163 protein-coding genes and 6 pseudogenes (1 of these 169 running past the window's edge) are annotated in these 191,841 nt (G+C 61.6%); 64 read left to right on the top strand and 105 right to left on the bottom strand.

Annotated elements, in window-relative coordinates:
• Window positions 1–188 (top strand): annotated as a pseudogene (locus NKI16_RS07630) (LysR family transcriptional regulator); the annotation flags it as partial.
• 100 nt (window positions 189–288) lie between these two features.
• Here the strand turns inward: NKI16_RS07630 and NKI16_RS07625 are convergent.
• The gene (locus tag NKI16_RS07625) at window positions 289–684 is read right to left on the bottom strand and encodes a VOC family protein (RefSeq protein WP_023675598.1); all 396 of its coding nucleotides are present in this window, start codon (window positions 682–684) and stop codon (window positions 289–291) included.
• Between the two features lie 238 nt (window positions 685–922).
• Between NKI16_RS07625 and NKI16_RS07620 the strand changes: the two genes are divergently transcribed.
• The 3 genes from NKI16_RS07620 (at window position 923) to NKI16_RS07610 (ending at window position 4,076) form a co-directional block, all read left to right on the top strand.
• Window positions 923–1,228, top strand: a complete 306-nt coding sequence (locus NKI16_RS07620; RefSeq protein ID WP_023675597.1) for a ribbon-helix-helix domain-containing protein — start codon at window positions 923–925, stop codon at window positions 1,226–1,228.
• A gap of 186 nt (window positions 1,229–1,414) precedes the next feature.
• Window positions 1,415–1,888, top strand: a complete 474-nt coding sequence (locus tag NKI16_RS07615) for a hypothetical protein (RefSeq protein WP_023675596.1) — start codon at window positions 1,415–1,417, stop codon at window positions 1,886–1,888.
• Between the two features lie 100 nt (window positions 1,889–1,988).
• Window positions 1,989–4,076 carry a sigma-54-dependent Fis family transcriptional regulator gene (locus NKI16_RS07610; RefSeq protein WP_352922485.1) on the top strand — a complete coding sequence of 696 codons (2,088 nt, stop codon included), beginning with the start codon at window positions 1,989–1,991 and terminating at the stop codon, window positions 4,074–4,076.
• A 101-nt stretch (window positions 4,077–4,177) separates the two neighbouring features.
• On the opposite strand, the gene NKI16_RS07605 is transcribed toward NKI16_RS07610, so the two are convergent.
• From NKI16_RS07605 to NKI16_RS07560, 10 genes are all read right to left on the bottom strand, one after another.
• Window positions 4,178–4,675: a DUF1097 domain-containing protein gene (locus NKI16_RS07605; RefSeq protein WP_023675595.1), complete on the bottom strand. Its 498-nt coding sequence runs from the start codon at window positions 4,673–4,675 to the stop codon at window positions 4,178–4,180.
• Window positions 4,676–4,863: 188 nt separating this feature from the next.
• On the bottom strand, window positions 4,864–5,907 hold the full coding sequence (locus NKI16_RS07600) for an NAD(P)-dependent alcohol dehydrogenase (protein ID WP_352458624.1): 1,044 nt from the start codon (window positions 5,905–5,907) through the stop codon (window positions 4,864–4,866).
• A gap of 47 nt (window positions 5,908–5,954) precedes the next feature.
• Window positions 5,955–7,586, bottom strand: coding sequence for a molecular chaperone GroEL (locus NKI16_RS07595; protein WP_023675593.1), 1,632 nt, complete (start codon window positions 7,584–7,586; stop codon window positions 5,955–5,957).
• Window positions 7,587–7,662: 76 nt separating this feature from the next.
• Entirely contained in the window at window positions 7,663–8,460 is a 798-nt protein-coding gene (locus tag NKI16_RS07590) for an iron-sulfur cluster assembly protein (RefSeq protein WP_023675592.1), read from the bottom strand.
• A 5-nt stretch (window positions 8,461–8,465) separates the two neighbouring features.
• Entirely contained in the window at window positions 8,466–9,488 is a 1,023-nt protein-coding gene (locus NKI16_RS07585; RefSeq protein WP_352922482.1) for an amidohydrolase family protein, read from the bottom strand.
• A 41-nt stretch (window positions 9,489–9,529) separates the two neighbouring features.
• The gene (locus NKI16_RS07580) at window positions 9,530–10,606 is read right to left on the bottom strand and encodes an NAD(P)-dependent alcohol dehydrogenase (RefSeq protein ID WP_023675590.1); all 1,077 of its coding nucleotides are present in this window, start codon (window positions 10,604–10,606) and stop codon (window positions 9,530–9,532) included.
• 87 nt (window positions 10,607–10,693) lie between these two features.
• Entirely contained in the window at window positions 10,694–11,065 is a 372-nt protein-coding gene (locus NKI16_RS07575; protein ID WP_023675589.1) for an MmoB/DmpM family protein, read from the bottom strand.
• Window positions 11,066–11,081: 16 nt separating this feature from the next.
• Window positions 11,082–12,140 carry an aromatic/alkene monooxygenase hydroxylase subunit beta gene (locus tag NKI16_RS07570; RefSeq protein WP_352922478.1) on the bottom strand — a complete coding sequence of 353 codons (1,059 nt, stop codon included), beginning with the start codon at window positions 12,138–12,140 and terminating at the stop codon, window positions 11,082–11,084.
• A gap of 47 nt (window positions 12,141–12,187) precedes the next feature.
• Window positions 12,188–13,249 carry an NADH:ubiquinone reductase (Na(+)-transporting) subunit F gene (locus NKI16_RS07565; protein ID WP_023675587.1) on the bottom strand — a complete coding sequence of 354 codons (1,062 nt, stop codon included), beginning with the start codon at window positions 13,247–13,249 and terminating at the stop codon, window positions 12,188–12,190.
• Window positions 13,250–13,303: 54 nt separating this feature from the next.
• Window positions 13,304–14,977: an aromatic/alkene/methane monooxygenase hydroxylase/oxygenase subunit alpha gene (locus tag NKI16_RS07560; RefSeq protein WP_502897571.1), complete on the bottom strand. Its 1,674-nt coding sequence runs from the start codon at window positions 14,975–14,977 to the stop codon at window positions 13,304–13,306.
• Between the two features lie 550 nt (window positions 14,978–15,527).
• On the opposite strand from NKI16_RS07560, the gene NKI16_RS07555 reads away from it, so the two are divergent.
• From NKI16_RS07555 to NKI16_RS07540, 4 genes are read left to right on the top strand one after another with little or no spacing between them, the layout of a single operon-like run.
• Window positions 15,528–16,001 (top strand): hypothetical protein, encoded by a 474-nt coding sequence (locus tag NKI16_RS07555; RefSeq protein ID WP_352922471.1) that lies wholly within the window; start codon window positions 15,528–15,530, stop codon window positions 15,999–16,001.
• On the top strand, window positions 15,998–16,321 hold the full coding sequence (locus NKI16_RS07550) for a hypothetical protein (RefSeq protein ID WP_023675584.1): 324 nt from the start codon (window positions 15,998–16,000) through the stop codon (window positions 16,319–16,321). The genes NKI16_RS07555 and NKI16_RS07550 overlap by 4 nt, the downstream gene beginning before the upstream one ends.
• A gap of 12 nt (window positions 16,322–16,333) precedes the next feature.
• Window positions 16,334–17,461 carry a WD40 repeat domain-containing protein gene (locus NKI16_RS07545; protein WP_023675583.1) on the top strand — a complete coding sequence of 376 codons (1,128 nt, stop codon included), beginning with the start codon at window positions 16,334–16,336 and terminating at the stop codon, window positions 17,459–17,461.
• A 32-nt stretch (window positions 17,462–17,493) separates the two neighbouring features.
• Window positions 17,494–17,667, top strand: a complete 174-nt coding sequence (locus tag NKI16_RS07540) for a hypothetical protein (RefSeq protein WP_023675582.1) — start codon at window positions 17,494–17,496, stop codon at window positions 17,665–17,667.
• Window positions 17,668–18,055: 388 nt separating this feature from the next.
• Here the strand turns inward: NKI16_RS07540 and NKI16_RS07535 are convergent, their stop codons facing one another.
• Window positions 18,056–18,364, bottom strand: coding sequence for a hypothetical protein (locus tag NKI16_RS07535; protein ID WP_352922468.1), 309 nt, complete (start codon window positions 18,362–18,364; stop codon window positions 18,056–18,058).
• Window positions 18,365–18,871: 507 nt separating this feature from the next.
• Between NKI16_RS07535 and NKI16_RS07530 the strand changes: the two genes are divergently transcribed.
• Window positions 18,872–19,087, top strand: a complete 216-nt coding sequence (locus NKI16_RS07530; protein ID WP_198023541.1) for a helix-turn-helix domain-containing protein — start codon at window positions 18,872–18,874, stop codon at window positions 19,085–19,087.
• Between the two features lie 259 nt (window positions 19,088–19,346).
• Here the strand turns inward: NKI16_RS07530 and NKI16_RS07525 are convergent, their stop codons facing one another.
• The 7 genes and pseudogenes from NKI16_RS07525 to NKI16_RS07495 form a co-directional block, all read right to left on the bottom strand.
• Window positions 19,347–21,464, bottom strand: a complete 2,118-nt coding sequence (locus NKI16_RS07525; RefSeq protein ID WP_352922464.1) for a DUF3363 domain-containing protein — start codon at window positions 21,462–21,464, stop codon at window positions 19,347–19,349.
• Between the two features lie 641 nt (window positions 21,465–22,105).
• Window positions 22,106–22,726: a transposase gene (locus tag NKI16_RS07520; protein ID WP_352922461.1), complete on the bottom strand. Its 621-nt coding sequence runs from the start codon at window positions 22,724–22,726 to the stop codon at window positions 22,106–22,108.
• On the bottom strand, window positions 22,614–23,186 hold the full coding sequence (locus tag NKI16_RS07515) for an IS110 family transposase (protein WP_352922459.1): 573 nt from the start codon (window positions 23,184–23,186) through the stop codon (window positions 22,614–22,616). Before NKI16_RS07515 ends, NKI16_RS07520 begins: the two co-directional genes overlap by 113 nt.
• 509 nt (window positions 23,187–23,695) lie before the next feature.
• Window positions 23,696–24,783 (bottom strand): annotated as a pseudogene (locus tag NKI16_RS07510) (IS110 family RNA-guided transposase).
• Between the two features lie 467 nt (window positions 24,784–25,250).
• Window positions 25,251–26,351: pseudogene (locus NKI16_RS07505) on the bottom strand (IS110 family RNA-guided transposase).
• 1,221 nt (window positions 26,352–27,572) lie between these two features.
• Window positions 27,573–28,778 (bottom strand): PAN domain-containing protein, encoded by a 1,206-nt coding sequence (locus NKI16_RS07500; RefSeq protein ID WP_352922456.1) that lies wholly within the window; start codon window positions 28,776–28,778, stop codon window positions 27,573–27,575.
• Window positions 28,762–30,336 carry a coiled-coil domain-containing protein gene (locus tag NKI16_RS07495; RefSeq protein WP_023675574.1) on the bottom strand — a complete coding sequence of 525 codons (1,575 nt, stop codon included), beginning with the start codon at window positions 30,334–30,336 and terminating at the stop codon, window positions 28,762–28,764. Before NKI16_RS07495 ends, NKI16_RS07500 begins: the two co-directional genes overlap by 17 nt.
• A gap of 507 nt (window positions 30,337–30,843) precedes the next feature.
• Between NKI16_RS07495 and NKI16_RS07490 the strand changes: the two genes are divergently transcribed.
• The 4 genes from NKI16_RS07490 to tcmP all read left to right on the top strand — a co-directional run bounded on the left by NKI16_RS07490 (window position 30,844) and on the right by tcmP (window position 33,774).
• The gene (locus NKI16_RS07490; protein ID WP_156937303.1) at window positions 30,844–31,107 is read left to right on the top strand and encodes a hypothetical protein; all 264 of its coding nucleotides are present in this window, start codon (window positions 30,844–30,846) and stop codon (window positions 31,105–31,107) included.
• Between the two features lie 169 nt (window positions 31,108–31,276).
• A complete protein-coding gene (locus NKI16_RS07485) occupies window positions 31,277–32,020 on the top strand; it encodes a thermonuclease family protein (protein WP_023675572.1) in 744 nt (247 codons plus the stop codon).
• Between the two features lie 100 nt (window positions 32,021–32,120).
• Window positions 32,121–32,570 carry a hypothetical protein gene (locus NKI16_RS07480; protein WP_352922451.1) on the top strand — a complete coding sequence of 150 codons (450 nt, stop codon included), beginning with the start codon at window positions 32,121–32,123 and terminating at the stop codon, window positions 32,568–32,570.
• 280 nt (window positions 32,571–32,850) lie between these two features.
• A complete protein-coding gene (gene tcmP, locus NKI16_RS07475) occupies window positions 32,851–33,774 on the top strand; it encodes a three-Cys-motif partner protein TcmP (protein ID WP_352642027.1) in 924 nt (307 codons plus the stop codon).
• On the opposite strand, the gene NKI16_RS07470 is transcribed toward tcmP, so the two are convergent.
• The 12 genes from NKI16_RS07470 to NKI16_RS07415 all read right to left on the bottom strand — a co-directional run bounded on the left by NKI16_RS07470 (window position 33,731) and on the right by NKI16_RS07415 (window position 46,464).
• Window positions 33,731–34,483 carry a DUF5131 family protein gene (locus NKI16_RS07470; protein ID WP_023675569.1) on the bottom strand — a complete coding sequence of 251 codons (753 nt, stop codon included), beginning with the start codon at window positions 34,481–34,483 and terminating at the stop codon, window positions 33,731–33,733. The genes tcmP and NKI16_RS07470 overlap by 44 nt on opposite strands.
• A gap of 260 nt (window positions 34,484–34,743) precedes the next feature.
• Entirely contained in the window at window positions 34,744–35,028 is a 285-nt protein-coding gene (locus NKI16_RS07465; protein ID WP_023675568.1) for a muconolactone Delta-isomerase family protein, read from the bottom strand.
• 19 nt (window positions 35,029–35,047) lie between these two features.
• Window positions 35,048–36,661 carry a GMC family oxidoreductase gene (locus NKI16_RS07460; protein WP_023675567.1) on the bottom strand — a complete coding sequence of 538 codons (1,614 nt, stop codon included), beginning with the start codon at window positions 36,659–36,661 and terminating at the stop codon, window positions 35,048–35,050.
• A 68-nt stretch (window positions 36,662–36,729) separates the two neighbouring features.
• Complete coding sequence (locus NKI16_RS07455) at window positions 36,730–37,506, bottom strand: enoyl-CoA hydratase-related protein (protein ID WP_023675566.1); 777 nt, start codon at window positions 37,504–37,506, stop codon at window positions 36,730–36,732.
• A 3-nt stretch (window positions 37,507–37,509) separates the two neighbouring features.
• Entirely contained in the window at window positions 37,510–38,472 is a 963-nt protein-coding gene (locus NKI16_RS07450; protein WP_023675565.1) for a dihydrodipicolinate synthase family protein, read from the bottom strand.
• Window positions 38,473–38,543: 71 nt separating this feature from the next.
• Window positions 38,544–39,491: a substrate-binding domain-containing protein gene (locus tag NKI16_RS07445; protein WP_023675564.1), complete on the bottom strand. Its 948-nt coding sequence runs from the start codon at window positions 39,489–39,491 to the stop codon at window positions 38,544–38,546.
• Window positions 39,492–39,572: 81 nt separating this feature from the next.
• A complete protein-coding gene (locus tag NKI16_RS07440; RefSeq protein WP_031211421.1) occupies window positions 39,573–40,565 on the bottom strand; it encodes an ABC transporter permease in 993 nt (330 codons plus the stop codon).
• Window positions 40,558–41,400, bottom strand: coding sequence for a Cof-type HAD-IIB family hydrolase (locus tag NKI16_RS07435; protein WP_352642032.1), 843 nt, complete (start codon window positions 41,398–41,400; stop codon window positions 40,558–40,560). Before NKI16_RS07435 ends, NKI16_RS07440 begins: the two co-directional genes overlap by 8 nt.
• Before the next feature lie 8 nt (window positions 41,401–41,408).
• A complete protein-coding gene (locus tag NKI16_RS07430) occupies window positions 41,409–42,878 on the bottom strand; it encodes an aldehyde dehydrogenase family protein (protein ID WP_352922443.1) in 1,470 nt (489 codons plus the stop codon).
• Window positions 42,879–42,886: 8 nt separating this feature from the next.
• The gene (locus NKI16_RS07425) at window positions 42,887–44,383 is read right to left on the bottom strand and encodes a sugar ABC transporter ATP-binding protein (RefSeq protein ID WP_245274642.1); all 1,497 of its coding nucleotides are present in this window, start codon (window positions 44,381–44,383) and stop codon (window positions 42,887–42,889) included.
• A 42-nt stretch (window positions 44,384–44,425) separates the two neighbouring features.
• Entirely contained in the window at window positions 44,426–45,244 is an 819-nt protein-coding gene (locus NKI16_RS07420; protein ID WP_023675559.1) for a 3-ketoacyl-ACP reductase, read from the bottom strand.
• Window positions 45,244–46,464, bottom strand: a complete 1,221-nt coding sequence (locus tag NKI16_RS07415) for a CaiB/BaiF CoA transferase family protein (RefSeq protein ID WP_023675558.1) — start codon at window positions 46,462–46,464, stop codon at window positions 45,244–45,246. Before NKI16_RS07415 ends, NKI16_RS07420 begins: the two co-directional genes overlap by 1 nt.
• A gap of 178 nt (window positions 46,465–46,642) precedes the next feature.
• Here NKI16_RS07415 and NKI16_RS07410 point away from each other — a divergent pair, with 178 nt between their 5' ends.
• Entirely contained in the window at window positions 46,643–47,665 is a 1,023-nt protein-coding gene (locus NKI16_RS07410) for a LacI family DNA-binding transcriptional regulator (RefSeq protein ID WP_023675557.1), read from the top strand.
• Between the two features lie 754 nt (window positions 47,666–48,419).
• Here NKI16_RS07410 and NKI16_RS07405 read toward each other — a convergent pair.
• The 4 genes from NKI16_RS07405 to NKI16_RS07390 form a co-directional block, all read right to left on the bottom strand.
• Window positions 48,420–48,773 carry a hypothetical protein gene (locus NKI16_RS07405; RefSeq protein WP_352922438.1) on the bottom strand — a complete coding sequence of 118 codons (354 nt, stop codon included), beginning with the start codon at window positions 48,771–48,773 and terminating at the stop codon, window positions 48,420–48,422.
• A gap of 234 nt (window positions 48,774–49,007) precedes the next feature.
• Window positions 49,008–50,714, bottom strand: coding sequence for a patatin-like phospholipase domain-containing protein (locus NKI16_RS07400; protein ID WP_352922436.1), 1,707 nt, complete (start codon window positions 50,712–50,714; stop codon window positions 49,008–49,010).
• Window positions 50,715–50,727: 13 nt separating this feature from the next.
• Complete coding sequence (locus NKI16_RS07395) at window positions 50,728–51,696, bottom strand: HNH endonuclease family protein (RefSeq protein ID WP_352922433.1); 969 nt, start codon at window positions 51,694–51,696, stop codon at window positions 50,728–50,730.
• Entirely contained in the window at window positions 51,696–53,585 is a 1,890-nt protein-coding gene (locus tag NKI16_RS07390) for an AAA family ATPase (RefSeq protein WP_352922431.1), read from the bottom strand. Before NKI16_RS07390 ends, NKI16_RS07395 begins: the two co-directional genes overlap by 1 nt.
• Window positions 53,586–54,863: 1,278 nt before the next feature.
• Between NKI16_RS07390 and NKI16_RS07385 the strand changes: the two genes are divergently transcribed.
• A complete protein-coding gene (locus NKI16_RS07385; RefSeq protein ID WP_352922429.1) occupies window positions 54,864–55,601 on the top strand; it encodes an SLOG cluster 4 domain-containing protein in 738 nt (245 codons plus the stop codon).
• A gap of 294 nt (window positions 55,602–55,895) precedes the next feature.
• Here the strand turns inward: NKI16_RS07385 and NKI16_RS07380 are convergent, their stop codons facing one another.
• The 23 genes from NKI16_RS07380 to NKI16_RS07270 all read right to left on the bottom strand — a co-directional run bounded on the left by NKI16_RS07380 (window position 55,896) and on the right by NKI16_RS07270 (window position 81,701).
• Window positions 55,896–58,382: an eCIS core domain-containing protein gene (locus NKI16_RS07380; protein WP_352922427.1), complete on the bottom strand. Its 2,487-nt coding sequence runs from the start codon at window positions 58,380–58,382 to the stop codon at window positions 55,896–55,898.
• Window positions 58,379–60,589, bottom strand: a complete 2,211-nt coding sequence (locus NKI16_RS07375) for an ATP-binding protein (RefSeq protein ID WP_352922425.1) — start codon at window positions 60,587–60,589, stop codon at window positions 58,379–58,381. The genes NKI16_RS07380 and NKI16_RS07375 overlap by 4 nt, the downstream gene beginning before the upstream one ends.
• A gap of 2 nt (window positions 60,590–60,591) precedes the next feature.
• On the bottom strand, window positions 60,592–62,472 hold the full coding sequence (locus NKI16_RS07370; RefSeq protein ID WP_352922422.1) for a hypothetical protein: 1,881 nt from the start codon (window positions 62,470–62,472) through the stop codon (window positions 60,592–60,594).
• Between the two features lie 5 nt (window positions 62,473–62,477).
• The gene (locus NKI16_RS07365) at window positions 62,478–64,094 is read right to left on the bottom strand and encodes a hypothetical protein (RefSeq protein WP_352922420.1); all 1,617 of its coding nucleotides are present in this window, start codon (window positions 64,092–64,094) and stop codon (window positions 62,478–62,480) included.
• Entirely contained in the window at window positions 64,094–65,263 is a 1,170-nt protein-coding gene (locus NKI16_RS07360) for a hypothetical protein (protein WP_352922417.1), read from the bottom strand. The genes NKI16_RS07365 and NKI16_RS07360 overlap by 1 nt, the downstream gene beginning before the upstream one ends.
• A gap of 5 nt (window positions 65,264–65,268) precedes the next feature.
• Window positions 65,269–66,441, bottom strand: a complete 1,173-nt coding sequence (locus NKI16_RS07355; protein WP_352922414.1) for a hypothetical protein — start codon at window positions 66,439–66,441, stop codon at window positions 65,269–65,271.
• Window positions 66,438–67,313, bottom strand: coding sequence for a hypothetical protein (locus tag NKI16_RS07350; protein WP_352922412.1), 876 nt, complete (start codon window positions 67,311–67,313; stop codon window positions 66,438–66,440). Before NKI16_RS07350 ends, NKI16_RS07355 begins: the two co-directional genes overlap by 4 nt.
• Window positions 67,310–68,500: a hypothetical protein gene (locus NKI16_RS07345; protein ID WP_352922409.1), complete on the bottom strand. Its 1,191-nt coding sequence runs from the start codon at window positions 68,498–68,500 to the stop codon at window positions 67,310–67,312. The genes NKI16_RS07350 and NKI16_RS07345 overlap by 4 nt, the downstream gene beginning before the upstream one ends.
• Window positions 68,497–70,521 carry a putative baseplate assembly protein gene (locus NKI16_RS07340; protein ID WP_352922406.1) on the bottom strand — a complete coding sequence of 675 codons (2,025 nt, stop codon included), beginning with the start codon at window positions 70,519–70,521 and terminating at the stop codon, window positions 68,497–68,499. The genes NKI16_RS07345 and NKI16_RS07340 overlap by 4 nt, the downstream gene beginning before the upstream one ends.
• On the bottom strand, window positions 70,518–70,922 hold the full coding sequence (locus NKI16_RS07335) for a GPW/gp25 family protein (RefSeq protein WP_352922403.1): 405 nt from the start codon (window positions 70,920–70,922) through the stop codon (window positions 70,518–70,520). The genes NKI16_RS07340 and NKI16_RS07335 overlap by 4 nt, the downstream gene beginning before the upstream one ends.
• Before the next feature lies 1 nt (window position 70,923).
• On the bottom strand, window positions 70,924–71,274 hold the full coding sequence (locus tag NKI16_RS07330; RefSeq protein ID WP_352922401.1) for a PAAR domain-containing protein: 351 nt from the start codon (window positions 71,272–71,274) through the stop codon (window positions 70,924–70,926).
• Between the two features lie 49 nt (window positions 71,275–71,323).
• Window positions 71,324–71,992: a phage baseplate assembly protein V gene (locus NKI16_RS07325; RefSeq protein ID WP_352922398.1), complete on the bottom strand. Its 669-nt coding sequence runs from the start codon at window positions 71,990–71,992 to the stop codon at window positions 71,324–71,326.
• Window positions 71,989–73,119, bottom strand: a complete 1,131-nt coding sequence (locus NKI16_RS07320) for a phage late control D family protein (protein WP_352922395.1) — start codon at window positions 73,117–73,119, stop codon at window positions 71,989–71,991. The genes NKI16_RS07325 and NKI16_RS07320 overlap by 4 nt, the downstream gene beginning before the upstream one ends.
• A complete protein-coding gene (locus NKI16_RS07315) occupies window positions 73,116–73,805 on the bottom strand; it encodes a CIS tube protein (protein ID WP_352922392.1) in 690 nt (229 codons plus the stop codon). Before NKI16_RS07315 ends, NKI16_RS07320 begins: the two co-directional genes overlap by 4 nt.
• 12 nt (window positions 73,806–73,817) lie before the next feature.
• Entirely contained in the window at window positions 73,818–74,012 is a 195-nt protein-coding gene (locus NKI16_RS07310; protein ID WP_352922389.1) for a hypothetical protein, read from the bottom strand.
• Window positions 74,013–74,027: 15 nt separating this feature from the next.
• Complete coding sequence (locus NKI16_RS07305; RefSeq protein ID WP_352922386.1) at window positions 74,028–74,465, bottom strand: phage tail protein; 438 nt, start codon at window positions 74,463–74,465, stop codon at window positions 74,028–74,030.
• Window positions 74,458–75,675, bottom strand: coding sequence for a phage tail sheath family protein (locus NKI16_RS07300; RefSeq protein WP_352922383.1), 1,218 nt, complete (start codon window positions 75,673–75,675; stop codon window positions 74,458–74,460). Before NKI16_RS07300 ends, NKI16_RS07305 begins: the two co-directional genes overlap by 8 nt.
• A gap of 60 nt (window positions 75,676–75,735) precedes the next feature.
• Entirely contained in the window at window positions 75,736–76,194 is a 459-nt protein-coding gene (locus tag NKI16_RS07295) for a phage tail protein (RefSeq protein ID WP_352922380.1), read from the bottom strand.
• A gap of 21 nt (window positions 76,195–76,215) precedes the next feature.
• Window positions 76,216–78,552 carry a phage tail sheath family protein gene (locus NKI16_RS07290; RefSeq protein WP_352922377.1) on the bottom strand — a complete coding sequence of 779 codons (2,337 nt, stop codon included), beginning with the start codon at window positions 78,550–78,552 and terminating at the stop codon, window positions 76,216–76,218.
• A gap of 22 nt (window positions 78,553–78,574) precedes the next feature.
• Window positions 78,575–79,876 (bottom strand): hypothetical protein, encoded by a 1,302-nt coding sequence (locus NKI16_RS07285; protein WP_352922374.1) that lies wholly within the window; start codon window positions 79,874–79,876, stop codon window positions 78,575–78,577.
• Between the two features lie 11 nt (window positions 79,877–79,887).
• Window positions 79,888–80,493 carry a Pvc16 family protein gene (locus NKI16_RS07280; protein ID WP_352922371.1) on the bottom strand — a complete coding sequence of 202 codons (606 nt, stop codon included), beginning with the start codon at window positions 80,491–80,493 and terminating at the stop codon, window positions 79,888–79,890.
• A gap of 11 nt (window positions 80,494–80,504) precedes the next feature.
• Window positions 80,505–80,720: a hypothetical protein gene (locus NKI16_RS07275; RefSeq protein ID WP_352922368.1), complete on the bottom strand. Its 216-nt coding sequence runs from the start codon at window positions 80,718–80,720 to the stop codon at window positions 80,505–80,507.
• 291 nt (window positions 80,721–81,011) lie between these two features.
• Window positions 81,012–81,701, bottom strand: coding sequence for an AfsR/SARP family transcriptional regulator (locus NKI16_RS07270; RefSeq protein WP_352922365.1), 690 nt, complete (start codon window positions 81,699–81,701; stop codon window positions 81,012–81,014).
• A 636-nt stretch (window positions 81,702–82,337) separates the two neighbouring features.
• Here NKI16_RS07270 and NKI16_RS07265 point away from each other — a divergent pair.
• From NKI16_RS07265 to NKI16_RS07230, 8 genes and pseudogenes are all read left to right on the top strand, one after another.
• A pseudogene (locus tag NKI16_RS07265) lies at window positions 82,338–82,652 on the top strand (YoaK family protein); the annotation flags it as partial.
• A gap of 462 nt (window positions 82,653–83,114) precedes the next feature.
• Entirely contained in the window at window positions 83,115–83,429 is a 315-nt protein-coding gene (locus NKI16_RS07260) for a helix-turn-helix domain-containing protein (RefSeq protein WP_023675522.1), read from the top strand.
• Window positions 83,426–85,447, top strand: a complete 2,022-nt coding sequence (gene hyfB, locus NKI16_RS07255; protein WP_502897568.1) for a hydrogenase 4 subunit B — start codon at window positions 83,426–83,428, stop codon at window positions 85,445–85,447. The genes NKI16_RS07260 and hyfB overlap by 4 nt, the downstream gene beginning before the upstream one ends.
• Window positions 85,438–86,394 (top strand): respiratory chain complex I subunit 1 family protein, encoded by a 957-nt coding sequence (locus NKI16_RS07250; RefSeq protein WP_023675520.1) that lies wholly within the window; start codon window positions 85,438–85,440, stop codon window positions 86,392–86,394. Before hyfB ends, NKI16_RS07250 begins: the two co-directional genes overlap by 10 nt.
• Window positions 86,394–87,056 (top strand): hydrogenase-4 component E, encoded by a 663-nt coding sequence (locus tag NKI16_RS07245; protein ID WP_023675519.1) that lies wholly within the window; start codon window positions 86,394–86,396, stop codon window positions 87,054–87,056. The genes NKI16_RS07250 and NKI16_RS07245 overlap by 1 nt, the downstream gene beginning before the upstream one ends.
• Window positions 87,053–88,504 carry a hydrogenase 4 subunit F gene (locus tag NKI16_RS07240; RefSeq protein WP_023675518.1) on the top strand — a complete coding sequence of 484 codons (1,452 nt, stop codon included), beginning with the start codon at window positions 87,053–87,055 and terminating at the stop codon, window positions 88,502–88,504. Before NKI16_RS07245 ends, NKI16_RS07240 begins: the two co-directional genes overlap by 4 nt.
• 18 nt (window positions 88,505–88,522) lie before the next feature.
• Window positions 88,523–90,040, top strand: a complete 1,518-nt coding sequence (locus NKI16_RS07235) for a hydrogenase large subunit (protein ID WP_352922362.1) — start codon at window positions 88,523–88,525, stop codon at window positions 90,038–90,040.
• Window positions 90,041–90,052: 12 nt separating this feature from the next.
• On the top strand, window positions 90,053–90,592 hold the full coding sequence (locus NKI16_RS07230) for an NADH-quinone oxidoreductase subunit B family protein (RefSeq protein WP_023675516.1): 540 nt from the start codon (window positions 90,053–90,055) through the stop codon (window positions 90,590–90,592).
• Here the strand turns inward: NKI16_RS07230 and NKI16_RS07225 are convergent, their stop codons facing one another.
• From NKI16_RS07225 to NKI16_RS07215, 3 genes and pseudogenes are all read right to left on the bottom strand, one after another.
• Window positions 90,593–91,159, bottom strand: a complete 567-nt coding sequence (locus NKI16_RS07225) for a hypothetical protein (RefSeq protein WP_156937301.1) — start codon at window positions 91,157–91,159, stop codon at window positions 90,593–90,595.
• A 198-nt stretch (window positions 91,160–91,357) separates the two neighbouring features.
• Window positions 91,358–91,612, bottom strand: a pseudogene (locus tag NKI16_RS07220) (FAD-dependent oxidoreductase); the annotation flags it as partial.
• Between the two features lie 98 nt (window positions 91,613–91,710).
• The gene (locus tag NKI16_RS07215) at window positions 91,711–93,042 is read right to left on the bottom strand and encodes a PQQ-dependent sugar dehydrogenase (protein WP_023675512.1); all 1,332 of its coding nucleotides are present in this window, start codon (window positions 93,040–93,042) and stop codon (window positions 91,711–91,713) included.
• A gap of 398 nt (window positions 93,043–93,440) precedes the next feature.
• Between NKI16_RS07215 and NKI16_RS07210 the strand changes: the two are divergent.
• Window positions 93,441–94,382 (top strand): annotated as a pseudogene (locus NKI16_RS07210) (DMT family transporter); the annotation flags it as partial.
• 86 nt (window positions 94,383–94,468) lie between these two features.
• Here the strand turns inward: NKI16_RS07210 and NKI16_RS07205 are convergent.
• A complete protein-coding gene (locus tag NKI16_RS07205) occupies window positions 94,469–95,665 on the bottom strand; it encodes an ROK family transcriptional regulator (protein ID WP_352448122.1) in 1,197 nt (398 codons plus the stop codon).
• Window positions 95,666–95,808: 143 nt separating this feature from the next.
• Here NKI16_RS07205 and NKI16_RS07200 point away from each other — a divergent pair, with 143 nt between their 5' ends.
• The 13 genes from NKI16_RS07200 to NKI16_RS07140 all read left to right on the top strand — a co-directional run bounded on the left by NKI16_RS07200 (window position 95,809) and on the right by NKI16_RS07140 (window position 109,796).
• On the top strand, window positions 95,809–97,074 hold the full coding sequence (locus NKI16_RS07200; protein ID WP_023675509.1) for an ABC transporter substrate-binding protein: 1,266 nt from the start codon (window positions 95,809–95,811) through the stop codon (window positions 97,072–97,074).
• Window positions 97,075–97,131: 57 nt separating this feature from the next.
• On the top strand, window positions 97,132–98,070 hold the full coding sequence (locus NKI16_RS07195) for a carbohydrate ABC transporter permease (RefSeq protein WP_352568061.1): 939 nt from the start codon (window positions 97,132–97,134) through the stop codon (window positions 98,068–98,070).
• On the top strand, window positions 98,063–98,995 hold the full coding sequence (locus NKI16_RS07190; protein WP_023675507.1) for a carbohydrate ABC transporter permease: 933 nt from the start codon (window positions 98,063–98,065) through the stop codon (window positions 98,993–98,995). The genes NKI16_RS07195 and NKI16_RS07190 overlap by 8 nt, the downstream gene beginning before the upstream one ends.
• 10 nt (window positions 98,996–99,005) lie before the next feature.
• On the top strand, window positions 99,006–100,103 hold the full coding sequence (locus tag NKI16_RS07185) for an ABC transporter ATP-binding protein (protein WP_023675506.1): 1,098 nt from the start codon (window positions 99,006–99,008) through the stop codon (window positions 100,101–100,103).
• Between the two features lie 4 nt (window positions 100,104–100,107).
• Window positions 100,108–100,881, top strand: a complete 774-nt coding sequence (locus tag NKI16_RS07180; RefSeq protein WP_023675505.1) for an SDR family NAD(P)-dependent oxidoreductase — start codon at window positions 100,108–100,110, stop codon at window positions 100,879–100,881.
• Window positions 100,882–100,918: 37 nt separating this feature from the next.
• Window positions 100,919–101,920, top strand: coding sequence for a sugar phosphate isomerase/epimerase family protein (locus tag NKI16_RS07175; protein WP_051406093.1), 1,002 nt, complete (start codon window positions 100,919–100,921; stop codon window positions 101,918–101,920).
• The gene (locus NKI16_RS07170) at window positions 101,917–102,729 is read left to right on the top strand and encodes an SDR family NAD(P)-dependent oxidoreductase (protein WP_023675503.1); all 813 of its coding nucleotides are present in this window, start codon (window positions 101,917–101,919) and stop codon (window positions 102,727–102,729) included. Before NKI16_RS07175 ends, NKI16_RS07170 begins: the two co-directional genes overlap by 4 nt.
• Before the next feature lie 225 nt (window positions 102,730–102,954).
• A complete protein-coding gene (locus tag NKI16_RS07165) occupies window positions 102,955–104,217 on the top strand; it encodes a flavin-containing monooxygenase (RefSeq protein WP_348625919.1) in 1,263 nt (420 codons plus the stop codon).
• Between the two features lie 129 nt (window positions 104,218–104,346).
• On the top strand, window positions 104,347–105,594 hold the full coding sequence (locus NKI16_RS07160) for an ABC transporter substrate-binding protein (RefSeq protein ID WP_245274640.1): 1,248 nt from the start codon (window positions 104,347–104,349) through the stop codon (window positions 105,592–105,594).
• A gap of 4 nt (window positions 105,595–105,598) precedes the next feature.
• Complete coding sequence (locus tag NKI16_RS07155) at window positions 105,599–106,552, top strand: carbohydrate ABC transporter permease (protein WP_023675501.1); 954 nt, start codon at window positions 105,599–105,601, stop codon at window positions 106,550–106,552.
• 7 nt (window positions 106,553–106,559) lie between these two features.
• Complete coding sequence (locus NKI16_RS07150) at window positions 106,560–107,375, top strand: carbohydrate ABC transporter permease (protein ID WP_023675500.1); 816 nt, start codon at window positions 106,560–106,562, stop codon at window positions 107,373–107,375.
• A gap of 22 nt (window positions 107,376–107,397) precedes the next feature.
• Window positions 107,398–108,732: a sulfatase family protein gene (locus NKI16_RS07145; protein WP_023675499.1), complete on the top strand. Its 1,335-nt coding sequence runs from the start codon at window positions 107,398–107,400 to the stop codon at window positions 108,730–108,732.
• A gap of 68 nt (window positions 108,733–108,800) precedes the next feature.
• Window positions 108,801–109,796: a LacI family DNA-binding transcriptional regulator gene (locus NKI16_RS07140; protein WP_023675498.1), complete on the top strand. Its 996-nt coding sequence runs from the start codon at window positions 108,801–108,803 to the stop codon at window positions 109,794–109,796.
• Between the two features lie 12 nt (window positions 109,797–109,808).
• On the opposite strand, the gene NKI16_RS07135 is transcribed toward NKI16_RS07140, so the two are convergent.
• On the bottom strand, window positions 109,809–110,249 hold the full coding sequence (locus tag NKI16_RS07135) for a DUF2267 domain-containing protein (protein WP_023675497.1): 441 nt from the start codon (window positions 110,247–110,249) through the stop codon (window positions 109,809–109,811).
• Window positions 110,250–110,939: 690 nt separating this feature from the next.
• On the opposite strand from NKI16_RS07135, the gene NKI16_RS07130 reads away from it, so the two are divergent.
• On the top strand, window positions 110,940–111,365 hold the full coding sequence (locus NKI16_RS07130; RefSeq protein WP_245274639.1) for a VOC family protein: 426 nt from the start codon (window positions 110,940–110,942) through the stop codon (window positions 111,363–111,365).
• A gap of 76 nt (window positions 111,366–111,441) precedes the next feature.
• On the opposite strand, the gene NKI16_RS07125 is transcribed toward NKI16_RS07130, so the two are convergent.
• The 5 genes from NKI16_RS07125 to NKI16_RS07105 all read right to left on the bottom strand — a co-directional run bounded on the left by NKI16_RS07125 (window position 111,442) and on the right by NKI16_RS07105 (window position 116,879).
• Window positions 111,442–112,638: a glycoside hydrolase family 172 protein gene (locus tag NKI16_RS07125; RefSeq protein ID WP_023675494.1), complete on the bottom strand. Its 1,197-nt coding sequence runs from the start codon at window positions 112,636–112,638 to the stop codon at window positions 111,442–111,444.
• 24 nt (window positions 112,639–112,662) lie between these two features.
• Window positions 112,663–113,505, bottom strand: a complete 843-nt coding sequence (locus NKI16_RS07120) for a carbohydrate ABC transporter permease (protein WP_023675493.1) — start codon at window positions 113,503–113,505, stop codon at window positions 112,663–112,665.
• Window positions 113,498–114,424 (bottom strand): carbohydrate ABC transporter permease, encoded by a 927-nt coding sequence (locus tag NKI16_RS07115; RefSeq protein ID WP_031211400.1) that lies wholly within the window; start codon window positions 114,422–114,424, stop codon window positions 113,498–113,500. The genes NKI16_RS07120 and NKI16_RS07115 overlap by 8 nt, the downstream gene beginning before the upstream one ends.
• Window positions 114,425–114,445: 21 nt before the next feature.
• Window positions 114,446–115,801: an ABC transporter substrate-binding protein gene (locus NKI16_RS07110; protein ID WP_023675491.1), complete on the bottom strand. Its 1,356-nt coding sequence runs from the start codon at window positions 115,799–115,801 to the stop codon at window positions 114,446–114,448.
• Window positions 115,802–115,874: 73 nt separating this feature from the next.
• Window positions 115,875–116,879: a LacI family DNA-binding transcriptional regulator gene (locus tag NKI16_RS07105; protein ID WP_352586654.1), complete on the bottom strand. Its 1,005-nt coding sequence runs from the start codon at window positions 116,877–116,879 to the stop codon at window positions 115,875–115,877.
• Between the two features lie 896 nt (window positions 116,880–117,775).
• Between NKI16_RS07105 and NKI16_RS07100 the strand changes: the two genes are divergently transcribed.
• Window positions 117,776–118,228, top strand: coding sequence for a hypothetical protein (locus NKI16_RS07100; protein WP_023675489.1), 453 nt, complete (start codon window positions 117,776–117,778; stop codon window positions 118,226–118,228).
• A gap of 39 nt (window positions 118,229–118,267) precedes the next feature.
• Here NKI16_RS07100 and NKI16_RS07095 read toward each other — a convergent pair whose 3' ends face one another.
• From NKI16_RS07095 to NKI16_RS07085, 3 genes are all read right to left on the bottom strand, one after another.
• Complete coding sequence (locus NKI16_RS07095; RefSeq protein ID WP_023675488.1) at window positions 118,268–118,942, bottom strand: LuxR C-terminal-related transcriptional regulator; 675 nt, start codon at window positions 118,940–118,942, stop codon at window positions 118,268–118,270.
• Window positions 118,939–120,384 (bottom strand): sensor histidine kinase, encoded by a 1,446-nt coding sequence (locus tag NKI16_RS07090; protein WP_502897361.1) that lies wholly within the window; start codon window positions 120,382–120,384, stop codon window positions 118,939–118,941. The genes NKI16_RS07095 and NKI16_RS07090 overlap by 4 nt, the downstream gene beginning before the upstream one ends.
• Before the next feature lie 145 nt (window positions 120,385–120,529).
• On the bottom strand, window positions 120,530–122,047 hold the full coding sequence (locus tag NKI16_RS07085; protein WP_023675486.1) for a S10 family peptidase: 1,518 nt from the start codon (window positions 122,045–122,047) through the stop codon (window positions 120,530–120,532).
• A 279-nt stretch (window positions 122,048–122,326) separates the two neighbouring features.
• Here NKI16_RS07085 and NKI16_RS07080 point away from each other — a divergent pair, with 279 nt between their 5' ends.
• The gene (locus NKI16_RS07080) at window positions 122,327–122,824 is read left to right on the top strand and encodes a hypothetical protein (RefSeq protein ID WP_023675485.1); all 498 of its coding nucleotides are present in this window, start codon (window positions 122,327–122,329) and stop codon (window positions 122,822–122,824) included.
• 84 nt (window positions 122,825–122,908) lie between these two features.
• Here the strand turns inward: NKI16_RS07080 and NKI16_RS07075 are convergent, their stop codons facing one another.
• Window positions 122,909–124,276 carry a four-carbon acid sugar kinase family protein gene (locus tag NKI16_RS07075; RefSeq protein WP_023675484.1) on the bottom strand — a complete coding sequence of 456 codons (1,368 nt, stop codon included), beginning with the start codon at window positions 124,274–124,276 and terminating at the stop codon, window positions 122,909–122,911.
• 4 nt (window positions 124,277–124,280) lie between these two features.
• Entirely contained in the window at window positions 124,281–125,555 is a 1,275-nt protein-coding gene (gene oiaX / locus NKI16_RS07070; protein ID WP_023675483.1) for a 3-oxo-isoapionate-4-phosphate decarboxylase OiaX, read from the bottom strand.
• Between the two features lie 184 nt (window positions 125,556–125,739).
• On the opposite strand from oiaX, the gene NKI16_RS07065 reads away from it, so the two are divergent.
• Window positions 125,740–126,453 (top strand): transcriptional regulator NanR, encoded by a 714-nt coding sequence (locus NKI16_RS07065; RefSeq protein ID WP_023675482.1) that lies wholly within the window; start codon window positions 125,740–125,742, stop codon window positions 126,451–126,453.
• A gap of 312 nt (window positions 126,454–126,765) precedes the next feature.
• Complete coding sequence (locus NKI16_RS07060; protein ID WP_198023535.1) at window positions 126,766–127,734, top strand: GlxA family transcriptional regulator; 969 nt, start codon at window positions 126,766–126,768, stop codon at window positions 127,732–127,734.
• Between the two features lie 78 nt (window positions 127,735–127,812).
• On the opposite strand, the gene apnL is transcribed toward NKI16_RS07060, so the two are convergent.
• From apnL to NKI16_RS07025, 7 genes are all read right to left on the bottom strand, one after another.
• Window positions 127,813–129,720, bottom strand: coding sequence for a D-apionate lactonase (gene apnL / locus NKI16_RS07055; RefSeq protein WP_352620460.1), 1,908 nt, complete (start codon window positions 129,718–129,720; stop codon window positions 127,813–127,815).
• Window positions 129,717–130,751, bottom strand: coding sequence for a Gfo/Idh/MocA family protein (locus tag NKI16_RS07050; protein ID WP_352586640.1), 1,035 nt, complete (start codon window positions 130,749–130,751; stop codon window positions 129,717–129,719). Before NKI16_RS07050 ends, apnL begins: the two co-directional genes overlap by 4 nt.
• A 1-nt stretch (window position 130,752) precedes the next feature.
• Complete coding sequence (locus NKI16_RS07045; RefSeq protein ID WP_352586639.1) at window positions 130,753–131,817, bottom strand: ABC transporter permease; 1,065 nt, start codon at window positions 131,815–131,817, stop codon at window positions 130,753–130,755.
• Window positions 131,814–133,358: a sugar ABC transporter ATP-binding protein gene (locus NKI16_RS07040; RefSeq protein WP_352586637.1), complete on the bottom strand. Its 1,545-nt coding sequence runs from the start codon at window positions 133,356–133,358 to the stop codon at window positions 131,814–131,816. Before NKI16_RS07040 ends, NKI16_RS07045 begins: the two co-directional genes overlap by 4 nt.
• A complete protein-coding gene (locus NKI16_RS07035; protein ID WP_023675476.1) occupies window positions 133,355–134,008 on the bottom strand; it encodes a DUF2291 family protein in 654 nt (217 codons plus the stop codon). Before NKI16_RS07035 ends, NKI16_RS07040 begins: the two co-directional genes overlap by 4 nt.
• A 112-nt stretch (window positions 134,009–134,120) precedes the next feature.
• A complete protein-coding gene (locus NKI16_RS07030) occupies window positions 134,121–135,062 on the bottom strand; it encodes a D-ribose ABC transporter substrate-binding protein (RefSeq protein WP_023675475.1) in 942 nt (313 codons plus the stop codon).
• 266 nt (window positions 135,063–135,328) lie between these two features.
• Window positions 135,329–136,156 carry a phosphogluconate dehydrogenase C-terminal domain-containing protein gene (locus NKI16_RS07025; protein WP_352586635.1) on the bottom strand — a complete coding sequence of 276 codons (828 nt, stop codon included), beginning with the start codon at window positions 136,154–136,156 and terminating at the stop codon, window positions 135,329–135,331.
• A gap of 341 nt (window positions 136,157–136,497) precedes the next feature.
• On the opposite strand from NKI16_RS07025, the gene NKI16_RS07020 reads away from it, so the two are divergent.
• The 3 genes from NKI16_RS07020 (at window position 136,498) to NKI16_RS07010 (ending at window position 139,002) form a co-directional block, all read left to right on the top strand.
• Window positions 136,498–137,172 (top strand): DUF2161 domain-containing phosphodiesterase, encoded by a 675-nt coding sequence (locus NKI16_RS07020; protein ID WP_352577760.1) that lies wholly within the window; start codon window positions 136,498–136,500, stop codon window positions 137,170–137,172.
• Window positions 137,173–137,319: 147 nt separating this feature from the next.
• The gene (locus tag NKI16_RS07015) at window positions 137,320–137,745 is read left to right on the top strand and encodes a hypothetical protein (RefSeq protein WP_023675471.1); all 426 of its coding nucleotides are present in this window, start codon (window positions 137,320–137,322) and stop codon (window positions 137,743–137,745) included.
• Between the two features lie 66 nt (window positions 137,746–137,811).
• Window positions 137,812–139,002 (top strand): NADH-quinone oxidoreductase subunit D, encoded by a 1,191-nt coding sequence (locus tag NKI16_RS07010; protein ID WP_023675470.1) that lies wholly within the window; start codon window positions 137,812–137,814, stop codon window positions 139,000–139,002.
• A 286-nt stretch (window positions 139,003–139,288) separates the two neighbouring features.
• Here NKI16_RS07010 and NKI16_RS07005 read toward each other — a convergent pair whose 3' ends face one another.
• Window positions 139,289–139,720, bottom strand: a complete 432-nt coding sequence (locus tag NKI16_RS07005) for a hypothetical protein (RefSeq protein ID WP_023675469.1) — start codon at window positions 139,718–139,720, stop codon at window positions 139,289–139,291.
• 475 nt (window positions 139,721–140,195) lie between these two features.
• Here NKI16_RS07005 and NKI16_RS07000 point away from each other — a divergent pair, with 475 nt between their 5' ends.
• From NKI16_RS07000 to NKI16_RS06990, 3 genes are read left to right on the top strand one after another with little or no spacing between them, the layout of a single operon-like run.
• Window positions 140,196–141,164, top strand: a complete 969-nt coding sequence (locus tag NKI16_RS07000) for an HlyD family secretion protein (RefSeq protein ID WP_352586631.1) — start codon at window positions 140,196–140,198, stop codon at window positions 141,162–141,164.
• Complete coding sequence (locus NKI16_RS06995; protein ID WP_352783466.1) at window positions 141,161–142,774, top strand: DHA2 family efflux MFS transporter permease subunit; 1,614 nt, start codon at window positions 141,161–141,163, stop codon at window positions 142,772–142,774. The genes NKI16_RS07000 and NKI16_RS06995 overlap by 4 nt, the downstream gene beginning before the upstream one ends.
• A 60-nt stretch (window positions 142,775–142,834) precedes the next feature.
• The gene (locus NKI16_RS06990; RefSeq protein ID WP_084640998.1) at window positions 142,835–143,002 is read left to right on the top strand and encodes a hypothetical protein; all 168 of its coding nucleotides are present in this window, start codon (window positions 142,835–142,837) and stop codon (window positions 143,000–143,002) included.
• A 4-nt stretch (window positions 143,003–143,006) separates the two neighbouring features.
• Here NKI16_RS06990 and NKI16_RS06985 read toward each other — a convergent pair whose 3' ends face one another.
• Window positions 143,007–143,759 carry a metallophosphoesterase family protein gene (locus tag NKI16_RS06985; protein ID WP_352783468.1) on the bottom strand — a complete coding sequence of 251 codons (753 nt, stop codon included), beginning with the start codon at window positions 143,757–143,759 and terminating at the stop codon, window positions 143,007–143,009.
• Window positions 143,752–144,564 carry a nucleotidyltransferase family protein gene (locus tag NKI16_RS06980; RefSeq protein WP_352448162.1) on the bottom strand — a complete coding sequence of 271 codons (813 nt, stop codon included), beginning with the start codon at window positions 144,562–144,564 and terminating at the stop codon, window positions 143,752–143,754. The genes NKI16_RS06985 and NKI16_RS06980 overlap by 8 nt, the downstream gene beginning before the upstream one ends.
• Before the next feature lie 708 nt (window positions 144,565–145,272).
• Between NKI16_RS06980 and NKI16_RS06975 the strand changes: the two genes are divergently transcribed.
• Window positions 145,273–146,136: a hypothetical protein gene (locus NKI16_RS06975; RefSeq protein ID WP_352783496.1), complete on the top strand. Its 864-nt coding sequence runs from the start codon at window positions 145,273–145,275 to the stop codon at window positions 146,134–146,136.
• 59 nt (window positions 146,137–146,195) lie between these two features.
• Here the strand turns inward: NKI16_RS06975 and amaB are convergent, their stop codons facing one another.
• The 16 genes from amaB to NKI16_RS06895 all read right to left on the bottom strand — a co-directional run bounded on the left by amaB (window position 146,196) and on the right by NKI16_RS06895 (window position 170,011).
• Window positions 146,196–147,710 (bottom strand): L-piperidine-6-carboxylate dehydrogenase, encoded by a 1,515-nt coding sequence (amaB, locus tag NKI16_RS06970; RefSeq protein ID WP_352783470.1) that lies wholly within the window; start codon window positions 147,708–147,710, stop codon window positions 146,196–146,198.
• A gap of 187 nt (window positions 147,711–147,897) precedes the next feature.
• Window positions 147,898–149,172, bottom strand: a complete 1,275-nt coding sequence (locus NKI16_RS06965) for an RNA polymerase sigma factor (protein WP_023675463.1) — start codon at window positions 149,170–149,172, stop codon at window positions 147,898–147,900.
• Window positions 149,169–149,543: a YciI family protein gene (locus NKI16_RS06960; RefSeq protein WP_023675462.1), complete on the bottom strand. Its 375-nt coding sequence runs from the start codon at window positions 149,541–149,543 to the stop codon at window positions 149,169–149,171. Before NKI16_RS06960 ends, NKI16_RS06965 begins: the two co-directional genes overlap by 4 nt.
• Before the next feature lie 84 nt (window positions 149,544–149,627).
• Window positions 149,628–150,746, bottom strand: coding sequence for a DNA topoisomerase IB (locus NKI16_RS06955; protein ID WP_352620443.1), 1,119 nt, complete (start codon window positions 150,744–150,746; stop codon window positions 149,628–149,630).
• A gap of 109 nt (window positions 150,747–150,855) precedes the next feature.
• Entirely contained in the window at window positions 150,856–151,740 is an 885-nt protein-coding gene (locus NKI16_RS06950) for a transglutaminase family protein (RefSeq protein WP_023675460.1), read from the bottom strand.
• Between the two features lie 7 nt (window positions 151,741–151,747).
• Window positions 151,748–154,159, bottom strand: a complete 2,412-nt coding sequence (locus NKI16_RS06945; RefSeq protein ID WP_352620441.1) for a circularly permuted type 2 ATP-grasp protein — start codon at window positions 154,157–154,159, stop codon at window positions 151,748–151,750.
• Between the two features lie 6 nt (window positions 154,160–154,165).
• Window positions 154,166–157,537: a transglutaminase family protein gene (locus NKI16_RS06940; protein ID WP_352620439.1), complete on the bottom strand. Its 3,372-nt coding sequence runs from the start codon at window positions 157,535–157,537 to the stop codon at window positions 154,166–154,168.
• A 449-nt stretch (window positions 157,538–157,986) separates the two neighbouring features.
• Window positions 157,987–159,177, bottom strand: a complete 1,191-nt coding sequence (locus NKI16_RS06935) for an acyl-CoA dehydrogenase (protein ID WP_352620437.1) — start codon at window positions 159,175–159,177, stop codon at window positions 157,987–157,989.
• 242 nt (window positions 159,178–159,419) lie between these two features.
• Window positions 159,420–161,732: a Tex family protein gene (locus tag NKI16_RS06930; RefSeq protein ID WP_352922356.1), complete on the bottom strand. Its 2,313-nt coding sequence runs from the start codon at window positions 161,730–161,732 to the stop codon at window positions 159,420–159,422.
• Window positions 161,733–161,851: 119 nt separating this feature from the next.
• A complete protein-coding gene (locus NKI16_RS06925; RefSeq protein ID WP_352783475.1) occupies window positions 161,852–163,033 on the bottom strand; it encodes a serine hydrolase domain-containing protein in 1,182 nt (393 codons plus the stop codon).
• Window positions 163,034–163,061: 28 nt separating this feature from the next.
• Window positions 163,062–164,258 (bottom strand): serine hydrolase domain-containing protein, encoded by a 1,197-nt coding sequence (locus tag NKI16_RS06920; protein ID WP_352620432.1) that lies wholly within the window; start codon window positions 164,256–164,258, stop codon window positions 163,062–163,064.
• Window positions 164,259–164,320: 62 nt separating this feature from the next.
• Window positions 164,321–165,349 carry an extracellular solute-binding protein gene (locus NKI16_RS06915; protein WP_352568095.1) on the bottom strand — a complete coding sequence of 343 codons (1,029 nt, stop codon included), beginning with the start codon at window positions 165,347–165,349 and terminating at the stop codon, window positions 164,321–164,323.
• A gap of 27 nt (window positions 165,350–165,376) precedes the next feature.
• The gene (locus NKI16_RS06910; RefSeq protein WP_023675453.1) at window positions 165,377–166,189 is read right to left on the bottom strand and encodes an ABC transporter permease; all 813 of its coding nucleotides are present in this window, start codon (window positions 166,187–166,189) and stop codon (window positions 165,377–165,379) included.
• The gene (locus NKI16_RS06905) at window positions 166,182–167,111 is read right to left on the bottom strand and encodes an ABC transporter permease (protein WP_023675452.1); all 930 of its coding nucleotides are present in this window, start codon (window positions 167,109–167,111) and stop codon (window positions 166,182–166,184) included. The genes NKI16_RS06910 and NKI16_RS06905 overlap by 8 nt, the downstream gene beginning before the upstream one ends.
• Window positions 167,111–168,205, bottom strand: a complete 1,095-nt coding sequence (locus NKI16_RS06900; RefSeq protein WP_352568311.1) for an ABC transporter ATP-binding protein — start codon at window positions 168,203–168,205, stop codon at window positions 167,111–167,113. The genes NKI16_RS06905 and NKI16_RS06900 overlap by 1 nt, the downstream gene beginning before the upstream one ends.
• 102 nt (window positions 168,206–168,307) lie before the next feature.
• Window positions 168,308–170,011: an amidohydrolase gene (locus NKI16_RS06895; RefSeq protein ID WP_352620430.1), complete on the bottom strand. Its 1,704-nt coding sequence runs from the start codon at window positions 170,009–170,011 to the stop codon at window positions 168,308–168,310.
• Window positions 170,012–170,152: 141 nt separating this feature from the next.
• Here NKI16_RS06895 and NKI16_RS06890 point away from each other — a divergent pair, with 141 nt between their 5' ends.
• Complete coding sequence (locus tag NKI16_RS06890; RefSeq protein ID WP_352586595.1) at window positions 170,153–171,184, top strand: histone deacetylase family protein; 1,032 nt, start codon at window positions 170,153–170,155, stop codon at window positions 171,182–171,184.
• A gap of 75 nt (window positions 171,185–171,259) precedes the next feature.
• Here the strand turns inward: NKI16_RS06890 and NKI16_RS06885 are convergent, their stop codons facing one another.
• A complete protein-coding gene (locus tag NKI16_RS06885) occupies window positions 171,260–172,447 on the bottom strand; it encodes a TMEM43 family protein (RefSeq protein ID WP_352620429.1) in 1,188 nt (395 codons plus the stop codon).
• Window positions 172,448–173,599: 1,152 nt separating this feature from the next.
• Here NKI16_RS06885 and NKI16_RS06880 point away from each other — a divergent pair.
• Window positions 173,600–175,243, top strand: coding sequence for an MFS transporter (locus tag NKI16_RS06880; RefSeq protein ID WP_023675447.1), 1,644 nt, complete (start codon window positions 173,600–173,602; stop codon window positions 175,241–175,243).
• A gap of 220 nt (window positions 175,244–175,463) precedes the next feature.
• On the opposite strand, the gene NKI16_RS06875 is transcribed toward NKI16_RS06880, so the two are convergent.
• Complete coding sequence (locus NKI16_RS06875; RefSeq protein ID WP_352783480.1) at window positions 175,464–177,764, bottom strand: hypothetical protein; 2,301 nt, start codon at window positions 177,762–177,764, stop codon at window positions 175,464–175,466.
• A 327-nt stretch (window positions 177,765–178,091) separates the two neighbouring features.
• Here NKI16_RS06875 and NKI16_RS06870 point away from each other — a divergent pair, with 327 nt between their 5' ends.
• Genes NKI16_RS06870 through NKI16_RS06855 form a run of 4 tightly spaced genes read left to right on the top strand, consistent with a single transcriptional unit; the run spans window position 178,092 to window position 181,940 of the window.
• A complete protein-coding gene (locus tag NKI16_RS06870; protein WP_352620425.1) occupies window positions 178,092–178,952 on the top strand; it encodes an FAD binding domain-containing protein in 861 nt (286 codons plus the stop codon).
• Window positions 178,952–179,428 carry a (2Fe-2S)-binding protein gene (locus tag NKI16_RS06865; RefSeq protein WP_352539334.1) on the top strand — a complete coding sequence of 159 codons (477 nt, stop codon included), beginning with the start codon at window positions 178,952–178,954 and terminating at the stop codon, window positions 179,426–179,428. Before NKI16_RS06870 ends, NKI16_RS06865 begins: the two co-directional genes overlap by 1 nt.
• Window positions 179,429–179,430: 2 nt before the next feature.
• On the top strand, window positions 179,431–181,695 hold the full coding sequence (locus tag NKI16_RS06860) for a xanthine dehydrogenase family protein molybdopterin-binding subunit (RefSeq protein WP_352620525.1): 2,265 nt from the start codon (window positions 179,431–179,433) through the stop codon (window positions 181,693–181,695).
• Entirely contained in the window at window positions 181,695–181,940 is a 246-nt protein-coding gene (locus NKI16_RS06855; protein WP_023675441.1) for a MoaD/ThiS family protein, read from the top strand. The genes NKI16_RS06860 and NKI16_RS06855 overlap by 1 nt, the downstream gene beginning before the upstream one ends.
• Before the next feature lie 274 nt (window positions 181,941–182,214).
• Here the strand turns inward: NKI16_RS06855 and NKI16_RS06850 are convergent, their stop codons facing one another.
• A complete protein-coding gene (locus NKI16_RS06850) occupies window positions 182,215–183,108 on the bottom strand; it encodes a LysR family transcriptional regulator (protein ID WP_023675440.1) in 894 nt (297 codons plus the stop codon).
• 151 nt (window positions 183,109–183,259) lie between these two features.
• Between NKI16_RS06850 and NKI16_RS06845 the strand changes: the two genes are divergently transcribed.
• The 8 genes from NKI16_RS06845 to NKI16_RS06810 all read left to right on the top strand — a co-directional run bounded on the left by NKI16_RS06845 (window position 183,260) and on the right by NKI16_RS06810 (window position 189,224).
• Entirely contained in the window at window positions 183,260–184,450 is a 1,191-nt protein-coding gene (locus tag NKI16_RS06845; protein ID WP_031211387.1) for an MFS transporter, read from the top strand.
• Entirely contained in the window at window positions 184,447–184,929 is a 483-nt protein-coding gene (locus tag NKI16_RS06840; protein ID WP_502897339.1) for a cyclophilin-like fold protein, read from the top strand. The genes NKI16_RS06845 and NKI16_RS06840 overlap by 4 nt, the downstream gene beginning before the upstream one ends.
• A 12-nt stretch (window positions 184,930–184,941) precedes the next feature.
• A complete protein-coding gene (locus tag NKI16_RS06835; protein WP_352620421.1) occupies window positions 184,942–185,337 on the top strand; it encodes a (R)-mandelonitrile lyase in 396 nt (131 codons plus the stop codon).
• A gap of 26 nt (window positions 185,338–185,363) precedes the next feature.
• A complete protein-coding gene (locus NKI16_RS06830; protein ID WP_352620419.1) occupies window positions 185,364–186,380 on the top strand; it encodes a zinc-dependent alcohol dehydrogenase family protein in 1,017 nt (338 codons plus the stop codon).
• Between the two features lie 64 nt (window positions 186,381–186,444).
• The gene (locus NKI16_RS06825) at window positions 186,445–186,873 is read left to right on the top strand and encodes a lipocalin-like domain-containing protein (RefSeq protein WP_352783484.1); all 429 of its coding nucleotides are present in this window, start codon (window positions 186,445–186,447) and stop codon (window positions 186,871–186,873) included.
• Between the two features lie 40 nt (window positions 186,874–186,913).
• Window positions 186,914–188,095, top strand: coding sequence for an arabinose transporter (locus NKI16_RS06820; protein WP_352620417.1), 1,182 nt, complete (start codon window positions 186,914–186,916; stop codon window positions 188,093–188,095).
• The gene (locus tag NKI16_RS06815; protein ID WP_352620523.1) at window positions 188,092–188,460 is read left to right on the top strand and encodes a GNAT family N-acetyltransferase; all 369 of its coding nucleotides are present in this window, start codon (window positions 188,092–188,094) and stop codon (window positions 188,458–188,460) included. The genes NKI16_RS06820 and NKI16_RS06815 overlap by 4 nt, the downstream gene beginning before the upstream one ends.
• 200 nt (window positions 188,461–188,660) lie before the next feature.
• Complete coding sequence (locus NKI16_RS06810) at window positions 188,661–189,224, top strand: GNAT family N-acetyltransferase (RefSeq protein ID WP_352568107.1); 564 nt, start codon at window positions 188,661–188,663, stop codon at window positions 189,222–189,224.
• A gap of 90 nt (window positions 189,225–189,314) precedes the next feature.
• On the opposite strand, the gene NKI16_RS06805 is transcribed toward NKI16_RS06810, so the two are convergent.
• Window positions 189,315–189,713, bottom strand: a complete 399-nt coding sequence (locus NKI16_RS06805) for a GFA family protein (RefSeq protein WP_352508546.1) — start codon at window positions 189,711–189,713, stop codon at window positions 189,315–189,317.
• A gap of 237 nt (window positions 189,714–189,950) precedes the next feature.
• The gene (locus NKI16_RS06800; protein ID WP_352620415.1) at window positions 189,951–190,403 is read right to left on the bottom strand and encodes an Lrp/AsnC family transcriptional regulator; all 453 of its coding nucleotides are present in this window, start codon (window positions 190,401–190,403) and stop codon (window positions 189,951–189,953) included.
• A 118-nt stretch (window positions 190,404–190,521) separates the two neighbouring features.
• Between NKI16_RS06800 and NKI16_RS06795 the strand changes: the two genes are divergently transcribed.
• Window positions 190,522–191,532 carry a nucleoside recognition domain-containing protein gene (locus NKI16_RS06795; RefSeq protein ID WP_352783487.1) on the top strand — a complete coding sequence of 337 codons (1,011 nt, stop codon included), beginning with the start codon at window positions 190,522–190,524 and terminating at the stop codon, window positions 191,530–191,532.
• 57 nt (window positions 191,533–191,589) lie between these two features.
• Here NKI16_RS06795 and NKI16_RS06790 read toward each other — a convergent pair whose 3' ends face one another.
• Window positions 191,590–191,841: the 3' portion of a chloride channel protein gene (locus NKI16_RS06790; RefSeq protein ID WP_502897574.1), read on the bottom strand. It continues 1,482 nt past the right edge of the window; the window shows 252 of its 1,734 coding nt (coding positions 1,483–1,734); its start codon lies beyond the right edge, outside the window; its stop codon occupies window positions 191,590–191,592.

Here is a 191,841-nt window from a genome sequence, read left to right as displayed (position 1 = left end):
TCGTCGGTGACGGCGATCCGCGGCTGGTTCGCGTTGCTCAGCCTATCCCCGAACTTGAAACCGACCAATGGATCGTCACCCATCATGAGGAACGTCACTCCCCGCCGGTACGAAAAGTCGCCGACCGGATTGCCGCCTTGATGCGGGCGCACCAGCCGCTGTTTCGCGGCGAGACGCCGATTCGGTAAGCCCCAGCGTCGATCGGCCGCCAGCTGAGCCGCACGCTGGCACTCATGCCCTGGCCGACAGCCAAGTCAGATTGCACTGCCACATGCGGCGCGCAACGCCCTATTGGTAGCGGCCGTGGCGCTGCAGCACTTCGATCTGGTAACCGTCGGGGTCGCTCACGAAAAAGAACCGCGCAAGCAGCTCGCCTTCGTGGTTGAACTCGACAATTTTTCGCGGATTGAAACCTGCCGCCGCCAAGCGCTTGTGTTCTGTCTCGATATCGTCGACGCAAAGAGCCATGTGGCCATAGCCGTCACCAAGCGCGTAGGGCTCTTCCCTGCCCTTGTTGATCGTCAGTTCAAGCTCGAAATCGGCTTCCGCATTGTGAAGATAAACCAGTGTGAACGTGACGAAATCCAATCGGTCCGCAACATCGAATCCGAATGCCCTTCTGTAGAAACTGACCGACAGGCTCTCGTCCACCACCCGGATCATGGAATGAATTGCTTTCGCCAAAGGAGCCTCCAGTCTGCCGCGTGGTCTCGGTAACGCGCCTACCGTGGCCCATTGGTTGCAAAAAGGGGTGGCAGCCGGTTACCACGTCGAGAAATTGGCTTAAAGCTGGTCTACGCACTAAGGTCCGATTGTAGTCACTGCAAATTGAGCAGAAAATGCGCGTCGGGTTGGTATCATCCCGGCGGATGAGCGCAGAAACCGCGCTTTCGCACAAAGCCATCAAACGGGAGGTCTTCGCATGTGTAAGGTCTTTGCCGGGCAGGATCCGGAAGGGTATCGGCTGGTCAATCGCTCCATTCGAATAGGTGGCCATTCAACGAGCATCCAGCTTGAGGCCACTTTTTGGACGCTGTTGGACGAGATCGCCCATGGACAGGGGATGACGGCGCCGAAATTCCTCTCGACGCTTTACGATGAAGCACTGGAGATCAACGGGCATATCCCGAACTTTGCCTCCATGCTGCGCACCACGTGCGCGCTCTATCTGCGCGACAGGCAACCACTCGACAGCGAACCCTCGGAATTCACGAACAAGGCAGCCTGACCCGCGGGCATTTATTCAAAACGTCGGGGTACCGGAAATCCCGTGTAGCAGCCGCCTGCTACCAGCGACCCGAATTTTGGCGCTATGTGATATGAATGGCGAACTTCACCGAGGCGGTGTAGAGTTCACCACAAAAGAAGAAATGAGCCGTATCAACGGCAATGCTGAGCGAATCTGGGAGGATTCATGGTCGAGATTATCTCCAAGCGGGATGGCCCGCGGCGCGAGGACGTACAAGTCAAAAGACTGATCGAGCAGAACCGTTCGACCATCGTTCGCCTTGCCGACCAGATCAGCGGCGGCGGCTATTCGGCTTCCAGGAAACCACGCCAGCAACCGAAGGCGGAAGGCCTGATCATCCATGTTGGTGGCGGCGCGGTGCCTGTGCCCGAAGCCAGGCCGTCCATCCAGGTCACCATGAACGGCCGCGTGGTCTCGAAAGATCAGAACACAGGCCGCCAACTTCATCATATCGGTGATATCCGCAATCGGAGTGGGGAACAGATCTTCGTCCTGGCAACGAAGCAGAATGGCTTTTTCTCGCCGGTCGACGAAACCGTCGCCGAGGCGCTTGCCGACCTGGACGGGTCCCGCCTTGCCGCCACCTACACCGAAGAACAGCTTGCCGCCGACATCGGCGCGAAACTCGGCATCGACTGACCGTGCAGACGCCTGTGCTTGTGCACGTCCAATCCGCGTCAGCATACGAACGCGACAGCATACAGAAATGGCATACCTCAAAAGGTTCTGTGATGGCTGAATGAAACGCGAGATAGGCCCCAATCAGATGAAGATCGATGCTGTTCCGGCGCGTGCGTCGCTGGCCGCCGGGCAAATGGTTCTGAGCAACATCGACTATGACGAGCGCGCTACCATGCGCGCCTGGGAAACTTTTCTGGCCGACGAGCCCAAATGTGCCCGCGGTCCAATCCACCCCAACCACGTCCGCTCTCTCATTCACGATTCCTGGTATCGCAGCGCCACCGGCGGCATCAACGCTCAAGGTATTGAAGCGCCGCTGAGCAGTGATCGCGACGAGATCGAATATCTGACCCGCGCCAATGCCGAACTGCTTTCGGCGGCGCGGCGGTCGTTCGCCTCCCTTGGCCAGCTGCTGGATGGGACGGGCGCGATGCTGGTTCTGGCCGACAGCGACGGCGTGCTGATCGACGCCATCGGCGACAAGAAGACGCTGCATGACGGCATGGATATCCACCTCGCCATCGGCGGCAAATGGAACGAGGATGCCGTCGGAACCAACGGCATCGGCACGGCGCTGTGGACCGGAGAGCCGACTTTCGTCCATGCGGCCGAGCATTTCTGCGCCGGCATCAAATCCTGGACTTGCGCTGGCGCGCCGATCCGCGATCCGCTCGACGGCAAGATCATCGGCGTCGTCGACCTGTCAGGCTATTCGCCGATCTTCCGGCCGCACAACACCGCGCTCGTTGCCGCCACAGCCCGGCAAATCGAAAAGGCCTTGGCCGAACAGCAGCAGGAACAGCGCACGCGCCTGCTCGAAGCCTTCATTTCCTCGGCTCCCAGCTACCGCCGAAAAGACGGGCTGGTGATCGTCGACCATCGCGGCCGCGCCATCTTCTGCAACAATGTGCCCGACGGCGAGACCACAGAAATGATGGACGGTCCGATGGAACCTGGTCGTGGCCGTTGGCTGATGAACCTTCCGTCGTCCGGGTCGGACGCCGACCTCACCAAGGCGCTGCCGGCACATCTGCGATCCTGCCACATCACGCCACTCAAGCTCGACGGCGATCTCCGCGGCGCGGCACTGGTGTTCCCGTCCGTGCCGACAGTCTCCAGCGTGACGGTGGTCCGTAGGGAAGCGAGCAAGCACCTTCAGGATGCTGTCGCCATGATCGTTGGCAAGAGTGAGGCGCTGCTGGCCGCCATTGAAATCGCCTGTCGTGTCGCTCAATCGAACAGCGCGGCTTCGTTATTGGTCGAAGGTGAGACGGGAGTTGGAAAGGAGCTGTTTGCCCGGCTCGTCCATGCAGGCAGCCGGCGCGCGGCGAACGATCCGTTCATCGCGATGAATTGCGGGGCGATCACCAAGGATCTTTTTGGCAGCGAATTGTTCGGCCATGTCGCCGGCGCCTTTACCGGCGCCTCGCGGGACGGCAAGCCAGGTGTTTTCGAGCTCGCCAACGGCGGCGTCCTCAGTCTCGACGAGATCGGCGAATTGCCACTCGAGATCCAGCCGTTTCTGCTGCGCGTCCTGGAAGAGCGCGTGGTCAACCGCATTGGCGACAGCCGGGGTCGCCCAGTGGATGTGCGCATGGTCGCCTCGACCAATCGCGATCTCAAGCAGGAAGTTGCCGCCGGCCGCTTCCGGCGCGATCTCTATTATCGAATTGGTGCGGTCTCGATCACGGTCCCGCCGCTGCGCGAGCGCGGTGAGGATGTGCTGCTGCTGATCGAACATTTCAACCGGCAGATCGCCGCCACAGCAGGCGAGGACCCGCTTGAATTCTCGCACGAAGCGCTCGAGGCCCTGCTCGCCTACCATTGGCCGGGCAATGTGCGGGAACTGAAGAACCTCATTGGGCGGCTGCACATCTTGGCGCGCGGCGGCACCGTTGAGCTTCAGGATCTTCCCGGGGAAATCAGTACGGGCAATCGCAACAATATGACCATGCACGGCGATCATCCCGCAGCCATGCTCGAAGCACCGGTGTGCACATTCGAGGATGCAGAATGCCAGGTCATCAAGAACGCGCTCGCCGCAGAGGGTGGCAATCTCAGCAAGGTCGCGCTGAGGCTCGGTATTTCGCGGCCGACGCTCTATCGCAAGCTCGGACAATACGGCATCCGGCGCGGTTTCATCTAGACCCAGGTCCGTTCACCGGCACAAAACCCGCGGCATTCGCGCCGCGGGGCTGGGGGAAGTTCGTCGACTAGCTTGCCTTCAGGCAGCGGACGCGGAAATGATCAGGCCTTTACGACAGCACCGGTCACTTTCTCTGAGACATAGCCGAGGATGTTGCCGATGATCAGCGAGATCACCGCAGCGGCCGCGACCTTGGTGATGCCGCTGGCGCCTTCGCCGTAAGCGGCGGCGGCAAGCAGAAAAAGCGCGGCGGTTGTTGCGTAGCCATAGACCGCTGACGGAATGGCGCTCAGCAAAGGCAGCTTGGCGGCGAGAATCAGGACTATGATTGAAATGCCGACGCAAATGCCGGCCATGATCGCCGTAACACCAATGGACGTCAGTGCTATCAATGCGCCGGCGGCGCAGATCGCTCCCCAGAGGTTTGCAACCGCCGAATTCTTGAACCCGGCTGCCTTGCCGCCACAGTGATAGAAACTCCCCCAGCCCACAAATACCGCCCAGATCAGCAGATAGGGGTTGCCGATCGTGATCACTGCCCACGTTGCAATGCCACCCATAATGCCGATGACGACGGCCAGCCCTGTAACAAGATCCATGTTGTCCTCCCGTTTTCCACACCACGAAGCAAGGAAACTCGTTTCAGGATCGCGCTTCGCTGACGTCCCGATACGGAAATGCCATGGCATCAGCCACGGAGCTCAGAAGGAAGGCTTGCCGGGTTAGGCAAGCAGTCAGATCGAACCGGACGCGGTAGCCGTTCCGCGCCACGTTCGGTCCAAATGTTTCAGGGGACGATGACGCCGCGTCCGGTGAACCGCCGGTTCTTGAAATCGTCGAGCGCGGTGTTGATGCTTGCGAGGTTATACTCGGTGTAGTGCATCTTCACCTTGCCGTCGGCGTTGAGCTCCATCAGTTCGACAAGCTCGGTGAAATTGCCGACCAGGCTGCCGCCGATATTGATCTCCTCGATAACGAGATGCGCGGTCGGCACGTTGATGTTGCCGCCATAGCCGACGACGAACAATTGCCCACCCTTGCGCACCATCTTCCAGCAGATGTTCTCGACACCGAGTTCACCGACGAAGTCGATCACCACATGGGCGCCGCCACCGGTGATCTGGGCGACTTCCTCGACGACATTCGGCCCACCATCGAGGATGAAATCGGCGCCAAGGTCCTTTGCCAGTACCCGCGCCGCCGGCTCGCGATCGACGGCGATGATGCGACAGCCCGAAATCGCGTGCAGCGATTGCAGCGCGATGTGGCCAAGCCCGCCTATGCCGAGCAGCACGCAATAGCTGCCTGGGCGGAGCAGTTTGGCGGCCCGCTTGGCGGCGCGGTAGGCGGTGATGCCGGCGTCCGCCAGCGGCGCCACTTCGATCGGCGTGATGTTGGCATTGAGCTTGATCAGCGATCGCTCGCTGGTGATGAAGTATTCGGCGAAGCCGCCATTCATGCCGAGGCCGGGGAACTGGCCGTTGTCGCAATACATGTCCTCGCCATGGCGGCAGTTGAGGCAGATGCCGCATGAGCGGAAGGGATGGCAGATCACGGCGTCGCCGCGCTTGACCGAGCGGACGCCGCTGCCGACCTCCTCGACCCAGCCGGCATTTTCATGGCCCATGATGTAAGGCAGCAGCGTGCCTTCGGGATCCATGGTCGGCTTCCACACACCCTCGATGATGTGCAGGTCGGTGCGGCAGAGGCCGGCGGCACCCACCCGCACGATCACCTCGTCGGGAGCAGTGATCGTCGGTGCCTTGACCTCCTCGATCTTGAGCAGGACGTTCATCTTGGGATCGTATTCGTACAGTCTGGCAGCTTTCATCGTCGTATCCTTTCAACGTCGAAATCGTTCCGTTGGAATTTGTCGCTTCAGGCGCGGCCGAGCTTTTCCGAGCCGCCGCCACGCGCCGGTCCGGCCGTCGGATCCTCATCCTCGGCGAGATCGCCAATCAGCGTTTCGGTGGTCAGGATCAGCGTTGCCACGGAAGCTGCGTTGGCGAGGGCGGTGTAGGTGACGCGGACCGGATCGATGATGCCTGCCTCGAACATGTTCTGGTACGCGCCGGTCGATGCGTTGTAGCCATAGCCGCCATTGATGCGGGTGACCTCGACTACCACGGCGTCAGGATCGGCACCGGCATTGGCGGCGATGCGCCACAGCGGCCGCGACAAAACCGACCGCACCAGGCGCACGCCCTCGGCGACATCGCCGTCGACGCCGGCCGCCATCTTGTCGAGCAGCGGCGCGATCTGGGCGAGCGCCGAGCCGCCGCCGGCGACCACGCCCTCTTCGGATGCGGCCCGAACCGCATTCAAGGAATCCTCGATCAGCTGGATGGTCCGCTTCTGCTCGACCGGCGTGACGCCGCCGGCATAAAGGATCGCCGTTCCGCCGGAGAGCTTGGCCAGGCGTTCGCGCAGCTTGTCCTGGTCGATGTTCGGCGGCGCGGCTTCATACTGCCGCTGCACCTGGGCACGGCGCGAGGCGATTGCCGCATGGTCGCCGCCGCCACGAATGATCGAGGTGTAGGACGAACTGGTCTTCACCCGGTCGGCCGTGCCGAGATCCTCGGCGGTGATATCCTCCAGCCGGCCACCGAGATCGCGCGCGATCACCTTGCCGCCGGTGATGATGGCCAGATCCTCCATCATCGCCTTGCGCCAGTGGCCATATTCCGGCGGATGGACGACGAGATATCGTCCTGGCCCCTGCTTGCCGAGCAGCGTCACCACCACTTCCGGCGACATTTCCTCGGACACAATCAGCAGCGGGCGGCCGGCCTCGTCGGCAATGCGGCGAACCGCATCGAGTTGCCCGGGCTCCTTGATCTTGAGGTCGGTCATCAAGATGTAGGGCCGCTCGAGCACGGCCTCCATCTTCTCCTGATCGGTCACCATGTGATGGGAGAGATAGCCACGTTCGAAGGACATGCCCTCGACGACGTCGAGCGTGGTCTCGGTGGTGACGCTGAAGTCGGTGGTGATGACGCCTTCGGCGCCTACCCGCTGATGGGCTTCCGCCACCAGCGCGCCAAGCTTGCTGTTGGTCGCCGCGATGTTGGCGACCGAAGCCAAGATGCCGTTGCCCTTGGCCGGCTTGGCCGACGCCTTGAGCGCGGCCACCACCGCCGCCACCGCAAGGTCGATGCCCTTGCAGAGATCGACGGATTTGGCGCCGCGCTCATTCGCCTCGACGCCACCCTGGATGAGCGCGTTGGCGAGCACGATCGCCGTCGTGGTGCCATCGCCGGCGACCTCGTTGGTCTGCATCGACACTTCGCGCACGACTTGCGCGCCCATATTTTCGAAACGGTCGTGCAACTCGATCTCGGAGGCGATGCTGACACCGTCGCGGGTCACCATCGGCGTGCCGATCGGTCGGTCGATCATGGCGTTCATGCCTTTGGGGCCGAGCGTCGGCTCGACGGCCGCAGCCAGCCGGAAGACACCGCGGGCAAGAGCACGGCGGGCTTCGGAGTTGTGAAGCATTATCTTGGGCATGATTCCTCCTTCCGCCTTACGGGCGGGTTGTTGGTTAGGGGCCTCGTGCAAGGGAGGCCGTTGTGTCAGTTCTGCTTCAGGCAGTCGGCGCCGTTCCGGCCGGCACGCGATCCAGAATGAAATCGACCAGCGTCGGTTCGCCGTCGATCACATCCAGTTCCTTGTATCTGGTCTGCTTGAGCCCCCGGCACAGCGCGCCGTTGAACTCCATGTTGATGCGCACACCGCGCAGTTCGGCGAGGTGGGCACTGAGTGCGGCCGGTGGGATTTTCTGCCCTTCCCAGGTCACGAACACAGGATCGTCGGCCCGGCGGTCGGGAAAACGCTCAAGCAGAGCCGCCCGGTACCTCGGCTGCTGTTGGGCCGCCTCACCCGGTTCGAACCGCGCGACGTCGTAGGCCGGCAGGTCCATGCCGAGGATTTCGCGATCGGTCAGGCCGTGCTGCCGCAGGCCGCGCAGGACCGCCTCCTGGCGCCGCTTGAATGCCTTCATCCTGAAGGTCTCACGCAAGGCGCCAAGATCCTGATCCTCGGCAAGCACAGCGAAGATGTCGCCGAAGGCCTTGCCCTCTGCCATGCCGCGATTGACCTCTTCCGCGAACATGTGGTCGTGCAGCTTGACGCGATAGGCCGGCTTCCAGGAGAGCTGGTCGAGCGCCTTGCGGACGCCGTCCAGCATCAGGAACGCGAAGTTGGGCGAACACCAGTAGGTCGGCAGGCGGAAGTCGATCTCTACGCTGCCATCGCCCGTCACCGCGGCCCGCTCGACGAAGCCCATCTCGGTGACAGGTTCGTCGAGTTCCGGGTCGTTGACCTCACCAAGGCGCCGCCAGAGTTCCTTCTCGCGGCCGCCGGAAACGCTGGCGGTTGCCATGGCTCCTACTCCGCCGCGATGCTGAAGGGCGAGCTGGCAAGCGCCTTCTTCTTGGCTTCCACGTCGATGTTGTAGAGACGCGCCGCATTGAGGCCGAGGATCTTCTCCTTGATCTCGTCGGTCAGCTGCCCACCACGTTCTGCGGCGATGTCCTCTGGGATCTGGTAGGCCCAGAATTTCTCGACTAGCCAGCGCGGCGTCCAGATCGCGTAGTCGGAACCAAACAGGATTTTCTCCGGCCCGATCCAGAACAGCAGTTCGGCGATGACCTCGCCGAAATAGCGCGGACGGGAATGGATGAAGGGCAGCGCCACCGCTAGCCCGCCATAGACGTTGGTTTCCTGCGTCGCGATCCAGCAGAAATCGTCGAGGCGCGGCAGGCCGCAATGCTCGACAATCCAGTTGAGGTTCTGGAAATCCGTCGCCGCGTGGTCGATGTCATGCACGTCGAAGGCGTCCTTGCTGAGTGGGATGATCGTCGGACCCTTGTGCACGTGGATGTTCTTGATGCCGAGCTTGTCGCAGAGTTCGAAGCACTTGTAGGCATCGGGATCGGTGAGCTTCCAGCCCTTGGAAGCGCCGTTCCATTCGGCCGTGTACATCTTCACGCCCTTGACGTTGTAGGTCTCCTTGAGGAAGTGGATGTACTCAAGTGCCTTCTCGCCGTCGCGCGGATCGAAGGCGCCGTTGACTATGAAACGCTCGGGATAGCGCTTGGCCACCTCGGCGTTGCGCTCGATCGTGTTGAAGCCGTTCTTGTAGAAGTCCTTGAGATAGGTCGATTGCACGATCGCCACATCGTCGGGACCGTCAATGAACAGGTCGCGATAGAGATCGTCGGCGCTGTATTTCTCGAACTTGCTCTTCTCCCACAGCTGGTCCTTCGGGCTCAAGCCAGTGTGATAGGCATAGAAGCACTCGATGAACTGCTTGCCGTGGATGTTCTTCTGGTTTTCCGGGCTGCCGTCCCAGAAATGGGTGTGGCCGTCGACCACGAAAATGTCCTTGCCTTCCGGTGTTCTGTACATTTTTTCCTCCACGCGAATGCGTTGCTTTGAATGGCTGCGGATCAGATTGTGATTGCGACCTTGAGGACGCCGTCGCGCTGGTTTGCGAACAGCTCATAAGCGTCCTCGATCTGGTCGAGTTTGAAGCGGTGCGTGACCAGGCCGCCGAGATCGACCCGGCCTGCCGAGATCACTCCCAGCATTCTGCGCATCCGCTCCTTGCCTCCGGGGCAAAGGGACGTTCGGATGGATTTGTCGCCCAGGCCCGCGGCAAATGCATCGAGCGGAATCTTGAGATCGGAGGAGTAGACGCCGAGACTGGACAGCACGCCGCCCGGACGCAAAACACGCAGAGCGGCCTCGAACGTTGCCTGAGTGCCCAATGCCTCGATCGCGACGTCGACACCGCGCCCGTCCGTCAACCTCATGATGGCGTCGACGGGATTCTCCTTCTTGAAGTCGACGACGATGTCAGCGCCCATCCGGCGGGCCATCTCCAGGCGAGCCGGCACAGTGTCGACGGCTATGATCGTCGTTGCGCCCATGAGCTTTGCGCCGGCGGTGGCGCAGAGACCGATCGGTCCTTGGGCAAATACCGCAACGGTGTCGCCAATCCGGATGCCCCCGGTTTCGGCGCCGGCGAAGCCGGTCGACATGATATCCGGGCACATCAGCACCTGCTCGTCGGTGACGCCGTCGTCAACCGGCGCAAGATTGGCCATTGCGTCCGGCACGCGGACATATTCGGCCTGGCAGCCGTCAATGGTATTGCCGAACTTCCAGCCGCCGATCGCCTGCCAGCCGTGCTTGGTGCCGGCGCCATCCTGAGAACCACATCCGCACAGGCAGGCATGGCTCCAGCCGGAAGGGGTGATCGCGCCAGCGATGACACGCTGGCCCTCCTTGAAGCCGCTGACGCTTGATCCGAGCTTCTCGATGATGCCAACCGGCTCGTGACCAATTGTGAGGCCTTTGACGACCGGATATTCGCCCTTGAGGATATGGACGTCGGTCCCGCAAATGGTCGTGGTGGTTACGCGAATAAGCGCATCTTGAGGCCCGATATCGGGAATTGGCTTGTCCTCAAGGACAATGCGGCCTTTCTCGACAAACACAGCAGCTTTCATTTTCGAAGACATTCGTATTTCCTCTACAGTCCGGCAGTTTTCAGTCGACTTGCGTGGAGTGCCGGAAAAATACCTGCCTTCCGGCACTCATTTCGCTGGCTATTCGATGTATTCGAACATCTCGTCCATGTTGCCGAACAGGATCACGGTGTTGTCGTCGACGCGAACCATGCGGCCGTAGTGGGTGGAGCTGTTGACCTCGAAGGTTTCCGCCGTCATCTCGCGGCCGAGATATTCGCTGATCTCGTCCATCTTGAAGATCAGCTTGCCGGTGCCGTCGATGCGGATCATCGCCGGTTGGTAGGTGACGGATACGTTCGGTTTCAAGCCCATGAATTCAGCGATGGCCCTGGCTTCGACCGAGTCGTTCATGGTGACGCCGCACTGGTGCGAAATCGTCTGCTCGAAGGTGATGTCCTTCATCGCCTTGAAGATGTTGGAATGCGTTGCGTCGCGTGCTGCTAGTGACATGACGATTTCTCCTGTTTCAGCGCTTGAGGCCAAGTTCGCCGAGTATCTGCCCAATCCGTTCCTCGGATTTGGCACGGACATCCGCGAATGCGACCGGCTTGGAATGCGGCATCGACCAGATCGGCTGCAGGCCGATGGCTGCCTTGTCGGCGAGCGCGCCATGTTTCTTGACCCAGCCCTGGAAGAGCTTCTTGTTGGCCGCGCCATGCTTCTCGTCATTGGCGAGCAGGTGCATGAGGTCGATCGTGTTGGCGAGGTTGCGCTCGTAGTCGGCCTCGGCTGCCGAAATCACCGCCGGCGTGATGAAATCATGGTTGGCGGCGGCGATCTGCATCAGGAAGCCGGAGCGAAACACTTCGCCGACCAGCGGCTCGAAGATGATGTTGATGGCGAAATACTGCTCGAGATAATCGGTCGCGCCCATGATGGTCTCGACCGCCTCGCGCGTGCCTTGCCAGTTCTTGTCCTCGAGCCACGCCTTCTTGCCAAGCTCGTCGTCCCAGCCGGGGTGGTCCATCCCGATCTCGGCGAGGTAAAGCGTGATGTCCTGGGCAAGCCGCAGCTTGTAGGACGAGTTGGTCAGCGTCGCGTTGTTGATCATCTGTGTGTAGCCGTAACGCTGCGCCTGCATCAGCGACGTGCCGAGCCCGAATTCGGCGTGTTTCCAGGCGCCGAGCTGTGTCTGCAGGATCTTGATCCAGGCCTTGTCGAAGGTCTTCGGGGTGCCCGACTTGCGCGCATTGTTGATGACGCTCTGCACCATGGTCTCGATCTTCGACTGGCGCTGGTAGTGCGTGCGCTCCCACTCCTGGTCGGGAGCGCGGAAGGCGTGCCAGTTGGAACTCTGCGCGGCGGTGTTCTGCTTGACATAGGCGCCCTTGCCGTCGGCAAACGAGATGATCCAGTCCTGGATCAGGTAGCGTTCCGGGTCGGGCTGAACGTCGACCGTCATGTCCTCGTAGTGGGTGGCTCGCTGGCCTTTCGGGTCGAAATACCGGTATTTCCGGCTGTCGGAGTCGGCGAAGATCGCCGCGCCGGCGGCTCCGGATCCGACTGAACTCGAGGTTGCAGGCATAGTCTCTCTCCCTTGTTGCAGTTGTGGTTGGCTTGGCGCGGCCGCCCTCAATGGGCCGGCGTTGCACCCGCCGATGTGGTGAATTTGTCGAAGAATATCCGCTCGGTTTCGAAGCCGTTCATGAACAGCACCGGCTGCAGCGCATCGATCATCGGCGGCGGGCCACAGGCATGGACATCGCCCTGCCCGTCGACCGCCAGTTGCTTGAGCACGGCGTCGACACTCTGGTGCACGAAGCCACGTTCGCCCTGCCATTCGGCGTCGTCATTCGCGTGCGACAGCACGGGAATGAAGGTGACGTCGGAATGTTTGCCGACCAGCTCGGCGATCCTGTCGAGATAGAACAGGTCATTGCGGGTGCGGGCGCCGTAGAAGAAATAGACCGGACGCTTCTCGCCGCTCTTCAAATGGTCATTGAGGATCGACCAGATCGGCGACATGCCCGAGCCGGCGCCGACCAGGATCAGGGGTCCTTGCCGTTCGTCGCGGCGGAAACAGGTTCCGTAGGGTCCGACGACGGTGACTTCGGCTCCGGCTTCGATGCCTCCGGAATCGAGTTCTCCGGAAAACTTTCCCTCAGGGTATTTTTTGATGATGAAGGAGAGTTTTTCGGTTTGGTCCGGCGTATTTGCCATGGAGAACGAGCGCGTAATCGTCTCCCCTTTTTGCGTGGTAACCGTGATGTCGACATATTGCCCCGCCCAGAACTTCATTGGGGAGCCGAGCTCGATCTCGATGCCGCGAATGTCGTGGGTCAGGTGCTCGATGCGAGCAATCCGGCCCTTGTACGTCTTCACGGCGATCGCTTTCGCCAAAATCTCCTCGTCGTAGTTGAGAAGCTCGACTTCCAGGTCGGAGAAGGCGATGCAGCGGCACAACAGGACGTGCCCGCTCTCCTTCTCCATGTCGTTCAGCGCGAAGGTCGAGTATTTCAGCATGTCGACTTCGCCTTCGAGCAACACGCTTTTGCAGGCCGAACATTGCCCTTCCTTGCAGCCGTGCGGCAGCGCAATGCCCTGGCGGAAGGCGGCGTTGAGCACCGTTTCGCCATGCTCGACGTCGAATTCGACGCCAACCGGGCTGAGCCTGACCGTGTGGGTTTCCGACATACGGACCTCCAGTGAAAGGAAGGGGCGGGACCAACCCGCCCCCCTTTGGCCTGATCAGTTGCAGGGGGTGATGGTGAAGCCCTTGGCGTATTCCGCCAGGTGCTTCTCGCGGTCCGCGGGCGACATGGCACGCAGCGCGTTGAGCGGCGATCCGAGCTTGTTGCCGCGCACATCGTCGAGCGTCCACATCTCCTTGTCGTCGAAGCGCAGATGCGGCTGCGGAACCAGCGTCTTGCCGTCGGAACGGACGAAGTTCAGGTCCTTGATCGCATCGGCCAGATCCCAGCCGTCATAGAGCGTCTCCCACTCGCGCTTGCCGCTGAAGCGGCCCATCGCCGGCGTCGGACGGCCCTGATACTCGTCGGCGAAGGCGACCGTTGCGGTCCACTTGTCGAGCTCATGGGCGAAGGTGTGCAGCTGGCCGTCGATCTCGCCGACCACCATGTCCTCGCGGATCAGGCAAGGGACGAGGCAGGACCAGCAGCGGTGCGGGTAGAGGTAGCCGACGTCGCTGTTGAACAGCAGCACCTTCTCGCCCTTGTGGCTGAGCTTGGCGTACCATTTCCAGAAGTCGCCGAACTCGGCGTACCAGCCTGGATACTTATGCTCGAACCACTCGAAGTCCTTGTCGGTCTGGGCTTCGATGCGCCAGAAATTGACCGGCCAGCCGACCGCGAAGAACTGTCCTACCTTGTGAACATAGTTCTTCTTGGTGATGCGTTCCCAGGCCGCCTGGACGTCGTCGTGATGGACCTTGATGCCGTATTTCTCGAGCGGCAGCATGTAGGTGCGATAATAGTCCTCATAGATCCAGCGGTGCCACATTTCCGCGTAGGATTCCTTGTTCTTGTCGCGGTTGGTGGTGCCGTATTCGATGAAGGTGCCGATTGCCGCATCGACGATGGCATGGTTCTGCCAGAAGGCGTAACGCAGGTCGCGCTCCAGCAAGAGGTGGTTTTCCGGCTCCTTGAGTGCTGCCATCAGCAGCGAGTGGCCATTGCCGATATGCCGGCTCTCGTCGGACTGCACCGACAGGAAGACGGTCGGCAGCGCGTAGTCGCCGTTGCGGGCGGCTTCCGAAGGCATGGCGACGAACAGCGTGTTGGTGAAGGCGGTCTCGGCGACCACGGTCAGGTACATGCAAGCGGCGGTCATGGTGTCGCCGGTGATGAAGCCTTCCGCGAATTGCCGGCCGATGGTGGTGGCATAGCATTTTCCGAAGGCCTCTTCGGTGATGTCGAAGCCGGCCGGATCGATGTAGTTCTCCATGTACCATTTCTTCAGATTCATCTGGATGGTCGAGTGGCGGAACTCGTCGATCATCTGCATGGTGAAACCGGTCCGGAGTTCCTCGCCAGGTGCGATGCGGGCGACCATCGCCATCGAGCGGGCAGCCGAAATTTCCGGGAAGGGAATGATGGCCAGGAAGAGCTTCATCCACTCGACCCAGCGCGGCTCGACATTGCGGAACATGTCGCCGCGCAAGGCGGCATCGAGCGCGCCATAGACGCGGTTGTCCTTCTCTTCCTGCATCGGGAAGTAGGACCGCAGGACCTGCTTCATCGGGTCGCGCGGCGTCTTGTTGATCTTGTAGTCGGTCGGAAACGTCATTGCTTCCTGCACGTAGGACGGATTCCAGCCGAGATCGGCAATCTTCTTGGTCGCCTCGCCGACGGAGATTCCGCGTTGCGAGGTAATCTTGTTGAGCGTCAGAGACGTCATGGTCATAAGCCTCCACCAGGTTTGAGCCGCAGGTCCCTTGACCCCGGCATGAAGCGGCAAGCACCGCCAGTGAGAGTGCGAGCGGCATGACAAAGCGTTGCGCGTCGAGGCGCGACCCGAGGTCCGGCCGTTCAAGTGGATCGGGGCAAAGGTTTCGAGGCGTCTGACAGGGAGCCGCAGCGCCAACCGCATCTGCGATGGGCGTATCGAAGCGGTTCTGCTTCCTCCGTTCCTTCGTTCTTTTGGCACCGCGTCAAGCGCGATGGGCTTCTTGTGAGAATGAACAGTGCAAGCGTCGTGCCAGTTTCGAAACAGTCCCATGGCTGGCGCTCAAAGCAAAATTGCCGCTCTTTCGGCGCGCACCCGGCAGCCAACTGTAACGTTCTTTTACAGTTGTAACTTACGCCTGTAATATTTACCGTATATTCGCACGCGCAGCATATTTAGTTAGCAATTGCAGAAAATCCCAACACTCATATTTTCTGTTTAACTCTTCGTCTATCTCTACTATTTGACGGTCATGGCCCACGCACAGGCCTAGCGCTGGAGAAAGACCATGCCGAACGATAGAGACCGAAGGGAACCGCCCGAGCCAATATCCAGCCATGCCGATGGCGTCAGCGGCGATCTCGTGAAGCTGATGCCGCGCGACCTGGTCTTCGTCATGCGCTTCATGGGCGAGAGCCAACACCGCCTGCAGAACCGTTTCCAGGACTTCATCAGGGCCGAGCTTGCCGGCGGCGGCGTCACCACAAAGACGCATCCGATGATCCATCTGTTCATCGAAAGCCATGCGATCCTGCTGCGCGACTTCGTGTTTTCCGGGGTTTCGCTGACGCGCCAGTTCCGCATCGAAGAGATCGAGCGCCTGACCGGTGACACGACATCGATGATCCGCGTCGACATCTGGGACCAGCTCAAGAGCCACATCGAAACGGCCGAAAAACAGTTCCAGTCGCAGGCCGGCACATTGCCCAAATTGCTGTCGGCTTTCGAGAAACCGCAGGGGCCTTTGGGGAGCGAAAAATGACCGGAGGATCCCACACAGCCCGGCGTGACGCGCTGCTTGCTCGCCGGCTCCGTCTCGTCGCCAGCGTCTCGGCGCTTACCGCGGAAGCGCTGCGGCTCAACCAGAAACGCGCCGGCATCGAAATGGACGTGCTGCGCCTGGAACTCGAAATCGGCAGAAGCGGCGCCACCGAGCAACTGGTGCGGGACTTGCATGAGGCAGGGCAGAACGCGGCGGTGATCGCGCAGGCGTGCTCGGCTTGCGAGGATCGCATCATAGCTGCGGAGGGCGATGTCGAGGACGTCGACCGTAAGCTTGCCGCAGCGTCGAACGAGGACTGATGGGAGAGAAACATGAACCAGCAGACGATGCAGAACCTGACCTTGTTCGACCTTCTGGCCCGCAGCTGGCAGCGGCCGTCGGCGATCGCCGATCTGCGCTTCAGCGCCGACGGTTCGGCTGTCGCTTTCACCGCAGTCGACGGAACCGTCGCCATCGCCGCGGTCGCGGATCACGAGCCGCCGGAAGCGCGGATCAGGGTGAGCAACGATCTCGGCCAGACGACGATCCGCCCCAGGGAAAAGCCGCCAGTGCCATTGATTGCCACGGCGGCATTCGGTGACGGCGATGTCCCGCTCGCCACCTATGCGCATTCCGGCTTTCTCGTCGGCGCGGCCAGCGGCGAAGTACTGCACATGAGCGCCGGCGGTGACGTCGCAGCCGCACTGCTCAAGATCGACGGACGAGTCGTCGCCATCGACCACAGCGCCAAGGTGGACATGACGGCTGTCAGCAACGGGCATGATGTGTTCCTGTCGCACGGCCAAGGCAATGCCACGCGGCTGGAACGCGGTGTGACATCGTCGACAGATGCCCTTGCCTTGTCGCCGGGCGGGCGGCGACTTGCCTGCGGCCTTGGCGAAGGGCTGTCGATTTGGGCGGTCGAAGGCGACGCAGCCTTGATACGTGACATCCCCCTTTCCGCGCGCCCGGTGTCGATCCGCTGGAGCAGAGACGGGACCTGGCTGGCCTGCGGGCTCGAAACCGGCGGCTTTGCTCTGGTTAGTCTGGCTGATGGAAGAGCAGACGTCGTCGCAGGGTTTCCATCGCCGGTCCGCACCGTGTGCTGGAGCCAGCCGGCGCATGCGCTGTTTGCGTCCGGCGCGTTCAGGATCGCCGGCTGGTCGATGACCGGCCCGCCTGTTGGCGGCGAGACCTCGGGTGCGCTGGAGACAGGTCGCGCCGGGCTGGTTCTTGTCGAGGCGGTGGCGGCGCACCCGCAGAAGAAACTGATTGCGGCGGGCTACGCCAACGGCCGTATCACCATCGCCCAGATCGGCGCGCGCGACGAACTCCTCATCAGGCCTTTGGGCAGCGCCGTCACCGCGCTTGCCTGGGCCGGCGACGGCAGACACCTCGCGGTGGGTTCCGTCGATGGCACCGCCGCGATCGTCACCTTTCCCGCGCAGATGTTCAAATAGCGGACGCAGCCCACATGAAACAGGAGGATCACATGGAGACCGAACCCACCCCCGAGGACGAGAGCAAGGACGAATTTTTCGAACGGCTGGCCAAGCTGTCGGAAGAAATGGTGGCCAAGCATGGCAAGGATTTCAGCATGGGCGCGCTGGTGCTTGCCGCCCGCTGGATCGCGGAAAACCGCGTCGGCCAGTTGAAGACCAACTAGGGTTCGCATCCATACGGATTGAACTCACGCAGGCGCGGCAAACCGTTTGGAGACGCCATTCGCCTGCCCTTCTCGGTGATGCCGGCTGGCGCGCCAGATGAGGTCGGGCTCCTGCGCGGGCTTGCCCGAAGTCGTCTCAATGATCTTTCTTCGGAGGTGTCGGCCGCCGGCCGGCGCTCCTGAACATGCAAATCTGGTCCTTCTTTCGCTAACGACCCCCACTCACGGTCCGCCTCTTATGATTTCTACCTCGATTTGCCAGGGTGCAAGTTGTGATGGATCAGGAACCTGATCAGGTCCTCTGTTGAGTTCCACGCCGCATATTATGCGACTGTACAGCACCAGCCCGCCACTTGCGGAGCTCGGGACACCGCCCGCAGTGAAAGAACTATTCAGGCATCTTCTCTTGCACCATGCGCACCAGATCACTGAGCGCCGAGCGGATTTGCGGCCAGGGGAATTCGGAGGATCCCTCCCAGGCTTCGCCCTCGCGCAATACGGCATCGAGCTTGCCCGCCACACCGGCGAGCGTCGTGGCGGGGGTGGTTGAGAACGCTTCAAGCAGATCCTCCGCCCGGTCGCCAGCCTCGCGCTCGTCCCTGAGCGCTGCGGTGTAGCCGCCCTCCTCGGCAGCCGCGTCCCAGCGGGCCTGATGTGCCGCCAAATCAGCTTCGGCCTTCTCGCGGAGAGCCGCCATGTCGGGCCCTTTGCCGAGTACATCATTGACCCCCCGATCGAGTGGACGGTCACGTCTTCTCCCTCCGGCAGGCGGACGGTCACACATGGAAAGCCGATGCTCTCAACAAGCCTCGTCTCCAGGTGTTGCTGCATACGGCAGAGCTGCCCGGTCAATTTGTGGACTCTCTCCCATTCGTGCCAGAGCGCCAGCGCTGGGTCGGCGAGAGGCATACTCGTGGCTGCGGGCGATCCGCCAGAAGCGCTTTTCTCAAGCCCCAAAGCAGTGGACGTGATCATCCCTCCCGCAAGCACTTCCCTGCGAGTGACGAACGGCGGAGTCGTGGTATTGTCGGAATCACCCATGATCCGAGCTCCTCAGAAGCTTGGGTTGTGGTCAGGCTGGGCACGGTGCGCCAACACCGCGCCTAGCCGCACCTCGGACCATCGGCCCAAGGGTATCGCTGATACCTTTGGATCATATAGGAATGATCTAAAGGGATCAACAGGCTTGGTGACAGCAGGACAGATGCGGGCAGCCCGCGCGTTGATTGGTATCGCCCAGGCGGAGCTTGCTCGCCGTGCGGGGGTATCTGTTCCGACAATTAAGCGCTGCGAAAGCGATGGTAAGAACGGTTCGATTGTATCCGCCGAAACCCAAGCAAAGATTCGTACCGTTCTTGAAGCCGAAGGCGTGGAGTTTACCAATGGCGATCGCCCGGGCGTCAGATTGCGGCGACCCTAGCCGGTTGCTGATCGGTTGAGCGCAAGATTCAGGATCGTTTTCAGCCACGGCCGACGACCGGCATACACAGCCGGCAGTCGCTGCCAGATCAGTGGCAGTCAGCATGACCTCGGGGCAATGTCTCTATGAACGAAAAAACGTCCCGCCAACTGAGGATGAGTTTCTGTTCGCCGTGCGCGGCTCGCCGGCCAACGGCACGCTGACGATCTCGGCCCCGCGGCACCGTGACCTACCCGCGGGTGTTTAATGCGCGCTACCCTCACATCCCAATCCCCATGCTGCGTCTTCTGCCGAAGCTCCAGTCAATGCCGCCGCTGTTTTGCACGAGTCCAGTGATGTTCTTGCCGATGCGCTTTTCGAGCATCGGCTGCCAGGGCACAAGCCGAAACCCGATGCCATCGTCCAGCATGGCGAAGCGCCCGCTGGCAAGACGGACCGAGCCAAGAAGCGTGCCGCCGACATGGTTGCCGGGCTGTACGGGCGCGAAGGTGAGGCCGCGTGCAGCGGCCATTTCTTTGCCGACGCGCGCGACCTCCTGGCGCTCGAGCGTGGCAACAAGGTCGCGCGAGAAGGTGATCGTCCCGCTGGCCGCATCGCGTTCGGCATGGCCCATCCCGACGAGTTGGGCAGCCCGTCTGTCGAGGGCGTTATCCACGTCGAGACCAAAGCCTGACCGGACCCGCGGCACAGGGGTCCTGGCGGTAAGCTCCCGATCGAGCCAGGTGGCGCCGTCGCTGCCGATCTGCGCGTCGAGGTCAAGCGTCGAGAGCAGGCGGACGGAGAAGTCCTTTCCGCGGCTGCGGGCATCGTAGGCGATGCCGCGCTCGGGCAAGTTTTCCGAAATGCGCCAGTGGTCTTCGTCGATGCGCTCGACATGGCCGGCCCGGCGCAGCGCTTCGAGACGGCGGACATGGAAGCGGACGAAGGCTTCCGGGTCCTTGCCCTGCTGCAAAAATGTCTCGCGGATCGCCTCCAGGTGTCTGCTCGGCCGATAAATGCCCTCCTCGCCCGCTACTGCGCTGATGTTGCGGTCGGCCGCACGCGGCTCCTGCTTCGGCAGGATGGGATCGAGCGCCACGATATGGCCGCGCTGAACGTCATTTAGCTTTGCCGCATCGGCGGTCTCGACATAGTGGGTGCGCCCGTCGACTCCGTCGATGACGAGCGACAGCTTGTCGCTCATCTCATCACCGGCAAGACCCTTGGCGAGCACACGGCCGACGACCGGCTCGGTGATGGTCTGCCGGTGCATTGCGTATTGGGCCGGGCCCCGCTCATCGGCGAGGCCGTGCTCCTCGAGTGCCCGGTGCATGGTCTTGATAATGTCGTTGCGCTCGCCAAGCGCGCGCAGCGTGCTTTCGGCTTTGTCGGAGATCAACCACCGGCCGGGCTCGATCTCGCTCGCCAGGCCGAAGTGTTGCAGTTTCTTTGCCCGATCGACCAACAGATAGCGATTGCTGGAAATGGTGTAGCTGTCGCTGGCATTGGGACGCAGATCGACAAGATCGTGCCCCTGCTGTTCGGCAATCAGCATGCGGTCGAGCCGGGTCAGCCGTTCGGCGTCCACCTCGTTGGCCAGCTTGCGGGCGACTTCGATCTCGCTTTGCAGCCCAAGCTCCCGTTCCACCAGCTCGCTTGCCCGGTGACGGATGCCATGGGCGATGTAGTCGCCGGCGATGTTCAGGATCTTGCCGTCATCGGTGACGCCGCGCACCAGGACGTGGCTGTGCGGATGGCCGGTGTTGTGATGGTCAATAGCGATCCAGTCGAGGCGCGTGTTAAGGTCGGCTTCCATCTGCTGCATGAGATCGCGGGTGAATGAGCGCAGGTCTTGCATCTCGGCGGCATCCTCCGGCGCAACGATGAAACGGAACTGATGCCGGTCGCCGCGGCCGCGCTCGACGAAGGCCTTGCTGTCGGCCTCGTCGTCGACGGCCGAGTATACCCTGCCCTTCTCGCCGTCTCTGGTGACGCCGTCGCGCTGGAGATAGCGCAGATGCGCATCGACAGCCTTGCTCGTCGTCACGAACTTTTGGCCGCGCCCGGCGGCCTTCCCTCGCCCCGGCAGCTTGACCACACGTGCCTTCACCACGACGCGGCGCGAGCGAAAGCGGATGCCATTGCCGTCCTGCCTCCATCCGCCACCATCCTTTGGCAACCCTGCCGCCACCTTGCCGCCGCGGCCGCGGGCGTTGAAGCGGCCACTCCCCTTCCCGGCACCGCTGCTTCCGCCGATGCGATAGGGATTGCCGCCTTGCTTGCGGACAGCGATCTCGACCTGGCGCACGAAGGGCAGCGTGCGCGAATTGACCGGCGCGCCGCCATCCCGCGTCCGGCCGGTGCGAACCTGGAATCTGTCGCTGTCACGATCTGCCATAACGACAGCATCGGCAGTCGGATTTCGCGCTTCAAGATGGCTGGATTGCCGAGTGTGCTATGGCGCACAAAGACTTGCTGCGGCGTAAAACGGCGGATCGCACATCGCTGCGACACCGCATCTTTGCTTTTCAGATCAACAGGATAGCGAACCAGCCGGCATCATCCGCACCTCGCGTCATTCAGCCTGGCGTTAGCATACGTCGGAAAAAACAATGTGCAGACAGACACTTACGAGCGAAGCGAGTGCGAGCGCCAGCTCGCTTTATCTTGCCTTACTAATCGGGCCCCTGATGTCAACTACAATAATGACTTTCCGGCTGCATGACATCTCCAATTCTGCTTCACAGTCACCCGTAAACTCGTGGCTTCTTGCAACCACGCTTCCCTCGGCAGGGTCCCTGCGTTACTACGCGCTCGGCTCAAATCAGCCGTCGCATGCTCTCCTTCGGGCCATATCAATGGCCTCATGACGAGACGGTCCTAGCGATCACGGCGCATTCATCCCGGTGACGGGCGGATGCCGGCAAGATAGCGGACTCAGTCTCATCCAACGCCCTGCCTGGGCGCCGCCCGTGAGCACGGGAACTCTTTTAATTCAGACCTCAGAACCTCCTCAAAACTGTCGGGACGCGACCATCGTCAAGCCGTTCTCAATGCCTTCAGCGTTGCGCGCATCGCCGGCGTGACAACCGCCCCGGCGCCTGGATCGAACACACTGCCGTCAAGCCACATGCGGTGCAGGATGGCGGCAAGCTTGCGGGCGACTGCTGTGATCGCGCACAGCATCGAGCGCTTCTTGGCTATCTTGAGCCCCCACGCCTTGAGGGTCGAGCCGCGGCGCGAGCGCAGCAACATGGCCGCCGCCTCGCACAGCGACTCGTGTGCAGTCATGTCGCCCTGCTTGGCGATGCGCGCCCAGTGAAGTCGATCGAGCTGCCGGTCTGATGGCGTTCTCGGGGTCAGGCCAAAATGAGCGCCGACGTTTCGAGAACGTGTGAACCGATGCGGATCATCGATGGCTACCTTGAAGGTCAAAGCCGCAACCGGTCCGACGCCACGCACGGTTATGAAGCGCCGGCAGACAGGATCGGCGGCGACAGCTTTGAGCAGCATCGTGTGCAGCCGTTCGTAGCCTTCAATGACCGCGCTACGGACAGCCAGCAGGCTGTCGATCATCCCTTCGAAGGCGAAATCGGCGCCGTCCAGCAGTTCGCGCCCGCGGGCCTCGAACTCGTGCCGGCCGATTGCGCCAACCTTCAAGCCATGCACCCGAAGCGAGCCGCGAATGTGGTTCTCGAGATCCACCAGCTTGCGCTTGAGCAGCTTGCGATTGGCCAGCATCGCGAAACCGCTGGTTCTCCACGCCCTTGACGTGGACGGCACGAAACCACCCCATGCGCATCATTTGCGCAATGCCGCGCGCATCGTTCTTGTCGGTCTTGTTGCGCATAGCGCTCAGGCTCGTGCGCATGTGACGAGCCTCGACGACGATCACCGGCAGCTTCCGGAACAGCAGCTCACGCGCCAGCCAGACGCCTATCGAAGACGCCTCGATGCCGATGCGCTGAGCGCGCTCCACGTAACCCTTCAAAGCGCAGTGGAGCGCCTCTGGATGGCTCTCCGCCTTCGTCTCGAACACGATTTTGCCATCGTGGTCGACCACGCAGATGCTCGTCTCATCCAGCGACGCATCAAGGCCAATGTAAACCGGGCTGTTCATGAATCTCTCCTGACCGCAGTGAACAAATACGCTGTCAGGCTCTCAGATTCCTTGCACCTCTACCACTCTCGGCGGTCGATCTCTGTGGCGAGCCCGATTAGGAGAGCCGTCCTAATCGGTTGTGCTTCCGGTACTCTTTTTACCATCGTCGTCTCTCCTCTTTTCTACTCAAAAACACTTTGCGGCTTTCCGCAACATGCTTTCCCGGGAAGCGGCCGAGATCCGGTGCGCCGTGCAGTCCTGCGCACTCGCCGACGGCGTTTTCGGGCTGCATGCTGGCAGCGCTTTTGCCGTCGGGGTGCATCTTTCCATCGGATTCACGGGGCATCGTCACAGGCAGTCCAACGCGGTCCGGCCGTCTTTCGATCGGCTCGGCCGCAAGCAAGATAGCGTGCGTCCCGTCGTTCCTGGTCTGCACCGGTCCTCATCCGCTTCGCAGCGGAGCTCGTGTGTTCAGTTTGCGTCTGTCATGCCGCGCCGGCGTTGCGCGTCAAGCGTGGTTGCGTCGTTCATCGGGCTGCGCCAAGCGTCTCCCAGGCCTTGACCCGGGCGCGCGCAACAAGGTCGGCTTCGTTCGCCGCCGGGTCGCCGACATAGCAGGTCCCGTCCGTCCACATCGCGTGCATGATCACCGCCAGCTTGCGCGCCACCGCGACGGTCGCCTTGCGGTGATTGCCCCGCTTCGCGAGCATCGTTCCCCAGGTCCTGAGCTTGTCCTTGCCGCGGAAGCGCGTCATCAGCGCCGACGCCGCCTCGTAGAGGGCGCGTCGGACGTCCGCGTCGCCGGCCTTCGATATTCGGCCCTGCGAGTCGATCGAGGTGCCCGACTGCCAGCGCCGCGATGTCAGGCCGAAGTAAGCAGCAACATCGCGCGAGCGGCGGAAGCGGGACGGGTCCTCGACCGCCGTCATGAAGCTCAGCGCCGTCACCGGGCCGACGCCGGGGATCGCCATGAAGCGGCGGCACAGCTCGTCGCGGGCGACGAACCTCACGGCCAGCTCGTGCAGCCGGCAGTACTGCTTCCACAGCGCGGCGCGTGCCGTCAGCATGGCGTCCATCAGCTCTGACGTCAGCGTAGCCCCGGTCGTCGCATCGCGCGCAGCCTGGTCGAAAGCCTTCCGGCCGACCTTGCTCAGGCGAATGCCGAAGCTCTTGAGCGAATGGCGGATAGCACTCTCCAGATCGAGGAACTTGCGCTTCAGATTGCGCCGGTGCGTCAGCAGCAACCGCATCCGATAACGGGCTTCCGACTTGATGTGCGCGTGCCGGAACCAGCCGGTGCGCATGATATGGGCAATGCCCAGGGCATCGGCCGCGTCGGTCTTGTTGCGTTGCGTCGACATCGCCGCGCGCACGTGCTGCGTCTCCAGGCACACTGCCGGAAGCTGCAGCTTCAGCAGTTCCGGATGCAGCCAGGGCGACAGCGAACCGGCCTCGTGGCCGACCTTCTCAGCCGCCGCAGGAAAGGCTTCAACACCGCCAACAGCGCGTCGGGATCGGTCAAGGCCGTCGCCTGCAGATGCACCGCGCCGCGATCGTCGACGACGCACACCGCCGTCTCGTCCATCGCAACATCCAGTCCACAAAAGAATTCCATCGTCCCTCTCCTGCGTTGTTTGACAGGAGGTTTCTTAGCAGCCGACACGCCTGCAAGCAGCGTTTTTCCAGACGCCGGCGCCGCTTGCCGATTACGGGCGGCAGTCGTAATTGGTTGTGCGGTTGTGCTTGGCGAGACTCGGTTGCTATCGTCGTTACTCTTCCAGGTTGGCGATAATACACGAATCTATTCTCTACGATTCCGCTTTTTGGCGCCGAGTTCTGATGGCGCCGTGCAGTCTTCCGCGCTCTGCGACGGGGTGTTTTGGCTGCGCTCTGGCAGCGCTCGAACCGTCGTGGGGCACTTTTCCATCGGACTGACGGAGCATCGTCACAGGCAATCGAGCGGCGGTCCGGCCGCCTGTCGATCGGCGCGGCCGCAGGCAGGATAACGTGCGTTCCGTCGTTCCTGGTCTGCATCGGTCCTCATCCGCCCAAGGCGGATCTCCTTGTTGCAGAGGGCGTCCGTCAGCGTGCGGGCGCCATGCGTTCAGCTGCCGTCGCACCGCTCATTGATGCGCCCCCCAGAAACTTGCGGCCTTGATATGCGCTCTGAGCAGCGTCGGCTTGGCTCGCGGTCGCATCGCCGACGTAGAACGTTCCGTCGCTCCACATGGCGTGTATGATCACCGCCAGCTTGCGCGCCACCGCCACGCAGGCCTTGCGGTGGCATGAACGTTTGGCGATCTCCCGGCCCCAGCTCTTGACCTTGTCCTTGCCCTTGAAGCGCGTCATCAGTCCCGACGCCGCCTCGTAGCGCGCGCGCCGCACGTCCGCGTTCGCCGGCCTTCGAGATGCGGCCCTGGACGCGAAGTGCCCGACTGCCAGCGCCGCGACGTCAGCCCGAAGTAGGCCGCGACGTCGCGCGAGCGGCGGAAGCGCGGCGGAAGCGCGACGGATCGTCGATCGCGGGCATGAACGAGAGCGACGTCACCGGCCGACACCGGGGATCACCATGAACCCAGGCACGGCTCGCTGCGTCCGACAAGCTTCACGACGAGGTCGTGCAGCCGGCAGTACTGCCTCCACAGCGCAGCGCGCGCCGACAGCATGGCGTCCATCAGCTCGGCCGACAGCGGATCGTCTGCCACAGCCTGGCGCACCGCCTGCTCGAAAGCCCCGCGTCCGACCTTGTCAAGCGGATGCCGAACGACTTCAGCGAGTGGCGGATGGTGTTCTCCAGGTCGAGGAACTTGGCCTTCAGATTGCGCCGATGCGTCAGCAGAAGCCGTGGTCGGTAGCAGCTCTCCGACTTGATGTAGGGATGTAGGCTTGGCGGAACCAGGCGCATGATGTGGGCGATGCCAAGCGCATCGGCCTTGCCGGTCTTGTTGCGCTGCGCCGACATCGCGGCGCGCACGTGCTGCGTCTCCAAGCAGATCGCAGGCAGGCCGAGTTTCTTGAGCTTCGGGTGCAGCCATGGCGACAGCGATCCCGCCTCGTGACCGACGCGGCGAAGTCGCCCCAGGAAGGGAGGATGTCGGAGATCGCCTCGGGATCGGTCACCACCAGCGCCTCCAGATGCACCGCGCCCTGATCGTCGACGACGCACACCGCCGTCCCATTCATCGACACGACGCGACGGCAGCCGCCTGCCGCGCCGCTTTGCAGGCCGGCACCCTAACCTTTGTTGAGTATGCTGCGTCCACCCGCCGACTGCCCAACGGCGCCGATCGTTTGAATCTGCACCCGTTCCGCGCGGTGCAGCGTAGGAGGGCTGCATAAGGCCGCGAAAACGCGGGCTCGGAAATGTCGATAGAACCGAACTTAGGCGCGGGGCAGCGTCCAGCGCGACGCCGCGACTACCAGGAGAACGCCGGAACTATGTTCCGTCACCTCTTCGTCAGGATTTGATCAATATCGGGAGCCGAAAGTGTACCGACCAAATAGTCGCCTGCACGACCGGGATTTCCTTCTGTACCGGGCAGGCCCGCATTTCCCTGTGCACCCGGCCGCCGTTGCTCTCTGACGTTCTATAATAGGGCAGATTCTTGCCGGCCCCCTGTCCGCCATCGCCTCCTGGGGCAGGATTTCCCGGGTTCCCAGCCTGACCAGGCAGTCCAGGCGATAAATCGACGCGCATTGCTGCTGACGCGGCGGCATAGTTATCTTTGCTGCTAACAAAGGTAAAGGTGCCACCGGAACCTCCGTCTCCACCTGTCCCTCCCGGTCCACCACTTCCACCTGCTCCGCCCGTCCCTGCATAAGGTGCCGATCTCGTTGCTCAATCCCGATGGCGCAGCCAGCCCGCCATCGTGAGAAGGCCGGGAAACTCTACCTTCCGGCGGTCCAAAGAATGGTATCGGAGCAAAACGGCCAAGGCTCTAATCGCCACTGGATGACAGTTCAGTGGCAGGTCACCTCAAAGGCTCCGAACATCGTCCTTCACGCCGATCCCCGAAAGGTGCCGTCGGAACATCGCTTACAGTGCATCAGGCTATCAGGCTCATACAAACTGACAATGCTGTAGCGACTGGGATAACGGTCGCAGGTGTCGCTGCCGCGGCCGATGCCGCAGCGAACAATGGTGGCGGAGGATACTATTCGCCGCAGGTCTACGGTGTCGCGTGGGATCAGCTCTACGGCAAGAACTACAGTGTGATCTGGCGCTGCCGAGACAGGCTACAGGGCGGTTCGTCTACGACTACAACTGCAACGGCGTGCCGATGGTCGACAGCACATGGCCGGGTTGGTCGGCGTAGGATCGACTGTGGACCGATCGCACTACGATCACGGGCCGATCAGTGGCGGAAGCACTGTGAGAAATCTTGCGGCGCGAACGCTTATTCGCTAATTCGCGACGCTTTTGATGCCTGATGCCACGGCAGCGTTGCCAGCGGATTCGGTTATGCGATTAAAGAGAACACACGCGCTTTCCTTTTTGCGGAAGTTGAACCCAACGCAAGAGTTGTCGTTCGCGCACTGCAGAATACAGTCGGGATACCGGAGAGCAGCGCTCCAATATGAATTCCCGAAAATTTCTGTTTTGGTAGCGAACACCAAATTGGAGTACCGCAAATTGCCTTCGACCACCTTCTTGGCGGCCATGATGGACTCATCGCTTTTGACCAGCAGCGAGGCGTCTCCCTTCATAAAGCAAGCCTGGAATTTCGTATTGTAGGTCACCGCCAAACATTTGAAGTCTCTATCGCACACGCTCTGGCACTGTTCGGAACTCACGTTTCTAATCGGCATATCGGGCAAGTCGTTTCCGATCGCGTCCCATCCCGCCATAACCACAAATCCGCTATCTGGATCGACTTCGGGTGCAGGAGTTAGTGCCGGCACCGTACTGCCTTGTTCTCGATTCTGGTCGGGAATGAACTGTGCCGAGATAAATGTGCGACCGTCCAACCACGCACATCTTGTTGCCAGATCAATAGCCGATGAATCATCGAGACCGACTAGCTGGAGCGTCTGAACGGCAGCACCGGGCCCGACTGGTGGCGAGCTCGGGGCAGATCGAGACGCCAACGAAACGTTCACGTCCACGCCGTTGACATTTCGTCGAGAATAGCACCATGCCCGGTCCCAGGTTTCGTCGTTTTCATCCTTGAAGTAATGGCCCGAGATTAGCTCCCAGGTGCTGCCTTGGAATTCCACATTCTTGGTGGCGAACTTATTGAAGTCGACCGTCACCACGTCAGGCTTGGCAGGCACTTCAGCCCGTGGCGTTTCTTCCGGCGCCGGCTTTGGAGTTGGGATCGGAATAGGCGCAGAATCATAATTGGGGACTGTGCGCGCGCTCGGTTGCTCCACCCTCGGCAACTTTACTGGCTCGGGCAAGTTCTTATCCCAGAGACCAAGCTTAATGCCCAGCCCAATCCCGACCGCCGCCACTGCAATGGCTCCGCCTGTCGCCATCCGACGGAAGGCGGTCGCTCGAGCTGTTTTCTCTTGAGCCGCGGCTTGAGCTTGCAGGGTCGGAATTGCCGACCTCTTAACGGCGAGATCGACGGCTTGTTCAAGCAGCGTGGTGTTATGCCTGACGAGCACTTTTACGGCCCTGCATTGATACCGTCACGAGATCAGCGACCTCAGGCGGCAAATCTTGGTCCAAGGCTTTTCGAAGAACTTCGGGATCGTCGGTGAAGAGCGGAACGTAGAGGATCTCTTTGACGATTTTTTCGACAGGCACCTCTACCCGCTTCTCAACCTCTTTCTCGACCGCAACTTCTACTGGAACCTCAATTGTTCGAACTCGGCGCCAACGCCAGCTCAAAAGCAACCTGCGAAGCAGTTTGGAAAACTTGCTCTCTGAATTATCCTCTTCTCGGGCGGCAATTCGCTGGAGGGCGAGTGCCACCATTGCCGTGATTGGTCCCGCGAGGGCGGCAATGAGCGCGAGGGAGCCAAACCAAATTACAGAGATTTTTCCCGCTTGCGCTTCAGTGACTAACTCCGGTTTGCTCCCGTACCATCGTGAAGCAATGCGCCGGACCTGATCGGTCCGCGCCATGGGGATCCGCTCCTTCTCCAAAACACTGAGTTCTTTGGCAATCTGGTCCTGTCGGACCTGGTTTTGCGCCGAAGTGTTTGCCTTGTTGGCTTCGGCGCTCTGAGCCTCTGTCAGCTGGTTGCCGGCGTCATCCAATCGGCGCTGCCAACCCTCGGCATCACTGTCGCGCGTCTGTTCCAACGTCGAGCGTCTATCGATAAGTTTTTGCCTCTGGTCGGCAGTCATAGGTGGGCTGCTTGCCCGCAAACGATCGAAACCTGCACGCAGGGCGGCGACCTCTTGATCGAGCGGTTCGATTTGAGTGTCGAACTTGGCTATAATTTTAGTGCGTGGATTGGCGAGTTTCGCCACTTCTGATTCTAGCCGGCGTGCCGAGTCGCCATCGCCGGAATCGCGCGCCATTTTGATGCGTTCAACAAAGCTGTCCCGTTGACGCTCGAACTGATCAACGGCTTCCTTTGCTTCGCCGTCTCGCTGCTGAATCAAGGCCAATCGAACCGCACTTTTTTCGTCCACCTGATCACGAACGCGCGAGGCCTCTGGAGTAAGGGCGGTCGTTCCCTCCAACTCAGCATTGACCTCGGCAATTTGCGACTGAAAGGTCGCGCGGGATTTTTCCGCAAGAGACGTAAGCTGCTCAATTTCGGAACGCGCTTGTTCGACCTGATCGGATTTTCGGCCAAGTTCGTCGGCTGAAGCCAGCTTTTTAGCTTCCTGGTCCAGGGCGTCGATTTTGTTTACAAGTTCCTCGTAACGCAGTTGGCGCAGAGCACCCGCTCTTTCCATTCCCATGAAGACAGTTTCAAACGTTATGCCGGCCAATACGAGCAGGAAAATCAAAATTGCCGGCTTCCAGAACCACGATGCGCTAAAGAGCAGCGTGGCTATCGGTATTTTGGTGAGCTCAGCAATTGCCACCATGAGAAAGGGCGCACTAGCGAGCGTCAAATCCATGGCTGTTACGGATTCGCTTGCCGAAAACGCCTGAACGCCAAGAGCTACACCTGTCGTAAGGCCAATCGCTGCAGCTGCAATCTCAAGCGCCCAAGCGCCACGGTAGGTCCACTGGCCATAGCTCGCCAGCTTTTGGCTCATACTTGTTTGCATTGTTTCCGCCCCTAAACCAGCACGGCTGTCCGTCCTGATCTCCCCCAAGCATACACATAAAAGTAACTATCTTTGCAACTTTGACGAGTCTTAGTTAAAGGCAAGTGATTGAGCGAACAAGGCCTCGGCAATCTAGCGCGCCAGCAATTCAGCGGCGTTGACGGCAGCTGCGAGCCTCGCAAACATCACGTCCGCGGCCTGCTTTCCATCGTTCCAGACCACCATTAGAACACCTAATGTACGGCAGCGATCTGCATATGGCCGCCGTCCTACCGGGCCAGTGCAGGAGGCGACGACAGGAACAATGCAAGAACGAAACTAAAGACGAGTGCACCATGCATGTATTCGTCCCCGAACCCAACATTGCTGATCTATCAACTGTAGACGACGTCGCGTGACGACAAGGGTGCCTTCACGGACCATCGAACCTCTTCTGGATTCGACAACAAAAAGCAAATAGCGCATGGTCTCATCTGGGGTTGGGGGAATTCATTCATGCGCGTGCGCGAATTTTCGTGCGTCTTGTCCGCAGTGCTTATCTCGGGTTGCGCAGCCGACTACTTGAACCACTACGATACGGGGACGCTCACGGCTGGCGATGCGAACCACTCAAACATGCTTTTGCAGACGGTCGATCCGTTCAATCCGAATAGCCAGAACACGCACATTGAAGGCGACGGACAACGCATTGCGGGCGTCGTGCAGCGCTATCGGGGAACGACCCAGCGCCAGCCACTCCACAGGGCGGCATTGTCATGAATGTTGGCGCCAACGACCAACATCCCTGCGACCTTCGAACCCAGACTGACAGCGCGGGTAGACGTTGCGGCGAGCGTTCCGCTGAAGCCAAAGAAGGCGGCCGAACCGGCCAAGAAAACGACTAGCCATGTTTCGCTTCCCAAGACCATCAGGACGAAAGAAGGTGGCCATGCCTCTGCGGCTGGTCTTCGTGACGGTCGCCGCGTTCGCTGCGTTGATCACACAGTTCTTCATTCAGCACAGCGACCGCCTTCCTGAGACGGACCTGGCAAGCTGGATCGGGCCGACACCGGCGCCTATCGCCGGGGTGGCTTCGGTCATTGACGGCGACACGATCGAGATCCATGGCCAACGCATCCGGTTCACCGGCATAGACGCGCCCGAGAGCCGGCAATATTGCGATGACGCCAAAGGCTTCGAATATCCGTGCGGGCGCCGCTCCGCCGAAGCGCTGGACAGCTTCCTATCGGCCTCCAAGCCCGTCCAGTGTACGTTTGTCTCGTGGGACAGCTATGGTCGCTTCGTTGGCGATTGCAGGCGCGCGGACGGCGGCGGCGTCGCGTCATGGATGGTGGAGCACGGCCAGGCGTTAGACTGGCCCCGCTACAGCCGAGGAGCCTATGCAGAGCAGCAGGCGAAGGCGCAGGCGGCAAAGACCGGCTTGTGGGCCGGAACGTTTCAGGCGCCTTGGGATTGGCGCGCAAATCATGCGGACTATGCACAACCGGCGATCAGCAAACCGCTCGGCATCGTCGGCAGTGGGCAGGTCGCACAAGGCTATTCATGCCAGCCGCGGCGAACTTGCTCGCAAATCAGCTCCTGCGATGAGGCCCAATGGTATCTCAGCAACTGCCCGTGGGGGCGCAAGCTGGACCGCGACGGCGACGGAATGGCGTGCGAGACGCTCTGCTAGTGACTGACAAACGGACGCGGCGTTCGCGGCCCGGATGATTTGGGGTCGGGGAAGTACAATGAGGGCGGGTAGACGAGCCGCAGTTTCGGCTGCGGTAGCCATGGCGCTTGCAAGCGCCTCATGCACGACATCGCAACAGGCGCTCAACAAGAACCCGAGTGGTGTCAGCGCTTCCGCTCTTTGCAGGACGTTCGCGTCAACGAAGGACGCGAAATTTCAGCAGGATCTCTACACCGAACTGGTGCGCCGATCAATGACGGTTGACCACTGCGCTAAAATGATCAGGAAGCAGAACGAGGCAATCGCAGCCGGCGTGGCGATCGCTGCGATAGGCGCGGCTGTTGCGGTGTGCTCGAACAACGACTGCGGCGGAGGAGGGTACGTCAGGCCGAACTACTACCAGGGCGCCGATTGGGACGAATTCTACAACCCATATCCCCAGCTCGTTTGGGCATGCCGGGACATCTCCACTGGTCAGTTTGTCGACTACAGCAACTGCTACGGCAAAGCACGGACAGATTGCCGCTGGCCTGCAAAATACGCCTACTAAAACAGACCGGCAGTCACGCATTTGGCAATATGAGGGTGGGATGGATTACTACATCTACGAGAATTGGACCCGCGATCGAGGGCGGATCCACCGAGCCGAATGCGGCTTCTGCAACGGGGGTCAAGGCACGCAGGCCGGAACAGGGGACAGGAACGGCCGCTGGCACGGGCCATTTGATCGGGAGACAGCATTCGCCAAAGCTGCCCAACTCAATCGCGCCGATATGCGCGCATGTTCAATATGTGATCCGTAGACGATCGCGCGGCGAGGAGGACTGGAAATGGCGGGGGATGACCACGAATTCGGCGGACAACACACTGAGATAAAGCTCGCCATTGTTGAGGCGTACCTGAAACGCTATTCTGCCGCTCTGCACAATTGGTGCGATCACGTTTGGTACATCGACGCATTTGCTGGCACAGGTAGACGTACTGTTCGGGTGAAGGCTCGGGCCGGCGACCTCTTGGAAGAGCCCGCGCCCGAGCAAGTCGAGCAGCGACGAGGTTCGGCCCAAATTGCGATCGACATCACCCCGCCGTTCGACCGCCTGGTTTTCATGGACACGCGCCGTAAACACGTGGCGGCGTTGGAAGGCTTGAAGGCCGCAAACTCTCATCGCGACATTTCAGTTTTGCAGGGTGATGCGAACAGTCTGATACAGAGTGAAATCGAGTGGAACGGCTGGAAGAAAACCAGAGCAGTAATGTTCCTCGATCCCTATGGCATGGAGGTCGAGTGGGAGACGCTGAAGAAGATCGCTGCCACCAAGGCGATCGATGTCTGGTATCTCTTTCCTTTGGCTGGCTTGTATCGACAGGCCGCCAGGGACATGTCGAAGATCGACGCGATCAAAGAAGCGGCCATAACTCGCATGCTGGGGACTGACGAATGGAAAGGCGAACTCTATTCGAAGGTGAAGGCACCGCCGACTGTGGATCTGCTTGGCTATCTTGATGACTCCGAAACGCTCCAACGCGGCGCCGACGTCGGCGGGCTGGAGCAGTATGTGAGGCAGCGGCTGAAGACGATCTTTGCTGAGGTCTTGGACCCTTACCCCCTTCCGGTTCTTGAAAAGCCTCAGCGTTTCTCGCTCTTCTGCGCGATATCGAATCCCTCTGAACGAGCGATCAAGCTCGCCAAGTCTTTCGGGGCTGACATTCTCAAATCGACAGGCTCGGCATCTCGTCATAGGTCCGGCCGTTGAGCGTGCGCCCAGTCGCCTTCTTGTTGCGACCGCCCCATTGCTTAAAGAAAAACGCTGTGCCGGAACGCCGACACATGGCTTCGATCTCATCGACCCAGCGGGGATCCATGTACCGCGAGCCCGGCCCGGATTCACCGCCCACGATCGCCCAATCAATATTGGTTAGATCCGCGCCTGCCACCGATCCGATTAGCGGCTCGAGCGAAACAAACCTGATGGCCGCCGGCACTTTGCGCAACTCGTCCAATCGATCGAGAACGCGGTTGTCCTCGACGCTTGTGCCAAGCCAGACGTTCGACAGCACCGGAAAATCTCCGCGCGTCAGAATTTCCGCCATTCGTTCCGGTCGTTTGGTGAGAATCTGATAGGTATGCCGCGGCGTTCCTGACATCACGGTCCAGACCTGTCGGATAAAATCGGCAGGTACGTCTATATGAAAAAGGTCGGACATCGAGTTGACGAATACCCGGCGGGATTTCTTCCAAGTCGTCGGCGTCGCAAGAGATTTCGGGTTCGTCGTCACCTTGCCCGTCCACTTGGCGCGGCCCCCCGTCTTGCGCGTTAGGCCTTGGTATTTCTCTATGCCCATCGCTTCGAGCCGAGCGGCCAGGCGCATCGCGTAGCAATTAGTGCAGCCAGCGGTCAGGATGGTGCAGCCTGCGACCGGGTTCCACGTCGCGTCAGTCCACTCGATCGAAGTTTCCGCCATAGGACGATCCTCCTAGTTGGCGATCATGGTTAATCTGGGGTTATGAAGTTTCCGTTTCGCTGGACGAAAACGGTCCTCAGCGAGTGCTATGTGGGACCGACGTGTGGGAAGCCGGCAAGCAAACAGCCAAATATCGCATAAGAACTTGGTCTTATTGGCACCGGACAGGATTCGAACCTGTGACCTCTGCCTTCGGAGGAAAGGCGCAGTGGACCGTTGCGGCATTGGGTTGAGAATCGATCATCGGTACCTGGATACTTTCACGACGAGATGAATGCGGCATAGGGCTTCAGCGGAATGATTTCGAAGTCGAGCATCCCCGCCTTTGCTAAAGGCAACGTCGCCAGCTTCTCGTGAACCTCGATCTCGTCCTTCGCCTCGACCATCTGGCAGGCGCCGGGCATGTCGCCGCGATGCCAGATCTGGCGTGTGAAGCCGATGCTGTAGAGATAGCGCGCCTGTGCGCCCTCACTCGGGACCAACAGCTCGAAATCAGCGTCGCTGAACTGTTCCGTGCGACGGCGAGACAAAACAAGAAATTGCACCGGCCTGGTTTCCGAGGGCTTACGCGACTGCTGCGATCGCGTGTCGGGCGCGTGCAGATTGCACCCCCTTGATCAGATCGGCGCCTTTTTCGCCGATCATCATCGTTGGCCCATTCGTGTTGCCGCTGATCAGTACTGGCATGATCGATGAGTCGATCACCCGCAGGCTGTCGATTCCGCGCACCCGCAGCTCGGGATCGACGATCGCGGTCTCGTCGACGCCCATCTTGCAGGTGCCGACCGGGTGATAATCGCAACAGGCATATTGCCTGATATAGGCCATCAGCTCCTCGTCAGTCCTGGCATTCGGTCCAGGCAATCTTTCGACCTTGATGAACTTGGCGATCTCGCTTTGCCCCAGCACATCCCGGATGATCCGTACAGAATTCAGCGCCATGTCGCGATCATAGGGATCGGACAGATAGTTGGGGTCGACCAGCGGCTCGTCGGCGGGGTTCGATGAGCGCAGCTTGACCGACCCGATGCTGCGTGGCCGAAGGAATGTCGAGTTGATGGTGAAGCCATGACCGTCGAGCCGGGTCTGGCCGCCACGCACCACCATGGCGGGCGCGATGTGGATCTGCAGGTCGGGCCGCGACGCACCCTCGCTCTGGAAGAAGCCGCCGCCCTCCACGATAACCGATGCAGCCGGGCCATTGCGATAGAGCAGCCAGCGGAGGCCGTGCAGAAGTGCCTTGGGATAGCGGTCCTGGCCGTCATAGCTGATCGGGTCCCTGAGCGTCAGATGGACGTTGGTGCAGAGATGGTCCTGCAGATTCCGGCCGACACCGCTGAGATCGGCTACCGGCGCGATCCCGAGAGCTTTCAACTCGTCGGCCGGTCCGATACCGGACAGCATCAGCAGGCGCGGCGAGTTGATGGCTCCTGCCGATACGATCACCTCGCTTTCGGCCCGCAGCACCTTCCGCGACTTGCCTTCCGAAAGTTCGACGCCGACGGCGCGGCCGTTCTCGACAACGATCCTTGTGACCCGGGCATGTGTCCTGACCGTCAAGTTGGGGCGCTTGCCGACGGGATGTAGATAGGAGACAGCGGACGACCGGCGGCGGCCATCGCGACAGGTGACCTGGTAGAAGCCGGCGCCATACATGGTGTCGCCGTTGAAGTCGGGATTGTACGGTAGGCCATATTGTTGCACGGCACGGACAAAGGCCCGGGTCAATGTGTGCGGGCCGACCTGATCCGACACTGCGAGCGGGCCCCCCTGCCCGTGATAGCGATTGGCGAGCCGATCATTGTCCTCGGATTTGCGGAAATAGGGCAAGATGTCCTCATACGCCCATCCATCGTTTCCAAGCGCCGCCCAATTGTCATAGTCTTGCTTCTGGCAGCGGATGTAGATCATCGCATTGATCGAACTCGACCCGCCAAGCGTCTTGCCCTGCGGATACCAGATGGCGCGGTTGTCGAGGTTCTTCTGCGGAACCGTGTGGAACCGCCAGTTGACGCCGGGGCCGAACAGCTTGCCGATCCCGCCTGGAATATGGATCATCGGATTCCAGTCGCGGCTGCCGGCCTCGAGCAGGAGCACCTTGACATCGGGGTCCTCGGACAGGCGGTTGGCCAGCACGCAGCCCGCCGAACCCGCGCCAACGATGATATAGTCCCACATGTGCTGCCTCCCTTCGCGCCTGACGGCGCTTTCGTCGCGTCGGCGGCTAGCGCCGACAGCAATGACTGCTATTTGCCCTTGAACGCCGGCGGCCGTTTTTCGGCGAAGGCCCGCAGGCCTTCGACCCGATCCTCCGTGGCGAAGGCTTTGACCGTCAGCCGGTGCTCGATCTGCAGCCCGGTTTGCAGATCGGTCTCGAATGCCGCCAGAACGGCCTTCTTGGCATAGGGCGTGATGGCAACGGATTTGGTGGCGATCGCGGCGGCAATCTCCAGCGCGCGCGGCAACAGCCTGTCGGCGGCAACGACTTCGCTGACCAACCCCTTTCGCTCGGCAAGGGCAGCATCGACCATCTCGCCGGTCAGCACCATCTGCATGGCAAAGGATTTGCCGACGAGGCGCGGCAGGCGCTGCGTGCCGCCATCGCCCGGGAACGAGCCAATCTTGATTTCCGGCGTTGCGAATTGAGCTGTCTGCGAGGCAATGATGATGTCGCACAGCAACGCAAGCTCCAGTCCGCCGCCCAGCGCATAGCCATTCACGGCGGCGATAGTGGGCTTGGAGAAGCACTCTATGGCACGCCAGCATGCCAGGCGCTCCGGATCGGTATAGGAGGCGACGCCGCGTTCCAGCATATCAGAAATGTCGGCGCCAGCCGCGAAGGCGCGACCGGCGCCCGTCAGCACTACGCAGCCGACCTCTGCGTCAGCGTCATAGCCAGCAAGCAGTTGGCTCAATTCGGCTAGCAGCGCTTTGGACAACGCATTCAGCTTTTCCGGCCGGTTTAGGGTCAGCAGCCGGATGCCGGGCGACGGTTCCGCTGCCTGCACGAGGCGGTCCATCATTGATTAGGCGACCTTCCTGTAAAGCGTCTCCGCGCTCAATCCGGCAGCAGCCAGCAGTCCCCGGATCTTCTCGATCTCGGCGGGGCTTGGCTTCATCAATGGGGGCCGGACATGGGCTTCGTCCAGTCGCCCGAGCAGGACCAGCGCCTCTTTCATGCGATTGTGCATATCGAGAAGCGGCGCGTCATAAAAGGCCCGGACCGTCGGATAGATACGGTCATTGATCGCCTTGGCCGTCTTGAGATCGTTTGTCTGCACGGCACGGAACAGCGCAACCTGAAGGCTGGCGATGACGCTGCCGGCGCCTGACAGGAGCCCGTCGCAGCCAAGTGCCAGCGAGCCGAGCAGCCAGGCGCTGTGGGTGGTGAGAATGTTGACCGGACGGTCGAGGGCTTTCAATTCACGGATCTGACGTTCGTGCAAATTGCCGTCGCCGCACTGGTCCTTGATCGCGACGATCGAGGGAAAGCGGCGGCAGAGTTCGAGCAGCGTTGGCAGCGGGTAGGCAAGGTTCGATGCCAGTGGATACTGAAACAGAATGATCGGCAGGTTGGACGCATCGGTGATGCGCTTGAGATGCTCGACGATCATCTCTGGCCGCAGGTGCCCACCGAGCGTCATGAAGTCGGGCGGGAACACAAGCAACGCGTCGGCCCCTTCATTCTGCGCACAGGCGGCGATGCGCGCGGCCTCGAGGCTGGAGTTTGTATAGACGCCGACAATGGTCGGAACCTGGTCCTGCAGCACATCCTTGGTTACCGCGATCGCGCGGTATTGTTCGTCGATGGTGAGCGCATGCACTTCGGCCGCATGGCCATTGATGGTGATGCCAGAAATGCCTTCGACCGAGGAGATGTCAGCGAGGTGCTTGCGGTAGGCGCGCTCATCGACAGCCAGATCGGCGGTGAACGGCATCAGGCACGCGGGAATGACGCCTTGGGCAGCAAACGGTTTCTTGTCACTCATCATCCAATTCCTATTTGAAACTTCGGGACGCCGCGCCAATACCGCGGCGTCCCTTTGTCCACGGAAGAACCTCAGAAGCCCTTGCCGATCATGTCCGCGATATTATCCGGGGTCACCGAAACCGTCGGCAAGGTAATCGTCTCCGGGACCTCTTCGCCCTTGGCCACCTTGTAGGCGGTCTCGATCCCTTCCGGTGCGACGAAAGGATAGACAAAGGTCGCAGCGAGCTTGCCCTGTTTGATCGCCTCGAAGGCAGTCTCCTGGCCGTCGATACCAACCACTGCCACTTCGTTGAGTCGGCCGGCGGCCTCCAGCACCTGGATCGCGCCGAGCGCCATCTCATCATTGTGCGCGTAGACGGCCTGGATCTGGCCCGGCCCAAAGCGCTGAACCATATCCTCCATGAACTTCACCGCCTTGTCGCGGGTGTAGTCGCAGTTTTGCGAGGCAACGACCTTCATGTCGGGGTGCTTTGCGATCGCTTCGGCAAAGCCCTTGTTGCGATCGATGGTAGCGGAAGCACCAGCGGTTCCCTGTAACTCGATGATGTTGCCCTTGCCGTTCAGTTTCTTCGCAAGGAATTCGCCCGCGCCAACGCCGAGCGGCAGGTTCTCGCCGCCGACATGGACGGTGACAGGCGTGTTGACCTTGCGATCGAGGGTCACGACCTTGATCCCGGCGTCCATCGCTTCCTTGACGACGGGCGTCAACGCCTGCTCGGTAAGCGGCGAGATCATCAGCACCTTGATGCCTTGTGCAATCAGGCTTTCGACGTCCGCAACTTGCTTGGTCGCGTCATTGTTGCCGTCGGTCACGATGAGGTCGACATCAGGATAGTGCTCGGCGGCATACTTCTTGTTGCCTTCCACCATGGCTACCCGCCATGGGTGGTTCATGGTGGCCTGGCTGAAGCCGATCTTGATCTTGTCCTGGGCGAAAGCTGCACCCGGCAGCAGGCCACCGATCGCCAAGGTTGCAGCAAGTGCTGTGGTGCGTAGGAAATGTCTGCGACTGGTCATTTTTCACTCCTCCATTGATTTTCATTCAGGTTCCAATGCGCGACGACCAGTCCGTTTGGTGACTGCCGCCGCGCATGGATGTCAGGACCGCCTTTCGTGACGGTAGACCTCGAACATCACCGCAGCGATGATGATGGCGCCCTTCACGATCTGTTGCGTGAATGGTGATATGCCTAGCAAATTCAATATATTAGCCATGACAGCAATGATCGCGGCGCCGATCACCGTCCCGATGACGCCGCCTTCGCCACCAAACAGGCTGGTGCCGCCGATGACGACGATCGAGATGGCCTCGAGTTCGAGATTGGTGCCGGCGGTGGGCTCACCAACAGTGAGCCGTGAGACAAAAACCAGGGCGGTCAGCCCCGAAAGCACACCGGAGATGGCATAGACCAACATGAGCACGCGCGGCACGTTGATGCCGGCAAGCCGCGCCGCCTCGGTGTTTGAGCCGACCGCGTAGATCTGGCGACCGAATGGCGTGTGTCGCAGGATCACGAAAGCCGCGGCGGCTATGGCAACGAAGATCCAGATCGGCACGGGAATGCCGAACAGAAAACCGCTGCCCAGATAGGAGAAGGCATCCGAAGCATCGCCCAGCGTCTTCGGCTCGCCGTTGGCGATGGTCATGGCAATGCCGCGCCCCATCACCAGCGTGCCGAGGGTCATGATGAAGGGCGGCATCCCGAAGAAAACGACGCCAGCTCCGTTGATGGCGCCGAACACGGCTCCCATCCCCAGCGCCGCGATCATCGCCAACGGGATTGGAACGCCTGATGAGAGCATTAGCGCTGTGGCAACCGAGACGACGCCGACGATGGAACCGACAGAAAGATCGATGCCGCGTGTCAGAATGACGAAGGTCATGCCGACGCTGACGATGCCAAAGAGCGCGACCTGGCGGCCGACATTCAACATGTTGCCGGTCTGGATGAAGCTCGGCGACAGGTACACCGCGAAAGCGCACAACACGATCAGGACCCAGAGCAGGCCAAGGCTCTGCGCCCAGCCTCGCAGGCGTCCCGCCGACCCCGGCCTCGACGCCAATCCTTGTCCAGTTGTCATCTCAACCATTCCTTCCTCCCGTTTCGTCTGCCGTTGCGAGGGTGCATTGCCGCTGCATCAGCCAGGCCACGGCATCGGCCAGTCCCCCATCGTCGCAGGACGGTCCGACGAACTGTGCCAAGAGCTTGACCTCCGGCACCGCGTTAGCGACCGTGACCGCCATGCCGGCCCAGGCCAGCATGTCGAGATCATTTTCGGCGTCGCCGGCGGCGGCGCAGTCTTCCGCTGCAATTCTCAGTTTGGCCGCAACGGTCGCGATGGCGACCTTCTTGGAGACGTCGGCCGGCCCGATTTCGAGCAGGCGCGGATGCGACCCCGATACCGACAGGCGGTTGCCGAGATTCGCGCGCAGCGCTCCAAAAGCAACGCGGCCGGCCGGCTGAGCGGCGACGCACATGATCTTGCCCGGCGCACCCGGCAGGTCTTCCATCGCGTCCGCCAACAGCAAAGGCTCGTTAGTCACGCCGGCTTCGCGGACGATGACCGGGTCTTCGGCAAGCGCGTGAATGGCGGTCCCGGTGAACCACATTGGCCGGACGCCGGCAGCCTGAGCTAGTGCCATGGCGTGCAGCGCATCGGCGCGCCCGATTCGCTGCTCCGACACCGCAATGCCGGTGGAGACATCGCCGATCCAAGCGCCGTTGAAGCAGATGACGAGGCTGGCAACTCCGAGCCGTTCCGCATAGGGCTTCACGCCAAGCGGTGAGCGCGCCGTCGCCAGAACAACAGTGATACCTGCCTCCCGCACCGCGCCCAGCGCGTCGGCCACACGCTGTGGCAGCATATGGTTGTGTGTCAGCAAGGTACGGTCGACATCGGTGACGATGAGGCGCGGAATGGTCATGGCCCGTCTCAGACCGGAAAGACCGGGGCGCGCGGCCCGGTCTGAATGAGCAGCGTCTTAAGCTGGGTGAACTCTTCAAAGCCGGCCTGGCCCATCTCGTAGCCGAAACCGGATCCCTTCACCCCGGTGAGCGGAAGCTGCGGGGCGCCGTCGATGATCGTGTTGGCCTGCACCCAGCCGCTTTTCAGGCGCTTGGCGACGGTTAGGACCGTGTCGATATTCTTCGACCAGATGTAGTTCGACAGGCCATAGGCCGTGTCGTTGGCCAACCGCACCGCGTCATCCACCGTATCGAACCGGGTGATGCTAAGCACCGGGCCAAATATCTCTTCGCGGAAGATGGTCATATGCGGCTCGACCCGGTCGAAAATGGTCGCTTCGTGAAAATGACCGACCGCCCCCGTCGCTACGTTCCCGCCGAGTACGAGCTGGGCGCCTTCCTCGATCCCGCTTTTGACGAAGCCGGTCACCTTGGCCAGATGGTCGCGATCGATCAGCGCTCCGACATCCGTGTCGCCGTCGAACGGATCGCCGACCTTCATCTTGCGGGAGCGCGCGATCACTTTGGCGATAAAATCGTCTGCGATGGACGACTGCACGAATAGCCGCGAACCCGAAACGCAGCACTCGCCATTGTTGAAGAACACGCCCATCAGCGCGCCATCCGCCGCGGCTTCCAGATCCGCATCGGCAAAGACGATATTGGCCGACTTGCCGCCCAGTTCGACCGAGGATTTGACTAGGTGACGGGACGTGTTGCCGACGACACGGCTGCCGGTGCGAGTCGAACCGGTGAAGGAAACGAAGTCGATGCCCGGGTGCCCGGTGAGATGGTCGCCAACGGTTGCGCCATAGCCGCTGACGACATTGAAGGCGCCGGCCGGCACGCCGGCCTCGTCCGCAAGCGCGGCGATCTCGAACGCGGAACCTGACGTGAACTCCGACGGCTTCAGCACCACGGTGCAGCCGGCGGCGAGCGCAAACGGGACTTTCTGCGACAGGATCAGCGCCGGGAAATTCCATGGCGTGACCAGCGCCACAACGCCTACCGCTTCACGGCTGATCAGCGCCGTCTTGCCATCACCAATGTTCGTGTAGGTCAGGCCCGCCATCTGCATGGCCAGCGAAGCTGCATAGCGCGTCAGGCCGGTTGCACCGTCAATATCGCCGCGCGCGAAGCGGATCGGCTTACCGACCTCCTCGACTTCGATCCTGACGAGCCGGTCGCGGTTGATGCGGATCAAATCGGCGAGACGGTTCAGGACCTCCGCGCGCTCCATGCCGCTCATACGCGACCACGGCCCTTCCTCGAAGGCGATACGCGCCGCCTCGACGGCAAGATCGACATCCTCGGGCGCGCCATCAGAATAGCGGGCGACCAGTTCACCAGTGGCCGGCGACTGGCGCTCGATCGAACCGGAGCCTGAACCCTCGACAAATCGCCCGCCGATGAATTGTTGATAGCTGCGCGTACTCATGTCGTTCCTCACTGCCAAACCGCATGGGCCATGATTGTTTCCTCGGTCGCGCCCTCGCCCTCAAAAACCGCCGAAATGGCGCCCTCGCGCATGACGATGATGCGATTGCAGAGGCCGAGGATTTCCGGCAATTCGGACGACACCATCACGACGCTTGCGCCGCGCTTCGAAGTCAGTTCGGCGAGCAGGTCGTAGATTTCGCGCTTGGCTGCCACATCGACGCCACGCGTCGGCTCGTCGACCAGCAGGATCTCCGTTCCGGCATGCAGTTGACGGGCGATGCCGCATTTCTGCTGATTGCCACCCGACAGGGTGCGGACCTTGGTGCTGGGGTTCGGCGTTTTGATGCGCATCTGCTGGATGAACCGGGAGACAGCCTCGTGCTCGCGACGGCCATTGATCAGGCCGCCGCGGGTCAGCGGCGCCAGCTCTGAAACGGTGACGTTGAAGGCGACCGACTGCTCGAGGAAAAGACCCTCGGTCTTGCGATCCTCGGGCAGCAGGCCGACGCCGTGCGCAAGTGCCCGACGCGGCCCGTCGATGGCGACCAATTGGCCGTCGATCCTGATCTCACCGCCGTCGATCGGATCGGCGCCGGCGATGGCGCGCAGCACCTCGGTCCGGCCCGCACCGGCAAGGCCGCAGATGCCGACGATCTCACCGCGCCTGACATTGAAGGAGATATCCTTCAGCACGCCGGCCCGCGACAGATTGCGCACATCTAGGCGGATTTGATCGCCTGGTTGCGGGCGTGCTGGAAAGACATCCCTGAGTTCGCGCCCGACCATGTGGCGGATGAGATCGGGCGTGGTCGTCTGGCCAAGTGGCATCGAGGCGACGACCTGGCCGTCCCGCAGCACGGTGACCTCATCGCAGATTTCATAAAGTTCCTTCAGGCGATGGGTGATGTAGATGAACGAAACGCCATGTTCGCTGCTCAGCTGCCGGATCGTCTTGAAAAGATGTTCAAGCTCGGCGTCGCCTAGTACAGCGGACGGCTCATCGAGCACCACGATGCGAGCATCGCGGGCAGTCGCCTTTGCGATCTCGACCATCTGGCGCTGCGCGACACTGATCGTATCGATGCGCGCAGCCGGATCGACACGGAAGCCAAGCCTGTCGAGCACATCCCGAGCCGCGGCTTCCGCTCGGCGCCAGTCGATCATGCCCAGACGCGTCTTCGGCAGGCGGCCGAGAAAGATGTTTTCAGCCACCGTGAGATGCGGAGCCTGGGCGAGCTCCTGATAGATAACCGCGATTCCGAGCTCAAGCATCCGCTCCGGCGTCGGCGCCGCCACCACATTCCCGTCAATGGCCACTTCACCCTCATTGGCCAAGAACGCGCCGGACAGGACACGCATCAGTGTCGACTTGCCGGCGCCGTTTTCACCGATGACGCCGTGCACGCTGCCCTTGCGGACGGCGAAGCTGACATTGTTCAGCGCATAGACGCCGGGAAAGCGCTTGTGGATGCCACGCATCTCGAGAACCGCGTCCTTCATCATGTCCACTCCAAGAAATCGTTTTCTTGAACTCGTCAAAAAAGATCACAAGCGATGCATCTGCATGCCGCCGCCGATGTGGTAGATATCCCCGGTGCTGAATGGCATGCCCCCGACGGCCAGCGTCGCCACCCCGCGGGCGATGTCTTCTGGCTGCCCCCACCGCCTGATCGCCGAAAGCTCCCCCGCCTCGACTTGCGCCGAGTACTTATCGTAGACATCGGCGGTCATATCGGTCTGGATGAGGCCGGGGCGAATCTCGTGCACCCGGATGCCCGCATCCGCCAGACGAATGGCGAACTGCTGGGAAGCCATCGACAGTCCGGCCTTGGATATGCAGTACGGACCCTTTTCCGGCGAGATCAAGCCGGCGTTCGCAGAGGTGATCGTCACCACCGACCGTTCGAGCCGGGCTTGCGGCCGGGAAAGCATTGCGCGAGCCACGGCCTGGGTGAAGAAGAACGTGCCGCGCAGATTGATACCGACCAGCCGGTCGAAGCTCTCCTCGGTAACATCGAGAAGATCGCCGCGCACGGAAACCTGCACGCCGGCGTTGTTGACTAGGCAAGTGGTCCCCCCCAGATCGGCTTCGATGCGCTCGATGAACGCCGCATTGTCCGAGGTTTTGGATATGTCCTTGCGGAAGAAAGCAGCATTTCGCCCGTACTTGCGGACAAGATCGACAGTCTCGCTGGCATTCTCATCGTCGACGATGTCAATGACAGCGATGTTGAAACCCGCCTGAGCGAGTTCACAACAGATGGCCCGCCCGATGCCGCGACGGCCGCCCGTCACAATGGCAAGTCCGCGATTGACTGACGCCGCATGCTCGGGCATCGCAGCCTGGGAGGCCTGGTCCAGCATCACGAAGCCTTCCGTGCCATCATGCTATCGTCCTTTTCACGGGAAGCGACCACGGCCTTCGATGCCAGCAAGCGCTGGACCTCACCATCGGCATAGCCAAGCTCATCTAGAATCTCGCGCGTGTGCTCGCCGATCTCCAGTGCCAGAAACCGTAATGCAGGCACTTCGCCATCGTATCTGTTTGGATGATTGACGAGGTGGATCGTGCGGCCGCGCACGCTCACCTGCCGAAACACTTGGGAGTGGGTGAGCTGAGGGTCGGCCAGCAGGTCGTCATAGTAGCTGATGGGTGCCCACCATATTCCATGGTGGTCGAAGCGCTCGGCGAGCTCGGCGGTACTAAAGCGGGCCGTAGCGAGGGCTAGCCGGCGCGCATACTCATCGCGTTCGACATAGCGGTCGACGCCGACCACCTCGAGCAGCCTGTCGCTGTCGAGCGCCTCGGCCAGCACGGCCGATTCGCACAGCGACACCACCACATGGCCATCACTCGTCGGATACACGCCGTAGGGCGCCGCATGAAACCAGGTGGCCAGGTTCTTCTCGCGATTCAGCACCTCACGGTTCATGCCACCAGCAAAGTAGTTGACCAGAGGCTCGCCCTGCAGATCGATTGCGGAGTTGATCAGGCTTGCTTCGACGCGCGTGCCCTTGCCGTCCCGCAAACGGCGTACCAACGCACCCAGGATGCCCATCGCAAGCAATGCACCGCCATGTTGGTCGACGATCGCCGCGCCGACCGGCGTGGGGCCGTGCTCTGGAGTTCCAGTGACGCTCATCAGCCCGGACCGTGCCTGAGCGAGAAGATCCTGACCGGGCTTCATCGCCATCGGGCCTGTGGTGCCAAAACCGCTCGCCGAAGCGAAAATCAGATTTGGGTTGATGTCGCGGAGCGTTTCCTCGTCAAAGCCAAGCTTGGCGAACACGCCCGGTCGGAAATTCTCCATCACCACATCGGCACCGGCGATCAGGCGGCGGGCGACCTGCTTGCCTTCGGTGCTCTTCAGATCGATGCCGATGGAGCGCTTGTTGCGGTTGGCGCAGAGATAGAAGCCGCTGACCCCTTCCACATACACGTCGGCACCCGACCAGCGGCGTTCATGGGCGCCGTCGATAGGTTCGACCTTGACGACATCCGCACCCATGTCCGCGAGATACTGGGCACCCGCAGGACCCTGCAGAAAATGGCAGAAGCTGACGACTTTGATGCCGTTGAGCATTTCTCTTCCCTTGGTTCTGCGCTATGGCTTGCGCATTTGTGAAATCGTTTTCACGCCTTTTCACAGAGCTGTCAAGCCCTAGTCTAAAGGCTTTCTCAAAGAAAGATGGTGTAGCGTTGAGAAAAAAAGTGTGTCATCTGGAAAACGGTTTCTCGGAACCGTCGGATTCGAGGACTCAATGGATATCGAGGATGGCGGCGCAAAGCTGATTGACGTAGCCCGGCTTGCGAACTGTTCGCCGGCCACCGTCTCGCGCGTGCTCAATGGCAACCCCACCGTGAACGAGGTGGTACGGGATCGTGTTGCGCGGGCGGCACGGGATCTAGGCTATGTGCCCAATGGTTCCGCGAGGGCGCTGCGGTCGACCCGGACAAGGTTGGTCGGCGCGATCATTCCGACATTGGACCACGCGATCTACGCCACGATGGTCGACGGGCTCCAGGCACGGCTTGCCGAAAAGAACGTTTCGCTGATCATCAACACCTCGACCTACGACATCGATCTTGAATACGAGCAGGCGCGACTCCTAGTCGAGCGCGGGGTCGAATCGGTGGTCCTCGTGGGCTCAACACACCGGCCAGCCACTCTGGCCATGCTTGAGCAGAAGCGTATCGGCTATGTCTATACCTACACGTCGCAAGCGACCGATATCGGTGCCGCCGTGGGTTTCGACAATGAAAAGGCAGGCCGCACCGCGGCACGTTATCTGCTCGACCTCGGACACACCAGACTCGGTATGATCGCCGGCATCACCCAGGACAATGATCGTGCGGCTGGTCGCCGCGACGGCTTCCTGAAAGAACTCGAACGTTCCGGCATCCACCGCGGCACGGTGCCGGTGGTCGAAGGGGCCTACAGGCTAGACGACGGCAGGACTTGCATGACGCGCCTGATGGAAGACGCCAGGAGGCCAACGGCCGTTTTTTGCGGCAGCGATATCCTTGCTGCCGGCGCCATCAAGTACTGTCACGCCGAAGGCATCGCTGTACCGCAGGAGGTCTCGGTCGTCGGATTCGACAATCTGGAGATTGCGGAACTTACCTCGCCCGAACTGACCACACTGGAAGTGCCGGCCAGAGACATGGGCCGTATTGCGGCCGATTATATCCTCGCCTCGCCTTCGCAGCGGCTCCACTTGAGGCAACGCGAACTTGCCATAAGGTTGATTGTCAGGGAAAGCACGGCTGTTGTGCGGCGGTAGCAACATTGCGACTGGCGCGAGCGTCTCGAACGTTGATGGGCATCACGGTGTTTGATCCATCTGAATGACGAATTGCAGATGCGGCAATGCCAGCAACTACTTAGATCACGAAGTGGCTTACGTCAACGTTGGCTCCCAAAAGTGGATGGTTGTCCTGCTCGGAGCGAATGATCGCTCACGGTCAAAAGTTCCGGCTCAAAATGAACCCCTATTCGAGACAACGAAGCAGGAACCGCCCACCTGACGGGTGTGGGGAAAGGCGGTAGCGCTCTCCCGCTACCAAAAACGAATAAGTTATTGAAATAACTAGTAAATTATGCAACTATGGTAGCGCCATCGGACAAAATTCTTCAATAATTTCAATGCTGCACGAACTGACGCTTATCTGGATGCTCATATCCGTCACAAGCAGTCATTTGACTAAAGTCCGAACGCGGTAGACGGCGAACGGCAACCGGTCGTCGCGGAGCATGCGATTGCTACATGCATCATTGTTGCGCAGAGGGGCCCGCTCCTGGTGAAGCTGCCCCTCAAGTCACGCCAAGGACCGCCCGGCGACGCCCGCCGGCTGGGCAAGAATGGAGCCGCCGGAGCAACGTCCGACCTGCGGATCAAGTCTTGATGGAAAGAAGCATGCGAGCTCCCGGAACGGCATGGAAGCGCCAGTCGCGGTCATTCGCCGCGCATTCTCGAAAGGCCGCAGCTGGCCGACAGCGGACAGATGGCTTCTGGCATCAGCAAGCGATTGGGATGTTCAAGTCGGCGCAGTGCAGGTGAGGAAGGGCATGATGTCCACGCCGTCTCCCGGGAAGACCGTGAAACGCGGGTGGTTCTCGAACAGGCGGGCGGAGGCATCGATGGTATCGGCCTCGACGACAATGTGGCCGCAGAAAGGGTTCACGGCTTTGGCGATGCCGTCCTTAGTAATGCGCGTCGTCCTACCGACCATGCCGCCGCGATCGGGGAAAAATGCGGCATTTCTCTCCTCCCAGTCCGCCCACTGCTGTAAGCCGACGGCATCAATCGCATTCTGCTCGGGCTTAGGCAGGCTCCGAAAGGGGGCGAGGTCTTCGGGCTTCATAGTGTAGATGGCAAGAAAGCGGGGCATGCGGCGGTCTTCGTTCTGGCAGAAGTCGTTCTAACCTAGACTCCTGGGCGGCCGAAGCCACTGCGCATGACTACCCTGCAAGTGCCCGCCGCCTGTCAGATTTGCGTCCGTGATGGCGCTCAGCAGGCACTGCGGCGAAACAATTGGGATTTCAACAACGCGAGTTGGAAACAACCGCGACGTCTTGATCCTTGTCGATCAGACACCGTGGCGGTCCGGCTGCAATCGTCGCGGTCAATAGTCCATGCGGGCAACAGAGCGGATCCGGCTGCGGCTCTTCGGCATATGATCGTCGAAGCTTTCCAGCGGCTGTTGCTTCTGAAACGCTTCGCCAAGAGCGGCGATCGCCTCCGCTCGTTCTCGCAAGATCTGCCGTTCGCTTACCGAGAGATCCTTGTAAGAGGACGGTTGGTAGCCGGTCGCGATCTCTGCGTATCCAAGCGAGCCCAGTTCGGGTGCTTCAGCGTAGGCATCGGCGAATTGGCGCAGCATCTCGTCAAGCGCGCGGACTTCGACCAGATAGCGGCGCCACTTGTGCTCGTTGAGTTCGAAATCGCTATTGATCAGGTCGCCGGCACGTTCGCCGAAGCCGGTAAGCTGGTCGATTCGGGCGGGCGGCATATCCAGGTTGAAGCCGCCCTCCTCCGGCTTGAGGTTGACCGTCACGATCCGTTCGCGATAGCCGGCGAGGATCGACTGGAGAGAATCCTGCCAGTCCTTGGCGCTGTCAAAGAGGGCGAACACGAAGGCGATCAGTCCGGAAAAGCCTCGCGTTGGCAGGAGTTGCCCCTGTCCTGCCTTTGTCGGAAGGAATACCCTGGTTTCCCCGGTGTTTTCCGGCTTCTCCCGCCGGCGGTCATATTCGCCGAGAGAGATGCCAAAGGTCGGGCGCGACGGAAGGAAGCGGTCGAAGAAATGTACCGGAAAATTCGACGACAGCCCACCGTCGGAGAACATGCAGCGCACCAATCTGTCCTGTTCGGGGACGCCGACCAGCGTATAGTCGATCCTGTAGAGCGGCACCGCCGAGAGCAGCGCCGGGAAGCTGAGGCTCATGCGTGCGAGGACCACGAGCGGAAGATTATCGATCTTGAACGGATAGAGGTCGCTTGATCCCTCCTTTGGCGTCGTCAGCATCGCGTCGACGACGCGAGCCGGAAAAAGCGACCGGAACTCCCGCTCGGAAAAGTGATGAAGGTTATTCTCCATTGGCAGCACGTAGGGGCGATGCGAGGTGATGTCTGTGGTCACCGTTTGCACCTTGATCTCGCGGGATTGAAGATCCTTGACCCCAAGCGGTGCGCCGGTGGCCGAACGCCCCGCGACGACATCGATCGTGTCGGCGAGCCACTCGGTCAAGGCCGGATGGCCGGCCGTCATATAGGGTTGGGTCATTCCGTTGCAGAGGCCGTAATCGGCCTCTGGGAGCCTGCGGGCGACATCGCGGGCGGCGACAAAAGCCGCCGTGGCGGCCGGCAGAAGAACGAGCAGGAACAGGAACAGCAAGACAACGAGCAGCGCCGCTGGCACGGAATGCCAGGTGAACGGAATCATGGTGGCGATAATGATCGCAGGGATGGCGCCCAAAAGCGCTGGTACCGGGTAGCCCTTAAAAAGCGCGAAGACCGTGCCCGCGATGCTTTTCGACATCACCGCCAGCATCAGATTGAAGACCGGACGAAGCTCCTGGCGAGGCTGGAATTTCTCCAGGAGCGTCGCTGACAGCTGCTTTGGCAGCGCCTCGATCTTTTCAAATCCGCCTTCGGCGCGTCCGTATTCGGCCGCGGCAGTGACGACCGCGGCAATCGCGCCGGCCGACGTACCGCCGATATTGCGGAAGCGGTACCTGCGCGAAAGTTTCACGACGGCCTTCGGGTAGACCACCCCGCTGGTGATTCCGCCCTTCATGACGAGGTCGCAGCTCTGTTCAGGCGCGCTCATATTCCCATCTTCCTTAGTTGATGCTGAGCGTCTTGGACCAAGCCTTCACGAGGCTCGAATAGGGCTGGTCCAGCTGCGCCATCGCGCGAATTTCGTCGAGGATCTGGTTGACCAGCAGGTCGAGCCGCGCACCCATCGTCTTGTTCTTCGGATCGCTGCTGGCAAGAAGCGTCTCCGAGATCTTGCCGATCTCGTCGATCAACCGGCTCAGGAAATCAAGCTTGCGCAGGACCCGCGTTCGCTCCTGGACCAATCCGAGCCGGTTCAGGCCATAGACATGGATGGATGTCAGGCCACGCCTGGAAGGGAGGTTATCCTTGAAACTCGGAAGGACGAGACCGAGGGGGTCGCCGCGGTCGATGTGAAACGCCAGGTGCTCTTCCGGATCGTCCACGCAGGGGTTGATCAGGTCGGGCTGCTCGTCGATGCCGGGAAAGTCCGCCGTTGCCCTGGCCGCGCCGGCGATCGGAAACAGATCCTGCTTGCCAAGCGATGCCTTGACACCTTGCATTTCAGGAGCCGCCAGCAGTTGCGCGAGGCTCTCGGGGAATTTCGGCAAGTCCTGCCAGCGCCGCCGATTGCAATCGATGCAACTTGGCAGCAGGTTGTGCCACGCCATGGCAAGCCACCAGTAGCCGGGATGATTGGCAACCCCGGCGATGCGTCCCTTCGGCCGGTAATGTTCGACATCGACCGGCGCCTGGTTGGCATACCGGCTTTCGCAATAGGCGCATTTGCCGAAGAACAGCTTGTCGAGCGCGTATTTGACTGCTTCGTCGGAATAGGCGCTGAAATCGAACGTCTTGTCCTTCTTCCTGGTTTTCTTACTTGGAGCCGCGGCGCCGGCGGCCGCTGCCCCAGCTTCTGCCTTTGCCTTCGCCTCGAAGAAGATCTTCGCCTTCGCCAGTTCTTTGCCGCCGCGGCTCTTCTCGCCGACAAGGACAGCCGGCATCGAAACCAGGGTCCGATCGACGCGCCGCATCAGATGCCCTCCAGGGCGGCCAGGATCCGCCTCTTCGTTTCATCGCGCAGGTCCTCGCGTGCCCTGCCGGCAAGGTTGCGCCGCTTAACGAGGTAGTCGGCAACGGCCTCCTGCACGAGGCGGGCAGCCTCGCTCATGCCGACCGGAAGGGCATCCACCACCTGCCTGCGGAGCGCGTCCATCGCAGCCCTGACGGCCTGGTCCGGCGCACTCCCGTCCTTTCTTGCGAGATAGTCGCCAAGCATTGCGAGGCTTGCCTCGATCTCGGGGTCGTCGGTGGAAAACAGGCTGAACAGATCCGAGGTTAGGAGTTGCTCGACGGTCAGCGCCGACACCTTCGGCAACTGCGTGAGGCTGTCGACCCTGAGCGGGATCTGGCCGCTGCCGAGTTGCCTGGCGACCTTGCTCAACACCACCACTTCCCCGTCGCGCATTCCCCTCAGGCACAACGGATCATGTGTCGTGACGATGAAGGCGATTGACGGCAATGCGGTGCGCAGGCCCTTCATGATGTGGATCTTCCAGCGCGGGTGGAGATGGGCCTCGACCTCGTCGATCAGCACGATCCCCTCCGCCGAGGTCAGCGTCGTGAAGTTCGGATTGATGTCGCGATCCATGAGCCATCGCATGATGTCGCAGGACAATGCGAGAATGGTACGGAAGCCCGACGAGACGTTCGAGAGCGGGGTCCTGCTCTTCTTGCCTGACGCATCGATCTGCATCTCAACGAAGCATCGGCGCTTGGCCTCGTCGCGATAGATGACGTCGATCTCTTCGGCCGCCCCGAAGATCACGCCCAGCGCCTGGACGACGGCCCGGTACTCGGTCGGCGGCAGGCCGAGAAGCCAATGCTCCGGATTGCTGAGCAAGCTGTCTGTATGGAACAGGCTGAGCACCGGTCGCGACGGTTTCCACGCATGCAGGTCGCGCACATAATGACGGTAGGCGCCGTAGCCGAAGACTTGCGGCAATCGGTTCTCGCCGATTTGAGAATAGCCCTTGGCACCGACCGTGAGTGTCGAGACCTGTCCATTGTCGAACTGAAGCCGAATCCTGGCCGATCGCTTTTGCGGCAGGTCCTCAGCACCCATGAAGCTGGGGTTGAGCCTTAGGCTACCCGGTTCTTCCACCAGGTCGGGGCGCGCGTCGGCGCCGATGAGGGCAAGCGCGATCGCCTCCAGGATGGAGCTCTTGCCAGCAGCGTTTTCGCCAAGGATCAACAATGCCTGCGCCATGCGTTCGTTCGAGTCTGGTGCAGCAGGCAGCTTGATCGACAGCGTCTCGATCGCCTTGAAGTTCGTCAGCCGGATTTCTTTGAGGCGGGGGCGGGCTCCCGCGATGTCGGCTTCCTCTACGATATTGGCAGACGCGGTGATCGCCGCGATTTCTGCGTCGCTGGCATCGCCCTGGCGCCTGGCGATTCGCCAGAGGCCGACGAATTCATTGGTATCGTTCGGCCCATCGCCTTCGAGTTTTGCATAGTCCTCGAGAGCCTGTTTTCGCCTGGCTCTCAATCGCGTCCGATTGAGCCGGAAATGCTTGATCGTTTCCTCGCCCCTCGGACTTGCAGCTTCCAGCGATCCGTCTTCCCGCGGGACGAGATGGCGGGCAATGTCGTCGGCACAGGGATCGACCAGGAGAGATGTCTCGTCGACGTCCAAGTCAGGCCATGTCCCGTCGCCTTTTTCGACGAACTGGGTATATTCTTCCGGCGTCGGGATATGCGCCCTCTGTCCGTCGACTGGAAAGAACGTGGTTCGTTTCGGCTTGCAGTCCCCGCAGATCGGATAGAGATTGATCCAAGCATCCGACAGCCAGCCGTAATAGAGATGGGAGTCGCGTGCCCGCCCGTCCTCCTCGCTGCCGATCGTTGGCTCGGCGTCGTTCATCGGCCTGAAGCGGTGCAGGAAACATGCTTTTCGAAGCCTGTTCGCAGAATGCGCACTTTCCCAGGAACATGTGCGAGAGATCGCGCATGATTTCCCGTGACTCGAGCTGCATGATGGGAACGCGGGTCTGTTCGCGTTTCATCGGATCCAACTGAAGATAACGGAGAAAGGACTGACGTCTCTCCATAGCACGCGATCCTCCCAGGGCCGCTGGTGGACTTGGTGCCCGTACGACGTATCGCATGATCTACTCCAAGTGGTTCGGTGTCGGCACGTCCGGCTTCAGTTGAGGTTGCAAGACGATTGATCGGAGGTCGGCGTTGTCGACCCTTTAGACTCAATGTTTATCATGTGAATAGCGTGAGAAACTTGCAACCATAAAGTTTAGTTCGAAGAATAACTTCTGGCCCGTTGCGGCTCATACCTGTGACTTGCCGCATCTAGTTGAGAGAGAGCACCGGAGCCGCGAGGTTCCCTTTCGGCCCAACGCCCGCCTGTGGAAGCTCGATAACGACCGATAAGTTGCAGTATCAATCCTTTATATGGGTCTAACCGGCATCACGCTCACGCCGCAGGCTCACTTGTCGTATCTGCGGTAAAATGTCTCCTTTTGGTGCGCGTCTGACGTCGACGCGGTGACCGACAGGCGGCGCGAAGCCGTCGTTCGCGTCGTGGACAACGTACGTCGGGTTTGGGTCGATATTGTTGAAAAAGTCCGCCGCACCGCAATGTCGCCACCGATAATAGAATCCCTTTCCACCCCAGCGTATTGGAATCAGAATTCAATTTAGAGTCTTTGCGGAAACATTTGCAGCCGCGACCCGGACTTTTTCAACGGTATCGGTCAGACCTTCCCGTTCCCCCATTCTTTGCAGCACCGAGATAGGCCATCACGCCCGACACTGTAGAAAACATCGCATGGTCTCCGATGGTAGCGCCTTATGGCGAAATTTCACAATGAAATCAACGAGATACTCCACTCAGAAGTAGCCTTCAGTTGATCAGTTGTGTCTCGATGATGTGAAGGGGCAGCCGTCGCGACGCGTTTTAGCGAACTAAGCCGTGGCGGCGTCAGAGTTTTCTACACAAAATCAATATGTTAACGACTTGTTCGCCAACCCATATCTCTCGTATGGTTTGGCGAACCCAATAGCGACGCCACCTACGGTGGGATAGCGGAGCCGACTGGTATGGTCAGACAGGGAGTTGTGGCGCCTTAGGGCGGCGGTTCTTATGCTACTGATATCGCGCAAATCGCAAGCATCGAGGAGAGAAGTGATGTCTCGCAAATGGATCCTCGCGGCAATTGGCGGGGGCGAAGCCGCTGGGCCGGAGGTTGAGGCTTTCGGTAAGCTTGTAGCGCACGGCGGGGCGATTCTCATGACGGGAGGCATTCCAAAGCCGAATTCTTTTCAAGTCACTCAGCGTGCTCAGGCCGGCTGCGAAGCTGCTGGCGGACTCATGATTAGTGTTCTCCCAAACCAGGAACGCAATGAAATCGTTCCATGCTCTAAGAAGCGCCGATTCGAAGTGCGGACAAACGTGACCAAATACGGGCGGGATCCCATAACTGGAGCAGCCGCGGATATGATCTTCGTTTTCCCCGGCGACGTCGGGACTTTGGTTGAGCTTGCATATGCATCAAAAGAGAAGCGCCCAATCGTATTTTGCGGCACTGAAGCTCAATGGAAAGAGATGGATGACGTTAGGCAGAGAAAGCGCTCGGACATCCGAGAGGGAATTGAGACAGCCATTCGTGAGTATGGTCCAGGCTACAATTGTGTAGACTTGACAACCGCGCAAGTCACGCAGGCTGTCGACCATTTGGAGCAGAAGCTGAAAGAGGCGCTACAGAAGAACAATCTGGGGACTATCGGCGGCTTCCTCCAGGTTTGTAGCGGCCCGGTTCCAGCGGATACGTATTTTCGCGGCCTTCCGAATTGTAGTGGAGTTAAAGAATTCCGTCGCTGGGTTGATGAGCTGTCAGCTTTCGGCCCTACCGAATGTTTTCCGTAGCCTCGACATCGTCAGCGCTGGGATTTCGCGCGTCCGCCATGGTGCTGATCGCGCAGAAACCGCCGTGGGTGTGAGCGAGACATCGGACTGACGGAAAGAAGGATTTTGCTGACTTCCCCGATTTTGCCGGCACTTTCGCCCAGCAACAACATCCGCTGGTACGAAAACTGGGTGGTACTTTCGCGAGGGCAAGCGCCAGCCGCGCTTCAATTTTCGACGGCATCCGGCACCGCTTGCCGGGCTCACGTGTTAACCTTGTGATCTGTTCGTGTTCGATAAGAACTCGCGGCTCCGTCAAGCTCCCTTGGGCGAAACGTTGACTGATGCCGCAGCAATCAGCACCGCAGCAACTGCGGTGGCAGCCACTGCTGGAATTAATGAGGCAATGAGAGCGATAACTGCAGCCGTAGCGACAGCAATACCTACTTTGATGACAAGTTCCTGAACCAAACTGAGAAGCGCCGGCGCGTCGGACGCCAGGCGCTTCCGCACCTGTACGGGGATCATGCCCGGCAGTTTGCCGATATCGTGGAAATCTCGCAGTTCACGCTCGACCTGCTTTGGCACCACGATCGGCAAGGTGGCTGGTTCGGCCACCCGCTCCGGTTCGCCCGGTTTCGAGCACTGGTAGATATAGAGGCCCTGCACATCGGGGTCGGCATCGAGAGCGCAGGTGAGAGTTGTACTTTGGAAGACGGGCAGGCTAACCGGATCCATCGATTTCATGGGAACCGAAGGAATATTGGAGAATTTCTCCCACTGCTTTTTATAACTCTCAATCTGCGCCGTGGCGATTCCGTGCCGAACCCCGCCTTTCCTGTAGGACACCGGCTTGATCTCGCCGATCTCGGCGATAACCCATTGCGTATCGTTTCCTGGCGTTCGCGTCGCGGGCAGACCCTTCTGTCGCGCCTGATCCTCGTTCCATAGGCCGAAAAGGTCGGCGCGCGGCATCGCGACCGGCTTGCCATTGCTCCCCTCCAATGCACTCTTCTTGATTTGTTGCTTCTCTTGGGCTGCTGCTTGAATTTTCTCGTGCGCTTCTCTTCCGACGGCCATCGGCGACATGACGCCACGCAGGCAAGTGCCGTCATCAATATCGATCACGCGCTTGATGGGCCCGTCGTCGTCAGCCGTCGCGTGCGCTAACTCGTGCGCGATCAGGCGATCGCCGGCGTCCGTACCCGGAGCCCAGCGACCGGCGGAAAAGGCGATGTGCGAGCCGAGCGTATAGGCCTTGGCGCCGAGCGCGCGAGCCGATTCCGCGGCATCAGCATCGCGATGGATGCGGACATCCGACAAATCCTCGCCCAAGCGCTGCTCGAAGAACGCGCGTACCGTCGCGGGCAGCGCCTCGCCGCCAGAGGTCGCGCGGCGGACCTGCGGCTCAAGACCGACAGGCACCGGAAGGCCTGCGCTGTTGCCAACCCCGGCGACCGTACGGCGAAGCGGCGTTGCCTGTCCATGCTCGATATGAGGTGCATGGCTGGCGCATGGGCCGCCGGCGGCACAAGCCGAACAGCAGGCGCCGGCCTGCATCCGCATGACCCCATCGGCGACAGCCTCCGCCTCGCGTTCGGCGGGATCGTTGATGTGGCCGACTTCGAGGGAAGGTAAAGTCCTTGTCGAGGAGGGATTTGCCGCAGACCCGACAGATTTACTCGCGGAGGAGGGTTCTTGCGCAGGCTCGACAGATTTACCTTTAGAAGACAGTTTGCTATCGACCTCAATACACGAACCGGCCTCGTCCAAGGCGCCAAAAGCAAATCCTTTCTTCTTCAGCGTCTGGATTATATTTCTTAATCTGGTTGTATCTTTCCAGTGTCTGTCGTGCAACAGAACCACTACGCCGCTATCCGGAAGAACATCGCCCTTTACTGTCTTTGAATGGCTAAGATCCGGCTCTGCATCAACACCTTTAACAAGCCAGTCCAGCTTTGCGCCGGGGCGCTTGCGCATAAGAGAGCCGCTTGCAATCTCGAACTGCCAGCCAACGTGCTGCAAATTTGACTTATTCGCTTCATTTTTGAGATTGATTAGGAATCGACCATCGCCGGGCAGTCTAACTAGTTTGAAGCCCTGCCATTCCTTTAAGGCCGCGCCTTGCGCGTCTGTCGTGTCCTTCAAATTCGCCGCGTTTTCGGCAACCTTCCGAAAATGTACGCTGTTGTCATCGAGAAATTTCTTAAATTCGTCGCGCTTTGCGTCATTGGCAAACGTTAACTTGTCGTCTTTTGGTATCTTACTCCGGTCAACGATGCGACGGCCCTTCCCGTCCAGTACATACTTCCCTTTCTTGTCTTTCTTGTAAGGATCTATGCCGGCATACCGCTCCGTGTACTCTACTCTACCCGCGACTTCGTGCGAATATCCGTGGCTCCCAGCCTGGAACAGCGGATTCGCAACAATTTCTCTGAATGCATGTTGCTGCTGTTCGCTGTCAGCATCTGCTTTTCCACCCTGCATTGCATTCAGGAAGAATGTTGCCGGCACGCCTTCCGATGCAAGTACGGCTATCACGCTTTCAGTCACACGCGACGCGGGCCCATCGTCGAAGGTAAGACAGATCGTACTTTTTGGATGAGCGGCCGCTTCTTTGGAAATCTTAGTTTCGCCATCGGTCGTTGTGCCACTATTTAGGTTCGTTGATTTGTCAGCAGCGCCCATCTGCGCATTTCCTAACTTTTGCGCACTCTTCGCCTGCGATTGGGGCCCCGCCGAACCCGGCTTCGCCTTGCCACCCGGCGCCGGCTTTTTCGTAATCTTCGCCTGCGTCTTCATGCGCGTCCCTCCAGCTCGCGCAGCCAGACATGCCATTCACCGGCAAGCTCCGCCGACGTTATCGAGCGGCCAAGCTTCTCATAGGTAAGGGCCGCCGATTCAACCAGGTGGCGCAGCGTCAGGCGCGGCCGCGCGTCGCCGGCGCCTTGCGCGGAAAAGGCGCGATGCACAGCATCGACGACTATGCTCTTGATGTGGCCGCCGGCAAGCGGCAGCGCGACGGCAAGCCGGTCGAGATCGGCATCGGTCGGCCGGTCAACCCCGGACGGAATCAGGCTCTGCCACAGCTTGCTGCGCAAGGCGGCGTCCGGCATCGGAAAATCGATGGCGACGTCGATGCGGCGCATGAACGCCTCGTCGATGTTCTGGCGCAAGTTAGTCGACAGGATGACGATCCCTTCGAATTCCTCGATTCGCTGCAGCAGGTAATTGGTTTCGAGATTGGCCCAACGGTCGCGCGCTTCCTTCACTTCGCCGCGGCGGCCGAACAAGGCGTCCGCTTCATCGAAGAACAGCACGGCGTCACAACCTTCAGCCGCGCCAAACAAGCGGTCGAGCCGCTGCTCCGTCTCGCCGACATATTTGCTGACTAGGCTGCCGAGATCGGCCTTGAACAGGTCGAGCCCAAGTTGCTTGGCAATCAGGACAGCGGCAATGGTTTTCCCGGTTCCGGTCGGACCGGTGAACAGCGCCACCGTGCCGTGACCGAGCGGCAGCCGCTCGGCAAGCCCGCTCGCCGACAACACGCGCCGCCGCTGGCCGAGGCGCTGCGCCAGATCGGTAAGGCGACGGCGGGTCGCCGCCGGCAGAACGAGATCGTCCAGATCGATCGCCACCTGCTCGGGCAGAATGCGGCGAGCGAGATCGACCTGCCCGGACGCTGTCTGGCGGCGGCAGCCTGCGATGAGATCGCTTTCAGCGATCTTCGGATCGCGCGGCGCGCGCAAACGCGCGGCCGTTTCGGCCCACGCCACCGCCTTCTCGATATCAGAATAGCCGAGCCGGTAACGGTCGGCGAGCGTGCGGGCCAGCGTTTGGCGGTCTCCCAAAGCGAGCTTGCGTCCCTCAAGCTGCGCCGTCCAGAAAGCGGCGCGCTGATCAAACTCGGGCCACTGCAGCGCGAGTTCGAAAACCGGGCGATGCGCAACCTCCGTCGGCTGCGGCCTGCCTGCTGTCGTCAGCACCAGCGGGCCGCGATGGCGGGCCAAGATCATGCCAAGACCCGCCGGCGAGCCCGCGCCCTCAATGACGGGCGGCAGTTGCAGATGAAGGATCGCGCCATGCAGGCGCGCGGAGCGAGCGGCCGCCCGTAGCTTGCCGTCGTCCAGCGCCACCATTGGCGGGCAATACAACAGCGGCCGGTTCGCGGCCTGCGCCAACAGCCGGAACTGATATGGATCTGCGGCGCCCTGCCCGTGCGCGCAGATCATGAGTTCAGGGATTTCGCCAATCAGGCGGCCGACCGACAAAAGATCCTGCGGGGTCCAAGCCGGAGGCTTCGCGGTAGATCTGATAAGTTCGACCTCCGGCAAAATCTCGCGATCGATTCCGTCGCCGCCTCGCAGCCAGCCCAGAAACTCGGCGCAGGCCTTCAGTCCGCGTTGCGCGCGAGGTCCCGACATACCGCTTGGCGGCGGCGTCAATTCCAGTTGGCCGGACGACGAGAGAACCGCGTCGGGGTTGAGGCACTTGCCGATATCGTCATGCACCGGCAGCAGGCATGCCGATGCGAATTCCGCGCTTGGCCAGGTCAATGCGGCATCGTCCATCAGGTATCCGAGAAGCCGCCGATAACGCGGATCAAGCTCCGGCAACGCCGCGAGAATCAACAGGTCCCGTTCGGCGGGCGTGAGCGCAAACGCTTGCTCCCAGGATCGAAGCCGGCTCTCCCCTGCGCTGCCCCGCAATGCGGCGAGATCGGCCTTGATCTCGGCCGCCGCTTCCAGCTCAAGCTTGACGAGGTCCGGCAGGGGTTCCTTTGCGGATATGCCGATCGGCGGCCGCGCCAGTTGTGCATTGACCTCGCCGTGCGGAATCTGCGGCACGCCCCACAAATGGTCGGGTTTGAACTGGGCCAACGTGGCTTGCCACAACAACGCGCGGGCGCGCAGCAGCCGCTCGATACGCACGATACATTTTGACAAATAGGAATCGGCGGCATGCGCATCGGCACGGACGTCGACGACATGAAAACGCGATGCCCGCATGGCTAGGACCTTTCGTCGTCGATCCGGAAAGCGATCTGCCGCCAAGGCAACCAGTTCGGGGGCGTGAAGGTGTCGAGATAACCTGCGCGCCGCAACGCGATATCGAGCGGCAGTGGTGGCAGGACCACGGTCAACTTCTCGCCGGCGACGATCAATCGCCCGCTGCGCCGTACGGCCTGTTCGAGAAGCCATGGCGTTGATGACCGCTCAAAGCCGCGCAGCCAGCGCGCCCAATGACCGAACAGTCGCGATGCAATTCGCGAGACAGCCGGCGGGAACCGCAAATCCGCCAGATCGCCGGAAGCGCCGCTCGACGCCATCGGCGCTTGCGGCGTGGTTAGTTGATCTATCCGGTCCGCAAGAGAATCCAGCGCGGACGCCTCAACTCTTGCGACAACGGATGCGATCTCCGCGACGTCGGCCGGCGCGTGGTCGCCCAACAGGGTGGCGAATCCGACATCGTGCGTGTCGCGGGACTGCAGTGAACACGGACCGGCCCAGACATAGAGCAAAGCTGCGGCAAGGAGCGCTGGATGATCCGGTAGCGATGGCGACCCTGGACGGACGTCGGCCAGCGCGCGCGCCAGATTCAAGTCGGTCAAGGCGCGGACAAGCAGAATGACCCCGGCCTCGCTGCTCACGAATTCCCGGCTCGCCATGGTGTCGATGGGTCCGGCGGCCAGCGCCTTTTCCAGCAAACGGGCGACCGAGGCGCGCTTAGCGAGATCGGCGTCTTCATCAGGGACGGCCAGCGATCCCTTGCCCTCGCGATAGTCGCGTATCAGAGCTGCCCGCTCGCTGGCCGAATACGCAGCAAGGCGTAGGGCGAGCGACGCCGCGCGTTGCATCAGTGTCGATGTTCGCAACTCATTGGCCGTATCCGGATCTGCAGCGGCCAGACGCGAAAGGGCTATGAGCGTCAGCCCGTCGGGATCGTCCACAGGCTCGGCCAGCGCCGACTTCAGCGCATTCGCTGCCTTGTCATGCGTTGCAGCCTCAATGGCTTTTCCATCCGCGGCAAGACCATTGCGGAGTCGTTCACGGTCAAGCCAGGACGGCAGCGTCGCCCGCATGGCGACATCCGTGAGGTCGCAATGCCCCCTGGACATCAGGAAACGGCAGGCTGCGAGCACGGCATCCGCAAGCTCGGACCGATCCTGCCAATCGGGCTCCCTGACCGCGTCGCAGTAGGCCATCCACTCGCCCAGCAAAGCCTCGGCGCTGGCCGGAACGCGGTCGATGTTCAGCACATCCAATGCTGCGGTGAAGATAGGACGAAGGCGATCGCGAATACCGGGAGAGCGGTCGGTCGATCCGGCCAAGGATGACAGAATATTCGCACGATCTCCTGCTGACAGCAGTTCGAGCAGCGGCGTCAGTGCCGCGCGGCGATCGATAGCTGAAAGCACCGCCAGCGACTGAGCGGGATCATACTCCAGCAATTTGACGATCGCCGAGGCGATCGGTTTGCGTTCGACGAGCGAGAGCATTGGACCGTACCACCAGGCCGAAGCGGCCGTGCCGCGCGCAAGCAGATCGCAGGCGCAGGCGGCAATCCATTCGGCCCTGCCGGAGAAGACACGGATATCATCCGGCTCGTCACGCCTGTCCGCAGCTTGCTGAATGCCTTCCACCAGCAGATGCGCCCACGTACTGGCAACCTCTTGTTCGTCGGGACCTGCGGTCAGACGGCCGCTCACCTTGAGTTTGCGAATCAAAACGACGCGAGAATCGGCCGCTGCAGTCTCCGTGAGGAAGTTCGACAGATGGCTTCGCAGATGGTTGCGAGCCAGGCTATCCATTCGTGCAGCCAGGCCGACGTCGGCGCGACCGCCAAGCCTCACGCGGCTTGTCAATTTTTCGATGGTCGCGACGTTCGCCATCGCGGTCATTTGCCTTGTTTGGCGGAGGCTGCTGAAGATTGATTGGGTGCTGCCGGCGTAGCGGGTTGGGCGGTAGCCGATGCCGCCGGTTGAGCTGCAACTACGGCTGACGTGCCTGACGTCGCGGCTGACGCGCCTGACGTCTCGTTGGTGCAATAGATCCAGATCGAGGTTGGCGGATTCTTGAGCGCTCCTGCCATCTGCGTCAGCGGCGCTGCAAGGCCATTAACAGCGTCTATCAATAAGGATTCTGTAGGCCTACCATTCTCATCGACAAGTGAATTGCCCTTCTTGTCCGTTGTGCACTCCGTGTCGCCTGCGATGATGACACCTTTCTCCGACCCATGGCACAAGAGAGGCCCTCCCCAATCTCCCGGCAGATACTTGCGAATGAGGTTTACGGTTTGGCACGGCAGCATTCCGGCCGATTTGTCCCAGTAGAGGCCCGCCAACAGGAGAGCGAGCAGCGGCACGGTCTGCACCGTGGTTTTGCCGCTGGCGGTCAGATAGCCTGCAAGCACCGTCCAGCAATTTCCCAACATTCCCTTGTCCTCCTCTTGTGACGGTCCCGCCCCGCCCTTCGTGGCCGCATCGGTCGCGGGTTCGATCACCGCGCCTTCAATGATGAGGTCACCTGCGACCGTGACGCTGCGTGTGGCGGAGTCGACCGTCAAAATCGCCTCGAATTTTCCGCTTTGCTGATTCCACGCGCCGATGGCCAGTGCGCCGTTGGCCGGCAGCACGAGACGAAGTTCGTTGAGATCGGGCGCGTCCTTGACATCACCGATACGGAACAGGCCGCATCCAATCGCACCCGCCGGCAGTGGGCCGGCTGTCGGCAGCAGCAGGTGCTGTCCGGCCTCGACATCGCCGTCCACCGTCAGCATGCCGCGCAACGTGGCTCCGCGATCGGTGACAACCAGGCGCTTGTCCTGCTCGGCGGCCTCGCCGGCGGCCGTTGCGGTCTTTTGTGCATCAGCGGGAGTGGCAGCCGACGGCAGGATCACTGCGAACTCGCCCTTGGCCAGACTGATCGCCGAATTGTCCTTGCGCGCAGGAACGATTTTCGACGCGACCAGTCCGGCCTCCTGGCGATCGCCGGCATTCTGCCGCAGCATCCAGCCGCCGGCCTGGTCCGGGTCCACGGTGAGGACGCCAAGCCGCACCGGGCGCCGAAAAGCCGGATCGTCGGGTGCGGTCTGCACGACGTCGTAAGGCATCTGCTCGCTGGCCGCGCCGATCAGTGCACGAACCTCCACGCGGGGCGCTTCGTCGAGACGCGACCGAGGGAACTCCCCGTCTGCAATTTTTTGATTGTAGTGCAGCAGGACTTCGAACGTGTCTGCGCCGTGATTGGCGAAGCGGGCATCGGCCAATGCCGAATCCAGCCGCTGGTTCGCTCCAAGCACGAGATCGCGGCCGAATTCGTCGACCGCGTAGCCGGCCTGCAGCCAAAGCCCGGTGTCGGACCGAACGATGCCGAGACCGTCGACGACACCCGGAAGGTGCGCGCCCGCGCGATGCTTCCGGCCAAGGTCGACCTGATAGAGCTGTGCCGCATTGAGATCGGCGCTCGTCAGCAACTCGTTCTTCTGAAACTCCGGTCGCGGCAGCAGAGACATCACGTTGCCTCCTTGAACAAGGTTACGGGGACGCCGTAGTCGGCCTCCGCAACTATCATCAGCAGTCTTCGCGGCTTGGGCGCCGGCCCGGTCGCCGAAGGCGGCGGCGCCGGAAGTGATTTCGTGTCGTCTCCCTTAGTCGTCTCGCCCTCCAAAAGGTGGGATGCTTCAGGCGGCCTGAGTTTGGTCCATACCGAGGCGATCTTGGGATCCGCCGGCGCCAGCGCCGCCATCGCCTCAATTCGTTTGAGCTTGATGTCCTGGTTCTTGTTCTCGAGGGTCCAGCTGATGTTCCATTGCCCGGCCGACTCCTTGAAAGTGACGATCTTGAGGTCGGTCTCAAGGTTCTTGGCCATCGCTTCGATTTTGATCCGCTCTTTTTGTCCCGCTTCGGTACGCAGAAACGCCTGCGCCAGTTGCTTGTCGCTCGGTTCGCTGCCGGGCGGCTTGCGAACGATCCGGCGGCCGACAATCTTCGGGTCGCCGCCCCGCATCACCACGCCGCGGCCCGGGACGACCTCCATCAAGGCCACGAACCCACCGGCATCCGCGGCCCCGACGCGAAGGCCGATCGTCGGCTTGCCAGACTCGGCACCGATGGGGCCGGGTTCTTCTTTTGCACCGGATTGCTCTGGGGCGGCCGGCTCTTCCTTCGCACCATTCGGATCGGCCGCGGCTGCAAGTTCGATGATCACGGTTTCAGGTGTCTTGGCCTTATGATCGGCGGCGACACGCAACAGCCGGAAGGGCTTGGGCGCGTCCGGTAGCGGAACAGCGCGCGTGAGGCGCACCGCGCCGCCGCTTGAGAGGCCGTCGCATGCCAACCTGCCGTTGATGCGGCCCGCAATGCTGGCACCGCCGGTCCAACCGAGCGACAGGATGTCGCGGATGATGGATACCGCCCAAGTCCTGCGACCGGGGTTGGCGGCGGCAGATTGATCGGACTGGAGCGGCACGGGCTTTAAACCCGCGAGCGCGGTCAATCCAATTGCAACGCTGCGATCGACGGCACGAATGAGCGCACCGACCGCGCCGGACGCAACATCGTCCGCCCTGCCGTGAACGCGGATCTCATGTGCACCGGTTTGTCGCTCGCAGAGATAGTCCTGCTCGGCATCGAGATCCGAGGCTGAAATCGGTGAACCTGCAACCCAGCGGACGCGTTCCATTTGAATCACTTCCAGTATATAGCAAACGCCAGAATGGCGGCGGCGATGATTAGAAGCAGCAATAGAACGACGACCGCTTTTGAAAGGCGTTTCAGTTCGTTTTCGGCAGCCTCGATTCGATTCAGAAGCTGCTCGAACTCTTCCGCGACCACCGGTCCCTGCTTCACGAGCGCGATGCGGCCTTCGTTCGTGTATAGCCTGGCTGTCGTGCCCGCTCGCAGTTCGACGTCCCAGCACAAGAATTGCGGATTGCCGCTCATCTGCTGCTGAACACTCTTGTCGATCAGCGCTTCCTTGGTCCAAGTCGGAATGCCATTGCGCGCAAGCCAGTTCACGGCCTCGTCGCATTTCAACCCAAACAGTGCCGCGCTGTTGATGTGATCCGGATTCGATGGAAGCAGCAAAGGCGCTTGCTCTCGCCGGGCAACTCCGCAGTCGACCAACACGACACTGGGCCCCTCCTCGAACGTTGCAACAGTAACGCGCCCAAGCGGGATGCCGCCGTACTTGACCTGATCAAGGCTATACAGCTTTGCCAAGGCCTTGGCGTGACAGGCGCGAATCTTGTCCAGTCCCTCCTGATCCGGAATTCCGGGATTCCGCGTCATCGCCTCCTTGTTGAAGTCGGCTTTGAACGTTCTGACAATGTCGCCTTCATCGTTCAGACATTTCTCCAGCTTGCTCACGGCGCGCAATTCGAGGCAGGCGATCAGGTTCTCCCGTGACGGGCGGCTACCGTCGGGAGTGGCAGGCGGTGTCACGACAGGCGCAAAGCCGGCCGCAACGCCGATCTTCCGGAACGGCAGCGCCCGGCCGACCTGTTCGACGCCGATCGACAGCCACAGATCAAAATGGCTTGCTTCTCCGCTCGCAGCGGCGGCCACCTGCTCCCCCTCCGAAAGCAGTTCGGTCAGTTTTATTGTTGGAGAGTCATCGAGCACAAACAGCTGGCCATCCTGGCCCGCCACCATTCCGCGAGATATGGTCACGCCGCCGGAGTTCGCACTTGGAAAAAGTCCGAAGATGATGCCCCAGCCGTGCCGTTGCGATTCAGCTGCCAGTCCCGAACGCGCAAACGTCGCAATTCCCGAAAGCGCGGCATCGCTGAGTACCTGTCCGGGATAAAACAGCGGGCGCTGTCCGTTGCTCGAGGATTCCAATTTGGCCGGAGCGCTCATGGACGTTTTCCCTTCACCACAAACCAGCTCTCAAACACTCCGCCGGCAATTCCGTTTCCGCTCGGCAGGTGCCCGCCCACATGAGCGCCGGAGACGGCCTGTCCCTTCCAGTCCATAATGAAATCGCAAGCGATGCGGATGTGGACCACTCCTTCGGCAATCCGCGCGAGCTTGAACGAAAGCCTGGTGCCGGTATCATCCAGTTTGAGGTCCGTCACTGCAGGATAGACATCCGCGCCGACGCCGTTACGAACACGTATCTCGATCGGCTGAGGAGGAGGTCTGGCAATCGGAGCTGAGAACGTGATCGACCATTCCTTTGGCAAGGTCGTTCCGTCGTGTTTCCAACTCGTCTCCGCGATGCCGGTCAGACCCCGACTTGGCACGATTGGGCCGATCTTTCCGTCACGCAACCGAATGAGCGCCAGCGGCACCCAACCGACCTTGATCTTCTGACTGAGATCCGACGGAGCAAAAAATTCGAACTCTGCGCGTTCGATCGTGCGTATGATCTGCGGTTCGGCCTTTGCTGATGATGATTTTGCGGCAACTCCTCCGGTAACTCGCTCCGGATCGCAGCGCCGAACGCAAAGCGCGCCGTCTTTGGCGTCAATTTCTCGATCCTGGTCTTCATCAAGGACGATCTCGCGACCTCGCGCGTCGAGCGCGTATCCAGCGCTGACCTTTAGCGTCGGCCACTTCTTGCCGAGTGAGTAGTCATCGACCTGCATTCCCTCGATGACACCCCAGCTGAACCGCTGTCCGAACTGGATGAGTCGCCGGTTCAAATAGCTTTGCTCCAGGCACAAATCCTCGGCCGTCAGCAGCATCCCATCGACAAACTTTGGACGGACGACACTTACTTCGGTCACGGCAGCAAACTCCTTTGAGAGGGTAGCTTCGTCGCGACACCCAGCACCGTATTGTAACCGAGCTCGGACGATGTCTCGCCCGCAATGACCTGCAGAGCGAGATGCGCGGGCAGAATTGGCTTCAGCAAACGCTCCCAGGTTGCAGCGTCCGGTTCGCCGCCAACGGAGGCAGGCACGAACAACCAGAGCCTGGAGCCAAGCAGTCGCGCCAGCAGCGTCGGGTCCGTGGTCTCTCCCGGCAATCCGAGCGTGTTCTGCTCGCTGAATTTGCTCTGGTCCAGAAATGCACGTCGTGCCAGCGGCTCCGTGGCCAATGTTCCGCTCCCGGGAAGCCATCCCCAATGAGTCCTCAGTTCAGTCGGATCGGGATCCTTGGGATCGTGCGATGCATGAAGTGTGAACAGGCGCCGCACGTTGAAACCTTCGACCAAGGCAATGCTGCGCCGACGCTCTTCGGACATGCCGCGCGCCTCGGCCGCTGCATCGACCCACACTAATACAGAGTCCGCCGTGCTCTGGCCGAGTGCATGCGGCAGGACCCGGGTTAGAAACCGGCGCGCCACTTCGAGCGAAATGGCCTCGTGCTTAATTTTCTTTTTCTGATCTTTTTCGCCGCCTTCTTCCAACTTCGGCAATATCAGGTCGAGGTCGATGCCGAACCAGCCGGCGAGATACCGCGCCGCGGCCACCGTAGGCAGGCGGGAGGGAACGACGAGATTGCCGACGCGATCGAGCTGCTCCTCGATTTTCTCGCCGTCGACAAACAGCCCACCCAGAAAGCGGGAAAGAAAATCCGCGTGGTCGGGATCTTCTCGGAACACCGCCGGCAGATAGTTGATCCATTGATCGGATTCATAGACGGCAACGAACTGTGCGTTGGCGAACGCATACCGTCCGCTTGAGGCGGCCGTTGCAGCGACCGAGAAACGATCGCCGCGATCCGCCCGAACCTGCAGCGAAAAATTCGCTCCGGTTGCCGGCGGCGGATCGTCGCCGACGAAACGAAACGGTTCCGGTTTTCGATTTTCCAGGCGCGAAGCGGATTTCGTGGTGACCGCGAATTCCACGGACTCCCCGGACTTCAAATTCACGCCCTTGACGTCAATGCGAACAAGCTTGCCTGTCGAAACCTGCTCATGCAGCACGCCTTGCCCATCGGCTGGATCGAGCAAAACACGGATGGTCATGGGGCCGCTCCCGTGACTTCAATGTCGTGGTTCGGAAGCCCCCACGGGATCTCGTGTTTCTCCAACCTGACATTGAGGGTCGGAGAAGCATCGTCCGGCGATGTGCCGAAAGGCAGTATCTTGAGCCCGTCTTTCGATTGCACCAGTGAGATATTTTTGCCGCCGATAGATGCAACTAGACTTTCGATCTCCCCCACCACAGGCGCTCCCGCGATCGTCGTCTGCAGGACGCGGCTCCAGAGATCTCCGCCGGTTAGATTGGTGCCGAAACCGCGTTCGTCACTGTTTAGCCACTCATTGAGGGTCTTGCTGACTTCGCGTTTGACGAGATCGAGGGAAAATCCGGCGCTCGCGGTCATCTTGATCGTCAGTTTGACCGGAACTATCCGTGCTGCCTGCACGAATAACTCGCAGCCGACCACGCGTCGCGAATCAAGAAGGTTCTTGACATCGTCGATTTCAGCGTCGCTCGGCCAAGGTGGCAGCTTTCCTTCCTGGTGGGGCTGGCTGGCGATGAATACGGTCACGACTCCCGGCATACGGCCAGAGAGATCAGGAAAGTCCGGATGCAGGCCGGCGATCGCCTTGGCCCGACCCATTTTCCCTACACGCAGCGCGATGTCTTCGAAATCGGCGGCGGTAACCGCGCGGTCGCGGCTCCGCAGACGGGCAGCCGCACGTTGTCGCAACCGGGTTACCGGCTCTGCGTCGCTGCCGCCGGCCGCGGGAAACGGATTGATGCCGGACACGCCGGGGAAGTCGTACTTAATTTTTCTTGCACTGACATTGCTCTGCGCCCCGCCGCCCGCCAGATAGGTGGCGGAAATACGATAGCCGGCGTCGGGGACCTTTCCATACGCACCGTCTCCGAACCTGATCTGTCCGTTGGCCGCGTCCACAGTAAAGTGGAAGTCATCCGGTTTGGACTCAGAGAAGTCGTCCACTTCGATCCAAAACTGCGTCTTGGCATTCTCGCCAGGGCCACGGATGCTTAACTTGACTGACTTTGGTTCTACCGACTTGTTTCGCAGTTGCAGTATCTGTCCCTGAAGGCCGGTGCTGGTCGCCAGCGGATTGTCGGTTTCCAGCGTGCGCGCAATAGCATTGACGGCGTTTATCGCCAGGTGCCGAAAGCGCGGCGCGCAGCCAAACGCAAATCCGCTGCCCCCGACTCGGCAACGCAGTTCGAAGGCGAATTTCTTTTCACTCGACGGTTTGACGGCCGGTTGAGCGATCGGAACGGCACGACGCGGACTTGCGATGCGGATGAAGCCATCCCGCCCGAAATGGTTGGTTTCATCGTCAATGATTTCAAGCGGCTCCCAAACATCGTTTTCCATTCGCGCGCTCCAGAGCAACGGAGGCGCCTGCGGACGCGGCAGCGATGTACTCTTCTCGGGAAGTGAGAAGTCATCATTCACAAGCCGCGTCATAACGGTAATGTGCAACGTGATGATATCGGTAAATATCTGGCCAGCTTGATCCCCGGTTTTGGCGCTGAAGCGCAGGCGAAGTTCGCTCTTCTCTGCTCCCGCCGGCCCAAACGGATCAAACCCCCGGTCGGCTGTCTCGTTGAGCTTGGTCAGATCAACGTCCTGCTCGCCAGGAAGCCTTCTCGTCACTGCGTCAAGTGCGCTCCGCACCATATGGAGATCGCGTTGCGTTTGAAAACGCGCCACCGCCCCTCCACCGAGATCGATTGCCGGCGAGACAGTGCCGCCTGGAATAATCGTCGGGCAATTGTCCTTCGGCTGAAATTCGATCAATGCGAGCGCGGGCTTTGCCGGCTCCGGCTGAATGCCGACGAGGCTCAACAACTCGCCGTGCAGCTTGGCCGGCAAGCTATTCATCCGGTACAGCGTGAGGTCGGTGAACCATGCGAACAATTCGACCAGCGTCATACCCGGATCGGAGGGATTGAAATCAGTCCACTCCGGACAAGCCAATCGAATCCGTTCAGTCGCCTCGGTCCTGAGGTCGTCGAATCGTCGATCATCCAGGATTGGAGAATCGAGACTCATGCCGCGCCTTCCTGGAGGTAGAACGGATACACCATGTTGTTGACTGCGTTGTTCGCGCGTATGCGGTAAGTGATAAGCACGAGCAGCCGTGGCTCGTCGTCATCCGGCCGCACGTCGACTTTAAGAACGTCGATACGAGGCTCCCACCGCGCAAGGCAGATATTCACCCGATCCGTTACGAGCGCCGCCAACCCGGACGTCAGCGGTTCGAACAGCAATTCATGGACACCACAGCCGAAATCCGGCCGCATGACGCGTTCGCCGGGAGCGGTTGCGAGAATCAATTGCACGCTCTGACGGATCTTCTCTTCACCATCGCTCATGCCGAAAAACAGTGCCGACTCCGCTGCGCCGCGAGACCGGAACGGGAATTGAGGACCTTTGCCGAGAAAGTCGGACATTTCAGCCTCCGATCAACACGGTGCTTGTCGCGACGACACGGCCCACCGGGGCATCGGCCGGATCGTTACAGGTCATGGCCGTATCGCCGGCACGCGCTGCCGGTTGGCCGCCGATCTCCACCGTCATGGACCCCTGAATGATGCGGCCCGCGTTCCGTGGAGGCACCACGAACGAACCCCCGATCGGCAGATGCGGCTGGTTGAAAGCGATTGATCCGACCACCGCGGCCGGCATGCCTTCGATCAGCACCGTCGGGACATAACCCGCATTGATGACACCATCGAACGGATGGGGCACCGGCACCGGCGAAGTCGGGCCAGGCGGCTGAATCAGGTGAATATCCGTCGCCACGACATGATCTCCCTGTTTTGCCGCCGGCTGTCCCATACGTCATCCTCCGTCAGTTCAACGCGATCTGGCTGCCTTTGAGCGACAGCATGCCGCCCGCCTCGATCGCAAGATCCGCAGTTGCATTGATCTTGATTGATGTCGCCTTGATTTGCGCTTCGTCCTTGGCTTCGACCGAAACCTGAGCAGCATTGACGGAGACCTGCGCGCCAGGCGCGTTGACGGCAACGATGCCGGCAGTCGCTTCGATCGTGATCGAACCGCTCTCGGCGAGCAGCGCGATGCTATCGCCGGCAGTGTCGATCACCAATCGGCTTTTGCCGTCCCTGCCCTCGATCTCGATTCGCTCCTGACCTGGCGTATCGTCAAGCTTGACGAGGTGACCGCTGCGCGACCGTATGAAACGCCAATGGTTGGCGGATGGATCTGGTCCCGGGTCCGGCGGCTGGTCGACGTTGCTCCACAGCGCTCCGACGACATAGGCGCGCCGGGGATCGCCCTGTTCATAGACAATCAGCACCTCGTCGCCGACTTCGGGGCGCATCACCAGACCACGGCCGCCTCCGGCCATCGGCGTAACCAGTCGCGCCCACGGTGTAACTTGATTGCCGAGATACGGCAGCCGGACCTGGACGCGATTGCGCGCAAGCGGATCGTCCAGACTGACGACCGTACCGATCACTACGCCGTTGCCGGCTGCGGCTTGTAAGGGTGCGTTCATATTTCCTCCCGCCTGCAAGCGAAACTTGTGGTGTATCCGCCGGCGCCGATGCTGTGATCGCTGCTGATCACGAACCAACGTCCGCTGAAGCGCTTCCCGACACCTTCGACTTGCAGCACCGTGCCCGCTCGCAGTTCCGGAAGACCGACCGTGCGGCCAGTCGCGGTCATGGTGTCCTTCACGATCCGTTCAAGGTATTCTGTCGCGCGCCTGCGCCCTTCCGATTCGTCCTGAACTGGCTCGGAGCTGATCACTTCAGTGCGGTTTTTCACCGCGTCGGCAATGCTGCCGAGATCAAAAGCCGGATCCTTGATGCGCAGGCTGCTGCGGCCAACGCGCACCGAAATCGGAGTCTTGTCGACAGGATTCCAGCTGTTGAGCTCCAGGCTCTCAGGTTGTCGCGCTGTGGAAAAACGGGGCTGGAATTCCAAGAGTGGCCCGCCCTGACGGGCCGCCCGATAGGCAAGTTTCAACGGATTTGGGCGGCGCGACAGCGAGTTGACCAGACGAAGAATCGTCCCATCATCTTCCTCGGAAACGATGAGTTCATAACCTAGCTGACGCGCGCGGCGTTTCAGGAACAGGAGATCGAATTCATTGTCCTGCACCACCTCGCCGAGGCGCAGTGCCGCGGCCAGATTGCCGATATCGGCGTCGATATCGACGTGCAGATCCCGCAACGACAGTACAATCTGCCTCAGAAGATCCGTATCGAGTCCTTCCGGATACAGTTTCGAGCGCCGCTCGCCCAACAAATCATGGAGCCGATTGCGCCCGCTGACGCTGATGGTCGGATGCCCGCTGGAAGGAAAGCTCGGAATGAGGTCGGTAATGATCCCGCGCACCATCCAGCTCATATGCCCGGCGCCGAGGTACCCCATGCGCAAGTCGAGCTGTTTGCCCGGGTCGAACAGATGTTCGTCGCTGTATGCGAACGCATACTCCTCGGCATCCCAGTTGGCCAGCGTGAGCGAGAAGCCACCGAGTTCGTCGATCGAGTCGTGAAAGTTGACCTCCAATACGTCCCGAATGATCTTGCGGGCCAGCTTCTGCTGCCCGACCAACACTTCGAACGCGGGAACATACAGATCGGCCTGTCCAGAGAGCGCTTCGGCCAATATGGTCATCGCTGGCCCCCCATCTCCGGCGTTGCGAGGGGGGGCAACTGGAGGATTGACCCGGGCACCAACTGGCGCGGATTGGCCGTCAGTTCCGGATTTGCTTCCGCGATTGTGCGCCAGAATGCCGGATCGCCGTATGCCTCATAGGCAATCAGCGCCAGGGTATCGCCCATGCGCACGCGGTGGTTCTTGCTGTGATCGGGAGACTGAAGATTGAGTTCACGCAATTGCTCACCGAGCGTACGATAGCTGCGAAGCGCCAGCGTAACGCGCGCGCGCAATGCCTCGCCGTCCTCCGAGAACAAGGTGTACCGGCACTGCACACTTTCGGCGATCGCCTTCAGTGCAAGATTGTTGCCCCAAATGACCTTGAGACGCGGCGGCGCATGCCGCTCGGGCAGAATGCGCGCCAGACGTTGCAGGTCGTTGGCCACAGCAGCAACATCAACAGCATCCTCAGGCATGGTTCCGTCAAGCAGCAATTCAAGGTTCAACCGCTGGCTATTGCCATGAATGAACTGCAGCAGCGGCTCCTCGATGCCCGGAATCGGAATCTCGGCAAAGCTCGCTCCCTTTTCAATGCTGTATTCCGTGGGATTGAACTGCGAATTTATGCGAACGGGCAAACCCGCCGACCGCGCGGCCGACTGGTCTTCCGGGGCAATTTCAATGACGATCTTGACTAGGCTCACGGCGAACTTCCTCTATTCCCAGGGAAGACGAGAGAGAAAACCTGGATTGACCCTCATCGACTCGGATTTCATGCGGCGTTGCCGCTCGCGTTGTTCGAGCCGTGCAACGACGATAGCGACGATCTGTTCGATCTGGTCGGAAGGCAGCGAGCCCGACTGATCCGCCACCTCGATCTCGCTCGTCAGTTCGCCAATATGCAGGTCCATCTCAGGCTCCCGTCATCAGATCAGCTTCAGGCCATGATGGGCCAGCGTCAGTGTTTCAGTCGCGATGATGCTCTGGCCCGCATCAAGTTGCGGTCCCTGCCAGCGGATTGGAAAGGCATCGTGAATCTCAAACGTCATCGGGCGTTGCGCAGGATCATAGGCCTGAACCGACAACCCGATGCTTGTCGTCCGGACCGCGCCTGCCTTCTGATCGTTGAACCACTTCCAGAGCTCGATTCCGGAGAGCCCGCGCTTGAGAACGAGATCACTTTGCTTGCGCCGTCCCGGCAATTTGTGGATGAAGCGGTTCTCGCCGCCTTCGGCATATTCCTCGACCTCAAGTTCGAGATCCAGTCCCGAGCACTCGCTAAATCCTCCGACCGGTATGCTGTTCAATTCCAGCAAGAACCTGAAACCGGGGAACGGGTCATGGCGGCTGCCAGTTTCAGCCATGGATCGGCTCATCGTTCAGGAGTTCAACACGACCTTCCGCAAAGCCAACGCGTACCTCGATCCGCTCCGCTGGCCGCGGCGGGCTCAAGCTGATCAAGCAGGTCACGCGGCCAGCTTCGATTTCGGCATCGGGATTGGTCGTCCGATCGCAACGCACGAAATAGGCTTCATCGTCGGTCTCACCCACGAGCCCGCCCCGGCGCCACAAATCAAACAGGATCGTGCGCACGAGGCGCTCGGTAGACCGCCACAACGTTTCGCTTTGCGGTTCGAATACAATCCATTGCGTGTCTTCTTCGATCCATTCGCAGAGGTGCGTGATCAGCCGGCGCACGTTGAGCCATTTGTATTCGACGCTGCCCCAAGTCCGCGCACCCATGGCGCGGATCCCGCGGCCCGGCATCGCGCAGATCACGTTGATGCCCTCCTTGTTGACTTCAAACCGTTCCTGCGGCGAAAGCTCGGACGCTACACCCACCGCACCCTCGATCCGCATGTTGGCCGGAGGCGCAAATACGCCTTGCTCGAGGTCGCGCCGCGCGATCGTGCCGGCGATGTGGCCCGAAGGCGGAACCTCCCTCGCCGGCTCAACGATGTCGGCTGCGGGTTCGTTGGAGATTTTGATCCAGGGCCAGTACAAGGCCGCGAGCCCCGACTCGGATTTCGCGATGGTCACTTCCTTGCGCACGTCGCAATTCCGTGGCGGGTCAAGCAGCGCCACGCGATCGCGGAGTCTTTCGGCTTGTGCGATCAGAGCTCTCCGGATTTCTTCAACCCCGTCGTCATGGCGCACCAAGCTGGCATCGGGAGCTGCGAGCAGGCTGACGGAATCGATCAACGCCAGCTGGTCTAGGGCGCCGGTGCCGTCGTCATCGAAAAAGTTCTCGACCGTGAGCCCAAGGTCGACTGCAGCTTTGACGCCTATTTCTGGCTTTTTGATTAGGATCGGCGCAACGTAACAGGTCTGGCCGCCATTGGCGAAGAAGCCGCGCACCGCGGCACCGAGATAACCATCCGGAGGCAGCGCTCCGAACAACACGTACAAATCCTGCAAACTATCGCAGCGGTAGGCCTTCGGCTTGTGGTCGTCTGGTGGCGGTTGCCTGTCACCGCCATCTACATTGATGGAATAGACCGCGCCCACGAAGCCGGCAACGTCGCTGCGCCGGCGCATGGTTGGCGCCGCGCGTTCGTCGAAATCGAAATACACGCCCGGTGGGCGCTTCCGATCTCGTATGCCGGATTGGGTCGATGCCACAGTGTTCTCTTATTACTGCTCGAGTTCGATCGCTTCGCAGGCGATCTCCAAGGTCTCGATCGCGACTTCCGACGTTCCCGCGTGCAAGGCGGGACCGGTCCACTTAGACGGCCAGCCGCCGCGGAAATTGTAGCGCAGCGCCGGCGCACGGGCTTCATCGAGCAGCACGACGGCACCCGACAGGCGCTGAACCTTGCCGTCCGTCACGCTCTTGCGCCATTTCCACAGGTCCGCCGATTTGGTGAAGCCGCGCTTGAGCGTGATATTGGTGAACTTGTTCAGGCCGGGCAGCTTGCGTTTCGTGACGTCTTCGTTGCCGTTGCGGTATTCGATGACATCGGAATCGCTTTCCAGCCCGCTCACCTCGCTGAAGCCCGCGACGACTGCTTTTCCGTCGGGAAAAACGCCGTCGATTTCGACGAGGAAGTTGAAAGCGGAATACGGATCGTTACGGTCGCCGGTGGCAGCCATCACTCAATCTCCTGATTATGCTCAAGCTTGCGCGTCGAGGGTTTTCTGACTGATGCGGAAGATGACGAATTCGGCGGGGCGCACCGGAGCGACGCCGATCACACAGAGCAGGCGGCCGTTGTCGATATCGTCCTCGGTCATGGTGGTGCGGTCGCACCTGACGAAGAACGCCTGCTCTGCCGTGGTGCCGTACAGCGCGCCGGAGCGCCAGACGCTGGTCAGGAAGTTGGAAACGTTGCGCCGCACCGCGGCCCAAGTCGGATCGCTGTTCGGCTCGAACACCACCCACTGGGTGCCCTGGTCGATCGATTCCTCGATGAACAGGAACAGGCGGCGCACGTTGAGGTACTTCCACTCCGGGTCCGAAGAGGCGGTGCGCGCACCCCACAGGCGGATGCCGCGGCCGTCGGCACGAAAGTCTCGGATGCAGTTGACGCCCTTGGGATTGAGCATGTCCTGCCTCCCCTTGTCGACAACAGTGGACAAGTCGAGGGCTCCAATAACAACTTCATTGGCTGGTGCCTTGTGCACGCCGCGAGTGATGTCGCTGCGGGCCAATATTCCTGCGATATGACCGATGGCGGGAATGGTCTTACGAAAGCCTGAGGTCAGCGGGTCCGTGACTTCGATCCATGGATGGTAAAAGGCGGCGTAGGTACTGTCCTGGGTGAGGACAATTTTTTTGGGGTCATCCGATTGACTGCCTTTCTCGTCGACCGAGAGCAGAACAACGCGATCGGCTAGCCGCGTACAACTACCGACAAGCTCGTCATCGAATCCGTCGGTTTTGAAATGCTCCGGAGCAATGAGGATCGATATCTCGTCCACCTCATCGAGCTTTTTCAGTGCGTCCTTAAAGCTCTCGCCGTTGGGTAGATCGGCCTCGCGCAGCTCTGCGTCTTTACTCTGGGATGCCGCAAGAAGCCCGGCCGACTTCCGGCCCAAAACATCAACCCCAGTTCGAGCGCTCGCCGCGGAGTTCTCCGCGTTTACTAGTTCCTTGTCAGCCTCGTCCTTTGTCTTAGAGTCCAGAATTGCCTGTCCCGCTTTGGCGGCCGCTTCCACCGCCGATTTCACCGACGTGGCAAGGGGGCTCACGTCCGCTGGGAGGGTCTTCGCGCGCTCGATGAGGTCCTTGACAGCCTTTGCCGCCTCGTCGGCATTTGCGGCAGCGGTTTTTACTTCATCTGACGTGGCGACTTTTGCCGCATCCGAGGCTGCCATGGCCGCAAGAAAAGCCGCTCCCGCCTTCTGCGCCAGCTCCAACTTCCAGGGATCCGCGACTTCTTTCAGGGCTTTCCCGGCCGCATCGGCAGATTTCGAGGCAGCCACCGCTGCCGATTCAGCGGCTTTTTTGAGCTCCGGCGACGCGTTCGCAGAGTCAGCAGCTGTCTTGGCGTCCGTTGCCTCGGTAGAAGCCTTGCCGGCGAGATCGAAAGCGCCGGTCAACGCCCCCGAGCTGTCTATTTCCGACGCCCTGTCGTTTGCCGACTTGATCGCGTCTTCCAACGACTTCTTGATGACCGGAGATAGAGATATCTTGGCTTGTTCAAACTTCGCCGACTCTACCGCCGAAGCCGAGGCATTGTGAACCAAACTGGCTGCTCTCGCAGCTTCATCGGCTCTCCTGAGGGCCAGTGCCGTGGTTGTCGATTCTCTCGCCGCTTTCAGAGATTCTTCAAGCGGCGTCTTCAAGTGCTTCGATACCAAATCTAGCTGAGCCCATGGCAGCAACGGCTCAAGCACCGCATCCGGGCTAGGCAACGGCATCGGCTGCGTCGGAACGGCGTTAATTCGAATTAGCTTCGACCTGTTATTGACGGTCAATCGCATTTCCTCAAAGGTCTTGAGATCGTCGTAGTCTTCAAAATAGTCGGGCCGCGCTCGTGAATGCTTTCCAGCCAGCAACTTTGCGGCGCTTGCGAGAGGATTGGTCCAATCATTTTGCGGCTTTCGAAAATAAGCGACGGTCAGACGGTACCCGCCCGGCGTACGAGTTGCGGTATGCACAAGAACGTAAACGTGCATTCCCCAAATGCCCGGTCCGACGGCTTCCACTTCGAGTTCATTGATCTTGTTTGCCGCCTTGCCGGAGTCGGCATTGGACGCACGCGCTACAAAGGCTCTCCTGCCCCCGTTGTCGAAGAAGCCCTTGACGGCGTCCGGCAGGAACATGCCGTCACCGAACCCGCCGTAGATTCTCTGATACTCGGTGAAACTGGTTATGAAGTTCACCCCATCCGGTCCCCGCTCGGTTCGTCCCAGAAATCCTGCCGTACTCGTGCTCACGCCCTCGATCGGCTTGATGCCGCTGGGGACTTCTTCGACGTAGACGCCAGGTGCGAGATACTCGGGCATGGAAACCTCCAGGTTATTCAGGTCACTGCAGCAACAGATGTACGGGCGGGACGTCCTTGGCCTGAATCGGCGGCGCGTCGGCCGGCGTCAAACTCAGTCCCGTCAATTTCATTCGGTCGGTGTTGTTGGCGTCAGCCTTCGTGCCACTGTTGTCGTCGGACTTTTCACGCGTGGCCCGGTAGATGAGCGTGAGCTTTCGGCTGCCGCTTGGAGCGTCGCTGATTTCGAGTTTCACCTCGAAATTAGGCTTGTCATCGGAGATCTTTTCCGCGGGTCCCCAAAGCGCAAATCGGCGCTGGCGGTCGACCAGGGATTCGCGGCCCACGGCGCCTTCCATCGGCGAATCGATCATTTTGGCGATTCCACCAGCATCGAATGCAGCCGGCGCCCGCCCCAGAATGAACGCCATACGTCCGTTCGGATCGTGCGCCGATGGAAACGGATAGCTCGGCGCCGGACTCAGGACGACAGGCACGAAGAATTTTTTCTTCGCGATGGCTATTGGGTCATACAGATCGTTTTCAAATCGCAGTTCCACGACGTCGTCTTGGCTCAGCATGCCGCCCGCCACCGGGGCCAGACTTGTCACGGACACGTCATTTTCCAGCGTAGTCCTTGTCTGCAACACGAGCCGACCCGACCGGCTGGAAAACGTCGTGAGTTCGATGTCCTCTTCCTTGCCCTTTAGGACCGCAAAAATGCGCGTCTTTCCAACGACGCTTGTCTCTGTGATTGCGTCGACCAATTCAAACGCCCAGATGACTTGAGACACCTTTCTCGACAGCGGCACCATGTCCGGCCCTGCCAGATCGGCGTAGCGCTTGATATCTCGCGGGCGTGAAAGCAGCGCCGGCGCCGCGGCTTCCGTCTCAGCCTTTAGAGCTATTTCAGCCTTGCCTTGTCGTTGCGGCCGCGACGCTGGCACCGTTGCCGGTGCCTTGCCGCCCGCACGCGGTTCGGGGATCGGTGGTTTCCTTGTCAAGGCATCTCGGGGTTCGATCGCCACATCGGCATTGACCGGCGTGGCGGATGGGCTCGCACCAGCGGGCTTCGCGGCCGCCGCATCGAGGGCCTCAGAATTCAGTGGCTTCTCCGCCCGAAGCAGATCGGCGACTTTGCTCTTGATTGGTCTGAAATTTGTTTTCGCAGCCGGTCCGGCCGATTTGCCGCGATTGATCTTCTTCGGCTTTTTGCTTCCGGCTTTGCTCGCGCTATCGTTCTTGGTTTCGTCGCGCGCCTTGGCGGGAGTGGACTTGCGAACCGGCTTCAGTCCGCGCCTCGGGCGGCGGATGGTGCCTCGCGATATTTTTCTGTTTGCGGCCATTCTGAAAGATCTCAGCGCGAGGCATTTTGCTTGAGGCGGCCGGTGATGAATTCGCGCTCGGTCACCGGTTTTCCGATAGTCTGGCGGAGGCTTTCGATCCGCACGATGTTCACCTTGAAGCAGATCGACAGGCGATAAGGGTGGTCGAGCGCTTCCCAAATACGGGCCAGTTCCTCGATACTGAGCCGGCACAGCGAAAGGTGAAGCTGTTCGAAAGCTGGCTCGATACTGGGATTGCCATTAGGCGCTTTATTCAGTGTCACAGCCGGACGCGTATGAAGCGTCTGGAGGACGACACCAAGCACGTCCGCCGATTTCGACATTGCGTCGTCTGCCGCAGCCCCGTCGCTGTTCGATGCTATGCCAGGAGTTGCGAGATAGTAGAGGGTGAGAGCGAGTGGCGGTGGCTGAATGACGCCATCTTCGAAAACGTCCGGCCGATTCCTGGAGTGCTCATTTTCCGTGACAAGGTAAAGCCATAGCGACAGGGGTCTTTCGTTTTCCTTTGCCGGAGGGGCCAGCGACACAGTGCCGCCTAGCTCACCTGAATTCAGGCTCGCCTTCTTCAAGGCTTCAAAGAATATGTTTCTGATTTCCTCGCTCGCCTGCGAGATCACCTGGTATCCGCTCACGAGACACTCCTTTCCACCGGCAAAGGAATTGAGGTTTTCTCCGCAAGCTGCTCGTGGATGAAGTCAAGCATTGACTGGCAATCCTGAAAACTGTTTGACCGCTCGACGCCATCAGCGGCAACGCGCGTCACACTGCCAATCCAGGCATTTCCGAAGAGCGAAAGGCGAATGACGAAGCTCATTCGAGTCGTATCATCTAAGTCATCTTCCATCGCGATCTCGCGAACCAGAAATGCAGAACGGAGCAGTTCTAACGATATCGGACGAGCTGCACGCAGCGGTCACCCTGCATTGAGCGCGGCCCAAGCTAGCTGAAACCTGCGCACAACCAGTTCGTGACGCGGCGATTGCCGTGACGTCACCGGCGACCCACGCCGGCATGCGGCCGCGCATACCTGCGCCCTGGCACGGGATTGACCGCAACAAGGGTTTCCGCGACAGCAGGGATACGTTCGATGGGAGGCAGGGAGATTGTTTGCGAAGGAGGCCCGCCGGCGTAAAGGCTAGGCCGACCGTTCTGCCTTGATGCTTTCAACAAGGCTGCGCGTTGCCTTGGAAGGCGCAATGCCTAATTCGTTCTTCAGCAATTGAGCTAAGCGCTCATACTGGCGTATCGCGCCAACCCGTTGCCCCGAGGCCGCATAGAGCTCAATCACACGCTGTTGAACTAGTTCCTGCAGCGACTCGATGCGCAGTGAGGACAGTCCGGCCTCAAGTGCACTGTCCAGATCGTCAACGGCCGAATAGTGATCCATCAATCGGCGGTATCCGCGGAGGCAAAGCAACCGCAATCGTTCACGCTCTGTCAAAACCCAATTGTCGTACCAGCCCAACAGCAAGTCGCCGCGATAGTGACCGAGAGCCGTTTTCAGGCCATCCACTATCGGAGTTTCGAGCTTGCCCGTCCTCGCCGAAAGCGACGAATTGATACCGTTTTCGAAGGCGACGATGTCGAACCAGACCGGGGCTGCGGGTGAAATTCGCGGCTCACCCCGCTGCGATACCTGAATCCAGCTCATTCCGTTGATCTGCAGCGTATTCTTCAAGCGGGATAAAGCCGTTCCGAGACATGCCTTTGCCCGGGCTGGATCACAGGAGGACCAAAACTGCTCGATGAGAACTTCACGAGGAAGATCGACCTCGCGAAACAATACGAGGTACGCCAGGAAAGAAATGTTCTGCCGAGATAGCATTAGTTCTCGGCTACCGGCCGATACGCGAGCTCGGCCAAGGAACTCGACTGAAACTTTCACTAGAACGCCCCCAGGATGGCGCCCTGATAACGCGATCCCTCTCAAAGACTAACAAGCCTAGTCGCACTTGGAATCTTTTGCAATCTCTCGCAGTAATCGGCAAATCCATTTGATCTATAGGTGACAAGTTAATCCAGATTTGGATCGGACGGGCGCTTCTAATGGTCCAGGCCCGAGTTCGAGAAGGCGATGCGCGAGGGACCCCGTTATGAGCTCGTGCGCGTCTATGAAGCTAACACAACGAAGCCAATAGCCAAGCGCTTCCGAAACCCTGCTGCGCTGCAAGATGGGCAACTCCGTATCGAGCTCAACTCCCTTCGCGCCTTTTTTTGAATCCAAGGCGTGAACGCATCCCTCCGGCAGCGAGCCCTCCAGACACGAAGGCCAGCAGGTTGACACTGCTCAACCGCGGCAACGAAGCTTGAATTGACAGTTTGATGAGTGGGGGGAAAGGCGGTAGCGCTCTCCCGCTACCAAATTCCAAAGATAAATCAGACACATAGAGATGTGCCGGTGCCAGTCGTCTCATTGTAGCGGGTCGCGCGATTTTGCAATTTTGACACCCGGTTTTGCACCATCATCACCAAGCTGTCGGAAGCCAGAATCCGGACAACGCATGTCACTGGCCTGGTGACTGACATGGGCATCGAACTCGGCAAGCTGCTTTATTGGAACATCTCGGGGAGTGACTCGGACGAACTGTTCGTGAAGGCAGATCGAAGAAAGCTGAGGCTGCTTGCGTCGCTTGTGGCATTGTTCTTTCTCGGCGGCGTCATCGGCGCTGTGGGTTTCAAGCATGTCGGCTTCGCGGCGACGTTGTTTCTCGCGGCCATTCTCCTCGTGCTGGCCTCCATGCCAGTCCTGGAGGACGTCTCCGTTCGCATGAGGCGGCTTTGGCAGTAGCGCTACAGAGCTTTGCCGCATGCCAGATTTGGCAGCACATTCGCGAAGGCGCTGTTCCTGGATTTCGGCAGCTATCTGTTTGGCCGATCCTGAAGCACGAACACGATGAGACCGGCCCAACGGCAAGAGCAAGCGAACTCAGCCATACCCACTCATAACGTAGAGTGGGGTCGAAGAGATAGCCGACGCGCCCGCGGCGGCTCCAATCGAGTGGCCGGCCGAGATAAGGCCCATTGCCAGCCCCATCACGCGCAATCCGAGACGGCTGGCGACAAGACTGGCCGTGACGGGAATGGCCGCATGGCTTTGGTGCGCAGGGCGTATTGCCCGGTTTTCTACAGCCTCAAGACAGATGCGTCACGCATCACTAATTGAATGCGCCGCATTTTAATATATGCTGCAAAACGTAGAGATAATATCTCAAAGCTGATCAAAAAGGGGGATGCGACCGTGATAACTGCTCCACAGTTGCGTGCCGCGAGGGCGCTCCTTGGCATCGACCAGCGCAGGCTTGCCGAATTGTCCGGTCTTTCCGTGCCGACAATTCAACGCATGGAAGCCAGCGAGTCGATTATTCGGGGTAACGTCGATTCTCTCATGAAGCTGATCGGGGCACTTGACCTCGCCGGCGTGGAATTGATCGCTGAAGGCGCCTCCAGCCAGATCGGTGGGCGCGGCGTGCGACTGAAAGCGGATTTTGACCCCGCCAAAATCCTTGGCGGGGTCGACACGGATGCCAAACTCCCCGTGAGGAGCGTGGCGTGATTTCGGGGGCCGCGGTCCTCCTGTGGGGCGTTGCTGCGCTCCTGGGGACTGCGGTGCTTGCGATTGCGGAAAGCCGCAGATCGGACTCGGGAACACGCCTGATCTACGGCTTGACGCTAGGTATATCGGCGGCCGTGCTCATGGTTCTCGCGAGCCGCATCGCCGACAATCCCGTCACCCCGTCGACTGTGGTGTTGCCTCTTGGATTGCCATGGATTGGCGCTCATTTCCGTTTGGATGCGCTCTCGACTTTCTTCCTCATCGTCGTCAACTTCGGCGGCTCCATGGCCAGCCTTTATGGCCTCGGCTACGGCAGGCATGAGTCTGCGCCGCATCGGGTGCTGCCGTTCTTCCCGGCTTTCCTAGCCGGAATGAACCTTGTCGTGGTGGCCGACGACGCCTTCACTTTCCTGCTTTCTTGGGAATTCATGTCGCTCGCCTCCTGGGCGCTCGTCATGGCGCACCATCGCGAGCAGGACAATGCGCGGGCGGGCTACATCTATCTCGTGATGGCGAGCTTCGGCACACTCGCGCTGCTGCTTGCGTTCGGCCTGCTCGCCGGATCCGATGGAACCTACACATTCGACGCGATGCGAGCCGCCGATCCCACCCCGTTCGCCGCTGCTTTCGTCCTGGTTCTCATGCTGCTGGGCGCCGGCTCCAAGGCTGGACTCGTCCCGCTGCACGTTTGGCTGCCACTCGCCCATCCGGCCGCGCCAAGCCACGTCTCGGCTCTCATGAGCGGCGTGATGACCAAGGTCGCAGTCTATGGCTTCATACGCGTTATTTTCGATCTGCTCGGTGAGCCGGCATGGTGGTCGGGCGTTGCCGTGCTTTTCCTTGGCGGCCTGACGGCGGTTCTCGGCATCCTCTACGCGCTGATGGAAAAGGACCTGAAGCGACTGCTTGCCTATAGCACCATTGAAAACATCGGCGTCATCTTCGTAAGCCTTGGTCTCGCGCTCGCTTTCAAGGCGAACGCCATGCCATCGGCTGCAGCGCTGGCGCTCACCGCCGCGCTGTTCCACGTCCTCAACCATTCCTTTTTCAAGAGCCTGCTGTTTTTCGGCGCGGGCGCCGTGCTGACGGCAACCGGAGAGCGGGATATGGAGAAGCTGGGCGGTCTCATCCACCGCATGCCCTTTACAAGTTTTGCCTTTCTCGTCGGTTGCGTCGCGATCTCGGCACTTCCACCCTTCAACGGCTTCGTCTCCGAATGGCTGGCCTTTCAGGCCATATTGCAGAGCCCCGATCTGCCACAATGGGGACTGAAGGTCATGGTGCCCGCCGTTGGCGGTCTGCTGGCGCTGTCAGCGGCACTGGCCGCGGCCTGCTTTGTAAAGGCGTTCGGGATTACATTCCTCGGCCGGCCACGCTCGGCCGCGGTGGAACTGGCGCATGAGGTCGACCGCTACTCGCTGGCGGCAATGTTCATTCTCGCTGCCCTTTGTCTCCTGGCCGGCATTCTGCCCGGTCTTGTGATAGACGGCCTCTCATCGGTGACACTGCCACTGATCGGCAGTCGGATGCCTGTGCAGATGGCCCAGCCCTGGCTGTCTATCGTGCCGATTGCAGCGAGCCGCAGTTCCTACAACGGCCTGTTAGTGTTCCTGTTCATCGCCTTTTCCGCATCCGCTGCGGCATATGTGATCCATCGCTTTGCATCACATGCACTCCGTCGGGGTCCCGCCTGGGGTTGTGGCTTCCTGGATGTGGTCCCGAGCTCGCAGTACACGGCCGTCAGCTTCGCGCAGCCTATCCGCCGCGTCTTCGGCACGTTCGTATTCCGTGCAAGGGAAACCGTCGAAATGCCGGCACCTGGCGAGACCGGTCCGGCTCGTCTGAATGTCGAAATGCATGATGTGATCTGGGAGACGCTGTACCTGCCTATCGGCCGGGCCCTCGACTTTGCGACCGACCACCTCAACCATCTGCAGTTCCTGACGATCAGGCGCTACCTGACCCTCGTCTTTCTCTTTCTCATTGTCCTGCTCCTGGTGCTCGCACTATGGCCGTGATTCTCGAATTGGCCGTTCAAGGCGCGCAGATGGCGCTGGTGCTTTTGCTGGCGCCGCTCCTGACCGGATTCGTGCGCAAGGTGAAGGCACGGCTCTTGCGCCGCCAGGGTCCTTCCCTGATCCAACCTTACCGCGATCTCTTGCGGCTGATGCGCAAGGAAGTCGTTCTGGCGGACAACGCATCCTGGCTGTTTCGCGTGACGCCCTATCTGATCTTTGCCACCACCTGGGTCGGCGCGGCGCTCATCCCGACATTCGCGGCCGGCCTCACATTCAGTTGGACCGCCGATCTCATAGCCATTGTCGCACTGCTGGGAAGCGCCCGGTTCTTCCTGGCGCTGGCAGGCATGGACGTCGGCACGAGCTTCGGCGGCATCGGCTCGAGCCGCGAGGTGATGATCGCTTCGCTGGCCGAACCCGCCATGCTGCTCATCGTGTTCAGCCTGGCGCTCGTCGCAGGTGCTACGCAACTCTCAACGGTCGCCGCCTTCATGGGGTCACCGGAGGTTGGCTTGCGGGTGTCGCTCGGGATGTCGCTCATCGCCCTCGTGATGGTGGCGATCGCCGAAAACGCCCGCATACCCGTGGACAACCCATCGACCCATCTGGAACTCACCATGGTTCATGAGGCGATGGTGCTGGAATATTCCGGTCGCCATCTGGCGATGATCGAGTTTGCCGCCTTCCTCAAGCTTCTGCTCTATGTGTCGCTGATTTCCTGCGTCTTCCTACCTTGGGGACTGGCGAGCGCCGGGGCAGGATTGGAATCCCTTGCTCCGGGTGTCGTCGCCTATGTCGGCAAGCTTGCCGTCTGTGGCGTTCTCCTCGCCGTGTTTGAGACTGCCATCGCCAAGATGCGCGTCTTCCGCGTCCCGGATTTCCTCGGGGCAGCGCTGATGCTGGCCCTGCTCGGCACGCTCCTGCTGTTCGTCTCACGGAGCCTCTGATGAACGGCCTCACCTTCGACATCGCTCACCTGCTCGCCGGCGGCCTGGTGCTGGTCAGTTTCATGATGCTGTATCAGGATCGCCTCTTTGCTCTGATCAACGTTTTTGCGCTTCATGCAATCGTGCTGGCCCTGTCCGTAGCTTGGCAGGCATACATTCAGGACGCGCATCATCTCTACGTCACGGCGGCGATCGCCCTCGTCTTCAAGGCGATCGTCATTCCTGTCGGGCTTCATCGCATCATTCAGCGGCTCGGCATCCATCGTGACGTCGAGACCGCCGTCGGCATCGGTACGACGATGCTTGCGGGGATAGGCCTGGTGACCCTGTCCATGGTCCTGATGCTGCGCGTCACTCCCGAGGCTGATCCCCTCGCCCGCGAGGACCTGGCTTTCGCGCTGTCCATCATTTTGCTGGGGCTGCTGGTGATGGTCACCCGCCGCAACGCCGTCAGCCAAGTTGTCGGATTCATGTCGCTCGAGAACGGTCTGGTCCTCGCCGCCACGGGGGCCAAGGGCATGCCTCTGGTCGTCGAGATCAGTGTCGCCTTCTCGATCCTTATCGCCTTCATCGTCATCGGAGTCTTCCTGTTCCGCATCCGCGAGAGGTTCGACTCGGTGGATGTCGGCGCGCTCGACGACTACAGGGGAGAACACCGTTGACCGCGTTTTCCCTCGATGCGGTGGCCGCCATTTTGCTGATACCGGTCTTCGCGGCCGCACTTCTGGCGGCGCTGCCGAAATACCGGATATCGGCGGGCGTCAATGTCGCTGCGAGCTTGCTGACCTTGCTCGCCGCACTGTCGCTTCTTGTCACCGACCGCCCGCAGCCTGGGCAGTATCTGCTCGTCGACGATCTCAACATCGTCTTCATCGTGCTCAACACATTCGTCGGCTTCACCACCAGCGTCTTCAGCGCTTCCTACATTGCCCACGAACTGGAGAGCGGGCGGCTGACAGTCCCGAACTTGCGGTTTTATCACGCAATGTACCAGGTCATGATGTTCGGCATGAACCTGGCGTTCGTGTCGAACAATATTGGCTTGATGTGGGTGGCGGTGGAGCTTGCCACGCTGACCACCGTGCTCATGGTCGGCATCTACCGCACGCACGAAGCGCTGGAGGCCGCCTGGAAATATTTCATTCTGGGCAGCGTCGGCATCGCGCTCGCACTGTTCGGCACCATCCTCGTCTACATGGCTGCACAGCCGGTTGTTGGCGAGGGGACGAATGCGATGGTCTGGACGGTGCTCATCGCTCACGCCGCGCGCTTCGATCCGGCTCTGCTCAATGTCGCCTTCATCTTTCTGCTGCTCGGCTACGGGACAAAGGTCGGCCTTGCGCCCTTACATGCCTGGCTGCCAGACGCGCATGCTGAGGGTCCAACGCCGATTTCCGCAGTGCTGTCGGGCTTGCTGTTAAACGTCGCACTCTATGCCGTGCTGCGCTTCAAGCTATTGCTCGCGGCAAGCCCGGAAGCGATCGCACCTGGGCCATTGATGATCACGATGGGACTGACGTCGCTTGTCTTCGCGGCCTTCATGCTCTACCGCCGCCGCGACATCAAACGCCTGTTCGCGTACTCCTCGATCGAGCACATGGGCATCATCGTGTTCGCCTTCGGCATAGGAGGCCCGCTCGCCAATTTTGCCGGGCTGCTGCACATGGTCATGCACAGCCTGACCAAGTCGGCGATCTTTTTCACGGTCGGCCACATTGCCCAGGTCAAGGGGACACAGAACATCGCCGAAATCCGGGGACTGACGGAAACACATCCTGCCCTTGGCTGGGCGCTCGTCATCGGCGTCGTTGCCATTGCCGGCCTCCCTCCGCTCGGTATCTTCATGAGCGAATTCCTGGTCGTGAGTTCGACATTTGCAAGACACCCTCTTTTGGCGATGCCGTTGGTTTTCGGGATTCTGCTCGCTTTCGGCGCCCTGCTGCTTCGACTGACCGGCGTCGCTTTCGGCGAACCGCGCGGCAGCACTGCACCCGCCGAGGCGTCCTACATTCCGATGTATTCCCACTTGGCGTTGGTGTTTGCCGCCGGCATCTATCTGCCGCCACCGCTGGTCACATGGTTCCAGCACGTCGCAAGTATCCTGGGGTGAGCAGAGGAGAGAAAGAGCATGCCCGGGCTGATCGACCTCATCCTTGCTGGCCAACGTGTCGAAAATCATTTCCCGTGGTCGCGCGCCGTGGTGACTCCGAAAAAATGGGGCTTTGCCGTCGAGCAACTGGCCGAGGGCCACTGGAGCTTGCTCGGCCTATGGGGTGAGCCAGGCGCCGTCCACATGGCACTTCTCGATGAAAGCGCCGGGGACATTGGCGTCGCCAGCCTGGAATGCCCCAGTGGCCGCTACCCATCGGTCGGCCGGCTGCATCCGCCCGCATTGCGCCTGGAACGTGCGGCCGCTGACCTGTTCGGGCTCCTACCACAAGGTGCGCCTGATACACGACAGTGGCTTGATCATGGCCACTGGGGTGTCAGCTATCCGTTGAGTACCCGCGTCCGGACGTCTGCTGCGACTGCCTTCCCGTACAGTTTCCTGCCTGCAGAGGGGGAGAGCCTGCATCAGATCCCGGTCGGGCCCGTGCATGCCGGCATCATCGAGCCGGGCCATTTCCGGTTCACGGCGAGCGGTGAAACGGTCGTCCGGCTGGAGCAGCGCCTCGGATACGCGCACAAAGGTATAGAAGGCCTGATGGCGGGGTCCGACATCGACCGTGCGGCCAAATTGGCGGGCAGAACCTCTGGCGACAGTACCGTGGCATACTCCCTCGCTTTTGCCCGCGCCGTCGAGGCGGCGCTGGGTGTCCAGGTTCCCCCACGCGCGGTCTGGCTGCGAGCGCTCATGGCCGAGTTGGAGCGCCTGGCCAATCATCTGGGCGACATCGGCGCTATCTGCAATGATGCCGCCTTCGCGCTCATGCATGCCCACTGTGGGGTGCTGCGTGAGCGCGTATTGCGGGCAAGCGATGCTGCCTTCAGTCATCGTTTGATGCGCGACTGCATCGTGCCCGGAGGCGTGGCAAGCTTCCTGAGCGATGAGGGCACGACAGCGCTCAGGTCCCTGATCGCAGAGATCAGGCAGCGGTTTCCCGCGCTGGTCGAGCTCTACGACAACACTGCGTCGCTGCAGGATCGGACTGTCGCGACTGGCCGGCTGAAGGTGGAACTCGCTCGTCAATATCGCGCCGGAGGCTACGTTGGCCGGGCCTCCGGTCGGGACTTCGATGCCCGACGCAATCTCGCTTATCCACCCTATGGCGAACTCGCCTTCGATGTACCTCTCCTCCAGGAAGGCGATGTGAACGCCCGTGTATGGATTCGTATCCACGAGGTCGAACAGAGCCTGTCCCTGATCGAACAAGTCCTGCGACAGCTGCCAGACGGGCCGATCCGCGTCGATTTCGCGCAGACAAACCGATCGCATGAAGGCATGGCGCTCGTCGAAGGTTTCCGCGGCGACATTCTGGCCTGGCTGCGCATTGGCAAGGGCGGCTTGGTCGAGCGCTGTCACCTCCGTGATCCGTCATGGTTTCAATGGCCGCTCCTTGAAGCGGCGATCGAAGGAAACATCGTTGCCGACTTTCCGCTGTGCAACAAATCGTTCAACTGCTCTTATTCGGGCCATGATCTCTGAAGGCACGCTGTCATGCGCAAGCTTCTTTTTGAAAGCCTGATACGCCCCCCTCTCACCGAGCGTCCGCCGTTGGCAAGCAGCACGGCAGTCGACGAACTCGCACGCGCGCTCGATGGGGCTGCTCACAAACGATTGGGGCGAAGCCTGTCGATCCGGGCGGTCGATGCCGGTTCCTGCAACGGCTGCGAACTTGAGATGCACGCGCTGAACAACGCCTTCTATGACATCGAGCGTTTTGGGATCCGGTTCGTCGCATCACCGCGCCATGCCGATGTACTGCTCGTCACCGGGCCGGTCACAAAAAACATGCGCGAGGCATTGAAGCTGACCTACGACGCAACACCCAACCCAAAATGGGTGGTCGCACTGGGAGATTGCGCAGGCAATGGCGGCTGTTTCGCCGGCAGCTATGCGGTGGTGCGCGGAGTGTCCGAGGCCTTGCCTGTCGATCTGCACATTCCAGGTTGTCCGCCGCCGCCAATCGAAATTCTGAAAGGCCTGCTCGCCTTGCTTGAGGGCGTGAATTCCAAGACTGGTGCTGCCCGAAGGTGACTATGTAGAGGCTTTGCCAAGGTTGGCCTTGTCGCTGCATAGATCCAACCAATGCGTAGCCGTGAGTTTAAGGGCATCAGCCAACCTCTGTCCCAAAATTGGAAGGCGCTCGGCGGCGAGAACGGCTAAAACGCCTGCTTTTTCGCCGGCAGCCCAGCGCTTTCGATCGAAGGGGAACCCGTTCCCTAGTCCGAAATGGTTACTTGCGCTGCAGCTAATGTAGTTACAATCTTGTGCAGTCGGAAGCTGCATGGGCCGGCCAGGCGCGAATACCGCCTTCGCCGGCGTCTCAAAGCAGCCGACCACATTTTTGCGGTGCTCTAAGGGGGAATCAATGAGATTGACGATTGTTTGCGCGGCAATTGTGATGGCCGTATCCACCGCCGCCGTTGCGCACGAGAAAAAGAGAGTGGTCAGTACAGAAGTAACGTCGGCCTGCGCCGACCTGTCGGGCAGCACGATCAAGAAAAACAGGGAAACAAAATTGGATAGCAGTTCAACCGGAACTGTCTCCAGCGCGATTTCGAAAGACAAATCGGAGCCGCGCCTGGGATATGAAACGGTCAATCCTGCAATCATATCGATCTATTAGCTGAGGAAATAGCAGGCAGGTCTATCGGCGCTCAGGCTTCGGGAGCAGGGCATGGACCGACTCGCGGCCATTGCCTACGGACCATATTCAAGATCGATCAAGTCGGACGCCGCCGCGAAATCAGCCGTTAATCGCTTGGTGGCGGCGCTCGGCCTCATTGCGCATGCCTGCGCTCAATGTTTGATGCGGTCACGCATTGCGTACCAAAGCATGCCGAGCACATAGAGCGGGCCGCGCAGCGCCGTGCCGCCGGGGAACGGCAGCGGGCTTAGGGTCGAAAACAGATCGAGCCGCGAAGCATCACCGGTGATCGCCTCAGCGAGCAGCTTGCCCGACAGCGTCGACAGGATCACCCCCTTGCCCGAATAGCCATGCGCAAAATAGACGTCGCCATAGCGACCGACATGCGGCAGGCGCGATGTCGTCACCTGGCATTTGCATCGAAATCGCAGCCGAATGCAGCCATATCGGGCGTGGCGCAGTAGCCGAAGGCTGGTGAGGTCGGAATCAGAAAGGCCACCTGCGCTCAACGGCCATTCGCCCGGCGGACCCGCCAGATGACATTACCGACGTCGTCGGCGACGAGCAGTGCGCCAGTCTGATCGATAGCGACGCCGACCGGCCGGCCCATCGCCTCGCCATTACGCCCGATGAAGCCAGTGAGCACATCTTCCGGTGGACCGCTCGGTTTGCCACCATGGAACGGCACGAAGATGACCTTGTAGCCGCTGTGCACGCTTCTATTCCACGAGCCGTGCTGGCCGACGAAGGCGCCGTTGCCGTAGGCCGGACCGAGCCGCGCGCCTTTGGAGAAGGTCAGTCCCAGCGAGGCAGTATGAGAGCCCAGGGCGTAATCGGGCTTGATCGCTGCCGCCACGAGATCGGGGCGCTGCGGCTTGGCACGTTCGTCGACGTTCTGTCCGTAGTAGCTGTAGGGCCAGCCGTAGAAAGCGCCGTCACGAACCGAGGTCATGTAATCCGGCACAAGGTCGTCGCCGATCTCGTCACGCTCGTTCACGGCGACCCAAAGCTGGCCAGTCTCAGGATTCCAGGAGAGCCCGTTCGGGTTGCGCAGGCCCGAGGCGAAGACCCGAGTGCGGCGGGTAGACCGATCCACTTCAAGGACAGCGGCGCGGTTCTTCTCCGCGGCTATGCCGTTTTCTCCAACGTTGCTGTTGGAACCAACGGTGACATAGAGCTTGCGTCCATCCGGAGTTGCGATCACGTCCTTGGTCCAATGATGGTTGAGGTCCCCGGCCGGCAAGTCGATGATCTTTTCCGGCGACGTGCTGACTCGGGTCTGGCCATTGGAGTAGGGGAAAGCGACGAGCGCGTCGGTATTCGCGACAAAGAGTTTGCCTTTGGACAGCGTCATGCCGAAGGGCGAATTGAGGCCTTCCGCGAACGTCGTGCGCACATCCGCAATGCCGTCGCCATCGGTGTCGCGCAGGAGCGTGATGCGGTTGGCGCTTTTGGTCGCGGCGCCAGCCCGCTTCATAGCCAGGTCCATGAAGACCTTTCTAAGACTGAAGCCTTCGTCATGCTTGGCAGGGGCATTGGTTTCAGCAACCAGCACGTCGCCGTTCGGAAGCACATGTAGCCAGCGCGGATGGTCGAGGCCGGTGGCGAAGGCGTTCACTGTCAGCCCCTTCGCCGGGGTCGGCATACCTTCTTTCTGCCAGCCTTTCGCCTCGGCGATGTTAACAGTCGGGATCAGCGTCGGTCTTGGTTTCGGTAAAGTGGGGTTGGGGCCATAGCCGGATATTGCCCCGGTTTTTTGCGCCGGAATGCCAGCGCAGCTTGCCATGACGGTGCCCAACACCGCTACGAGTACGCTTCCTGGGAAGCCGGCATGCATCGGACGTCCTCCGCATGGATTTGTGTCGCGCTCTTTGTGCAAACGGAAGTCAGTGGCTTATTCTTCCAATTGCCTCGAAACAGCGGCGCTCGTAATCCGAGGGCCAGGAATTCGCGACAGATCTGCGCTCGGTAGAAATATGGCGCGAGAAGACTGTGGCAACCGCGCGAATATCTGTCGCGCAATATAAATCTCACATTTGTATCGCGCGAAATCGGTACGGCTTGCGCTTTTCGGTATCGAGTTGCTCATGGGCCAACATGCGTTCGAATGGAAGGAGACCGTGAACGGCGGGACCCACAATGACCCACCGATTGCACCAGCTGGTGAAACAGCTGTTGTTGCTGCTTAGCAAGACGCCGCAAATCTGCTAAAGTCTGCGGTGGGAGGAGACGGATATCCAATCGCTGCCGATAGCACATCCAAGTGTAGCGAAGGCGACACCCGGCGCATCACTTCCGCTCGCCTATTCCCTCGCGACGCTCTGCTGGCTCCTGTCGGCCGGCGTCTATATCGCCGCCAAGTGGGTTGCCCCCGAGATGCCGCCTTGGGCGCTCTGCTTCTGGCGGCTGACGCTCGCGTGCGCGATCCTGCTGCCTATCGTCCATCGTCATCACGGGGCGATGCTCGTGCTGATCCAATCCCGGGTGATCGAGGTGCTGGTCATCGGCACTATCGGGCTAACCTTGTGTCAGGGCATGATCTACACGGGCCTCAACTACACCAACGCGACAACCGCCGGCATCATCATGGCGCTGTCGCCGATCATGACCATGGTGCTTGCCCGCTTCGTGCTCGGCGAGCCCCTCGGTATCTGGAAAGCGCTTGGAGCGCTGGTCGCTCTGGCCGGGATGGTGGTGATCGTGGCGCGCGGCGACCTTGCCGCGCTGATGCAGCTGCAGTTCAATCCCGGCGAGTTGTGGATCGTCGGCAGCGCGTTTTGTTGGGGCCTCTACACCGTGCTGCTGCGTCGCGCCAAATTCGCTATCGAGCTTCTGCCGATGGTGGTCCTGCTGCTGGGAGCCGGCGCGCTGGCCGCACTGCCCTTCTATCTCTGGGAACTGTTTTCCGGGGATCGTTCAGCGCTGCATGCGAACGGCCTTCTGGCTCTCGCCTATGTTGCCGGCCCCGGCGGCGCTCTGATGTACTATCTCTACAACCGTAGCGTCGAGACGCTTGGTGCGGGGCGCGCCAGCATGCTGCTCTATCTCCAGACCGCCTTCGTCGCCGTTCTCGCTTATCTGGTCCTTGGCGAAAGCTTGCACGACTACGATCTCGCCGGCGCCGCCTTCATCATCGCCGGCCTGCTGCTCGCCACCGCGATCAAGCCGAGGCAGCGCACGGTGCGTGTCGCGTACGCAAACATCAGTTCCGCTGCTTCGGCGAGCAGCTCGCAAAATCAGAGCGCCACCCGAAGCAAGCCGGGTCACTGAAGCCGGCTGTTGTGGCGCAGCACGAGGCCGACCGCGCCGAGCAATGCATCGTTCTCCGTGTGCTTGCCAACGATTATCCGCGTGCGCAGCGCAGGCGCCACATCGCGGGACTTGATGAGCGTGTGGCGTTCATATGATGCGATCAGTGGCGCCAGGAGAATGTCGCCCGCCAAGGCCATGCGGCCGCTGATGATGATGAGCGGCGGATTGAGAACCGAACCGATCAGGCCAAGGCCACGGCCGGCGAACTCGGCGGTGTCCTCGATCATCCGCAGCGCCCTCACGTCGCCCTCCTCGGCCATCATGATCACGTCGTCCATCGTGACCGGCCGCCGCACGATGCGCGAAATCTGCTCGAGCGGTCCGGCAAAGCTGGCATAGAGCTCCAGGCATCCTCGATTGCCGCACCGGCAAAGGTCGCCGCCGGGATCGATGCTAATGTGCCCGAATTCGCCGGCGCCGCCGGCGATGCCGCTCACCAGACGACCGTGCTGGACAATGGCCCCGCCGACGCCCAGATCGACCTTGAACAGCACGAAATCGTCCTGGCCGACGGCAGCACCCCACATCAGCTCGGCAATGGCCGAGCAGTTGCTCTCATTGTCGGCGAAGATCGGCTGTTCAAGGACCGGCCCGAACACATCGCGGATGTTGACCCCGGCCCAGGTCGGAACGATACTCGCGCGCAGCACCACTCCTTCGCGGCTGACTGGGCCCGAGACGGAGACCCCAACCCCCAGGAGCCCCGCCATCGGCAGACCGTTCTCTTCGTAGCATCGGGCAATTACTGACTTGGCGAGCTGGGCCGCCTGTTGCGGCTGGTAGTCCAGACCCATGGGGATAGTTTGTTCGGCAACGAAAGAATGCGAGACGTCAGCGACGACACACCGCATCTCGTCGAGGCCCAGATGGATGCCGACGCAGGTGCCCGCAGCGGGATTGAGCGTCAATGTCGTGGCAGGCCTGCCGATACCCCTGGCCGCGTCATGATGGGCCGAGGATTCGATCACCATCCCTGACTTTCTCAAGCCGTTGAGCGCGGTTGAAACCGTCGACCGCGCCAAACCGGTAATGCGGGTAATTTGCGACGCAGAAAGCACGCCGCGCTCGCGCAGGCATCGGACGATCAGGCTCTCCGGCGACGCGGACGGCCTGTCGATCAGCCAATTTCTAAGCGAAGGTTTGTTCATGATGAGCACAAAGCACGTTGACTGATAGCCCAAATATGTCATCTTGGAAAGAACGGAGATTACTGCATCTCGCCGGCCACGACCTCAAATCGCGGGCCACAAGCGGTCGATACGAACCGTGCATCACATATGGGAGTGAAACGATGAAATACCTGAGGACGGCCTTTGCGGCCGCTACCGCCTTCACCTTGATTACCGGAACAGCCCTCGCGGAGCCGAAGACCAACCTCTTGCATCAATGGGCCACCGGATCGGACGCCCAGGCTATCGCCAAGCTCGGCGAGATGTTTACCGCCAAGGGTGGCACCTGGCAGCAGACCTCCATCGCAGGCCATACGGCCAATACCCTGGCCAAACTGCGTGCTGATGTGATCGCCGGCAACGCACCTCCCGCTGTGCAGCTCAAAGGCCCCGAGATCGCCGAATGGAACGAGACGGGCATGACAGCCAATCTCGACGACCTGGCGAAGGCGGAAAATTGGGAGAAGGTCGTCGCTCCCGAATTGCTGCCGGTGATGAAGCCGACCGGGAATTGGGTGGCCGCGCCGATGAACATCCACCGCATCAACTGGCTGTGGGCATCGCCGAAGGTCATGAAGGACGCGGGCGTCACCGAGATGCCGAAGACATGGGCGGAATTCAACGCCGCCTGCGACAAGATCGTGGCCAGCGGCAAGATCTGCATTTCGCACTCGACCGCCGACTGGACCGACTCGACCGTCTTCGAAGTGGTCGTGTACGGTCAGGACCTCGATCTCTACAAGAAAGCTTTCGTCGAGGGCGACGTCGATGCCATGCGCAGCGACGGCATGGTCAAGGCCTTCGAGCAGTTTCGCACCATGACCTCGAAGTACATGGACCCCGGCATGAACGGGCGTGACTGGGATACCATGTCGCATCTCGTCGGCCGCGGCGAGGCCGCCTTCCACATCATGGGCGACTGGACGATCGGCCTGCTGACGGCCGGCGGCTTCAAGGAGGGCACCGACTATGTCTGCGCTCAGGCGCCGACCGATTGGGGCAAGCCCGGTTTCATCTTGAATTCAGACTCCGTCGTGTTCTTCAAGCAGAAGGACCCGGACTATATCGAGGGACAGAAGCTGCTTGCCAGCATCATCCTGTCGCCCGAATTCCAGACCATTTTCAATCAGACCAAAGGGTCCATTCCGGCCCGCCTCGACGTCGATCTTTCGAACGGCTTCAATCCCTGCCAGCAACTCTCGCAAAAGGATCTGCAAGCCTCGATCGCCGCCGGCACGCTCGTGCGTTCGATGGCGCACAACATGACGGTTCCGCAAAAGGTCCGCGGCGCAATAATGGATAGCATCACGGAGTTTGTAGCAACGCCGGATATGAGTGCGCAGGACGCGGCCAATGCGATGGCGGATGCGGCCGAAGCGCAGAAGTGACGCTGCCGATGATGGCCGGGGGCGAAGCTCCCGGCCAGACCTCGCCGGAGCAGCCCGATGTCCACCCATGATCTGATTGTACCAGCCGCAGCTGCCGCGGCCCGTCCGTGGCGCGAGCGCCTGGGCACGATGGTGCCCATTCTGGTGCTGGCGCCGTCGATAGCGGCGAGTTTCATCTATGTTTTCGTCTTCACGCTCTGGACACTCTACATCTCGCTGTCCAATTCGTCGCTGTTGCCGACCTATGGGTTCGTCGGCCTGGACAATTACGCTTCGCTCTGGGCAAACCGGCGCTGGAACATCGCCTATACCAATCTCTTCCTGTTCAGCGGCTTCTATATCGTTGGCTCTATGGCGGTTGGCCTGCTGCTCGCGATCGCAATCGACCAGCGCGTCCGCGGCGAGGCGGCTTGGCGCACCATCTTCCTTTACCCGTTGGCGGTGTCCTTCATCGTCACCGGCACGGTGTGGAGCTGGCTCTATAATCCTGTCGACGGTATCCAGGCCTTCGTTCGCGGGCTCGGCTGGACCGACTTCAGCTTCGCCCTGACGGCCAACCGCAACACTGCGATCTATGCGGTGATCATAACCGGTATCTGGCAGTCGTCCGGCTTCGCAATGGCACTTTTCCTGGCCGGTCTGCGGTCGGTCGATCCGGATCTCGTCAAAGCCGCGCAAATCGACGGCGCGTCGGTTTTCCGGACTTATCGGAGGGTCATCCTGCCAACCATCGCTCCGATATTCCTGGCGGTGGCGGTCATTCAGATACAATTCGCCATCAAGACCTTCGACCTGGTGGCGGCGTTGACGCGAGGCGGCCCAGGTGTGTCCACCACCTTCCCCGCCATCTATGTCTACGACCTGATGTTCCAGCGCGGCCAAATCGGCGAGGGTGCCGCCGCGGCGATGATGATGCTCGCGGCGGTCGCGGTGGTGCTGGTGCCGTACTCCTTGTGGATCGTCTGGCGCCGGCGGGCGGAGGGCCGCAATGGCTGAAATTGCTCCCGATGCCAGCTTTGATCCGGCCCGCCCCAATCCGACCGGCTTTGATCCGGAAGCTGCCGCGGCCACGCGCCGGCATTTCTGGAGCCGCTTCCTTGTCTATGCCGTGCTGACGCTTTTCGCGATCGTCTATCTCGTGCCGCTACTGGTGGTGATCTTCAACTCATTGCGCGAGCAGTCGGAGATTGCCCGCAACGGCCTCATCTCCGTACCGCGCAGCTTCCGGTTCGATGCGTGGGCGCAGGCCTGGGGATCCTACTGCGTCAGCGGTACCTGCGAGGGCATGAAGCGCAATTTCTTCAACTCGCTGGCGATGACGATCCCCGCCACCATCATCTCGACCATTCTCGGCGCCATGAACGGCTACATCCTCTCCAAATGGCGCTTCAGGGGCTCTGAACTGATCTTCAATCTGATGCTGCTCGGCGTATTCATGCCCGGCCAGATTTCGTTGATGCCGTGGGCGTTCCTGCTCGGCAAGCTCGGCCTGACCAATTCCACATACGGGCTGGTGTTGATCCACGTCGTCCAGGGCATCTCGTTCACCACCCTGTTCTGCCGCAATTTCTACGTCAGCATACCGGACGACCTGATCAAGGCGGCACGCATCGACGGCGCCGGCTTCTGGCGGATCTTCCGCAAGATCATCCTGCCCCTGTCGCCGCCGATTCTGATTGTCACCGTCATCTGGCAGTTCACCGGCATCTGGAACGAGTATTTGTTCGGCGTCGTCTTCACATCGGGCCAGCAGCAGCCGATTACGGCGGCGTTGGTCGCGCTCACGGCCGGCGGCACGACCGCGCGTGCTTACGATGTGATGAGCGCAGCCGTGCTGATCGGCGCGTTGCCTCCGCTGCTGATCTATCTGTTTGGTGGAAAATACTTCGTGCGCGGCCTCACCCAGGGCGCCATAAAATGAGGCGTCGCCGATGTCCGCGTTGATGATCCGCAACCTTCACAAGAGCTACGGCTCGCTCGAGATTCTTGCCGGCATCGATCTCGAGGCTAAGACCGGAGAATTCGTCGCCCTTGTCGGCCCGTCGGGTTGCGGCAAGTCAACCTTGCTCGCCATGATCGCCGGACTGGAAACCGTCACGTCGGGCGAGATATGGATCGGCGACCGGCTGGTGAACTCGGTGCAACCCAAGGACCGCGATATTGCGATGGTGTTCCAGTCATACGCCCTCTATCCCACCATGACGGTGCGCCAGAACATCACCTTCGGCATGGAGAGCCGCGGCGTGCCAAAAGCGGCGCAGGCGGAAGCTGTCCAGCGGGTTGCCGCACTCCTGCAGATCGAACAGCTGCTTAAACGCAAGCCCGGCCAGCTCTCGGGGGGCCAGCGGCAGCGCGTTGCGATGGGGCGTGCCCTCGTGCGCGACCCGAAGCTGTTTTTGTTCGACGAGCCCTTGTCCAATCTCGACGCCAAGCTGCGCGTCGACATGCGTACCGAAATCAAGAAGCTTCACCATCGCGTCGGCAAGACCACGGTGTATGTCACCCACGATCAGGTCGAGGCGATGACGCTTGCATCCCGCATTGCGGTGATGAACCAGGGCTCGGTACAGCAGTTCGACACGCCGAAGCGGATCTACGACCGGCCGACCAACATGTTCGTTGCCGGTTTCATGGGATCGCCGGCGATGAATTTCATTCCCGCCCGGCTTACGGGCTCGACCAGCATCTCGGTACGCGCCGCTGACGGCAGCGACGCCAGCCTCGCCCTTGCCGCGCCGATGCCCGCCGGTGCGCCAAAGGACGTCGTGCTCGGTATCCGGCCGGAACACATCTACCGTTTCACGACCGATCTGAAGTCGCGCAAACCTGCTGTAGCGTCCATGCAGGCGCCGGTCGAATTGGTCGAGCCTACCGGGGCCGAGACGCTTGCCGTGCTCAGGCTGGGTGACCTGGAGATCACCGGCCGTTTCGAGCCGGATGACGCTCCCGTCATGGGCGAGACGATAACGCTCGGCATCGACATGTCGCGCGCCTGTCTGTTCGATCCAACAACCAAGGCGCTTCTGTAGTTTGATGTCCGTACAATTCGCGACTTATCCAAGCTTGACCGATCGGGTCGTGGTGATCTCCGGCGGCGCCTCCGGTATTGGCGCCGATATGGTCCGCGCCTTCGTGGCGAACGGCGCCCGGATAGCCTTTCTCGATGTGCAGGACGAACCAGCGGAGGCGTTGGTGCGCGAGCTCGCTGGTGCCGCCGGGCAGGCTCCGTTATATCTCCATTGCGATGTGACCGACGTTGATGCGCTAAAGGCGTCGGTAGCAGGCGTGCGCGCGCGGCTTGGTCCGGTCGCCGTCCTGGTGAATAACGCAGCCAATGATCAGCGCCATCCCATCGACGCGATAACGGCCGACTATTGGGACCGCAGCTTCGATGTCAATCTGAGGCATCACTTCTTCGCCGCGCAGGCAGTGCATCCGCATATGAAGGAACTCGGCTTCGGCTCGATCATAAACTTCTCCTCCATTGCCTGGCGGTTCGGAGCGGACCAGATGGTGGCCTATGCCACCGCCAAGGGGGCCGTGGTGGCGCTGACGCGTGCGTTGGCGCGGTCGTTCGGACCGGATAACATCCGCGTCAATGCGATCGAACCCGGCGCCGTCATGACCGAGCGGCAGCGTGAGCTGTGGTTCAAGACGCAGGAGGCAGTCGACCAGACGGTGCAGCGGCAATTGATCCGCCGCGTCCTGCTGGGCGAGGAGATTGCACGCACGGTGCTCTTCCTGGCAGCCGACGACAGCCGCATGATCACCAAACAGTCCATAACCGTCGATGCCGGTCTACGCTAGTGACGCCTCTCCGCTCTCCATTGGAACCGCCAAGCTGATGTTTCGTCTCGGCCTCAACCCTTACGGACTGACCTACTATCTCGGCCTGCAGGGCCGCGGCACGCCGCGGCACAATCCGGACGGCGTGGGGCTGGAAGGCTTCATCACGCTGGCGCAGGAACTGGGCGCACGCACGCTCGAGATCTACGAACCGTGGTTGACCGACTTGACTGACGCCGAAATCGTCGCCCTGCGCAGGCGTCTTGCCGCGCTGGACATCGTCCCGGTGGTGAGCGGCGGACTTCTAGTGGCAGGTCCGCTGGACAACGCCTTTCGGGCTGCGCGCCTGCTCGAGGCGACGACGATCCGTATCGCACTGACGCCTGTCCTGTGCGGCGACCGCAATGCGTGGGGTCCGAAATGGAGCGAGTTCAACGCAACGATTCGCGCTGCCTTGACGGAATGGGGGCTGCGTGCGGCGGCCGAGGGACGCGTGCTCGGCATCGAGAACCATCAGGACTTCGGCAGCGACGAACTGGTTGCGTTCTGCGAACTCGGCGGGCCGGGTGTCGGCATCACCTACGACACCGGCAACACCTTTCCTGTCGGCGAGGCGCCGCTTGCCTTCACGCGCCGGATCGCGCCCCATGTCCGCCACGTTCACCTCAAGGACTATCGCGTCCAGTTCACGGATGAGGGCTACCGCCTGGTCCGCTGCGCGATCGGCGACGGCGCCGTGCCTTTCGCCGAACTGGCAGCCATCCTTGGCGAGCACCACGACACGCTGACGGCGGTGCTTGAGCCCGGCGCGCTGGAGGCCCGTCACGTTCGCTGTCTTACCGACGACTGGTGGAACGGATATGCGCCGAAGACCGCCCGCGAGTTCGCGGCCTGCCTGAGTGCTGCGCGCCTGAACCGCCTTGCGGACGACGCCGACTACCGCACGCCATGGGAGCGCGATGATGACAGCGCGCTCGTTTCGTACGAGCTCGACATGATCCGCCGCAGCGCCGCAAACATGAAGAAGTTCGATTTCATTGCAATGGAGAAATCAGCATGACCACCCGAGACCTCAGCGGCCTGACCGCCTTCGTCACCGGCTCGGGACGCGGCCTCGGCCGCGTGATGGCCGACCGCTTGGCCGAACTTGGCGCAAACGTCGCGGTCCACGACCTCGATTGGGCCCGGCCATCTCAATATGGCGAATTCGCGGACCTCGGCGACTCTGCCAGGGGCTTGGAGAAGCATGGGACGCGCATCACCGCGGTCACCGGCAACATCGGCGACAAGCAAGCTGTCGCGGAAATGAAGAGGAAGATCGAGGCGGAGCTCGGCGACGTGCACGTCTTGGTAAACTGCGCCGGCGGCGACATCGGCGCCAAGGGCGTAAAGCCCAATCCCAACAACGCACTGGACATCGACTACGAAGACATCAAGGTTCTAACCGAGAACAACCTCATCGGCACGATGCTGGTCTGCCAGGCGTTCGTTCCGCCGATGGTCAAGCGTGGCTCAGGCTCGGTGATCAACATCGCCTCGGCGGCAGCGCATATCGGATGCTCGCCCGAGGTGGTCTACTCGACGCTCAAGGCGGCTGTCGTCCATTATACGCGCTGCCTCGCCAAGGAACTGATCGACGATGGCGTACGCGTCAATGCGGTGAGCCCCGGCGCCACCAAGACGGCACGGTTCCAGGCGAGCCGTGTGGTCGATCCGCAGCGCATGGATTCGAGCAAGAAATCGCTGAACCGGTATGCGGAGCCTGAAGAGATCGCCGAAGCGGTGGCCTTCCTCGCCGGTCCGCGCGCGCGCTTCATCAACGGGCAGGTAATCCGAGTCGATGGCGGTTTCACGATCTTTCCAGGTTAGGCCGCGACCATTGCCGGTTTCGGATGAGTATTTGATTGTGCCGTGACCCGATAAAGCTGTTATCGTGCCCTCGCATCGGGGGCGAAGCCATGCAGATCGCGGGGATGGGTTCAGGCAGCATCGGCCGCTGTTTGGCGGTTGTCCGCTGGCCAAGGCGTTACGCTGATGGCGTTGGTGCCGCCTCGAAGCGCTGTTCCGGCGCCAGCACACCCGGATCCGCGGCAAATGACGGATGACGCCAACATCCTTGATGCGGTGGTGGTCGGGGCCGGTTGGGCCGGCCTGGGCGTCAGCTATTCGCTGGCACGGCAAGGCTTGCGCCATGCCGTACTGGAGCGAGGCCGCATCGGAGAGACCTGGCGCACGCAGCGGTGGGATTCTTTCCGGATGAATACCCCAAACGTTCAGACCGTCATGCCAGGCGACTTCTATGACGGTTCAGATCCGTTCGGTGCCCTGACGCGCGACCAGTTCGTCGCCCTGCTTGAGGATTTCGCCAGGCGAAACGAACTACCGGTCGAACCGGACACTGTTGTGACCGAGCTCTCCGGTGGGAACGGGAATGGCGTCTATCGGTTGACCACCTCGCGCGGCAAAGTTTTGGCACGCAACGTGGTGATCGCAAGCGGCGACTTGAATTGTCCGGTGCGCCCAGTGTTCGCCGCTGCCTTGCCGCCAGGCCTGCGCCAGTTCGATGCTTCTGATTACCGCAGCACCGCCGATCTTCCGGCTGGAGCGGTGCTGGTGGTCGGAAGCGGCCAGTCTGGTGTCCAGATCGCGGAGGACCTGGCAGAAGCAGGCCGAACAGTCTTCCTTGCCACCAGCCGCGTCGGGCGGCTCTCGCGGCGCTACCGAGGTCGCGACATCATGATCTGGCTCGTCGAAAGCGGGTTTCTCGACGTACGTCGAGACGAGATCATTCGACTTGCGGGGCGCATTCCACCTCGTGGTCTGCTTGGCGTGGAACACACGATAAGCCTGCAAGCGCTCGGCGCCCGAGGCATCGTGCTGCTAGGGCGACTCGCGGGCGTCGAGGACGACCGCCGTCTGTCGTTCGCCGACGATCTCGAAGAGCATATTCGTTTTGCGGATGAAGCCTCCGCCAACGTTAAACGCTATATCGACGAATACATCAGCCGCTCTGGAATCGATGCTCCCGTGTCGGAGCCGGATCCAGCGGATACTGTCACAGCGCATCGGCCGGACCCGGCTATCGTTTCGCTTGACCTCGCCGGGTCCGGCATCACGACCGTGGTGTGGTGCACCGGCTTCAAGGGCGATTTCAGTTGGGTGAGGCTTTCCGGTCTGCTCGACCCGGAAGGACAGCCTGTTCACGAGGATGGCGTGGCCGCCCTGCCAGGCATTTACTTCGCTGGCCTCCACACGCAAGTCAGGCACAATATTGGCAGTCACCGAGGAGGCGCCCCGCCTTGTCGAACACATCGTGCGGCGTTCGTGACGACCTGGACACCGTCGGCGGGTTTCTAAACCCCAAGGCCATTGATGACGACTAAGTCTCAGCTTGACAAAAACTGCGGTATAGCGGGTATATTAATCGAATAATATAACGCCATCCATTGTGAGGAAGGCGGTTGGCAAACCAGGGAGGAGACCAAGATGAGCCGCTACAAGTCAGTCGGATTCCTGCACGGCATGGTTTTGGGCGTGGCCCTGACGACCGCGACTGCGGCCTATGCCGAGACCTTGACGCTCTATTGGAACGCCGGCCACGCCTATCAAGCTTATGCCGATGCAATAGCAAAGTTCGAGGCCGATCATCCCGGATGGTCGGTGCAGTGGGAGAAATTCCAGTGGCCGGATATGCGCACCAAGCTGGTGGCGGATTTTGCTGCGAAGAGCCCGCCCGATCTCGTCGCCGAACCCGGCGGCTGGGTGCAGGAATTCGGCCAGCGGAATCTGCTGCGGCCGCTGAACGACTTCATCGAACAAGACGGCAAGGCTATCGGCTATCCCGACGACTGGCAAGCCTATTCCGTCGAGCGCAACAAACTCGGCGACCAGTACTATGGCGTCCAGATCCACCTCACCTGCGCCACCCTCGTGTACAACGTCGATATGCTTAAGCAGGCGGGCTTCGACACGCCGCCTGCGACCTGGGAGGAGTTCCTGAAGGTTGCCAAGGCGACGACGACCGGCGCCCGCTTCGGCTTCGCTCCCAACCCCAGCATCGGATATTATTCGTCGTGGCTGCTGCAGAACGGCGTAAGCTATTACGATCCCAAGACAAACAAGGTCAATCTCGACAGTCCTGAGGCGATCGAAGCGATCCAGTTCCTCGCCGACCTGATCCACAAGGAAAAAGCAGCGACCAAGCCGGCGGCGGGTGCTGACTATGAGGGTCCGCAAAAGCTGTTCACGGCCAACCGGGTCGCAATGATCATAACCGGTCCGTGGGACGTGAAGCCGATCCGCTCGGGCAACCCGAAGCTCAACTGGGCGGTTGCGCCATCACTCAAGCACAAGGTGCAGGCGACGTTCGCGGGCGGCGTCAGCGTGATGATCCCTAAGGACGCCAAGCACCCGAAGGAGGCCTGGGACTTGTTGAAGCGGCTCGTCGCGCTCGACACGGAACTAGCGGCTACCAAGGAAGCGGGCATGACGATGCCGCGCAAATCCTGGGCCGAAAACGCCGAGGTTCAGGCCGATCCGGTCATCGGCAGCTTCAGCAAATGCCTGCCTTACGCCCAAGACGTCACCGCCGAGCTGCGCCTCACCGGCAAGCACGCGCGAATCGAGAAGCGTCTGCAAAGTGCGCTCGAGGATATCATCTACAATCAGAAGCCAGCAGCCGAGATCATGCCGAAATTCGCGGCCGAGGCCAACGTCATCCTGGCCAACAACTAGGTCGATGTTTATCAGCGGCAGCACCGATACGGCCGATACGGACATTCGCGTCGGCGCGATGCCGACCCGGCGAGCTGCCCGCTTCAGCCGGCGCACCAGACAAACGCTTCTCGCTTACCTGCTGCTGTCGCCAGCAATCCTCTATTTCTCGGTCTATTTCTTCTATCCGATAGGACTGGAGTTTTGGGCGAGCCTGTACAGCGGCCAGCCGCTGATCGGCGAGAGCCGATTCGCCGGACTGGACAACTACGTTGCTGCCCTCGGCGACGCGCGCGTTCGGCAGTCGCTCTTCGTGACGCTGGCCTTCGCGATAGGCGTCACCGCGGCCAGCATCGCCATTGGCCTCGGACTGGCGGTCGTGCTCAACCGGCCGATCCCGGGGCGCACTCTGATCCGCGCAATCATCTTCTTTCCCTACATCACCTCCTTCGTGATCGTCGCGTTGATGTGGCAGGCAATTCTCGATCCCTACACTGGCATCTTGAACAGCTTCCTTGCCGAGCTTGGGCTGCCGACCCAGAATTGGCTCGGCGACACCTCGACCGCGCTGCCGACCCTCATCGCCATCACGGTCTGGAAGGATGTCGGCTATGCCATGCTGATCTACCTCTCCGCGTTGCAGTCGATCCCGTCCGACTTCTATGATGCCGCATCCATCGACGGCGCCACGCCGACGCAGCAATTCCGCTATCTGACCTGGCCGTTGTTGACGCCGACCACGCTGTTCATCGCGGTCGTCAGCACGATCAGCCAGCTGCAGGAGCTGGCGCCGGCCTACCTGATAACCAAGGGCGGACCGGCCGACGCGACGCGGTTCTTCAGCCTGCACGTGTTCGAGGCAGCCTTCTTCGAGCTCAACATCGGCTACGCCTCGGCGCTGTCTTTCCTGATGTTCCTGCTGATCCTGGCCATCACCTTCGTTCAGTTCCGCCTGCTCAACCGCGAAACCACCTATTGAGGTTGGCATGACATTCGCAAAAACGCTCCCGTCCTACCTACTGCTGCTCTTCTGCGTGGCGCTGTCGATCTTTCCGTTCCTCTACATGCTTTCGCTGTCGCTGCAGAGCGATGCCGACGTCTTCAGCGGCATTCCGATTCTGATCCCCGAGACGTGGCAATTCACGAATTACATCGACATCTGGCAGAAGGCGCCGTTCGCGCGTTTCACGCTCAACAGCTTCATCATCGCCGGCGGGATTACCTTCCTCCATCTGATCTTCGATCCGTTGATCGGCTACGTCTTCGCGAAGATGGAATTCGCCGGTAAGCGCGTCATGTTTGTCGCGGTGCTGTCGACGCTGATGATCCCATTCTTCATCCGCATGATCCCGCTCTATGTGCTCACCGCGCGGATGGGATGGCTCAACACCTATCAGGGCCTTATCCTTCCATTCGCCATGAGCGCCTACGGAATCTTCCTGATGCGGCAGTTCATCCGTCCGATTCCCGACGAGTTGCTTGACGCTGCACGGATGGACGGCTGCTCGGAACTCGGCCTTTACTGGCGCATCGTGCTGCCGCAGGTCCGTCCGGCACTGGCGACGCTGGCCCTCCTCACCTTCGTGTTCCAGTGGAACGAATTCCTCTGGCCGCTGGTCGCCGTCAACACCACCGAAATGCGGCCGATCACGACGGGACTGACGCTTTTCAACCAGGAATTCTTCACCCAGTGGAACCTGACGGCGACGGGCGGGATCATTCTCTTCATCCCGAGCCTGCTGCTGTTCCTCTTCACGCAGCGCTACTTCGTCCGCAGCGTGATGCTGGCAGGCATGAAATGACCATTCGGAGTTATTGCACCCTATGACGTCCCGCCGACCGAACGTGATCGTCTTCTTCACCGACCAGCAGCGTTGGGACACCGTTGGCGTCCATGGCAATCCGCTCCAGCTTACGCCAAATTTCGACCGCCTCGCCGGGATCGGCACGTTCGTGGCGAATTCGTTTACCTGCCAGCCCGTTTGCGGCCCCGCCCGCTCCGTCTTTCAGACGGGGCGGTACCCGACTACGACCGGCTGCTACCGTAACGATATCCCACTGCCTAAGAGCGAGCGCACGCTCGCGCATCATTTCGTCGCGGCAGGTTATGACACCGCCTACATCGGCAAGTGGCACCTGGGGTCCGCCGAGCCGGTCACCCAGGAAGAACGCGGCGGGTATCGCTACTGGCTGGCCTCCAACATCCTGGAGTTCACTTCCGGCCCCTTCGACACCGTCGTCCACGACAATGACGGCAAGGCGGTGAAGCTGCCGGGATACCGCGTCGATGCCCTAACCGACGCTGCAATCCGCTATGTCGCATCGAGGGAAGACGAGCCGTTCTTTCTATTCCTGTCCTTCCTCGAGCCGCATCACCAGAACCAGACGGACAACTACCCTGCCCCGCTCGGATACGAGGACAGGATCCGCAAGAAGCTCGCCATTCCCGGCGATCTCGCCGCACTTGGCGGCACGACAGCGGAACATTTCCCCGGCTATCTGGGCATGGTCGCACGCCTCGACGAGGCGTTTGGACGGCTGATCGAGGCGCTCTACAGCCTTGGCCGGCTTGACGACACGATCATCCTCTTCACCTCCGACCACGGATGTCACTTCAAGACCCGCAACAACGAATACAAGCGTTCCTGTCATGAGGCGTCGATCCGCGTGCCGACGCTATTCCACGGCCCCGGCTTCCAGCGCATCGGCACATATGAAGGCCTGGTCAGCCTCGTCGATCTCGCGCCGACCCTGCTCGCCGCGGCCGGCCTGAAAGTGCCCAATTCGATGCAGGGCGTCTCGCTGCTCGACGCGCTGCAGGGCGAACGGCCGCCGCGCGACGAGATATTCATTCAAATCAGCGAGCACCATGTCGGCCGCGCCTTGCGCACCAGACGGTGGAAATATGAGGTCGAGGCACCGGGAAAAGACGGCTGGCGGGATTCCGGCAGCGATTTCTATATCGAGGCGAGGCTCTACGACCTCGATGGCGATCCGAACGAGCTAACCAATCTCATAGCTTCGCCCGATCACGCAGAGACGCGTGCATGGCTGCGAGGCCGCATCGTTGCCCTGATGGAGGAGGCCGGCGAGGCAAGGCCCGAGATCCTTGCCGCCGGACATGGAAGCTGGAATGAAATCCGGCTGAGCGACAGCTGATCATGTCACGTCGCGCAGCGGATCCAACAATGCACGAGAGAAGTTCCGATCGCAGAAAGGCGCCGACCATGGCCGATGTCGCCCGGCGCGCCAATGTATCGACCGCTGCCGTGTCGTACCTGCTCAGCGGCGACAGCACGCGCCTGAAGTTCGTCGGCAAGGAGGCGCGGCAGCGCATCCTCGAGGCCGTCGCTGAGCTCAACTACGTGCAAAACCGCACCGCGCGGCAGCTGCGCCGCCAGCAGGCCGAGCGAATCTGCCTTGTACTGCCTCGTCTCGGCGTGCCGTTCAGCGACCGGATCGCGCAGGATATCCAATCTGCAGCGGCGCTGAGGGGATTTTCGACAATTGTCACCGCGGGAGACACCTTCGAGCGAACCGACCGGATCGTGAGGGAAATCGAGAGCGGGCTGGCAGACGGCATTATCGCCGACTGGCAGCATCTCTCCGAGCCCGAGGTGATGCTCTTGGCCGCGCGCCTGGCGGCCGCGGGCCGGCCAGCGGTGATCTTCCATCCGACCATCGAGCCGGCAGGCTTCTCGGTTGTGCGCCAGCATACTGGCAGGGCCGTCTTCGAGGCACTCGACTACCTCTACCGAACCGGCCATCGCTGCATCGCCTATATGGTGCATGAGCAAGCGGTGGACGGGAGCCGTCTCGCCGCCTATCGCAGCTTCCTGCAAGCACGCGGCCTTCCGCTGCGAGACAACCTGGTGATCGGCGGTGCAGAGGGGCGCAAAGCTGCGTTTGCCAATGCTACGGCGCTGGCCGCCCGCAAGGATCGGCCGACCGCGCTTTTCGTCGAATCCGATCTTGCTGCCGTGACCGCCCTGCACGCATTCGAGGAGGCCGGCCTCTCCGTGCCCGGCGACATTGCAGTCATCGGCTGCGGCAATATCGACGAGGGCGAATTCAGTCATCCGGCATTGACGACAATCGGCCCCGAAACTGCCCACTACGACCATCTTGCCGATCATCTGATCTCATTGATCTCGGCAACACCGGGCGCAATACCTACCCTTTTCAGCGTTTCGTGGCAGTTGGTCCGTCGCGCGTCCGCATGAGCAGGATCGCCGCTATTTGACGCCCACGCTTTCAGGCCAGAGGACCTGGATTTCCTTTGGCAGCGCATCCCGCACCTTTGCCGACTGGCCAAGGTCGATATGCCGTGCAAGCACACGCAGCACTGAGCGTGCCGCATCCTCGGGATCGACAGGACGGGTCGATTTCAATTCATCGGCGATGTGTTGCAGGAACTTCTCGAGCGAGCGTGTCTTGTCGGGCATGTCGGCGGGCCGATAGCGATCATAGTAGGCGCCGCGCACGAGCAGCGGCAGTTCCGCTCCCAAGTTGGCCGCCAGTCCGATCTGCAGCCTGTCCCGAAGGGTTCGCAGAACGGCGCCCAATGTATGCCAGGCCACGTGTCGATCCGGACCAAGATCCGCCATGATCTCGTCAAGCCAGATGTTTGTTATTTGCAGCGTTTTGTCAAAAACGTCCAAGCCGGTTGCGCTCATCGTCGCCTCCTCGAAAGGTTCTGCGGGCGAAACGGCGACCGGAGATTATTGTTTCGTGGTCCTGTGAAAATCGTCCTGGCAAAGCGGCGGAAACCGGTTCGGTCGGAGAGCCTGTCGGCGTCAGGTCTGCTCGACCTCTGCATCTGCTGGATTTCGGCGATCTGTCGGAAGCGGCCGTTTTCCACCCCGTTGAGTGCAGTCACAGCGGCCAGATTGTCGCCCTTTTCATCCCACCGCACCGGCTCGCGATAGGCGTTTCCCCTGAAACGGATATCGCGCACCGCCGCCAGAACGTCGCGCCGGCTCGGATATCCCTTGGATACAGTGCTGGCGTCTTTGATCGCGGCAAGGAGAAGGCAGGCCGAATCGTAGGCATTCACGGCATAATTGCGCTTCGGCTTCGCCGTCCGACGATCTCGCCAGCTTCGGCGAGCGTCGCTTCCAAGCAATCCCTTCGCGCGTCAACGACGCCCGTTCAACCTTCCCACAGTTGTATTCGGCGCCCTGCGTTCCGATCATTAAAGTCGTCTTTGCTGATCCGAAAGGTGGTTGTCCTCCGTCTAACTGAGCTTGCGCTCATCGGTTCCGAACGCCGTCAGCAATGAGACCAGTCCTCACGTTGCCCGAGCCCGGGTATCTCTTGACTGACTGAGCGGCCCGCGCCGACAATGGCATTGGGAAGATGGCGGGATGGCGCCCACGGTGTTCGGCACCACTTGGCGATCAAGCTGCGAAAGGGCTGTCATGGATTGGAAGCTGGAACTGGTCCCGGTCCCCGTATCGGACGTCGATAGAGCAATTGCCTTTTATGTTGGGAAGGTCGGCTTTCATCTCGATCACGACCACACCGTAAGCGACGAGATACGTTTCGTGCAATTGACGCCGCCCGGTTCGGCCTGTTCGATTGCCATGGGCAAGGGCCTCGTCGACAGCCCCCCGGGATCCATAAGGGGCCTGCAACTGGTCGTGCCCGATGTCGATGAGGCACACCGGTACCTGGCCGCTCAAGGTATCGAGGTCAGCGATATCAAGGATTTTCCCTGGGGCAGATTTGTCTTCTTTGAGGATCCCGACGGCAACACCTGGTCTGTCCAGCAACTTCCACCTCGCAGCTGAGGTGGCGCGCTGCGGCACGGTCGTGCCCCGACACAGATAGCGCGGGATGCACGGTTCAATTCGAACGCATCCCGGCCTAACGCCTCTTCTCGTCGAAGGCGGCATTCCAATTGTGATAAGGCGCGCGATAGGTGGGGATGCGGTCCTCGACATCGGCAAGCGCTTCGAACGGTTTGTGCGGTTCGGCCTGATACCAGAAGGCGACCGACGAAATGTCGTCCGAGCGGCGATTGGCGTGACCGTGCTCGATGGTCACCCGGATGCGTTTGTGGAAGATGACCGGGTCCTCTATGTGCCAGCGATAGAGCGTAACCGGCTCGGTCCAGTTCGGCCCGCCGGCGGCGATGATGCCGTGATAGGGCGCGCTGTAGTCCTGTGTCGGGCACCATGCCGTATTGAAATAATCTTCCGTGCCGGTGCCGTGCAGCGTCGGCGGCCAGGCATCGTTGGCGCCGGGGCCGGTCTCGCCGCGATCGTCGATCAGTTCGGCCTTCGGTCCGATGCGCGGATCGGGCTTGCGCACTGTATCCGGCACGGAAATGCCCGGCTCGCCATCGACGAAGATCATGTCGTCGCCCTCGCCATACCAGTCCCATAGTGCGGAACGCCGCCGCGAATAGACGGAATAGAGCACGCCGACATAGTGGCCATGACCTTCCGCCTCCAGGATGGTGTAGTTGCCGTTCCCGTCGGTGTTTTCCCCGCCAAACAGGACCTGCTCGTTGGCCAGCCCCGTCTCGTCTATGCCATCAGGTCGCTGCTGCCTGTATTGGGCGTGGAAGCGGCCCAGGCCTTCCTCGAGTTCCTCATGCAGTTCGAGATCGACATAGTAATAGAAAAGCAGGTCGTCCTCAGCCTCATTGGTGACGGTGAAGCGCATGTGGCTGGCAAACGGCATCGGAAAGTAGCAGTTGAAGGCCTTGCCATCCTCTGGACTTGCCTGCACCGGCAGGCTGGCAAAATTGCGCGTGCGGGCGTGGCCCATGCCGAAGAAATCGCCGATCGGCGTTTCGATGCTCGGATATTCCTCGCCATCCCAGTAAGCGCGCAGCACGATCTTGCGCAGGAAGTCCTCACTCTTGCAGGCGAGCGTCGCCCAGATATGCGTGACGATGCCGGCACCGTCATGCTCGGCAATCACCACCGTCTGGCCGGGTTCAATATGCAGCCGGTCGTCATTGCCGCCGGTGCGGTCGTAGCTTGAGAACCGGCGGGTTTTGGCGTCGCGCAATTTGGCGAGCCCGCGAAGCGGCGACAGGCCGGCATTATCCATGTGTTTCTCCTCTTGCTTCAGCGGTTATTTCAGGCCGTTTGTCTTGATGGATTCCATGATCTGGCGCTGGAAGATCACGAAGAGGACCAGCATCGGCACGGCGACGATGGTCGAGGCGGCCATGACGTAATTCCAGGCGGCGGCGTACTGGCTCTTGAAATTTGCTATCGCAACCTGCACCACCCAGAGATCGAGGTCGGAGGTGATCGTCAGCGGCCACAGGAAAGCGTTCCAGTTGGCGAGGAAGAACAGGATCGCCAGCGCCGACAGGATCGGCCGGCTGAGCGGCAGGATGATGCTCCAATAGATGCGCCAGTAGCCGGCGCCGTCCATGATCGCGGCTTCTTCCAACTCCCTGGGCAGCGACAGGTAGTATTGCCTGAGCAGAAAGATGCCGAACGCGTTGAAGATCGCCGGAATGATCAGCCCGGCATAGCTGTCCAGCATATGCAGCGTCCGCGTCAAAATGAACAGCGGCACGATGATTACCGGCAGCGACACCAGGAAGGTCGAGAACATGGCGAGGAACAGAATGTCGCGGCCCGGAAAACGCAGCCGTGCGAGCGAATAGCCGGCCATCGAATGGAAGAACAGCGCAGCGACGGTTACTGTGGCCGACACAAAGAACGAATTGAAGAGATAGCGCAGGAACGGCACCTCGGTCAGTACGTAGAGGAAATTGCCGAGCGTCGGCCGTTCCGGAATGAGGCTCGGCGTGAAGACGTCGCTCGCCGGCTTGAGCGAGATGACCAGCATCCAGACAAGCGGGAATACCGTCATCAGGCCAAGTGCGGCGGTTGCCAGCATCCAGGCAAGTCTCGCCGCCCGTATCTGCGAACGGCCGGAAGGAGTTCGGCCGTCAGTCATGCTCGAAGCGTCCGCCGCGCGTCAGCACGAAGAAGAAGACCGTGACCAGCATCAGCGCCAGCACCAGCAGCGATGCCATTGCCGATGCATAGCCGAACGCGCCGAACTGGAATGCCTGCTTGTAGATGTAGATGATCAGCACCGAGGTCGAATTGACCGGACCGCCTTTGGTCATCACATAGATCAGGTCGAAGACCTGGCCGCCGGCGACAGCCGCGACGAGCGAGACCAGGAGGACGAAGAAGCTGGTCGGCTTGAGCAAGGGCAAAGTAATGTACCAGAAGCTTGTCACCGGCCCGGCACCGTCGATCTTTGCGGCTTCGTAGTACTCTGCCGGGATGTCCTGGAGCCCGCCGAGGAAGATCAGCATGTAGAAACCCATCAGGAACCAGACGCTGACCAGCACCAGCGTGAACAGCGCCAGATTTGGATCGCCGAGCAGCGAAATTCCGCCGAGGCCGACGAGCGGCGCCAGCCGGCTGACGATGCCGACCTTTTCGACCAGCATGAGCTGCCACACGAGCGCCACCACGACCAGGCTGACCATCTGCGGCGCAAAGAACATCGAGCGCATGACCGCGTTGAAGCGGTTGGTCTTCTGCACCAGAAGCGCCAGTCCCAGTCCGGCGACGTAGAGCGCCGGCACCAGCATGACGGCATAAGCTACCGTCACCTTCACGGACGACCAGAACAGCGGGTCGCCCCACATGCGCCTGTAATTGCCGAACCCGACGAACCTGTAGCCGCCGAAGCCGTTGACCTCGAAGAACCCGACTACGAGCGACAGCAGCATCGGCACGCCGACGAACACCAGCAGGCCAAGCGCATCGGGCAGGACGAACAGCCATGCGGCGCAGCGCTCCCTTTGCTTGGCGGTGAGGCCGCGGGCGGAATTCGCGCCCGCGGCTGGCGGTTTCATCTGATCCATGCTGGAAAGGGCCTAAAGGATCGGCGCGCCGGAATAGGAAGCGAGGAACGCATCGAGTTGCTGACTGGCCGTCGTCGCCGCCTGCTGGGCATCGACCCCGCCAAGCTGTGCCGACTGGATGGCGTCGGAGATGATCTTGTAGGCCTCCGGCGGAACCCGCGGCTCGGCGCGCGTCCCCGGATGGATCTCCTTGGCGAAGGTGCCGAACTTGCCGGTGCTGAAGACATCGGCGCCGGCCTTCAGCGCGCTGTTGCGCGGCGGCATGTCGCTCTTGGCGACAGTGCACCAGTTGACGACCCGGTCGATCGAGGCCTGGTCCATTGAGGCCAGCGCCCAGGCGCAGAACTGGGCGGAGGCATCTGGGTTCTTGCCTCCGGCATTGGCGACAAAGGCCCAGCCACCGCCGACGGTGACGTATTTGCCATTGGCCGGTGTCGGCAATTTGAAGATGCCGTAGGGCACGTCCTTGGCGTTGTTGTCCATCGCCGAAATGCCCCAGATGCCGCAGTTCTGCATGGCGCACAGCCCTGCCCCGAGATTGGCGACTATGTCGAAGCCGCCGCCGACCACCTGACGCGGCGCCACGCCGGTATTGATGGCATCCTGCCAGAGTTTCAGCGCCTGGACGGTGGCCGGCGAATCGAAGGCGCTCTTGCCGTCCTTGCCCTGGAATTCGCCGCCGCCCTGCCACAGGAACGGATACCAGGTGAAGTTCTGGTAATAGCCGGGAGTCGTTTCGAACAGCACGCCGTAGCGACTGGGCGTCGTCAGCTTTTTGGCGACCGCCAACAGCTCGTCCCAGGTCTTCGGCACGTCGTTCTCGTTGAGCTTTGCATCCTCGAACGCTTTGACCGAATAGTAGAAGGCCATCGGCTCGACTTCCATCGGCACACCGTAGATCTTGCCGTCCACCATGCGGTTGGCGATGACGCTTTCCGGGAAATCGGCTTTGGCGGCATCCTCGATATGCGGCGTCAGGTCGGCAAGCACGCCGCCATTGTAATAACGCAGGAAATCGCCGGGGCTGATGAGGAAGATGTCAGGGCCCTCGCCCGACGCGAAGGCCGTTGCCAGCTTGGAACCGGAGATGTATTCGCTGTTGACGACATATTCGAGCTCGACCTTCTGGTCGTGGCCGTCGTTCCAGTCGGCCACCAGCTTTTCGAACCACTGGACCTGCGGCTTCACGTCTCCGCCAGGCGCATAGAACTGCCAGAATTTCAGCGGCGCTTCCTGAGCGCGCACGGCCATCCTGTTGATGAACGGGAAGCCTGTGAGGCCGGCGGCAGCGAAAGTGGCGCCGCCCTGGATCAGCCGACGACGGTTCAGGCTGGCCAATGGCCGGTCGCGGGTCGTTTTGTCAGTCATCAATTCCTCCCTTGGATGTTGTTCGGTCGAACGTTGGCGAAGGGACCTCCGTTCCCTTTGCCGGCATCTGGCGTCACGCGCTGTCGAATGGGCTCAACGCGCATGGGATCACTTCGGTGCGCGGCGCGCTCTCGACTTTGCCACCCAGCCGTTCGAGCAGCATTTCCGTGGCGCGCTTGGCAAGCATTGTCGGACTGTTGCCGACACGGGTCAGCTTCGGCCTGACATATTCCAGTTGAGGCAGGTCATCGAAGACTGCGATGGCGATATCCTGAGGGATATTGATCCCATGGTCGTAGAATTCGGTCAGCGCACCGGAGGCCATCAGATAATTGGCGAAGAACATCGCCGACGGCAGGTTTCCGCCGTGCTTCTCCCTGAGCCAGGTGACCGCTTCCCGCCCTGACGGGGCAAGATAGCTTCCCTCGAACCGCAGATCGGCGGAGATTGGCACGCCATTGTCGGCGAGCCCTTTTTCGAAGCCGGCAGCACGCGCCATCGCCTCCTTGAAAAAGGATGGCCCGGTGACATGGGCGACGCGGCGATGGCCCCTCTTCGCCAGATACTCGCCCATCAGATAGCCGCCGCCGAAATCGTCCAGCTGGACGCTGTCGACAGCATGGTTCGGCAGATGGCCGATGAAGACGGCGGGCAGATCGAGGCTGAGCAGTTCGCTGTGCATGCCGTGCAGCGCGAAGTCGGCAACGATGACGCCGTCGACCCGCTTGCGCCCTATCTGGCGCAAATACTCGCGGCCGTGATCCTGTGAATGTCCGCCCGGCACGTCGGTGTTGAAGATCAGCATGTCGAGGCCGACCACTTCGAGCGTCGACTGCGCCGTTTTCACCAGCTCCGGATAGAACGGGTTGCGGATGTCCGGGATCAGCATCGCGACGATGTTGGTGCGGCCGGTGCGCAGACTTTGCGCCTGCGGGTTCGGCGTGTAGCCGAGTTCGTCGATCGCCGCTTGTACGCGTTCACGCAGCGATTTCGATACCCGGTCCGCATGGTTGATGACATGCGACACGGTCGTGCGCGACACGCCCGCTCGCGTGGCAACTTTGGAAATCGTGCTCATGATGACAGGTTATGAGCACATGAATGCATTTGCAAATCGATTTTACCGATGTCTCGCAAATTAGGGCCATCAGGCGGATTGCGCAAAATGCCAAAAGAAAAGGCCGGACTGTTAAGCCCGGCCAAGTGTGAAGGTCTATAACCTCCAGAGGGGAACGCGCCGGACGCAATGGGAGGAGACATCCGACGCAATTCGCATATGGGTCTGTATTGGTGGAGTTTCAACGATGCGGCAGTAGACCAACGGCGTTGCTGCCATAGAGCCAGAAACGCAAAGCATTCGAAGGGGGCGGTGGATCGCAGCTGCCAGTTGGACACAAAGGTCGCCGAATGCAGGGTGGCTCCTGGCATAGGGACTTCAGTCTGTAGGCCTATCGACTAAGGACCCGCACAGCCAAACTTTGGTCCGAGGCTGCTATCGCAAAAGCCCGAAATGCGAGAGTTTCAGGAACTGAGTTCCGAGGAGCCCCGTTGCGATGCCGACTGTTACAGGAGGCCGCCATGGACCCGAGCATTCACCAGGCACGTTGGCTGCTTTTTCCGTTATTTGGCCTGTGTTTCGGGATCGCGGCCATTGGATTTATTGTTGGCTGACAGTGGGAACTCGGCGCTATCGCGGAGAGACGCAACCACGGGAAGGCAAAAGACTTGCGCAGTAAATAGTCCCTTCCTGCGCTAGCGAGACCCACCAGTTACCATCGTGGGACTGGTGGGCCTTGACGTTCCGGACGCAAACCATTGTTTTAAGCATCACACGAATTCGAACAGGAGGCAGTACGACAAAGCCGTATGATTAAGGGGAGTTCCGACATGCGACTGACAAGTTCATTGATGACGACCCGGAAACGAAGGACCGGATCTTCACGAGGACGTCATGTCGGCATTTCTGTAGTCGTCTTGACCTTCATTCTCGTCGTGAGCCCCTATCGCGTCGTGGTCGATGGATCATCGCAGCCGCTCGGCCCGCAGGCTGCCTGGGCCAAAGATGGCGGGAACGGCAATGGCGGGAACGGGAATGGGAACGGCAATTCGGGCAATTCGGGTGGAAACTCCGGCAATTCGAACTCGAACGCTGGTGCCGGCAAGGGCAAAGCAAAGTCGCAGGACGACAATCTCCCTGATCCCGCCCCTGCGGTAAACCCCGATAGCAAGCCAAAACTCTTTGTCAACGCATCCACAGGAGACCGGGTCGAGGTGAGCGGCCCGAGCATTGGCGTGGTGCATTCGAACGGACTCAGTGAGCGCATCGACAGCGACCAATATGAAATGCGGGATGCCGAGGGCCGCATCATCATTCGGCGCCTGGCGACGCGTTCCGATCGGGACAGGTTGCTTGGAATGATCAACTGAGGCCCAGTTCACATGGCCGCGCAGTGCGGCAATTTCGGCTCAAGCATGATCGCGAACAGGCGGATGGCGGCGCTCAGTCGCGTCGCGCAAGGTCATGGCGGCTTCGGTCCTGTTGCTGACGTTGAGCTTGGCCAGGATTCGCGTCATGTGGTGCTTTATCGTCTTTTCATGCAGGTTCAGCCGAAGCCCGATCCGCTTGTTGCTCAGTCCCGCGGCAACCAGCGTCAGGATCTCCCTTTCGCGGCTGGTGAGGTCGGCAAGTCCTTCAGCTTTCGCCGGCTCTTTTGATTGAGCCGAGAGATCGGCCAACAGGCGCGCCGACAATTGTGGACAGACATATCGTTCGCCCGACGCTACCGTGCGCAGGATCGCAGCCAACGTCCTCGACCCGACCCCCTTCAGAACATAGCCCCTTGCCCCGCTCTGCAACGCGGTCATCACGTGCTGGTTTTCTTCCGAAACGGTCAGCATCACAATTTTCAGTGCCGGATGCCGCTCAAGGGCCGGTCCGATCACGCCAAGGCCACCTCCAGGAACCGAGATGTCCATCAGCAGAATGTCGGGCCGCTGGTCTTCGATTATCCGCAGGGCATCGTCTCTGCTGCTTCCTTCACCGACGATCTCGAACCCGCCGATCTGATCGAGCGTGCGCACAACGCCTTCCCTGAACAGCGGGTGGTCGTCGACGATGGCGAGCTTGATGGCTACTGTCATGTCTGCCCCATTTCAACGATGTTGAGGCCCATTCTTACGACTGTGCCACTCTGTGAGGAAGTCACGGTAAACTGACCCCCGAGGCTTTCCACCCGCTCGCGCAGCCCAACGAGTCCCAGCCTCTCGGGACGCACGATTTGCGGGTCAAAGCCAGCGCCGGCGTCGGCCACTTCGATACAAACGCGCTCGCCGTCGAAATGTTTCTCGACCGACTGACCTTCACCTCCGGCATGACGGAATCCATTGTTCAGCGCCTCCTGGACGAAGCGAAAGATGCAGATCTTGGCCGCCGGCGACAACGGCGCATGGCCGCCGGTCATCGATAATCTCACTTTGACGCCGGTTCGTTCTTCGTGCGCCTGTACGGCTAGCTGGAGAATTTCACCCAGTTCGGCATGCTCGATATGCGGCAGGACAAGGCCCTTGCTGATGCTCCTGATCTCGCGCATGGCATCGTCCAGATGTGCTTTGATGGCCAGCAATTCCTGTGCACGCTTCGATTGCGGCGTAGCGGGATCGGCAATGACGGGGCTGTCGATCCCCAGCGCCGCGAGAGCAACCAATTGCGCGGGGCCATCGTGCAAGTCCGCACCGATGCGCCTGAGATAGCGTTCGTTAAGTGCGGTGGCACGCTGCGAGGCACGCTGCACCCGCAGCCTCAACAGTCTGTTTTGCGCAAGCAGATCGGAAAGCTCGGCAATGCGCTGCTTCAACGAGCGGCTCTGCGAACTGATCATGCGGCTGCCACGGAACACGATTGCCGACAGCCCGAGAAAGAAGGCCGCTGTGACGGCGGCAACGTCCAGCCAGGTTCGAATGAGCGCCTGATGCAGGTTTCTTTCAAAATCAGTGGCGACCTCGTAGAATTCCGAAACGGCCACCACTTCCCCCGACCATGGCTGCAGCACCGGATTGTAGATCTCGAGGAGATGCAAGCCGCTGGCTCTTTCGGCCTCGCTGTCCGGATCGTCGAGCTTGTCGAACTCCGAAACCATTTGGCCTGCGAATGCCGTCCGGAGATTGTCGCTGGGTTCAAAGCGCTTGCCGATCAATGTCTTGTCGGTCGAATACAGGATGGTTCCGTCGCGACGCCAGAGCTTGAAGGATTCGAGCCTTGTGCCGAGTGCCCCTTGTCCCAGCGTTTCATCGAGCGCGTGGGCGACGCTCTCGTCGAGCACTTCGCTCTTGCGCATATCCGGAAGCAGCGGTGCGATAACGCTGTCCACGTAAAGAGCCGTTGCGGATGCCGAATTCTGCGTGACCACGGTTTCTATATGGTTCGTGACGGAAATCCCCACCACCACCATGGCTGACAGGGAAAATAGACCGCCCGCGAGCAGGAACTGCGTTGCCAGCGACAGCGCATTCCAACGGTCAACAAGGCTTGTCAGCCTGTGTGGCTTGGTGTTCCGAATGGCCCGCTCGACGGCACGCCGCACCAGTGGCGCGATTCTGGAGAGCCGGCTAATCCGTTGTCGAACGTCGCTGAAAGACGCCATCCTAGGTATGTAACCGATCAATCGCGATGGAACTAGGGCCTGATGAGAGGGCGAACAGCGTATCCGGCGCTTTTTTGGGCAAACCGTCTCATTGCGTCGTTCGGTAAAGCTCGGACGCGGCCTGCTTCAGTGCCGCCCGTCCATCCGGCCTCAGATACATCATGTGCCCGCCCTCCAGCACCTCGGTGCGAATGGGCTTTGCGCCGGCAAGCGAAGGAATTTGACCAAGCAGGTAGCGCGAGCCCATGTACGGCGTCACCAGGTCGCTGTAGCCGTTGACGATCAGCACGCCGAGGCTGGGGTTTAGCACGCGCGCCTGTTGAAGGTCGTCCATGACACCCGCATAGCCCTGACGCGTCGCGCTCGTCCCATAGTCCCAATTGCCGCTGACTTCACGGTTGAGAAGCCGATAGCTGATATCCGTGCGGAAGTTCAATTCATCACGCACATAGCCGACGAAAGCGGAGGTGAGCGCCGGCACGCTTCGGTCGAGCACCGGATCGGGACCCTCGACTCCCAGGCTCTCTGGCGCCACGTCCGCTGTCGCGATGTTGCCGTCATAGGCGCTGAGAACATTGCCCTTTGCCCGTGCAAACTCCTTGGCGAACAGCCCTATGGGAATGCGTGCAAAGTGCCGCTGGACGAGATCGAGCGGCAGACCGGTGATTGCGGCGACACGCTGGCTCGCCAGGCGTCCACCCTGCTCCAGCCCACCTGCCAGCGCGGCCAGATAATCGCCGAGCGCATAGCGTTCGACTTCCGCCAGCCGCTCCTGCAGGGCCGGGCCGGAAACGCCTTCGCTGTGTAGGCGCACTGCCGCCAGCGACGGCAGTTCCAGCGCCCAGTGGAGCGGCTGGAACTCGTCCGGGCGCACCAGCGTGAATTCGAGCGCCGGCGAAATCAGCACGACGCCACTCGGGCTGATGCCGATGTCTTCCTGAAGCTTCCTGGCGAGCAATGCTGCTCGAAAGCCGCCATAGCTTTCGCCAGCCAGGAAGACAGGCGATGCCGTACGGTTCGTCTGCGCCAGATAGAGCCGGATAAACGCGCCTATCGACGCGGCGTCCTGGCTGACGCCCCAGAAGCTGTGTGCTTCCGTGCCGGGCGCTTCACGGCTGTAGCCGGTTCCAACAGGGTCCACAAAGACCAAGTCGGTCATGTCGAGCCAAGTGTCGGGGTTGTCGAACAGCCTCTGCGGCGGCGGCAGGAAACTTCCATCGGCCGCCGTCGCCAGGACCCGCGGACCGAGCGCGCCGAGATGAAGATAAGCGGAAGCTGCTCCCGGACCGCCATTGAACACGAAGGTGATCGGGCGCCGCGGATCCGGTCCCGTTTCTTTCCCGGCGTGCAGAGCATAGGCGACATAGAAAATCTCGGCGGTGATATCGCCTTTGCCGGACGGTAATGACAGCGTGCCGGCCTTGGCCTCGTAATCGAGCGTGCGTCCGGCAATGACGATCGAATGATCGGAAGTCTGCGGCGGTGGCAGGAGCGAGAGAACCCCGCCTGTGGGCGGCGGCCGCTGGGCCGTCTCCGCGTGACCCACCCCAGTTCCGGCAACCAACAGCAGAAGAGCGAGGGCGATTTCTTGCAGCTTGATAGGCATGACGTCTCCGGAGCAATTGGCTGAAACTAGCACACCGTCGGCCGAACCAAAGTCACAGCACCGTGCGCCAGTACGTCTGACAAGAAGGGATCGGTTTGGGAAATCCGATGCCCAGGCGGAAGATAGGGCGCGAGGGTCACGGCGGCAGCCTCAACCTCTTCCAGCAGATGCGTGCGGCGGAATGGCGGACCAAACGACTTCGTGAATTTTCTGCCGGTTGACTCGATTGGCCCACTTCCTAGGTTGGCATTCGGGGCTCCCGTGCAATCCGAAGTTGGTATGACATCTTTCCACACCCGAAAGCTTGCCCTTCTCCTTCTATCGGCAAGCGCCGCCATCCTGTCTTCCTGCGTCATGCCCGACGACACGTCGAGCACTGCAAAAGAGGACGCCACGGCGGCAGCAGCCCGCAGGGAGATGGTCGGCCTTAGCGAGGCGGACGTTCGAATGTGCGCCGGCTTTCCGACCGCCACTGCCGATGTCGGCAAATCCGGCCAGATCTGGACCTATCAGCGCGTCGTTCAACGTGGCAATCTCAACATTGTGGTTCCGACGGTGGCCATTGGCCCGGTCCCTGCGCTCGGAGGTTCCGTCAACGTCGCCCCCGGCGGCTATTGCAACACACAAATTCGAATGGTTGACGGTCATGTTGCCGAGGTTGCCTACGCCGGCGACAACAACCTGCCGAACAACCGCGATGCGCTTTGTGTCAGCACGGTGGACGCCTGTGTCGCCTACGCCCGTCAGTATCATCCAGGCAGGGCAATGGGCAGATAGCGGGATGAGTGGCATTGCCGCTGATCTGAACGCCTGAGATTTCTGGTTTGCCGGCTAGTGACTATCCTCGATCCCGATCGAGCATCACCGATTTGACCTGATATCCCCGCTCTCAACCGCCGACCCGACCCCATCGCGAATAGTGGAGAAATAGCGGTCGGTTCCGACCTGCCCGCCCTTGAGGGCAATTTCCAGCCCATCGATCGCCTTAATGCTTGAATGCGCCACACAAAGTGGCGAGCCCGGCGATGCCGGCAGCGGCATTCGCACAGTCAGCGCGTCGACGCCCATCTGGCCAAGTGCATGGCTCGACGTGTCGCCGCCGGCGATGACCACGCGCAGTAGCTTCTCTTGAAGCGTCAGTTCGCGGAGAACCTCGCCAAGGCCGCGGCCGAGCTTATGGCGGGCGCCTTCCCGGAGATCGATTTCTGCACCGCGGTCGGCCGCAGGTCCGAGCGCGGTGTAGAGGATGACGCTGCGCCCGGCCCGTAGGCTGGAGCGGCCGGTTGCCACCGCGCGCGCAATCGCGTCGTTCGAAGCCTCAGAAACCAGTTTGACCGGGTCGAGCTCGATCCCGTCGAAGCCGTCGGCCAGAGCATGACGGATCTGTCGTTCCGTCGTCGGCGAGCAGCTCCCCGAGACCACGGCGATCCTGTCGACAGCGCCCGGCGGCGAAAAGGCGGATTTGGTATCCACGATCCGGTTCGATGCCCATTCGACCAGCAAGGCATATTCGATGCCTGAAGAGCCGACGACGAAATAACCGCCCGGCTTGCGAGCGCGCCAAATCTCCTTGCCGGCAAGTGCCTGGGTTTCCAGGCTATCGACATCGACAAGCACGATACCTGAGCCATTCTCCACAAGCCGGTCGAATGCTTTCGACCGCGACGCAGACTGCAGCGTCGCCAGGTCGACCAGGCCCGAGGCGAGGCTGGTCTGGCGCGACAGATGGATCAGCAGGTCGGATTCGTCCATCGGCGTGGTCGGATGGCGGCTCATCACGGGATGGCGGTCGATGCGGAAATATTTTTCGCGATAGGCCGCGAACAGATGACCGAAGGCGGTGTAGCGCTTCAGCTGCGGCGCGCCGACCACCAGCGGCACGCCGTCTTGCCGGAAAACCGAGCGGCCGATTTCGATCGCCCGGCCGATGCTGCCGATTGCCGGGCTGGAATCGAAGGTCGAGCAGACCTTGTAGTGGCAGATCTCGGCGTTGACGGTCTTCAGCCAGGCGAAGGCATCTCGCAGATGCGTGTCCATCCACTGCGGCGTCTCGCTGCGGCTGGTGCCGGCCAGCCCGAGGGCGCGGCAATGCGCAAATTGCGAAAGCAGCGCCTCGTCCGGCTGGCGCATGAACAGGACGGTCGGCACCCCGCCGAGCTCGAGCGCCTCCATAACGTCGGTCGAGCCGGTCAGGTCGTCGCCATAGTAACTCAGAAGCAGGTTTTGCATGGCGTCAGGCCGCCTCGCCGCCGCCGAACTTCTCGATCGACCGCGCCAGCTCGACATGGCTCAAGGCATAATCCGCCAACGGAATGTCTTGGACTGCCGCCTGCCAGGCCTGCTGCACGGCGCGCACGCCGGCGCCCGGCCCGTCCGGGTGGCTGACGATGCCACCGCCGCAGAGATAGAGAAGATCGACCGTTCGGCCGGTTCGCTGGAAGGTTTCAGGCGCCTGCCCGCCCCACTGGCCGGAGCCGGCGACCGGCAATGCGCAATCGGCCGGCGAAAAGATCGGCGTGGTCACCGCCTTGAAGGATTCGACGAAGGACCAGTCGGGTTCCCAGTATTTCGAGGCGATGCCGTTGATCTGGAACTGGTCGACGCCGAGCAACCGCCAGAACTGCTGCCAGACCTTGAAATCCATGCCGAGGCCGGGATGGCGGGTGAGAATGTCCCAGCCATTGCGGTGGGCATGGAGCACCAGGCTAGAGCGCTTTCGGAGGTAAGCCATGCCACCAAAGCCGATCGAATTGATGTTGACCACCGCGCAATTGCCACCGGCCTTTGCCACCAGATCGTGGTTTCGCATCATCTCGTCGGGATCGGCATGTGAAATGCCGAAGGCATACATGACCTTCTTACCGCTCTTCTGCTCGTGGTCGAGGATCAGCGGCATGATTGCCCTCACTCGCTCCGACAGCGGTGAATAGGCCGGGCTCATCAGCTTCTCGTCGTCCTTGATGAAGTCGACGCCAGCGGCAATCAGCTCTTGCACCATTGCGGCCGTCTCGTACGGGCGGAGTCCCAGCGCCGGCTTGACGATGGTCCCGATGATCGGACGATCCGCGACACCGGTCAGCCTGCGGCTGCCCGTGACGCCGAATTGCGGGCCCGGATGCGCGCCCCGGTACTCCTCGGGTAGCTTCATGTCGACGACACGGATGCCGGACAGGCCCTTGATCGAAAAGGCGCCGCCGATGGCGATGGTCATCAGCGCCGACAGGTCGGTGCCGATGGCGTCCAGCGGAAAGGCGATATCGATGTCGGCGCGCTTGACCGGGCCGTTGCGTGCTTCGGGGCTTGCTCCCGAACCGGTTTCGGGAAGGGACGGCCGGTCCGCGTCCGGCAGATGCCGTATCGCCAGGACTCGCGCTGCGACCCTGGCCTTGAGCTCTTCCGTCTCGCCGGCCAGCGCGACGAAGGTCCCGGTCGACTGGTCGCTTGCAATCTTGGCCGCCAGCGCCTCGATATTGCCGGGCGTTTCGATGCGATAGGTAAGAACAATCATATTCGCGCGGCCTGCCGGGGTGGTTCGAAAAAGGTTCCTTGGCCCTTGAAATCTGGTATAATGAGTACATAAGCTTTGCAAGCCCTATCCGGCTGGGCAGGGCCGGGCGAGCCGGCAGCAGGCGTTCCGGAATTCACGCCGGAAATGCTAGATAGGGGGCCGGCCAAAGGAGTGATTCGCGACGATGAACCGTTCGGAGCCGATCGTCCGGCGCAAGCTTTCCGACGAAGTATTCTTGAGACTGAAGCGCCTGATCACCGGCGGCGAATTGCTGCCGGGTGACGACATGCCGTCGGAGCGCGAATTGATGGAGCGTTTCGAGGTCGGCAGGCCGGCGATCCGCGAGGCGATGCAGGCATTGAGCAATATGGGGCTGGTCGCGATCTCGCATGGCGAGCGTGCCAAGGTGCTGCAGCTCACCGCCAAGTCGATCATCAAGCAGGTCGACGGCGCAGCCAAGATCATCCTGTCGTCATCGAAAGACACGCTCGAGCACCTCAAGAACGCGCGCATCTTCTTCGAGCGCGGAATGGTCAAGGAAGCTGCAGAAAAGGCCACAGCCGAGGACGTGCAGCGGCTGCGGGAAACGGTCGCCGAGCAGCGCAGCCATCGTGGCAACTCGGAAGCCTTCATATCCGCCGACATGAAATTCCACACACAGATCGCGGCAATATCCGGTAACCCGATCTATGTCGCCGTCAGCGAGGCAATGCTAGGCTGGCTAAAGGAATACCACACCGAAATGCTGATCTGGACCGGCAAGGAAAAGTTCACGCTAACCGAGCACGAAGAGATCGTCGGACGCATCGAAGTCAAGGATGCGGATGGCGCCGAGAAGGCGATGATCAAGCACCTCGAACGCTCGCGCGCGCTCTACGTGATGAATTCCGGCAACTGAAAATCAAGTGCAGGTCCCGACCGGCGTCGCGGTCGGACCTTGCTCTCGGCCTACTGGCTGACCACAGATCAGCCTGAGCCCGGACCGACGCAGTTTTATGTTGCCGTCTGAATCCGGTGTATGTGCCGCGTTGTTTTCATTCAGCGATTTCAGCATTTGCATCTTCCCAGCCGTGGATTTCCGCCGCCCGCTTTCGTCAGCAGGCCCGCATAGGCCCGTCTTGGAGGCGCCTGGCTTCTTCTTGAATTGGCAATTCTTGCAAAGACTATGCTAGATTTGCCAATCGGCGAGAACGACACCCGGAGAACCGCAATGGCTGACAGGAGCCTCCACGTCGTGATCTGGCTGCCGACGAATTTCTATTCGGCCGTCGTCTCGACGCTCGTGGAAATGTTTCAGCTTGTGAATGACGTCTGCCGGTCACAGGTTCTCTCCTGTGAGTTCGTTTCAAGGGGCGCGCCGTCGACATCAAGTACAGGAATTTCCTTCCCGACGAAGGCTCAACCATCCCGGAAAATGGATGTCCTGATTCTCATTGCGATGCCGGGCGTCGAGATTCCGGAGCTTCTGCGCTCGCTCGACGAGGAGAGTGAACATTCAAAACCGCTGATCGCGCTCGCGCAACAGCAGGACGCAATCATCGCAGCACATTGCGGCGCGTGTTATCTGCTCGCCAATTCGGGATTATTGGACGGTAAACGCGCAACGATATCCTGGTGGCTGAAAGCCGAGGCAAGCCGCCGGTTTCCGCAAGTGCGATGGGACGCTTCCCGCCTGCTCATTCGCCAGGACCGCCTTTACACATGCGGAGGCGGGTTTTCCGGACTCGAACTCGCCAGGGCTTTGCTGATCGATCTGGGCTTCTCGAAAGAGGAGCGGATCATTCGAAAACTTCTGGTTCTTCCTCCGCCGCGCAAATTCCAGAGTCCCTACGAATTTTCTCTCGACGAAATTTCGAACGAGGCCAGCCCATTCGAGAACAAGCTGCGCGAGCTCTCGAAAGACAAGATGTCGGAAATCGATCTGAAATTTCTCGCAACTGAATTGGGCATGTCTTCGCGAACCCTGTCTCGCAGATTTTTCGACGAACTCCAGACAACGCCGGGAAAATGGATCCAGGAACGGCGGCTGGAGTTGGCAAAATCCATGCTTGAGGAAACGAAACTGAGTGTTTCAGAAATTTGCTATCGCGTCGGATATCAGGACGTCGCCTCGTTCAGCCGTCTTTTTTCCAAGACAACTGGAATGGCACCAGGCGAGTTTCGAAAGCAAATCCGGTGACAAGTCGGCAACGGAAGTGCTGCGGCTACGGGCAACCGCCGCGGAAGTGCGGCTATCCATGAGCCTCGGCAAATGACTTCAGCCGATCCGGACGATTGCATAGGGTGTCATCACAAGATGGTCTCGGACCGACGTATCTCGCGGAATCTTGCGCGATATTCGTCCATCCCAGATCTTCAGAGGACCCCGATCGGAGCCGAGCCCGGAAACATCGACTGGAACGTCGTCCGAGGTAAGGTTCGCCAGCCAGACGATGATCTTGCCTGTCTGGGAGCGGCCGGCCAGTGCCAGCACCCGCGTCTCATCGGTCGTTGTCGCCGCCATATGCGCATGGCCGGCCAGATCGCAAAGTCCTTTCACCGCGTGGAAAATCGGCCGGGGTGCACCTTCTTCGACAGGTTCGCCCGACGAGGCCAGTACGCCGAATGGTCCGGTGAAGCTGCAGAGCGTGAGCATTTCGAGCCCGGCCGGCGCAACGCGCGCGGCATAGCCGATCGTCCACGCGGCCCCGAACAGCCCGGCATGGCGAGGGTCGCGGTCGGCCATGGCAATGCGCTGATTGTCGGGATTGGCCTTGGTCGCGCCGCCATAAGGGTTCTGGCGCATGGCAATGGTCGACGGCCCGATCCTATAAGGTATTGTTCCGAAGATCGTTCGTACTGACGCCGTGATGAAAGGCAGTGCCTCCAGCGATTGCATGACGCTGAGATCGTCGGCGGCGTGCACGATCGGGCAGGTGCAATGCGTGACGAAATCGAGCGGGTCAGCCGGCACACGCTTGCGATTGAGTTCGGTGAAATAACTGAACATGCCGCCGCCGAGGCGGGTGTCGGGAAAGGCGCGCCGCGCCGCGGCATAGACGTCTTCGAGCGGTGGGCATTGCGGCCATGCGCTGCCCGGCGGCGTCGACTGCCGGTCGACCGAGGGCGAGACGGCAATGGCCGAAAGCTTGAGCCCGACCTGGCGCACCATGTCGGCGACGCCTGAAAGCTCGGCGTCGAGATCGCCGTCGCCGGCAATGACACATTCGAGCATTGTCCGGACCGGATAGGCGGCGGCGAGCCGGGCGTAAGCCCGCAAGGCGTCGAGCCCATGGCCACGCGTCGGGTCGTAATGGAACATCAATTGCTGCGGACCAAGCTCGGACAGCATCGGCAGCTTGCCCAGCGCCGCCTCGACCTCATCCGGATAGACGATCACGCCGATATCCGGCAGCGCCGGTCCGGCTTTGCCGAGCGTGACGCGAATTGGTTCGACGGTTGCCGCAGCCGCCGGCACTTTCCCGCGACCCTCTATCCGCAAGCTGATGGTCTGGCGGAAGGTCTCGCCGGCCGGCAGCACGTATGGCCATGGCAGCGCCAGCGGCCGGACATAGGTCTTGTAGGAGGCATCCGACCAGTTGCGCTGGTCCTCCATCTCGAAAGTATCGCCTTGCATACGGCATTCGGCGGTGACGCCCGGCCGGACCTCATGGGTGATCGCCCGCAGATCCTTGAAAGGCTGCCAGGCATCGATCAGCTCTGGAAGCCGCGTCGCGACCACGCTGCCATCGGTATGCTCGACCGTGACCGGGCTGCCGGCCAGGCCGGCAATCGGATGCAGGATGCAGAAGCCGCAGCGATTGGTCTCGAAATCGTTGTCGGGAAGAGCGCTCACGTCGAAGATCAGCTGGCCGTCAGCCGAGCCCTTGATGGTCGCACGGAAGTCGAGCCGGCTTCCCTCTGGTCCGAAACAACCTGCCGAATAGCTGACGAAGAAAGCGTCATCGCCCTGGTCGATGATTAAATCGGTGAGCGCCGGCTCGTAGGTGCCCCAGTCGCGATCCCTAACGATGAAGGCGACGGCGCGCAGAACCTCGGTGCCGCCATGCCGGATGGTGCGCAGATTGCCGTTGACGAAGTCCGCCGTCAGCGCGCCGGCGCGCAGCCTGACCGGTTCGGCTTCAACGGCACGTGTACCGTAGAGGAGGAAGGCGTCGGCTGTCATTTCAGCAAGGCGTCGAGTTGCACCGGCTCCCGGCTTGCGGCGCCAGCGTACGCAGCCTCGACCAGCGCTAATGTCTTGAGGTTGTCCGCGCCCGAGGTCGCGGGGTCGGTTCCCTTGGTCAGACAATCGACCCAATGCTTTTGAATGGCGACGACGCTTTCCTGGATGTTGTGCCACGGCCGCGATGCCCAGGCCAGCAGCGGTGGCGAGACATCGCTGACGACTGTCCCGCTTCTTCCCGTGACGGTGAGCCGGTAGCCCTGCGCCAGCCGGATCGTGCCGTCGCTGCCGTCGATCTCGATCAGCGTCTCCGGAAACGGCTCGGTAGCGAGCTTGCTCGCGTAGCTGCAGTCGACCACGGAAGTGGCGCCGCTCGTGTGGTCCATCAGCATCGTCGCAACGTCCTCGCCGGCAATGCCGGGATTGATGCGCGCCGTTCGCGCAGTGACGGTCGAGACGTCGCCCAGCAGGAAGCGGGCAATGTCGAGGATGTGGATGCCGAGATCCTCGATGATGAAGCGCTTTCCCGTCGCCAGATAAGGCTGGCCGGAAAACACGTCATAGGCAGAGCGGAACGAGATCCGTCCGAAAAAGGGGGTGCCGATTTCGCCGCTGTCGAGCACGGTACGCACCGCCTGGATCGGCGACTGCCAGCGAAAATTCTCATGCACCATCAGCGGCACGCCGGCGTCAGCACAGGCCTTTACCATCGCCTCGGCGTCGGCAAGCGTCGGCGCGAACGGTTTTTGGCAGATTGCCGGCACGCCGTGCTGCGCCGCCATCTCCACGAGCATTCTGTGGCTTGGTGCGGTGGTGGCGATGTCGACGAAATCCAGCCTTTCGCCAGCAAACAGCGCCGCCGCGTCGGTATAGCGCCGTGCGACCCCGAACTGGTCGCCAACGACCCTCAACCGGTCCGGATCACGGTCGCAGATGGCGGCGATCGAGGCGCCCTCTATGTCGCGCCAGGCATGCATCTGGTTGAGGGCAAAGAAGCCGCAGCCGATCAGCGCTCCCCGCAGCTCCGCCATTTCAGCCGGCCTTTGCCATCTGCATCAGCGTGACACGGCTCTGCAGCCGGCGCTGTGCCTGGTCGACGACGACGGCGACGATGATGACGAGGCCCTTGATCACCATCTGCCAGAACGAGCTCACTCCCATCATCACCAGCCCGTCCGAAAGGATGCCGATTACGAAGGCGCCGACAATGGTACCGCCGATGGTACCGCGTCCGCCCGACATCGAGGTGCCGCCGAGCACTGCCGCGGCAATGGCGTTGAGTTCGAAGCTCTCTCCGGTCGCCGGATGCGAGGCCATCAGTTCGGACGAGATGATCAGCCCGACGATCGCCGCGCAGAAGCCGGAGAACATGTAGACGAACATCTTCACCATGTTGACGCGGACGCCTGAAATCCGCGCCGCCCGCTCATTGCCGCCGACGGCGAAGATGTGGCGGCCGAGCGGGGTGTATTTGGCGAGATAGGCCGCCCCTACCGCAACAACGACCAAGATCCATATGGAAACCGGCAAGCCGAGCAGCCGGCCGGCGCCGAGGTAGCCGAACCCTGTGGTGCCGAGTTCGGACTTGCCGACGAGATTGGGGAAAGTACGGCCGTCCGACGACAGCAGCGCCAGGCCGCGTGCGACATAGAGCACGCCGAGCGTGGCAATGAAAGGCGCAACGTTAAGCCTGGTGATCAGCAAGCCGTTGACGGCGCCGATCAATATGCCGACGGCAAGCGTGATCAGCGCGATCTCGAAGACGTTGAAATAGATGGTGTAGCCGACCTGCAGGTCGATGCCGTTGAGCACGAGGTAGCCAGCCACCATGCCGCACAGGCCGACGATCGAGCCGACCGACAGGTCGATGCCGCCGGTGATGATGACGAAGGTCATGCCCATTGCGAGGAATGCGTTCAGCGCCACGTGCTTCGACATCAGGATAAGATTGGCGGCCGATAGGAAATTGGGGGCGGCTATCGAGAAGAATAACAGCACGGCGATCAGCGCGATGAACGTCCTCGCCTTCATCAGCGTCAGCAGGACCGACCCGCCCGACATGGAGTTGACCGCCGCCTTGGCTGGGATGTCAGTCATGCGCCTTGCTCTCCGTGCGGGACCGGTCCGTGGCCGAAGGCCGAGGCAGCGACGAGTGCGGCCTCCGTCGCCTCGGCGCGGTCGAACATGCCGGTCAGTTTTCCATTGCTCATCACCGCGATGCGGTCGGACAACGCCATCACTTCGTCGAGATCGGAGGTGGCAAACAGAATCCCCAGGCCGTCGCGCGACAGCTTGCGCATGGTGCGGAACACGTCGGCCTTGGCGCCGACGTCGATGCCGCGGCTGGGCTCGTCCATCAGCAGCACCTTCGGGCCGGTGAGCAGCGCCTTGCCGATCACCACCTTCTGCTGGTTGCCGCCTGACAGCGACGAGACTTCCTGCGCCGGATCGGCGACCTTGATCGCCAGTTCGCGCACCGTCCGGGCCACCGCCTGTCTTTCGGCGGCACCGCGAATGTGGAACAGGCGCACGAACCGCGACAGGCTGGCCAGCGTCAGATTGCTGGCGACGGAGAGGATCGACACCAGCCCTTCGCGCTGGCGGTCTTCGGGGATCAGCGCCAGGCCGCGCCGGATGCGCCGCGTCGTGTCCCGCTCGTGCACTTTTTTGCCGGCAATGAATATCGTGCCCGTCGAATGGCCGCGGCGGCCCATGATGCAGTCGAACAGCTCGCTGCGTCCGGCGCCCATTAGGCCATAGATGCCGAGAATTTCGCCGGCGCGCAGCGATAGCGAGACGTGATCGACCGCAAGCCCGCCGGTGACGCGCGGCAGGCAAATGTCCTCGGCGCGGAATATTTCCTCGCCCGGCACGTGGCCGTCGGCCTTGGCGAAGTCCTTGGCGTCCGAGCCGATCATCTGCCGCACGATCCACTGGGTGTCGACGTCTTTCATCTCCGCCTGGCCGGTGATGCGGCCGTCGCGTAGCACCGTGATGGTGTCGCCGATGCGGATCAGCTCCTCGAGCCGGTGCGAGATGTAGACGATTGCCACGCCGCGTGCCTTGAGGTCGGCAATCACCTTGAACAGGATCTCGACTTCCGCCGCGCTGAGCGCCGAGGTCGGTTCATCCATGATCAGGATGCGCGCATCGAGCGAAACCGCCTTGGCGATCTCGACCAGCTGCTGCTGGCCGATGCGCAGATCCTCGACCAGCATGTCGGGCCGGATGCCGGCTTCCAGGCGTTCAAGGAACTCCGCCGCGCGGCGCTCCTGCTCCTTGCGGTCGATCTTGTGGAAGCGGTTGGTGATCTCGCGGGTGGCGAAAATATTTTCGGCGACAGTCAGATTGCCGAACAGATTCAGCTCCTGGAAAACCATGCCGATGCCGCGGCTCACGGCATCACCGGAAGACGAGAATGAAACCTCCTCGCCGTCCAGCAAGATGCGCCCGAGCGTCGGTTGCTCGACGCCGGCGATGATCTTCATCAGCGTCGATTTGCCGGCTCCGTTTTCGCCGACCAGCACGTTGACCGCGCCTTTGCGCACCTCGAAATTCGCCCGCTTGACCGCGACGGTGCCGGAATAGACTTTCGAGACGTCCTCCAGCTTCAGGATGACATCTTGATCGCCGGTCATGGCTTCGGCCCGATCTTTGCCTCCGCCGGCGTCACCAGCGGCAGGTCCTGGCCACTGCCCGGCGTATAGGCGCCAAGTACCTCGACGCTGCGGCCCTCGAGTGCCTCGCGCGGCAGCTTGGAAAGCACGGTCTTGTCGGCGTAGGCGTTGAAGGCCTTGCCGAACTGGGCGAAGTCGATCTGGTTGGTGAAATCGTTGAACTGGATGAAGTCGAGGCTGTCGCGCAGCGCGGTTCCGCGCATGGCGGGTCCGATCTGCACCCGCGCGTCCGCCTTGCCGTCGCCGTCGGCATCGATGTCCATCGTCGCCGCGCGTGACTGTGTGTTGGCTGCCACGACCTTGCCCTCGAGCCGAACCGCGAAGGTCCATGGCGAATTCGCCTGCTTTTTCGGATTGCCGTATTTGGCGCCGGCAGCGGCGGGATCGGTCTTGGCCAAGGCATGAACCTCGGGAAACGGCCCGGCCTTCTGCTGCAGATAGGGTATCACTTTCGCCGCCCAGATGTCCTCGACCATCTTGTCGGGATTGAACGCGGAGCCAGTGCCGCCGTTTTCCGCCGACGGCGTCGGCAGGATCTTGCAGGCGGTCAGGCTGCCTATTGCTGCGAGGAACAACGCGACAAAGATCGGCCGGGTCAGCGTGTTGAACATGTCGGCTCGTTCGGCATGGCAGTCAGGAGCACCCAAAGAAATGGAAGAAAGGGCGAAATGGAAGCAAGGGACGAACCGGAGGCTCGTCCCTTGCTGCTGATGTTACACCGGCTCAGTTGGTGAGCGCGAATGTCTCCAGCTTGGCGGCATTGTCGCCATTGACCAGGACGCAGTCCATCAGCTGCTTTTCCTCGGCCGGAGACTTCTTGTTCTTGATGAAGTCGTTGGCCTGCTCGACCGCCATCTGCGCCTGCGCGAAGGCCGGCTGCAGGACTGTCGCCTTGATGCCGCCGGAGGTGATCGAGTCGCGCACGTCGTTCGACCCGTCGAAGCCGACGACGATGACGTCCTTGCGGCCGGCAGCGGCAAGTGCCGCATAAGCGCCCATCGCCATCGTGTCGTTGCCGGAGATCACGCCCTTGATATCGGGATTGGCCTGGAGGATCGATTCCATCTTTGAATAGGCCTCGGTCTGGCTCCAATTGGCCGACTGCTGCGCCACCATCTTCAGGTCCGGATAGTCGTCGATGACGTCGTGGTAACCCTTGGAGCGGATGCCGGCATTGGTGTCGGATTCCTTGCCGACGAGCTCGACGAAATTACCCTTCTCGCCCATCAGCTTGACGAATTCCTGTGCGCCGAGCTGGGCGCCCTGATAATTGTTGGAGACGATCTGCGCGACGGCAACGCCGGTGGCATTGATCTCGCGATCGATCAGGAAGGAAGGAACGCCCGCGTCCTTGGCCTTCTGCACAGCGGCGACCGTGGCGTCGGCGCCGGCATTGTCAAGGATGATCGCCTTGGCGCCGCGGCCGATCGCCGTGTCGATCAGCTCGGACTGCTTGTTGGCGTCGTCGTCATGGACAAGCACCAGCGCTTCATAACCGAGTTCCTTGGCCTTGGCTTCCGCGCCGACGGCTTCGGCCTTGAAGAACGGATTGTCATGCGACGGCGTGATGATGGCAATGAGATCCGCCGCATAGGCGGGTGCGGCGGTACCAAGCGCCAGCATGCCGGCAAAAGCCGCAAGCGTCATTCTGCGTGTCAGTTTCATGTATTCCTCCCGTTGAAAATTCGTGCCTTGTCCCAAGGCTATATGCATTCGATTTCGTTAGCCGGCCGTAGGCGGCGGGTCGCGTCAGATTCACAAGCCCTTGGCCGGCTTCACCTCGACGGATCGCTCCCCCTATCCTCCACTCATCCAGCCCTGAGCCTGCTGCGAAGCTTGACGGTCCGATCCATCGAACAGCTAAGCCAACTGGTATAATGAGTCAATGACAATTTCAGGTGACATGTTCCGGAAGACGCGTCGGCGCTCCCTCAAGTGATGCGCTGAATGCTCGCGGCAATCTCCTCCGGTTCGAACACCCGTTTCCAGTCGTCGCGCATCAGTACCGGCTTGCCGAACTCTATCGCCTTGTTGCAGGCGTCGGAGAACACGCCTTTGGTTTCGCCGAAGATGACGGCGCCAAGCACGTTCATATGCCCAAGCAGGAAGTCGAGCGCCGCCTGCTTGTCGACCCCGCGCGCCACCACCTCGTCGACGGCCTCTTTCATGATGACGAGCAGCGAGGCGCACACCGTTTCAGAAAGGCCGGGCTCGAGCAGCGCCATCTGATCGACCGTGACGCGATGCGAGCGCATGACCGGCGCCCAGATGATCTTTGCGATCGCCTCACCCTTGGCGAAATCTTCCTCCGGTCCCTGCATCAAGGCGCTGACCATGTGTTGCTTGGCCTTGACGCCGCCGAAATAGTCCTTCTTCGCCGCCATGTCGGTCTCGTCGTTGAAGATCGGCGGATGGCACGGGTGGGTGACGAAATAGGTCAGGTCCGGCCGCTTCGGCAAATGCCCGGCGAAAGGTGCCGCGGCGTCGAGCACGACGACCATCGTGCCTGATGCAAGCTTGCTCTCGATACTCGCCGCGACCTTGCCGATGTGCGTGTCCGGCACCGCCAGGATCACCACATCGGCGCCATCAAGCGCCTCATCGGCGCTGACGGCATCGATGCCGAGGCCCGACTTAAGCCGCTCGCGGCCGGCGTCGCTGACCTCGACATGGCGTATCGTATAGGGAGATCCGCGAAAATTGGTCGACAGGCGGTAACCCATTTTGCCGCCCGCACCAAACAGCGCAATCGTTGTCATGTGTCCGTTACTCCTGAATTCCAACGACGGCCCTGCCGATCGTCATCCCATTGACTTGTACGCACATTGCCGCCGGTTGGCGGATTAGAGAACGCAGGAGAGCCGCCGCTCAAATGACGATGCCGTGGACGATGTCTCGGGCGCCCGGATGTCCAGCACAGCGCAGCTACGCGGAGCATGCTACCTTAGGTACACATTATACCAGCATACCAAATTGGCAAGCGGCCATGGCACGGCTCTGACCACTTGTTTGGCCGTCGTTTACCTCCTGTTCAACGGCAAGGAGCGATCATCGCGCTGAACCGCCGATCGGCGGGATGATTCGCAGCCGACAAAGGCCCATGCTCGAAACGTCACTCTACAGCCCGGTCAAGGCCTTCCTGGAAGGCCTGGGATTTATGGTCAAGGGCGAGATCGGCGGCTGCGATCTGCTGGCGCTGAGTGCCGACTCTCCACCGATCGTCGTCATCTGCGAGCTCAAGCTGAAGTTCAATCTCGAGCTCATCCTCCAGGGCGTCGACCGTATGGCGGCAAGCGACGAGGTCTGGCTAGCGGCATGCATGTCGGCCCGTGGCAAGGGCCGTGAGAGCGATGTGAGATACCGCAATCTCTGCCGTCGGCTCGGCTTTGGCCTGCTTGGCGTGCGACCGAACGGCGAGGTTCAGGTGCTGCTCAGCCCGACGGCATTGGCTCCGCGTCGCGATCCCCGGCGCCGCTCGAAGCTAATTGACGAACATCGGCGTCGGCAGGGCGATCCTGTCGCCGGCGGCGGCTCGCGTGCGCCGATCATGACCGCTTATCGCCAGCAGGCGCTGGCATGCGCCGCAGCCCTCGCCGACGGCCCAAAGCGGCCGCGTGACTTGAAGCCCAACCTGCCGAACGCGCCTAAGATCCTGCTGCACAATGTGTATCGCTGGTTCGCACGCACCGATCGCGGGATCTACGAACTGACCGCTCAGGGCCGTGAGGCGTTGCAGCGCTGGCCGCAGCCCGATCGCAGCCACACCGCTGCCTGAGACAGGCAACGCCGGATTTCGCGCCCTGCTTTCCGCGACAATCACGGCTTTCGGCAAGACATCACCTCGGTCACGGAACCATATTTCGACACGATGGTTTTGTCGTCACCGAATTGATCGTCCGCTGAGCAAACGGAAGGAACGGCCATGCGCCTATCGACGACAATTGCCACACTTTCGGCGCTGGCCCTTGCCTCGCCGGTCTATGCGCAATCCGTGGGACCAGAGCTTGCCCCTGTCCCGCCGACGGCCCCGCAAACCCTGCCAGAGCAAGCCACGCCCGAAGGGACCACTCCCGACCAGACTACACCTGACCAAGCCTTCTCCGCCCAGAATTTCACCGCAGTGACAATCGTGGCGATGGAGGATCTGCCTCCTGACATCAAGGCACAGGCGGAGGCCGTCGTCACCCAGACCAGCGCCGAGGATTTGCGCATCCTGCAAAGTTCGATCGACGCATCCCCGCAGGCGGCATCGGCGCTGGCGGCGAACGGGCTTAATTCCACGCAGGTCGTGGCGGCCAATATCGACGGCGACGGCACGCTGACGCTGATCATCCAGACGACGACGTGAGCGGCTGAAAGCGGACAAGCCGGCTCCGGCACGGAAACGAAGGCCGCCCGATCGCGGAGGACTGTCATGGCCGAGGCTGCAGTTCGCAACTTCACCATCAATTTCGGGCCACAACATCCCTCCGCTCACGGCGTCCTGCGGCTGGTGCTCGAACTCGACGGCGAGATCGTGGAACGCGCCGATCCCCACATCGGCCTGCTGCATCGCGGCACCGAAAAGCTCATCGAGTACAAGAACTACCTGCAGGCCTTGCCCTATTTCGACCGGCTCGACTACGTCGCGCCGATGAACCAGGAGCATGCATTCTGTCTCGCCGCCGAGAAGCTCCTCGAAATATCGGTTCCGAAACGCGGACAGCTCATCCGCGTGCTTTTCTGCGAAATAGGCCGGCTGTTATCGCACCTCCTCAACGTCACCACGCAAGCCATGGACATCGGCGCGCTGACGCCGCCGCTCTGGGGTTTCGCCGAGCGCGAGAAGCTGATGGTCTTTTATGAGCGCGCGTCCGGCGCCCGCATGCACGCGAATTATTTCAGGGTCGGCGGCGTGCATCAGGATCTGCCGCCGGAACTCCTCGACGACATCTGGAAGTTCTGCGATCCGTTCCTCAAGGTCTGCGACAATCTCGAAGAGCTGTTGACCGAGAACCGCATTTTCAAGCAGCGCAATGTCGATGTCGGCGTGATCGGCCTCGACGATGCCTGGGCCTGGGGCTTTTCCGGCGTGATGGTGCGCGGATCGGGCGCGTCCTGGGACCTGCGCAAGGCGCAGCCATACGAATGCTATTCGGAGATGGATTTCGATATCCCAGTCGGCAAGCATGGCGACTGCTACGACCGCTATCTCGTCCGCATGGAGGAAATGCGCCAGTCGGTCCGGATCATGCGGCAATGTCTGGAAATGTTGCGCTCACCAGAAGGTCAGGGGCCGGTCGCGATCCCGAACCGCAAGATCACGCCGCCGCCGCGTGCCACGATGAAGCGCTCGATGGAAGCGACGATCCACCACTTCAAACTTTATACCGAAGGCATTCGCGTGCCGAGCGGTGAAGTCTATGCCGCCGTCGAGGCGCCGAAGGGTGAATTCGGCGTCTACCTCGTGTCGGACGGGGGCAACATTCCCTACCGATGCAAGATCCGCGCACCTTCCTTCGCCCACCTGCAAGCGATGGATTTCCTGTCCCGAGGCCATATGATCGCCGATGTTGCCGCGATCATCGGCTCGCTCGACATCGTGTTCGGAGAAATCGATCGCTAGTTTAGCCAGGTCGCAGGATCTTCCCCGATCGCAGGATCATTCGTCGTTAGTAGCCGCGCAGGCAGGCCTGGACGGCGCTCGACCGCCGGTCAGACGAAGGCCCTCACCTGCGGCGGGCCAGCTCAAATTCTCACATCAAGGACGCACGCATGGCCGCGACAAGGCGCAGCCAAGCGTCGAGGAGTTTCACAATCTGCGCGGCCCGACGGGGCACGAGCCCTTCCAAGTTCGGAAGCGCTCTCCACGGCGCGGAAAGAACGCGTGTTCCGCCGTTCCTCGTACCGCCTCAATGCACGATCAAGCCCTTCATCCAGGCAACAAATCTGTTGCCGCGAACTATCCCGCGCACCCTGGCAGCGGCCCATCTCGCTTGCATCGTAGCGCCGACATGGCAATGGCAGACGATTTGGTGCAACTGCCGGTCGCTCAGTTCGAAGAAGCGCTTTGCCTCACCATAGGTATCATCGCTGAGGCCCATGGCACGCAGAACCGGATCCTCGAAGGCGACAGTGAGCGGCGTCCCAGCGCCACGCGATCTGTCACGCGCTTCCCTGTTCATATATTCGGTGCCTGGAAGCGCCCCAAGGCATCGCGTCGGATTTTGTTCGAGAAGTTCCGCCCAACGTTCAATCCGCTGGGTTCGAGTCATCGCCGGATACGCCGCGAAGGACTCAACTTCCGCGACGGCCTGCAGTTGGTCGAGTGTTTGATGTTTCATGGTCGGCTCCTGTCGACAGGTGAATTCGCCCACGCCTACATGAGCAATTATCGCGCCATGGAGCGCTGACAAGGCCGGACCGTCGCAACATGAGGCGTACGGATCACCTGCCCGGTGAAGCGGCGCTCGAATTCCGACGCGCCCCCGCCTGTGTTCGATGTCGACCCGTTAACCGAACCCGTTTCCGGACAGGAACTTTTGCGGAAGCTTGCCGTTTGGCTTTGCGTCCGCTTCGGCGGCTGCAATATCAGTCTTGAAAGCAATTCCGTTGGACACGAAGCCTCAACGCGTCGAACAAGACGTCGAGCCTGTAAATGAAACCCGGGAGCAACCGGCCCCGGTTCGAGAATCTCGTGAGCGATCGGCAGAGCCCCGGCAGGAAAAACCCGACGGGAATGCCTCGCAACGAAAGGCCGGTCTGCTCGGCTTTCCCAGGCGCCATCCCTATGCGGCCGCAGCCATCGCGCTTGCGCTGTTGCTCGTCGCGGCAGGTATCGCGATCTGGTGGCTGAACGCTCGCCAGTACGAATCGACCGACGACGCCTTCATAGATGCGCGCACAGTGACGATCGGTGCGCAAATAGCCGGCCGCATTACCGAGCTGGCGGTTACCGACAATCAGCATGTACAGGCGGGCGATGTCCTCCTGCGTATCGACGACAGCGACTATCAGGCAAACCTGAAGCAGGCCGACGCCGGCGTCGCCGCGGCCGAGGCCGAAATCGTCAATGTCGCCGCCCAGATCGAGGCTCAAAACGCAAAGGTAAACGCTGCCCAGAGGCAGGTTGCACAGGCCAAGGCAGCGCTGGATTTCGCCAAGGCCGAGGATCAACGCAATCGCGAACTCCTGGCCAGGGGCACAGCAACGCAGCAGCAGGCGCAGCAGGCGGCATCGACGTTGCGTCAGGACCAGGCCGCGCTGGACAGCGCCGAGGCCAATGTCGCCTCCGCAAAAAGCCAGGTTTCGGTCTTGCAGGCACAGGCCAGGAGCGCCGAGGCGCAGCTCGAGCAGGCAAAGGCCAGCCAGGAGCAAGCCCGCACGACGCTGTCGCGCACGACTATCACAGCACCCGCAGCCGGGCGCGCAACGAGCATTTCCGCCGCTAAGGGCACCTACGCCCAACCCGGCCAGGTATTGATGATGTTCGTTCCCGACGAGGTCTGGGTGAAGGCCAATTTCAAGGAGACGCAGCTCGATCTGATGCGGCAGGGACAGCCGGTCGACATCGACATCGACGCCTACCCGGACAAGTCCTTCCATGGCCGCGTCGACAGCATTCAGGCCGGCAGCGGCACCGCCTTCAGCCTCCTGCCGGCCGAAAATGCCACCGGCAATTACGTCAAGGTGGTGCAGCGCGTGCCGGTCAAGATCGTCTTCGACAAGCCGCCGGATGTGCTTCTCGGGCCAGGCCTGTCGGTGGTGCCGACGGTCAAGGTGCGATGAACGGCGAAACCGCCAGAAATCAGGGCGAAAGCCGATCCGCCGCCGGGACACACAATCCGTGGCTCATCGCCGTCGTCGTCTCCATCGCCACTTTCATGCTGGTGCTGGACACCTCGATCGCCAATGTCGCCCTGCGCGACATCGCCGGCAGCCTGGCGGCCGGAATGGATGAAAGCACCTGGGTGATTACCACCTATCTCGTTGCCAACTCGGTGATCATTCCGGTCAGCGGCTGGCTGGCAAGCGTCATCGGCCGAAAGCGCTACTACATGCTCTGCGTCGCGACCTTCACCGTCGCGTCGCTGCTGTGCGGACTGGCGCCCAACCTGGAACTGCTCATCCTGTTCAGGGTCCTTCAGGGCCTCGGCGGCGGCGGCATGGCGCCAAGCGAGCAATCGATCCTTGCCGACACCTTTCCGCCTGAAAAGCGCTCGCAGGCCTTCGCGCTTTACGGCATTGCCGTCATCGTCGCACCGACGGTCGGGCCGACGATCGGCGGCTGGCTGACGGACCATTTCTCCTGGCACTGGATCTTCTTCATCAACGTGCCGTTCGGCATCCTGTCGCTGGCCTTGGTGCAATGGCTGTTGGTCGAACCGGACGTACTCGAACGCGAACGCAAGGAACGGCTGGAAGGCGGCCTGAAGATCGACGGGGTCGGGTTCGTCCTGGTGGCGATTGCCTTGGGGTGCCTGGAGATCTTTCTCGACCGGGGCCAGCGCTACGATTGGTTCGCCTCGGATTTCATCACCACTTTCGCAGTGATTTCCGCGATCGCGTTCCTGCTGCTTATTCCATGGGAACTCAGTCGCGGCGATCCGGTCGTCGACATGCGCCTATTGTTCACGCGCCAGTTCGGCACAGCCTTCCTGGTCATGATGGCGGTCGGTGCTATCCTGTTCAGCACCACCCAGATCGTGCCGCAGCTGCAGCAGACGACATTTGCCTATACCGCGACGCTCTCGGGCCTTTCGATGATGCCGGGCGGCATCGCCATGCTGATCTTGATGCCGGTGTCCGGATTTGTAGGCACCATCGTGCAGCCCAAATACCTGATCATGATGGGCATGTCGGTGGTCGCAGTGGCCCTCTGGCATATGACCTCGCTCACCCCGGACGCCAGCTTCCGCTTCTTTGCCTTTGCACGTGTTTTCCTGATGGTCGGGCTGCCGTTCCTGTTCATTCCCATCTCGACCGCGGCCTATGTCGGCCTGCCCCCGCAGAAGACCAACCAGGCATCGGCGCTGATCAACGTTGCGCGCAATATCGGCGGCAGCATCGGCGTCTCGCTGTCCAACACCGTCATTGCGCAAAGCTCCCAGATCCATCAATCGAATCTGGTCGGCCACACCGTGCAGTCGTCGCCCGCTTATCAGCAGGCGCTTCGGCAGGCGACCGAGCATTTCGTCGCCCAGGGTTCGCCGATGGTCGAGGCGAAGCAGCAGGCGATCGGCTGGCTTGGCCAGTTGATCGCCCGCCAGGCCACGCTGCTCGCCTATGTCGATGTCTTCCGCTACTGCGCGGTGGCAACCGCCCTGCTCGTTCCGCTTGCTCTGCTGCTGCGATCAAGCAAGTCGGGCAGCAGACAGGCGAATCCGGAGATGGGCTGACCAGAAGGCGGGAACCAGCTGACCCATTGCGTTGTTCTGCGCCAAGAGGAGATGATCACGATGGCCACTATTCCCACACCCGAGCCAACCCCGACCCCGGTGCCGCCGCCTCCCATCCCCGATCCCAAGCCCGTGCGTGAGCCGGACCCCGACAGGCTCCCCGACGAGGACCCCATTCCCAATCCGGATGAAAACGATATTCCGCCGAAGCGGGCGTTCAACATCTAGCCTATTAGATTTCGAGCACAGCGTAGGGGCGGCCGGTCGGCTTGGCGACATGCATGGCAACGTTATAGACCGACGCCCCGCCCGGTGTGCGGCCCTCGTAGACGCCGCGATGCGCATGGCCATGCACCACCGCGCTGACCTGGAACCGGTCTATTGTCTCGGCCAGGCGTGACGAACCGAGAAACGGGAAGATCTCCAGGGGCTCGCCTTCGACCGTCTCGACGACAGGCGCGTAGTGCAGAACGACAAGCGTGCGTTTGGCGCGGACCTGCCTCATCGCGTTTTCAAGCCGCATCGCTTCGTTCACGCTTTCCGCCACCATTGACTTGATCGCCGGTTCGCCGAAGGAGCCGAGCATGCGCGATCCAAAACCGCCAACGAAACCCTTGACCCCGACGAACCCGACCTCGTGAATCTCCGTCGCCTCGCCGTCGAGCAGGTGAACGCCCGCCTGGCGCAGAATGTCGGTGACCTGCTCGACGGCGCCTGACTCATAGTCGTGGTTGCCAAGTACGGCGACGACCGGGATCGTGCAGGCACGCAGTTCCTCGGCAAGGATTTCGGCCTCCCGAGGCTTGCCGAGATTGGTAAGGTCGCCCGTCAGCACGAGAACCTGGGCTGCACGCGACATCTCGCCGAAAAGATCGCGGTACGAGGCCTGGTCCTCCTTGCCGACATGCAGATCGCCAATGGCGGCGACTTTGAGTGCGCTGCCGTTTTCCGCCTTCGGCGAAGCAGTTTCGAGCTCGTCAGCCATTGCTATGTTCTCCTTCACCGCCGACGTCGGCAAAACCCCAGTCGTTGACGTCGATCTCATAGTCAGTTCGTGAAAGCATGCGCCCACGGCAGATTTTCATCCGGGAAGGTGGCAATTCGCGCTGCTTGGCCAGCCGATCAAGCAGCTCGTCGAGCAGCCAGGCGGGCACGCGGCCACGCTCCGTCGGATAGATCCATCGGAAGTTCAAGAGATGCATCAGCAGAACTTCCCAATGAACTTCCATGTAGGAAAGCAGCCTTTGCCAGTCGATCTGGTCGTGGGCCTTGAGGATGGTGTGCGAGATGTCGGCACCATCGTGGCGACCGCGGTCCTGGATGAAACTTTTGGACCAGATAAGCTCGGTGGGCCCGATGATCCGCACCTGGCTGCCCAGCAATTCGCCCTGACGGGCGTGCTCCAGCCACTGGTCGTCGACAGGCATTGTGCCGTTCATCGAGGCGAAAATGACGTCGAAAAAATGGGTGCCCTTGAACACTTTGCCGAGCCACCGGTCGTCCTCGACCACGACGGCGTAGCCGATCTGCTTAAAATGGGCGAGGATGCGCGGGCAGTCGCCGGCCTTGCAGAAAATGTCGAGATCCTTGGTCTGGCGGATGATCCCGGTATAGGCGCTTACGGCATAGGTGCCGGCGACGAGAAAGGGGATGCCGGTCGCGACAAGTTCGCGGATCGCTTCGATATAAAAGACCTCCGCTTCGGCATTGCGAAGCGTCGGGGCGGCTTTTGGATCGACCGACGGAACGGATGCCGGGATGGCGCTTTCCGGTGGGGGATTAATGATCATAGCAATGGCTCCTGGCCCGGCAGACCAGCAGCCGCCTGTATCTAATAGCCAAGCATGCCCGATGGTTCCCGCCGTTACGCGGCACTGCCGCTCTCGCCTGCTGCATCAGGCGGACACGCCGCCGTGGCAGGCCTTCGAAGCGGTCATGGTTGTCGGCTGCGGCGCGGCCCTAAAAGGATATGTGAGCGGTCATTTTTGGCGTCAAGATCGCAGCGCGGTCAGCCTCAAGCGCGTCGAGGCGGAGTAGGCCCGCTGTCATCCTCGGGTCCGGAGAGGATTGGCTTCAACATGGTTCCCGAGCTGTCGGAGGCGCTGCGCACCCGGCGCAACAGCCACCTGAGCGCCCGCGGCCAGACCGACTCTGTTTGCCGGAAAGCTGCAGGCGGCGTGGCGAAAAGGCCATTCTCCATTTTGTAGTCCCTCACTGTCTCAGTCCAATCAGCGTTCTTCAACGAGCAAAGCTTGTGTTGGTTCCGCGTCGCCATCGGCGGGAGCACGGGCTGGACAGGCGAAGTCATCGTTGGTGGGTTCGAGCGGGCTGGCCCTCTGCAGCGAAATCAGGGGCCTCGGCGATCAAGTCGCGGAATTCAGCCCACTAGCCGACGGGATTCAGCTCGTATCCTAATGCGCCGGCTCTGGACACGACCCGCGAAGGCTGAAATTGTGATCGGCATTTTCCACTTGCAAATTTGGTTGGGCTCGGCGGGGATGGCGCTGGTTTCTGAAGACATTGCCAGCCATCCGGCACTGCGTCGCCATGTCCAGGCTCAGTCGCGGACGCTTCTCCAGACCTATGAAGCGAACCCGCGGCTGGCTTCCGTATTCGCCACGCAACAGCGTTGGCTGATGGCCCATATCGGCCTTGGCTTGTATTTCAATCGAGAGCCGGATGATCATCGCAAGGGACTTACGTCCGCACGGTTCATGGACGACATCTGCCGGCATTCGGTGGCCAGCCGCAACACCGCCGATGCCTTCCTGAAGGAGATGCTGCATTACGGTTTCATCCGGCATCTGCCGATTAAATATGGGCGCATCCGCCCCTTTGAGCCGGCCGCGGGCACTCTGGAGACGGTTGCCGGCTGGGTCATGGCTCATCTCAAAACGCTGGACAGCCTGGACGGTGGATCTCGACTGGCTGCATTCGTCGTACAACCGGATGTGCTCGCCAAACTGCAGCCGCTGGTGGCCGACGGCCTGCTTTCGTCGCATGCCGTGCGGCAGCCAAAACAGACTTTTTCCTTGTTCACCTGGCTCGACAATGGCGGCATCGTCATGGATTGGCTGATGTCCGGCGTCGACCCCGATCATGCCGACCTGGACCGAATCCCGACCGGTGTCGTCTCAATCGGAGATTTCGCGAACTGGCTCAAGCTTTCCCGCACTCACCTGTCACGCAAATTGCGCGATGCCGAGGAACTCGGCAGCATCGGCTGGCTGGGCCAGCGCGGTCACTCGGTCATGTGGGTGTCGAGCGAGTTCTATCAGGAATACATGACCGCCCAGGCGGTCAAGCTCGCCATCATCGATGCAGCCTTCGACAATTGTGTTGTAACTTCCGAAACTAGCTGAACCGCGAGCCGACCGCCGTCGTGGCAGCCTTGGCGCCGCCGCGACGGAGGTCTGGCTTTTCAAGCGATGTCGAACGACACGCCCTGCGCAAGCGGCAGCGCCTTGGAATAATTCACCGTATTGGTGGCGCGCCGCATATAGGCCTTCCAGGCATCGGACCCCGACTCGCGGCCGCCGCCGGTCTCCTTCTCGCCACCGAAGGCACCGCCGATCTCGGCCCCTGACGTGCCTATATTGACGTTGGCTATGCCGCAGTCCGATCCGTCGACGCTAAGAAAGCGCTCGGATTCCTGCAGGTCGCGGGTAAAGATCGAGGATGACAGCCCCGCTCCCACCGCATTGTGTTCTTCTAGCGCGGTGTCGAAGTCCGAATATTTCATCACATAGAGGATGGGCGCGAAGGTTTCCTCCGTCACCGGCGAAACTTGCCGCGGCATTTCGACCAGCGCCGGACGCACATAGTAGGCCTCGGGGTGACCGTTCTCGACCCGCATTCCGCCGGTTATCTTACCGCCATGCGAAGCCGCCTCCTCCAGCGCCTTCTGCATATTCTCGTAGGCAGCCTTGTCGATCAGCGGGCCAACCAGAGCGCTTGTCTCCAGCGAATTGCCGACCGAGACGCTCTCATAAGCCTTCTTCAGGCGCGGAACGAGCTGGTCATAGACGCTCTCATGCACGAACAGGCGCCTGAGCGTCGTGCAGCGCTGGCCGGCCGTGCCCATGGCGCCGAAGGCTATAGCGCGGAGCGCCATGTCCAGATCGGCCGTCGGGCAGACGATGCCGGCATTGTTGCCGCCGAGCTCCAGCACCGCACGGGCAAAGCGCTTCGCCAGCCGTGGGCCGACATCCCTGCCCATGCGTGTCGAGCCGGTGGCCGAGACCAGCGGCACCCTGGGATGATCGACCAGGATCTCGCCGACGGCGCGATCACCGATCAGCACCGGCGCCAGGCCCTGCGGCGCGTCCGTGCCAAAACGCTTTACCGCGCGTGCAAAAATCGCTTCGCAGGCGAGCGCCGTCAGCGGCGTCTTCTCGGACGGTTTCCACACCACCGCGTCGCCGCAGACCAGCGCAAGTGCCGCGTTCCACGACCATACCGCCACCGGAAAGTTGAAGGCCGAAATGACGCCGACAACGCCGAGCGGATGCCAGGTTTCCATCATGCGATGGCCGGGACGCTCGGTGGCGATGGTCAGGCCGTACAATTGCCGGGAAAGACCGACGGCGAAATCGCAGATGTCGATCATCTCCTGCACTTCGCCAAGACCCTCTGACGGGATCTTGCCGACCTCGATCGATACCAACCGGCCAAGCTCGGTCTTGTGAATGCGCAATTCCTCGCCGAGCAGCCGCACCAGCTCGCCACGCTTGGGAGCTGGCACCTGCCGCCACGCCAGGAAAGCCTTGTGGGCCTTGTCGATGGTCGTTGCCGCATCGGCCGGCGAGATGGTCTTCAGCGCGGCGATCTGCTCGCCGGTCACCGGGCTGCGCACGATGAGGTCGCCGCCCGTAAGCGCGCCCTCGGCAACGCCCAGTTTCGCCAGAAGCCCGGCCGTTTCCTTCGCAATCGTCATTTCGTTTCGTCCCTTTCAGATCCCGTCGCTCATATGGCGTCGGTCCAAGCTTTTCGCCATACCGGTTCCCTGCCGGTCGGCATACCAGGCGCTGTCATGGCGTGGCATTACGCGTTTCAGGGAGAAATCGCCACCCCGGCATGGTCCAAGCCGGCGTCCGACTGTTGAACCAGCCAGATAGAGCGAATCAGTGTGCCGTCTTGGCGGTTTCCCGCACGGCGCTTTCTTTCATCAGCCGGTCGATATGCATGCGGATATGCGCTGCCTCGGCGGCCGTATTGGCAAGCGCGATAGCGCGGTCGAAAGCGACGCGCGCCTCCTCGCCGCGGCCAAGCTGCATCAGCAGTCCGCCCTTGAGGCCGAAGAAATGGAAATAGCCGGAAAGCCTTCCCTCCAGCGGCTCGATCATGGCGAGTGCGGCTTCCGGTCCACGCACCTTGGAGACCGCGACGGCGCGGTTGAGCGTCACCACCGGCGACGGCTGCATCTGCTCGAGCAGGCCGTAGAGCAGGTCGATCTCGTTCCAGTCCGTGTCCTCGGGCTTTTCCGCCCGCGCATGCAGTGCGGCGATCGCCGCTTGCACCTGGTAGGGACCGGGCTTGCGATGGCGCAACGCCTTATCGACCAGCGCCAGGCCTTCATCGATCATCTTGCGGCTCCACAGGCTGCGGTCCTGGTCTTCGAGCAGCACGATCTCGCCGTTCTCGTCGAAGCGAGCCGGCGAGCGTGCATGCTGCAGCAGCACCAGCGCCGTCAGCCCCATGATCTCCGGCTCGGTCTGGAACAGCCTGAGCAGCAACCGGGCCAGCCGGATCGCCTCTTCGCAAAGCGGCGCACGCGCCGAAGCCTCGCCGCTGTTGCTGGAATAGCCTTCGTTGAAGATCAAGTAGACCATGGCGGCGACGGCGGCGAGCCGTTCGGAGCGCTCGACCGCTCCCGGCGTCTCGAACGGCACCCCGGCGTCGGCGATACGCGCCTTGGCGCGCGTGATACGCTGCTCCATGGCGCTTTCACCAACGAGGAAGGCGCGGGCGATCTGCTTGACCGTCAGGCCGGAGACGATGCGTAACGCCACCGCGATCTGCTGTGTGGCCGGCAGGTCGGGATGGCAGCAGATGAACAGCAGCCGCAAAATATCGTCGCGATAATGCGCGCCGTCCAGCCGCTCGGCGACGTCGCTCTCGGCATCCTCCAGATCGGAGATCTGGTCCTCCTCCGGCAGCGGCGCCTGCTTGGCGCGCTTGCGCACCGCATCGATGCCGCTGTTGCGGCCGACGAAGATCAGCCAGGCTGCCGGATCGCGCGGAGGACCGTTTTTCGGCCAGTTGTTCAGTGCCCTCAGGCAGGCGTCCTGGAATGCTTCCTCCGCCGCGTCGAGGTCGCGGAAGTAGCGCAGCAATGCCCCCATCACCTGCGGGCGAGCGGTGCTGATTGCTGTGCTGATCCAGGCGAGTTCGGTCATGCGGAAACCTTGGCGGGATTGAAGAGCGAGACCGGCCGGATTTCATAGGAGCCGCCGCTCGGGTTGACCTCGGAAAGCTCGCGCGCGAAGTCGACGGCCTCATCGAGGTCGGCGCATTCGAGCGTGTAGAAGCCGAGGAACTGTTCCTTGGTTTCGGCAAACGGGCCGTCGATGACCACCGCTTCGCCCTTGATCTTCCTCAGCGTCGTCGCCGCCGTCGTCGGCAAGAGCCGCGCCACCGGGCCAAGCCGTCCCGCCTGGGCATATTTTTCCTGCACGCCGAGGAGTTTTTCCATGACCGCATCATCCTGCTCCTTGCTCCAGGAGCAGACGACGTCTTCAGAGGCATAGCAGAGGATCGCGTAGAGCATGGGTCGTCCTTTTCTCTGTCAAAGGACGAAACACTAGGACCGATCCCGACACCGCGTCGACAAAAAAATACGCTCCGTCCGGTGTCATTCCCTCGCCTTCAGCCATCTCAAGACCAAGGCCTCCTCGTCGTCGAGCCCGGCGATCGAGCGCTTGCCTTTGTTGGCATCCGCCATTTCGTCCAGCAGCCGTCCTTCGGACCAGGCGCGGAACACTTCCGGATGGATGTAGCATTGGCGACAAACCGCGCGTGTGTTGCCAAGCCGATCGGCAACCTTGTCGATGACACTGTTCATCACCCTCTTTTGCTGCGCCTGGCTTTCCGGACGTTCGGTTTGCGCAAACAGCGACGCCGCATGGATGGTGCCACCCCAGGTTCTGAAGTGCTTGGAGCTGAACTCCGCTCCGGCGTTCTCCCTGATATAGCGGTTGACGTCGTCTGAGCGCACCGGATGCCTGTTTCCGTCCTCGTCGAGATACTGGAACAGTTTTTGGCCCGGCAGGTCCTGCGCTCCACGCACGACCTTGGCAATCCGGCGATCGACAAGCTTCAATCTCCATTCCTTACCGGATTTACCGATGAAGGCAAAACGCAGGCTCGAGCCCTTGATGTCGACATGGCGGTCACGCAGCGTGGTCAGCCCAAAACTCTTGTTGTAGCGGGCATAGGCGGCATTGCCGACACGGATCATCGTGTTGTCGAGCAGCCAGACGATAGCCGCAACGACGCGTTCCAGCGGCAGGCCGTGACGGCGCAAATCGACGTCGATCTGCCGCCGCAGTTCGGGCAGGCTTTCGGCGAAGGCGATCAGGCTCGAATATTTGACGCCGTCACGCTCCTCCGCCCAGTGCGGGTGATAGCGGTATTGTTTGCGGCCGCGCTGGTCCCGACCGGTCGCCTGGATGTGACCGTCGGCATCCGGCGAGATCCACACATCCGTCCAGGCCGGTGGAATGGCGAGCGCCTTGATGCGTGCCAGCGCCTCCCCGTCGACAATCCGCCCGTCGGGTCCTTTGTACGAGAACCCCTTGCCCGAACGCAGCCGGCGAATACCGGGTTCAGTGTCGGTGACATAGTTGAGCGAGGCCCGAACGGCCGAGGCTTGCGCGCCGTTCTCCAGCGCTCCGTTCTGCGGCACCCCGTTTTTTGGTGCAGCTTTCCTCACAGCCGATCGGCCAGACGACGACCCGGATTTGTCCAGCATGTCCTCTCCACGGAATTTCCGTAGATAAGCCGCTTGCCGGCTGCGGGTTCCACCGCCTTTTGATTGCCAGGACAGATTGACGACGACGCCGTGCAACGAGGAGGTGCCGTCACGCCTTTTCGAGCACGACCGGTATGACGTCGACTGCCTGCTCGCCAACCTGCCCGCCAGTGGTTTTCAGCACGCCGACGATCGGCGCCACGTCCGAGTAGTCGCGGCCATAGCCGACCGTGATATGGTCGTTGCTTGCCCGCATGCCGTTGGTCGGATCGAATTCCTGCCAGCCGGCATCGCGCCCGCACCAAACCTTGACCCAGGCATGCATGGCGTCGGCGCCTTCGAGCCGCGGCTTCCCACGTGGCGGGATGGTGCGCAAAAACCCGCTGACATAGCCTGCAGGAATGCCGAGGCCGCGCAGGCCGGCGATCATGATGTGGGAAAAATCCTGGCAGACGCCGCGCTTCAAGCCGAAGGCGTCGCTGGCCCGCGTCTGCACCGTGGTCGCCTCGCCGTCATAGGTGAAATCGCGGTGAATGCGGTTGCACAGAGCCGTGGCCGTGCCGACCGTCGAACTGCCGGCGCTGCCTTTCGCATAGGCAGTGATTGCCGCGTCGATGCCGGCATGATCGCTGGCGGCCAGAAAGTGATGCGGCGAAGCCGGCGCCAGCGAGTGCACTGCGCCGAGTTCTTCCCTCAGCCGGCGTATGTCCGGCGATACGTCGAGCCCGGGTTCGGGCCGCGACACTGAAACACGCGCGCTCATCCTGATGTCGAGCGCATCATGCGCGTCACGAAAGGCGATCGAGGTGACACTGTTGCCGAAAAAGTCGGAAAAGTCGGAACGTTCGCTGGGCGCCGGCACAAAAGACAGTGAAGCGGCGATGACGCGCTGCACGCCAGGGATGGTCGGCGGCAGCACGCGCACCTGATGGCGGCCGCCGCCGGCCGCCGCATCATAGTCGTAACGCAGGTGAAGCCTGATGTCGTAGAGCATGCTGTCTCTACCCGAAATAGGCTTTGGCGAGGCTGTTGTAGAGCCCGCCGATTTCATTGGCGAGATCGCCGAGGGCCTTGGCCGTCATGTCCGAGGGCTCCTTGATGGCGATCGACGTGTTGAGCTGCAGGATTTCCTTGGCCGCCGGCGACATATGGCCTTCAGCGCCGACAGCGGGCAGCAGCGCGATTTCGGCTTTCAGCCGTTCGAGCTGGAAAAGGATTGAGCGCGGGTTGAGCGGATCGAGCGCCAGAAGGTCGACCACGGTGCGCCGCCCCGCCTGCACCGGATATTGCCGACGGTGCGTCATGACGCTGTCGCCGATCTCCAGCATCATGTCGAGCGCGCCTTCCGGCGCCTGGGCTCTGGTCAGCCGGGCGAGCGTGCGGGCGATCTGGATGCCGCGTTCGAGCCTGCGGCCGATTTCCAGGAAACGCCAGCCGGCAAAGCGGTACATGTTCTCGTGCAGCAGGCCGGAAAACCCGGCCAGCTTGCGCAGGATGACCGTCATTGCCCTTGTCGCGTCGTCGCCCGGCGCCACTGTCGCGGCAAATTGATGGATGGTCTTCGACAGATCCTTCAATGCCAGCCAGCCATCGGGCGAGAAGCGGTCGCGGATCTGCCCGGCGCTGTAAACGGCGCTGTCCAGCGTGCCGATGAGCCCCAATGGGATTGCCGTCTCGACGTCGATGCCGAACGGCGCGAGATAGTCGCTGATATCGGCGAGCAGCGGCATCTCGGGATCGGATGTCTCGGCCAGCCGCACATGGTAGGCGCGCAGGATGCGCACCGTGTCTTCCGACCGCTCGATATAGCGGCCGAGCCATGTCAGGTTCTCAGCCGCGCGGCTGGGCAGGCTGCCGGGCAAGGTTCGGGTGAAGCTGTCGTGCTCCTGCGGCAGCAGCGTCTCGCGCTCGACCGGCCTGTCGCTGACCACCCAGACATCCGCCGCCTGGCCGCCGCGCTGCATGGCGATGGCGGTCGGGTCGAGCGAGAAGCCGACACGGGCAAAGCCGCCCGGCATCACCGTCCAGCCTTCCGGCGTCCGCGCCAGATAGACGCGCAGGCTTGCCGGCCGCGGCTCCAGCCAGCCGCCGACATAGACAGGCGTGGTCGACAGCGTCACCGCTTCCTGGCCGACGAAGTCGCCGCCGTCCCGTTCGATCCTGGCGACGAGTTCGGCCCGTTCCTCGACCGACAGCGCTGACCCGAGCTTGGTCGAGCCGTCGTCCTCGAAGGCAAGCCGCGTCGACAGCGCCGGGCCGATCACCATGCTATCGATATTGGCGAGCACATGCTCACGCTCCGTCTCCTGCCCGCACCACCATGTCGCGACCGTCGGCAGCAGCAGTTCCTCATTGCGCAGGGCGCGCGAAATCTTCGGCAGGAAGGCGAGCAGCGCGCGCGTCTCCATCAGGCCGGAACCCAGTGCATTGACGGCCGAAACCGCCCCTTGCCGGACCGCTTCGACCAGCCCCGGCGTGCCGATCTGCGAGTCCGGCCGCAATTCAAGCGGATCGGCGAAGGCGGCGTCGAGCCGCCGCCACAAGACGCTCACCGGCATCAGCCCCGAAACCGTGCGCACCATCAGCCTGCCGCCCGAGACGGTCAGGTCCTCGCCCTCGAGCAGCATGATGCCGAGATAGCGGGCGATATAGGCATGTTCGTAATAGGTTTCGTTCAGCGGTCCCGGCGTCAGGATGGCGACACGGCCGCCGGCTTGCTTGGCCATGCCGATCAGCGCGTCGCGGAAGCGACGGAAGAAGCCGGCCAGGCGGTGCACATGCATCTCGCCGTAGATGTCGGACAGCGCCCTCGTAGTGGCGACGCGGTTCTCCAGCGCGAAGCCGGCGCCCGACGGCGCCTGTGTGCGGTCGCCAAGCACCCACCAGCGGCCGTCCGGGCCACGACCGAGCTCGAAGGCGCAGAAATGCAGGAAATGGCTGCTGGCCGGCCTGGTGCCGACGACCGGCCGCAAATATTCGGGGCTGGCCGCGATCAATCCGGCCGGTAGAATGCCTTTCTCGACCAGCCGGTTCGGACCGTAAATGTCGGCGATGGTCTCCTCGAACAGATCGGCGCGCTGGACCAGGCCGGCGCTGATACCAGCCCATTCCTGCTCCTCGATCAGCAGCGGCACATGCGCCAGCGGCCATTCCCGCTCGTTGGCGCCGGCCTTGTCGTAGACGCGGTAATAGACGCCGGCATCGCGCAGGTACTGGTCGGCGCGGGCGAAGCGCTGGGCAAGCTTTTCCGGACCCAGGTCCTCCAGCGCCTCGATGAAGTGCCGCCACGCCGGCCGCGGATTGCCCGACGCATCGACCATCTCGTCGACGACGCCTTCGATCGGCTGATAGTGCTCCAGCAGACTGTGGGTTTGCGGCTTGCTGCGCAGCCTTTTGTGATTCCCCTTCGCCATGGCTGATCAGAGTCTTTGCGGCCGCCGAAGGTCAAGGGTCATCGGGAAATCTTCAGAGGCTTCTTCGTTGCGCAGCACATAGCTGGACGGCGTATGGCCACGTGGTTCGAAGCGGGCGAGCCGCCGCGCCTCCGCTTCGTTGCCGTTGACCGGGAAGGTGTCGTAGCTGCGCCCGCCGGGATGTGCCACATGGTAGACGCAGCCGCCGACCGCGCGGCCCGACCAGCGGTCATAGATGTCGAAGACCAGCGGGGTGTTGACCGGTAGCGCCGGATGCAGGCCCGACGCCGGCTGCCAGGCCTTGAAGCGCACGCCGGCCACTGCGATCTCGCGGTTGTCGGTCACCTTCATCGGCACTACGCGGCCGTTGCAGACGACGGCGTGACGCTCCGGGTTGAGCCCATCGGTCTTCACCTGCAGCCTTTCGACGGAGGAATCGACAAAGCGTACGGTGCCGCCGATCGCGCCTTGCTCGCCCATCACGTGCCACGGCTCGAGCGCCTGCCTGAGCTCCAGCTTGACGCCGGCATGCTGGACCTCGCCGCAGAACGGGAAGCGGAATTCGAGCTGGGCGTCGAACCATTCCGGACGGAACGCAAAGCCGTTCAGCTTGAGGTCGTCCAGCACGTCGAGAAAATCCCCCCAGACATAATGCGGCAGCATGAAACGGTCGTGCAGCGAGGTGCCCCAGCGCACGAAGCGGCCGTCGAGCGGGTTCTTCCAGGCCCGGGCGATGATGGCGCGCACCAGCAATTGCTGCGCCAGGCTCATGCGCGCGTTGGGCGGCATCTCGAAGCCGCGGAATTCGACCAGCCCGAGCCGGCCGGTCGGCCCGTCCGGCGAAAACAATTTGTCGATGCAGATTTCCGAGCGATGCGTATTGCCCGTCACGTCGGTCAGAAGGTTGCGGAACAGCCGGTCGACCAGCCACGGCAGGGGTGCCGCGCCCTTGTCCGGATGTGGCACCTGCGCCATCGCGATTTCGAGTTCGTAGAGCGAATCGTGGCGTGCCTCGTCGAAGCGCGGCGCCTGGCTGGTCGGGCCGATGAACAGGCCGGAGAAAAGGTAGGACAGCGACGGATGTCGCTGCCATTGCAGCACCAGGCTCTTCAACAGGTCGGGGCGGCGCAGGAACGGACTGTCATTGGGCGTGGCGCCGCCGACGACGACGTGGTTGCCGCCGCCGGTGCCGGTGTGGCGGCCGTCGATCATGAACTTGTCGGCGCCAAGCCGCGTCTGCCGCGCCTCTTCGTAGATCGCCGTGGTCGTCGCCACGCAATCCTGCCAATTCGCGGCGGGGTGGATATTGACCTCGATGACGCCGGGATCGGGTGCGACACGGATGACATTGAGGCGCGGATCGTGCGGCGGGCCGTAGCCCTCGATGTGCACCGGCAGGCCGATCGCCCTTGCCGCCTTCTCCGCCGCCGCCACCAGTTCGAGATAGTCCTCCAGCGCCTCGACCGGCGGCATGAACACACAAAGCCGTCCGTCGCGCGGCTCGACCGAAAGGGCCGTGCGCACGGCGCCGCCGATCTCGGTAATCTCCTGTTCAACGCGGTCCTGCTGGCCAGTAACGGCCGTAAAGGAGACCGCCTGCTGGCGTCGCGCCATCTCGTCGGCGCCCTCCAGTTCGGCCGCAGCGGGCGACGAAGCAGAACCGGGCAAGATCGCCTCACGCGCCGGCAGTGGTCCGCGCGGCAGCGATGGATCGACCGGGACTATGTAGGGGAACTGCGCCGGCGGCACATAGGGCAGCGTGCCGAGCGGCAGGCGGTAGCCGACCGGCGAATCGCCGGGCACCAGGAACAGCCTGCCGCGCCGCGTCTTCCATTTCTCCGAGCGCCAGCGCGGTCCGGAAGCCTGGCTGTTCCAGCGCTGGACGGGCAGCACATAGCCCGACGGCTTGGTCAGCCCGCGTTCGAACACCCGCGCCATGCGGCTGCGCTCCTCCGGATCCTCCAGCTTCGAATTGGAAGGATCGACGTTGTCAGGCAGCTTGCCTTCCTTGAGCAGCCACTCGGCCGGATCCTCATAGGCTTCGCTGACCATCGTCTTGTCGATGCCGAGTTCGTCGGCGATCGCCGTCAGCAGGCCTTCGGCCTGCTTCGGTCCGACATCCGCCTCGCTCTTTTCATGCGCGATCAGCGACGGGTCGCTCCACACCGGCTCGCCGTCGGTGCGCCAGTAGAGCGAGAAGGTCCAGCGCGGCAGGCTTTCGCCGGGGTACCATTTGCCTTGCCCGTAATGCAGGAAGCCGCCCGGCGCGAAGCGTTCGCGCAGCCGGCGGATCAGCGCGTCGGCCTTTTCGCGTTTGGTCGGCCCGACGGCGGCGGTGTTCCACTCTGCAGCCTCGAAATCGTCGATCGAGACGAAGGTCGGCTCGCCGCCCATGGTCAGCCGCACATCGCCGGCCTGGAGCGCAGCATCGACCTGGACCCCCAGCGCGTCCAGCGTCTGCCAGCTCTCGTCGGAGAACGGCTTGGTAATGCGCGGATGCTCGGCGATGCGGTCTACCCGCATGTCGAAGCCGAACTCGACATTGGCGAAGCTCGCCATGCCGGAGATCGGCGCGGCATTGCGGAAATGCGGCGTTGCCGCGAGCGGCACATGGCTTTCGCCGGTGAGCAGGCCGGAAGTCGGGTCGAAGCCGATCCAGCCGGCGCCCGGCAGATACACCTCGCACCAGGCATGAAGATCGGTGAAATCGGTCGCCGTGCCGGGCGGCCCGTCAAGCGCAACGAGGTCGGGCTTCAGCTGGATCAGATAGCCCGAGACGAAGCGCGCGGCGATGCCGAGGTTCCTCAGTATCTGCACCAGGAGCCAGCTCGAATCCCGGCACGACCCCTTGCCGGCGGCCAGCGTTTCCTCGGGCGAGAAGACGCCGGTTTCCATGCGCACGATGTAGGCGATCTCGCGCTGCAGCCGCGCATTGAGGTCGACGACAAAATTGACGGTGTTGGTCGGGTGGCGCGCGAGGGTTTTCAGGAATGCCTCCAACAGCGGCCCCGCCGGTTCCGGCGTTCGGTAGATGGTCAGATCGTCCCGGATCTCTTCGGGGTATTCGAACGGAAACGTCTCGGCCGACGGTTCGACGAAGAAATCGAACGGATTGTAGACCGTCATGTCGGCAACGAGATCGACCTCGATCTTCAGTTCCATCACCGGTTCAGGGAAGACGAAGCGGGCCAGGAAATTGCCGTAGGGGTCCTGCTGCAAATTGACGAAGTGGTTTGCCGGCCCGACCTTCAGCGAATGGCTGAGCACTTTGGTGCGGGAATGCGGCGCAGGCTGCAACCTTATGACTTGCGGGCCCAAGACGACCGGCCGGTCGTATTTGTAGTGGGTCAGGTGATAGACGGCTGCCAGAATTGCCATGGTGCCCCTGAAGTCGGCGTTTCAAAAGGAGTTCGCTGAACCCTGACACGAATGCTGACCATTCTCCAAGCAGAGATGTTGCGCTGCACCTGAATTAAGCAGCTTTCACAGCTTCACGAAACGGAGCGCCGAGCCTGGAATTCCGTGGCGTGGCGGCAAGACGTTGCAACGGTGCAGAGCCGAAGGCCGGCGGGTCAGCACCGGGCGCTTCCCGCCGACATTGATGTCAGCAGCACGCGCGATGCTTGGTCGAAAAGAGCTGAAAAGAAAAACCCGCCTCGGTGAGCGGGTCGTCGGTGCGAATTAGCACCATAGCGAAATTAGTAGCATAGCTGCCGGCACAAAGCAAGAACAAAATGTGGCGCCGTTGGCGAAAATTGCCGATCTCCCGCCTTGCGAGGGGAGATGCCAGGCAGTGGCGCCCTGGCAGCGGAGGACACCTGCCAATGCTAAAAGAACGCCTGCAACCCAGTCTGCGCCCGTCCGAGGATCAGCGCATGCACATCATGCGTGCCCTCATAGGTGTTGACGGTTTCCAGGTTCTGGGCGTGGCGCATGACGTGATAACCGATCTGGATGCCGTTGCCGCCATGCATGTCGCGGGCCTGGCGGGCGATGTCGAGCGCCTTGCCGCAATTGTTGCGCTTGACGAGCGAGATCATCTCCGGCGCCATCTTGCCTTCGTCCATCAGCCGCCCGACGCGCAGGCTGCCCTGCAGGCCGAGCGCGATCTCGGTCTGCATGTCGGCGAGCTTCTTCTGGAAAAGCTGCGTGCCGGCCAGCGGCTTGCCGAACTGCTTACGATCGAGGCCATACTGGCGGGCGCGGTGCCAGCAATCCTCAGCCGCGCCCATGGCGCCCCAGGAAATTCCGTAGCGTGCCCGGTTGAGGCAGCCAAACGGCCCTTTGAGACCCGAGACATTGGGCAGCAGCGCGTCGTCGCCTACCTCGACGCCTTCCATCACCACTTCGCCGGTGATCGAGGCTCGCAGCGACAGCTTGCCGCCGATCTTCGGCGCCGACAGCCCGTTCATGCCCTTTTCCAGGACAAAGCCGCGAATCTCGTTGCCATGCGCGGCCGACTTTGCCCAGACGACGAACACGTCGGCGATCGGCGCGTTGGAAATCCACATCTTCGAGCCGGAGATCCTGTAGCCGCTCGCGGTCTTCTCGGCCCGCGTCGTCATGCCGCCCGGGTCGGAACCGGCGTCAGGTTCGGTCAGGCCAAAGCAGCCGATCCATTCGCCCGACGCCAGCTTCGGCAGGTATTTCTTGCGCTGTTCTTCCGAGCCATAGGCATGGATCGGATACATTACCAGCGACGACTGCACGCTCATCATCGAGCGATAGCCCGAGTCGATCCGCTCCACTTCCCGCGCGACTAGCCCGTAGGTGATGTAGTTGGCGCCGAGCCCGCCATATTCTTCCGGGATGGTGATGCCGAGCAGACCGGCCTCGCCCATTTCGCGAAAGATCCCGGCGTCGGTCTTCTCCTCGAGATAGGCTTCCTCGATCTTCGGAGCGAGCTTGTCGGCGGCAAACGCCGCGGCGCCATCGCGCACCATGCGCTCGTCCTCCGAAAGCTGGTCCTCGATCAGGAAAGGATCATCCCAGACGAATGCGTTCTTGTCGGCGGCCATGGCTCTCGGTCTCCCAAACTCATGCATGTCGCCCAAAGCTTGCCCGCGGGCCTGACCCGAGGGTGTTCGGCAGCTTGGAGATAACGACATGCATCGAAACAGAAATCTTGAAACGCGCGGCTTATCGGCTCCCGTCCTGAAAAAATCAAACGAAATAGCTTCGCCGATCCATGAGCATTGGTGATGGATCATCAATGTCGAGCGCCGCCGTCTGACCTGGCGGCGCAGCCCGGCTCGCGAAATTACTTCCGCTTCAACGCATCGGCCAAAGCGGCGCCGAACGCGCCCTGCTGCACCGGCCGCTCCGGCTGGCGTTGGGGCGCGGGCGCGCGCGGCACCGGCCTGCTGCCATTGTCGCGCGGCTTCGGTGCGCCACCGTCGCCATCCTTGCGCATCGACAGACCGATGCGCTTGCGCTTGATATCGACGTCGACGACACGCACCTTGACCACGTCGCCGGCCTTGACCACCTCATGCGCGTCCTTCACGAAACGGTCGGCCAGTTGCGAGACGTGCACCAGTCCGTCCTGGTGCACGCCGATATCGACGAAGGCGCCGAAGGCGGCGACATTGGTGACAGTGCCTTCAAGCTGCATGCCGGGCTTCAGGTCCTTGATGTCGTCGATGCCGTCGGCGAAGGTCGCGGTCTTGAAGCCGGGGCGCGGATCGCGGCCGGGCTTTTCCAGCTCCGCCAGGATATCGCGCACCGTCGGCAGGCCGAAGCGCTCATCGACGAAGACGCGCGGATCGAGCGCCTTGAGTGCGGCGCTGTCGCCCATCAGCGAGCGGACGTCGCGCCCGCAGGCCGCGACGATCTTCTTGGCCACGCCATAGGCTTCCGGATGCACCGCTGACGCATCGAGCGGCTCGCTGCCGTTTGAAATGCGCAGGAAGCCGGCGCATTGCTCGAACGCGCGGGGTCCAAGGCGGGAGACCTTCAACAGTTCGCGGCGGCTGGCGAACGGGCCGGAGGCATCGCGATGCGCAACGATCGCCTCGGCCAGCGATGCGCCGAGACCCGAAACCCGCGCCAGAAGCGGCGCTGACGCCGTGTTGAGATCGACGCCGACGGCGTTGACCGCATCCTCGACCACCGCTTCCAGCGAGCGGCCGAGGCGGTACTGATCGACGTCGTGCTGGTACTGGCCGACGCCGATCGACTTGGGCTCGATCTTGACCAGTTCGGCGAGCGGATCCTGCAGGCGCCGTGCGATCGACACCGCCCCGCGCAGCGACACGTCGAGGCCGGGAAATTCCGCCGCCGCCGTTGCCGAGGCGGAATAGACAGAGGCGCCGGCCTCGCTGACGATCACCTTGAGCGGCTTCGGCCCGGACCCGGCAGGCATGTCAGCCAGCATGTCGGCCACCAGCCTTTCGGTCTCGCGGCTGCCGGTGCCGTTGCCGATCGAGATCAGCTCGACCTTGTGCAGCCGGATGAGCTTGGCCAGTTCGGCCTGCGTGCCGCGGACATCGTTCTTCGGCGGGAACGGATAGACCGTTGTCGTCGCCAGCAGCTTGCCGGTGCCGTCCACCACCGCCACCTTGACGCCGGTGCGAATGCCCGGATCGAGCCCCATCGTCGGCCGCGAGCCGGCAGGCGCGGCAAGCAGCAAATCCTTGAGATTGCGGGCGAAGACATGGATGGCTTCTTCTTCGGCCCGCTCGCGCAGATCGCGCATCAGATCGAGCGTCAGGTGCAGCGACAGCTTTATGCGCCAGGTCCAGCCGGCGACCTCCATCAGCCAGCGGTCTCCCGGCAACTGGCGGCCGATGGCGTAGGCGTCGGCGATCATCCGCTCAACCGGCTTCACCGGAGAGGCGTCATCGGCATCGACTTCGATGTCGAGCGACAGAACCTCCTCGTTGCGGCCGCGCAACATGGCCAGCGCGCGATGGCTCGGCACGTTGGCCCAGCGCTCGGCATGGTCGAAATAGTCGGAGAATTTCGCGCCGGCCTCCTGCTTGCCGTCAACGACGCGCGAGCGCAGGAAGGCGCGTTCCTTCATATAGGTCCGCAACTTGCCAACCAGGTCGGCATTCTCGGCGAACTGTTCGGACAGGATGTCGCGCGCACCCTCGAGCGCCGCCTTGGTATCGACGACGTCTTCGCTGATGTAGGCCAGCGCCAGCTCGGCGGGTACGACCGTACGGTCGGCGAGAATGGCTTCCGCCAGCGGGCCCAGCCCGCGCTCGCGTGCGATCTCGGCCTTGGTGCGGCGCTTCGGCTTGTAAGGCAGGTAGATGTCTTCGAGTTCGGCCTTGGTAGCGGCCGCAGCGATCTTTGCCTCGAGCTCGTCGGTCAGCTTGCCCTGCTCGCGGATCGAACCAAGGATGGTGTCGCGGCGCGCGTCGAGTTCGCGCAGGTAGGCCAGCCGCTCGGCGAGGTCGCGCAGCTGCGTGTCGTCGAGGCCGCCGGTGACCTCCTTGCGGTAGCGCGCCACGAACGGCACGGTCGCGCCGTCGTCGAGCAAGCCGATCGCTGCCGCGGCCTGCTCGGGCCGGGCGGCGATCTCGGCGGCTATGATAGTTGCGATGCGCTTGATGTCGGCTGCCATGTCGTACCTGTCGCTAGTCGAAACGAGGAGCGACCATAGGCGCAGAGCACTGCCGCGCCAACTGCGCCATTTTCAACCCGGCGAGAGGTCCACAGGAAAGGTCGGGCTGTCTGGACGGATCAGACCATCCGGCTCAGCGCCTCGAAGAAGGAAATCATATCCAGATCGAGCGGATCGTCGACCGGCACCGGCTGCGACGACATCTTTGCGATCACAATTTCGGCCTTCGGATTGACGTAAAGCCACTGGCCGTGGATGCCGATACCGCAGAAGGCGCCGCTTGCCGCGCCCGTCTGGTACCATTTGTTGCGGTAGCGGCCACGCGGAAACAGGAACGCCATCGTGCCGCGCCGCCAGGCCTCGGCGTCACCGCCAGTTTCGGCCGTGTCGCGCACCCAGGCTTCCGGCACGACACGGCGGCCATTGGCCGTGCCGCCTTGCCGCATCATCTCGCCGACGCGCGCGAGGTCGCGCGGTGTCACCGAAATGCCGCCGGCGGTGCGCGCCGTTCCTTCCGTGTCGACTGTCACCGAGGCATCGCCGACGGCGCCGAGCGGCGCCCATAATTTTTCGTGCATCAGATCGGCGAAGCGCCGGCCAGACGCACGTTCCAGCAGGATGCCAAGCAGGTCGGAATTGGGCGAACGGTAGCGGAACGTCCGGCCATGCGGCTCGGCCAGACCCCGCAGCGTCATGAGGAAAGTGGCCAGGCTCTCGGTGCCCCCGCCCGGATTCCACAGCATGGCGCGGCGATAGCGGGCGAAGGCACTTTCCGGATCGAGATAGGCCTCTTCGAAATCGAGGCTGACACTCATGTCGAGCACGTGCCGCACACGCGCATCGCCATAGGCCGAGCCGGCAGCTTCGGGCAGATAGAGGCTTACCGGTGCCTGCGGATCGAAAATCCCCTCGCCTTCCAATATGGCGGCAACAATGGCGGTCAGCGACTTGCTGATCGAAAAGACGATGTGGCGCGCCCCAAACTCCATATGCGGCGCGAACCAGTCGCCGACGAATTTGCCGCGTTTCATGATCGTCAGCGCGTCGGTATCGGAGCGCCTGAGAAAAGCTGCGACAGTCTCCGCGCCGCCTGCAAGAGCGACCTTTTCGCCAAGTAGCCCGCCGAAATCCTGCGCCGGCGCCTCGCTGCTGCCCGGCTGTGCCGCCACGGCAGCGCTCGGCACCAGCTCGCCGACATTCTGGAACGACCACCGGCTGAACGGGCTTTCCCGCCAATTGCCGAGCAGCACCTCCTTGCGGGCAAAGCCATACCTGGTCTCGAACGCGGTCTTGCCGGCCATGGTGGTCCTTGCGGATTTTCTTTGAGGTTCAGCCAAGCGCGGCGGCAATGGCATGCACTGCCTTCAGCGTCGCCACCGAATAGCCGATGTTGGTGAAATCCGGATAGCTCGAAAGCTTCACCACGACCATTTTCGTATCCCAGTCGATATGGATCAGCTGCCCGAACACGCCCCGGCACATCAGCGCCCGCGAGCGCGGGTCCTCGATCCAGAACTGGTTGCGGTAGCTGCCTTCCGGCAGGCTGGGACTGAAATCCGGTCCATGCCTGCCATGGCGCGTCGCCTCGATCCAGTCGGCCGGCACGACGCCGCCGCCATCATCGAGGATCAGCTGGCCGAAGCGGCCATAGTCGCGCAGCGTGGCATTGAAGCCGCCGTCGGCGACGGCGTAGCCGGCGCCGTCGACGGTGAAGCAGGCGCTTTCATCGGCGCCGAGCTTTTGCCAGAGCTCTTCCGAAATCAGCTGCGCCAGCCTTTTGCCGCTCACCCGCTCCATGATGAAGGCAAGCACGTCGGTCTCGATCGAGCGGTATTCGAAGGCAGCGCCGTGCGGCCGGCTCTTTTCCTTGAGCCCCAGGATCAGTTCGAACATATGCGATGGCCAGCGGAAGGCCGGATCGCTGCCCGGCGGCACCGGCTTCCAGCCGGTGGCGACATCGACCTGGCCGATGTCGGAATAGGGGTCGGTGTATTCCTCGGAAAAGCGCACCCCGCTCGTCATGTCGAGCACATGCTGCACGCTGGCGCCTGCCAAGCCGGTCGCTTCCAGCTCCGGCAGATAGGCCGTCACCGGCAAGTCCGGATCGATCACCCCGTGCCCGACCAATATGCCGAACACCGAGCCCGTGACCGACTTCGCCATTGACTGCGACAAATGCAGCGTGCGCTCGGTCATGCCGTTGAAGTAGCGCTCATAGGCGACCTTGCTGTCCTTGAGCACGAGAAACCCGTCGGTATAGGTCTCGTCGAGCAGCCCGGCGAGCGTCGTCGGCTGCCCCATGCTGTCGCTCACCGGCAGCGCGTCGAGATCGACCTCGGCGCGCTCGAAGCGATGCCGATGGCCATTGCCGCGCCAGACTTCGACGGTCGGCAGAAATTCGCGGATGTGCTGAAACGCCCAGCGGTTCCATGGCGGCCGGTCCCAGTCGAGCTTCGGCGGCACCATCCGCGGCGGCGAACCCTGCATGATCGGCGGCGCCGGTTCGCTGTTGCGATAAGATTTCATCCAATCCCCTTGTCGCAAAGAAGGGAGGCCGAAGCCTCCCTTCGATCGATCCCACGTCGAGCCTATTTGCGCAGATTGGTCCAGATCTTGTTGTAGATCTCGACCACTTCCGGTGGGCAAGGTGGCACGAATTCCGCAGTCGGCGCACCGGCCGGCGGATTGATTTCCGGCGCGCTGGCGAAGTCCGGCGGCAGGAATTTGTGGCTCCCGGTAATGCCGTTGTCGTAACCGGCGAATTCCGAAATCAGCGCGGCGTTTTCCGGGGCCATGACGAAATCCTGAAACAGCTTCGCATTTTCAAGGTTCTTCGCGCCTTTCAGCACGGCCACATTGTCCATCCAGCCTTCGATGCCTTCCTTGGGATAGGCGTATTTGATCGCCGGAATTTTCTGGCGCGCACGATAGGTTGCGCCGTTCCACGCCTCCGTGACGATCACATCGCCCGAGGTGATCTTGGTGATGGTGTCGTAGCTGAAGGTCTTCCATGACGGCTTGGCGGCCATGAGAATGTCGTTGACCTTCTTCAGATTGGCCTTGTCGGCGCCGCAACGCGGCACACCGGCATAGCGCTCGGCCGCGTGCATCACGGTGTTGACATCGTCGAGCATGTTGATCTGGCCTTTCAACTCGTCCGGCGGGTCGAACAGGATTGCCAGCGTGTCGATGTCGCCCTTGTATTTGTCGGTGTTGACTTCGAACGCGGTGGTGCCGAACTGCCACGGCACGGTGTAGTGACGGCCTTTGTCCCAGTAGATGTCGACGAAGCGCGGGTCGAGGTTCTTGCCGTTCGGCATCGCATTGGGCTCGGTCTTTTCGAGCAGGCCCTCATCGATCATGATCTTCACGGTGTAGTCGGATGGGACGACGATGTCGTAGCCGGAATTGCCGGCGCGCACCTTCGACAGCATGGTCTCGTTGGAATCGTAGTCGTCCAGCGTCACCTTGACGTTGTATTGTTTTTCGAATTTCTCGATCAGCTTGGGGTTGGTGTAATCACCCCAATTGTAGATGTGCAGCTCACCATCGGCGAGTGCAGGTACTGCCCATAAAAGTGCTGCCGTCGAAACGGCAGCCATCAGTTTCCTAGACATCACAGTCTCCTTTGCCTTCCCATTGACTCACTTGGCGCGGCGGCGCGCGATCAGGAACGATATCGAGACGAACAGGATCGACACCAGCAGCAGGATGGTGGAGATGGCATTGATCTCCGGCGTCATCGGCCGCCTGATCTGGTTCCAGATGTAGAGGGGCAGCGTCGTCTGCCCGGGGCCGGCGACCAGCTGCGTGATGGTGAAATCGTCGAAGGAGACGATGAAGGCGAGCGCCCCACCCGACAGGATGCCGGGAACCAGCAATGGCAGCGTTATGCGCCGGAAAGCATGCCAGGGCGTGGCATAGAGATCGGCCGCGGCAGCTTCGAGCGTCAGATCCATGTCCTCGAGACGCGCCCGGATGGGCATATAGGCGAAAGGAATGCAAAAGACGGTGTGGGCGAGGATCAGATTGCCGATGCCGAAATTGAGCCCGAGAGTGCCCGCGATCAGCGCAAAGAACGAGAGCGTCGCCACCGCCGTGATGATCTCCGGAACCATCAGCGGCAGGTTGATGACCATGAAGGCGGCCGACAGCCCGCGCCACGGCTTGACCCGGGTCATGCCGATCGCCGCCAGCGTCGCGGCGATCGTCGAAATGATCGTGGCGGTGACAGAGATGATCAGCGTGTTCTTGGCGGCGTTGTGGAATTCCTGGTTGAGCAGCGCACTGCCATACCAACCGAGCCCGATGCCTTCCCAACGCGTGACCAGAGACCCGGTGTTCAGCGAGAAGATCATCAGGATCAGGATCGGCGCGTAGAGCACGCAGAGGCAGATGATGGCGATCGAGCGGAAGCCCGGTTGGTCCTTGATATCGGCGCTGCGGGGGTCAGCCATGCCTCATCTTCCCCGACGTGTTACGGACATAGAAGTAGAGCGCCACCAGCACCGCTGCCATCAGGATCAGCGCCTGCGCGCAGCCGAGCGGCCAGTTGCGCCCGGAGCCGAATTGCTGGGCGATGAGATCGCCGATCATCAGGTGGATACCGCCGCCGAGGATCAGCGGCGTCACATAGGCGCCGAGGGCCGGAATGAACACAAGCAGGCAGCCGGCGATGATGCCGGGCAGCGACAGCGGGATGATCACCCGCCATAGCACCTGCCGACGGGTCGCATAGAGATCGTAGGCGGCCTCGACCAGCCGGAAATCCAGCTTCTCCAGGCTGGAATAGAGCGGCAGCACCATGAACGGCAGGAACGAGTATAACAGGCCGAGCTGGATGGCGAAGTTGGTGTAGAGCATGGTGATCGGTTTCTCGATCACCCCCAGAGCCATCAGTGCGTTGTTGATGAGGCCCTCGTCGCGGATGATGAACATGATGGCAAGAGTGCGCACCAGCAGGTTCGACCAGAACGGGATGGTGATCAGCAGCACCCACCAGTTGCGCTGCGCCGGCGGTCGCGTGGCCATGAAATAGGCTGTCGGAAAGCCGAGCAGCAGGCAGATGACCGTCGTCACCACGGCGAAGACGAACGAGCGCAGATAGATGATCAGGAAATCCGGCGTGAACTGCAGCGTGTCGTCGAAGATGTCGCGCTGGAACAGGAAGTTCAGATAGGCGTCGGTCGAGAATTGCCACTGCACGCCGCCATAGGGTGCTGCGGCAAGAAATGAATAGATGACGATGATGAGAAGCGGCAGCACGCCGAAAATGCCGATGATTATCAAAGCTGGCAACGAAAGCAGGCGGTGGCGCCTGGCGCTGGCCTTCTCCGCCTCTGCTTCGAACAATGCAGCTTGGGAAAACGCGCTCGCCATCAATCCCTCAGCACTTGCGCGGCGTCGTTGCCGATCGAGACGCCGACCTTGTCGCCCCGCTCGAAACCGCAGCCTGCGCTGCGCGTGTTCTGCTGGCGCACGGTGAAGGCTTCGCCGCTGTCCAGTTGGACATGAATATGCGTGTCGGTACCGAAATAGACGATGTTTTCGATGGTTCCGGAAAGGTCGCCCTTGCCGCTGGTCAGCTTGGCGTGTTCCGGCCTGACCACCACGGTAGCATTATCCTTCGGCTGGAAGCCTTCAGCCACGGTCGCGTCGATCGTTGCGCCGGATTTGAGGGTCGCGCGAGCCTTGCCGTTGCCGATGTCGGTGATGGCTGCGGTCAGGAAATTGGTTTCGCCGATGAAGTCGGCAACGAAGCGCTCCGCCGGCTTGTCGTAGATGTCCCAGGGCGTGCCGACCTGCAGGATCTTACCGGCCGACATCACAGCGATGCGGTCCGACATGGTCAGCGCTTCCTCCTGGTCGTGGGTGACGAAGATGAAGGTGATGCCGGTCTGGTGCTGCAGCCGTTTCAGTTCGATCTGCATCTCCTTGCGCAGCTTGTAGTCGAGCGCCGACAACGGCTCGTCGAGCAACAGCACTTTTGGCTGCGGCGCCAGCGCGCGGGCCAGTGCCACGCGCTGCTGCTGGCCGCCGGAGATCTGGCTGGTGCGGCGGGCACTCAGCGCCTCCATTTTGACCAGCTTCAGCATCTCGGCAACGCGCGCCTTGATTTCGGCTTTCGGCTTGCCCAGCATCTCCAGCCCGAAGCCGATATTCTCGGCGACCGTCATGTGCGGGAACAGCGCATAGGACTGGAAGACGGTGTTGACCGGCCGCTTGAACGGCGGCAGCGGCGCGATGTCGTGGCCGTGCAGCAGGATTTCGCCTTCGCTGGGGAAGTCGAAGCCGGCGATCAGCCGCAGCAGCGTCGTCTTTCCGCAGCCCGACGGCCCCAGCAGCGTGAAGAACTCGTTCTCGCGGATCGACACCGAAACCGTGTCGAGAGCGGCGACTTGTGCGTCCCCGGTACCGAACACCTTGCGGACGCCGCGGACTTCGATTGCACTCTTACCCGGCTGATCCGGCACGCACTTCCCCATTTTCATGTCCGCTCTTGTTGGCGGATCTAGTTCCCATTCGATTGTCAGCATATGCCGGTCGGCTTGGCAACCATGCATCTGAATCTCGGTTCAGAACGCAAGCTCCGTGCCATCGTCAGCCCCATCATCAACCTGATGACTGATCTTGCCGCCGCAGATGGTAGTCACCGGATGCACCTTGTGTAACAAACCCGGTTCAGTTGTCTCGATATCGGCCGACAGCACCACCAGATCGGCCAGATAGCCGGTTTTCAGCCGGCCCTTGCGGTGCTCCATGAATTCGGCATAAGCGCCTTCGACTGTATAGCCCGCAAGCGCTTCCAACAGCGAGAAGCTCTGGTCGGGAACGCCGTCTGCCCAAGGTTTGCGCAGCATCGCCGCCTGAATGCCCAGGATCGGCTCGATCCGCGACACCGGCCAGTCGGAAGCGAAGACGACATGCGCACCCGCCTGCTTCAGCGTCCGCCAGGCATAGCTGAGCGGCCATCTTTCGCGGCCGATGCGCGAGAGCGTCGGCTCCAGCGGGAAGTCCATGGCGCCGGGCGGGTGCGGCGGCTGCATCGAGGCGACGACGCCGAGTTCGGCGAAGCGCGGCACGTCGGCGGCAGTGGTGACCTCGATGTGCTCGACCCGGTGCCGGCTGTCGCGTTTGCCGTTCTTCCGCTGCGCCGCCTCGTAACCGTCCAGAACCGCGCGCACCGCGCCGTCGCCGATCGAATGCACGGCGACCTGCAGCCCGCGCCGGTCGGCCTCCACCGCCACCTCGGCGAGATGCTCCGGCGTAAACAGCGGCTCACCGCGCCAGCCCGGCCGGTCGGCATAGTCGTCGACCATGACCGCGGTCCAGCCTTCCAGCACGCCGTCATAAAACACCTTGACCATGCCGGACGACAGCCATTCCGATTGGTAGGAGCTGGCCATGCTCGATGCCTTTTCCAGCCTGTCGAGCGACATGAAATTTTTGAAGTGGAACGGTATCTTGGTGCGGCAGAGCAGCCGGCCTTCCTGCTCCAACCCGGCAAGCAGTTCGAGCTGGTAGAGATTGCCGTCCATGTTCTGGATTGAGGTGATGCCGTGGCGGGCGCACCATTCCAGCCCGCGATGCATCAGGTCGCGGTCGGCCGCGATTTCAGCGGCGGAAGGGTATGGGTCGGGCTCACCGCCTGTCGCGAGGCCGAGCCGAACGCGATTCTGCCCGGAAAGCTCGAGGATCGGCCCGAACGCCTCGCCCTCGCGCAATTCGCCCGCCGCAAGGCCGTCGGCGCCCATGACGATCTCGTTGCCGGGGCCGAGTTGCTTGCCGTGCAGGATGCCTGCCAGTTCCAGCGCCTTGGTGTTGGCCCACATCGTGTGGTGATCGGAAGCAGACATGGCGAACGGCCGGTCGGCGATGATGCGGTCGAGATGATGGCGGGTGACCGGCTCTTCCTTGGAAAGGATGGTGTAGTCGACGCCGGCCCCAAGCAGCAATTTGGCGTTCGGCCGTGCCGCAGCGTAGGCGCGGATCGCGTCGCTCAGCGCATCGAAGCCATGCACGCCCTGAAGATGCAGATTGTCGAGTTCGGCCGCGCCGCCGAAAAGATGCATGTGCGCTTCGATGAAGCCCGGCACCACCGAACCGCCTTGCGCATCGATGATCTTCGTGGCCGGCCCTTTCAGCGCCTCGATCGTCCGGCGATCGCCAACCGCCATGATGTTGCCGTCCTTTATCGCCACCGCCTCGGCCGTCGGATTGCCTTCGTCCATGGTCAGCACACGGGCATTGGTGACGATCAGGTCGGCATTTGAACTCATGATTACCCGCAGTTCGGTTGCGCTGCCGGCAGGCTAGACGACCGGCTGCCGGGCCAGCAAGCCATGGCTGGTTGGCCCAGCGCCTTGTGAAAGGCAGTGCAGGACGGTTAGGGTCGCCGCGTCTCACCACGGAACAATTTCATGAAGACTGTTTTTTCGCCTTTCCATGCCGGCCATTCCGGCAATGTCGAATTGATCGCCGGCGCCATCGTGCCGGCTTTTGAAACGCCTTCGCGCGCCGAGTTCATCAGGGCGCGGGTGGAGAGCGAGAAGCTCGGTCCGATCCTGCCGCCGGAAAGCCACGACCTTGCCGCCGCCAGGAAGGTGCATGCCAGCGACTACATCGATTTCCTGCCGACCGTGTGGCCGCTCTGGGAAGCGTCGGGCCGCAGCGGTTCGGCCATTCCCTTCACCTGGCCGACGCGCGGCCTTCGCGGCGACGTGCGCCCGAAAGGCATCGATGCGCTGCTCGGCTTCTACTCCTTCGACGGTGGCGCGACGTTCGTCAAAGGCACATGGGATGCGATCAAGTCGTCCTATGACGTCGCGCTGACCGCCGCGGCGCTGGTCAAGGCCGGTGAGCCTTCCGCCTTCGCCCTCTGCCGCCCGCCAGGGCACCATGCAGGGGCGGCCTTCATGGGCGGCTATTGCTTCATCAACAACGCCGCCGTCGCCGCGCAATGGTTCCGCGACCATGGCGCCGGGCGCGTTTCGATCCTCGACATCGATTATCACCACGGCAACGGCACCCAGGAGATATTCTATCGCCGCGGTGACGTTCAGGTGCTGAACCTGCATGGCGATCCGATGACCGAATATCCCTTTTTCCTCGGCCATGCCGACGAACGCGGCGAGGGCGACGGCGAAGGCTTCAACGACAATTACCCGATGCCCTTCGGCACCGGCTGGGACGTGTGGAACGCCTCACTCGAGGACGCTTGCACGAGGCTTTCGGCTTATGCTCCTGACGTCGTCGTGGTTTCACTCGGCGTCGACACTTTCGAGAAGGACCCGATCAGCCAGTTCAAGCTGAAGACCCCCGACTATCCCCGGATCGGCCGCCGCATCGCCAGGCTCGGCCTGCCGACGCTGTTCGTCATGGAAGGCGGCTACGCCGTCGAGGAGATCGGCATCAACGCCGTCGGCGTGCTGACCGGCTTCGAAGACCGCTAGAAGCAATTCCAGGAAACAGGGCGGTTCGTCGTTTCCGTGAAACGATGAACCGCTAGAACCGCCGGCGCCTGCAAATCATGTGGCCGCGCTCGGCGCCGCAACCGGCGGAGCCGGCCTGCGCGAGCGGCCGAGGTAATAGACCGCCGCCGCTGCGATGACGCCCGCTGCCAGGATGCCCGCCGCCAGCACCGGCCGGTACCAGAACCAGGCGATGGCCATCGTCGTCGCCCCGACCAGGATCGCCAGGAAGAACGCGATGATGCCGGTACCCATCCGCGCCATGCTGCCGAGCAAAGGAATGACGTCGAGGATGACGCCGATCGGCCCGAGCAGCAGGGCAAAGCCGATGGCCAGGAGCAGCACGCCGGCGGCGCGCAGCAGCCAGGTGATCAGCGTGTTCGCGCTGACCGCTTCGGCGAACATCTTTTCCGCCGGAACATTGCCGGTGTCGACCATCAGCAACTGGTCGCCGGCGATTGTCTGGTATGGCTCGAAGCCGCCCCCCGTCTGGCGCGCGACGACGCTGACCACGCCGAGCGGCGCCAGTTCGTAGCCGATGCGGTAGTCGCCCAGCGCCGGCGACGTGGTGTTGAAACCGAGATAGATTTTTCCGTCGACGATGTTGACCCGCTTGGTGCCGGTATAGGCGGCGTCTATGGCGGCCGACTGATCGGCAGACAGTGAGAACATCTTGTCGCCGCCGATCAGGTCCAGCACGGGCCGGTCGAGCGTGAAAGCACCGAGCTTGCCGTCCGGAATCTGGAATTGCTTGCTGTGGATCTCCATCGGCGGATTCTCGTGGCCGTCCGGCTTCTTGAACTCCGACGAATTGATCTGGCTGTCGTCCCACACCTTCGAATAGCTGTAGGTCGTCACCGTCTCCTCGCCGCCGCCCAGCTTCTTCGTCGTCTCGGATTTCTCCTCTTCTTTCCACTGGTACATCTCGGCGCCGCGCGACAGCCGCAACCCCTGCGCCGAAATACCGAAGTCCGGATCGGCAAGGCCGCTGCTCGCCGTCACCGCCCCGGTGACATGGACGAGCTTGCCGTCATTGGCGGCATCGACGCTGTCGGCGCCGACCGAGACCACCGCGCCCGATCCCTCGGCCAGCGAGCGCGCCGTCTGCACGGCCCGGCCCTCGTTCCAGAACAGGCCGATCACCATCAGCACGATCAGGAGCAGCCCGAAGACGACCCCGGCGAGCGCGCGTTTGATCCGCCCGAACCACGAGACGGACGTCACTTCCTGAAATGAATCGCTCATTATTTCCCCCATCCCCCGAAACCAGTCTCGCGAAATCCGCGCTCTGCCGCGCAGTGGCAAGCAACCAGCGTCACCCCAAACCGGGGCGGACGCCCATCCGTCTCGGCACCGGGAGCTTATCGCAATCGGCGAGCCGCCGATACGGCACAGTTGCGATCCGACCGGTTTCGCGGCCGTAAAGCCCATCGCTCACCGCCAATTCATTGAATTCGTTTCCGTCAAATCGCGTTGATGTCAGATTCGTCTGCAGTTGGATTGTAGCCGAATCAGCCGTTCCTTGGGGGGCGCGGCAATCACCAAAGCTTGATGGTCCGCAACTATTCCGGAATCAGATCGGCTAGTGGGCAATGCTCCACCAGCAGGCTCTTGCAGAGTGCGTAGTCTTCGTACGCGAAAACACCTTGGTGCGCCCTTAACCCCGTTGCGTGACGTGGTGCGGCAGACGGCGAACGACAATGCGGGCAAGGCGAGGCATGCGATCAATCCGAACGCAGAGCCTGTCGGTTGGGCAGCAAAAAGTGCACCATCATCGTAGTTCGATTCGGACGGATCTCAGTATAAAAAGGAGAGATATAGGAAAAATAAATAGGACAATAAATCCATATATGCTGCCGGCTATCAAAAATACGTTCTCATATGGGTAAAATGTAGTTATTAGACAAGCGATAATATACAATACTACGTTCTTTTCGTACAATTTGTCACCAAGTATGTTCAACATAAGATATGTGTACAAAATAGCGCATGTAAATATTTGTATTAAAGCCAGGCCGCTCATGCTCGCAAGCGGTCTAAAAAATACGTGAGGTATAGCCACTATGAGAATGGCAATCGACATCCCCTTGAGAGCTCGCGCTTTCATTTCAGTCCCTCGGTAATTTCCTTCTGGCAATTTTCCTACGTACGGACCGCAGTTTGATCAAGTCCGAGCTGTGGAGCCTGAAGGGCCGAATTACCTTCATGCCAGCATCTGAATCGGCGCACGCAGTGGCGTGCGCTGACCGGCTCCGCGCCCGCTATCCTGTTGTTGGACCATGATGTTTTTCCAGAATGCGTTCGCCCTTTGCGAAATGATGTTCTATTTTTTGAACCCACGGCTTGCGGGGCCGATTGATCGGAAGAACAAACGCATTTGAGTCCGGGACAGCATTTATGAACGACGACACACCGGAAAGCGAAAGCGCCTCGGCGCTGGCGCCGTTCCGGCACGGCATCTTCCGGGCGGTGTGGTCCGCCAGCCTCGTCTCCAATTTCGGTGGCCTCATCCAGGGCGTTGGCGCCGCCTGGATGATGACGACGATCGCCACCTCGTCCTACCAGGTGGCATTGGTCCAGGCCTCGACCACCTTGCCGATCATGCTCTTCGCGCTGCTGGCCGGCGCCATCGCCGACAGCTTCAACCGGCGCAAAATCATGCTGATCGCCCAGATCTTCATGCTCGTCGTCTCGGCTCTTCTGACCGTCTTCACCTATCTCGACCTGATGACGCCGTGGACGCTGCTCGCCTTCACCTTCCTGATCGACAGCGGCACCGCGCTCAACAGCCCGTCCTGGCAGGCTTCGGTCGGCGACATGGTGCCTCGCACCAAGGTGCCGGCGGCGATCGCGCTCAACTCGATGGGCTTCAACCTGACGCGCAGCGTCGGCCCGGCGATCGGTGGCATCATCGTTGCCGCGGCAGGCGCTGCCGCCGCCTTCGCCGCCAACACGCTGAGCTATGTCGGCCTCATCGTCGTGCTGGCCCGCTGGAAGCCGGAACTGCCGGCATCGACCTTGCCGCGCGAGACGCTGGGCGCCGCCATGGGCGCCGGCCTGCGCTACGTCGCCATGTCGCCCAATATCGGCAAGGTGCTGGTCAGGAGCTCGGCTTTCGGCTTCAGCGCCGGCGCGGTCCTGGCGCTGCTGCCGCTGGTCGCGCGTGACGTCGTCAAGGGTGATGCCTTGAGCTACGGCATCATGCTCGGCGCCTTCGGCATCGGCGCCGTCGGCGGCGCGCTGATCAGCGTCAGGCTGCGGCAGCTGCTGTCCAGCGAAACCATGGTGCGCATGGCATTCGCCGGCTTCGCGCTCTGCGCCTTCAATGCCGCGCTCAGCGAGAATGCCTGGCAGACCTCGCTCGGCCTGCTGCTCGGCGGCGCCTGCTGGGTGACCGCGCTTTCGCACTTCAACGTCACCGTCCAGATGTCGACGCCGCGCTGGGTGGTCGGCCGCGTGCTTTCGGTCTACCAGACCGCGACCTTCGGCGGCATCGCGCTCGGCAGCTGGGTCTGGGGCGTCGTCGCCGACGCGCATGGCGCCGAAGTCGCCCTGATGGCGGCCAGTGTCGCCATGCTGGCGGGAGGCGCCATCGGCCTGCTGCTGCCGCTGCCGCAGCAGGCGGTGCTCAACCTCGACCCGCTCAACCGTTTTCAGGAGCCGCATCTGGCGCTTGATCTCAAGCCGCGCAGCGGTCCCATCGCCATCATGATCGAATATGTCATCCGCAACGAGGACGTACCGGAATTCCTCGCCACCATGGCCGAGCGCGGCCGCGTTCGCCGCCGTGACGGCGCCCGCAACTGGACATTGGCGCGCGATCTCGAAAATCCCTCGATATGGATCGAGCACTACCACACGCCGACCTGGGTCGAATATATCCGCCACAATCGGCGCGCCACCTACGCCGACGCGGTCATCGGCGAGCGCATAAGGGCGCTGCACAGCGGCAACGAGCCACCTCGCGTCCGTCGCATGATCGAGCGCCCGACGACAGCAGGCACGGCGCTGGTCATGCCGAAGGGACCGATCGAGCATTAAAGCATTTTGCAGCCAAGGGAATCACTTGACGTCGCAGAAATGCGGTTAAAACAAATAGATAAAGCGGGATGCACCGTTCAATTTGAACGCATCCCGCTCCAGCGCAATTCCAGGAAAAGTGTGAAACGGTTTTCCGTCCGGAAGAGACAGAGCGGTTCGCCGTTTCCGTGAAACGATGAACCGCTCCAGCCACCCTGACGCCCTTCCGCTGGCGATTCGACTACATGAGCTCTATGACGAAATAATCGCCCTGCTGTATCCACTTTACCAGGAAGTTGATCGTCAGGTCGGTACCGCTCCAATACATCTCGACGGTTGATGGAGACGGCTTTATGAGGCCTCCCTCGATAAAGTCACTCGACCTCGTCCCAGATACGCCTGAGATGAAATTGAAATCCTGGAACTGGAATGTGACCTCGCAGCTGAGAGTGAACGGCGTGAACCCGCCGCCGGCCGGCTTGGGCAACGCGAACTGAACCAACGCCGGCTCTGCGTTCGGCTTTTCGGTCTTTGAAAAGCTGCCGGATGGCCCCTGCAGGTGCCAGGTGATTTCAGTGATTTCTTTCTTGGTGGCGTTGAACCAGAGACCCGTTGCTATCGTCAGCATCGCCGGCTTGACGACCGGCGCCGCAGTAAGGGGAATACTGATGGTCTCGGTCTTGTAGCCAACGGCTGCAACTTGCAAGCTGACCGATGCTTGGCCGGTCGGCGGAGATAGCGTGAACGCTGTGTTGGTGGCCCCGACCACCGCGCCCCCTTGCGATATGGTCCCTCCAACCGATTGGGACTTGTTATCGGCGTCGACTGCTTTGATGGTTATCGTCGCCGGCTGGCCCGCTATCAGGGACGGGGGAGCCGCGGAGAGCAGCATTTCCCCGAGGGTGACATTGACGGGAACTCTGGTGAGCGGAGACATCTTCGTGCACAATGTCTGCATCACCGTAATTTGGTCTTCTACCTTGAGCTCGCCCACGTAAATCCCGAAGAAGAGCGTCGTCCAACCAAGTGGCGTATCGCTGGCGCGCCACTTCCCGTTCACGAATACATGCACGCGCGCCCCGGGAATCACGCCTGATACGTAAATTAACCGCTGGAAGACCCGGACGGGCTGTTGAATATCCGGGGTCTTGAGTGGGGTCAGGTCGGACACTTTGATCGGGCCCCCGACCCGAAGCGCGAGGGGCTGACAAGTAAGCTCCAGCTCGGCGTGAATGTGCTCGCCGGCGCGCAACGGCCGAAATGTCTCGACCCAGACGAGGCCGCCAAAACTGAATACGGGCTTGCTGATTACAGGAGAATCTGGCGCATCCGAGTACAAACGTACGACCGCGTTGTCGACGCTGTTGACGAAAGCGCCGCTTGCACATTCAAATGCAGGCTCCATGACGGTCGGCGGAAATACGCTGCCCTGGTAAGACCCTACCACCAGCAACTTATCCGATGTGGCTGTCTTGCCGCATAGCTCCTGGATGACGACGAGCGATGGAAACGGCGGCGAGGCCGGGATCAGGGCCGACACGTCGGGAATCCAGTATTGGCCGGAACTCACATCCTCGCCGACTCCGATTCTCCCGAGCACGGTAGCTGCACCCGAAGTCGGATCGACAAGTTGGATCGTCAATGTCGCGCCGGGCTCGAGATTGGAGATAGGCAAAGCACGGGCTGCCGGGCAGGAGTACTGTGAGGCGTCGATTACGGGCTTTCTAACCGGCAAGGTTTCGTCGACGATCACCGGAGGGGCAGATGACGGACTTGATGCATTGCAGCGCTCGAAGTGCTGCGTGGCGCTGAAGACATCCGGATTGTGCGCGGCACGGCCAAGCAGCGCCAGGAGGTTGGCACCGACGAAAGGATATTCCAGCACGTCGCCATTGAAGTGGACCTTCGTGGTGGCGCCTTGAGCCACCCCCCTGACGGGTACTGCTTGCGCGCACCCAGGAACCGGGCCGACTGCTGGTGCCGGCATGGTATTTTCCCGATACGGCGTCTGTTCGGCGGGCAAGCTCGGGGTCTGACTGCTCTTCACCTGTCCGGCAGGCGTCTGAACGGACTGCACTGCGCTAAGCACATCGTTGGCCTGGATCGCCCCGCGAATGCGCACTGGTACGACATTTCCGCGTGCAGTATCGCTGCCAATCAATGCGCCGCCGTTGAAAATCTCGACCGTGGCGCCAGGATAGGCTGCGCCTATCAGCACCCAGTCGACGCACTCGTGCACCTGACTCAAATACACCAATGCGCTTAGCGTCGAGGGATACCCGAGCACGACGATCGGGACCGGGCTTGGATCACTGGTTTCGGCGCCGAGCGTCCAACGTGCGGTCAATGCATCCCCCACGTTGAGGGAGCCTGCGGCGACCGGCACAAAGGTACTGGTTGTGGCGCCGGCATTTACCGCAGGGACGGGTACGCCATTTACCAGGAGGGAAATGCTCGAGCCGGGAAGCGGCCCATCGATACGGACCGAGGTACTCAAGACCGATACGGGGCCAATCACAATTGGTGCAAGGAGCGTGCTCATGTTCGTTTCCCTCTCTGTACGGCGCAGACATGTCGCCTGGTTCGAAACAGGACATAGAGGGAGCGCACTTACGGATGACTTACGGATGGGTCGGCGCGGTGCTGGACTGCGCTCGCGTCCGTCGCATGATCGAGCGCCCGACGACAGCCGGCACCGCGCTGGTCATGCCGAAGGGACCGATCGAGCATTAGTGGCTGGCGGCGCGTCCAATTGGACGAGCAAATGAAATTGCGGCGCCTGGCCCAATCCGCGAATGCACGAACAGGATGGCCATTGTGGAGAGACGGTTATATCAGTTGGTGTGACTATGACCACTAAGGGGAGACGATGCGTTACATACGTCCGCTTTCAATTGAAGACGCCGCCGGCCTGTTGGCCGGTTCAGCCGGCACGGCCGCCATCCTCGCCGGAGGCAGCGACCTCTTGGTGCGAATGAAAGGCGGCTTTATCGAACCCGACCTGATCGTCGACATCAAGGCGATCGACGGGCTTGGCGAGATCAGGGAAACAGCCGAGGGCTTCAGCATCGGCGCCGCGGTCCCCTGCGCCATGCTGGGCGAGAACACGGCCCTGCAGAAGGCATGGCCCGGCGTCGTCGAAGCGGCCAAGCTGATCGGCTCGAAGCAGGTGCAGGGACGCTGCACCATCGTCGGCAATCTGTGCAACGCCTCGCCGGCCGCCGACAGCGTGCCGGCGCTGGTGGCCGCTGGCGCCAAGGCTGTGGTCGTCGGCCCGGGAACCAGGCGCACGATTGCCGTGGAAGCGGTGCCGACTGGGCCGGGCAAGACGTCGCTGGCCAAGGGCGAGATCGTCGAGGCAATCCTGCTCGACAGCCGTCTGCCGCGTTCGGGCGATGCCTATCTGCGTTTCATTCCGCGCACGGAGATGGACATCGCGGTGGTAAGCGCCGGCGTGAACTTGACGCTCGATGAGCAAGGTCGCGTCAAATCCGCCCGTCTGGCGTTGGGCGCCGTGGCGCCGACGGTGATTCTGGTCGAGGAGGCCGCCGAGGTTCTCATCGGCTCCAAGCTGGACGAAGCCACGCTGGAGAGGCTCGCCAAGGTCTGCTCGGGCGCCTGCCGCCCGATCGACGACAAGCGCGGCACTATCGAATTCAGACGGAAAGTCGCGGGTGTGCTGGCCAAGCGGGCCGCCACGACCGCCTATGCACGCGCAGGAGGCAAATGATGGCTGGTGTGGCAGTATCAACGACAATCAACGGCGACAATGTCGAGTTTCTTTGCCAGCCGGACGAGACGCTGCTTGATGTCCTGCGCGATCGCCTGGGGCTGACGGGCGCCAAGGAAGGCTGCGGCACCGGCGACTGTGGGGCCTGCAGCATCATCCTCGACGATCGGCTGGTGTGCTCGTGCCTGGTGCTCGGCGCGGAGGCCGAGGGCCGGCACGTCGAGACCATCGAGGGCATGGCACATGGCGACAGGCTGCATCCGCTGCAGCAGAAATTTCTGGAACACGCCGCACTTCAATGCGGCGTCTGCACGCCGGGCTTCTTGATAGCGGCGAAGGACCTTTTGGCCAAGAACCCCGATCCGACCGAGGAGGAGATCCGCTTCGGCCTCGCCGGGAACCTCTGCCGCTGCACCGGCTACGACAAGATCGTGCGTGCCGTTCAGGACGCCGCCAGCGTGATGAAGGGAGCATGACGATGAATTTCGATCCGCGTTACTCCGGACGCAATTTCACCTCTGTCGGCACGCGTCCCATCCGTCCCGACGGCGTCGACAAGGTGACGGGCCGCGCACGCTATGGCGCCGACTTCAACATGGCCGGGCAACTGGTCGGGCGCGTTCTCAGAAGCCCCCATGCGCATGCCACGATCAGGAAGATCGACACGTCGAAGGCGGAGAAGCTCGCCGGCGTCAAGGCCGTGATCACCGCGGCCGACCTGCCCGACCTTACCGACGGCGATTCCGCCATGTACGACATCCTCGACAACTGCATGGCGCGCAAGAAAGCGCTCTATGACGGCCATGCCGTGGCCGCGGTCGCGGCGGTCGATGCTCGCACGGCGAGGCAGGCACTGAAGCTGATCGAGGTCGACTACGAGGTGCTGCCGCATGTCACCGACGTCGACGAGGCGATGAAGCACTCCGCACCCCTGATCAACGACGCCATCTTCACCGAGGGCCTCGAGCAAAAGCCCGTCAAGCCTTCAAACGTCACCAAGCGCACCCAGTACGGCCATGGCGACATCCATGAAGGTTTCGGCCAGGCCGATTTCGTCGTCGAACGCTCCTTCAAGACCGAGCAGACGCACCAGGGCTATATCGAGCCGCATGCCTGCGTGGCCAATGTCAGCTCCGACGGCACCGCCGACCTGTGGGTCTGTACGCAAGGCCATTTTGTCTACCGCCAACACTGCGCCCAGCTGCTTGGCATGGAAGCCTCGAAGCTGCGCGTCACCTCGTCGGAGATCGGCGGCGGTTTCGGTGGCAAGACCCATGTCTGGGCCGAGCCGGTGGCGCTGGCGCTGTCGCGCAAGGCCGGCCGGCCGGTCAAGCTGGTCATGACGCGCGACGAGGTGTTCCGCGCGTCTGGCCCGACCAGCGCCACCTCGATCGACGTCAGGATCGGCGCCCGCAAGGACGGCACGATCACGGCGGCCGAGGCGACGCTGCGCTATTCCTGCGGCCCCTATGCCGGCATGTGGGCCGAGATCGGCGCCATGACGGCCTTTGCCTGCTACAAGCTCGAGAACGTCAAGACGGTCGGCTACGAAGTGCTGGTCAACCGGCCCAAGACCGCGGCCTATCGCGCGCCGTCGGCTCCGATGGCGGCGTTTGCGGTGGAAAGCGCGGTCGACGAGCTGGCCAAGGAGATCGGCATGGACCCGGTCGAGTTCCGGATCAGGAACGCGGCGCAGGAAGGCACCAGATCCTCCTACGGCCCGGTATACGGCCCGATCGGCATCGGGCCGACGCTGGAGGCGGTGAAGAACCACCCGCATATGAAGGCGCCGCTCGGCAAGAATCAGGGCCGCGGAATGGCCTGCGGCTTCTGGTTCAATTTCGGTGGCCAGACCTGCACCGACCTCAACATCGGCATGGACGGTTCGGTCTCGCTTGCCGTCGGCACTGTCGACGTGGGTGGTTCCCGCGCCTCGCTGTCGCTGGTGGCGGCGGAGGAGCTCGGTATCCCCTATGAGCAAATCAAGGCGGTGGTCGCCGATACCTCCAGCCTCGGCTATAACGATATGACGGACGGCAGCCGCGGCACCTTCTCGTCTTCGATGGCGACGATCTCCGCCGCTCGCAACGCCATCAAGGTCCTCAGGCAGCGCGCCGCGCAGATGTGGGACATACCCGTCGACGACGTGGTCTGGGAAGAGGGTCACGCGATTGCCAAAGGCGCGACGCACGGCAACCTTTCGCCGCTGTCGATGAAGGAGATCGCGGCCGCTTCCGGAAAGACGGGCGGACCCATTGCAGGGCACAGTGAGCTCGTCGCCGACGGCGCCGGCGTCTCCTTCGCCACCCATATCTGCGATATCGAGGTGGATCCCGAGACAGGCTCGACCAGGGTGCTGCGCTACACCGTCGTTCAGGACGCCGGCAAGGCGGTGCATCCGACTTATGTCGAGGGGCAGTACCAGGGCGGTGCCGCGCAAGGCATCGGCTGGGCGCTTAACGAGGAGTATATCTACGGCAAGGACGGGCGGCTGCAGAACCCTGGCTTCCTCGATTACCGCATCCCGGTCTGCTCGGACCTGCCGATGATCGACACGCAGATCCTCGAGATCCCCAATCCCAACCATCCCTACGGGGTGCGCGGCGTCGGCGAGACCTCGATCGTGCCGCCGCTGGCGGCGATCGCCAATGCGGTGTCGAACGCCGCGGGCGTGCGCATGACGCACATCCCGATGTCGCCGCCGCGCATCCTGGCGGCGCTCGAGGCAGAACGGGAAGGCTGATGGTCGAAGTAACGCTCTGGGGATCGCTCGGCGCGATCGCCGGAGGCAAGAGCAAGGTCGAGATCGAGGCGAAGGACATAAGGGAGCTGTTCAGGAAACTGGCTGAACAGTATCCCGGCCTCGAGCCCTACATCGATCGCGGCATCGCCGTCGCCATCGACGGGACGATCTATCGCGACACCTGGTCGAAGGAACTGCCGGAAGGGGCGGAGATTTTCCTGCTGCCGCGCCTTGCCGGGGGATAACTGAACAACCCTGTCCTACCCATTGACGACCAAGACATGGCCTAGGCTCGAGAAAAACCTCGGCTATCCACGAGAATTCTTGGCCAGTTCAGCCTGCGAGTTTGGCTCCTTTTCGATGACTGCTTCTGTGTCAATCACAGGCATAGAGGCGAGCGAGCTACACGTCTGCTTTGAGGCGAAAGCAGCCGCCCGCAGCGTAGAAGTCAAATGGCTTGGGTCAGAACCTACCATTTACCAATGTCAGCTTCATGATTCATAGGCACAGTCTTGGGAGTCAGATGCGATGGCGGAGCGTCTCAATGATCACCGCCATCGCAGGCGAGAGCTGTCGCCTGCTCGGGTAGTAGAGGTGATAGCCCGCAAATGGCGGACTCCAGTCGTCAAGCACGAGCCTAAGGCATCCCTTGGCGATGTGGTGGCTGACGAGGTTTTCTGGGACATAGGCGATCCCGAAACCGCTTATCGCAGCCTCGATCATGGGAATGGACGAATTGAAGGTGAGTTGGCCTTCCACCCGCACACGAAGGTCGCGGCCATCCCTGGCGAATTCCCAGGCATATAATCCGCCGAACGTCGCCTGCCGCATATTAATGCAGTCATGATCGACCAGATCCTGCGGTGCGGTCGGAACCGGATGGCGGGAAAAGTACTCCGGCGAAGCCACGGCCACGAGCCTCCAATCCGGCCCGATGCGCACTGCGATCATATCCCTGTCGATGCTCTCACCAAGCCGCACGCCTGCGTCGAAGCGCTCCTCCACAATGTTCTTCATGCCGTTGTCGCTGTAGAGTTCGACGCACACGTCAGGATAGTCGCTGAGCAAGGGCTGCAGCTTCGGCCAGACGGTCGTCTGGAGCGCATGGTCGGAAAGCGTGATACGGACCGTTCCGGAGGGCTTGTCGCGAAAGGCCACCAGGCTTGCGAGGTCCGCTTCGATTTCCTCGAAGCGGGGAACAAGAGATTGGAAAAGTCGCTCGCCGGCCTCGGTCGGAGCGACGCTCCGCGTCGTACGCGTCAGCAGGCGGACGCCAAGACGAGCTTCAAGCTCCTTGATTGTCGAGCTCAGGGTCGACTGCGAGGTTCCGAGCTTGGCCGCCGCCTTGGTGAAGCTGCGCTCCCGGGCGACCGCCACGAACCAGAGCAAATCCTTCATGCCATCGCGCTGCATAGGGCACCTCCCGTCGGACATTTATATCATAAGCAGATAAGTCCATGCGAATTACTCAGTCTAATAGAATGGGTTCCTCTGCAATATCTTCCAGCATGGTGAGGGGGATGGGCGGCTGATCCACCCCCGTCGCCTTGCAAGGATGCCAATTATGGAAACGACCTACGACACAAGGCTTGTCGAAGACCGCGCCGCATGGGGCGCGGTGCTGTCGATGGCTCTGTGTGTTTCCGTGCTCATCGCGTCGGAATTCATGCCGGTCAGCCTGCTGTCGCCGCTAGCGGCCGATCTCGGCATCACCGAGGGCCGCACGGGACAGGCGATCTCGATTTCGGGCGCTTTCGCCGTCGTGACCAGCCTGCTGGTCGCCGGCCTCACGCGCCGGATCGACCGCCGACTGGTCGTGACCGGCTTCACCCTTCTCCTCATCGTGTCCGGGCTCACTGTCACCTTCGCGCCGAACTACGCGTTCCTCATGGTCGGCCGGGCGCTGCTCGGCATCGCGATCGGCGGGTTCTGGTCGATGTCGACCGCGATCGTCATGCGCCTCGTGCCGCAAGACATGGTTCCGAAGGGTCTCGCCATGCTAAACGCTGGCAATGCCATTGCGGCCACCATCGCCGCGCCGCTGGGCAGTTTTCTTGGCGCCTATGTCGGCTGGCGCGGCGCTTTCTTCCTCGTCGTGCCGCTTGGGCTCCTGGCGCTGGTCTGGCAGTGGACAAGCCTGCCGGCGCTGCCCCCGCGCCGGAGGAAGCGTCCAGGCAATCCGCTGGCGCTCCTCGGCCGTCTTCCTGTCGCCACCGGCATGGCGTCGATCATGATGCTGTTCATGGGCCAGTTCGCGCTCTTCACCTATCTGCGGCCCTTCCTCGAGAGCGTCACTAGGGTCGACATCGCCGCGCTTTCGGCGATCCTGCTGGCGATGGGGCTGGCCGGGGTGCTCGGCACCCTCTGCATAGGCCGGCTTTTGCGCACGCGCCTGTTCAGCATCCTCATCGTCATCCCGCTGGTCATGGCCGCGCTGGCAGCTGCGCTCATCGCCCTCGGTGCCTTGCCGGTTCCCACAGCGCTGCTGCTCGTTGCCTGGGGCTTCTTCGGCACGGCCGCGCCCGTTGGCTGGGGCACGTGGCTCAGCCGGACGTTGCCGGACGACGCAGAGGCCGGCGGCGGGCTGCAGGTGGCAGTCATCCAGCTCGCCATTACAGGCGGCGCCGCGATCGGCGGCACGCTCTTCGATACGGTCGGCTGGTGGGGTGCATTCATTTTCGGCGCGGTGCTGCTCTGTGGATCGGCGCTCGCCGCCTTTGCAGCATCGCATTTGGCCCGGAGGTCGCAGCCATGACGGCAGCCATGACGATCGACCGTCCGGACCTCAGCCGCCGCGCGTTGCTCGGCGGCGCGCTCGCGGCAACGGTCCTGCCGCGGGCCGCCCGCAGCCAGCAGGGCAGCAACCCAGGCAGCCAGGAGCCCACCGACATGAGGATCAAGATGATTTTCAATGGCCGGACCATGACCGCCACGCTCTACGACAATCCGTCGGCGCGCGACTTCTTCACCATGCTGCCGCTCGATCTCACCATCGACGACTACGCGCATAACGAGAAGATTGCCTATCTGCCGCGCAAGCTGACGGAGGAGGGCAGCGGCCCGTTCGGCAACGAGCGGCCATACGACCTTTGCTACTTCATGCCCTGGGGCAATCTGGCCATGTTCTACGCCGACTACCGCCATCCCGGGCTGATCAGGCTCGGCCGCTTCGACGCGGGCGAAGAGGCCCTACACGTAAGCGGCAAGTTCCCGCTTCGCATCGAACGCATCTGACAGGAGATCACCATGGATATTCTTCGCGCAGGCACCAGGCCGTCTGGCAACGGGCCTTCCGACTGGTTCACCGGCACGGTCCGGATCGATCCGCTGTTCAACCCGTTCGACGCCGCGCGCGTGCAGGGCGCGCAGGTGACGTTCGAGCCGGGCGCCCGCACCGCCTGGCACACGCATCCGCTTGGACAGACGTTGATCGTCGTCTCCGGCCTCGGCCTCGTTCAGAGTGAGGGCGGGCCGGTCGAGGAGATCCGTCTCGGTGACGTTGTCTGGTTCGCACCCGGCGAGAAGCATTGGCACGGTGCCTCACCCGAGACGGCCATGATCCACATTGCCCTCCAGGAGGTCAAAGACGGCAAGGTGGTGGACTGGCTGGAACACGTCAGCGACGCCGACTACGGCGCCTGACATCGATTGAACGAAAGGAAAGCAAAATGCTCGCAACCGTTCTTCATAAGCCCGGCGACATCCGCTGCGAGGAAGTCGAAGACCCAAGGATCCTTCGCCCGACGGATGCTATCATCAAGCTCTCGGCGAGCTGCATCTGCGGCTCGGACCTGTGGCCCTATCGCGGGCTGCAGCCGGTCAACGGCCCGATGCATATGGGCCACGAATATTGCGGCATCGTCGTCGAGGTCGGCGCAGAGGTGTGCACGGTCCGTCCCGGCCAGTTCGTCGTCGGCTCGTTCTGCCTCTCCGACAATACCTGCCCGCATTGCCGCTTCGGCTTCCAGTCGTCCTGTGTGCAGCGCGAGTTCATGTCGGGCGCGCAGGCGCCTTACGCCCGCGTGCCGTTGGCGGATGGCACACTGGTCGCCACCGCCGAGGTGCCGCCGGCAGAACTCATCCCTGACCTGCTGGCTGTGTCCGATGTGCTCGGCACCGGCTGGTATGCGGCCGACGCAGCCGAGGTCCGAGAAGGATCGACGGTGGTGGTGGTCGGCGACGGTGCGGTCGGCCTGATGGGCGTGCTTGCGGCCAAGGAGATGGGCGCCGAGCGCATCATCGCCATGAGCCGGCACGCCAGCCGCCAAAAACTCGCCCGCGAATTCGGCGCGACCGACATCGTCGCTGAGCGCGGCGAGGAAGGTGTGGCCCGGATCAAAGGGCTCACTAAGGACGTCGGCGCGGACTCGGTGCTGGAATGCGTTGGCACGGCGGAATCCTTCGACCAGGCGCTGGCCTGCTCTCGCCCCGGCGGCACCATCGGCTATGTCGGCGTGCCGCATGGCGTGAGCTTCGATGGCCAGAATCTCTTCTTCGGCCAGAAGCGCATGCTGGGCGGCCCCGCGCCGGTGCGCCGCTTCCTGCCCGACCTCATGGACCGTGTGCTCAAGGGCAGGATCAAGCCCGGCAAGGTCTTCGACCTCAAGCTGCCGTTGGCCGAGGTCGCTGAAGGCTACCGCGCCATGGACGAGCGGCGCGCCATCAAGGTCATGCTTTCGGTGTAAGCGAAGATTGGGCGGACGGCCTGTCCGCACCCACAAACCAGAAAAAGAACAACGACATATGACGATGAGATTGAAGATCGCTGCCCTTGCGCTTGCGCTTTCGGTCGCCACGCCGGCTTTCTCCCAAGAGTCCCCGATCATCGGCGCATGGCGCATGAGGTCGCTCGAGGCCGGTGCCGAGGGAAACCTCAAGCCCGTGCCATATTCCGGCCAGGTCATCTTCACCGAGGCCGGCACCCTCTCGGTGCAGGCCCAGAACCCCGACGCTAAGGCGCCGGACACGCCTTACACGGCGAATGGCTACGAAGCCTATTACGGGCCGGTCGCCATCAACGACCAGGACAAGACCTTCGTCATCACGATCGAGTCCTCCCTGGTCCGCAACCTTGTCGGGAAGAGCATGAAACGCAAATTCGAAGTCTCGGACAACAAACTGGTCCTGACGCCGGACAATCCGGCCGAAGGCTGGCGCGTGACCTACGAACGTTACTGATCGGAACAGCCCGGCTGTCAAAGTGTTATCGGTGGCCACAATGGCGCGGACTTCTGACCGAAATGGCGCGATGGCGGAACTGGTGCCAATCATGGCGGCTGTCTTCGCCGGCTTCCTCCTGATCGGCTTGGCGCTACCCGTCCTGCCGCTGCATCTTCACCAGCAGCTCGGCTTCGGCCCCTTCGCAGTCGGGCTGGTGACGGGCAGCCAGTTCGTCGCCTCGATGCTGTCGCGCATTGGAGCCGGAAACTATGCCGATGGGCGCGGCGGCAAGCGGGCCGTCGTCGTCGGCCTCATTGCCGCTGTCCTGGCGGGGTTCATTTACCTCGGCTCGCTGGCATTGCTCGACCGGCCGGTAGCGTCCGCATCGGCGCTCTTCGCCGGCCGGGCGGTACTGGGCGCGTCTGAGAGCTTCATCATCACAGGCGGCGTCGCCTGGGGCCTCTCCCTTGCGGGCGGACAGAACTCCGGAAAGGTCATAGCCTGGGTGGGCACGGCGATGTTCGCAGCACTCGCGCTTGGCGCGCCGATCGGATCTGCGCTTTACGCGGCGAGCGGCTTCGCCGCGATCGCACTTGCAACGGTCGGCCTGCCGCTTGCGACGCTGCTTGCCATCCTGCCTATGCGTGGCACCAGCCTCGCCGCGAGCGCCGCGCGACAGTCATGGACGAGCGTGGCGCAAGCGGTCTGGCTTCCCGGCGTCGGAGCTGCTTTCAGCAGCCTCGGCTATGGTGCGATTCTGGCCTTTGGCGCCCTGCTCTTTGCCGAACGCGGCTGGCAGCCGGTCTGGCTTCCCTTCACTGCCTATGCCGCGTCGCTGATCGTGGCAAGGCTGTGCTTCGGCCACCTGCCTGACAGGTTAGGGGGCGCGCGCGTCGCCGTGATCTTCGTGGCGGTCGAGGCGGCAGGGCTGATGCTGATCTGGCTTGCGCCCGGGCCCGTTCTCGCCGCCATTGGAGCGGGCCTGACTGGCCTTGGCTACTCGCTGGTCTATCCCGGTTTCGGTGCCGAGGCCGTAAGCCATCTTCCACCAAGCAGCCGCGGCCTGGCCATGGGACTCTACACCGTCTTCCTCGACGTGGCGCTCGGCTTCGGCAGTCCGGCGCTCGGCTTGGTCGCTGGGTCGGCCGGGCTGCAATTCGTCTTCTTCGCCGTCGCGACGGCGACGCTTCCGGCGTTGGGCATCGCTCTGCTGCTGGGTCGCCGTAACGCTCCACTATAGAGCCGGATAGTCTGGGCTCGAGATGTCGCGCAATTACGATCGCTCCGCTTCGCGGGAAGCTGAGGCATCAGCCGAACCTGCTTTTGGTGGCGATAGAGGCCGATCAGGTCGTCGGATCGATCATGGCCGGGTATGACGGCCATCGAGGGTGGATATCGCGCATCGCTACCTTGCAGTCCCATCGCCAAAAAGGGATCGGCGAGGCCCTCATCCATGAGGCCGAAAGGCGGCTCGCCGGCCTTGGTTGCATAAAGATCAACCTCCAAATTGTCGCTTCCAATTCGACGGTTCTTGGGTTCTACCGACAGTGCGGATACGAGGTCGAGGAGCGCATAAGCATGAGCAAACTGTTACCGAAAGTTTGAGGTGCTCCGCCGATTAACTCGTCGTCGCGGCTCGACGGCTCAGGTCCATTGGAATCTTGCTGCCGGTCATTATTGTGGCAGGCGAACCTCTCCGGGTGAATCGCGCTGCGGGATACGGCCGACGGCCGAAGCCGGGCGAAGTCCAGCCAGCCGGAGGGAGCCCTACATACGGTCGAATTACTGGAGCAGTGAGGACATGCATGCAGATCGCATCCAAGCCACGCGTCCGCCTGGCAAGCCGTCAGGAACTGGATGGAATTGGGTTGCTCGTCTCAGAGGCTTTCGCATCGTTACGGCCCGTTCTGGCACCGCACATCTTCGAGCCCTACGTCAAGGATGCGCGGGATGTCGCGGGGCGATGGGCGAAAGCCAGCGTCGCGGTGCTCGAAGCCGAGGGACGCCTCGTCGGGACGGTCACCTACTACGCCGATGCCGCCTTTGACGGCATGGGCTGGCCGCCCGGGCTGGCAGGCCTCAGGACCCTCGCGGTTGTTCCCTCGGCACAGGGCCGCGGATATGGCCGCGCGCTTTGCGAATGGTGCGTCATGCAAGCGCGTCTGCAGGGCTCAGGCGGCCTTGCGCTTCACACTGCCTCGTCCATGACGTCTGCATACAAGCTGTATGAAAGCCTCGGCTTCGAGAGACGCCCCGCCCACGACCTTTTCGCCTCCGACATTATTGGCTTTGATCCAGCTCTCGGCGATCAGCAGATCATCGCCTACCTGCTGCCGCTCAAGCAGGTCGAGAGCAGCCGCGATCGATAATGTTCGACCGCCGTTTGAACGGACGGAGGCATCATCTCGCTTCCGGATGCTGTCCGCAGCTTCCACCGTTTGTCTCGATGCGAGCAGATCCTAGTCTTTCGTATAGTCAGGCCCAAAACGAGTCGGCAGGTTGTCGGCGAGTTTCAACCAAGGGAGCTTCTCCTCAAAAGCGACATGCAGCGTAGGTGCAAATTTTTCTGGCTCCTCCATCGCTGCCGCAAAAAAATGCATGACATCAGACATGTTTTTTGAGCGGAAGGACAACGGCGTACCACAGTGATCGCAAAATGTTCTTTCCACACCGGGAGAAGAGTTGAATACCTTCGGTAGCTTGCCCAGCCATCGCCATTGGCCGTTCAAGACGCCAATATAAGTGGTCATCGGCGCAGAACATTGCCGCCGACAACTTTCACAATGACAGACCACGCAGGCCTGTGCCGGGCCATCGACTTCAAAAGCAATAGCGCCACATAAGCAATGACCACGCATGCAAATTCTCCTTGAGCCAACAAGGACAGCTTCATGCCTGGGCGTGAGGGAGGCGCCATGAAACGCGTCGAGCTGGCGCCCAATTCCGACATTCGGCGCTGGCGATTGTCCTCGCGTGCGCGAGGCGTTGCCTCCAAGCTGCCTTCACTACCCCCTTTCGGCATATAGAAATGTTCATAGAGTTTCTCCGCCGGGCCGCTGAATTCACGGCCCAGCAGGTCTATCGCAACCCGAACACTACAGTGGAATTGCGGTCACTTCCTTGGCCGTTCGGATCACGAACATCGTGTGGTATCGCGCGACGTTGCTTCGGTCTCGGAACAGTCGCTCGCACAGCGCATCGAACTCTTCCATATCCGTCAGGCGGAGCATGAGGACGGCATCGGTTTCGCCGCTCACACTGTAGGCCTGAGTGACGGCCGGTTCCTGAGCGGCCAACTCGAGAAAGTCCCGCATAAACTGCTCGCCATGACGCTCCAGTTCGACGGCGACGATCGCCTTCAAGCCCCGGCCAGCCTTTGCCGGTGCGAGAAGCGCGACAATGCGGCTGATGACACCGCTTTCCTTCAGTCGTCGTATGCGGCGCAGGCAGCTCGAAGGGGAAAGCCCGACTAACCCCGCCAGTTTGGCGTTAGTTCGTGAGGCATCATCCTGGAGCAGGTTGAGAAGCCTTCTGTCGATCTTGTCCATGTCGGTCGCGCTCATCGTCGGTGCGTTGCAATTTTATTGCACGGAATCGCAAACTTTGACCACAAATGCGAAGCGTCTCACGCTACTCAGATGGCTCCAGGGATGATGGAGCAGCATGATGGCAATTTGCGCCGCCTTCTATCGCAAGACAGTGGAGACGCTTGAAATCTATTGGGAACTGGTTCGCGTGATCGTTCCGGTTGCGATTGCCACACGGCTGCTGCAGGACCTTGGCGTCATCCAGGCGATTTCTCCGTTCTTCTCCCCGCTCATGTTGCAGGTGGGGTTGCCACCTGAACTCGCCTTTGCCTGGCTGACGGGATTGCTGGTCGGGATCTGGGGCGCGCTTGTGATCGTATTCACCTTGGTTCCGGTTTCGGCACTCAGCACTGCCGACATGACGGTTCTTTCGGCTCTCTTGCTGTTTGCACATGCCATTCGGATCGAGCAACGGATCATTCAGAGGGCCGGGCCGAGCTTCCTGGTCACCGCGGCGCTTCGTATTGGCGGGGGTTTGGTCTTTGCTGTCCTTCTGCATCAGATATTCACCGTGACCGGATGGCTGTCAGGACCGGTGAAGCCGGCGTGGATGCCGACGAATGAAAGCACCGACTGGGGCGGCTTTCTCCTGGGTACGCTCAAAACCCTGGGCATCATGCTCGTTGTTCTGCTTGCGCTGAGCTGGGTGATCGAGCTTCTCAAGATGTCGGGCATTTTGGAGTGGATGAACAGAGGGCTTGCACCGCTCTTTCGGCTCGCCGGCATCGAAAAGCAGACGGTACCTTTCGCCGCTGTTGGCCTGTTTCTCGGGATTTCCTATGGCGCAGGACTGCTGATCCGCGAGGCGCGCACGCCTAGCGCGGAGCCGCGTCAGATATTCCTTGCCTGCGTGTTCATGGGTTTTGCCCATAGCCTCATTGAGGATACGTTGGTCGTTGTCACACTTGGCGCTGATGTTACGAGCGTGCTTCTCGGTCGCCTGGCGTTTGCCGTGCTCGCGACCGCCGTGATCGCAAAACTAATCAAGGCGGTTCCCGACGCTCTTTTCTTCAAGACACTCTTCCACAAGGAAGAAGACAGTCCGCGCAATCGGATTTCGGAGCCCGCGATTAGCGGGCCGTTGACGTGAGTCCTCCTTACGCAGCAGCCGACATGTGTGTCGCATCGCTATCGGGACAGGACGCGGCTACCCCTCGCCCGACAGATCGCGCCGCGCCTTGTCGAGTTCCTCGGCATAGCGCCGCATCAGGTGGCCTTCGGTCAGCAGACCGACCACCTTGCGATCGGTGAAATCTTCGACCACCGCCAATTCCTCGGCGCCGGCGCGCTGGAAGGTCTCGGCCGCCGATTGCACGTTCATGCTCGGCACCAGCACCGCATCCCTGAATTTGGCGAAGGACAGCACCGGCATCTCGTCATCCGACAAATGGCTGTGCAA

This window comes from Mesorhizobium sp. M0698, from assembly GCF_040320455.1.
Lineage (GTDB): Bacteria > Pseudomonadota > Alphaproteobacteria > Rhizobiales > Rhizobiaceae > Mesorhizobium.
Note: the sequence above shows the minus strand (reverse complement) of the source record. Positions and strands in the feature narration are given on the sequence as shown.

Coding starts and splice junctions, on each gene's coding strand:
- NKI16_RS07170 (WP_023675503.1), top strand. CDS start 101,917: ATGACCACCCGAGACCTCAGCGGCCTGACCGCCTTCGTCACCGGCTCG.
- NKI16_RS07015 (WP_023675471.1), top strand. CDS start 137,320: ATGCGCCTATCGACGACAATTGCCACACTTTCGGCGCTGGCCCTTGCC.
- NKI16_RS07040 (WP_352586637.1), bottom strand. CDS start 133,358: ATGACCGGCGATCAAGATGTCATCCTGAAGCTGGAGGACGTCTCGAAA.
- NKI16_RS07245 (WP_023675519.1), top strand. CDS start 86,394: ATGAACGGCCTCACCTTCGACATCGCTCACCTGCTCGCCGGCGGCCTG.
- NKI16_RS06935 (WP_352620437.1), bottom strand. CDS start 159,177: ATGGCCGCCGACAAGAACGCATTCGTCTGGGATGATCCTTTCCTGATC.
- NKI16_RS06975 (WP_352783496.1), top strand. CDS start 145,273: ATGGCGCTGGTTTCTGAAGACATTGCCAGCCATCCGGCACTGCGTCGC.
- NKI16_RS06820 (WP_352620417.1), top strand. CDS start 186,914: ATGGCGCGGACTTCTGACCGAAATGGCGCGATGGCGGAACTGGTGCCA.
- NKI16_RS07305 (WP_352922386.1), bottom strand. CDS start 74,465: ATGGCTGAAACTGGCAGCCGCCATGACCCGTTCCCCGGTTTCAGGTTC.
- NKI16_RS07525 (WP_352922464.1), bottom strand. CDS start 21,464: ATGGCAGATCGTGACAGCGACAGATTCCAGGTTCGCACCGGCCGGACG.
- NKI16_RS07285 (WP_352922374.1), bottom strand. CDS start 79,876: ATGGCCGCAAACAGAAAAATATCGCGAGGCACCATCCGCCGCCCGAGG.
- NKI16_RS06930 (WP_352922356.1), bottom strand. CDS start 161,732: ATGGCAGCCGACATCAAGCGCATCGCAACTATCATAGCCGCCGAGATC.
- NKI16_RS07565 (WP_023675587.1), bottom strand. CDS start 13,249: ATGTCGGAAACCCACACGGTCAGGCTCAGCCCGGTTGGCGTCGAATTC.
- NKI16_RS06840 (WP_502897339.1), top strand. CDS start 184,447: ATGACGGCAGCCATGACGATCGACCGTCCGGACCTCAGCCGCCGCGCG.
- NKI16_RS07175 (WP_051406093.1), top strand. CDS start 100,919: ATGTTTCGTCTCGGCCTCAACCCTTACGGACTGACCTACTATCTCGGC.
- NKI16_RS07620 (WP_023675597.1), top strand. CDS start 923: ATGTGTAAGGTCTTTGCCGGGCAGGATCCGGAAGGGTATCGGCTGGTC.
- NKI16_RS07535 (WP_352922468.1), bottom strand. CDS start 18,364: ATGGCGGCTCTCCGCGAGAAGGCCGAAGCTGATTTGGCGGCACATCAG.
- NKI16_RS07310 (WP_352922389.1), bottom strand. CDS start 74,012: ATGGACCTGCATATTGGCGAACTGACGAGCGAGATCGAGGTGGCGGAT.
- NKI16_RS07355 (WP_352922414.1), bottom strand. CDS start 66,441: ATGAGCGCTCCGGCCAAATTGGAATCCTCGAGCAACGGACAGCGCCCG.
- NKI16_RS07490 (WP_156937303.1), top strand. CDS start 30,844: ATGCGCGTGCGCGAATTTTCGTGCGTCTTGTCCGCAGTGCTTATCTCG.
- NKI16_RS07270 (WP_352922365.1), bottom strand. CDS start 81,701: ATGCTATCTCGGCAGAACATTTCTTTCCTGGCGTACCTCGTATTGTTT.
- NKI16_RS06870 (WP_352620425.1), top strand. CDS start 178,092: ATGCGTTACATACGTCCGCTTTCAATTGAAGACGCCGCCGGCCTGTTG.
- amaB (WP_352783470.1), bottom strand. CDS start 147,710: ATGACGATTGCGAAGGAAACGGCCGGGCTTCTGGCGAAACTGGGCGTT.
- NKI16_RS07215 (WP_023675512.1), bottom strand. CDS start 93,042: ATGCATGCCGGCTTCCCAGGAAGCGTACTCGTAGCGGTGTTGGGCACC.
- NKI16_RS07110 (WP_023675491.1), bottom strand. CDS start 115,801: ATGACTGACAAAACGACCCGCGACCGGCCATTGGCCAGCCTGAACCGT.
- NKI16_RS07385 (WP_352922429.1), top strand. CDS start 54,864: ATGTCTCGCAAATGGATCCTCGCGGCAATTGGCGGGGGCGAAGCCGCT.
- NKI16_RS07580 (WP_023675590.1), bottom strand. CDS start 10,606: ATGTCTTCGAAAATGAAAGCTGCTGTGTTTGTCGAGAAAGGCCGCATT.
- NKI16_RS07440 (WP_031211421.1), bottom strand. CDS start 40,565: ATGGTTGAGATGACAACTGGACAAGGATTGGCGTCGAGGCCGGGGTCG.
- NKI16_RS07515 (WP_352922459.1), bottom strand. CDS start 23,186: ATGAACAGCCCGGTTTACATTGGCCTTGATGCGTCGCTGGATGAGACG.
- NKI16_RS07585 (WP_352922482.1), bottom strand. CDS start 9,488: ATGTACAGAACACCGGAAGGCAAGGACATTTTCGTGGTCGACGGCCAC.
- NKI16_RS07235 (WP_352922362.1), top strand. CDS start 88,523: ATGCCCGGGCTGATCGACCTCATCCTTGCTGGCCAACGTGTCGAAAAT.
- NKI16_RS06830 (WP_352620419.1), top strand. CDS start 185,364: ATGCTCGCAACCGTTCTTCATAAGCCCGGCGACATCCGCTGCGAGGAA.
- NKI16_RS07530 (WP_198023541.1), top strand. CDS start 18,872: ATGCGGGCAGCCCGCGCGTTGATTGGTATCGCCCAGGCGGAGCTTGCT.
- NKI16_RS07115 (WP_031211400.1), bottom strand. CDS start 114,424: ATGAAACCGCCAGCCGCGGGCGCGAATTCCGCCCGCGGCCTCACCGCC.
- NKI16_RS07400 (WP_352922436.1), bottom strand. CDS start 50,714: ATGAGCGCGCCTGAACAGAGCTGCGACCTCGTCATGAAGGGCGGAATC.
- NKI16_RS07455 (WP_023675566.1), bottom strand. CDS start 37,506: ATGATGGACCGCCTCGTGCAGGCAGCGGAACCGTCGCCCGGCATCCGG.
- NKI16_RS07195 (WP_352568061.1), top strand. CDS start 97,132: ATGTCCACCCATGATCTGATTGTACCAGCCGCAGCTGCCGCGGCCCGT.
- NKI16_RS07575 (WP_023675589.1), bottom strand. CDS start 11,065: ATGTCACTAGCAGCACGCGACGCAACGCATTCCAACATCTTCAAGGCG.
- NKI16_RS07075 (WP_023675484.1), bottom strand. CDS start 124,276: ATGCAAAACCTGCTTCTGAGTTACTATGGCGACGACCTGACCGGCTCG.
- NKI16_RS07165 (WP_348625919.1), top strand. CDS start 102,955: ATGACGGATGACGCCAACATCCTTGATGCGGTGGTGGTCGGGGCCGGT.
- NKI16_RS07160 (WP_245274640.1), top strand. CDS start 104,347: ATGAGCCGCTACAAGTCAGTCGGATTCCTGCACGGCATGGTTTTGGGC.
- NKI16_RS07060 (WP_198023535.1), top strand. CDS start 126,766: ATGGCTGACAGGAGCCTCCACGTCGTGATCTGGCTGCCGACGAATTTC.
- NKI16_RS06950 (WP_023675460.1), bottom strand. CDS start 151,740: ATGCTCTACGACATCAGGCTTCACCTGCGTTACGACTATGATGCGGCG.
- NKI16_RS06865 (WP_352539334.1), top strand. CDS start 178,952: ATGGCTGGTGTGGCAGTATCAACGACAATCAACGGCGACAATGTCGAG.
- NKI16_RS07485 (WP_023675572.1), top strand. CDS start 31,277: ATGCCTCTGCGGCTGGTCTTCGTGACGGTCGCCGCGTTCGCTGCGTTG.
- NKI16_RS07085 (WP_023675486.1), bottom strand. CDS start 122,047: ATGCCTATCAAGCTGCAAGAAATCGCCCTCGCTCTTCTGCTGTTGGTT.
- NKI16_RS06965 (WP_023675463.1), bottom strand. CDS start 149,172: ATGACCGAACTCGCCTGGATCAGCACAGCAATCAGCACCGCTCGCCCG.
- NKI16_RS07600 (WP_352458624.1), bottom strand. CDS start 5,907: ATGAAAGCTGCCAGACTGTACGAATACGATCCCAAGATGAACGTCCTG.
- NKI16_RS06925 (WP_352783475.1), bottom strand. CDS start 163,033: ATGGCCGGCAAGACCGCGTTCGAGACCAGGTATGGCTTTGCCCGCAAG.
- apnL (WP_352620460.1), bottom strand. CDS start 129,720: ATGACAGCCGACGCCTTCCTCCTCTACGGTACACGTGCCGTTGAAGCC.
- NKI16_RS06920 (WP_352620432.1), bottom strand. CDS start 164,258: ATGAAATCTTATCGCAACAGCGAACCGGCGCCGCCGATCATGCAGGGT.
- NKI16_RS07050 (WP_352586640.1), bottom strand. CDS start 130,751: ATGGCGGAGCTGCGGGGAGCGCTGATCGGCTGCGGCTTCTTTGCCCTC.
- NKI16_RS07190 (WP_023675507.1), top strand. CDS start 98,063: ATGGCTGAAATTGCTCCCGATGCCAGCTTTGATCCGGCCCGCCCCAAT.
- NKI16_RS07570 (WP_352922478.1), bottom strand. CDS start 12,140: ATGCCTGCAACCTCGAGTTCAGTCGGATCCGGAGCCGCCGGCGCGGCG.
- NKI16_RS07360 (WP_352922417.1), bottom strand. CDS start 65,263: ATGGAACGCGTCCGCTGGGTTGCAGGTTCACCGATTTCAGCCTCGGAT.
- tcmP (WP_352642027.1), top strand. CDS start 32,851: ATGGCGGGGGATGACCACGAATTCGGCGGACAACACACTGAGATAAAG.
- NKI16_RS06845 (WP_031211387.1), top strand. CDS start 183,260: ATGGAAACGACCTACGACACAAGGCTTGTCGAAGACCGCGCCGCATGG.
- NKI16_RS07140 (WP_023675498.1), top strand. CDS start 108,801: ATGGCCGATGTCGCCCGGCGCGCCAATGTATCGACCGCTGCCGTGTCG.
- NKI16_RS07610 (WP_352922485.1), top strand. CDS start 1,989: ATGAAACGCGAGATAGGCCCCAATCAGATGAAGATCGATGCTGTTCCG.
- NKI16_RS07340 (WP_352922406.1), bottom strand. CDS start 70,521: ATGAGTCTCGATTCTCCAATCCTGGATGATCGACGATTCGACGACCTC.
- NKI16_RS06885 (WP_352620429.1), bottom strand. CDS start 172,447: ATGAGCGATTCATTTCAGGAAGTGACGTCCGTCTCGTGGTTCGGGCGG.
- NKI16_RS07010 (WP_023675470.1), top strand. CDS start 137,812: ATGGCCGAGGCTGCAGTTCGCAACTTCACCATCAATTTCGGGCCACAA.
- NKI16_RS07045 (WP_352586639.1), bottom strand. CDS start 131,817: ATGACTGACATCCCAGCCAAGGCGGCGGTCAACTCCATGTCGGGCGGG.
- NKI16_RS07320 (WP_352922395.1), bottom strand. CDS start 73,119: ATGACCATATTGGCCGAAGCGCTCTCTGGACAGGCCGATCTGTATGTT.
- NKI16_RS07290 (WP_352922377.1), bottom strand. CDS start 78,552: ATGCCCGAGTATCTCGCACCTGGCGTCTACGTCGAAGAAGTCCCCAGC.
- NKI16_RS07615 (WP_023675596.1), top strand. CDS start 1,415: ATGGTCGAGATTATCTCCAAGCGGGATGGCCCGCGGCGCGAGGACGTA.
- NKI16_RS06810 (WP_352568107.1), top strand. CDS start 188,661: ATGCAGATCGCATCCAAGCCACGCGTCCGCCTGGCAAGCCGTCAGGAA.
- NKI16_RS07005 (WP_023675469.1), bottom strand. CDS start 139,720: ATGAAACATCAAACACTCGACCAACTGCAGGCCGTCGCGGAAGTTGAG.
- NKI16_RS07410 (WP_023675557.1), top strand. CDS start 46,643: ATGGATATCGAGGATGGCGGCGCAAAGCTGATTGACGTAGCCCGGCTT.
- NKI16_RS07295 (WP_352922380.1), bottom strand. CDS start 76,194: ATGGCTGCCACCGGCGACCGTAACGATCCGTATTCCGCTTTCAACTTC.
- NKI16_RS07370 (WP_352922422.1), bottom strand. CDS start 62,472: ATGGCGAACGTCGCGACCATCGAAAAATTGACAAGCCGCGTGAGGCTT.
- NKI16_RS06895 (WP_352620430.1), bottom strand. CDS start 170,011: ATGAGTTCAAATGCCGACCTGATCGTCACCAATGCCCGTGTGCTGACC.
- NKI16_RS07445 (WP_023675564.1), bottom strand. CDS start 39,491: ATGACCAGTCGCAGACATTTCCTACGCACCACAGCACTTGCTGCAACC.
- NKI16_RS07065 (WP_023675482.1), top strand. CDS start 125,740: ATGAACCGTTCGGAGCCGATCGTCCGGCGCAAGCTTTCCGACGAAGTA.
- NKI16_RS07335 (WP_352922403.1), bottom strand. CDS start 70,922: ATGTCCGACTTTCTCGGCAAAGGTCCTCAATTCCCGTTCCGGTCTCGC.
- NKI16_RS07105 (WP_352586654.1), bottom strand. CDS start 116,879: ATGAGCACGATTTCCAAAGTTGCCACGCGAGCGGGCGTGTCGCGCACG.
- NKI16_RS06985 (WP_352783468.1), bottom strand. CDS start 143,759: ATGGCTGACGAGCTCGAAACTGCTTCGCCGAAGGCGGAAAACGGCAGC.
- NKI16_RS07430 (WP_352922443.1), bottom strand. CDS start 42,878: ATGAGTACGCGCAGCTATCAACAATTCATCGGCGGGCGATTTGTCGAG.
- NKI16_RS07135 (WP_023675497.1), bottom strand. CDS start 110,249: ATGAGCGCAACCGGCTTGGACGTTTTTGACAAAACGCTGCAAATAACA.
- NKI16_RS07200 (WP_023675509.1), top strand. CDS start 95,809: ATGAAATACCTGAGGACGGCCTTTGCGGCCGCTACCGCCTTCACCTTG.
- NKI16_RS07230 (WP_023675516.1), top strand. CDS start 90,053: ATGCGCAAGCTTCTTTTTGAAAGCCTGATACGCCCCCCTCTCACCGAG.
- NKI16_RS07395 (WP_352922433.1), bottom strand. CDS start 51,696: ATGCGGCGCGTCGATCGGACCCTGGTTTCGATGCCGGCTGTCCTTGTC.
- NKI16_RS06955 (WP_352620443.1), bottom strand. CDS start 150,746: ATGCTGGACAAATCCGGGTCGTCGTCTGGCCGATCGGCTGTGAGGAAA.
- NKI16_RS06880 (WP_023675447.1), top strand. CDS start 173,600: ATGAACGACGACACACCGGAAAGCGAAAGCGCCTCGGCGCTGGCGCCG.
- NKI16_RS07325 (WP_352922398.1), bottom strand. CDS start 71,992: ATGAACGCACCCTTACAAGCCGCAGCCGGCAACGGCGTAGTGATCGGT.
- NKI16_RS07450 (WP_023675565.1), bottom strand. CDS start 38,472: ATGAGTGACAAGAAACCGTTTGCTGCCCAAGGCGTCATTCCCGCGTGC.
- NKI16_RS07150 (WP_023675500.1), top strand. CDS start 106,560: ATGACATTCGCAAAAACGCTCCCGTCCTACCTACTGCTGCTCTTCTGC.
- NKI16_RS06980 (WP_352448162.1), bottom strand. CDS start 144,564: ATGATCATTAATCCCCCACCGGAAAGCGCCATCCCGGCATCCGTTCCG.
- NKI16_RS07590 (WP_023675592.1), bottom strand. CDS start 8,460: ATGGCAACCGCCAGCGTTTCCGGCGGCCGCGAGAAGGAACTCTGGCGG.
- NKI16_RS06855 (WP_023675441.1), top strand. CDS start 181,695: ATGGTCGAAGTAACGCTCTGGGGATCGCTCGGCGCGATCGCCGGAGGC.
- NKI16_RS07025 (WP_352586635.1), bottom strand. CDS start 136,156: ATGACAACGATTGCGCTGTTTGGTGCGGGCGGCAAAATGGGTTACCGC.
- NKI16_RS07405 (WP_352922438.1), bottom strand. CDS start 48,773: ATGCCCCGCTTTCTTGCCATCTACACTATGAAGCCCGAAGACCTCGCC.
- NKI16_RS07145 (WP_023675499.1), top strand. CDS start 107,398: ATGACGTCCCGCCGACCGAACGTGATCGTCTTCTTCACCGACCAGCAG.
- NKI16_RS07545 (WP_023675583.1), top strand. CDS start 16,334: ATGAACCAGCAGACGATGCAGAACCTGACCTTGTTCGACCTTCTGGCC.
- NKI16_RS07275 (WP_352922368.1), bottom strand. CDS start 80,720: ATGGAAGATGACTTAGATGATACGACTCGAATGAGCTTCGTCATTCGC.
- NKI16_RS07470 (WP_023675569.1), bottom strand. CDS start 34,483: ATGGCGGAAACTTCGATCGAGTGGACTGACGCGACGTGGAACCCGGTC.
- NKI16_RS07435 (WP_352642032.1), bottom strand. CDS start 41,400: ATGACCATTCCGCGCCTCATCGTCACCGATGTCGACCGTACCTTGCTG.
- NKI16_RS07125 (WP_023675494.1), bottom strand. CDS start 112,638: ATGGATAATGCCGGCCTGTCGCCGCTTCGCGGGCTCGCCAAATTGCGC.
- NKI16_RS06990 (WP_084640998.1), top strand. CDS start 142,835: ATGGCCACTATTCCCACACCCGAGCCAACCCCGACCCCGGTGCCGCCG.
- NKI16_RS06825 (WP_352783484.1), top strand. CDS start 186,445: ATGAGATTGAAGATCGCTGCCCTTGCGCTTGCGCTTTCGGTCGCCACG.
- NKI16_RS06995 (WP_352783466.1), top strand. CDS start 141,161: ATGAACGGCGAAACCGCCAGAAATCAGGGCGAAAGCCGATCCGCCGCC.
- NKI16_RS06875 (WP_352783480.1), bottom strand. CDS start 177,764: ATGAGCACGCTCCTTGCACCAATTGTGATTGGCCCCGTATCGGTCTTG.
- NKI16_RS07250 (WP_023675520.1), top strand. CDS start 85,438: ATGGCCGTGATTCTCGAATTGGCCGTTCAAGGCGCGCAGATGGCGCTG.
- oiaX (WP_023675483.1), bottom strand. CDS start 125,555: ATGATTGTTCTTACCTATCGCATCGAAACGCCCGGCAATATCGAGGCG.
- NKI16_RS06910 (WP_023675453.1), bottom strand. CDS start 166,189: ATGGCTGACCCCCGCAGCGCCGATATCAAGGACCAACCGGGCTTCCGC.
- NKI16_RS07390 (WP_352922431.1), bottom strand. CDS start 53,585: ATGAACGACGCCGAGCCAACGATCGGCAGCGAGGAGGACGGGCGGGCA.
- NKI16_RS06850 (WP_023675440.1), bottom strand. CDS start 183,108: ATGCAGCGCGATGGCATGAAGGATTTGCTCTGGTTCGTGGCGGTCGCC.
- NKI16_RS06905 (WP_023675452.1), bottom strand. CDS start 167,111: ATGGCGAGCGCGTTTTCCCAAGCTGCATTGTTCGAAGCAGAGGCGGAG.
- NKI16_RS07185 (WP_023675506.1), top strand. CDS start 99,006: ATGTCCGCGTTGATGATCCGCAACCTTCACAAGAGCTACGGCTCGCTC.
- NKI16_RS07560 (WP_502897571.1), bottom strand. CDS start 14,977: ATGACCATGACGTCTCTGACGCTCAACAAGATTACCTCGCAACGCGGA.
- NKI16_RS07020 (WP_352577760.1), top strand. CDS start 136,498: ATGCTCGAAACGTCACTCTACAGCCCGGTCAAGGCCTTCCTGGAAGGC.
- NKI16_RS06795 (WP_352783487.1), top strand. CDS start 190,522: ATGGCAATTTGCGCCGCCTTCTATCGCAAGACAGTGGAGACGCTTGAA.
- NKI16_RS07365 (WP_352922420.1), bottom strand. CDS start 64,094: ATGTCTCTGCTGCCGCGACCGGAGTTTCAGAAGAACGAGTTGCTGACG.
- NKI16_RS06915 (WP_352568095.1), bottom strand. CDS start 165,349: ATGTCTAGGAAACTGATGGCTGCCGTTTCGACGGCAGCACTTTTATGG.
- NKI16_RS06945 (WP_352620441.1), bottom strand. CDS start 154,159: ATGGCGAAGGGGAATCACAAAAGGCTGCGCAGCAAGCCGCAAACCCAC.
- NKI16_RS07345 (WP_352922409.1), bottom strand. CDS start 68,500: ATGACCATCCGTGTTTTGCTCGATCCAGCCGATGGGCAAGGCGTGCTG.
- NKI16_RS07205 (WP_352448122.1), bottom strand. CDS start 95,665: ATGAACAAACCTTCGCTTAGAAATTGGCTGATCGACAGGCCGTCCGCG.
- NKI16_RS06960 (WP_023675462.1), bottom strand. CDS start 149,543: ATGCTCTACGCGATCCTCTGCTATGCCTCTGAAGACGTCGTCTGCTCC.
- NKI16_RS07480 (WP_352922451.1), top strand. CDS start 32,121: ATGGCGCTTGCAAGCGCCTCATGCACGACATCGCAACAGGCGCTCAAC.
- NKI16_RS07080 (WP_023675485.1), top strand. CDS start 122,327: ATGACATCTTTCCACACCCGAAAGCTTGCCCTTCTCCTTCTATCGGCA.
- NKI16_RS06860 (WP_352620525.1), top strand. CDS start 179,431: ATGAATTTCGATCCGCGTTACTCCGGACGCAATTTCACCTCTGTCGGC.
- NKI16_RS07035 (WP_023675476.1), bottom strand. CDS start 134,008: ATGTTCAACACGCTGACCCGGCCGATCTTTGTCGCGTTGTTCCTCGCA.
- NKI16_RS07495 (WP_023675574.1), bottom strand. CDS start 30,336: ATGAGCCAAAAGCTGGCGAGCTATGGCCAGTGGACCTACCGTGGCGCT.
- NKI16_RS07420 (WP_023675559.1), bottom strand. CDS start 45,244: ATGCTGGACCAGGCCTCCCAGGCTGCGATGCCCGAGCATGCGGCGTCA.
- NKI16_RS07540 (WP_023675582.1), top strand. CDS start 17,494: ATGGAGACCGAACCCACCCCCGAGGACGAGAGCAAGGACGAATTTTTC.
- NKI16_RS07375 (WP_352922425.1), bottom strand. CDS start 60,589: ATGCGGGCATCGCGTTTTCATGTCGTCGACGTCCGTGCCGATGCGCAT.
- NKI16_RS07095 (WP_023675488.1), bottom strand. CDS start 118,942: ATGACAGTAGCCATCAAGCTCGCCATCGTCGACGACCACCCGCTGTTC.
- NKI16_RS07425 (WP_245274642.1), bottom strand. CDS start 44,383: ATGATGAAGGACGCGGTTCTCGAGATGCGTGGCATCCACAAGCGCTTT.
- NKI16_RS07460 (WP_023675567.1), bottom strand. CDS start 36,661: ATGTGGGACTATATCATCGTTGGCGCGGGTTCGGCGGGCTGCGTGCTG.
- NKI16_RS07595 (WP_023675593.1), bottom strand. CDS start 7,586: ATGCCCAAGATAATGCTTCACAACTCCGAAGCCCGCCGTGCTCTTGCC.
- NKI16_RS07550 (WP_023675584.1), top strand. CDS start 15,998: ATGACCGGAGGATCCCACACAGCCCGGCGTGACGCGCTGCTTGCTCGC.
- NKI16_RS07180 (WP_023675505.1), top strand. CDS start 100,108: ATGTCCGTACAATTCGCGACTTATCCAAGCTTGACCGATCGGGTCGTG.
- NKI16_RS07380 (WP_352922427.1), bottom strand. CDS start 58,382: ATGAAGACGCAGGCGAAGATTACGAAAAAGCCGGCGCCGGGTGGCAAG.
- NKI16_RS07030 (WP_023675475.1), bottom strand. CDS start 135,062: ATGAAACTGACACGCAGAATGACGCTTGCGGCTTTTGCCGGCATGCTG.
- NKI16_RS07415 (WP_023675558.1), bottom strand. CDS start 46,464: ATGCTCAACGGCATCAAAGTCGTCAGCTTCTGCCATTTTCTGCAGGGT.
- NKI16_RS07120 (WP_023675493.1), bottom strand. CDS start 113,505: ATGACTGACGGCCGAACTCCTTCCGGCCGTTCGCAGATACGGGCGGCG.
- NKI16_RS06805 (WP_352508546.1), bottom strand. CDS start 189,713: ATGCGTGGTCATTGCTTATGTGGCGCTATTGCTTTTGAAGTCGATGGC.
- NKI16_RS07605 (WP_023675595.1), bottom strand. CDS start 4,675: ATGGATCTTGTTACAGGGCTGGCCGTCGTCATCGGCATTATGGGTGGC.
- NKI16_RS06800 (WP_352620415.1), bottom strand. CDS start 190,403: ATGGACAAGATCGACAGAAGGCTTCTCAACCTGCTCCAGGATGATGCC.
- NKI16_RS07155 (WP_023675501.1), top strand. CDS start 105,599: ATGTTTATCAGCGGCAGCACCGATACGGCCGATACGGACATTCGCGTC.
- NKI16_RS06940 (WP_352620439.1), bottom strand. CDS start 157,537: ATGGCAATTCTGGCAGCCGTCTATCACCTGACCCACTACAAATACGAC.
- NKI16_RS07130 (WP_245274639.1), top strand. CDS start 110,940: ATGGCGCCCACGGTGTTCGGCACCACTTGGCGATCAAGCTGCGAAAGG.
- NKI16_RS06890 (WP_352586595.1), top strand. CDS start 170,153: ATGAAGACTGTTTTTTCGCCTTTCCATGCCGGCCATTCCGGCAATGTC.
- NKI16_RS06835 (WP_352620421.1), top strand. CDS start 184,942: ATGGATATTCTTCGCGCAGGCACCAGGCCGTCTGGCAACGGGCCTTCC.
- NKI16_RS07555 (WP_352922471.1), top strand. CDS start 15,528: ATGCCGAACGATAGAGACCGAAGGGAACCGCCCGAGCCAATATCCAGC.